Origin of the sequence: Haloarcula amylolytica JCM 13557 (genome assembly GCF_000336615.1) — an archaeon.
GTDB classification, from domain to species: Archaea; Halobacteriota; Halobacteria; order Halobacteriales; family Haloarculaceae; genus Haloarcula; species Haloarcula amylolytica.
Genome location: NZ_AOLW01000007.1, coordinates 1 through 173,274, shown reverse-complemented (window position 1 = coordinate 173,274; position 173,274 = coordinate 1). Strand labels below are relative to the sequence as shown.

General features: G+C 60.3%; 173 protein-coding genes, 8 tRNA genes and 1 pseudogene. 84 read left to right on the top strand and 98 right to left on the bottom strand.

What is annotated here, in order from left to right:
- Positions 1–10: 10 nt before the first annotated feature.
- The 3 genes from C442_RS03070 to C442_RS03060 form a co-directional block, all read right to left on the bottom strand.
- Positions 11–1,462 carry an alpha/beta hydrolase family protein gene (locus tag C442_RS03070; RefSeq protein WP_239642252.1) on the bottom strand — a complete coding sequence of 484 codons (1,452 nt, stop codon included), beginning with the start codon at positions 1,460–1,462 and terminating at the stop codon, positions 11–13.
- A gap of 260 nt (positions 1,463–1,722) precedes the next feature.
- Positions 1,723–2,094, bottom strand: coding sequence for a hypothetical protein (locus C442_RS03065; protein ID WP_008307722.1), 372 nt, complete (start codon positions 2,092–2,094; stop codon positions 1,723–1,725).
- 82 nt (positions 2,095–2,176) lie between these two features.
- Positions 2,177–3,166: a ring-cleaving dioxygenase gene (locus C442_RS03060; RefSeq protein WP_049942792.1), complete on the bottom strand. Its 990-nt coding sequence runs from the start codon at positions 3,164–3,166 to the stop codon at positions 2,177–2,179.
- A gap of 137 nt (positions 3,167–3,303) precedes the next feature.
- Between C442_RS03060 and C442_RS03055 the strand changes: the two genes are divergently transcribed.
- Entirely contained in the window at positions 3,304–3,831 is a 528-nt protein-coding gene (locus C442_RS03055; RefSeq protein ID WP_008307720.1) for a phosphopantetheine adenylyltransferase, read from the top strand.
- Positions 3,832–3,872: 41 nt separating this feature from the next.
- Here the strand turns inward: C442_RS03055 and C442_RS03050 are convergent, their stop codons facing one another.
- From C442_RS03050 to C442_RS03035, 4 genes are read right to left on the bottom strand one after another with little or no spacing between them, the layout of a single operon-like run.
- Entirely contained in the window at positions 3,873–4,685 is an 813-nt protein-coding gene (locus C442_RS03050) for an energy-coupling factor ABC transporter ATP-binding protein (RefSeq protein ID WP_008307719.1), read from the bottom strand.
- A complete protein-coding gene (gene cbiQ / locus C442_RS03045; RefSeq protein ID WP_008307718.1) occupies positions 4,682–5,473 on the bottom strand; it encodes a cobalt ECF transporter T component CbiQ in 792 nt (263 codons plus the stop codon). Before cbiQ ends, C442_RS03050 begins: the two co-directional genes overlap by 4 nt.
- Before the next feature lie 3 nt (positions 5,474–5,476).
- The gene (locus C442_RS03040) at positions 5,477–5,791 is read right to left on the bottom strand and encodes a PDGLE domain-containing protein (RefSeq protein WP_008307713.1); all 315 of its coding nucleotides are present in this window, start codon (positions 5,789–5,791) and stop codon (positions 5,477–5,479) included.
- On the bottom strand, positions 5,791–6,429 hold the full coding sequence (locus C442_RS03035; RefSeq protein ID WP_005537288.1) for an energy-coupling factor ABC transporter permease: 639 nt from the start codon (positions 6,427–6,429) through the stop codon (positions 5,791–5,793). The genes C442_RS03040 and C442_RS03035 overlap by 1 nt, the downstream gene beginning before the upstream one ends.
- A gap of 120 nt (positions 6,430–6,549) precedes the next feature.
- Here C442_RS03035 and nikR point away from each other — a divergent pair, with 120 nt between their 5' ends.
- From nikR to C442_RS20775, 3 genes are all read left to right on the top strand, one after another.
- The gene (gene nikR / locus C442_RS03030; protein WP_008307710.1) at positions 6,550–6,960 is read left to right on the top strand and encodes a nickel-responsive transcriptional regulator NikR; all 411 of its coding nucleotides are present in this window, start codon (positions 6,550–6,552) and stop codon (positions 6,958–6,960) included.
- Positions 6,961–7,780: 820 nt separating this feature from the next.
- Positions 7,781–7,975 carry a hypothetical protein gene (locus C442_RS23050; protein ID WP_008307708.1) on the top strand — a complete coding sequence of 65 codons (195 nt, stop codon included), beginning with the start codon at positions 7,781–7,783 and terminating at the stop codon, positions 7,973–7,975.
- Between the two features lie 47 nt (positions 7,976–8,022).
- Complete coding sequence (locus C442_RS20775; protein WP_008307705.1) at positions 8,023–9,408, top strand: deoxyguanosinetriphosphate triphosphohydrolase family protein; 1,386 nt, start codon at positions 8,023–8,025, stop codon at positions 9,406–9,408.
- Between the two features lie 152 nt (positions 9,409–9,560).
- Here the strand turns inward: C442_RS20775 and C442_RS21425 are convergent, their stop codons facing one another.
- The 4 genes from C442_RS21425 to C442_RS23210 all read right to left on the bottom strand — a co-directional run bounded on the left by C442_RS21425 (position 9,561) and on the right by C442_RS23210 (position 12,796).
- Positions 9,561–10,148: a hypothetical protein gene (locus C442_RS21425; protein ID WP_152418428.1), complete on the bottom strand. Its 588-nt coding sequence runs from the start codon at positions 10,146–10,148 to the stop codon at positions 9,561–9,563.
- A gap of 466 nt (positions 10,149–10,614) precedes the next feature.
- Positions 10,615–11,565: a recombinase family protein gene (locus tag C442_RS03010; RefSeq protein WP_049942789.1), complete on the bottom strand. Its 951-nt coding sequence runs from the start codon at positions 11,563–11,565 to the stop codon at positions 10,615–10,617.
- 7 nt (positions 11,566–11,572) lie between these two features.
- The gene (locus C442_RS20770) at positions 11,573–12,226 is read right to left on the bottom strand and encodes a winged helix-turn-helix transcriptional regulator (protein WP_008307702.1); all 654 of its coding nucleotides are present in this window, start codon (positions 12,224–12,226) and stop codon (positions 11,573–11,575) included.
- Positions 12,227–12,433: 207 nt separating this feature from the next.
- Entirely contained in the window at positions 12,434–12,796 is a 363-nt protein-coding gene (locus C442_RS23210; protein ID WP_080504274.1) for a DUF7344 domain-containing protein, read from the bottom strand.
- A 200-nt stretch (positions 12,797–12,996) separates the two neighbouring features.
- Here C442_RS23210 and C442_RS20760 point away from each other — a divergent pair, with 200 nt between their 5' ends.
- A complete protein-coding gene (locus tag C442_RS20760; RefSeq protein ID WP_338035238.1) occupies positions 12,997–13,236 on the top strand; it encodes a MarR family transcriptional regulator in 240 nt (79 codons plus the stop codon).
- A 279-nt stretch (positions 13,237–13,515) separates the two neighbouring features.
- Here the strand turns inward: C442_RS20760 and C442_RS03000 are convergent, their stop codons facing one another.
- The gene (locus C442_RS03000) at positions 13,516–13,899 is read right to left on the bottom strand and encodes a winged helix-turn-helix domain-containing protein (RefSeq protein ID WP_008307701.1); all 384 of its coding nucleotides are present in this window, start codon (positions 13,897–13,899) and stop codon (positions 13,516–13,518) included.
- Positions 13,900–14,364: 465 nt separating this feature from the next.
- On the opposite strand from C442_RS03000, the gene C442_RS20755 reads away from it, so the two are divergent.
- Both C442_RS20755 and C442_RS23045 read left to right on the top strand, forming a co-directional pair.
- A complete protein-coding gene (locus tag C442_RS20755; protein ID WP_008307700.1) occupies positions 14,365–15,378 on the top strand; it encodes a tyrosine-type recombinase/integrase in 1,014 nt (337 codons plus the stop codon).
- Positions 15,379–15,896: 518 nt separating this feature from the next.
- Positions 15,897–16,064 (top strand): hypothetical protein, encoded by a 168-nt coding sequence (locus tag C442_RS23045; RefSeq protein ID WP_394324894.1) that lies wholly within the window; start codon positions 15,897–15,899, stop codon positions 16,062–16,064.
- 72 nt (positions 16,065–16,136) lie between these two features.
- On the opposite strand, the pseudogene C442_RS23040 reads toward C442_RS23045, so the two are convergent.
- A pseudogene (locus C442_RS23040) lies at positions 16,137–16,529 on the bottom strand (site-specific integrase); the annotation flags it as partial.
- A 959-nt stretch (positions 16,530–17,488) separates the two neighbouring features.
- Complete coding sequence (locus C442_RS20745; protein ID WP_161606619.1) at positions 17,489–18,991, bottom strand: recombinase family protein; 1,503 nt, start codon at positions 18,989–18,991, stop codon at positions 17,489–17,491.
- 158 nt (positions 18,992–19,149) lie between these two features.
- On the opposite strand from C442_RS20745, the gene C442_RS02985 reads away from it, so the two are divergent.
- On the top strand, positions 19,150–19,848 hold the full coding sequence (locus C442_RS02985; protein WP_152418427.1) for a hypothetical protein: 699 nt from the start codon (positions 19,150–19,152) through the stop codon (positions 19,846–19,848).
- A 91-nt stretch (positions 19,849–19,939) separates the two neighbouring features.
- Positions 19,940–20,434, top strand: coding sequence for a hypothetical protein (locus tag C442_RS21420; protein ID WP_152418426.1), 495 nt, complete (start codon positions 19,940–19,942; stop codon positions 20,432–20,434).
- Positions 20,435–21,089: 655 nt separating this feature from the next.
- Here C442_RS21420 and C442_RS02980 read toward each other — a convergent pair.
- From C442_RS02980 to C442_RS02940, 9 genes are all read right to left on the bottom strand, one after another.
- Complete coding sequence (locus C442_RS02980; RefSeq protein ID WP_008307695.1) at positions 21,090–21,956, bottom strand: phospholipase D-like domain-containing protein; 867 nt, start codon at positions 21,954–21,956, stop codon at positions 21,090–21,092.
- A gap of 4 nt (positions 21,957–21,960) precedes the next feature.
- Complete coding sequence (locus tag C442_RS02975; protein ID WP_008307694.1) at positions 21,961–24,012, bottom strand: FYVE zinc finger domain-containing protein; 2,052 nt, start codon at positions 24,010–24,012, stop codon at positions 21,961–21,963.
- A gap of 3 nt (positions 24,013–24,015) precedes the next feature.
- Positions 24,016–27,885 carry a helicase-related protein gene (locus C442_RS02970; protein ID WP_008307693.1) on the bottom strand — a complete coding sequence of 1,290 codons (3,870 nt, stop codon included), beginning with the start codon at positions 27,883–27,885 and terminating at the stop codon, positions 24,016–24,018.
- A gap of 64 nt (positions 27,886–27,949) precedes the next feature.
- Entirely contained in the window at positions 27,950–30,709 is a 2,760-nt protein-coding gene (locus tag C442_RS02965; protein WP_049942785.1) for a DISARM anti-phage system protein DrmE domain-containing protein, read from the bottom strand.
- A gap of 150 nt (positions 30,710–30,859) precedes the next feature.
- Complete coding sequence (locus C442_RS02960; RefSeq protein WP_008307692.1) at positions 30,860–31,216, bottom strand: hypothetical protein; 357 nt, start codon at positions 31,214–31,216, stop codon at positions 30,860–30,862.
- Positions 31,217–31,426: 210 nt separating this feature from the next.
- The gene (locus C442_RS02955) at positions 31,427–32,173 is read right to left on the bottom strand and encodes a DUF6339 family protein (protein WP_239642251.1); all 747 of its coding nucleotides are present in this window, start codon (positions 32,171–32,173) and stop codon (positions 31,427–31,429) included.
- Positions 32,121–33,146 (bottom strand): hypothetical protein, encoded by a 1,026-nt coding sequence (locus C442_RS02950; protein WP_049942784.1) that lies wholly within the window; start codon positions 33,144–33,146, stop codon positions 32,121–32,123. Before C442_RS02950 ends, C442_RS02955 begins: the two co-directional genes overlap by 53 nt.
- Positions 33,143–35,053 carry a hypothetical protein gene (locus C442_RS02945; protein WP_008307687.1) on the bottom strand — a complete coding sequence of 637 codons (1,911 nt, stop codon included), beginning with the start codon at positions 35,051–35,053 and terminating at the stop codon, positions 33,143–33,145. The genes C442_RS02950 and C442_RS02945 overlap by 4 nt, the downstream gene beginning before the upstream one ends.
- A gap of 199 nt (positions 35,054–35,252) precedes the next feature.
- Positions 35,253–35,606, bottom strand: coding sequence for a hypothetical protein (locus C442_RS02940; protein WP_008307686.1), 354 nt, complete (start codon positions 35,604–35,606; stop codon positions 35,253–35,255).
- A gap of 85 nt (positions 35,607–35,691) precedes the next feature.
- Between C442_RS02940 and C442_RS02935 the strand changes: the two genes are divergently transcribed.
- Positions 35,692–36,804, top strand: a complete 1,113-nt coding sequence (locus C442_RS02935; RefSeq protein WP_049942783.1) for a DNA cytosine methyltransferase — start codon at positions 35,692–35,694, stop codon at positions 36,802–36,804.
- A gap of 43 nt (positions 36,805–36,847) precedes the next feature.
- On the opposite strand, the gene C442_RS02930 is transcribed toward C442_RS02935, so the two are convergent.
- The gene (locus tag C442_RS02930) at positions 36,848–37,630 is read right to left on the bottom strand and encodes an HNH endonuclease (protein WP_008307684.1); all 783 of its coding nucleotides are present in this window, start codon (positions 37,628–37,630) and stop codon (positions 36,848–36,850) included.
- Between the two features lie 299 nt (positions 37,631–37,929).
- On the opposite strand from C442_RS02930, the gene C442_RS02920 reads away from it, so the two are divergent.
- The 3 genes from C442_RS02920 to C442_RS02910 all read left to right on the top strand — a co-directional run bounded on the left by C442_RS02920 (position 37,930) and on the right by C442_RS02910 (position 41,321).
- On the top strand, positions 37,930–38,574 hold the full coding sequence (locus C442_RS02920) for an HhH-GPD family protein (protein WP_008307682.1): 645 nt from the start codon (positions 37,930–37,932) through the stop codon (positions 38,572–38,574).
- A 190-nt stretch (positions 38,575–38,764) separates the two neighbouring features.
- Positions 38,765–39,730 carry a hypothetical protein gene (locus tag C442_RS21415; RefSeq protein ID WP_152418425.1) on the top strand — a complete coding sequence of 322 codons (966 nt, stop codon included), beginning with the start codon at positions 38,765–38,767 and terminating at the stop codon, positions 39,728–39,730.
- A gap of 499 nt (positions 39,731–40,229) precedes the next feature.
- The gene (locus C442_RS02910) at positions 40,230–41,321 is read left to right on the top strand and encodes a DNA cytosine methyltransferase (protein ID WP_008307679.1); all 1,092 of its coding nucleotides are present in this window, start codon (positions 40,230–40,232) and stop codon (positions 41,319–41,321) included.
- 121 nt (positions 41,322–41,442) lie between these two features.
- Here C442_RS02910 and C442_RS02905 read toward each other — a convergent pair whose 3' ends face one another.
- From C442_RS02905 to C442_RS02885, 5 genes are all read right to left on the bottom strand, one after another.
- The gene (locus C442_RS02905; RefSeq protein ID WP_008307678.1) at positions 41,443–42,159 is read right to left on the bottom strand and encodes a DUF6339 family protein; all 717 of its coding nucleotides are present in this window, start codon (positions 42,157–42,159) and stop codon (positions 41,443–41,445) included.
- On the bottom strand, positions 42,156–43,160 hold the full coding sequence (locus C442_RS02900) for a hypothetical protein (RefSeq protein WP_008307677.1): 1,005 nt from the start codon (positions 43,158–43,160) through the stop codon (positions 42,156–42,158). The genes C442_RS02905 and C442_RS02900 overlap by 4 nt, the downstream gene beginning before the upstream one ends.
- Complete coding sequence (locus tag C442_RS02895) at positions 43,160–45,160, bottom strand: hypothetical protein (RefSeq protein WP_152418424.1); 2,001 nt, start codon at positions 45,158–45,160, stop codon at positions 43,160–43,162. Before C442_RS02895 ends, C442_RS02900 begins: the two co-directional genes overlap by 1 nt.
- Positions 45,161–45,530: 370 nt before the next feature.
- A tRNA-Ile gene (locus tag C442_RS02890) sits at positions 45,531–45,605 on the bottom strand.
- A gap of 183 nt (positions 45,606–45,788) precedes the next feature.
- Positions 45,789–45,861: transfer RNA gene (locus tag C442_RS02885), tRNA-Asn, on the bottom strand.
- A gap of 95 nt (positions 45,862–45,956) precedes the next feature.
- Here C442_RS02885 and cca point away from each other — a divergent pair.
- Positions 45,957–47,393, top strand: coding sequence for a CCA tRNA nucleotidyltransferase (gene cca / locus C442_RS02880; RefSeq protein ID WP_008307675.1), 1,437 nt, complete (start codon positions 45,957–45,959; stop codon positions 47,391–47,393).
- On the opposite strand, the gene C442_RS02875 is transcribed toward cca, so the two are convergent.
- The 4 genes from C442_RS02875 to C442_RS02860 all read right to left on the bottom strand — a co-directional run bounded on the left by C442_RS02875 (position 47,372) and on the right by C442_RS02860 (position 50,879).
- A complete protein-coding gene (locus C442_RS02875) occupies positions 47,372–48,379 on the bottom strand; it encodes a histone deacetylase family protein (RefSeq protein ID WP_008307674.1) in 1,008 nt (335 codons plus the stop codon). The genes cca and C442_RS02875 overlap by 22 nt on opposite strands.
- Positions 48,380–48,817: a histone gene (locus C442_RS02870; RefSeq protein ID WP_004515366.1), complete on the bottom strand. Its 438-nt coding sequence runs from the start codon at positions 48,815–48,817 to the stop codon at positions 48,380–48,382. It lies immediately after the preceding gene.
- A 55-nt stretch (positions 48,818–48,872) separates the two neighbouring features.
- Positions 48,873–50,339, bottom strand: a complete 1,467-nt coding sequence (locus tag C442_RS02865) for a single-stranded DNA binding protein (protein WP_008307672.1) — start codon at positions 50,337–50,339, stop codon at positions 48,873–48,875.
- A gap of 192 nt (positions 50,340–50,531) precedes the next feature.
- Complete coding sequence (locus tag C442_RS02860) at positions 50,532–50,879, bottom strand: hypothetical protein (protein ID WP_008307671.1); 348 nt, start codon at positions 50,877–50,879, stop codon at positions 50,532–50,534.
- A gap of 258 nt (positions 50,880–51,137) precedes the next feature.
- On the opposite strand from C442_RS02860, the gene C442_RS02855 reads away from it, so the two are divergent.
- The 4 genes from C442_RS02855 (at position 51,138) to C442_RS02840 (ending at position 52,992) form a co-directional block, all read left to right on the top strand.
- A tRNA-Arg gene (locus C442_RS02855) sits at positions 51,138–51,210 on the top strand.
- Between the two features lie 167 nt (positions 51,211–51,377).
- Positions 51,378–51,986, top strand: coding sequence for a DUF309 domain-containing protein (locus C442_RS02850; protein ID WP_008307670.1), 609 nt, complete (start codon positions 51,378–51,380; stop codon positions 51,984–51,986).
- A gap of 103 nt (positions 51,987–52,089) precedes the next feature.
- Positions 52,090–52,650: a diadenylate cyclase gene (locus tag C442_RS02845; RefSeq protein WP_008307669.1), complete on the top strand. Its 561-nt coding sequence runs from the start codon at positions 52,090–52,092 to the stop codon at positions 52,648–52,650.
- 117 nt (positions 52,651–52,767) lie between these two features.
- Entirely contained in the window at positions 52,768–52,992 is a 225-nt protein-coding gene (locus C442_RS02840; RefSeq protein ID WP_008307668.1) for a hypothetical protein, read from the top strand.
- Between the two features lie 110 nt (positions 52,993–53,102).
- Here C442_RS02840 and azf read toward each other — a convergent pair whose 3' ends face one another.
- Entirely contained in the window at positions 53,103–53,876 is a 774-nt protein-coding gene (gene azf, locus C442_RS02835; protein WP_008307667.1) for an NAD-dependent glucose-6-phosphate dehydrogenase Azf, read from the bottom strand.
- 74 nt (positions 53,877–53,950) lie between these two features.
- Here azf and C442_RS02830 point away from each other — a divergent pair, with 74 nt between their 5' ends.
- The 4 genes from C442_RS02830 (at position 53,951) to C442_RS02815 (ending at position 57,140) form a co-directional block, all read left to right on the top strand.
- Positions 53,951–54,298, top strand: coding sequence for a dihydroneopterin aldolase family protein (locus C442_RS02830; RefSeq protein WP_008307666.1), 348 nt, complete (start codon positions 53,951–53,953; stop codon positions 54,296–54,298).
- 73 nt (positions 54,299–54,371) lie between these two features.
- The gene (locus C442_RS02825) at positions 54,372–55,469 is read left to right on the top strand and encodes a DUF7544 domain-containing protein (RefSeq protein WP_008307665.1); all 1,098 of its coding nucleotides are present in this window, start codon (positions 54,372–54,374) and stop codon (positions 55,467–55,469) included.
- Positions 55,470–55,574: 105 nt separating this feature from the next.
- Positions 55,575–56,021, top strand: coding sequence for a DUF5790 family protein (locus C442_RS02820; protein WP_008307664.1), 447 nt, complete (start codon positions 55,575–55,577; stop codon positions 56,019–56,021).
- Positions 56,022–56,252: 231 nt separating this feature from the next.
- The gene (locus tag C442_RS02815; RefSeq protein WP_008307663.1) at positions 56,253–57,140 is read left to right on the top strand and encodes a DUF4399 domain-containing protein; all 888 of its coding nucleotides are present in this window, start codon (positions 56,253–56,255) and stop codon (positions 57,138–57,140) included.
- 26 nt (positions 57,141–57,166) lie between these two features.
- Here the strand turns inward: C442_RS02815 and C442_RS02810 are convergent, their stop codons facing one another.
- Positions 57,167–57,691, bottom strand: coding sequence for a DUF6789 family protein (locus C442_RS02810; protein WP_008307662.1), 525 nt, complete (start codon positions 57,689–57,691; stop codon positions 57,167–57,169).
- A 117-nt stretch (positions 57,692–57,808) separates the two neighbouring features.
- On the opposite strand from C442_RS02810, the gene coxB reads away from it, so the two are divergent.
- Genes coxB through C442_RS02795 form a run of 3 tightly spaced genes read left to right on the top strand, consistent with a single transcriptional unit; the run spans position 57,809 to position 61,444 of the window.
- Positions 57,809–58,606 (top strand): cytochrome c oxidase subunit II, encoded by a 798-nt coding sequence (coxB, locus tag C442_RS02805; RefSeq protein ID WP_049942781.1) that lies wholly within the window; start codon positions 57,809–57,811, stop codon positions 58,604–58,606.
- Entirely contained in the window at positions 58,603–61,173 is a 2,571-nt protein-coding gene (locus C442_RS02800; RefSeq protein WP_008307660.1) for a cbb3-type cytochrome c oxidase subunit I, read from the top strand. The genes coxB and C442_RS02800 overlap by 4 nt, the downstream gene beginning before the upstream one ends.
- 4 nt (positions 61,174–61,177) lie before the next feature.
- Complete coding sequence (locus tag C442_RS02795; RefSeq protein WP_008307659.1) at positions 61,178–61,444, top strand: cytochrome C oxidase subunit IV family protein; 267 nt, start codon at positions 61,178–61,180, stop codon at positions 61,442–61,444.
- 20 nt (positions 61,445–61,464) lie between these two features.
- Here the strand turns inward: C442_RS02795 and C442_RS02790 are convergent, their stop codons facing one another.
- From C442_RS02790 to C442_RS02780, 3 genes are all read right to left on the bottom strand, one after another.
- On the bottom strand, positions 61,465–61,905 hold the full coding sequence (locus C442_RS02790; protein WP_008307658.1) for a hypothetical protein: 441 nt from the start codon (positions 61,903–61,905) through the stop codon (positions 61,465–61,467).
- Between the two features lie 182 nt (positions 61,906–62,087).
- Positions 62,088–64,010: an ABC transporter ATP-binding protein gene (locus tag C442_RS02785; RefSeq protein WP_008307657.1), complete on the bottom strand. Its 1,923-nt coding sequence runs from the start codon at positions 64,008–64,010 to the stop codon at positions 62,088–62,090.
- 39 nt (positions 64,011–64,049) lie between these two features.
- The gene (locus C442_RS02780) at positions 64,050–64,637 is read right to left on the bottom strand and encodes a DUF192 domain-containing protein (protein WP_008307656.1); all 588 of its coding nucleotides are present in this window, start codon (positions 64,635–64,637) and stop codon (positions 64,050–64,052) included.
- A gap of 97 nt (positions 64,638–64,734) precedes the next feature.
- On the opposite strand from C442_RS02780, the gene C442_RS02775 reads away from it, so the two are divergent.
- The 5 genes from C442_RS02775 (at position 64,735) to C442_RS02755 (ending at position 67,477) form a co-directional block, all read left to right on the top strand.
- Positions 64,735–64,808: transfer RNA gene (locus C442_RS02775), tRNA-Val, on the top strand.
- 637 nt (positions 64,809–65,445) lie between these two features.
- A tRNA-Phe gene (locus C442_RS02770) sits at positions 65,446–65,519 on the top strand.
- A 322-nt stretch (positions 65,520–65,841) separates the two neighbouring features.
- Positions 65,842–66,483, top strand: coding sequence for a class I SAM-dependent methyltransferase (locus tag C442_RS02765; RefSeq protein WP_008307655.1), 642 nt, complete (start codon positions 65,842–65,844; stop codon positions 66,481–66,483).
- Positions 66,484–66,556: 73 nt separating this feature from the next.
- A complete protein-coding gene (locus C442_RS02760) occupies positions 66,557–67,126 on the top strand; it encodes a hypothetical protein (protein ID WP_080504271.1) in 570 nt (189 codons plus the stop codon).
- A gap of 105 nt (positions 67,127–67,231) precedes the next feature.
- A complete protein-coding gene (locus C442_RS02755) occupies positions 67,232–67,477 on the top strand; it encodes a hypothetical protein (protein WP_008307653.1) in 246 nt (81 codons plus the stop codon).
- On the opposite strand, the gene C442_RS02750 is transcribed toward C442_RS02755, so the two are convergent.
- Together C442_RS02750 and C442_RS02745 are read right to left on the bottom strand one after the other, a co-directional pair.
- The gene (locus C442_RS02750) at positions 67,478–68,152 is read right to left on the bottom strand and encodes a class I SAM-dependent methyltransferase (RefSeq protein WP_008307651.1); all 675 of its coding nucleotides are present in this window, start codon (positions 68,150–68,152) and stop codon (positions 67,478–67,480) included. It abuts the gene before it with no gap.
- 155 nt (positions 68,153–68,307) lie between these two features.
- Entirely contained in the window at positions 68,308–68,832 is a 525-nt protein-coding gene (locus C442_RS02745; protein ID WP_008307650.1) for an Hsp20/alpha crystallin family protein, read from the bottom strand.
- Between the two features lie 221 nt (positions 68,833–69,053).
- Here C442_RS02745 and C442_RS02740 point away from each other — a divergent pair, with 221 nt between their 5' ends.
- Positions 69,054–72,119 carry an FAD-binding and (Fe-S)-binding domain-containing protein gene (locus tag C442_RS02740; RefSeq protein WP_008307649.1) on the top strand — a complete coding sequence of 1,022 codons (3,066 nt, stop codon included), beginning with the start codon at positions 69,054–69,056 and terminating at the stop codon, positions 72,117–72,119.
- On the opposite strand, the gene C442_RS02735 is transcribed toward C442_RS02740, so the two are convergent.
- Both C442_RS02735 and C442_RS02730 read right to left on the bottom strand, forming a co-directional pair.
- Entirely contained in the window at positions 72,111–72,638 is a 528-nt protein-coding gene (locus C442_RS02735; protein WP_008307647.1) for a hypothetical protein, read from the bottom strand. The two genes, C442_RS02740 and C442_RS02735, sit on opposite strands and share 9 nt — an antisense overlap.
- A 52-nt stretch (positions 72,639–72,690) precedes the next feature.
- Positions 72,691–72,936, bottom strand: a complete 246-nt coding sequence (locus C442_RS02730) for an ATP-binding protein (RefSeq protein WP_008307645.1) — start codon at positions 72,934–72,936, stop codon at positions 72,691–72,693.
- Positions 72,937–73,156: 220 nt separating this feature from the next.
- Between C442_RS02730 and C442_RS02725 the strand changes: the two genes are divergently transcribed.
- The gene (locus C442_RS02725) at positions 73,157–73,351 is read left to right on the top strand and encodes a cold-shock protein (protein WP_004515390.1); all 195 of its coding nucleotides are present in this window, start codon (positions 73,157–73,159) and stop codon (positions 73,349–73,351) included.
- A gap of 2 nt (positions 73,352–73,353) precedes the next feature.
- Positions 73,354–73,548 carry a cold-shock protein gene (locus C442_RS02720; protein WP_004515391.1) on the top strand — a complete coding sequence of 65 codons (195 nt, stop codon included), beginning with the start codon at positions 73,354–73,356 and terminating at the stop codon, positions 73,546–73,548.
- A gap of 121 nt (positions 73,549–73,669) precedes the next feature.
- Here the strand turns inward: C442_RS02720 and C442_RS02715 are convergent, their stop codons facing one another.
- The 3 genes from C442_RS02715 to C442_RS22020 form a co-directional block, all read right to left on the bottom strand.
- The gene (locus C442_RS02715) at positions 73,670–74,413 is read right to left on the bottom strand and encodes a DUF429 domain-containing protein (protein ID WP_008307640.1); all 744 of its coding nucleotides are present in this window, start codon (positions 74,411–74,413) and stop codon (positions 73,670–73,672) included.
- Between the two features lie 111 nt (positions 74,414–74,524).
- Positions 74,525–74,710 carry a hypothetical protein gene (locus tag C442_RS02710; RefSeq protein WP_008307638.1) on the bottom strand — a complete coding sequence of 62 codons (186 nt, stop codon included), beginning with the start codon at positions 74,708–74,710 and terminating at the stop codon, positions 74,525–74,527.
- A 40-nt stretch (positions 74,711–74,750) separates the two neighbouring features.
- Complete coding sequence (locus C442_RS22020; protein ID WP_008307637.1) at positions 74,751–74,909, bottom strand: hypothetical protein; 159 nt, start codon at positions 74,907–74,909, stop codon at positions 74,751–74,753.
- Positions 74,910–74,984: 75 nt separating this feature from the next.
- Between C442_RS22020 and C442_RS02705 the strand changes: the two genes are divergently transcribed.
- Both C442_RS02705 and C442_RS02700 read left to right on the top strand, forming a co-directional pair.
- Entirely contained in the window at positions 74,985–75,692 is a 708-nt protein-coding gene (locus tag C442_RS02705; protein ID WP_008307635.1) for a nucleotidyltransferase family protein, read from the top strand.
- 80 nt (positions 75,693–75,772) lie between these two features.
- Positions 75,773–76,372, top strand: a complete 600-nt coding sequence (locus C442_RS02700) for a DUF4864 domain-containing protein (RefSeq protein ID WP_008307633.1) — start codon at positions 75,773–75,775, stop codon at positions 76,370–76,372.
- Here C442_RS02700 and C442_RS02695 read toward each other — a convergent pair.
- Genes C442_RS02695 through C442_RS02685 form a run of 3 tightly spaced genes read right to left on the bottom strand, consistent with a single transcriptional unit; the run spans position 76,369 to position 79,694 of the window.
- Positions 76,369–77,448 (bottom strand): sugar ABC transporter permease, encoded by a 1,080-nt coding sequence (locus C442_RS02695; protein WP_008307631.1) that lies wholly within the window; start codon positions 77,446–77,448, stop codon positions 76,369–76,371. The genes C442_RS02700 and C442_RS02695 overlap by 4 nt on opposite strands.
- The gene (locus C442_RS02690; protein ID WP_008307629.1) at positions 77,448–78,410 is read right to left on the bottom strand and encodes a carbohydrate ABC transporter permease; all 963 of its coding nucleotides are present in this window, start codon (positions 78,408–78,410) and stop codon (positions 77,448–77,450) included. The genes C442_RS02695 and C442_RS02690 overlap by 1 nt, the downstream gene beginning before the upstream one ends.
- A gap of 9 nt (positions 78,411–78,419) precedes the next feature.
- Entirely contained in the window at positions 78,420–79,694 is a 1,275-nt protein-coding gene (locus tag C442_RS02685) for an extracellular solute-binding protein (RefSeq protein ID WP_008307627.1), read from the bottom strand.
- A 212-nt stretch (positions 79,695–79,906) separates the two neighbouring features.
- Here C442_RS02685 and C442_RS02680 point away from each other — a divergent pair, with 212 nt between their 5' ends.
- Both C442_RS02680 and C442_RS02675 read left to right on the top strand, forming a co-directional pair.
- Positions 79,907–82,006, top strand: coding sequence for an alpha-amylase family glycosyl hydrolase (locus tag C442_RS02680; protein WP_008307626.1), 2,100 nt, complete (start codon positions 79,907–79,909; stop codon positions 82,004–82,006).
- 92 nt (positions 82,007–82,098) lie between these two features.
- Positions 82,099–83,265 carry an ABC transporter ATP-binding protein gene (locus C442_RS02675; protein ID WP_008307624.1) on the top strand — a complete coding sequence of 389 codons (1,167 nt, stop codon included), beginning with the start codon at positions 82,099–82,101 and terminating at the stop codon, positions 83,263–83,265.
- A 141-nt stretch (positions 83,266–83,406) separates the two neighbouring features.
- Here the strand turns inward: C442_RS02675 and C442_RS02670 are convergent, their stop codons facing one another.
- The gene (locus tag C442_RS02670; protein WP_008307623.1) at positions 83,407–85,425 is read right to left on the bottom strand and encodes a glycoside hydrolase family 15 protein; all 2,019 of its coding nucleotides are present in this window, start codon (positions 85,423–85,425) and stop codon (positions 83,407–83,409) included.
- Between the two features lie 171 nt (positions 85,426–85,596).
- Between C442_RS02670 and C442_RS02665 the strand changes: the two genes are divergently transcribed.
- Entirely contained in the window at positions 85,597–86,649 is a 1,053-nt protein-coding gene (locus C442_RS02665; RefSeq protein ID WP_008307622.1) for a TrmB family transcriptional regulator, read from the top strand.
- Positions 86,650–86,684: 35 nt separating this feature from the next.
- On the opposite strand, the gene C442_RS02660 is transcribed toward C442_RS02665, so the two are convergent.
- Together C442_RS02660 and C442_RS02655 are read right to left on the bottom strand one after the other, a co-directional pair.
- A complete protein-coding gene (locus C442_RS02660) occupies positions 86,685–87,158 on the bottom strand; it encodes a type IV pilin (protein ID WP_008307620.1) in 474 nt (157 codons plus the stop codon).
- Positions 87,159–87,266: 108 nt separating this feature from the next.
- On the bottom strand, positions 87,267–88,265 hold the full coding sequence (locus tag C442_RS02655; RefSeq protein WP_008307618.1) for a glutathione S-transferase family protein: 999 nt from the start codon (positions 88,263–88,265) through the stop codon (positions 87,267–87,269).
- A 230-nt stretch (positions 88,266–88,495) separates the two neighbouring features.
- Between C442_RS02655 and C442_RS02650 the strand changes: the two genes are divergently transcribed.
- Both C442_RS02650 and C442_RS02645 read left to right on the top strand, forming a co-directional pair.
- The gene (locus C442_RS02650; protein WP_008307616.1) at positions 88,496–89,029 is read left to right on the top strand and encodes a 50S ribosomal protein L16; all 534 of its coding nucleotides are present in this window, start codon (positions 88,496–88,498) and stop codon (positions 89,027–89,029) included.
- Positions 89,030–89,280: 251 nt separating this feature from the next.
- Complete coding sequence (locus C442_RS02645; RefSeq protein WP_008307614.1) at positions 89,281–89,478, top strand: hypothetical protein; 198 nt, start codon at positions 89,281–89,283, stop codon at positions 89,476–89,478.
- 54 nt (positions 89,479–89,532) lie between these two features.
- Here the strand turns inward: C442_RS02645 and C442_RS02640 are convergent, their stop codons facing one another.
- Positions 89,533–89,964 (bottom strand): universal stress protein, encoded by a 432-nt coding sequence (locus C442_RS02640; protein ID WP_008307611.1) that lies wholly within the window; start codon positions 89,962–89,964, stop codon positions 89,533–89,535.
- Positions 89,965–90,153: 189 nt separating this feature from the next.
- Here C442_RS02640 and C442_RS02635 point away from each other — a divergent pair, with 189 nt between their 5' ends.
- On the top strand, positions 90,154–91,017 hold the full coding sequence (locus tag C442_RS02635; RefSeq protein WP_008307609.1) for an ATP-grasp domain-containing protein: 864 nt from the start codon (positions 90,154–90,156) through the stop codon (positions 91,015–91,017).
- 56 nt (positions 91,018–91,073) lie between these two features.
- On the opposite strand, the gene C442_RS02630 is transcribed toward C442_RS02635, so the two are convergent.
- Positions 91,074–91,460 (bottom strand): Hsp20/alpha crystallin family protein, encoded by a 387-nt coding sequence (locus C442_RS02630; RefSeq protein WP_004590910.1) that lies wholly within the window; start codon positions 91,458–91,460, stop codon positions 91,074–91,076.
- A gap of 201 nt (positions 91,461–91,661) precedes the next feature.
- Between C442_RS02630 and gap the strand changes: the two genes are divergently transcribed.
- A complete protein-coding gene (gap, locus tag C442_RS02625; protein WP_008307604.1) occupies positions 91,662–92,666 on the top strand; it encodes a type I glyceraldehyde-3-phosphate dehydrogenase in 1,005 nt (334 codons plus the stop codon).
- 341 nt (positions 92,667–93,007) lie between these two features.
- Positions 93,008–94,213: a phosphoglycerate kinase gene (locus C442_RS02620; protein ID WP_008307602.1), complete on the top strand. Its 1,206-nt coding sequence runs from the start codon at positions 93,008–93,010 to the stop codon at positions 94,211–94,213.
- On the opposite strand, the gene C442_RS22015 is transcribed toward C442_RS02620, so the two are convergent.
- On the bottom strand, positions 94,210–94,356 hold the full coding sequence (locus tag C442_RS22015; RefSeq protein ID WP_008307600.1) for a hypothetical protein: 147 nt from the start codon (positions 94,354–94,356) through the stop codon (positions 94,210–94,212). The genes C442_RS02620 and C442_RS22015 overlap by 4 nt on opposite strands.
- A 128-nt stretch (positions 94,357–94,484) precedes the next feature.
- Here C442_RS22015 and C442_RS02615 point away from each other — a divergent pair, with 128 nt between their 5' ends.
- Positions 94,485–95,063 (top strand): riboflavin synthase, encoded by a 579-nt coding sequence (locus tag C442_RS02615; RefSeq protein ID WP_008307599.1) that lies wholly within the window; start codon positions 94,485–94,487, stop codon positions 95,061–95,063.
- On the opposite strand, the gene C442_RS02610 is transcribed toward C442_RS02615, so the two are convergent.
- Complete coding sequence (locus C442_RS02610) at positions 95,060–96,094, bottom strand: PrsW family intramembrane metalloprotease (RefSeq protein WP_008307598.1); 1,035 nt, start codon at positions 96,092–96,094, stop codon at positions 95,060–95,062. The two genes, C442_RS02615 and C442_RS02610, sit on opposite strands and share 4 nt — an antisense overlap.
- 165 nt (positions 96,095–96,259) lie before the next feature.
- Here C442_RS02610 and pdxT point away from each other — a divergent pair, with 165 nt between their 5' ends.
- The 3 genes from pdxT (at position 96,260) to C442_RS02595 (ending at position 99,187) form a co-directional block, all read left to right on the top strand.
- Positions 96,260–96,853, top strand: a complete 594-nt coding sequence (pdxT, locus tag C442_RS02605; protein ID WP_008307597.1) for a pyridoxal 5'-phosphate synthase glutaminase subunit PdxT — start codon at positions 96,260–96,262, stop codon at positions 96,851–96,853.
- A 36-nt stretch (positions 96,854–96,889) separates the two neighbouring features.
- Positions 96,890–97,186, top strand: coding sequence for a phosphoribosyl-ATP diphosphatase (hisE, locus tag C442_RS02600; RefSeq protein WP_008307596.1), 297 nt, complete (start codon positions 96,890–96,892; stop codon positions 97,184–97,186).
- Between the two features lie 63 nt (positions 97,187–97,249).
- On the top strand, positions 97,250–99,187 hold the full coding sequence (locus tag C442_RS02595; RefSeq protein ID WP_008307595.1) for a response regulator: 1,938 nt from the start codon (positions 97,250–97,252) through the stop codon (positions 99,185–99,187).
- Between the two features lie 5 nt (positions 99,188–99,192).
- On the opposite strand, the gene C442_RS22825 is transcribed toward C442_RS02595, so the two are convergent.
- The gene (locus C442_RS22825) at positions 99,193–99,324 is read right to left on the bottom strand and encodes a hypothetical protein (protein WP_275039403.1); all 132 of its coding nucleotides are present in this window, start codon (positions 99,322–99,324) and stop codon (positions 99,193–99,195) included.
- Positions 99,325–99,543: 219 nt separating this feature from the next.
- Between C442_RS22825 and C442_RS02590 the strand changes: the two genes are divergently transcribed.
- Positions 99,544–100,644 (top strand): sensor histidine kinase, encoded by a 1,101-nt coding sequence (locus C442_RS02590; RefSeq protein WP_008307591.1) that lies wholly within the window; start codon positions 99,544–99,546, stop codon positions 100,642–100,644.
- Positions 100,645–100,658: 14 nt separating this feature from the next.
- Here the strand turns inward: C442_RS02590 and C442_RS02585 are convergent, their stop codons facing one another.
- Complete coding sequence (locus C442_RS02585) at positions 100,659–100,976, bottom strand: ASCH domain-containing protein (RefSeq protein WP_008307590.1); 318 nt, start codon at positions 100,974–100,976, stop codon at positions 100,659–100,661.
- Between the two features lie 94 nt (positions 100,977–101,070).
- On the opposite strand from C442_RS02585, the gene C442_RS02580 reads away from it, so the two are divergent.
- Positions 101,071–102,066: an NOG1 family protein gene (locus C442_RS02580; RefSeq protein ID WP_008307588.1), complete on the top strand. Its 996-nt coding sequence runs from the start codon at positions 101,071–101,073 to the stop codon at positions 102,064–102,066.
- A 196-nt stretch (positions 102,067–102,262) separates the two neighbouring features.
- Here C442_RS02580 and C442_RS02575 read toward each other — a convergent pair whose 3' ends face one another.
- Positions 102,263–102,976, bottom strand: a complete 714-nt coding sequence (locus C442_RS02575) for an SIMPL domain-containing protein (protein ID WP_008307586.1) — start codon at positions 102,974–102,976, stop codon at positions 102,263–102,265.
- Between the two features lie 61 nt (positions 102,977–103,037).
- Positions 103,038–104,318 carry a TIGR00341 family protein gene (locus tag C442_RS02570; protein WP_008307584.1) on the bottom strand — a complete coding sequence of 427 codons (1,281 nt, stop codon included), beginning with the start codon at positions 104,316–104,318 and terminating at the stop codon, positions 103,038–103,040.
- A 147-nt stretch (positions 104,319–104,465) separates the two neighbouring features.
- Here C442_RS02570 and engB point away from each other — a divergent pair, with 147 nt between their 5' ends.
- Positions 104,466–105,083: a GTP-binding protein EngB gene (gene engB, locus C442_RS02565; RefSeq protein ID WP_008307583.1), complete on the top strand. Its 618-nt coding sequence runs from the start codon at positions 104,466–104,468 to the stop codon at positions 105,081–105,083.
- Between the two features lie 162 nt (positions 105,084–105,245).
- Here the strand turns inward: engB and C442_RS02560 are convergent, their stop codons facing one another.
- Entirely contained in the window at positions 105,246–106,268 is a 1,023-nt protein-coding gene (locus tag C442_RS02560; protein ID WP_008307581.1) for a tyrosine-type recombinase/integrase, read from the bottom strand.
- Positions 106,265–106,387, bottom strand: a complete 123-nt coding sequence (locus C442_RS22820; RefSeq protein ID WP_275039402.1) for a hypothetical protein — start codon at positions 106,385–106,387, stop codon at positions 106,265–106,267. Before C442_RS22820 ends, C442_RS02560 begins: the two co-directional genes overlap by 4 nt.
- A gap of 65 nt (positions 106,388–106,452) precedes the next feature.
- Here C442_RS22820 and C442_RS02555 point away from each other — a divergent pair, with 65 nt between their 5' ends.
- A complete protein-coding gene (locus C442_RS02555) occupies positions 106,453–106,740 on the top strand; it encodes a hypothetical protein (protein ID WP_008307580.1) in 288 nt (95 codons plus the stop codon).
- Positions 106,741–106,748: 8 nt separating this feature from the next.
- Here C442_RS02555 and C442_RS02550 read toward each other — a convergent pair whose 3' ends face one another.
- On the bottom strand, positions 106,749–107,009 hold the full coding sequence (locus C442_RS02550) for a hypothetical protein (protein ID WP_008307577.1): 261 nt from the start codon (positions 107,007–107,009) through the stop codon (positions 106,749–106,751).
- A 342-nt stretch (positions 107,010–107,351) separates the two neighbouring features.
- On the opposite strand from C442_RS02550, the gene C442_RS02545 reads away from it, so the two are divergent.
- Positions 107,352–107,600: a type IV toxin-antitoxin system AbiEi family antitoxin domain-containing protein gene (locus C442_RS02545; RefSeq protein WP_008307575.1), complete on the top strand. Its 249-nt coding sequence runs from the start codon at positions 107,352–107,354 to the stop codon at positions 107,598–107,600.
- A 7-nt stretch (positions 107,601–107,607) separates the two neighbouring features.
- Here C442_RS02545 and C442_RS02540 read toward each other — a convergent pair whose 3' ends face one another.
- The 3 genes from C442_RS02540 to C442_RS21410 are packed head-to-tail and all read right to left on the bottom strand — an operon-like array spanning position 107,608 to position 108,695.
- Entirely contained in the window at positions 107,608–107,844 is a 237-nt protein-coding gene (locus tag C442_RS02540; protein ID WP_008307574.1) for a hypothetical protein, read from the bottom strand.
- Between the two features lie 58 nt (positions 107,845–107,902).
- Positions 107,903–108,298 carry a pentapeptide repeat-containing protein gene (locus C442_RS20740; RefSeq protein WP_080504270.1) on the bottom strand — a complete coding sequence of 132 codons (396 nt, stop codon included), beginning with the start codon at positions 108,296–108,298 and terminating at the stop codon, positions 107,903–107,905.
- Between the two features lie 25 nt (positions 108,299–108,323).
- Positions 108,324–108,695 (bottom strand): hypothetical protein, encoded by a 372-nt coding sequence (locus C442_RS21410; RefSeq protein WP_152418423.1) that lies wholly within the window; start codon positions 108,693–108,695, stop codon positions 108,324–108,326.
- A 225-nt stretch (positions 108,696–108,920) separates the two neighbouring features.
- On the opposite strand from C442_RS21410, the gene C442_RS02530 reads away from it, so the two are divergent.
- Entirely contained in the window at positions 108,921–109,682 is a 762-nt protein-coding gene (locus C442_RS02530; protein ID WP_049942778.1) for a hypothetical protein, read from the top strand.
- An 88-nt stretch (positions 109,683–109,770) separates the two neighbouring features.
- Here C442_RS02530 and C442_RS02525 read toward each other — a convergent pair whose 3' ends face one another.
- From C442_RS02525 to C442_RS02515, 3 genes are all read right to left on the bottom strand, one after another.
- Positions 109,771–110,844 carry a Cdc6/Cdc18 family protein gene (locus tag C442_RS02525; RefSeq protein WP_008307569.1) on the bottom strand — a complete coding sequence of 358 codons (1,074 nt, stop codon included), beginning with the start codon at positions 110,842–110,844 and terminating at the stop codon, positions 109,771–109,773.
- Positions 110,845–110,993: 149 nt separating this feature from the next.
- Positions 110,994–112,229: a hypothetical protein gene (locus tag C442_RS21405; protein WP_152418422.1), complete on the bottom strand. Its 1,236-nt coding sequence runs from the start codon at positions 112,227–112,229 to the stop codon at positions 110,994–110,996.
- Positions 112,230–112,231: 2 nt separating this feature from the next.
- Positions 112,232–113,305, bottom strand: coding sequence for a hypothetical protein (locus C442_RS02515; protein WP_008307564.1), 1,074 nt, complete (start codon positions 113,303–113,305; stop codon positions 112,232–112,234).
- A 110-nt stretch (positions 113,306–113,415) separates the two neighbouring features.
- Between C442_RS02515 and C442_RS20735 the strand changes: the two genes are divergently transcribed.
- On the top strand, positions 113,416–114,888 hold the full coding sequence (locus tag C442_RS20735) for a pentapeptide repeat-containing protein (RefSeq protein ID WP_161606618.1): 1,473 nt from the start codon (positions 113,416–113,418) through the stop codon (positions 114,886–114,888).
- Positions 114,889–114,904: 16 nt separating this feature from the next.
- Here C442_RS20735 and C442_RS02510 read toward each other — a convergent pair whose 3' ends face one another.
- Positions 114,905–115,162 carry a DUF7386 family protein gene (locus C442_RS02510; protein WP_008307563.1) on the bottom strand — a complete coding sequence of 86 codons (258 nt, stop codon included), beginning with the start codon at positions 115,160–115,162 and terminating at the stop codon, positions 114,905–114,907.
- 223 nt (positions 115,163–115,385) lie between these two features.
- Positions 115,386–115,568, bottom strand: coding sequence for a hypothetical protein (locus tag C442_RS02505; protein WP_005537171.1), 183 nt, complete (start codon positions 115,566–115,568; stop codon positions 115,386–115,388).
- Positions 115,569–115,690: 122 nt separating this feature from the next.
- Between C442_RS02505 and C442_RS02500 the strand changes: the two genes are divergently transcribed.
- The 8 genes from C442_RS02500 to C442_RS21395 all read left to right on the top strand — a co-directional run bounded on the left by C442_RS02500 (position 115,691) and on the right by C442_RS21395 (position 122,232).
- On the top strand, positions 115,691–116,122 hold the full coding sequence (locus C442_RS02500) for a hypothetical protein (protein ID WP_008307561.1): 432 nt from the start codon (positions 115,691–115,693) through the stop codon (positions 116,120–116,122).
- Positions 116,123–116,127: 5 nt separating this feature from the next.
- On the top strand, positions 116,128–116,358 hold the full coding sequence (locus C442_RS02495; RefSeq protein ID WP_049942777.1) for a hypothetical protein: 231 nt from the start codon (positions 116,128–116,130) through the stop codon (positions 116,356–116,358).
- Positions 116,355–118,208, top strand: a complete 1,854-nt coding sequence (locus C442_RS22010) for a hypothetical protein (protein ID WP_008307558.1) — start codon at positions 116,355–116,357, stop codon at positions 118,206–118,208. Before C442_RS02495 ends, C442_RS22010 begins: the two co-directional genes overlap by 4 nt.
- A 7-nt stretch (positions 118,209–118,215) precedes the next feature.
- Positions 118,216–118,767: a hypothetical protein gene (locus tag C442_RS02485; RefSeq protein ID WP_008307556.1), complete on the top strand. Its 552-nt coding sequence runs from the start codon at positions 118,216–118,218 to the stop codon at positions 118,765–118,767.
- Entirely contained in the window at positions 118,764–119,558 is a 795-nt protein-coding gene (locus C442_RS02480; protein WP_008307554.1) for a DUF2062 domain-containing protein, read from the top strand. The genes C442_RS02485 and C442_RS02480 overlap by 4 nt, the downstream gene beginning before the upstream one ends.
- A complete protein-coding gene (locus tag C442_RS02475; RefSeq protein ID WP_008307552.1) occupies positions 119,551–120,726 on the top strand; it encodes a hypothetical protein in 1,176 nt (391 codons plus the stop codon). The genes C442_RS02480 and C442_RS02475 overlap by 8 nt, the downstream gene beginning before the upstream one ends.
- A gap of 160 nt (positions 120,727–120,886) precedes the next feature.
- Complete coding sequence (locus tag C442_RS23035) at positions 120,887–121,282, top strand: hypothetical protein (RefSeq protein WP_080504268.1); 396 nt, start codon at positions 120,887–120,889, stop codon at positions 121,280–121,282.
- Positions 121,283–121,563: 281 nt separating this feature from the next.
- Entirely contained in the window at positions 121,564–122,232 is a 669-nt protein-coding gene (locus tag C442_RS21395; protein ID WP_161606617.1) for a hypothetical protein, read from the top strand.
- Positions 122,233–122,459: 227 nt separating this feature from the next.
- Here C442_RS21395 and C442_RS02470 read toward each other — a convergent pair whose 3' ends face one another.
- The 9 genes from C442_RS02470 to C442_RS02435 all read right to left on the bottom strand — a co-directional run bounded on the left by C442_RS02470 (position 122,460) and on the right by C442_RS02435 (position 128,711).
- Entirely contained in the window at positions 122,460–124,076 is a 1,617-nt protein-coding gene (locus C442_RS02470) for a DUF7845 domain-containing protein (RefSeq protein ID WP_008307550.1), read from the bottom strand.
- Between the two features lie 142 nt (positions 124,077–124,218).
- Positions 124,219–124,416: a helix-turn-helix transcriptional regulator gene (locus C442_RS20725; RefSeq protein ID WP_008307549.1), complete on the bottom strand. Its 198-nt coding sequence runs from the start codon at positions 124,414–124,416 to the stop codon at positions 124,219–124,221.
- Positions 124,413–124,676 (bottom strand): DUF7563 family protein, encoded by a 264-nt coding sequence (locus C442_RS02465; RefSeq protein ID WP_008307548.1) that lies wholly within the window; start codon positions 124,674–124,676, stop codon positions 124,413–124,415. Before C442_RS02465 ends, C442_RS20725 begins: the two co-directional genes overlap by 4 nt.
- 191 nt (positions 124,677–124,867) lie before the next feature.
- Positions 124,868–124,939 (bottom strand) — tRNA-Ala (locus C442_RS02460).
- A 138-nt stretch (positions 124,940–125,077) separates the two neighbouring features.
- Positions 125,078–125,389 (bottom strand): 30S ribosomal protein S10, encoded by a 312-nt coding sequence (gene rpsJ / locus C442_RS02455; protein WP_004515425.1) that lies wholly within the window; start codon positions 125,387–125,389, stop codon positions 125,078–125,080.
- 3 nt (positions 125,390–125,392) lie between these two features.
- Positions 125,393–126,658 (bottom strand): translation elongation factor EF-1 subunit alpha, encoded by a 1,266-nt coding sequence (gene tuf, locus C442_RS02450; RefSeq protein WP_005537153.1) that lies wholly within the window; start codon positions 126,656–126,658, stop codon positions 125,393–125,395.
- Positions 126,659–126,935: 277 nt separating this feature from the next.
- Positions 126,936–127,880, bottom strand: a complete 945-nt coding sequence (locus C442_RS02445) for a homoserine dehydrogenase (protein WP_008307544.1) — start codon at positions 127,878–127,880, stop codon at positions 126,936–126,938.
- Positions 127,877–128,410: an amino acid-binding protein gene (locus C442_RS02440; RefSeq protein ID WP_008307542.1), complete on the bottom strand. Its 534-nt coding sequence runs from the start codon at positions 128,408–128,410 to the stop codon at positions 127,877–127,879. Before C442_RS02440 ends, C442_RS02445 begins: the two co-directional genes overlap by 4 nt.
- Positions 128,411–128,489: 79 nt before the next feature.
- Positions 128,490–128,711 (bottom strand): hypothetical protein, encoded by a 222-nt coding sequence (locus tag C442_RS02435; RefSeq protein WP_004959077.1) that lies wholly within the window; start codon positions 128,709–128,711, stop codon positions 128,490–128,492.
- 152 nt (positions 128,712–128,863) lie between these two features.
- On the opposite strand from C442_RS02435, the gene C442_RS02430 reads away from it, so the two are divergent.
- Positions 128,864–129,916: a peptidase gene (locus tag C442_RS02430; RefSeq protein ID WP_049942794.1), complete on the top strand. Its 1,053-nt coding sequence runs from the start codon at positions 128,864–128,866 to the stop codon at positions 129,914–129,916.
- Positions 129,917–130,111: 195 nt separating this feature from the next.
- Here C442_RS02430 and C442_RS02425 read toward each other — a convergent pair whose 3' ends face one another.
- Positions 130,112–132,298: an elongation factor EF-2 gene (locus C442_RS02425; protein ID WP_008307537.1), complete on the bottom strand. Its 2,187-nt coding sequence runs from the start codon at positions 132,296–132,298 to the stop codon at positions 130,112–130,114.
- A 203-nt stretch (positions 132,299–132,501) separates the two neighbouring features.
- Between C442_RS02425 and C442_RS02420 the strand changes: the two genes are divergently transcribed.
- From C442_RS02420 to C442_RS02410, 3 genes are all read left to right on the top strand, one after another.
- Positions 132,502–133,695, top strand: a complete 1,194-nt coding sequence (locus C442_RS02420) for a trans-sulfuration enzyme family protein (protein ID WP_008307535.1) — start codon at positions 132,502–132,504, stop codon at positions 133,693–133,695.
- A gap of 66 nt (positions 133,696–133,761) precedes the next feature.
- Positions 133,762–134,556, top strand: a complete 795-nt coding sequence (locus C442_RS02415; protein WP_008307533.1) for a DUF5781 family protein — start codon at positions 133,762–133,764, stop codon at positions 134,554–134,556.
- A gap of 153 nt (positions 134,557–134,709) precedes the next feature.
- On the top strand, positions 134,710–137,850 hold the full coding sequence (locus C442_RS02410) for a PAS domain S-box protein (RefSeq protein ID WP_008307531.1): 3,141 nt from the start codon (positions 134,710–134,712) through the stop codon (positions 137,848–137,850).
- Positions 137,851–137,904: 54 nt separating this feature from the next.
- Here C442_RS02410 and C442_RS02405 read toward each other — a convergent pair whose 3' ends face one another.
- The 6 genes from C442_RS02405 to C442_RS02380 form a co-directional block, all read right to left on the bottom strand.
- A complete protein-coding gene (locus tag C442_RS02405) occupies positions 137,905–138,615 on the bottom strand; it encodes an energy-coupling factor transporter transmembrane component T family protein (RefSeq protein ID WP_008307529.1) in 711 nt (236 codons plus the stop codon).
- Positions 138,609–139,313: an energy-coupling factor ABC transporter ATP-binding protein gene (locus tag C442_RS02400; protein WP_008307528.1), complete on the bottom strand. Its 705-nt coding sequence runs from the start codon at positions 139,311–139,313 to the stop codon at positions 138,609–138,611. The genes C442_RS02405 and C442_RS02400 overlap by 7 nt, the downstream gene beginning before the upstream one ends.
- Entirely contained in the window at positions 139,310–139,891 is a 582-nt protein-coding gene (locus tag C442_RS02395; RefSeq protein WP_008307525.1) for a biotin transporter BioY, read from the bottom strand. Before C442_RS02395 ends, C442_RS02400 begins: the two co-directional genes overlap by 4 nt.
- A gap of 68 nt (positions 139,892–139,959) precedes the next feature.
- On the bottom strand, positions 139,960–141,342 hold the full coding sequence (locus C442_RS02390; RefSeq protein ID WP_008307523.1) for a PQQ-dependent sugar dehydrogenase: 1,383 nt from the start codon (positions 141,340–141,342) through the stop codon (positions 139,960–139,962).
- 49 nt (positions 141,343–141,391) lie between these two features.
- Positions 141,392–142,012 (bottom strand): 30S ribosomal protein S7, encoded by a 621-nt coding sequence (locus C442_RS02385; protein ID WP_008307521.1) that lies wholly within the window; start codon positions 142,010–142,012, stop codon positions 141,392–141,394.
- A 2-nt stretch (positions 142,013–142,014) separates the two neighbouring features.
- Positions 142,015–142,443, bottom strand: a complete 429-nt coding sequence (locus C442_RS02380; RefSeq protein WP_004515440.1) for a 30S ribosomal protein S12 — start codon at positions 142,441–142,443, stop codon at positions 142,015–142,017.
- A gap of 459 nt (positions 142,444–142,902) precedes the next feature.
- Between C442_RS02380 and C442_RS02375 the strand changes: the two genes are divergently transcribed.
- On the top strand, positions 142,903–145,290 hold the full coding sequence (locus tag C442_RS02375) for a methyl-accepting chemotaxis protein (protein ID WP_008307512.1): 2,388 nt from the start codon (positions 142,903–142,905) through the stop codon (positions 145,288–145,290).
- Between the two features lie 26 nt (positions 145,291–145,316).
- Here the strand turns inward: C442_RS02375 and C442_RS02370 are convergent, their stop codons facing one another.
- The 7 genes from C442_RS02370 to C442_RS02340 all read right to left on the bottom strand — a co-directional run bounded on the left by C442_RS02370 (position 145,317) and on the right by C442_RS02340 (position 153,901).
- On the bottom strand, positions 145,317–145,661 hold the full coding sequence (locus C442_RS02370) for a hypothetical protein (RefSeq protein ID WP_008307511.1): 345 nt from the start codon (positions 145,659–145,661) through the stop codon (positions 145,317–145,319).
- A gap of 98 nt (positions 145,662–145,759) precedes the next feature.
- Complete coding sequence (locus C442_RS02365; protein WP_005537133.1) at positions 145,760–146,185, bottom strand: NusA-like transcription termination signal-binding factor; 426 nt, start codon at positions 146,183–146,185, stop codon at positions 145,760–145,762.
- Positions 146,185–147,372, bottom strand: coding sequence for a DNA-directed RNA polymerase subunit A'' (rpoA2, locus tag C442_RS02360; RefSeq protein ID WP_008307509.1), 1,188 nt, complete (start codon positions 147,370–147,372; stop codon positions 146,185–146,187). Before rpoA2 ends, C442_RS02365 begins: the two co-directional genes overlap by 1 nt.
- A 2-nt stretch (positions 147,373–147,374) precedes the next feature.
- Positions 147,375–150,284, bottom strand: coding sequence for a DNA-directed RNA polymerase subunit A' (locus C442_RS02355; RefSeq protein ID WP_008307507.1), 2,910 nt, complete (start codon positions 150,282–150,284; stop codon positions 147,375–147,377).
- The gene (rpoB, locus tag C442_RS02350) at positions 150,281–152,107 is read right to left on the bottom strand and encodes a DNA-directed RNA polymerase subunit B (protein ID WP_008307505.1); all 1,827 of its coding nucleotides are present in this window, start codon (positions 152,105–152,107) and stop codon (positions 150,281–150,283) included. Before rpoB ends, C442_RS02355 begins: the two co-directional genes overlap by 4 nt.
- Position 152,108: 1 nt before the next feature.
- Positions 152,109–153,674, bottom strand: a complete 1,566-nt coding sequence (locus C442_RS02345; RefSeq protein ID WP_004959113.1) for a DNA-directed RNA polymerase subunit B'' — start codon at positions 153,672–153,674, stop codon at positions 152,109–152,111.
- Positions 153,674–153,901, bottom strand: a complete 228-nt coding sequence (locus tag C442_RS02340) for a DNA-directed RNA polymerase subunit H (RefSeq protein ID WP_004959115.1) — start codon at positions 153,899–153,901, stop codon at positions 153,674–153,676. The genes C442_RS02345 and C442_RS02340 overlap by 1 nt, the downstream gene beginning before the upstream one ends.
- A 276-nt stretch (positions 153,902–154,177) precedes the next feature.
- On the opposite strand from C442_RS02340, the gene C442_RS02335 reads away from it, so the two are divergent.
- From C442_RS02335 to C442_RS02305, 7 genes are all read left to right on the top strand, one after another.
- Positions 154,178–154,250 (top strand) — tRNA-Asp (locus C442_RS02335).
- A 51-nt stretch (positions 154,251–154,301) separates the two neighbouring features.
- Positions 154,302–154,374, top strand: a tRNA-Asp gene (locus C442_RS02330).
- A 380-nt stretch (positions 154,375–154,754) separates the two neighbouring features.
- Positions 154,755–155,408 carry a hypothetical protein gene (locus C442_RS02325; protein ID WP_004516061.1) on the top strand — a complete coding sequence of 218 codons (654 nt, stop codon included), beginning with the start codon at positions 154,755–154,757 and terminating at the stop codon, positions 155,406–155,408.
- Positions 155,409–155,525: 117 nt separating this feature from the next.
- A complete protein-coding gene (locus C442_RS02320; protein ID WP_008307501.1) occupies positions 155,526–155,822 on the top strand; it encodes a winged helix-turn-helix transcriptional regulator in 297 nt (98 codons plus the stop codon).
- Between the two features lie 74 nt (positions 155,823–155,896).
- Positions 155,897–156,385 (top strand): metallophosphoesterase family protein, encoded by a 489-nt coding sequence (locus C442_RS02315; RefSeq protein ID WP_008307500.1) that lies wholly within the window; start codon positions 155,897–155,899, stop codon positions 156,383–156,385.
- 121 nt (positions 156,386–156,506) lie between these two features.
- On the top strand, positions 156,507–157,280 hold the full coding sequence (locus C442_RS02310) for a coenzyme F420-0:L-glutamate ligase (RefSeq protein ID WP_008307499.1): 774 nt from the start codon (positions 156,507–156,509) through the stop codon (positions 157,278–157,280).
- On the top strand, positions 157,267–158,244 hold the full coding sequence (locus C442_RS02305) for a 5,10-methylenetetrahydromethanopterin reductase (protein WP_008307498.1): 978 nt from the start codon (positions 157,267–157,269) through the stop codon (positions 158,242–158,244). The genes C442_RS02310 and C442_RS02305 overlap by 14 nt, the downstream gene beginning before the upstream one ends.
- On the opposite strand, the gene C442_RS02300 is transcribed toward C442_RS02305, so the two are convergent.
- Together C442_RS02300 and C442_RS02295 are read right to left on the bottom strand one after the other, a co-directional pair.
- Positions 158,201–158,419, bottom strand: a complete 219-nt coding sequence (locus C442_RS02300) for a hypothetical protein (protein ID WP_008307497.1) — start codon at positions 158,417–158,419, stop codon at positions 158,201–158,203. The two genes, C442_RS02305 and C442_RS02300, sit on opposite strands and share 44 nt — an antisense overlap.
- 98 nt (positions 158,420–158,517) lie before the next feature.
- Positions 158,518–159,861 (bottom strand): tryptophanase, encoded by a 1,344-nt coding sequence (locus C442_RS02295; RefSeq protein WP_008307496.1) that lies wholly within the window; start codon positions 159,859–159,861, stop codon positions 158,518–158,520.
- A gap of 216 nt (positions 159,862–160,077) precedes the next feature.
- Here C442_RS02295 and C442_RS02290 point away from each other — a divergent pair, with 216 nt between their 5' ends.
- The 8 genes from C442_RS02290 (at position 160,078) to C442_RS02255 (ending at position 169,274) form a co-directional block, all read left to right on the top strand.
- Positions 160,078–160,761: a class I SAM-dependent methyltransferase gene (locus C442_RS02290; protein ID WP_008307494.1), complete on the top strand. Its 684-nt coding sequence runs from the start codon at positions 160,078–160,080 to the stop codon at positions 160,759–160,761.
- A gap of 73 nt (positions 160,762–160,834) precedes the next feature.
- Positions 160,835–161,104 (top strand): DUF7573 domain-containing protein, encoded by a 270-nt coding sequence (locus tag C442_RS02285; protein WP_008307492.1) that lies wholly within the window; start codon positions 160,835–160,837, stop codon positions 161,102–161,104.
- Positions 161,105–161,297: 193 nt separating this feature from the next.
- Positions 161,298–162,257: an AAA family ATPase gene (locus C442_RS02280; RefSeq protein WP_008307491.1), complete on the top strand. Its 960-nt coding sequence runs from the start codon at positions 161,298–161,300 to the stop codon at positions 162,255–162,257.
- Positions 162,254–163,228 (top strand): DUF58 domain-containing protein, encoded by a 975-nt coding sequence (locus C442_RS02275; protein ID WP_008307489.1) that lies wholly within the window; start codon positions 162,254–162,256, stop codon positions 163,226–163,228. Before C442_RS02280 ends, C442_RS02275 begins: the two co-directional genes overlap by 4 nt.
- Positions 163,225–165,459 (top strand): transglutaminase family protein, encoded by a 2,235-nt coding sequence (locus C442_RS02270; RefSeq protein WP_008307487.1) that lies wholly within the window; start codon positions 163,225–163,227, stop codon positions 165,457–165,459. Before C442_RS02275 ends, C442_RS02270 begins: the two co-directional genes overlap by 4 nt.
- Before the next feature lie 44 nt (positions 165,460–165,503).
- Positions 165,504–165,797, top strand: coding sequence for a stress response translation initiation inhibitor YciH (gene yciH, locus C442_RS02265; protein WP_004516073.1), 294 nt, complete (start codon positions 165,504–165,506; stop codon positions 165,795–165,797).
- A 248-nt stretch (positions 165,798–166,045) separates the two neighbouring features.
- A complete protein-coding gene (locus C442_RS02260) occupies positions 166,046–168,352 on the top strand; it encodes a M61 metallopeptidase family protein (protein WP_049942775.1) in 2,307 nt (768 codons plus the stop codon).
- Between the two features lie 40 nt (positions 168,353–168,392).
- On the top strand, positions 168,393–169,274 hold the full coding sequence (locus C442_RS02255; protein ID WP_008307478.1) for a DMT family transporter: 882 nt from the start codon (positions 168,393–168,395) through the stop codon (positions 169,272–169,274).
- A gap of 5 nt (positions 169,275–169,279) precedes the next feature.
- Here C442_RS02255 and C442_RS22005 read toward each other — a convergent pair whose 3' ends face one another.
- On the bottom strand, positions 169,280–169,444 hold the full coding sequence (locus C442_RS22005; RefSeq protein ID WP_008307477.1) for a DUF7331 family protein: 165 nt from the start codon (positions 169,442–169,444) through the stop codon (positions 169,280–169,282).
- Positions 169,445–169,566: 122 nt separating this feature from the next.
- On the opposite strand from C442_RS22005, the gene thiD reads away from it, so the two are divergent.
- Together thiD and C442_RS02245 are read left to right on the top strand one after the other, a co-directional pair.
- Positions 169,567–170,955, top strand: coding sequence for a bifunctional hydroxymethylpyrimidine kinase/phosphomethylpyrimidine kinase (thiD, locus tag C442_RS02250; protein WP_080504267.1), 1,389 nt, complete (start codon positions 169,567–169,569; stop codon positions 170,953–170,955).
- 75 nt (positions 170,956–171,030) lie between these two features.
- Positions 171,031–171,666 carry a DsbA family oxidoreductase gene (locus C442_RS02245; protein WP_008307475.1) on the top strand — a complete coding sequence of 212 codons (636 nt, stop codon included), beginning with the start codon at positions 171,031–171,033 and terminating at the stop codon, positions 171,664–171,666.
- Positions 171,667–171,696: 30 nt separating this feature from the next.
- Here the strand turns inward: C442_RS02245 and ddh are convergent, their stop codons facing one another.
- Together ddh and C442_RS02235 are read right to left on the bottom strand one after the other, a co-directional pair.
- Entirely contained in the window at positions 171,697–172,623 is a 927-nt protein-coding gene (ddh, locus tag C442_RS02240) for a D-2-hydroxyacid dehydrogenase (protein ID WP_049942793.1), read from the bottom strand.
- A gap of 53 nt (positions 172,624–172,676) precedes the next feature.
- The gene (locus C442_RS02235) at positions 172,677–173,195 is read right to left on the bottom strand and encodes an HPP family protein (protein WP_008307471.1); all 519 of its coding nucleotides are present in this window, start codon (positions 173,193–173,195) and stop codon (positions 172,677–172,679) included.
- Between the last annotated feature and the right edge of the window lie 79 nt (positions 173,196–173,274).

Here is a 173,274-nt window from a genome sequence, read left to right as displayed (position 1 = left end):
CCTCGCGCCATCAGAGATGTGTATAAGAGACAGGGACGACGAAGAAGGCAAACAGCGGCAGGAGATACGAGAAGCTGATCCGGAACTGCGCCGGGGACAGGAGTTTGATGGCGAACACCCAGATGCGGAAGTCGGTCTGGAACAGGAACGCCACGACGGCTTCCAGCAGATACAACACACCGACGGTAGCGACACCGGCCAGAACCGAGATGCCGAGCGTTCGTGCACCATCGCCCGTGTCAAGGCCGTAGTTCGCCAGCGACACCGACGGGTCGTCAGCGTTGCTCGTGTAGTGCCACACCGCGAACAGCACCGCGGTGATGACCGCGTTCCCCAGCGCCCAGACGATCACGCCGTTGTTGATCTGCTGTGGGAACAGCCAGCTGAGGCCGACAATCGCCGGTGCAACGTCTTGCAACGGGAAGTACGTCACAATCGGTATCGCCGCGGCGAGCAGCGACGCCCCGTAGCGTTTCACGCCGGTCATCCCCTTCCCGTCGGGGTACTCCCGTCGGAGCCTGTCGGTCGGTGCCCGGTCGATGAGCAGACCGCCGACCGGGAACAGCGACAGCACACCGCCGATGAGGGCGACAAAGGTCCCAAGCGATTTCCAGTACCAGACCTGGTTGCTCGGGTCCATCTCGTCTTCGCCTTCGAGCGTTAGCTGGAGCCACTCGATGGACGCGCCGATGGCTGCGGTCGAGAAGTGGTCGCCGGGGTGAGTGGTTGCCGGGGTGTACAGTTGCCGTGCGGTCCCGTCCTCGACACTGCCGTAGGTACGCCCCTCCTCGACGGCGCTGTCCGTGCCGAACACCGTCTGGAGTTTGTCGCTCTGCTCAACGTCGGACGCACTCGCTGTCCCCCACATCACCGGGGAGAACTCGTCGTACTCGCTGAACACGACGGCGAGGTTCCGTGGGAACGAATCGGTGCCTTCGGGGGCGCGGTTCGACCCAGTCGATGACCCCTCGATGACCATCGATTCGTACCCGTCCGGGTGGGCCGCGGCCGCCGTGACGACGGTCCAGCCGCCCATCGAGTGCCCTTCGAGGCCGATGTTTTCGTTGTCGACGTAGTCCAGCGACCGGAGGTATTCGAGGCTGTCAGGGCCGCCGTAGCCGTTGTTGAACGCCGGCGCGTCCGAGTAACCGTGACCCGTCTGGTCGATGGCGAGGACCACGAAACCTCGCCTTGCGTACTCGATAGCGAACGGCGACTGCGTCTCCTTCGAGTTGATGTAGCCGTGAACGGCTAACACCCCCGGCTGTGGGGAAGCGCTGCTCGCCTCCTCAGGGATGTACAGCGTCCCGCTCATCATCGTCCCGTTGGTCCCGGAGAACTTCACGTCGCGAACCTCGACGGAACCGGCATCTGTTTGTACTGTCCATGCGAGCCCGCTCCCGCTGAATATCAGGAGTAGCGACACTGCAGCTACGAACCACAGTCGTCTATCATCGTTCATGATAATACCACGGACGCAGGTGAGACACTCAGTGAATTAAACTTACTGTAAACTCCAAGCCAACGGTAAAGAATTGGGAGCGGCGCTGAAAACGGTATTCTAACCCGTTGAAATGGGGGATAGATTCCACACGCGTACTGGACAGTGCTCCGATTTCCACTTCATTACCAATTATTCGTCGTTATCAATAAACCGGTTTATCGGGCATCTACGGTCACAAATAGCCACTTCTGTTTCAATTACTCGCCCCATGGAGGAGGTTACGCGCCGCCGAGTTCGTTGGTCCAGAGGTGTTCGATGTCAGCTTCGAGATCAGCCGTATCGAGCGCTTCGACGCCCGACAGGTACTCGCGGGCGTCTGTGAGGTGCTGCTGGACGGCGGCCACGTCGTCGACCGACTTCGCGGCACAGAGCGACACCCGCGCCCGGTTGATTTCCAGCCGCTCCCCGAGCGCCTGCGTCACCGGGATGTCGTGCTCGTCGCCGAGCTGTGCCATGCGGTCTAGCACGCCTGTCGGGACTTCCAGCTGGGCCGCGAGCTCCCGGGACGGCAGATCGACCGTGATATCGGTCGTCTCACACTCGCACTCACCCCACGGTGCGATAACGTACTCCTGCCCCTCTGTGGACATATGACACGGAACAGTCCGGACACTCATATTTACTCACAGGCTAACAGGAAGAATGAAGCGGATACCGGTCGGTTCGGTGGCGTTAGTCGTCGGCTTCGGCGGCCGCTGGCCGGGGAATCGTCACGTCCGTGAGCCCCGCCTCGATTTCCTCGCGTCGGCCCTCGAACTTCCCGGGCAGCACCAGCCGGCCACCGAGGTCGTCAAGCGGTTCGTCGCTGTCGTACCCGGGGCCGCTCGTGGCGAGTTCGAACAGCACGCCGCCGAACTCCCGGAAGTAGACCGAGCGGAACCAGTGGCGGTCGATCTGTGACGTGGGGCGCAGTCCCGCACCGCGAACGGCCTCGCGCATCGACTGCTGGTCCTCGTCGGTTGGCGTCTGGAAGGCGACGTGGTGGACCGTGCCGTGGCCCTGCCGGCCGCCCTCGATAGTCGGCAACACGTCGACGTACTTCCCGACAGACCCCGTCGCGGCGTAGCGGGTCCGCTCGTCGCCGGGCGTATCACCCTGTACCTGCTCGGTGCCGACTTCCTCGAAGCCCATCTTCTGGAGCAGGTCCTCCGTCGGTTCGGGGTCAGCGAGCCAGAGCGTCACCGAGTGGAAGCCACGGATGGCGGCGTCTTCGGAAACGAACTCCGTCCACGGCTCGGTCGGGTCGTCGTCGGGAATCTCGACTTCGACCAGTTCGACCGGGAGCCCGTCCGGGTCACGGAACGGGAGGACAGTCTCGCCGAACCGCTCGACACGGTCGTCGTAGTCGACGCCGTACTCGTCGAAGCGGTCCTCCCAGTAGTCGAGGCTCCCCTCGGGCACGCGGAACGCGGTGCGTGAGACCTGTCCGGAGCCGACCTTCCCCTGTGCGTGGTCCTCCCACGGGAAGAACGTCATGCTCGTCCCGGGGTTCCCCGCGGCGTCGGCGAAGAAGAAGTGGTACGTACTGGGGTCGTCCTGGTTGATCGAGCGCTTGACGAGCCTGAGCCCGAGCGTTTCGACCCAGAAGTCCATGTTCTGCTGGGGATCGCTCGCGATGCATGTGACGTGGTGGATGCCCGGAGTAGGGGTGGCTTCGGTCATTGGGAGCAATACGTGCCGGAACTACTTGAGTGACTGCTGACGCGAGTGTTACCGGGGTACAGTCGGTGGCAACCGTTGGCACTGGCGAGTCATGCGACGGACAGCAGTTATATATGACACTGGTGGGACATTCGCGTATGGCAGACGCGGACCGGACAGCGATTCTCGGCGGGACCTTCACACCGATTCACAACGGCCACCGGGCGCTCCTACACAAGGCGTTCCAGACCGCAAGCCACGACGGAAGTGGCGACGGCCACGTCATCGTCGGTCTGACGAGTTCCGAACTGGCGACAGAGACGCGTAGCGACCCGGCACACGCGGAGCAGTTGGGTGCGTACGACGACCGCCATGCCGCGCTCGATGCCGAGTTGGGCCAGTTAGGCGAGTCATACACCGCCACCTACGAGATTCTCCAATTAGAGGACACGCAGGGACCAGCCGCGACGCGGGCGGACGTGGATGCGCTCGTCGCCTCGCCGGAGGCGAAGGCACAGCGCCGCGCCTACGAACTCAATCAGCAGCGGCGGGACGCGGGGCTCCACCCGCTGGAAATCCACACGCCGCCGTTCGTCGTCGCCGAAGACGGCACGCGGATCAGCAGCACCCGGATTCGGAACGGTGAAATCGATGTACACGGCCGCTTGCTCGACGCGTCAGAGTGAGAGACGGGTGAAGTGCCACAGTATCTCTGTGCGTCAGACTGTCACTCCACGGTATCCGGACTGCCTGTGTCCAACAGTTCGGCGGCCCCGTCGACAGTCAGTGGCACGTCCTCCGTTCGGCCCTCGAACAGTCTGACGACCTGTGGCGGGCGCAGGTCACAGTCCCGCAGCAGGCCAGTATCGGTCAGGATGCGGCGGGTGGGCCCCTTCGCGGCAATCGTGCCGGTATCGTCGAGCAACAGGACCCGGTCCGCGACGTGTGGGACGAGTTCGGTGTCCGGCGTCGAGACGACGAGCGTGACGCCGTCGGCCGCGAGTTCGTCGAGCAGGTCGAGGACCGTTTCCCGGTTCGCGGCGTCGACGTTGCTCACCGGTTCATCAAGCAACAGTACGTCCGGTTCGACGGTGAGCGCGCTGGCGAGAGCAGCCCGGCGCTGTTCACCGCCGCTGAGCCGGAACGGCGGTTTCGACAGGAGGCCGTCGAGGTCGAGCCGGTCCGCGACTCGCTCGACGCGGCGGTCGACTTCCGCGCGGTCGCAGTCGAGCTGGGCCGGCCCGTAGGCGAGGTCCTCGCGGACGGTCGGGTTGAACAGGTAGTCCGCCGGGTTCTGCGTGAGGACGCTCAGGCGACTGCGAACTGTGTCGGCGTCGGCCGTCTCGCCGAAGTACCGGACCCGCCCGCCATCGGGGTCGACCAGGCCGCCCAGCAGTTCCAGCACCGTCGACTTGCCGGCCCCGTTCGGGCCGAGCAGCGCTACGCGGTCGCCGCGCTCGATGGACACGTCGACGCCGTCGACGGCCAGCGTCCCATCGGGGTAGGCGTATCGAAGGGCAGTCGCCTCGATGGCAGTCACGCGACCACCACCACGACAGCGAGTGCGACGACCAGTCCGAAGGCGAGGTCGGCCCGCCCGAGCGGTTCCCGGGGCCGTGTCGGGGTCGAGCCGGTGCCGCCGCGGGCGCGAGCGGCCCGCTGGACCCGCTCGCCGCGTTCCAGACTGCGGACGAGAAACGAGCCCACGAAGTTCCCCGAGTCGCGCCAGTTCCGGCGGAGATTCGGCTCGGCGACGGTGCGGCTCCGGCGAGCCCGGACCATGCGTTCGAGTTCAGCGAAGAAGAGGAAGAGATAGCGGTAGGTGATTCCGAGCAGCGAGACGGCAATCGACGGGACCCGGAGCCGGCGAAACGCCGCCAGCAGATCGGCGAAGCGGGTCGTCAACAGTAACACGGACAGGAAGCCGACACACGCGGTTACGCGAACGGCGAACGTGAGTACGTAGTCGACGCCGGCGGCCGAGAGCGGGAGCGACCCCAGCGAGGGGCCGCCCATCAAGAACGCCTGGGGGGCGACAACGACGAACGCGAACGCCGGCGGGCCGGTCAGCCGCCCCAGGAACGTACGGATAGGTATCCGAGAAATGGCCGCAAGCACCGAAGCGAGGAGCGCGAGCGCGCTGACGACTGCCAGCGTCCGCTGTGTCACGGTAAGGGCGACGAGCGCGACGATGCCGACGAGCTTGACCGTCGGCGTGACGGCCTGCAGAAACCCGTCCCGGTCCGGCAGGTCCTCTGCGAGCAGAAACCACTGGGCGCTGGCCGCGATGGCTGCGACGGTCCGGTCGAGCAGGTCTCTGCCGGCCATGTGCTACTGTCGCTGGTCGGTATCCGCCCCGAGCAGGCGACCGATGCCGGCACCGAGGAGGAGCGTCAGCGCCGTCCCGACGACGGCCGACACGAACGTCCCGGTCGCGCCGCCGAGGCCGGGGACGCCGTAGTCCGGGAACAGCGCGGTACCGACGGCGGTGGCGTGTTCCGTCGCATCGGTCGCCTCGGCGGCGTTTTCGAGCGGTTCGGCGTAGCCGACCTGCCCGGCCGCCCACCCGAACGCCGGTGCGAGCAGCGTCAGGACCAGCAACGCGGCGAGGGCACGGGGTAGCCAGTCGGGGCGATTCCAGGCCATCACGCACTCACCTCCGGGGCGGCGTTCGGTCGCAGGTCGGGGCGAGCGCGGGCCAGATAACGGTAAACCGAGGCGGTGATGGCCCCCTCGATCAGGCCCAACACGAGATGCCCGACGCCCATTATCGACAGCGTCGTCAGCAACTGGTACTGGAACGCAGAGGAGAGGCCGAGCTGGAGCGCGGCGGTCAGCGCGCCGGCCGTAATTCCCAGCCACCCCGCGACGAAGGCCGCGCGGAACTCGCCGTATGGAACGAGCAGGCGATAGATGGCGTAGCCGACGTACACCTCGACGACAGCCATGTTGAACACGTTCGCGCCAAGCACCACGAGCCCGCCGTCACCGAAGACGAGCGCCTGAATCGTGACGACAGTCGCGACACAGAGCGCGCCCAGATGCGGACCGAGGAGAATCGCCGCGAACGCGCCCCCGACGAAGTGGGCGCTGGTGCCCCCGGGAATTGGCCAGTCAAGCATCTGTGCGGCGAAGATACTCGCTGCGACGACACCGAGCAGCGGCGCGCGCGCATCGGAAATCTCACCGTTGACACGCTTGGCAGCGACGCTCAGAACGACGACCGCAAGCGCACCGAACAGCAACGCAAGCGGTAGATCGATATACCCGTCGGGAATGTGCATGCTACCCGGGTCTGGCCCCGGCGCGGTAATAATACTTTTTCATCGGGCAGTATTACTGCCGACGAGTGAGTATTACCGAAGCCCGGATATCCATATGCGAGCCCCTCTCTATCGACACACATGAGTGAGGACCTCGACCGGATCAGCCTGACACTCCCCTCGTCGATGGTCGACCGACTCGACGGTATCGTCGACGACTGGGAGTACGCGAGCCGGTCGGAAGCCATTCGTGACTCGCTACGTGACTTCTTTGCGACCTACGAGTGGGAGTCCGGTGACGAAAAACACCACCACGGAACCATCGTCATCGTCCACGACCACCACGTCTCGGGCATCGCAGACGAGCTTCAGACGGTCCAACACGAGATGGCCGACATCATCACGTCCGTCCAGCATATTCACCTCTCCCACGACACCTGCATGGAGACGCTGGTCGTCGAGGGCGCGGGCGGCAATATCACGGAGCTAGCCAACCGTCTCCGGGCGATTGGCGGTGTCCAGCAGGTCAAGGTCGTCGTCGTGGACGAGTGAGTTGTGGGCGTGTGAGTCGCCTTCCCCTCGAAAATATGAGACTCCGACCGCATTGCAGACCGTTTTGCCAGTGGTGGACATGGGCCCTGCCGGGGAATATCCAGAAAGTACTGGACCGTCAGCCAGCCGTATGTAGTACTATTGCAGTCTTAGACGGGTGTTTAGAGTGGTACTGTGTGACCGGAAGACCAGTTATCCAGCATCGTCTGCGATATCAGGGTGGGTTCGACTGCGTGTTAGCAAGAGAAGGGGAGTCGCATTCTAACGCCGTTCGCTAGCATTTCAACACGGCTCGAGTGACGATTTCGACCTGCCCCTCCCGTCGCTAACTCCGATACTCGTGAAGATTGCAACCGGATAGCTCGTTCAGGTACTCGAATTCTTCCTCGTTTCACCACTGCAGGAACGCTTCGGGCCGGTACTTGTGGCTCGTGAGCATCGCCTCGGTGTACTCGTTTTGCAAGCTGTTCGATACATCTCGATCCCGCGCTCGGGGAGAGTGCTTCGAAATCGTCGCTCACTCGTCGTCACCTCCGTCGAGGGCGCGGGTGGTCAGCGGATGCGTAAACTCACTGGTCGAAAACCTTGAAGAAAGTATCCGAAATCAGAGGTTACTACCGATTGACCGCCAAAGATGAATACTATTCATCCGGATTTCTCAACTCTGAAGAGTTGAAAACAGATAATCTTGAATGGAACAGATCGAGTTGAGAAGTGTTGTCAAACATATATTTCTGTCTCCTGAGCAGGATTAAACATTTTGAAATACGATAATGGATGCCATAATTATAAGTGTCCGGTGTCAAATATCGACACGTCCATGGGGATCCTGACAAGCGGCAACCAAGACGAAGTGAAAAATGCACTCAGAAATTCCAGTCAAGCATTGGAACATGAAGAGATTGCCGCTAAGACATCCCTGAGTGTTGAAGAGACTCGGAAGGCAGTTAGTGAGCTAGTGGACCGAGGGGAAGTCACATCAACGATGGATTGGAAGTACAAGCTGACCGAATAAATAGCCAAGTATTTTATTATTGGTCCAACTCCCAGATAGATACATCTATGGACAGAAACATCTCAAAATTTGGACGAGCTATTCTTGGGCGGCTGCATCCAGCTTTATCTGGCGCTAAGGAACCAAGACGAAATGATCGACGCCACAGAGGGGAATCCGATCAACGAACAGCCTTCCAAAGGGACAGAGATAGACTCCTATATACGGATGCTTTCAATAGACTTTCTGGAGTCACACAAGTTGCCAGGACGGGAGAGTCCTATATTTATCACGATCGTCTATCTCACTCATTGAAAGTTGGTCAGGTTGGACGTAGACTAACGGAACACTTACGCGAAGTCACACCAGATGAGGTATTCGAGAATCACACGGGCCCTATACCATCTGTTGTTGAAGCTGCTGCACTGGCACACGACTTAGGACATCCGCCCTTCGGGCACACGGCGGAACAGCAGTTAGATGATTGTGTCACTTCTGAAGGGGTACCCGAAGGATTTGAAGCAAATGCACAATCTTTCCGAATTGTGACGAAGCTGGCGACACATAGATCTGGGTATGATGGGTTAGATTTGACCAGAGCTACGCTCAACGGCATTCTCAAGTATCCTTGGGCAAGGGATGATAATGGAAAGAAATCAGGCAAATGGGGGTACTATCGAACAGAACAGACAGATTTTGATTTTGCCCGAGAGTTAGCGCAGGGTCAGCAGCAAAGTATTGAGGCACAAATAATGGACTGGGCTGATGACGTTGCATATGCAGTACACGATCTCGATGACTTCTATAGAGCAGGCCTACTCCCATTTGATCAAATTCTTGAAGACAGTGAACAGCGATCAGATTTTCTTGACCATTTAGAAACAAACACCGACATTGGCACAGATAGTTGGGACCCAGAGGAGTTCATTGAGTCGATGTCTAATTTTGCGGTTGATGTGCTAAAAAAGCCCTATACAGGAGACCCTACACAAGGAGGGGAGATGAATACATTCACCTCACATCTAATTAGGAGATATTTAGGGTACCCAAGCAGAGATATAACTCCAATTGAGTTAAGGAAGTCTAATCATGGTTTGGATATTCATGTCAACTCAGTACTCAGATGTGAAGTAGACACTCTAATTGAGCTCACCCGATACTATATTATAAATAACTCAGCTTTAATGGCACAACAACATGGCCAGCGAAAGGTAATCAGAAAGCTGTTCCAGATACTAATGAAGGAGGCTGTTCCAGAGGCAAAGAACCGAGGAATAATCCCGTCACCATACCGAGACCGTATTAGTGAATTAGATAAGACAGGTACAAAGAATGAACGAACGCGAATCGTGGTTGATCTTCTCACAAGCATGACTGAGCAGCAAACCATAGAACTGTATGAAAGGTTAGAGGGGACCTCTCCGGGGTCACTTCAAGATCGTATTATCCGGTGACCTATTGCGACGACAAAATTTCGACAGCAGTGTCCAGTTCAACAACTATTCCGTAAGGGTGTCATAGAACAGTTCACAAGGTGATTTATTTCAAGACTTCCAATGGAGAACTACCTTCTCAGTACGTCTGCTTATCGTGCAATCGGGAGTTGCTATTCCAAGTGCACAACTTGCTGTCTGGCATAGACTGGGATTTCACACGTACGTTTCCTATCCTCCAGTTCGTAGGTTACCTGAATGGTTCTCGGGGTGACTGCTACGAGTTCATCGAACTCCACACTCGGTCGGGAAGTGATGTTCCCGTTCCGGTCAAGTTCAATCGAGATATTGACATACACTTCTCCATCTCCAACACTCCCGCCAACTGATTCTCCGAGTTCTTCTTCTACATATTCGATAGCAGGGTCTCTTGCTACGGATGCACACCTCATTACCGCCCAGTCTTCGAAGTCACGAGTAGAATAACTCACTTCTGAGTCACCGCTACGGCTCCCGACGAATCGAACTGTATCGTTCTTCGGGAAATACTCGACGCTCGAATCAGTTTCGGTGGTCTGAACTGAAATATTGACCTCGTTTTCGCCACGAATAGGGCCTCTTGATTCAGGTCTATCGTCTGAAGGCGAATCCTCTGTTGGTTCCGAGGTCCGTTCATTTGGATTAGATTCAGTAGACGAACGAACACAGCCCGAAAATCCGATAGCAGTTGCCATTCCAAGGAGGGCTTGGCGGCGGCGCATACTGTGAGTAAGTCGTTAACTTGGCAAATATTTTCTCCCAACAAAGAGATGAAGCTTATCGGGCGGGTCAACTGACGAAAGAGAAGACGACTCGACAGTACATCCCCTGTACTGACCAACTCGAAGATGCGAAGACCGGGTATGAGAACTGTTGTATGACACCCTCATTCCGTAGGTCCCTGAGACTGCCAGTGTCTCGGCGATTTCCCGCTTCTGCCGAACAGTTCAGAATCGTCTCCTACAATTCGCGTCGTGCGTCATCAAAGTCGGTCTGTCGAACGAGTTCTTCGGTACGGCTGATCTGGTAAGGGCTTCAAGCTGGGGGACATATAGCTCATGATTGGTTGGTAGTCAATTATCTCAAAGTAGTATGCGATTCGATATTGACAAACACTCATTCAAGAGGTACTTTGTCAGGTTCTACGGAAGTTTTGAGATACATATGCTGAAATCAAGCGACATGTGTTTACTCAGATATCGAAGATTCATAGAAGTCTGAGTACTGGGATGTTACATCCTTCACTCGCTGCTTTTTGCGTTCTTTTCCCATCGCTGGCCGAGTAGATTGTGTATCCTTCTTGAACCGCATCCGTATCTCTGTAACTTCATCAAACAATTTCTGACTCAATATTTGGTACTCCTTTACCGTCGACTCAATCTCTCCGACAGAGTACTCTCCAATGTATATTTGATTTCGGAGAATCTTCCCTACAGCATCTGCCGTCCAATTATTACCTTGCTTAGTCGACCACTGTTCATTATTGAGGATCTCAGCAACCGAGGGCATCGATCGTTGCTCAGTATACTCTGAAAAGATGTGACGTACTAGTGCTGCTTCTTTCGGATGTACAGATAGCTTCCCATTGTCTGTCTTGACGTACCCCAGTGGGGCCGTTTTGTTGGGCCATTTGTGTTCAAGCGCACGAGCAGCGTGTCCCATTTGTGTGCGCTGTTTGATCATGTCACGTTCAAACTCTGCAGCGTTCGCGATATTGCGGAAATTAAATCTGCCCGCTGGAGTGGTCGTGTCAATCTGTTCGGTTGCACTGTAAAGCGCGACGTCCCACTCTCGAAATTGTTTTTCTAGATTGACGGCATGCATGATGCTTCGAGAAAACCGATCTAACTTCCAGAACACCAAGACATCAAACAGTCCTGCTTCTGCTTTCGACAGCATCTGCTGGAACATCGGGCGGTCAGTATCTTTTCCGCTTACTGCTTCATCTTTATATACGAAAACTACGGACCAATCCATCATCTGACAGCGCTGTGCACACTGCCTAACCTGCTCGTCTATTGAATAGCCGAATTTTTGGCTTGTTGAGGAAGTTCGGGCATAGATCGCTGCTCGCCTTTCTGACTCCGTATCTCCAGAGGTTTCTCCATCTGGTTTGGATACTCGTGGATCCAGATTCATGTACCTATTATCCTTGTTTGTTCGACTCCGACGGGTGTTCTTTCCGGCACTCCTTCACTCGTATACGGACTGTCTCAGTTGTTACACCGCTTACCTTGGCGATGTCACGCTGAGTAATATCCCCGTCAGCAGCAACATACAATGCGGCCCCCGCAACTGCCGCAGGATGCTTCCCACCAATATTTTCATTAGAGAGGTCATCAAGTATCGTCTGAGCAATCGTTATAGTTGAGTCATCCACTCCCAGCGGTTCAGTTAGCTTACTCAGATAGGCTCTCGGAGGACAATGTGTGTACAGGTACAAATCGTTCTTGACCCTACTGAGTGCTTGCCTGATGTCTCTTACATCGGTGTCGGTGACACTTGCAATTCGACCGATAGCGTAAGGTTTCTGGAATTCTCGAGAAGCGATTATGACTGCAGCGATTACAATAGCTTCTGTCGACCGTCCGTCCGTAGTTTGTTCAATCGCAGCTTGTCCGTAGATTTCAGCTGTCCGAATGCAAATCTGGTCAGACATGTTAAGTTGTGCAGATAACTCTTCAATGTATTCGAGAGCCGTAGCAACCTGCTGTTCAGTGCTGTTTTTGACTGTGTGATAATCCGACCAAATAGATTGTTCAGTTTGACTCGGTGCCTGGCTCTCAGGGCGCTGTTCCATTGAGTCTACTCCGCCGACAGCACCACATGATTTACACAGAGAACCTAAGTCAAGTGGGCCACTTTCCAGTTCGTTCGATCCACAGTTGAGACAGGTCTCTGCTTCGGAGTTTGGCGAAGTTTGGGGAGTAGTACTGGTATTGTCAGCCATATCCTTATGAGAGGGAAGAAGAGATTTACTCAATCGGTGATTGACAAGTGGAAAATTTTAGATTTTGTTTTGTATGGTGTCGATAGCTGCGGAGTCTATCGATAGAAGCAGTAGTACAAGACAAAAATTAGTACCACGAGAGACAGTCTGGCGCTTTGAGTCATAGATTACGATACTGGCGTCAGCCAATGTTGGTAAATGTGTTTGCGAAAGTGCATTGTACACATTCCTATACGGTTCACCTGTCGCACGCTCCGAGGGGATACCGCATTCTCGACTGGTTATATCGCGCGCCAACTCCCGGGTCGAGACTGTAGTATCGTCAGCCTCCGCCAAGATCTGAATCGCCAATCGGCGACGTCGAGCCCGAAGCGCGTGATACAGCACCGATATTGGTTTGTCACGATTGGAGTTTGGCATGGATAGTCTGGAGTTCACTAAACGAGTCGGTCATTGGTGTGATCAGTTGCTTGTGGATTGATCACACATTATGAGTTTCAACACTTAACCACAAAAAATTGTGTCTATAAGTTACTTCATATGGTCTGTAGACAGATATTGTACGGCTCTTAGGTTCATTGAAGCGCCATCAGATGTTAATGCGGCCCCGCGTTGAATGGATGACACAAGCTGATGAACGGATCATGGAGTTCCTACTAGAGAAAGATATCATCGCTTCACCATCTGTTATTGCAGCAAATATCGATTATACTGGAGAATATATTTCTCGTCGGTGCCGCACATTAGCAAATGCAGGTCTATTACAACGAGTAGATGCTACGAATTACAGGCTAACAGGCCTTGGAAAGGGGTATATCAAGGGAGACGTTGATTCAAGTGAGATCAGCAAAGGATCGTAAAGATATATAAACCACTGTTTCATCAATCGGGACTACCTCTCGATCTGATTTAAATACCATTCTAATAATAGACAGAGTGTGGCTAAGTGGCTCCGTTAAATCTCACAGTCGTTGATAGTTTTTAAGACTATGACGAGTACAGCGCGCATAGTCAGAAGGACGTAACAAGGACGAGCATCCAGATACTCCCCGTGTCAACTCGGCCAGGAGAAGGGTATTCCCGATACGGTAAGTGACTTGCATGCAGTATCTACTTTCGAAAGAGCGACTATCAAAAGTCTACTTGCTGTACATTTCTTCTAGTGCCGACTCTTCGCGTGCCAGTATCCTGATTCCCTCATGGATGCCTTCGGTGAGGACTGTCCATCCCATGTCCGTGAGTTCGTAGTACGAGTATGTTTCTTCCGTTCCAGTGGTCGGGTCTCGTCTGTTTTTGATTAGTCCCACCTCTTTCAGTGTCCGAAGTGGATAGTGGAGTGTATTATTTTCCTCACCAAGTACCATTGACAGTTCGCTGGTGCTGAGTTCGTTGTTTTCGGCAAGCGCCTCCATGATCCGGTATTGCTTCGGTTTTGAGGCCACCTCGTACATCTTGAGGTAGTCCTCAGGGGTGAGGATACTGTCTTCTGGCAGATCGGTGCCTATGTCAAACTTGTCACTCATGATTTGGATAATCTTCAGCCTCTATCAATCTGCTATCGAGATCGGAGAGGTATTCGTATGTGTCACGCTATGATAAGATTGAAATGAGACCATATTAAATATTTTTACCTTGGTTTTTGTCACAATTCGTATGATTTTCCGATCAATCCAGTCTACTTTTGATTCAAAGACTTAGGTACGGGATTTTCGTGGGCTCTCTGTATGTTGTACTCATCTCCTGTCAAAATCAGGGACTTCAACAGAACTAATCAAGTTTATGACCGTCGCTGCGTAGGTTTAGGACTTACAACAAGTCAATATCTACCTCACGAAACAGCATTTGGTTGGAGACACTACAATCAATGGGCGATTGATTAGGTCAAACTGGAGAAAAAGTCGAATCGAAGGCTCATTCGCCATCGCCTTGTCTCAATTAGCCAGTAGAGGTCTAAATAAGCAGGGCTGTTGGTGAGCCTGGCTTGCACAATGACAGTCAACCTCGATCCACTTGATCCACCCACGGCGAAGCAGATGTACTTGGACGAACGTCGCCAAGAAGTAGCAGATGCGACACTCCAGTCGCATGAATACCGCTTGAAACAATTTGTTCAGTGGTGTATTGACGATGGTATTGATAACATGAATGAAATTTCGGGCAGGGACATCCATCGGTTCCGAGTCAAACGTCGCAACAAAGACGAGCTAGCAACCGCGTCGATGAAGTCCCAACTCGCAACCCTCCGACTGTTTCTTCGGTTCTGCGCGAGTATTGATGCGGTCGAACCTGGCCTTGACGAAAAAATACTTCTGCCGACAACGACAGGAAAAAATGCTCGCGATGAACTTCTGACACATGACCGAGCACAAAAAGTGCTCACGCATCTCGAGAAATTTCAATACGCAACACTGGAACACACCTTACTTGCAGTTATATGGCACACTGGACTTCGAGTCGGAGCGGCTGTCGGCCTCGATATCAAGGATTACGACGCTGACGGACAGCACCTCAGACTTGTGCATCGCCCCGACGAGGGTACTTCACTAAAGAATCAGACTGAGAGTGAGCGTTTCGTAGCATTAAGTGACGCTATTTGTGATGTACTAGATGACTGGCTTTCCGCCAAGCACCCTCATAAATTAGATGAATTCGACCGGAGGCCGCTATTTGCTACTAATCGTGGTCGTCTCAGCCGCAACCGAGCACGGTCAATCGCTTATCAGTTCACCCGACCATGTGTGTACGAAAACAAGTGTCCACACGACCGGAAAATAGAGACATGTGAGTCGAGGCCAACTGAGTATGCATACGGCTGTCCATCGTCACTGAGCCCACATCCGATTCGGCGTGGGTCAATTACGTATCATTTGCAGTCCGACACTCCAGAGCGGGTCGTCAGTGATCGGATGGACGTTGGTATAGATGTGCTTGACCGACACTACGACCAGCGAACAAAGCAAGAAAAAGTTGAACAACGGCGCCGATATCTACCGGATGAGTAGAAAATATACTATATGTGTCAATCGACTTCCCAGGCATTTCTAACAGATTCTGCTCTATCTTCACGTCGCTGACGCTTGGTCCGCGGGTCGTAATGCTTCCTGATAATCTTCGTTGATACGTCAAAGCGCTCACTGGCTAAGTCAGGTCGGAGCCCTCCGCTGAGATGGTGAACGATTGCACCCCGTCGAATAGCGTGTGGGTAGTAAGAGTGAGAACAGACGTCTGAATCAGGACAGCAGGATCCATCACATACTTGATCCTCAGCTTCTATCGAAACCCATCGACAACTCGTTGCCTTGTACACCCAGCGCCGTAGAGTTGACCGTGATGCACGCCCATGCTGTGTTGTAAATAGTGGCTCGCGTCCGTGCTCATCGGTGATGTCTGGACGGGTGGTCTCAATGTAGAGCTGGATTGCCTCAACGACACGATCACTCAATTCGACGTTTCGTTCCCCATCGCCCGACGTTCTATCTGCTCCGTCTCCGTTTTTTAATCGTGTTCCTGTTTCCGGTCTGTGTCGGAACCTGAGTTCTCTATTTTCAGGGTCGAAGTCTTCGACATCGCTGGAATGAACTCCCCCTATGCGAGGACCGGCGTTCCAGAGCAGTTCGATGAGAGCGTGAATTTCAGTTCCCCGCCTCTTATTTCGAAGATGCTGAAGGATTTGACTAGCTCGCATTGACGGGATAGCCTCGTCACGAGCCGCCGGCGATAGGCCAATCTCTTCCTTGTCAAGTATTCGATAGACTGATTCGTCACAGAGATTTCGGTTACTTAGCCACTGTAGCCACGACCGAACATTCTTTGTATAGGTGTGGATAGTAGCATCCGCGTCGTAACTCCCCTGTAGTTCGTCAACATATGAGTCAACAAGCTCCGTAGAGATTTCAGACGGCTGTAAAGTTCCTTGCTCTTCGGCAAACTTAATGAAGTGCGGAATAGTTCGCTTGTACTGAGAGCGCGTAGATGGACTTCTATCTTGTCGACGAGTCAAGAATCGGTCGTAGAGGTCCGTTAGTTTCGGTTGACCCGTGTTGCCCAGAGCAGGACTGTTCTGTTCGATGTTGGTACTATCCGCAGTCAGGATCTGGCGAATAGTATCTGGGTTGTTGATGTCCGAAAGTGCTTTAGCCAGGGTATCTGTCATGATATTCACTCGGGAGCGTTTGATAGGGCGTACCACCAGATGTCGCTTGGACGGACTGGTGATGTAGTCAATGTATCCGATTCTGTAGAACTCTGAACGGCAGAGCTGATTTTTCGACTTTCTTGTTTTATTCCTCGACGTAGTGTTGAGTGAGAAGCTCGACCATGGTGTGTGGTGAATAGGGGTTCCGTATTCTCTTGATCAGCCGCAGTTCGATTCAATCGGATGTACTCTTTCAGAGTGCGATAGGTTCGCTTGGGAAGATCGACTTCACGGCTTTCCACAAGGTTTGTTGAACCGACGAGGTAAGTCTCTGATATCCCGATTTGAACCGTTCCTCTGTCCAAGTCTATATTTTCGAGATCCAATTTCTGGACTAAGCTAGGTCGGCCTTTTACTCCAAGAATAGTTTCAACATATGCATGCACCCGAGACCCGTAGGCGCTTTGCTTAAGATAAACTAGTAACTTAGAGATAGATTCTTCCGACGAACACAGTTGGTCTTCATTTCGTGATGATTGCTCTTGTAGAGGCTCAAAGATTCCGGATACATCCACGCTTGTTTCTTCACTGAGCTCCTCAGAAACCCGCATTGCGACAATTTCGGGTTCATCATATCGGATATACGATACGAGGTTTACCAGTGAACACAGGTACCCGTACACCGTTTCATCTGTGTAGTCCGGAGCTCCCGTAAGTCTGCCAGCAAAGCGAGCGATAAGACTCTCTAATTCAGTGTGGGGTGGTACTGAATCGACCCAGTCAACGAATGACCTGACTGCTTGCTTGTGCGACCAATACGTAGTCTCAGGTACAGTATCTTCTAAGGCTGTAAGGTATGTACTGGCAGCCGTTTGAAGGCTCTCGTATCGACTTACAGGCTGTGTAGCGGGTGTATTCATTGAGATTAGTCGAGAGATTGTTGATTATTACTGTAGGATATGGCCTACTAGAGTTGGTTATGTATTCTGAGATTCGTCTGATGACTCTGAATCTGAGTCTGACCGCTCCTCTCCTCGATCTGACCTACTCTTCATATCTCGGAACTCATCGAGGTACGGCCACTTCCGCTGTGTAGCACATTCTGAATCAGTGCACTGGTAGTTGTGTGCTGACCAGTCACCATCTAACTCTCTCTGACCGTTGCACCGCATTGGCTCACCACAGGTCGGGCAGAGTATTTTTAGAACTGGCGAGGTGCTAGTTGCGGCGAACAGTCCGAACCGGAATGCCGCTGTATCAGGGTCAAGTGTGTCTGGGCTTTCCTTGCTATCTGAATACGTGCGACCAATTTCTTCGACAATGTCCTGCGCAGACTGGTATTTTTCTTCTCCGAGGAGTTGTAGATTCGAGTCGGGAACTACTCGGTCTTCATCGTCTATCTTGTCACTGTAAATAGTAATTGACGGCTCTCCAACGTAGATGCGATTCTGGATCGCTTGCTTGACACCGTAATATGTGAGGTTGTTTTCAATTTTGTTTCCATATTTGCGGTTGAGGTACCGAGCTGTCTCAGCGTAAGAATGGGTTTTGAGGAATCGGTCAAACATCGCGTCCACTACGTCTACTTCCTCACTACACACCTCTAACCACCCGTCATCAGCGAGATTGTATCCGATAGGGACTTTATCATACCATGAGTCCCAGTCTTTATCATCTACAAAGTTGGAGATTTTCGACCGTAGTGAACTGCGACTTCGGTATTGTGTAGACATGTGAGCGACCAGCGAGTGCATCGTCGCCTGTATGAGATCTTCCAACTGAGAGATGTCAAGGGGCCCAGTGGGGGTAAGGATAGTTACATCATGATCTGATTTCAGGTTAGCAATGAAAGCGAGTGTTTCTGGTGCTGATCGGCCAATTCGGCTAATATCGTCCACTATGAGATGTGATATTTCACCCATTTCGGCCAGAGCTGCGACCTCCTGAATCCCAGGACGATTGAAGTCTGTGCCGGTTTCTCCTTCGTCAACAATTGGGTCGCGGATCAGCACGACATCATGATCCTGTGCTACCTGCTCAAGATCAGCAATTTGGCCTTCAAGGCTTTTTGACTCGGCGTCGTCGTCTGCACTCCTTCGAGCATAGATGACTCCGTTCTCGCCATCAGATCCATCTTGATCATCTCCAGGGTCCTCGGATTCAGGTCCGCTATTTTTAGCTTTTCCCGGATGGAATGCACTGAGTTTATTTTGTATATGTGGCTTTCCAGTTTGGTCAATATGATCTGACGTGCCGCTTTCACTCAGCGAAAGGTCGAGGTATGATTGGATCCGCGCACACGTGGCACGTGTGACGTATGATTTGAGAACCCCCCTCATCGAGTCACACTGGTTTCGGCCTTCTTCGTTCACTAAGTTCAGTAGATCGCCGGTCTCAATATCTCCAGCAACGTTTTTTAACCACTGTACAGAAGTGATATACTCAGGTATGATATGACCAGCCTTGGCTGACCATATCATATTTGCCCCTTTACTACTGGGCAGAGCTAATAAAGGGGGAGAATTCGCTGTCAAGAAATTTGACTGAACTGTCCACGGGCTAGTCTTGCACACTTCGTTCGTTTGAGCTGGTTTCGCTATCATCCGCGTACTAAATCATAGGTGGTCGTGATGTACGGATGCTTGGCAAGAAACCCCCTTTGCTGATTGGTTATTTAAATCAATCTAAGAAAAGCATATCTCCACTTGGTTTTATAAACCACTTCATGGACACAGATCCTTGGTGGATTGATCCAGAGAGAAACCAACCCCAGCGATACGTTTTAAACAGCCAAGATAGGCTCTACTGTGCACATGGAGACTGTGGGTCGTACAACGAGGCAAAGTTGATAGAACGTATTAGAGATAACCGCATCAAAGAGTTTCCTGAGCGAATTCAAGACCTGATTGATGATATAATGCTAGTTCACTATTCTGATCAAGAATTTCTGGATTCCGATGAATGGGATCAACTCTGGAAAGAGCTAATTGATGTAGACCAGAGGTCTGATAAAATTCCTAATCAAAATATCCTAACTCCAATTGATTCTTCAAACGAAGCTCAGTTTGGCTTTGAATTGGGTCGTATCTTGGGACTGCTAACTAGTGCTGATTCACCTGTAGAGCCGCTAATATGGGGTATTCTTCAAGGGATATTGGCAAGCGGAGCCAAAGACGTAGAGGGCCAAATAGACGTAATGGAATACATGATATTACAATTTGAAAACCGGATTGAAGAACGTCGTCAAGAGGCGGAAAATATAGTTAAAAATAAATCCTTAATCAATGAATCAAGTGAAGATGTCGAAGAGCGAATGAAATACGTGTCTCCAATCTAACAACATCAGAGCTACTGCTGGAGAACTTGGGGTTGTACATGAGTTTGTTGGTAGAACGCTTCAATATCCAGATTATGATTTAGAAGAAGATATGCAGTCTTATATTAAACAGCGTAACCTGCTTGCTGTAGATAATTTAAGACAACAATTAGAACAAGATTCAAAAATAGTGGAAAATAGGATCAAGCAGGGTGTGGAGGTTTATAAGGTACTCCAGTATATGCACAATGAGTCACGGGTTGACCATTCTATAGAGACTGAAAATGAACAGTCACCACCCACGCCGCCAGAATATGTTATAAAACCAGTACATAAAGACCAATTTCCGTTTGGTTCAAAAAAGCGCCATATGTTGGTGGCTGTTCTAAACCGACTCTCAAGTAAGGCTGATTATGAGTTATATACACATAAACCAGTTGTTGAACAAGTAGGTAATGAATGGAAGCTGACAATGTATGGTGACTTACTAACTCATACTGTCTTTGAACAAAAGGACAGCACATGGGTATATACTTACTCTACCGATCAGCATAATCTGAAAACGCGACAAAAAGAATTGATAGCTGAGTTTGTTTCGTCAAAATAAGCTATTCCACGTATCACTACCAGATCAATTCTTGTTGAGAACAGTCCAGACAAGTCAATCCGTCAGCGATATCCCGAACAGGTTTTGTATCGGTGAAATATCTCCCACACTTACTGCAATTGACTTTCTGAATAGAGGGCCGTGGTCGTCACACCATCCGTGTTCGGTTAAGAAAATCGGCAGACTAGAGCGATATTTTCGTGAATCGTCGAGGTGAGTGTCATGTTGAGCGGAAGCTTATGCTGATCGATGTAGCTATGGTGCACTGAGTGCACTAGAATACGAGAAGAAACGATGACACGAACGAAATTCGGCATTTCACCCTCACCGCAGATTGCTCATCACCTCGATGATCTTGTAGAGGACTGCGTTGATCTCGGAGCCAGCCGCTCCGAGATCGTCGAAGCAATCCTCACAGCATATTTCGACACTGATGAAGACCGCAGTACCACAACGCGCGAGTTGATCGTTCGACTTCGACAAGCTCGCCAGAACTGACCGTAGTGCACTTGGTGCACCACACTTCTGATCACCAGCTCTACGCAAAGCGTTGAAGAATTATTCGTCAGTTGCAAAAAGAAATTATGGTTGTTTTTGCCTACTCTATCTCACTGCAGTCTACTGATTTCTCGTCTTAACCGAACACCAATGGTCGTCACACTATGACTGCATTGTTTTTGATCACGTGAGATAAGAGATCGGCTAATTGATTCACCTCAGTCCCCCGCAGTACAACTCCTATCTCCAGATTCTCGCTGAATCCGTACTTGGTGAAATTTGCGCTCCCTAGATAGGCGGTATCGTCATCTACAAGCAGTACTTTAGAATGTAACGTATACAACGGCTTATCAGAGTCTGGTCTCGGTTGATAATAATCGTACACAGTCAGCTCGCCATCGCACTCTTCCGCGACTGACACCAGTCTTTCGATAGCTCTGAAGTTCGGCTCGCCTTGTTCCAATTCTCTTGAGACCAGAATCAAATCGACTCCCCTCTCCAGCGCCCCTTCCAGACCAGGAAAGAGCCAGTCCATGCCACTGACTTCCAAATACGGGCTAACCAATACGAGTGACTCCTCAGACTCACGGCACAAGTTTAGTAATCGACTCGTGATTTGTTGCATACCGAAGTCTACAGGATCGTAGTCTTCGAACGCTGGATCCTGGCTCGGGAGGGTACAGACAAACTCAAACGAGGGAGGGTCATTCTCCTCTGATTCCACGTCTAATACCTTTCTGACTCTTCGAGCGTCTATCAAGAGGTCTACACATGCTTCGTATTGTTCTGTCAGCGCTCCAGTGGGAGAGGTGATGTACCCACGGGTATTGAGGAAATCAATGAACGTGTACACTACGTCAGGTTCTATTCCTTCAGCAACCTCGGCAAGATCGGTGTCGGTCTGTCTGTCACCCGAATTCGTTGACTTGATCACGCCGGCAATGACTGAGTCGATCGTACGGGAATCCCCCAACAGAAGTGCGAGATCGACGGCATCTTCTAATTGAGACTTTCTCTCCCTCATCGGATTAGAGATTGATGTACCCGTTCAGGTTACGGTCGGCCATCGTCTTCGAGCCGAAAACGAAGTCTCGACCCAAGTTTCGATTGAGGTGCGTACACGATACTTCAGAGAGATACATGCAGTTGTGGCATGCAGACCCGTCCCGACTACAGACGGGATCATACACACAGTCGTTACCTCGACGATCAACCTCGCCGAGGAGTTCACGGAGACTCGCTTCGATAAGAGTGTACAAGCCTCCGATGTTGAAGTCGGTCCTCTGATTGCTGTATATGACGAAAGAAAGCGATCTCGGGAGGAGGAATTCGGCGAGACTCGTCCGAGACATGCCCGATAGTTGGGTAGCGTGTTTCAGGACGAGATGAGAGTACGAGTGTACCAGATGGTAGACGAAGTACGTGATGGCACTAGCACGTTCCTGCTCGTCCTCGGCTTCGATCGGTATCGTCTCGAAGTCGGGGATCTCGCCGACGTTTGCAACCAACCACGCGCGGACGTCGTTTTCGTCCCACTCTGAGAGAGGTTCCGTATCGGCTGGTTCTGCTTCTGTCGTGCCGAGCCAACTGTCTACTTCTGCAGCGTTCCAGTCTTGCAAGGTCGGGATCGGTCGTGCACCAGGGATCGAACTGGAGACGATATCGTCTCGAAGTTTCTCTGCGAGTTCGTCGTCAAGGCGGCTGTTCGAGAGGAGCCAGCGCATGACTCGCATTGGCTCTAGACCGAACTGAACTGCTTCCGTCTCTACTGTATCGGCAAAGAGCGGTGTACCGTCACCTGATGAATCGACCTGAGATTCTGTGAAAGCTACGAGTCTGGAGTCACTAGGTTCGCGATTGAGACGTGTGAATCCGAAAACGACGTTCGTGATAGGGAAATCCTCGATGAAAGCTGCTTCCGTGAGTCCGAGTTCTTCCAGTTGATCTTCTACTTGGTCTGCTCGAAGCTGTCTCTTCTGTTTACTCTGAGGATCGTCGGCACCCGCTTCTAAGATTACGTCGCGCGCCGTACGCCGGTCTAATTGAAGATCGGCACTGAGGTACTGAAACACGTCGTAGACTGCCTGCTGTCGGCGGTCGCCTACTCGTTGCTCCACATCCAAGAACGGGACCATCTGGACTACTTGATCCCCGATGGGGTCGCCTTCGTCTTCCATTTCTTCCAGTTGTTCTTCAAGATTTTCGATCTGTGATTTGATCTCCTTCGCTCCGCTATCCTTGTACATCCTCCGGTACTGCTCTAACTGCCATTCGACTTCTTCACGCTCTTCGTTCGCTTGCCGGGCATCCAGCTCTATGTCTTCGATAGGATCCGAAGAGATGCCAAGATAACGAGCCATAACCGCTTTGGCGAAGCGGGGATCTGACGCGTCGGCAGACGAGCCAGATCCGATATCGATCACGGTCAAGTGCCTGGGCTGGTAAGCTGAACTCGCTCGGTGGACCGTGAGTTGCATCCGAGGATTCTGGAGGTCGCAATCACACCACGCTTCGATGTCTTTCGAGTTTTGGCAGTTCAAACACCGCCACTCTGCGTTCCGGAACCGCTGGCTTCCGTAGCTCTCGAACTTCCAGTCGTCGAAGCTACCACACTGGCTACACCTGCCAGGTCTCGGTGTCCGGAGTTCGCCACACTCGTGGGCGAACACGAACTGGTGCTGTTGTAGCTCTCCGTTACAAGAGTCGTGTTTGCATCTGAGACTACGATTGTACGTCGCGACTTCGTCGGTGTCGTCAAACGTATGTATTCGCTCACACGTAGTACAGCGGAAGAGGAGAGGGAACAGAGAGGTATCTACCTCACGTGGTTCTACAAGCTGGAAAGAATCTGGATATTGTGGGAATCCGATAGCCCCGTATCCAGAACCCTCTTTCCACGCGTGGACTTTGTTGAGGACTTGCTGCCCGAGGAACGCGACGTCAAGGTCACTCCGTTCCACTCCGTCGATCCCAACAACCTGGTGTATGCCGCTACCACCCGTGTAGTCGAAGGTGTTTCCCGGAAGGTAATTGAACAGAACCTGAGACTTGCCTCGTTTCATGTAACCATCGTCGCTCATCTTTTACCTCCGTGAAAGGGTGTTGAACAGTTGTCTATTCTCGCGGTCGTGTGGTTTGAACGGGATCGGTTCGTCAATATCACGCAGGCTCGTCATCGGTCCGGGGTTGAGTGCGTCACTGGCCATATCTGATTGAATGTTCTCTAAGTTGGTGAAGGCGCGATCACGCTCCCTATCGAGTATTTCTCTGAAAGCCTCTGGGAGCTCACCGATCAAGTCGCTGCCGTAGGATTTCTCCAATAATTCCTGAAACTCGGTACTATCGTTGATGCTGATCCCGTAGGAAAGACCACGTCCCGACTGGAGAGAGCGGATCAAGTCACTCGTCTGATCACCGAAGAAGAGCCGTTCGCCACTCTCGTACAGCCACTGGTTGAGGTTCCACGCGAAGATCATGCTCGGTAGCGTCCGACGAACGCTGAAGTGACTCCAACGGTTCAACGGAACTGGTTCAACGAGCCTGTCGAGATACTCGTGGTACTTTTCAAACAGGTGGTAGTGGCTCTGATCCCGCTCCCTAGCAGGGTTGAAACAGAGAAACACGACACCAGGATGCTTACGACCTGCTCGTGAGCTTGATTGGATGTACTCGGCTGTCTGACGCGGCATCCCGAAGAAGATCATGGAATTGAAACGATCCACGTCCACACCATGACTGATCATATTCGTCGCAGCGATGGTGTTGTAACGGTCTTCGACTTCTTGAGGAGGGTCTTCGAGATTGCCAAGAATGTCTTCGACATCGTCGAAGGGTGTATCTCCGGTGAGTTCGGCGAGATACGGCTCACGAAGGCCGTCCTCACGTAGATATCCCGCGATCTGCCCCCGCATCGATTGAGTGAACCGGTTCTTGTCCCGTTTACTGATCGTATAGGTGAGAGCCGTCTCGTAGAGGTCAAGTAGATCCAAGAGGTCGTCGTTTTTTTGGACGGTCTCGAACCCCAATTCTGCGATGAGATCCAGTTTGGAGTGCGCTTCTTGAGCCTCCTGACGTAGTGATTCGATGGCTCGTAAGTAGAAGTAATTCAGTTGGATGATGGCGTTGATGTGGGTCTTCCCGTGAGGCATGATGCCCACGAAGTGCCGTCTAGTCGTGTCTTTGGTCGTCGCGTAGAAGTTTTCCCCAACTTCAGGTCCCTGAACCGGGAAGCGCTCCGCCTTCCGGAGGTACAGTTCTCGAGCCTGTTCGTCGTACTCTTCGATTGTCGCTGTCGCCCCGACGATCTTCGTCCGCTGTTCACCGTTGTACCTCTGATAGGCATCTACGAACGTCTCGAAGTGACTATCGAAGGTTCCAAGAGACTCTTCCAAGAGGTGGAGTTCGTCTTGAACCTGGAGACCTGGTGCGATATCGTATGGACTTCCGAAGGGTGTCTGTTCTAACCGGACCAAGTGCCGACCTTCGTCGGAGTTATCGCCACCGTATCGAGAGTGGCATCCGTACTTTTCGGTGCATTCGTCGAAACTTGCGAAGCCGTGGTCGGGACACCAGTGGGACATCTTCCCCGCGTAGAGATGAGCCGACTTACGCTCGTACCCTACAGCAGTTATCTTGTCGATAGTCCCGACGATCATCGTCGGTGCGTATCGATACAACTCGTTATCCACGATGTGGATCGGGAGTTCGTCGTCGGCGAAGATCCGATAGTCCTCGCTCCCGTGGCGATCTCGGCCCTGATAGGCGCACTTGTCGGCAGAGGCCGTGCAGTAATGAGCGAGTCGAAGATCGTCCGTGGCCCGAATCTTCACCTCACTCCCGCAGACCGGACAAGAAGGGAAGATCTTCACTTCCTCTCGCAGAGATTCCGCTTCGGGATCCGCGTAGCGTTCGAAATCCCTCAAGAAGTCCTCAGGCTCGGCACTCCGGCCTTTCGCGTAGTTACTCAACTTGTTGGGCGTGTTCTTCGATCCGACCAAGTATCCTAACGTGAACGGGAAGTACCCGTCTCCCTCGATGTCGGTTTCCTGAAGGCGGAGTAATTCTGCATGCATCAGAATTTCGCCGATACGCTGGGTCTGCTGGAGTGAGAGGAGGCGTAGTGGGAACCGAGTCCACGCGGTGACGCCGTATTGCTTCCCTCGCTTCCGATCGAAGAAAGCGTTGAACACAGCCAAACCGAGATACGCCTCAGTTTTCCCACCACCAGTCGGGAACCACAGGATATCTACCACGTCAAGAGCTTCTAAATCGCTCCCGTCGAAATTCTTCGCGTCTTCACCTTCACGCCAACTTACTTCAGCCCACTCGTCGTACTCTCTGCTTGCGACATCTGGAACGACGCGGAGAATGAAGACCAACTGGAACAGCCGCCACGAATCGTACTCCATGTCGCCTTCTTTGTCGGTTACTTTCTCGACAAAAGTCTCGTTCATCAACTCAAAGGACCGAGCAACGTGGCCGTCACCACTGGACAAGTCCCAGCGGAGACACTCTATCCCACGGCGGAACCTCTGAATCTCCTGTCTAAACGCCTCACGGTCTTTCTGGAAATCTTCTCTGTCCTCTGTTCTGAAGTCCGGGTCCGACTCGTACTCCTCCAAGTACTCGTCGTATGTTTTCGATCCGTACGTCTCCATCTGATCTGCGATGTTCTCCAACGCGTCCAATCCACCACGCTCAAGATCACTCAGTGTCTCGAAAGATGTGTCTAACGAGTTAGCAAAGCTGTCTGGATCGCGTGTTACGTATCTTCGCTGACGATGAGTAGGTAAGTACGCCGTTCGGAGTGTCGATTCGTCGACACGGGTGACAGTACAGTTCGTACCGTGCCCCGGTAGTTTGCGGTCGTATCGAAAGTCTTCGTCAAGCCGTTCAAACGTGAAGTCTTGGAACTCGCCTTTGCTAAGAGATATTTCTGCGGTGAGATCGAAGAGTGTCGTATCGTACGTGTCTGCTCCGTATTCGGTATCGTACCCGGTGGTATCCGCGTTTGGACTCGACGTATTTTCGATCGTCAGTGTCCCACGGACCAGACCGTCTTCCTCCGCGAACTCACATTGGACGTCTAAGTTCCACGGTGGAACGAAAGGAGAGTCAGAAGCCTGCTGGACGATCCGTTCGACGATCGTTTCGAAGTTCTCTCGCTCTACATCGCTTTCGTCTCGGCTGAGTAAACCTGGCGGAAGCTGATAGTCCCCCGTGTAATCATCAACTTTGACGTGGCTGCCAGTATCGGCGCCGTCCAAATCTCCCAAGGTAATTGACTGTGGGTCGGGAAGATCAGCTGCGGCTCTCCAAACTGGTGGGCTCGAATGTTCTTCGTCGATAGTGCGTACCCGATCTTGTAGCCGATTAGTGAGAGTGCGTAGAACCGATCGTTCGACGCCAGCAGTGACTATGTCACGTTCTTCGAACTGGTCCATGGAGGGGATCGTGACTTCGATAGGAGACGATTCGAACTCTATTCGGCGGAAGACCTGGGCGAGTTCTCCTTCGCCGCCCTCTTCTTCAGAGTCCTCGTTTCCGGAATCTTCATCAGTCACTACAGCTACTGCGCCATCACCGGTCTGCTCGTCGTAAGTCGGGAACGACCGATAGTAGACGTTCCCCGAGACTACGACAGTGAGTTCTGTCGCTGTACGGGGATCGAAAAGAAATTCGGCTTGTATAGCAGACGGTGAGAGTTTCGCCTGAAGGTCTCGTGAGAGCCCACTGTAGTCGGCCTGTTCACTCGAGATAATCGAACCAGCAAAGTACGTGTCTGAAGGGAGGTCGGCCATCGCCTTATCGTCGCCACCACGCTTCCCGGTACCGCTGATCTCTGCTAAGACACGGTCACCGAAGTAGCGAGACAGGCGGTCCTGATCACGGTACTGTGCATCGCCTGCATCTTTTGGTGGTTCGTCTATGAACCCCGAATGTGACGGCGACATCTACTGGAGAGTGCCAAGAGGTAGCATATTAATCTGCCGCCGAAAATATATTATGTGCATGTTTTCAATCCCCTCTGACCACTTTTCCGACCTTCCCTGCTTCGACTTCGTAGGTTTCAGTCGAGACACTCTCTACAGTCTTCGCGACGGTCGCGTCTTGGACGTCACTGACCCGGAGTCCGCACTCTTCCAAGAGCCACTCGTCTGAATCGGCGTCGTGAGCCGAAAAAACGATACTTCCCAATTTGTTTCCGACGCGGACGTGGAGGCTTCGGACCTCTTCTAGTCCAGCGAATATTTCCTTGCTGTGTCCTTTGAGCACTTCGACATCGTATAGTTCCCCGAGTGCCCGGATCGGGGCTGGTGAAGAAGGTCCTATCGTGCTCTTCGTGAGCCAGTTGTAGATAGCCTGTGCGCCTCGAGTCACATCTGGCTCGTCGTGTTCGTGGGCGTATTCTTCGAGATCCTCTTCGATGAGTTCCGCCATCCTATGTCGAGTCAAGTCTATCATCGGTTGCGATGGATCTTCGTTGTGGGCATTTTCGACGTCGCGCCAGAACTCAACTACGTGATCGATTCCAGTCGTCCAGAGATCTAACATGGACAGGTAGCGCTGGAACTGCCCACGGCACTCCGAGTGAATCTTCTCAACTACGTGTTCGAACACGTCACGTCGGCTGTCGTCTTCGATAAGGAGAAGTTGATCACCACGTTCCAGGCTGGCTGTCGATCGGCGTTCTCGACTCACTCCTCGTTTCCCATCTACGAGGGCCCACACTAATCCAGAAGGCTCTTCGAACATGTAGTCTCCGTCTACAAACTCGACTTTTAGGGCATCTGTATAGCCCTCTTCGCCCGAAGCACTCGTAACGTCGCTCCGACCTTCGTCGATAGTCTCACGTTCTGATCCATCATCGTACGAGAGCTCTTCTTCCCAGAACTCGTCGGGGTCACCGTCCGAAGAGAGCCCTTGCAAGTCGATGGAGATATCGTCAGGTGAGATGGTGTGGCTCGCGCCGATTCGGTCAGCACTGGGTTTGGAGCGCCCTCCAGATGAGGTCTTCTCTGTCTCAATATTAGTCTGTCCAGACTGGATCTCGTCTTGACGATCGCTGTACGTCCTTGGTCGTGGTGTCCGTGGTTCGGCTTCTGACACGTATCTCCGTAGGCCCTCGGTTTCGATCTGTAGTTCCTTGGCAGTACCATATTGAACACTGGGCCCAGCCCGCCAGTCAGCGGTCTCTGAGACGTCACGGAGTCGTTTCTCTAGCCGATCGGTCTCCCACTTGTACGAGAGGAACTGTTGCTGGGGTGCCGCCCCAGATTGTACAGTCGCGTAGTGACTCCGCGTCGGAACACCGGGGAAGATCAGAACGTCCGATTCGGGGACAGTATGGGGGTTATACAAACTGTGGAACTTGATCTCGTCCTCAAGAGCACCGTGTCTGGAGAACTCGGTCTTCTCAGCGACAAAAGAACGGAGTAGCGACTCTTGCTTGCGGGTCGCAGTCAGGATTGTTACCTTCTTGTCCTCGTCTCTCGCGGTGCGAATCTGTTCGGCAATGGTGTCGGCTTTCGGGTTGTGTACCGTCAAAAGTTCGATCATCTGCTCAAGCCCATCGCACGCGTCTTCTAACATGGGCCCCGCACCAGGAACGTCTCGTTCCAGAACCTCCGCTCTCGACCGTAGTCGATCAACCTTCCCTTCGAGGGTGTTACTCGCTCCCCAGGATCGACTGTCGTCGAGTGCAGAGAGAGAATCGTGGAAATCTACCGAAGTTGGGAGGGTGTCGAGATACATATATAAAAAGTAAGTGCTACCGATCACGTCGTTGCTCTCACCAGAGTACTCGTCGTCTGTTCCCTTCGGGAAACGCGCTGCTTCACCGATTAGCTGGTAAGTTTCGCGAGCAACGGGTTCAAGATCGCCGTACGTCAGCGGCACTATGGATCGAGAGATCCCTTGTCGGATGTTCTGTAACGAGTTTTGTGCATCGGTGAAAGGAGATGGGAGCGAGCCACCGTCACTAGCAGTTCGTTGCCCATGGAGATGGCTATCGTCGGCGACTCCATGGAGCAACTCTTCGGGAGCAGATTCAAGCGCGGACGGTGACCATCCCCAGAACAGTATCGGAGTATCTCGGTCATCGTTGTTTTCTTCCAGCCGATCCAAGTATGGGTGGTTCGGTGAGTCGAAGACCATGATTCGGGGAATGTCTCGCTCTTCGGCCAGATACCGATACGTCTCTTGGGTCGATCTATCGTCCAAGAGTCCTGTGGTGAAGTCAAGGAGGAGACCCGAGAGTCGCAGATCTTCAGAGAGCGTATTAGCGATTTTCTTTCCGAACGTCGTGTGGACAAGGGATGCGGTGAAAGGGTTGTCCGGGTCCCAGTTCTGAGGCTTGTGTCCTGTAATATACGACAGTCTGCTACCGTCTCCAGTCTTGACCATGGGGGCGGTGAAGTGGCCGAGTGGTTCTGGTTCGATGTCGTCCCCTGGCTGATGACGAGGGCCGAGTCCGAGTTTGAAATACTGCTCACGGATTCCAGTTCGATTACTCACGAACAGGGCAGGCGGAGTTGAACCTCTCGCTTGGAACCCGACTGCCAACAACACGGGGATCTGCACGTAGGAAGGTGGTGACGGATAGATCAGCGCGATATCACGACCCGACTTGTATGCACTCGCTGCAGCAGCAACGTACGACCGGTCAAAACGTGAGAGAGCTGTTCTCTTACCCTCGTAGTAGAGTCTCCCGTCTTCGTCGGTGACGAGAACAGGCGCTGAGCCACCTTCTATATCAAGTACGTCACTGTTAGACATAGACCATCAAAAACGTTGATTTCAGTGAGTCATAAATCAGAGGGTTATATTCACTTATTGATAAGCTGTATCTTGGCGTATTTCAAGGCGAAGGATCGACGGAAATCGAATTTCCACTCAGTCTACGAATTACCGAGTCGGACGTTCAGATCAAGAGAGACGTTTGATGAGCGATCGGACTTCGTCGAAAGCAGCTTCCGCTTCGTCAACAGTCGTATGATACTCACTTCCGATCAACTCCGTAAAACCAGGTCGGTGATAGTCAGGGCCTGCGGTTTCAGCAGCTTCGACGTACCACTGAGAACCTCTATGCTGGAGAGACACGACTCGAATAGGTATGTCCGTGCCAACGAGATCAACCTCGGAACAATCCCAATCATACTCACTGTCGTCTAACTCACGGACCCACTGGTATCCGTCAGTATCGAAGTGCTCCCGCTGCCAGCTACATCCGTTTATAACGATTGTTTCTTCAGGGAGATCCTCTTCGGCGTATTCCGCGCTCATAAGACTACCGTCACATCCGATGTTCTTATGGATTGTTGTCGGCTATTCTATCTTATCTTCACACATTCAGAATCTATCTGAAAATCCAGCACCTCGCATCTCCCACTATTCCTGCAACTTGAAACCGCACTTTAGGCAGTGCCGGTCACCAGCAGGGTAGCGACAGTTCACCAGCTAACGGGGACATTCACAGACCCTTCGTTTGAGCAATCACCTGACGTCTTGGATGACCCGTCTCGTGAGGTTGCGCGCATCCTCTTCGGATAGCGCTTCAAGCTGGACATTAGTCAGGGCGTGATTGAACCGTCGTGTGGCTTCGTCGATGACACCCGATCTCTCGTCAGCAAGTTCGTCACAGATAGCGACGACAGCTGGCTGATACCGTGCGAACCACCGATCGAAAACCTTGTTGACGATCGTCTGGTTCGCGAACACCTGCTCTGTTAGGGTGTAGTCATCTCCATCGGACGTGAGTTCGGCGATCCACCATAGCCGGTGGATCGCGTTAGAGTAGAGATCAGAGCCAGCGCCGAGAAACTTCTCACGCATCGCGGCTTCGGAGCGGTACTCCCAGCGATGGCGAACGAAGTCTGGATACCGATCAACCGCTATCCAGTGCCACAGACCAGGATCACCAGCGGTCCGCCGCGTGATATCCAAGCACTGGTGGACGTCCTCAGCAAGGGCACCGTCCATCGCAGTATCGGTTTCAGAATACTCGTTCAAGATTCTCTCGACACTTGAGTCAAGAGTCTGGAGATTGCCCGTCGCTCCACTTGGCATCGGTTCAACGTACTCGTCTAACGCCTCGTCGGGGATTTTCGCCTCTCCCTTCAGGAACTCTTCGCCAACGAGTCGCTGCCCGTCTTCGACTAGTCGATATAGTTGGTTCTCTTCTGTCATATCAGATTCGGAGTCCTTCTTCCATGAGGTTGATGAGTTGTGTTCTCGGGTCAATGTACTCCTGTAATTCTCGATCGATTCGTTCCATCAAGTGAGGTAACGTCTCAGGGTCGTCAACGTCCGCTCGCAGTTTGTGGGCAGCTTCAGAGACGTCGTCTACCTCGTAGAGGTTTCGAGCGAACGTCTCAACGACAGTCTGTTGCCACTCGTGTTCAACGTCACCGTCTTTGTCGATTGCACAGGCTGCCCGAACGATCAGCTGAGACCAGACACCGTAACTGATCTCGTCAAGAATCACGTCTCGCATCCGCGCTTCAGCCCCGACCGAACCTTGGCTCTGGAGGATATCGGTGATCCGAGGGTGATCCGAGTTTATCCACAGTTTCGGGCGTTTCTCGTTACGGAAATCAAGGTAGTAGAGCTTGTCACCCTCTGGAAGATGAGCCGCGCGTGAGAAGCTGACCTCTTCACCGTCAATCGCTGGCGGTTTCTCTCCAGGTGGAAGATCTACGATGACGGAGTAGATTGTCCCGCTAGCCAATCTGAAGTTCTTCTGTCCAGCGTACTGTCCATCAGTAGATCTATCTCGTGTTCGTACGAGGTACGGGCGCAGTTCAATCGTCCCTCTGACCATCTTCTTCGGTATATTCACCGTCGCGTTGTACGAACCAGGGCCGGTGGGTTCGTCAGATACGATCGCCTTCTCACGGTAGATCGTCTCGTGGCAACGCACCGCGACGTAGAGTTTCGCTGGTGGCGCGTCACGCTCTGACTCCGGAAACACGTCTTCGACAGTCTCCTCCGGGATGTATAAACGTCCGAACAAGGTGACCTTCCCCCAATCTTCACTCTCCTCCGGCGACGGGAGCGTCTGTGTCAAGTCAATCTCGGTCTGACCTGCCTTGAGATCTAATCTCTTCGGTTTCGACCCATCTACGGAGTACTCTTCCAGTGCGAAGTCAAGGCCACCGTCTCGGTATTTAAACGGGAGGGTCGTACTCCTGTGACGTTGCGTGTGTTTAGTCAAGATTCGTCACCTTCCGTGGTCTGGATCTCCGCCCTGATCTCGATCTGTGTCTCACCGACTTTTCCGCTCAGCATATCTTCGTTGTCGGTCGCATGAGAGTGGCCTTCGAACGAGGCGTTTTCCGTACTCGCCTCTGCCACTAATCGAGCTGTCCCGTTCTCGTGAATCTTGGTCACGTTTTCGGCGTCCACAGTGATCGATTCGACGGGGATCTCGTCGGATCTCGAACCGTCCTCGCCGATACCCGTGAGCGATATCTCGGCGGTCCACCCCTGGAAATTTTCCACGATCGGTTCGATTCGGCCCGAAAACGTCCAACGCTCACCGTCGAACCGAGAAGAACTCTCTATCTCGAATACTTCTGACGGGGCAGAGTTACCCGTCGCCCTGGGTGCCCCGTTTCCGTGGATCGGGAACCGGTTCAGCACGTTATCAGAGAGGATATCTGTGCCTCCGTTACTCTTGGCAGCGAGGTGACGGAGGCCGTCACGCATCGTCTCGAACATGTCCTCAAGAGCCGTCCTGAACCCACGCTGGTACTGTTCTCGTAGATTCTCGGTAGACTCCCACTCATCGTGTTCGGGAGGTTCGGCGAAACGTAAGAACCGATCAACCTCTTGGTCGGGGTCGGATGGTGGGAAGTCGGTACGTGCCTCCCCGCTGGCGAGTATAGCGTGGAAGTTCCGGTCACCGAAGGCTACTCGGCTCTGATCGTAGTACTTCACGACCATCCCTGCACCTCTGAACAGGGCCACTCTGTTGAGGTAGGTGTCGTCGTCTGCTGGAGAGGCCAAGCGAGCAGCCAGTCGGACTTCGCCATCTGGAGTCTCGGTACCGTCTGCCCGTGGAGGGATGTTCAGCGGGATATTGAGTCCCGCGACGTCACCAGGACTGTCGAGCAACTCGTTCTCCGTGAATCGAGACTTGAAACACTCAAGAAACGGCCGGATGGACGGGACGTCCTCCGTCTTCGCTTCGTACGTCTCCTCCGAAGTCTCAACAGTGACCTCAAGATCGTCACGGAAGATAGCCGGCCAAAAGTACTTGACCGAAGCCTCAACGAACTCTTCCGCCAAGTCTTCGATGTCAGGTCGTTCGTCTCGAGTAGGGTCCTGGAAATCGACGACCATGGCACTAGTACCACTGGTGGCTGGGCGTCCGACGTGCAGTCGTTCGGCGAGTTGTTCCGCTTTCTCGCCCCGTATCGACATGGGACGGACACCGTCTTCCGTTTGCACGGGCTCACACAACCATCCAGCACCTTGATACGTAGTGTCGTCGTCCGGCAGTTCGTGGGTCGGGAATTTCGACCGCGCGATCACCCGCGGCCCCTGAGTACTCCCGGACGACTCCATCGGATAGGAGTTGAATACAACCGTGGAAGCTCCAGAGAACGTCCAGAGAACCGACTTGCCGAGCCCGTAGGATCCACCGGCAGTGTCGTCCTGTTTGCTGCTGTACAACTCGTCTCGGACGAGAGCGGCGTAATTAGAATCCTCTTCCCAAGTGCCTGTGAGCCCCGTCGTGTTCCTGTCCTCTACGATCAGAAGACGTAATTCGGAATCGGGGTTGTCTATCTCGTCTACGAGGTCGTCGTACCTTCTCCCGTGTTTGGCACGAGAGACAGCATTCAGGCGCCCCCTGAGTCCAGATCCCCAGTCTAACGTGTTGAGGAATCTCTCTTTGTCTTCACCAGATAAGGTGACGAACCGAAAGGTGACTCGCACGGGATCTTCGTTGTCTAGTCCTTGATCGTTCGCGTTCTGTAGCACCTCTCGGACGAAGGCCTCAGAGTCGTGATCAACGGAGTGTTTCGTCGGATCGTCTCCATATCGCGGGGCACCAGGACCACCGCTGAAGAAGAACCACTCTGCTTCGCCCGTTGTGTCGTTTGGCTTTCGAGTCATTATTTTAGAATAGATATATCGTCGTTGTATTGGGTGACCTCGATAAACGTGTCGGTCTCACCCATCCACATCTGCCTACGTACGAGCCGGTCATCACGTCTCGTCTTCTGACAGTAGTAATCACTCAAATATCGGTAGTTGATCCCAGATGCTTCTGATTAGGCAGACAAGTGGACAACTTCCAGAACACGTGTTCGTCTCACTGTTGGTTCTGAACTTTGTCCATCTTACACTGGACACACAAGTCGTCAGCGAAACACGCGACGTTGTCGTACGGGCAATCGTGTTCTTCTACTTCGACCGACAACCGGCGTTTCGCGTGTTTCCACTCGGTCTCCCAATTGTCGATATCCATATCTACAGAGTCGAACACAACATCTCCGTCTCTGTCGATTATCTTGATCACCGTCGTAGAGTAGCGGTTGTCTCTGACCACTCCAATAGCTTCGTTGTAAGACGAGCATCGGACATCTTCTCTTCCCTCGTCGTCGTCCAAGAGACGAACTGTGAGTGAGCCGTCGTAACTCTCGGTGGGCTCGGAATTGTTCGACATACACATCTGGTTATAATTCTACCACAAAAATCCACGGTCGGTCCGGTGCACTAGCACTTATGATGTGCTACTAGGAAATGATAGTATGAAGATTACCGCGGTGGACCTCTTCTGCGGCGCTGGTGGCCTCAGCTATGGCCTGGAGCGTGCAGGTATCTCGGTGAACGTCGGAGTTGACAAAGATCCACATTGCAATCACGCGTATGAGCAGAACATCGATGCCGAGTACAGGCAGACTGACGTACGTCCCCTCTCACAGGATCCGGAGCGTGTCGCGAGGATGTTCCCTTGGGATTCTGACCTCGACGTCCTCGGTGCTTGTGCACCGTGTCAGCCATACTCGACGATGGGTCACTCGAAAGACAAGACACATGAGGACCACCAGAAGTGGGGACTACTCAAAGATGTCAAGAAAATCGTTGAGTACGTTGAACCCGACGTCGTTGTCACCGAAAACGTCCTCCAAGTTCGAAAGGATGACGTCTACGACGAATTCGTACAGACTCTCGAAGACCTCGGGTACCACGTGAACGACGACGAAGACAAGAAAGTCTACTGTCCAGAGTACGGGATCGCACAGAATCGGAAACGCTGGGTGATGATGGCCTCGAAAGAGGGACCGATATCTCTCCCGGATCGGCTTTACGAAGACGAATCCGAGTATCCTACTGTCCGAGAGACGATCGGGCACCTCCCGCCACTCCAGGCTGGAGAGGTTCATCCAGAGCACGACCTCCATCGAGCGCGAACTCTCTCCGACAAGAATCTCGAACGTATCCGGAACATGGATCCTGGTGGTGACTGGCGGCTCTGGGAGGAGGAAGGGCTAGACCACTTGCTCGCAGACTGCCACAAGAAGTCCAGTGGTCGATCGTACAAGGCTCCGTACAGTCGAATGGAACCAGACGAAGTCGCGCCGACGATCACGACACAGTTCTACAACTACGGGAGCGGTCGGTTCGGCCACTACGACACCGATCAAGACAGAGCACTCTCGCTTCTAGAGGGGGCACTACTACAGACGTTCCCAGAAGACTACGACTTCTACGACGAGTGGGACGATGTCGGTGTGAAGAACTTGGGACGGCTGATCGGGAACGCGGTCCCGCCTCTACTCGGAGAATACATCGGCAGAGGGATACTCTCCCACGTGGGTGCTGAAGTACCCGCAGTGAGCGCCGGGGTCGCCGACGACTGACGTACCCAGACCCGTTGACACACACGCTCTCAGTAATAACCACCTAAGCGTTGGGCCTTTCTTCGGGTGGCCACCAGGGAATGCGTTTGTTGTGCTTTTCCAGGAACTCGGCGGAGGACGGCTCTTGAGGCAGGCTGATTTTCTCACCCTCCCGGTCCAGAAGCGTTCTCTTCATGAACTCGTCGTCAGGCTCAAAATCGGGATTCACCACCAACTCCCCGTCACCAGTCAGTGTAAAGAGATTGAGGTCAAACGCACGGTGGTGATTGTAGCAGAGCAAGAGCCCGTTCGCGGGGTTACCTCGGTACACTTCGTCGTCGCTCCAGTCAAGGATGTGACCTGCTTGGAGGAGGCCAACCTCCGAGATATTACAGAGCACACATTCGTCACCGTATCGATCTCGGGTCGTTGCTCGGAAGTCGGACTGTCCGATCCGCGACGTCGTAGTTGAGATTTTCTCTCCAGTTTCAATCTCTCCCTGGCTGCCATCGTTAACGTCCCCCCCAGTCCGGTCTGGTTCGTCGTGACCTCCCTCAAGACGTTCTCGAGCACGCTTAGCTTCCCAAGCGAGTTCGTTCTCATTCCCATAGAACTCTTTCCAGATCTCGTAGCAGGCCTCATTGTAGTTGGTAAGCCCTTTCGTTCCTGATGGGTCCAAAGCCCGATAGTTGCCCAGGCGCATTGCGACTGCCCCTGGACTACGGCCGATCAGCGCGGCAATTTTTTGGACAGTTTCGTCTGAGGAGTCTTCGAGGTAATCATCCTGGTTCAAGTAAAGGTCAAGTGTGACGAGATATTCATCACGGTCCCACTGTTTTCCTGGCATAGATTCACTCCGGTGACCCAACTGCTGAATGAGAGAACTCACGCCTCCATTGTCAATCTAACTAACGTATTTTTCATTACGGATCATTATATTCTTAGCCAGTACACGATGGAGCAAGCAATTCCATACTATTCTCATGGCGACAATCACGTTCAAGCCGTGCCCGAACAACTCTCGCTGCAGCAGCTCAGTCAGTACCTCCTCGCAACAAGGGAACAGATCGCTAAGTAGGGATCTGGACTCAAAATTTGCTAATCACTGTATAAACGGAGTCGATACAGTCTGGAGGTTCAATACAGATGCGGGAGTACGTCACGATGATGAGTCATTCCAGAGAGGAACAGTTTCGCTCTGCACTACTGGAGTGGGCAGAAGGAAACTTGCGTGACTTCGCATGGCGTGACACGGACCGTTCTCTCTACGAGGTGTTTGTCGCCGAGTTCTTCCTAACACAGACGCCCGCACGAAACGTAGCTGAAGTATATCCCGAGTTTCTAGAACGATTCCCGGACCTCCGCGCGATTGACTCAGCGACTAAAGAGGAGATCGTAGCTGTGATCGAACCTCTCGGGTTCTACAACATGAGGTCGGAAGCTCTGAAGAGTATCGCCGCCGAAATGAGCGAACTCTCAGAAGCCGTCGAAGAACTCACCGAACTCCCGCGCGTAGGACACTACATCGCCAATGCAACGCTCTGTTTCTCTCGGGGTCACCGATTGCCGATCCTCGACAGAAACATTGAGAGAGTATACAGCCGGGTCTTCGGAGCAGACTGGCCAGAGACACGATCAGACCAGATAGCTTTCGCCGAACGGCTTCTTCCGACGGACGACCCGCGTACTTACAACTTGGCTCTCCTTGACTTCGCAGCAGCGATCTGTCAGCCAAGTCCGCTCTGTGAACAGTGCTTTGCGAACGACTATTGTGAGTACTACGAGTCTTAGTAACTCGTCGGGGATCTTACCGAATACAGTGAAACAGTGGAATCTATCGGGAGATTGGTGTGTGGGCCAGTGCAAGATACAAGGCGCATCTCTTGCAAGGGAGGACCGGCCAGTTGATCTTGTTTTGAGAAAGTCTGGCTTATAGATGTCCTGAGAAAAGCATTATTATATGAGAAAATAAAGTAAGTCTATGACAATAAGTACCGATCAAATCAACGAACTCCACGAGTTGACTGAGTATGAACGATGGTCACTAACCGGTTTAGCAGAATTATCGGGTAATATAAAACTGGAAAAATACACGGTTGAAACCCTTGCTGAGAGACCCATCGACCGGGAGATCACATCGGATGGACAAAGAATTGGATATCTTCGAGCAAGTGCTTCAATTGGCGGTAGAGGAGTGGATCAAGTAATTAGTGATATTACCCCGCTAATTTTCGCAAGTAGCTACAAATGTCTTGACCTCTTTGTTGAATGGTTGTTAGAAATCAACGGAAAAAACCCAGCAGGTTCCAACGATAAGTGGACTTTCGAAAATAAAGTAGATGAAATAACTTCGTTCGATTTAAATGACAATCCAAATATTCCTTCTATCTTCGAGTCAAATCCGCGAATGTTTAGAGGTATATCAAACATTTATACAGAGCTTAAAGAGTATCGGCATTCTATCATACATGATATGAATTTTGAAGTTAACGACTCTAAACTTATTATAAATAATGATGATGATGACTCATACATGTTTGGAGGCGAGGAACTATTTTCATTTGCAGGTGTTGCTTCCGTCTCTATTGATACGATAATCACGGATACATATGATTATGTGACTGTGAGGCAGTTAGCGACGATGTTAGACAACCTATCTTACGTTCATAGTCTTCCCAATTTTGGCCTAACGGATTATGAGTCCCCGATAATTCGTGTTCGTATGGAACCGATTGAGATAGATCCATATAGATGGGAACCGACTGTGGATCAAATTAATAACTTCCCCCCTGTAGACGAGGGTACTGGAGCCTTTTGGCTAAATCTGGTTGGTCTGGACAACGAAAATATCATAAACGAATGGATAATCCCAGGTGACAGATTGACGGAATCGTTAGAAAGTGGGTTTGACGTGTCTTCTGGTGATTTTCAGGAATATATGATTTGACCGTATGATCTGTCTATTAACGTGTTAATCATCCTTTCTGCCGCTTGTTTTGTTGGACTCACTCTCTATATCTTGCACGACAACTGGTGACAATATCACTAACTCGATGGTTGTTTCACTGAATTCGGTAAGAGCCCTCGTCGGATGACCGGTGCCCAACCGAGATGGTGAATTAGTACTCAATGACGCATCCCCAGAGTCAGTCGTGGTCGTCAGACCCGATAAACTGGCGAACAGTTACTCTGTGATACACGAGCGTTGTGTGGTATCGAGATTGCGTCGTTGGCCGAGGAGACTCTCGACCAATTGAAGAGCGCGAGCGGTGTCGATCTGGCAGAGTACAAGTTTGTCCAGATCGGACCGCCCACGAGACCGAGTCAACACCGGAGTCTCGGGGAGTTTCGGGATTCAAAAACTTCCACAGAAACCGGGCGAAGCAGCAGCAGTGTCCGTTAGCAAAATGTTTAGTCGGGAGAGATCTTAGCATATAAACGACCGAATGCACATCTCTGCTATCGATCTGTTCTGCGGCGCTGGCGGGCTCACTAACGGACTGGAGCGTGCCGGTATCTCTGTGGAAGCGGGTATCGATATCGATCCTGACTGTGAGTATCCGTACGAGCAGAACAACGACGCCAAGTTCCTTCTCGAAGACATCGGCGAACTCGCCCGAGACGAACCAGAGCGTGTAGCGGAGTACTTCGATACTGAAGCCGACGCGACTCTCCTCGCAGGCTGTGCACCGTGCCAACCGTTCTCTCCACTGACCCACGGTTCTGACAGCTCTGAGCACTCGAAGTATGGTATGTTGGAAGCGTTTCTGGAACTGGTCAAAGAGATTGATCCAGACTTCGTGGTTATGGAGAACGTCTTCGAAGTCCGTCACGCTGATGTCTACGACGAATTTATCGAAGATCTTGACGAGCTCGGTTACAACCTGAATCCGGAAAGTGACAGACGAGTCTACTGTCCAGAGTACGATATACCACAGACCAGACGCCGGTGGGTGGTGCTCGCGTCGAAGGGGGGATGTGTGGACCTCGGCGCACCACTGAATCCCAACCCCAAGAGTTACCCGACCGTCGAAGATCGAATAGGTCATCTTGAGCCATTGAAGGCAGGTGAGACGTCTGAAAGTGACCCACTCCACTCAGCTCGAGAGCTCTCCGAGACGAACCTGAAACGGATCCGGAACTCCGAGCCAGGAGGGAGTTGGCGAGACTGGCCTGAAGAACTGATACTTGAGTGCCACAAGAAGGTGAGTGGACAGAGTTACGAATCGGTATATGGTCGGATGGTCGCAGACGAACCAGCGCCGACGATAACGACACAATTCTACAATCTCGGGAGTGGACGGTTCGGCCACTACGACACCGATCAAGACCGGGCGCTCTCGCTTCGAGAGGGTGCGATGCTACAGACCTTCCCCGAGGACTACTCCTTCGCCGAAGATCCTAAAGAAGTCGGAATCACGAAGATCGGGCGTCTGATCGGGAACGCCGTACCACCGAAACTAGGAGAGGTCATCGGTGACCGAGTGAGAGAGTTCCTTACGGGGATAGACAAGCAAGCGATGATAAGCGACTATTAGCCCGTGAGTACCGAGACCACGGGAACTACGGTAAGGAGTACGACTGGGGCAACAACTGAGACGGAAGAGATGAGCCCACGTCCAGATGAGCGGGTCAAGGAGTCAGGCTGTTCAGACAGTCTTAGTTCGTATTTTCGACGTAGTTTCGGATTTTCCCGAGCTGGTCACGGATCTGGTCTTTCGAGCGTGACTCAAGTTGGGTCGTCGAGAGTGAATTGTTGAACCGCTTGGCGATACTCGTGATATTCTTTCCGCTCTCGTCCCAGAGTTCTTCGGCGAACGCGATCGCAGCTGGTCGGTATCGCCGGAACGAACTGTCGAGTACGTAGTTCACCAAGCGCTGTTTGTTGAACAGCCGGTGGGTCGCGAGATAGTGATCTTCCTCCTCGTCGTAAGTGAGGTGGGCACCCCACCAGAGACGAGCCAGGTGATTGGAGTAGAGGTCCTTCTGAGTTCCGAGAAACTTCTCTTGGAGATCGTCGTCTTGGCTCCATCGAGACGTGATGAAGTCAGGGTACCGGAGGAGGGTCAAGTAGTGCCACATCCCAGGAACCGCTGCAACTCTCGGTGGCACGTCGATACACTGGTGGACTATCGGGGCGAGGTTTGAGTCCATCGCAGTCCGTTGTCTCCGTCTACCGAGGTCGAAGACGGTCATCGAAGCTTCAATCGCCTCGTCCAGTCGATCGTAGTCGATGGTCGCCTCGTCTACTTCGAGAGTGCGGAGGTGGTTCTCGAGTTCGTCCGCAGGCGGTTCGGAATCCTCCTCTGCTGGGAAGCTATCGTGGGACTTCACGAGGTCTTGGCCCGAGTCGGCCAGTACGTGGATCGTCGTCATGGTGAGTGCTCCTGGATGAAGTAGTCAAGATCTTCGGCGTACCCTTGATAGAGTTGTACGGCTTCACAGAGGTCGGTTATCAGTTCACGGAGCTTCGATGGATCCGATATTCTATCCCCGAGTTCCGAGACGACAGCCTCGTAGTCGGCGTTCTCGTCGAAGAGATGTGTACCGAGTTCAGATTCGGATATCTCTTCGACTACGCCTTCCTGCCAGTCGAACTCCGGCTCACCTGCTTCGGCGATCGTCGTCCCGGTGAGTACCACGAGCTGGATCCAGAGTGAGACGCCGAAGTCGGCCTTCAGGAGGCGTTTCATATTCGGTCGGAACCCGTACGTGTTACCGCTCTGGAGGACGTCAACGACGTTTTCGTTCTGGTCGTTGATCATCATCTTCGGGTTCGGGGTCTTACTGAACGAGTGGACCAGATCTTCCGAGGGCATACCGTCTTGTGAGAAGTCACGGTACACGAATGGAAACCCATCGGAATCTTTCGTGGGATGATCCACGACTACGGTCCAGCTCTCACCACCTGCCACACGCATCCCGTCATTCGGTGCGTAAGGGAGTCCTTTCCGACACGGTTCCGTCCTGACTAACCGCGGTGTCATGACCACGTCTCCACGTAGGAGCGATCTATCTAACGTGAGCTCTACGTCGTAACTCCCCTCTGAGACAGGTGGATCTGCGACGTTCTTTTCGAAACGGAGCTGCGTCTCTTCGGCATCAACGATCACGATCAGTTCGGCCGGGAAAGGTGGTCCCTCGTCGTCGGGGAAGACACGCTCAACAGAATTACCAATCGTCACGTCCCCCTCTAGCGTGACTTCTGACCAGTCTCCGTAATCGTACAGAGGGATCGTCCTATCGTCATAATCCGGACTCCCGGCGTCACCACCATCGAATGAGAAGCCGTTGATCCCGAACTGGAGGCATCCGTCTGCGTAGTGGTAGGGCATCGACTCGTCGCGTGACTTCGAACTACGAGTGTTCGCGGGCATCAGGAATCGTCCTCCGTCTCGATCTCGGCCGAGACGTCCAACCGCGCTTCGGTGATCGCTCCGATTTCGAACGCTTCTCTGACGTCTCCGATACCGTCTACGACCTTCTCGGAGCTACCTTCGAACTCAATCTCGTGGATGGACTCATCAACGTCTAGTGTGACAGAGTCGCCATTTTGAACGATACCTACGCCTGGCGAGAGCGGCTTCACAGATTGGACCGGTATGGAGTCCGAAGACGACTCATCGACGTCCAAACGATCGATGGTGATCGTGACACTCCACGGACCGTGATCTTCGTCGATCGGCCCGCCTTTACCGTAGAACATCCAATTTCCGTCGTCGAACCACGTCCCTGGTTCCTCTTCCCAGTCCATCACGGGGCCGCCGCCTTTGCTCTCGTCGTCGTTCGTCCGTCCACCCATTATTGGCGCGACATCATCCATGTCTGGCACCCCATCGCCCGATTCGACGTCTTCCTGAACCACTTCTGCCAGCGCCCGCTCGAGTCGTTCTCCTTCCAGCGCTGCGATCTCTTTCACTATGGTACCGCGATAGTGCTTCTTAAGGTAGTCGTTCTTGCTGCCCTGCCAGTCGTCGTGCTGGGTCGGTTCGGAGCGCTTAAGGAACTTCTCGACCGCCCGCTGCTCTGGCGTAGGCGTGTCTCCGTTCGGTGACTGTGCTTCTCCACATACGAGGACTGCTACGAAATCGTCGCCTCTATCAGCGACGCTGCTCTTGTCCACGTAGTCTACGATCATCTGTGCACCCCTGAGTCTCGCGACCCGGTTCCGGCTCAGATCGCGATCGTCGCTCTCGTCGAATTCTTCAGTATCAGTCGGGTTCAGCTGCCGGATGAGAAGATCGACGGTCGTCTCGTACTCTGGGTCGGGAGCGTCCAACACTCCTTCGTTCTCTTCTGGGACAGTGATATCGACGGTCGTCTTGGCAACAGATCCTGGGCCTTCCAACTCGTCAGTTTCAACCTCAAACAACTGGGAGTAACACTCGACGAACGGGCGTACACCTGGAGCGTCGTTCCAGTTCGCGACTTCCTCGTCCCCGTCCGGCGTACGGACTCGAACGTCCAGATCACCTCGAGAGATGGCCGGCCAGAAGTGTTTCACAGCGGCGTGACGGAACTGTTCAGACAGGTCTTCGGGTTCGGGATGCATGTCTTCGCCCGGGATCCGAAACCCGACGACTCCTATACTTGTACCGGTCTCGTTGCTCGGTCGATCTACCTGTAAGGTATCCGCCAGCTCCGAGACTGCGTTGCCCCCGTCCCAGAGAGAAGGGGGCCGGCCCAGACGGTCAATCTCTGAGTCGTCGGCGTATCCGAACCAGCCGTGGTTAGTGTAGGTCCGATTTGCATCTTCATGGTCGTGTGCCGGGAGGATGCTCCGACCGATCAACCGCGGCGGTTCTTCATCCGCGCTGATCGTTTCGCGTGGACCGGAATTGAAGATCACCGTCGAGATACTTGAGAACGCCCACAACACGGTCTTACCGACCCCGTGACTCCCGCCGGAACTGGAGTCTAATTTCTCCGAACCCCCGAAGTCTTTCACGAGTGCACCGTACGGTTGGGAGCTGTCGTCTTCTTCTCCGACCAAACCTGTCGTGTTCTCGTCGTGGACGGTGAGTACAAGCAATTCATCACCTTCGAAACTATCGACGAAACGTCGGAGGCCTGGATCTCTGGCTTGCTCGTTTTCGATAGCACGTTCAACGTGCCACTCTAGGTTCGCTGGTGGGTCCGCCTGTCCTGTCCATTGGAGTGCTTCAAGGTATTCATCAAGATCGTCTCCAGTAAGACGATTGAATTCGAACGTTACTTTGACTGGATCGTCGTTCGGCAAGCCTTGGTCGTTCGCGTTCTGGAGAACCTCCCGAACGAACGTCTCTAGCTCGCTGTCTAACGCTTTCTCTGTCGGCATCGAATGATAGTCGGTTAACCCCGATGCTTGATCTGGAAACTTCCACGTTACATCAGTCATATTTAAATATAGTTAGTGGAGTATCGATGGCAGGCATTCGGAACATATACTCCACAGATGGACAACACGTTATTAAACGTTGGTTATCGGAATATATCTGAGATACAGGAGATGCCTCAACAGAAAACGGTCGGTTCCGGCCTAAGATGGTTCTTTCCCAGGCATATTTGCTACACACGCAATCGATGATGGATGATCTAGGAATCCTGTATCAGCCATCAGCGAAGGCGGGACGTCAGTGGCCCGCATCCATAGTATGGATGAACTCCAGAACCAGTCCACGGCTCTGGACCACAACGAAATCAGAAAATAGCCGATACAGGCACTGAATAGCGCGAAACCGTTAGCTCACAATCGTGCAAACTGTGGATGGGCCCTGCCGGATTTGAACCAGCGCTCAATCGGTTATGAGCCGATCGCTTTAACCAGACTAAGCTAAGGGCCCTCAGAATGGTGTTGATGAGTCCGCATCTTTAGCCTGTCGGGTTGGAGTGGTGGGGTTTCAGAGATGCAAGCGAGACAGGACAGAAAGACCATGCATCGCTTTGTGTGCATCGGTTCAGCGGCCGAAAGCCGACGCTACAGCGACGGACTCGCAGCGCTCGTCGAGTTAGGAGTGAAAGAACGACGCCACCGCCAGGGCTCGAACCTGGGACAACCTGGGTAACAACCAGGTGCTCTACCAACTGAGCTACGGCGGCGCGAACGCATCCAATCATTGCCAGAGTTGGTAATTAGGGCTTTCGTTTCCAGTCGGCATCGACACGCTTTCACGCACTTGTGCGCAAGCGGCGGTATGAGCGATGAGTTCGACGCCGTCGTCGAGGAGATGCGAGCACGGGCCTCGCCAACCGACGACGAGCGAGCGCAGTTACAGCGGGTCGCCGACGCGGTGATGGCCGACGCCGAGGCGGCCGTCGCCGACCTGCCGGTCGCTGCGGAGGTAGTGCAAGTCGGATCGACGGCCCGTGGAACGTGGACCGCCGGCGACCGAGACGTGGACGTGTTCGTCTGCTTTCCGCCGTCTATCGACCGTGAAGAGCTGGAGGAGTACGGGCTGACGGTCGGACACGAAGTCCTCCCCGATGGGCGTGAGGAGTACGCCGAACACCCCTACGTCGTCGGCAAGCGCGAGGGGTACGCCGTGGATCTGGTGCCCTGCTACGCGGTCGAGGACGCCACCGAGATCCAGTCCGCGGTCGACCGGACGCCGTTTCACACCAGATATCTGCAGGATCGACTGGACGACGACAGCGCGGGCGAGGTTCGGGTGGCAAAACAGTTCCTGAAAGGCACCGGCGTCTACGGGAGCGACCTCCGAACACGCGGGTTCTCGGGCTATCTGACGGAGCTGCTGGTACTCGAGTACGGCGGCTTCCGGGCGTTCGCCGAGGCAGTCGCGGACTGGCACCCGCCGGTTCGGCTGGACCCCGAGGACCACGGGAGCGAGACGTTCGACGACCCGCTGGTCGTCATCGACCCGACAGACCCGGAGCGCAACGTCGCGGCGGTGCTGTCCGAAACGAACGTCGCCAGGCTCCAGCACTACGCACGGGACCTCCTCGCCGAGCCGCGAGCGTCGCTGTTCACCGAGGACCACCCTGAGCCGCTCGTAGCGGCAGATGTCGAAGACGCTGTGTCACGGCGGGAAACAACGCCGGTGGCGCTTCGCTTCGTCGCTCCGGACGTGGTCGACGACCAGCTCTGGCCGCAACTCCGGAAATCCCTCGATGGGCTCCGCAGCGAACTCGACCGACGAGGGTTCGAGGTCCTGCGGTCGGCCGCATTCGTCGAGGACGGCAGCGGAGACGACGGGGGCCGAGCCGTCGACAGTGCAAGAGCTACCGCCGGCGGCGACAGCGGATCACCAGCACAGCGGGACGCCGTCCTGCTGCTCGAATTTGCCGTCGCCGAGCGGCCGGCCGTCGAGCGCCACGAAGGGCCGCCGGTCCACGTCCGCGAGCACGCGATCGGGTTCTTCGAGAAGTACGACGACGACCCCGAGGTGGCCGGCCCCTTCATCGACGGCGACCGCTACGTCGTCGAGCGGCCACGCGCGATCACCACAGCTACCGGGTTCCTGTCGAGTGATGCTGTCTTCGACGTGGGGCTGGGGCCGCGGATCGAGTCGGCACTGGAGGGCGGCTACGAGGTACTGGTCGACACAGAGATTGCAGCGCTTGCCGACGGTTTCGGCGTCGATCTGGCGGACTACTTCGAGCCGAAGCCCTGATCGGCGAGGTCATCGAGAACGTCGCGGGCATCGTCGCTGACGTCGTCGTCCGGCTCCATCGGCTGGTAGCCATCGAAGACTTCGTGAACGGTCGTAACCGAGTCTGAGAGGGTATCAAGTCCGTATCCGCCTTCGAGGATGATTCCCAGTGCAGCGTCACAGGCGTCTGTGAGCGAGCGCATGCGATCCGTCATTGCGCCGTACCCTTCCGTCGAGACGCGCATCCGTGAGATCGGGTCGTGCTCGTGCGCGTCGAAGCCAGCGCTGATGAGCAACAGATCGGGGTCGTAGTCCTCGATGGCCGGCGCGATGCACTCGTCGATCGCGGCGAGGTAGTCGGCGGTGTCAGCGCCGGGCTTGTACTTCACGTTGAGGTTCGTGCCGTCGGCGTCGCCCGTGCCGGTCTCCGCGACGTCGCCGGTACCGGGGTAGAGGCCGTCTTCGTGTATCGAGGCGTAGAACACGTCGGAACGGTCGTAGAAGATGTCCTGTGTACCGTTCCCGTGGTGGACGTCCCAGTCGAAGATAGCGACGCGCTCGGCGTCGGCTTCGAGAGCCGCCTGTGCTGCGACGGCCGCGTTGTTGATGAAACAGAAGCCCATGGCGTCGTCGCCCACAGCGTGATGGCCGGGCGGTCGGCCCAGAGAGAACGGTGTGTTGCGGCCGGAGTTGCCGTCAAGCGCGGCTTCCGCCGCCCAGACAGCGAGGCCTGCCGACGCGAGCGCGGCGTCCCACGTCTCCTCGACCGCGACGGTGTCGGCGTCCCAGTTCCCGCCGCCGTCGTCACAGAACTCGCGGAATTCCTCGATGTAGTCGGCGTCGTGGACCTTGCGCACGAGGTCGATGTCGGCGTCGTCGGCGGTGACGTACTCGACACCGTGGTTCTCCTTGAGCGCGCGCCGTATCGCTCGAAGTCTGTCGGGACTCTCCGGATGTCGCGGCCCGGTGTCGTGATCCAGACAGACCTCGCGGTAGCCGAAGTTCATTCAGTAGTACTGGGCGAGTTCGAAGTACGTTTCGACGTCAGCTGCCTTGATAGTCCGGCGGTCAGCGTGACGCGCCAACGTGGCGGCCGCGGCGGCCGTGTCGTCGGCGTACGTTTCGAGGAGCGACGCGAGGGCGACGCGGGCGTCCATTGCGACGCGGTAGTCGTCGTCGATGTCGAGCCGTGCGATGCGGTCGACCGGCGCGACGGGGAGTTCGAGGCCGTCCTTCTCCGGGACCTGCTCGATACCGAAATCGGCCGGCATCAGCGTCTTTCGGCCGTCCGTGGTGGCCTCGGTGGCTGCTGTGACGGCAAGCGAAGCGCCGTGGTCCTGTATTCGACGAGCCAGTTCCTCCGCAGCGTCGGCACTCACCCGGAGCCCGTCCGCGTTCCGCCGAATGACCGCATCCACCGGTGCGAACGGTAGCTCGACACTCATACCCAAACCCGGGAGTGTTGCGGTCTTAAGAGTTTCCGTAGCGTCGCTCGGCGACTCAGAACACGTCCTCAGCGTGGAGTCGGTCGTCGCGGAGTTCGCCACGGACCGTCATCTCCTGCCCTAACTGCACGCGCTCGCCGGTTTCGACGCTCATCGTCTGCTCGCCGTCGTCGAGCACGACAGGGTCGCCGGTCTGGACGACGGTACCGGTGAACTCCACCTGCTTGCCGGCGCTCTTTGCGCCACCGTCCGGCGACGTGTCGCCGGTACCAGCACTGACTGCGGCCGCCCCGTCGCCGCTGTTGTCGGTATCAGCGTCGTCTGCACCGTCTCCGAAGGAGGACAGGCCAGCGTGTTCGGCGTCGGTCGTCTCGGCGCTGGCTCCCCCGCCTGCGCCACCAGTCGCCAGGTCCGCGCCGTCGTCGAGCACGACAATCGTGGAGTTCCAGCTCGCCGAGGCCTCCTTGTCGTCCTGCCAGCCGTCCTGGATTTCGACATCCGCCGCGAGCACTTCGTCGCCCGGCGCGATATCCTTGTCCGCCTTGTCGCCCCACAGTGCCACGCGGATGTCGCCCGTCGCGTCCTGGATGCGGACGTTCCGGACCTGCCCCTCGCTGCCGTCGTCGCGGTCGAACGTCCGCTTGGGGTCGGCCGAGCGGACGACGCCGGCGATGTCGACCGTCTCTTCGAGTTCGACCTCGGCGATGGGGTCGGCGTCGGGCTCGAAGGCCACGTCGTCTTCCACTTCGTCGACGGCCCCCTGGTCGCCGACGTGGAGTTCCAGCGAGCCGTCCCGCTCACGGACGTAGCCGTCGATTATTTCGACGGCCGCGCCCGCGTCGAGTTCCTCGGCGCGGTCGGCTCGGTCGTCCCACAGCGTCACCCGGATGCGCCCCGTCTCGTCGCCGAGTGTGAGATTCGAGACGCGGCCCTCGCTGCCGTCGTCCCGGTCGAACGTCCGGATCGTATCGGTGTCGAGGACGAGCCCGCGCAGCGTCACGTCGGACTGACCCATCGTCAGCGCGTCGATTGACGAGCCAGCGCCCGGCTCCACGTCGATTGTCGCGTCCTCGTCCGGCTCCGCCTTGTCGACGGACACCTCCAGCCCGTTGTAGCCGTCCTTCGGCCGACCCTTGACCCGGAGCACGTCGCCGACCTCCAGTTTCCCCTCGTCGATATCGACGGCCTGGCCGTCCCAGAAAGCGAGCCTGAGGCTGCCGCTCTCGTCGGCCGCCTCGACGTTGATGACCCGGCCGTCCTCGTCCTCCTCGTCGCGTTCGAAGGTCTTCAGGTCGCCGACGGCCATCACTTTGGCGAGGAACTTCACCTCGTCCATCCCGGGTTCGATATCGGCGATGGCGTTGACCTCGTTCTCGTTGAGCTCGTGGGCCAACAGCATCGCGGCCGTCTCCTCGTCGGCGAGCCCGCCCATCTGCTCGACCTTCTCCTCGACGGCCTCGCGGAACTCCTCCTCGGGGACGTCCGTCTCTAAGTCCTCGTAAATGTCCTCTATCGCACCCATCTATCTATGGGACGCTGGGCTGGGGCGCGCTTAAGCGTTGTCGTTGGGCGAGCGAACGGCCGCTGTCGGTCGATTTCGGTGGTCTCCCGTCCATTACTCGAAGGTGGTCACGGGATGGGATATAAACCCTCGTCCGCGGGTCCGACAGCGGGCACTGTTATGCCACCGTGTTGAGAGGGTCGTGGGCAGCCGTTAGCGTGTCGCTGTTGTCACAGGGCTCTGGCCGTCGCCGGTGTCGTGCGACACAGACACCGTACCGGGGAGCCCGTTCTCAAACGTCGCCGTCGCCCGGTAGTTGATTTCCATAATGGCCTGCGTACACACATCGCCAGCGTCCGGTTTATCTTTCGTCCCAACACTGATGTGCAGTTCATCGACACTCGAATCGTACGTAACGTCTGTTAGGTCGGCCGTTTTGCACCCGTCAGATCCCCAGATAGTGCCTTCGACGACGACTTGATCGCCGTCGAAAGCCACCGTTGCCGAACTCGTCTGTGACCCGGACTGTCGCTGGGTGACGCTGAATGTTGTCTCGTTCACACTCGGGGTTTCACTCGCACCCTCTGTGGATGTTTCCCCGCTACCGGGCGCCCCACCAAAGCAGCCAGCGAGCGCTATTGAACAACCGAGACCACCGTATCGTAGGAGTTGTCGCCGCTTCATATTCGCCCGAATGTAGTCCAGTTGAAAGATACTCCCGGTCGCTCAAACCAGCGTTGTAGCGAAGTGTGCCTACTCGTCGCGTGACGGCACGCGAACCGTCACCCTTTTTAGGTGCACCACCCTCTCTGGAAATGAGTCCGGATAGGGTAGTGGACTATCCTCTTGGCTTGCGGAGCCAGGGACCGGAGTTCAAATCTCCGTCCGGACGTTCACTCCGTTCACGACTGGACGTGCTCCACGCTCGCGATGCTCGTGTGGAACTCCGTCCGAACGGTTCTACCGACGCAAACCGCCGAGCGACGGTAATACGGTCTCGCTGTCGAAACTTTGCACAGACGCCGATGTGGTTTTCCGACCGCGAATCCAACGCACCGTGTGCGCGACCATCTCCGTGCCGGCATCGCAGTGTACAACGAAGGTCGCTACCACGCCGCTCACGACGCGTGGGAGGCGTACTGGCTAGACCTCGACGAAGGTGACGACGAGCGGTTTCTGCACGGTCTCATCCAGTTCACCGCGGTCGTCCACCACGCTAGCGAGGAGAACTGGTCGGGCGCGCGGGGACTGGCCGAGAGCGCGACGGAGTACCTCGACGGCCTACCCGACCCGTACCGCGAGGTGGCGCTAGACAGGGTCCGGTCGTTCCTCGCGGCGACGGCGGCGGACCCGCACCACGCAGCGGCAGACCCGCCATCGATGATCCACGATGGCGAAGCGATTGGCTACGATGCGCTTGCTTTCGACGCGACTGCCATCGCTGCCGAGGTACTGGCGGAGGCTGGCCGGTACGACGAGGAAGTCATCGACGACGCTGTTGACCGCGCGCGAGATGAACTCGACGGCGACGGCGGCTCGCAGTTCGTCGGAATGTTGTTCTCGTTCGTGCGCGAGCGCGACCAGCGCCCCGTCGTCTACCAGCGGCTCCGGGACCACGTCGAACTGGAACAGCAGAAAGACGACGACGTGCGGGGGCTGTTCGAGTAGCTCGGGCCGCTTGACTGGCTGGTTACCCATTTAATCAACACAACGGATTTTCCGGAAATCCGCACCGACTATGCCCGTGGCGGCCCAACCGACAGACGACCGAATGAGCGACTCGATTGAACGTCCGAGTCCCGCAGACGCGGAGAGAGAGGCCGCCCCGGAGAGTGCTGTTCTCGACCGAATCAGGGGCTGTGTCGAGGACGTGAGTCTGGCGTTCGACCGGTGGGACGACGCTCACGTACGGGGGCCGGGGCTGTACGTCGTCATCGAGCGCGACCCGACGACGGCGTTTTCCGACCCGATGGGGTCGAACCGGTGGCCGGTCGAGGACTGCCCGAGCGTGTTCGACCAGTCCGGGGCGCTGTTCGAGGCGGCCCAGTCGGTTGCGGTTGCGTGTGACGGCGCAGTTGTCGTCCGCAGTGACGGCACAGTCAGACCATCGATGGTTCGGCTCACGCAGTTGACTGAAGCGGAGGCGGAAACTGTCGACCAGCTTCCGTATGCTGACTGGATGGGGACACGACACATGAGTGCGCTGGAGACCTCCACTCGGGACGCCGTGTTTGCAGTGGTGACGCTGAGCGAGGAGAACGGGCGGGTCACTGTCTTTCGAGACGGGACCTACGAGGACCGGCAGCACGACGTCCTCGGCGAGAAGTGGTAGCGGTCCGTGGTGTGCCCGCCACGGCTCCGGTTCGGCGACGGGCTTCGATACGGGCGTTTTTGCTGGGTTCGTGTCCCAACCCACGCACTTATGTCAACACTCCGAATAGATGGAGACATGAAGTCCCGCCTTATCCGTGCGTGGAGTCGTGCCAAGAACGCTGCCGCTTTCGCTGCCGTCGGTGCTGGAATCGGTGGGCTGTTCAGTAAAAGTGCTGCGAGTAGTGGTGCCGCGCTCGGCGCACTCGTCGGCGCCACGATCGGCGAGAAGCGAGCGAGCGTCGGCCCCATCTCGGAGAAGATAACAGACGAAGCGAGTGGGATCGTTTCTTCGGACGAATAGAACCGGACTGGTGTCCGACAGAGCGACTGGACGATTCGAACCAGCCTGTTGCTCGGAGACGCTACCGTATCGGCGCAGGCGGCAAAAGCTCACTGACGCCGGTAACGGCGCTACGGTTCCGGTTCGGCGACGCGTTCTTCGCCGTCGAAGTGCGCGGAGTTGTCCTGTGGGTCGTAGCCAAGTACCTCTTTCGCGCGCTCGATGGAGTAGTACTTGCGGTCGTTGTCGGAGATCCCGTAGACGATTTCGTACTCGTAGTCGGCCTGGAGCGCGCAGTCGTGGATGTGAGCACAGTCCCGGTAGGAGAGCCACATCGCCTGCCCGCGCTCGTAGTCTATCGGCGGGTGGCCCCGCGTGAGGTTGCCGATACGGATGTTGCAGACGGAGAGCCCGTACTGGTCGTGGTAGTAGCGGCCCAGCACCTCGCCGGTGGCTTTCGAGACGCCGTAGAGGTTGCCGGGGCGGGGAAGTTCCGTCCCGTCGAGGCGGTACTGGTCGTCCGGGCGGTACATCTCGGGCGTGCGCTCGTCCGTTTCGAAGGAGCCGACGGCGTGGTTCGAGGACGCGAAGACGAACTTCTCGACGCCCTCGTCGACAGCGGCCTCGTACATCTTCTGGGTGCCGTCGATGTTGTTTTCGAGGACGGAGTCCCAGGGGGCTTCGGGCCGGGGGTCGCCGGCCAGGTGGATGACGGCGCTGACGCCGTCCATCGCCGCGGCCACGTCGCCCTCGCTGGACACGTCCCCGACGAGGTACTCGTGGTCGGGCTCCTCGGCGGGTGGGCTGTGGAACATGAGTTTCCACTCGTAGGCGTCCTCGAGGCCTTCGAGGATGGCCGCCCCGACAGCGCCGCCAGCGCCGGTGAGCAGAACCGGGTCGTCCATTCGTATGAGACGATACGTCGCACGCAATAGGTAGCTTGCGGTTCGCTTTTGTGTCGCCCAGCCGGACCGAGCATATGGAACCCACAGCTCCGCAGGAGGCGTGTTTCGAAGCGGGCGTCAAGTTCGGGTCGTTGTATCACCAGTTCGCCGGCACCCCGATCAGCCCGGCCAGCGCCGACTCGCTCGCGGCGGCGATGGAGGAAGCCATCGAGAACCAGCCGTTCTGTGAGGCGGTCACCGTCAGCGTCCGAACAGAGGCGCTGGAAGACGCTATCGCCGAGGGCGGGGCGGACTACACCGAACTTACTGGGCGGTTCATCGACGTCGAGATGCGCATCGAATACGAGGGCGTCACGGTCGAGACAAGCATGGCGATGGAGGACGGCTACCCGCTGATGCAGGTCGACGCAGTGCAGGAGTGAATGACCAGACGGGAGCCTGAATCACTGACACAGGCCCGAAAATTTTACCAGAGCGGGCTGTGAGACTTCCGATATGGCCCTCCACGCAGTCGACGATATCGACGACGCAATCGACGCGACGAAGTCGTTTCTATTCCCGTTCGAGAAGGGAACGTGGCTCCGAATGGCGTTCGTCGTGTTCTTCATCGGTGGCGGTGGTGTCGGACTGAACAACGTCCAGTCGTTCAGCAACTTCGGTGATTTCGGCGGGAACGGCGGTCCCAGCGGCCCGGGAAGCGAGTTTCAACTGGCCGCGCCGCTTGAAACTGTGATGTCCGTGCCCGGGAACCTCGCCTTGCAAGTCTCCGAGCCCGGCGTCCCGTCCGGCGCACCGGACGAACTACTCGCCGGGGCTGGGCTCCTTGTGCTCGCCGTCATCGGCCTGTTCATCCTGCTGGCATTCGCGTACGGCATCCTGAGTAACTTCATGGAGTTCGTGTTGACCCAGGCGCTCATCGACCGCGAGATACACGTCCGCCGGTACTTCAGCGAGCACGTCGGGAACGGAATACGGCTGTTCCTGTTTCGGCTTGTCCTCGGGGTTATCTGGCTCGGGATCGCGCTCGTGATCGGTGCAGCAGTGTTCTTCCTCGCGCTCGGTGGCGAAGCCGCAAACGTCGGTATGTCGAGCGCCCTCGCGCTATCGGGACTGTTCATCGCCGTATTCGCGGTACTCGCGATAAGCTACGGTATCGTCTTCGGCTTTACCACGGTGTTTGTCGTCCCGCTGATGACGGCGGACGATGACGGCGTCCTCTCCGGTTGGTCGCGGCTCTGGGGGTCGATGAAACGCCACCCCAAGCAGTACCTCGCCTACCTGTTTTTCTCCATCGTCCTCCAGATCGGTGTCGGTATCGTCAGCGCGATTCTCGGCATCATCGCATTTATCGTCGTTCTGATCCCGTTCGGGCTCGTTGCGTTTGCGCTGTATCTCGCGCTCCAGAATTCCGTCGGCGTGGTCCTGGCCGGGGTTGTCGGGCTGCTGGGGCTGCTGGTCCTGCTCGTTATCGGTGCGCTCATACAGGTCCCGCTAACGACGTTCCTGCGGTACTACGCGATGCTCGTGCTGGGTGACATCGACGCAGACATGGACCCGATTCCCGAGGTGCGCTCGGCCATCCGGGCTGAGTAGCCACAACCGCTTTTCGGTTTCAGGAATTACCGACCGGTCACGTCCTGCGGTTTCACTTTCACTTTCAGGCGGGCTTTTAATCCCTCACCGCACCAACGTCTCCGTATGAGTCAGTCAAGTCTGGACGACGACGAACTGTTCGGCGAGGCGGCCAATGAAATGCGCACGGACGTCGAGGAGTCGCTCGCGAAGGCTCGCGACGCGCTCCCCGAGGCCGATTCGGTCTGGGACGTGGAGGCCGACAACACGCTCGGCGTTCTGAACTCCCTCAAAACGGCACTCGACGTGGGCGACGCCGAGGACCACCTCCGCGACGCGAAGAAGTGGTACACGATGGGCGAACGCGCCGACGCCTTCGAGGACGCCGATGACCTCGCCGAGGAAATCGAAACCATCGCCGACCTCATCGACGACGTCGACGACGCTCGCGAGCAGATCGGTGACCTCACCGCGACGATCCCACAGCTCCGAAGCACGCTCGAAGAGTTCGAGGGTGAAGACGGGGCGGACGCGGAGGCGGACGGCGACGCCGACGCGGAAGCCGAAGCCTGAGCGCAAGCTAACCACGTTCCGGCGAATGCACACCGCGTTCTCCGCCGGTCACCAGCGCATCGCTTGCGTCGTCCAGCGACTTTTGTCCCGCAAGTCCCGGTTTCGGTGTAGTTGACTACAGAAACAGGTCCGACCGGTGCCTGGCAACCGGTGTGACATTCTATCCAAAGCCGTATTTACGGCCGGTCGAGCACTTAAGTGTTCGTGGAGCAACAGTTCCGGCCACGCGATATGGACGACAGACTCACACGCCGAACGTTCGTCTGTGGCGTCTCGACTGCTGTAGCGACCGGTCTCGCGGGCTGTAGCGAGGAACAGTCGGGCGGCGGCGCGGGGACACCTATCCGGACAGACGGAACCGATAGCATGGCGACAGAGCCATCGAACGGCGGGGATACCGACACCACAGAAGCGGAGACCGGGGCGTATCGGAACGGCGTTGGACAGGACGCCAGCGTCTCCTTTTCAGTCCCGGATACTGGCGCGACCCTCACGAGCCCCTCGGTACAGTGGCAGGCCATCGCCGACGGCGTCTCCATCGAAGAAGCCGGGGAAGTGACCAGCGGGGCCGGGCACTACCACATCATCGTTGACGCCGACCCTGTAACGCCGGGCGAGACAATTCCGACGGACGACGCCCACATCCACTACAGGACCGGGCAGCGAGACGGCGTGCTGGAACTGGACCCCGGCGAGCACACGCTCCACCTCCAACTGGGGGACGGCGCACACACGGCGATGGCACTGACCGACAGCGTCAGCCTGACCGTCAGCGACGAGGCCAGCCTCAGTGTCGAGACGAGCGTCGACGGGAGCGTGGTTGACTGGGAAGCCACCGCCGAGAACTACACCATCGGCCCCACCAGCGACGGTATCACGTCGAATACGGGCCATCTGCACGCGATCGTCAACACCGATCCGGTGCCGACCGGCGAGGTCATCCCAAACGATGCGCGACACGTCCACTACGGCGACGGCTCGACGAGCGGGAGCCTCGACCTCGCCGAGCAACTGGGCGATGCATACGAGGCCGGCGAGCAGACCGTTCACTTCCAGGTCGCATCCGCGACACACCGTGCGACGACGCTCACCGCGTCGGAGACAGTAACGACGGAATAGCCCGCAGTTTCAGACGTTCCTCGGCCTCAGACGATAGAGTCCGGGCGCGTCGAGAAGTAGTTGAACACCGCGCCGAGTCCGATGCCGTAGACGACGTGGGCGACGAGCGTCAACACTGCGTACAGCACCAGCGTAAGTCCGGACTGGTCGGTGTAGAAGGCGAGCACGAATCCGGTCCACATCGCGCCGCCGAAGAACGCGCCGCTGACGGGATCGGACTGGCCCGGGAGGTACGCTTTCAGCGAAGCGAACAGTAGCGGCCACGGGAACATCCCGCCGCCGAGGAAGATGAAGAAGCCGAACAGTACCTCCGGGACGTAGCCGGTCAGGCCCACGAGCTCGGTGAGGATTGCGAAGTCGTCGAGACTGAACGCGCCCAGTGACTGGGCGATGAGGAAGACGACGGACATCATCGCTGTCCCGACCAGCCCGCCGGCAGCACCGACGACACCGTCGGCGAGAATCCCGGCGAGGCTATCGAACTCCTCGACCTCTGTGAGGCCGTCGTCGTTGATAGGCGGGTCCTCGACGCCGGGTGACGTGTCTTCCATGGTGTGTTGTAACATGGCAGTAGATAAAAAAGTTCCCGCACACGTTAGGCCAGCGAAGGACAGATGTCAGAAATCTGTCCGCAATACCTATTACAAGGTGGGAAGAATCATGAAGAAATGGCGGTATCCTTGATAACATACGCCACGGTTGTGTTCCCCTTGCACGGTGGCGACGTCAGGGCACCCAGTGCGGTGTTCGACCAGATCTTCGAGGTGTTCCTGCTGCTGGGAACGGCCGTCGGGGTGGTCGTCGTGGCGTACACGATGTACCACGCGCTCAAGTACCGCGACGACGGGGCCGGAACGGACCCGTACGCCGACAAGGTCGAACGGCCCGAAATGGGGGAGATGCCGACCGGCGGCGCGGGTGGCCGGAAGGTGTTCTACTCGTTCAGCATCAGCGCCATCATCGTCGTCTCGCTCATCGCCTGGACGTACTCGCAACTGCTGTACATCGAGCAGGGGCCCGATCTGGCTCAAGAGGAGGCGCTGGAAATTGACGTAGAGGGATACCGGTTCGGCTGGGACTTCGTGTACCCGAACGGGCACACGACCAACACGCTCTACGTGCCACAGGACCGGGTGGTCAGGTTACAGGTGACCGCGACGGACGTGTTCCACAACTTCGGGATACCGGAGTTGCGAGTCAAGACCGACGCCGTCCCAGGCCAGTACACGTCGGCCTGGTTCACAGCCAACGAGACGGGGACCTACGCCGCCAAGTGCTACGAGCTGTGTGGCAGCGGCCACTCGCTGATGACGACAGATGTGGTTGTGATGCCACAGGACGAGTACGAGGAGTGGTACGCGGAGACAAACGAGACAGATGCAGGCGGCAACGAGACGGCGACCGCTGCCGAAACGGACCAACGAATTACGGCTGAGGCGACCGCCCTCGGAGGTGCGCCCGCATGAGCCAGGAGCACGAACACGGCCTGCCGCCCAAATCATCAGTCAGCCGGTGGTTCCTCACGACCAACCACAAGGACATCGGCGTGCTGTATCTCATCACTGCGCTGTTCTTCCTGGTCTTCGGCGGCGTCCTCGCCCTGCTGTTTCGCCTGGAACTGATCTCGTCAGGCGCTGACCTGCTGGGGTCGATGGGGTACAACCAGGCGGTGTCGACCCACGGACTGCTGATGGTGTTCTGGTTCATCTCTCCGTTTGCCTTCGGCTTCGCGAACTACATCGTCCCGCTGCAGATCGGCGCTGACGACCTCGCCTTCCCGCGGTTGAACGCCCTGTCGTACTGGCTGTACCTGTTCTCGGGCATCCTGATGGGCGTCTCCTTCTTCCAGGGGACTACCTTCGCGGGCGGGTGGACGATGTACGCCCCGCTGAACACGCCGGCGTACATCCCCGGCGAGGGCCTGGGCGCGACATCGGTCGTGCTGGCGCTCATCATGTTCACCGCCGCGGTGACGCTGGGGTCGGTGAACTTCCTGACGACGATGTACCGCATGCGTGCCGAAGGCCTTCGGATGCGAGATATCCCCATCTTCTCGCTGTCGATCAACCTCACCGTCTGGATGATGCTGTTCGCCTTCGCGGCGCTGCTGGCGGCGCTGATGATACTCGCCTCCGACCACATCCTCGGGACGACCTACTTCCAGTACTCCATCGACGGGACGACGATGGCGACCGACGCGGACAACCCGGGTGCGTCGCTGCTCTGGGCGCACCTGTTCTGGTTCTTCGGCCATCCGGAGGTGTACATCGTCTTCTTCCCCGCGCTGGGCGTGATGGCCGAGTGCTTCCAGACCTTTACCGGCCGCCGGCTGGTCGGCCGCAAGTGGTTCATCATCTCGATGGTGCTGGTGGCGCTCCAGAGCTTCGTCGTCTGGATGCACCACATGTTCCTGACCGGCATCAACCTCCCAATCAAGACCATCTTCATGGCGACGACCATCGGCATCTCGCTGCCCTTCGACCTGATGGTGTTCTCGCTCATCTACACGATGGCAAAGGGCCGGGTCCGGTTCACCACGCCGTTCCTCTTCTCGCTCGGCGCGCTCATCCTGTTCATCATCGGCGGCATCACCGGCGTCTTCCTCGGCGCAATCGTGCTTGACTACCAGTTCCGCGGGACCTACTGGGTCGTCGCCCACTTCCACTACGTGATGGTCGCGGGCGCGACAGCCCTCTTTGGCGGCCTCTACTACTGGTATCCCAAGATAACGGGGAAGATGTACAACGAGACGCTGGGGAAGATACAGTTCGGCGTCTACTTCCTCGGGTTCAATCTGCTGTACTTCCCGATGTTCATCGCCTGGGAGACGCCGCGACGCGTGTTCGTCTACCCCGACGGCCTGCAGATCTGGCACTCGATGGCCACCGCCGGCGGGTTCATCCTCGGCGCGAGCTTCCTCATCATGTTCTATAACCTCTTCATGAGCCTCTGGCGCGGCGAAGACGTCGGGCCGAACCCCTGGGAGTACGCCACCTCCGCCGAATGGGCCGTCTCCTCGCCGCCGCCGCTGGAGAACTTCCCCGGCGTCCCGAGCTACGCCACCGGCAAGCTGGAGTTCCTCGACGACGAGACGGTCACGGAGCGGACCGAGCGCGCGCCCGGAGCCGCGGCCCACGGCCACGCGGCGACCGACGGCGGGACCGCGACGGACGGCGGCGCGGTGACAGCGAGGGCCGCGGCGACGGCCACCGCGATGGAGCCGGCCCACGAGACCGCTGGCGAGGAACACGCCAGCCACGCCAGTTTCTGGCCGTTCCTCGTCAGCCTCGGCGGGTTCATCGCCTTCCTCGGGCTGTCGGGCGTGCGGACGGGGAGCGTGTTCTACCTGTCGCTGGCGGCCGTCGGCGGGGTTGCGACGTTCGGGTCGCTCGTCGGGATGACCCGCGAGCCGTTCCACGCGCCGGAGATGGCCATCGCCGAGCGGTGGCCCTTCGAGCGCGTCGAGAAGATGAAACTCGGGATGTGGACGTTCCTCGCCAGCGACATCGTCCTGTTCGGTGCCTTCATCGGCTCCTACGCCTTCGTCCGGGTCGCCTACGGCTGGACGGCCTGGCACCACGACCTCATCCCGGCCGAACATGTGACGATGCCCGGTCTCATCAACACGTACCTGTTGCTCACGTCAAGTTTCCTCGTCGTGCTGGCGATGGTCGCCGCCGAGCGCGAGAGCAAGCGCGGGACCGTCGCCGCGCTGGTCGGGACGTTCGCGCTCGGGGTCGGCTTCCTCATCAACAAGGGACTGGAGTGGCAGCACCTGTTCCACATCAGCACGGAGGCGTTCCCGAACGGCTGGGGCCTCTCGACGAACATCGCGTCGTCGACGTTCTACCTGACGACGGGGCTCCACGGCGCCCACGTCACCATCGGGCTCATCATCTGTGCGTACATGACCATCAGGGCCTGGAACGGGGCCTACCAGGGCGACGACAGGGCCATCGAGTACTTCGGCCTGTACTGGCACTTCGTCGACATCGTCTGGCTGTTCCTGTTCCCGCTCTTCTACATCCTCTAGAACAATGGACTGGAAAGGCTACACCGTGATATACGTCGTGTTGTTCGCCTTCGCGACCGCACAGGCCGTCGTCGAGTTCGCCGGCCTCGTCGACAGCGCCTACTGGGCCGCCTTCGCGCTCATCATGGTGCTGTCGGTGATCAAGGCCGTGGGCGTTGCCGCGTACTACCAGCACCTGCGCTGGGAACCACGCGCCGTCACGTACCTCGTCCTCGGCGGGACTGTCGCCGCGCTCGCGCTGACCGGCGCAGCGGCATACTCGATACTGTGACCGGCCAAACAACCTGAAAATCAGGCCACCAGCTGGAAGCCAATGGCGATGAGAAAGAGCACACCGGCGACAGTCGCAGATTCGGCGACGGCCAGCGAGCGGGGGTGTCCCCGTCGCGTCGCCGACAGGTAGACGCCAAACAGCAGGTAGCCACAGAGGCCCGCCCCGCCGACGACAGCGACCGCCAGCCCCGCTGTTGCCTGCGTCTCGACGGGGCCGGAGATGGATGCGACGACGCCGACCAGAAGGCCGACGACCAGCACCGCGAACGCGGCGACCCAGACCATCGGCTGGTCAGCCATTTCCGTGAAGCGACTCTCGCGGTCGAACGCCGGGGACCGGCTGCTCGTCGACGCCCCCGGACTGTACTGATACCAGCCGCGCCCGCGGACCATCCATGCGACCACCGCCATCACCAACACGCCCATTAGTGCCGTGCTAGCGAGGTACGCGGTTGCCATGTGAGACCATTACAAGACAATGCGTAATAATCGTTTGTGCCCGGCCGGCCGGAAGACGGCGTTTTCGCCGTTTCAGTCGTCGGTAACTGCCGACGCTCGACGGCTCGAGAATAGCGTTCTCGCCGGTTCAGTCATCAGCCAATGCCGACCACTGACGGCTCGGACAAGGAGTCCTCGCCGCTTCAGTCGTCGGCATCCGTCCGCGCCCGTCGCTGAATCGCACGCTCGACGAACTCTTCGGGGAGTTCGTCGATTTCGCCGGCCTGGACCGCCCAGAGGTTGGCGTAGAGGCCGTCCGCGGCGAGCAGGTCGTCGTGGGTCCCGCGCTCGACGATGCGGCCGTCCTCGACGACGAGAATCGTGTCGGCGTCTTTCACCGTCGAGAGTCGGTGGGCGATGGCGAACGTGGTCCGGTCGGCGGTCAGGTCGTCGAGCGACCGCTGGATGAGCATCTCCGTCTCCGTGTCGACGTCGCTGGTCGCCTCGTCGAGGATGAGGACCTCCGGGTCCTTCAGAATGGCCCGCGCGATGGCGATGCGCTGGCGCTGGCCACCTGAGAGCTTGACGCCGCGTTCGCCGACCATCGTGTCGTAGCCGTCGGGGAGGTTGCGGACGAACTGGTCGGCCTCGGCGGCTTTCGCGGCGGCGACGATTTCCTCGTCGGTGGCGTCGAACGTCCCGTAGGCGATGTTTTCGCGGACGGTGCCGTAGAACAGGAACGTCTCCTGACTGACGTAGCCGATGGCCCGCCGGATGCTCTGGATCTGCACGTCCTTGACGTTCTGGCCATCGATTCGGACCGTACCGGAGTCAACGTCATACATCCGAAGCAGGAGCTTCAGAACGGTGGATTTCCCCGCACCGGTCGGGCCGACGAGAGCGACCGTCTCGCCGCCCGCAGCCTCGAAGGAGATGTCCGAGAGTACCGACTCGTCGTCGCTGTCGTAGCTGAAGGACACGTCCTCGTACTCGACCCGGCCCTCCGTCACGTCGAGTGGCGGTGCGTCCTCGGCCTCTTCGAGGCGGCCGGGCGTGTCCATCAGCCCGAACACGCGCTCGGCGGAGGCGTAGGCCCGCTGGTACATGTTGATTATCTGCCCGAACTGGGCCATTGGCCAGACGAACCGCTGGGTGTAGATGATGAAGGCGACGAACTGCCCGCGGGAGAGGCTCGCCGTCAGCGGCCCGGGGGCCTGTCCGGTGACCATCAGCCCGCCGACGATGAACGTGACGACGAAGCCGATACCCGAGACCAGCCGGAGGCCGGGGAAGAACGTGATTCGCGTCTCGATGGCGTCCCAGTTGGCGTCCAGATAGTCTTCGGAGGTGTCCTCGACCCGGTCGGCCTCGTAGGGCTCGGTGTTGGCGGTCTTGATTATCTGGATGCCGCTGAGGTTGTTTTCGAGCCTGGAGTTGAGTTTGCCGACCGTCGAGCGGACTTCGGCGTATTTGGGCTGGATGACGTCGATGAACCGCTTCGTGAACACGGCGATAATCGGGACGGGCAACAGCGCGACCAGCGCCAGCTGCCAGTTCATGTAGAACAGGTACGTGGCGATGCCGACGACCATGATTATCATCCGCGAGGCGGAGTTGAGCCCGTCGTTGAGGAACTTCTCCAGCCGGTTCACGTCGTTCGACAGCACCGACATCATCTCGCCGGTCTGCTTGTCGGCGAAGAAGTCCATGTTCAGCCGCTGCATCGTCTCGTAGGTGTCCGTCCGGACGGCGTGCTGGACGTGCTGGGCGAACTTGTTCCAGCCCCAGTTCCGGCTCCAGTGGAAAACAGCCCCGATACCGAACGAGGCGGCGATGATGCCGGCGGTGAGCCAGAGCTGTGGGCCTTGCCCGCTGGGAATCCAAGTGTCCGGGACTAGGAAGAGACCGTATTCGGCCTCCTGCAGAAAGATGGCGTCGATAGCCAGCGCCAGGAGGAGCGGCGGCAGCAGGTCCAGCATCCGAGCCACGATAGAACTGAAGAGGCCCACGACGAACGCCCCCCACTGGCCCCGACCGTAGTCAGTAAAGAGGCGGAGCATCGGCTGATCGACGCGTTCTCTGGCATCCTCGAACACGTCGTCGTCCGAACCCGCGTCGAAATCCATTATCGGATTCAGGGACCGAACCCGCAAAAGGCCGTCGGGCTACGTGGCTTCGGGCGGCAGTTCGACCCGGTCGCCGACCTCGACGCCGGTGTGGTTCGTCCACCCGCGGTTCACTTCGAGGACGTACTTGCCCCGCCCCTCGTAGCCCGTCAGGCCGCTCTCGCTGGTCCCCTCCGGCGGGAGCGACGCGTGATGGATGGTGGTGATGGTGCCGTTAGCGTCGATGAAGATGATGTCGAGCGGGAACGACATGTTCCGCATGACGTAGGTGTGCTGGCCCGCCTCGTCGTGGACGAACAGCATCCCCTCGTTGGGTCCGAGCGACGCCGTCTCGCTCAAGCCGACGTACCGCTGGTCGAACGTCTGTGCGATGCGAACCTCGACCGTGCCCAGCGGTTCCCCAGCCTCTTGTTCACGGGCCGCGATGGTCGTCTCCGGCGTCGAAGCATCCGTCGCGGGCTGTGTTGCAGTCGGCGACGCCGCGTCCGACCCCTCCCGAACCGTCACTGTGCCCTCCTCGTACTCGCCGGTCCCGAGCACCTCGACCCAGAGCCCGGTCTGGAGGACCACGGCAGCGGCGACGAGCAGGCCGACCAGTCCCAGGACGACCACGGCAGGGCGCTGCATACTCCGTGTGAGGGGCAGGCCGTGGGTAATACTGTCGGTGCCCACTGTCGACCGAGAGAGAAAGCGTTATTCCTGCCGATGGAAAACGGTGGCATACGGGTCCGTGGTCTAGTTGGTTATGACGTGGCCTTTACAAGGCCGAGGCCGGTGGTTCGAATCCGCCCGGACCCATCCTGCGACGAACGGACGTGAAAAGCGGATGGTCCCTGTGGATTCGATTCCTGCCAGTCGCGCGCAACGCAGTGAGCACGTCTGGCTTCGGTTCGAATCCGCCCGGACCCACTGAACTTCTCGCGGCGCTCACTGACGAGCGCCGCGTGTGTGATGCGGCCGGGCGGTTCGAACCCTGGAAGACGAACGCAGTGAGTCTTCCTTCGGTTCGAATCCGCCGGGAGAGCACTGCTCTCCCGATCCCTCGTTCGCTTCGCTCACGAGGACGCCCGGACCCATCCTGCGACGAACGGACGTGAGGAGCGGATGGTCCCTGTGGATTCGATTCCGGCCAGTCGCGCGCAACATCGTGGCCCAGATATCAGGGCATCTATCTCGATTGATAGTCGCCCGTAATCCATATATCCGGAGTGGTGGTAGTGCGTGGCATGATAGATGGCTCGACGTGTCCGGCCTGCAGCGGGCACGTCTCGACGACCAACGGCACTGAGTACGAATGCGACGACTGTGGCGAGACGTTCGACAGCGCGGACCTGTTCCTCCCGTAATCGGCGGTCGAACCGCCCGGTCGATCCCACAGAACCTGCGCCCGCTTTCGAAATGCTTTTTTCTACCCTCGTCATCGCTTGGAGTGCACGCCGCCTTAGCTCAGACTGGGAGAGCACTCGACTGAAGATCGAGCTGTCCCCGGTTCAAATCCGGGAGGCGGCATTTTCCTGCGTACAAAATGAGCAGTGAACACAGCCCCAAGCAGATTTGAGCGAGACCAGAAAGGCACAGCGAGCATTTCAGGGCGTGGGTCACAATCCGAGAAGCGACATACCATCTTTTTCCAGTTCGTTAAAAGCGAACCACTCGTCGCAAAAAGTGGGGGAATAGCCGGACGGTCCCGCCGGTAGCGTCCGGTGAGACTGTAACGTACCTCGCTCGTCATGGTACGTGGGTTCTTTGTGACCGTGTCTACGCATCACCTGCTGAGGGGTGGGGGGACCCGAACATATTTGTACAGTGGAATCAGTGACGAAACAAGGTCATGGCCGGGGGTGATATTCAGTTCCATCCAGTCGTTGCGGCACTCTACGACCCCGTACAGTGGTACTTCGAGCGGTGTCAGGTTCCGGAGCATCGGGAGTATCTGGCGGCTGGACTGGACGGGACAGTTCTCGAAATCGGCCCCGGAACCGGGCCGATGCTGCCGTACTACGAGTCCGAGGCCGAGGGGACGGCATCGTTCCACGCCGTCGAGCCGGACCCGGGGATGTGGCAGCGGGCAGAGGAGAAAATCGCGGACAGCACAGTCGAGATGGCGCTGGTCAGTGGCCGCGGCGAAACGCTGCCTTACGGTGACAACACCTTCGACTACGTTGTCGAGTGTGGGGTGTGCTGTTCAGTACCGACTATCGATCCGATGCTCGCGGAGATTGCCCGAGTGCTCCGACCCGAGGGGGAGTTCCGGTTTCTGGACCACATCCGATCGGACGGGTGGGTTGGCCGGAGTCAAGACCTGTTGACGCCGCTGTGGCGCAGAATCGGCGGTAACTGCCACCTGAATCGGCGTCTTCGGCCGAAGATCGAGGCATCAGATCACCTTCAGTTGAGCGAGTGTACGACGCCGACGATTGGTATCTGGCCGATTCGCGAGTTCGCTCGCGGGACCGCGACGGCAGGCGACTAGGCGGCGACCGCTGCGTCGCCCCGGTCGGTTCGACACAGCCGCCGGAACAGGTAATTCCGTGGCGACGAGTGGCATGGGTATGACAGAGGAGCCAGCACACGAGCAGATGGAGCGCCACGCGACCCTGACCGACGAACTCGCGGCCCTCGGTGCGGAGCGGGACGCCGTCGCGGCGGCAGTACAGGACCGGCTTGCCGACGCGGTTTCGGAGGCGATAGGGGAAGCAGGTACGAACGTCGGGAGTCTCGGGCAGTCCAAGGACGGCAAGCGGTTCCGATTCGAGGCGCGGCTCGACCGGGCGGCGCTGGTGGCGGCGGTGACGGAAGCGCTGCCGGACGGGTTCGTCGTCTCCCACGTCAACGAGGACGGGACGCTGAGCGTGGACTGGACCGGCGACAGCACCACGCCGTCGAAGCGGGAACACGGGGCCATCCTGAAGGCGATCATCGCAGAGGCGACAGAGACGGACAGCGACGGCTTCATCGAGTCCGTACCCAGCCGCGACCGCGTGCTGGCGCGGGCGGTGGAACTGGGCGTCGACGAGGGTGACGCGGCGGACCGTCTCAGTCGGCTGGCGACGCTGGACGTGGTTGACATCACCGACGAGGGGATATACCCTGACGAGAACTTCTCCCGGTACTAGCGGACCAGAGCGGGTGCCGGCCGACGGCAGACGGCAGGGACACGGGTGGCCGGCGTCGGCGTGACCGACGTTTATTACTTGATCCGGCCAGTGGTGTCAGACGAAATGGCAGTATTATCGACAGAAGACGAGGGGAAGTTCCTCATGGACGCACAGGGAGAGCAGATCGGCATCGTGACCGAGGTCGACCCGAAGGGACAGGTCGCGTACGTCGAGCCGGAGCCAGATCTCACCGAAGCCTGGGTGCAGGGGCTCGGGTTCGGTGACGCCGACGAGGACGATATCGAGGTCGCCGCCGACGCCATCGGAACGATCACTGACAGCGAACTGCGCGTGACTGTCGACCTGTAGTCACGCGACGGACTCGGGACGGTCGCCCACCACGAGCGTCCACCACTTGACGAACTGCGTCCGTTCGTAGAGGTCGAGCAGCCGCGCCGACGCGTCCGACTCGGAGATGCTCGCGAGCATCAGCGGTGATCCGAGCATCCGTTTCGCGATGACCTCGAACGAGCCGGAGACGAGGTCGGTGACGGCGGTCTCCGAGAGGTGGCCGTAGATATCGGTGTCCTCCTCCAGAAGCCCCAGCCGGAACGCGGCACCCTTGGTGAGCTTGCGGTACAGCCCCGGCGTTCCTTCGAGCAGGGCGACGCGGCCGCCGGGGCGGAGCACGCGGGCGGCTTCGCGAATGATTTCCGGGCGGTCCGCGGGCGGGACGTGATGGAGGAACCGGCGGCCGATGACGGCGTCGAAGGAGTCGTCGTCGAACGGCAGCGCGCGGGCGTCACCAGCCAGCGCCGGCTTGCGGACGGTTTCGGCGTTCGACGGCCAGCCTTCCAGTCCGACATCGGCGCGGGGATGCATATGCTGGCCGAACGCGAGTTCGAGCGTCCGGCCGGGCGGGAGCTGTTCGGCTAGTAGCTCGTCGTGTCGCTCGTAGATTCGGTGCAACAGCGGGTGTTTCCGGACGTTCCGCGGCCGCTCGACGATGGCGCCGTCCTGAACGTCCCAGGTCACGTCGGACATATTACGGCCTCACAGCACGGAGTCCCCGGCGGTCGCACGAAACTATAGAGGCGATAATAGAGCGGCAGCTGACTAATACCGGAATAGTAGGTTGCTAAGGACGTTCTCACTGGGACAGTCGTGTAACGTCGGCAGACAACAGCCGAAAAGCGAGTCTATTCGATTTCGATCCGGTTCGAGTCGTCGGCGTCGTCCGCGCGCGGCAGCGTTATTTCGAGAACGCCGTTGTGGTAGGTGGCGGTGATGTCGTCGTCCACGACCGGTTCGGGAACAGTGACCCGTTCGGCGACCCGTCGGCTGTGGCGGCGAGCGCTGTCGCTGGTCTCTTCAGCGACCGTGCTCTCGCCCTGGATGCTGAGGACGCCGTCCTCGAAGCGGACGACGAGGTCGTCGCGCTCGAAGCCCGGGAGGTCGACCATCACGGCGTATCCGTCGTCGGTCTCGTCGACGTGGAGGTTCGTGTCGATACCGGGCCGGCGGTGGCCGCTCCGGCGTACGTCCGTGGACGGTCGGTCGGTACGGCGTTCCGGACTGTCGTCCATCCGGTGTCTCGAATCGTCACCCATCCGGCGGCCCAAACTGTCGTCTGTCCAGCGACTCTGGCTGTCGTCCATCATCGACCGTCGCGTCTGTGCGAAGAGTCGGAGCATCGTCTCGAACGGATCGTTGCTGTGTGTCATAATCACCTTATATAGGCTAGTACTGATATTAACAGTTGCGTAACATGTGCTATCACAGGGAGACAGAAGCGCGTGCCCCGGGCAGACGCTCGACCGGGTCAAAAGTGCCTCATGGGCTACCGTAGCGGAACTGTTTTGGCAGGCGTACAGCTAGAACAGCCAGAGCAAACCGCCGAGTACCCGGTCCGTCGGTGGCCGGGCGACTGGAAACGAGACACACCATGGCAACCGATTCCGGCACCCGGATAGATCCTTCGGCTGACGAGGTATCGAACTACGACTACCAGAACGACACCGTCGCCCGGTCGGGCCTCGTCGACGACCTGCGAGCGCGCATTGACGGCGAGGTGCGGTTCGACGAGTACTCGCGACAGTTGTACGCGACCGACGCCAGCCTCTACGAGGTGCTGCCTATCGGCGTCGTCTATCCGCGGTCGACCGATGACGTAGCCGCGGTCATGTCCTACTGTGCCCAGCGAGAGATTCCGGTTCTTCCCCGGGGCGGCGGGACGAGCCTCGCCGGTCAGACGGTCAACGAGGCCGTCGTACTGGATTTCTCGCGGTACATGAACGACCTCGTCGAGGCCCGGCCCGACGACCGGCGAGCGCGAGCCCAGCCGGGCATCAAGCTCGGCGACCTGAACGGGGAGCTGGCCGACCACGGGCTGAAGTTCGCGCCGGACCCGGCGTGGGGCGACAAGAGCGTTCTCGGCGGCGCTATCGGTAACAACTCCACCGGCGCACACTCCCTGCAGTACGGCAAGACCGACGCCTACATCGAAGAGTGCGAGGTCGTCCTCGCAGACGGCACCGTCACCACGTTCGGCGAGGTCACCCGCGAGGAACTGCGCGACCGAGCGGACCCCGACGGTGACCTCGAAGCCCGGATTTACGCCGAAATCGAGCGGATACTCGCCGAGGAAGGCAAAGAAATTACGAGCCACTACCCGGACCTGAAGCGCAACGTCTCGGGGTACAACCTCGACTGGGTCCTCGGAGATGCACAGGACGGGACTGTCAACGTCGCGTCGCTGCTGGCGGGCAGCGAGGGGACGCTTGCCATCGTCACCGAGGCCGAGGTGTCCCTGGAGCCGATTCCCGAGACCAAGTCGATGGCCCTGCTCGCCTACGAGGGGCTCATCGAGGCCATGGAAGACGTTTCGGACATCCTCGAACACGACCCGGCGGCCGTCGAGGTGCTCGACGATGTGCTCATCGACCTGGCCCGGGACACCGCCGAGTTCGAGGACGTGGTCGGCATGTTGCCCGAGGGGACTCGCACGGTCCTCATCGTGGAGTTCTACGCCGACGACGCGGAGAGCGGCCGGCGGAAGGTCGCCGACCTCCTGGCAGACCGAACGAACGGCGTCGATTCGATCGCTGCCCCAACAGATGGCCGGACCGTCGTCGACGCGCCGGTGCGGGCGTTCGACGCCATGGAGGCCCACGACGAGGCAAAACGCGAGAAGTTCTGGAAGATGCGCAAGTCCGGCCTCCCCATCCTGCTCTCGCGGACGACCGACGAGAAACACGGCTCGTTCATCGAGGACACCGCCATCCCGCCCGAGAACCTCCCGGAGTACGTCGCCGACTTCCAGGAGATTCTCGAAGAACACGACACCTTCGCCTCCTTCTACGCCCACGCCGGCCCCGGTGTGCTCCACATCCGCCCGCTCATCAACACAAAGACAGTCGAGGGCGTCGAGACCATGGAGTCCATCGCCGACGCGGTGACCGACCTCGTCGTCAAGTACGGCGGGAGCGTCTCCGGCGAACACGGCGACGGCCGCGCTCGCACGCAGTGGAACGAGAAGCTCTACGGTGCGGACCTCTGGGAGACGTTCCAGGAACTCAAATCCACGTTCGACCCCGACTGGCTGCTCAACCCCGGCCAGGTCGTCGGCGTCGACGCGGGCGAGGTCGAGTCCGGCACAAAACCGGAGCGGGCGCGTACGGTCGACATGACCGAGAACCTCCGCTTCGACCCGGCGTACGAGTTCGACGCCGGCTTCGACCCCGCACTGGAATGGGACAACGACAACGGGATGCAGGGGATGGTCGAACTCTGTCACGGCTGTGGCGGCTGTCGCGGCCCGCAGGAGACCACCGGCGGCGTGATGTGCCCGACCTACCGCGCATCCGAGGAGGAGATGACGACGACCCGCGGGCGCGCGAACATGCTTCGGCAAGCGATGAGCGGTGACCTTCCGGACGACCCCACGGACGAGGAGTTCATGCACGAGGTGCTCGACCTCTGTATCGGCTGCAAAGGGTGTGCGAAGGACTGCCCGAGCGAGGTCGACATGGCGAAGCTCAAAGCCGAAGTGACCCACGCGTACCACCAGGAACACGGGTCCAGCTTCCGGGACAAGGTGTTCGCCAACGTCGACTCGCTGGCGGGGTTAGGCAGTGCCTTCGCGCCGCTCTCGAACCTCGCGACGAAGGTGCCGGGCGCTCGGACCGTTCTGGAGAAGACGGTCGGTATCGCCACGGACCGCACACTCCCGAGCTTCCAGCGGACGACGCTGCAGGACTGGTTCGACGAACGCGGCTCGCAGGTCCCGGCGGACGAAGCCGAGAGGCAAGCCCTGCTGTTCCCCGACACGTACACGAACTACAGCCACCCCGAGGTCGGGAAGGCCGCCGTCCGCGTGCTCGAAGCCGCTGGCGTCCACGTCGAGTTGGCCGACCGGACCGACAGCGGGCGACCGGCCCACTCGAAGGGCTTTCTGGACCAGTCCCGAGCGACCGCGCGGGACAACGTCGACGCGCTCGTGCCCGCAGTCGAGGAGGGCTGGGACGTGGTGCTGGTCGAACCCTCTGATGCCGTGATGTTCCAGTCTGACTATCTGGACCTGCTCTCTGGCGAGGACGTGGAGACGCTCGCGGCCAACGCCTACGGCGTCTGTGAGTACCTCGACACCTTCCGGCTGGACAAGGGGGCCGACTGGGACACGCCGGGCGAGACGCTGACCTACCACGGCCACTGCCACCAGAAGGCGACGAAGAAAGACCACCACGCCGTCGGCGTCCTCCGGCGGGCCGGCTACGATGTCGACCCGCTCGATTCGGGCTGTTGTGGCATGGCCGGCTCCTTCGGCTACGAGGCCGAGCACTTCTCGATGAGCAAGGCCATCGGTTCGATCCTGTTCGACCAGATCGGAGAGAGCCGCGGCGACACCGTCGTCGCGCCCGGTGCGTCCTGTCGCACGCAACTGGACGACTGGGACGAAAGCGACGGCGAACCGCCCCATCCGGTGGAGAAACTCGACGCTGCCTTAGCCTGAGTCGGTCTCGCCCGGTTGGCGAACCGCCTGAACGATGCCGACGGTCTGGCCGACCAGCGCAAGCCCGATGCCGGCGAGCAGCGCGGTTTCCGCCGGCGGGAACAGCGCGCCGGCGTAGACCGCCCCACCGAGAACGCTCAATACTGCTCCGGCCGTGTACGCCCGCTGGCCTGCTGGAACGCGCTTCCCGGTGTAGTAGAGGCCCACGCCCGGAACGACCATCCATCCCAGTATCGTCGTCGTCAGGAACGGGATCCGGAGCGGAGCGTAGAGTAAGCCGACAATACCGCCGACGGTCAGGAGGAGGCCGACGAGCAGAATGTCGCGCCAGACCCGGAGGACGCCCGTCTCCATCTCGTCCCACGAGAGAGCGGCGAAAGCGGCAATGAGGACGGCAGCGACGACGTGAAACACCAGCACCGTTCGGTCAGTGACCACATCGAGATGAGCCAGCCCCACGAGCAGCCACGCGAGCGGGATGAGTACGGTCGGGCCCTGTGCGCGCAAGCGAGGGAACATACGCCTCACTGTGCCTCCCACAATCAAGAAACGTCGGTCGTGCGGACTGGTGTCATGCCCGTGGGAGTTCGACGACGAAGTGCGCGCCGTCGAAGTCGGTGTCGGGGATGGTCGTGTCGGGTTTGCTGGCGGCGTCGGCGAGATAGATCTCGCCGCCGAAGCTCGTAACGAGCGTCTCGACGAGATGGAGTCCGCCACCGTGCGTGTCGCCCGCCCGCGGGTCGAAAACGCTGTCACGCCGGTCGTCGGGAATCCCCGGCCCGTCATCGACGAGACGGTCCCGTGCGCCACGGTGCATAGTTACGATTGGGGTTCCGGCTGGTTCCATTCGGTTAGTGAGACGGTAAGACCGAACGTGACACCGGAGCGTCTCCAGCTAGATTGGAGAGACGACTGCGTATGTGGCATGCCAGTATTACACACTCCATAATCGCCAGACAGCGGCCGGATAGATCAGTTTCCCACCAGAGCATCGTACCGACACTGTTATCCGTGGTGCTGGCATCTCTTTGGTTGCAATGGCGAAAGGAACGGTTGATTTCTTCAACGACACTGGCGGTTACGGTTTCATCGACACTGAGGACGCGGACGAAGACGTCTTCTTCCACATGGAAGACATCGGCGGCCCGGACCTCGAGGAAGGACAGGAGCTCGAATTTGACATCGAGCAGGCGGACAAGGGTCCGCGCGCCAACAACGTCACACGGCTCTAACAATGGCGGAAGGCACTGTCGACTTCTTCAACGACACTGGTGGTTACGGCTTCATCGAAACCGACGATGCGGACGAAGACGTCTTCTTCCACATGGAAGACGTCGGCGGCCCTGACCTCGAAGAGGGGCAGGAAGTCGAGTTCGACATCGAGCAGGCGGACAAGGGTCCGCGTGCGACCAACCTCACGCGACTGTAAGACGGCTTCTGTCTACAGTCTAGCACTATAATCACTTGTCAGCGGTCGCGGTGTAGCGTACACGGCAGTGTCGCTGGCATGCACATAACTCACGACGAGCGACGGCGCTCGCCGAGACACGTCACGACGTGATCAGTGGCGACGCCGCCCGATAGACGATCTCCATCGGCAGCCCCGCCGCATCTCGCGGCGGCTCGGGCGGCAGCGTGTACAACTCCCCGTCGCCCGGCTGTGCTGTGTACGCGAGAGCGACGGCGTCCAGCACATCGTGAACGGCTACCGCCGCGCCGCCGGTCGCTTCGGCGGCTTTCTGGACCGTCGGGGCGGCGTCGCGGTCGTAGTGGGCCAAAACCCGCATCCGCTCGGCGTATCCCCCGGCGGTGCGCTTCGAGTAGCTAAGCGGCTCGCCACCGAAGGCTCGAAAACAGACCTCCGGGTGGGATTCCCGGATGGCTGCGGCAGCCTCGGGCAGTTCCTGCAGGAGTTCGTCGACCCGGGCGAGGCTGTCGCTGCGTGCGAACGCCCGCTCGGAGAGTTTCTGTCCGGTCTTGCGCTTGTGGACGCGGTTGGCCGTCGAGTAGCGCTGTTTCCGGGTCGCTTCTCGTACCGGCGGCGTGCGAACCGCCGCGCTCCGCTCGCCGAGCACCGACCGGGCGAGTTCGTCACACCGGCGGTCCGGATCACCGGATTCCACGAGCCCAATCGGCACTCCGACCAGAATCAGCCGAGCGCGCTCCTCGTACGCTGACCAGCACTCGCCGATACTGTCGAACACCGACGCGTGGTCGAACCCGTCGCCGGTGAGCGCCACAGCGACCCAGGACTCGTCGCTCCGGTCGACACCGACGTACAGCGGTTCCGCCATTATCGATACTCGTTCGGATAGGCGCAAAAGTGTATCCCGAGGTGTTCGTTGTCCAACCGGTCCAGCACCCGAGCTATCGGCCGCGGCGCAGACTGTTCCGGCGGCTGTTCGTTACGACTGCCCGAACTTCGTGAGTTCCTTGAGCGGCACTAGCCGGTGTTCCATCGCCGGCTTCGTGTAGCCGGCGGATTCCTCGGAGACACCGCTTGTGAACACCAGCAGCTTCTGTTGGAGGACGTGCGGTACGCCGTCGTTGTCCCGGATGATGTCGACCGAGCGCCACGCTTCGTCTTCCATGCGTCAGAGTCACACACTGCTGCTACCTGTCTCTTTCCCGTCAGGAGTCCGGCCCGACGAATATCGTCCGGAGCCGCGCACCGCAGTCCGGACAGCACAGCGTCTGCCAGCGGTCGTTGTCGAGGTCACCGAACGTCTCCCGGCGGACCGCCTCATCGACGGTGACCGACCGGCCGCAGGTGTCACACTCCTCAGCCATGCGTCAAGGTTGGCTGGCCACGGACAAAACCCGCTCGCCCACAGGCATTTAGCCGGTGCAAGCGTGGGGCCGGATATGGACGGCGTCGTACTCGCTGCCGGCGAAGGGACGCGGATGCGACCGCTCACTGCGGACAAGCCGAAGGGACTGGTCGAGGTGGCCGGAAAGCCGCTGCTGACACACTGTTTCGACACGCTGCTGTCAGTCGGCGTCGACCGCCTGGTCGTCGTCATCGGCTACCGCGGCGATGACATCGTAGCTCGCTACGGTGAGCGGTATCGGGACACCCCGATAGCGTACGTCCGGCAGGACGAACAGTTAGGACTGGCCCACGCGCTCGAACAGGCCCGCTCGGCCGTCGACGGGACCTTCGTCGTGCTGAACGGCGACAACGTTTGCCGGGCAAATCTCGACGGGGCCATCGAGCGCCACCGCGAGACCGACGCCAGCGCGACGCTGCTCGTCGAGGACGTGTCGCGGGCCGAAGCCAAGACGACCGGTGTCGTCACGACGGACGACGAGAACCGGGTGACCGGTCTCGTCGAGAAGCCGTCGGACCCGCCGTCGACGCTGGTCACGCGAGGCTTTTTCGTGTTCGAGCCGGCCGTCGGCCACGCCTGCGCGCTGACGCGACCTTCCGAGCGGGGCGAGTACGAACTCCCCGACGCAATCGACCTGTTACTGAGCGCCGGCCACCGCGTCGAGGCGGTCGAACTCGACGGGTGGTGTCACAACGTCAACGAACCGAGCGACATCGACGCGGTCGAGGAACGGCTCGGCTGACGGCATCGACCGCTGCCAAGCGAAACAGCGCACGGACGCGGCGACGGAACATCGAAGGAGCGTCACCCCAAGACAGGGGTATGACAGCCGTTCGGCCGCTGGCGCTCGTCGCACTTGCCGCGGTCGTCGCACTGGCGGGCTGCGGTGCGTTTTTCGGTGGTGGCGACTCGGCAGGGTCGGAAGCGACGATAACGCCCGCCGACGTGCCGACGGACGAGACGCGAGCAGTCGAGACGACAGGCGAGGGGAGCTACTGGGGCAACGTCTCCGTCGACACCAACAGATCGGCGGTGACACAGCCGCGGGTCCTCGAACTGCGACCGAACTGCGAGCGGCCGCCGGCGCTGGTCGTCCACATTCAGGTGCTGGCGCTCCAGAACAACGACCCGGCGACGAACGAGGGCATCAACACGACCTGGCAGTTTGCGTCGCCGTCGAACCGGGACCTGACGGGACCGTACTCGAACTTCGTCCGGACTATCGAAAGTGGGTTCGAGCCGCTCCTGAACGCGACAGGCGTGCGGTACGGACCGCTGGACCGCGACGGCGACACCGCGTCACAGCCAGTGACGGTCGTCGATGGGAACGGAACGACGACGAGCTACCAGTGGACGGTCGAAAAGCAGACCGAAGCGCCCTACGAGGGGTGCTGGATGACGACGGGCGTCGCGCCAGCTTAGCCTTCCATCCCGCTGAAGGAGAGGCCGCCCTCGATGTAGCGCTGGGCGAACAGGTACGCCAGCATGATCGGCGAGGCGAAGGTGAGCGCGAACGCGGAGAACCGCGCCCACGGGATGGAGTACTCGTCGACCATTGCGTACAGGCCGACCGGCAGCGTGTAGTTCTCCGTCCCCAGCAGGGTCTGTGCGACGACGAACTCCGTCCACCCGGTGAGGAAGACGAAGATGAACACCGTCGCCAGCCCGGCGGTCGACATCGGGATGATGACCTCGGTGACGACCCGCCACGGCGGCGCGCCGTCGACGACGGCGGCCTCCTCGTAGGAGACCGGGATGCCGTCCATGTACGTCTTCAGCAGCCAGGTGTTGAACGGCACGGCAGTCGCCGCGTAGTACACCGCAAGCGCCAGTTTGCTGTCGTTAATGCCGAACTGGACGTACAGCGCGTACATCCCGATGAGCAGGGCAACGCCGAGACCGCCTCCGACCTGTGTCATCAGGACGTAGAGGAACAGGATCTTCCGGCGGAAGAGGAACTCTCGCCGCGAGAGGGCATAGGCCGCCGGAATGATGAGCGACATCGCGATCAGCACGGTGGGAATCGCCACCATGAGGCTGTTCCAGAGGAAGTGCTTGAACTCCGAGGGGCGGTCGACGCCGTAGTCGGACGCGTCGAGAATCTCGATGCCCGGCGTCTGGAACACGAAGGCAAGGTCGGTGAACGGGATGGCGGCGGAGATCGAGTACGACGGCACGATGAGGTCACCGATAACCCAGATGAACGGTTTGACCGTCGGATTAGTGGGAAACAGCGAGAAGCTCTCGGACGTGTACAGCGAGCTTCCGGAGCCGGAGAGGGCCGCCATCAGAATCCAGTAGATCGGGAAGAGCAGTGCCAGCACGACCAGCGTCGCACCGATGGTCGAGAGAATGACCTTCAGGACTTCGGACGCGGGCAGTTCGCCCCGACGGACGGCCTGTACGGTGTAGGACCACTTGCGGACCGTCCGTGCGGGCATCGTCGCGAACGTCTTGATGTCGTTGCCGAGCTTTCTGGCGATTGCACCGAGGAGCATTAGTCGTTCACCCCGTCGGCGAGTTTGCCTTTCTTGACGTTGAGCCACATGAACGCGCCGATGAACACGAGCGCGATGATGCTGATGGCCGCACCGCGGCCGTACTGCTGGAACGACAGCGCCTCACGATAGCCGTAGACGACGATGAGTTCGTTCGCCCGTGCCGGGCCGCCCTTATTGAACACGAACGGGATGAGGAACTGCTGGAACGACGCCGCGGAGGTCAGGATAGACGCGAACAGCACGGGACGTTTAATCGACGGCAGCGTGATGTGGGCGAAGCGTGCGAGGAATCCCGCGCCGTCGACGACGGCCGCCTCGTGGAGTTCCTCGGGTACGTCCTGTAGCGCGCTGACGGTGATGATGACCATGAACGGGTACGCCAGCCACGCCTCCGTGACGTTGTACGCGACGAAGGCGGTCCAGCGGCCCGAGAGCCACGCGACCGAACTCGCCCCGAACGCGGTCAGCAGTTGGTTCATCAGCCCGAATTCGGCGGAGCTGAAGATGCCGCGCCACACCGTGATGGTGAAAATCGGCGGCAGGCCCATCGGGAAGATGATGAGCGAGCGCAGGACGCGCTTGCCGCGGACGAGTTCACTGGTCACGATAAGCGCGATGGCCAGGCTCGCCCCGATTTTGAGCGTGACGCTCGTAGCGACGAACAGCCAGGTGACGCCGAAGGAGTTCCAGAACTGGCCGTCGGTCAGCACGTCGGCGTAGTTCTCTAGCCCGACGAACAGCGCGTCGCCGAACGTGAGCACGGCGACGACGCCCTCGCCGGCGAACAGGTTGGCCGGCTCGGCGTTGGTAAATGAAATCCCCAGCAGGTAAAGCACCGGGAACAGCATGAACGCCGAGAAGACGAACAGTCCCGGGAGCACTAGCAGTAACGACGCGTCGTCCCGCGTCAGAAACGGGACCGACTCGATGCGGTCCGCCGCCCGTGAAACCGTACTCATGGGCGTTTCTCACTCCCAGTTGCTGCGGATTTCCTCGGCGGCGGTCGTCAGTGCGTCTTCGGCGCTCGCGTCGCCGTTGAACGCCTCGATGAGGGCGTTCTCAAGCGGCGACCACACCTTGTTCATGCGCGGGTCGGTCGGCATCGGGACCCCCTGGCTGACGGTCTGGGAGTACGTCTGGACGTGGTCGGGGAGTTCGTCGCTGCCGACGAGACTGTCGAGCACCGGAATCGCGCCCTGCTCCTGAGCGAGTCGCGTGGCGTGGTCTTCGTTGGTGGCGAACCACTCGACGAAGTTCCGGGCGGCCGTGGCGTCGGCCCCGCCCTCGCTCATCGCGTCCGCGAAGTACCACATCGAGATGCCGGTGTACGGCGTCACCTCGCCGCCGTCGATGGCAGGGAACGTCGCCACCTCGTAGTTCACGTCGCTCTGGTTCAGCGTCGGCAGGTACCACGGTCCGTTGACCGCGAAGGCGGCGTTCCCCTCCGAGAACGTCGCGGCCTGCGGTTCGTAGTTCGGGTCGTCGGGCATGTACGGACGGAGGGTGTCGAGCGTGAACTGGAGCCCTTCGATGGCTTCGTCGGCATCCAGCCCGAGCACCGGGTCCTGCTCGGGGTCGAAGTAGTAGCCGCCGAAGGCCTGTATCCAGCCGCTCGTGAAGTACGGATCGAACGGCGCGGCGAGGCCGTACTGGCTCTTGTCGGGGTCGTGGTACGCCTCCATCGCCGCCACCATGTCGTCGATGGTCTCGGGCGCTTCGTCGACGATGTCCGCGTTGTAGATGAGCGTCACCGTCTCCGCCGAGTGCGGGAGGCCGACGACGGCGTCGTCGAACTGGACGGCGGAGGCGGCGGCGTCCGTGAACTGGTCGAGGCTCACGGAGAGTTCCTCGGACTGGTCGACGACGAACTCCCGCTGGTAGTAGTCGCCCACCCAGTCGTGTGCCCACTCGAAGATCTCCGGCCCCTGCCCGGCCGGAATCGCGCTCGTGGTCTTCTTTTCCATGTTGGAGATGTCCGACCCCTCGACGCCGAACTCCGTCTCGCTCGTGAACGTCTCCATCGCGTCCTCGCGTGCGGGTATCTCCGAGTCCTGAAGCTGGTACCACGCCGTCGCGGTCCCGCCGGACTGTTGACTCCCGCCGCCTGACCCATCGCCGTCACCGGAAGCCGTTTCCCCCTCCGAGCCGCCACTGCCCTGCTCTTGCACACTACAGCCAGCCAAGGCCGTAGCCGCCCCGACACCGCCGATCCGTTTGAGCACCGTCCGTCGTTCCATTGTCATGGATAGATATGGGATGAAATAGTCCTTCATAACTTAAATCATTCGGAAATAGAAGGAGACAATGATGATAGATTTCGAGAATCGGCGTGGAGTCGCTTCTCCGTGTATCGGTTTTCAGCAAACTGGGTGCGGTAGAACAAACGAAGTAATATTCTTTCTAAAATTCAGCGCGAAACGTAACACTCACAGTACCGACCCTGTACCGTAGGCGTATGCACCATCCAGGCCCGCCACGGTTCGCCACCGTCGGCGAATCGGTCGAACTGGCCCCGCGTCAGCCCGACCCCGGCATGGCTGCCGAGTGGCGGTTAGTCGAGCGGCCAGCGGCGAGTACGGCAGCGCTCGGCGACGGCCCGGTCTGTCACCTCGAACCCGACGTGCCGGGCGTCTACCGAGCGGCGGTAACCGCACCGGACGGCACACACGAGCAAGTCGTCCGGGCGTTCCCAAGCATCACCGAGACGGCCCGGTTCAGCGTCACGGCGGCGGACTTCGACTGCGACGGCGGTACCGACGACCTCGCCGTCGCCGACCGCGCCATCGTCATCGGGAAGTTCAACGATTTCACGATGGGCACCCACTGGGCCGAGCGCGACGGCGACGAGTGGGTCATCGAGACAGAACTCCCGCCGGGGACCCACCACGCCATCTTCAGTTTCGACGGCTCCTTCGAATCGACCGCGACCGACGAGGTCACTGTCGAGGGACCGGGACGCCCACGAGTCGAACTCACCAGTCAGACGGAGGACGGGGGCCTCGTCGTCTCCGCGGACGCCCGCGCGGCCCCGTCGGGGAGCGAGCCGGAGGTCGAATTCTATCTCGACGGCCGCGACACGCTGGAAGAGTCGGCTGTGACCATCGGCAGCGACGAACTCCGGGTACCACACGAAGCCCTACCCGAAACGACCCGGATTCACGCCGTCGCCGTCGCTGAGCGCCACAGCGTCGCGGACACGCTGGTCGTGGAACGCGACAGTGGAACCGGAAACGCGACCGCAGACGGCACAGTGACCGTGTCACGGCCCGCCGACCCGCCGGACTGGGCCGGTGACGCCACCATCTACGAGATATTCGTCCGGTCGTTCGCCGGCGAAACCGTCGACACGAGCTTCGAGGCCATCGAGCAGCGGGTCCCGTACATCGAGTCGCTGGGCGTCGACGTGGTGTGGCTCACGCCCGTCCAGGCGAGTCCGACCCGGCACGGCTACCACATCACTGACTTCTTCGACACCGCCACAGACCTGGGAACACGCGAGGAGTTCGAATCGCTGGTCGACCGGCTCCACGACGCGGGGATTCGGGTCGTCTTCGATCTGGTCATCAACCACAGCTCGCGGGACCACCCGGCCTTCCAGCTCCACCGGGCCGGTGTCCCCGAGTACGCCGACCACTACGAGCGAATCCCGGCGTCACAGGACGTCTCCGATATCGACTGGGCTGGCGAGGACGCGCCGGGCTACTACTTCAACTGGACGCGAATCCCGAACCTCAACTACGACTCGCTCGCGGTGCGGCGCTGGATGCTCGACGTGGTAGACGAGTGGCGCGACGTGGTCGATGGGTTCCGCTGTGACGTCGCCTGGGGCGTGCCACACGGGTTCTGGAAGGAAGTCCGGGAGCGGGTGAAAGCCGACGATCCCGAGTTCCTGCTGCTCGACGAGACGGTCCCGCGCGACGCTGCCTTCGCCGAAAACGAGTTCGACGTCCACTACGACACGGACCTGTTCGACACGCTCCGGGACATCGGGACCGGCGAGGAACCGGCGTCGGCGCTGTTTGAGGCGCTCGACGCGACGGTCGAACACGGCTACCCCGACCGCACGGCGCATATGCGATACGTCGACAACCACGACGAGGACCGCTATCTCGACGAGTGCGGGGCCGCGTCACTGCGGGCGGCCGTCGGGGCCACGTTCACCATGCCTGGAACACCCATGATATACGCCGGCCAGGAACGGGGCGTCGAACAGCAGCGCGGAACGATGCGCTGGCACGACGGCGACAACGCACTGACCGACTTCCACCGGCGACTGGCGGCCCTCCGAGCGGACCACGCCGCACTGCGCTCGCCCGGGATACGCCCGGTTCCACACACCGTCGAAACGGGCGATGCGGACAGCGTCGTCGCGTACGAGCGCACCGACGGCGATGAAAGGCTCGTGGTCGTGCTACACTTCGGCGACGGCACGGCGACCGTCTCGCTCGACACTCCAGTCGGGGACACCGACCTTCTCAGCGGCGACCCGGTCGATAGCGGCGGGGCGGTCGAGGTCGGAGATGTCGTCGTGATACCGCCGGCGAGCGGTCACTGACGGCACTCAGTTTCACGACCGACTGAACTTTGCTAGAACTTCTATGAAAAATCCCATCAAACTTATTAGCGATGGGTGTGAGACTCTGTGTAATGGCGAGTCTCGAACTAGACGGTCTCCGGAAGGAGTTCGACGGTGGCTCCATCGTGGCGGTCGACGACGTCGATCTGTCCATCGACGACGGGGAGTTCGTAACGGTGGTCGGCCCGTCGGGGTGTGGGAAATCGACGACGCTACGGATGATTGCCGGGCTTGAACGGCCGACGAGCGGTCGTATCCGTATCGGCGACGAGGACGTGACGGACGTCCACGCCCGCAAGCGCGACGTGGCGATGGTGTTCCAGAACTACGCGCTGTACCCGCACAAGTCCATCCGCCAGAACATGGCCTTTGGCCTCCGGATGAGCACCGACCTCTCGAAGGAAGAGCGCGAGGAGCGAGTCACCGAGACGGCGGAGATGATGGGTATCGGGGACTTGCTCGATGACACGCCGGACCAGCTCTCCGGCGGGCAGAAACAGCGGGTCGCGCTCGGGCGCGCCATCGTCCGGGAGCCGGACGTGTTCCTCTTCGACGAGCCGCTGTCGAACCTCGACGCGAAGCTCCGGACGACGATGCGAACGGAAATCCAGCGCCTGCAGGAGGAACTCGGCATCACAGCCGTCTACGTCACCCACGACCAGGAGGAAGCGATGACGATGGGCGACCGCATCGTCATCCTCAACGACGGGGAGCTCCAGCAGGCCGGTCGGCCGAAGACCGTGTACGAGAACCCGACGAACCAGTTCGTCGGCGGCTTCGTCGGTTCGCCCTCGATGAACTTCCTCGACGTGACCGCGGAGCCACTCGGCAGCGGCATCCGGCTCACCGGTGCTCACGACGACTTCTCCTACGACCTCACGGGCGGCCGTGCCAGTGCCTTCGGCGACATCGAAGGCGGTTCGTACGTGCTGGGTATCCGACCGGAACACGTCTCCGTCAGCGACGGCGGCGACCAGAACGCCGTTCCGGCGACGGTCGACGTGCTCGAGCCCATCGGTAGCGACAACTACCTCTATCTCGATCTGGGCGAATCGAAAACCGGGTTCGAGGGCGACGGTGCGCCGGATTTCATCGCCAGGGTGAGCACCGACGTAGAGCCGGCCATCGGCGACCGCGTGCAGGTGTCGTTCGACGAATCCGCTGTCCATCTGTTCGACCCGGGGACCGGCGAGACGGTTACAGCCGGCGAGGACGCGCCCGTCGCAGCACCGCAGTAAGGGATAGGCAGTGTCCACGTCCGGGCGTAGTCACTGTTTTCGACCAGTTATAGAGTCCCTACGGCCATCCGCTACGTTTGCGAGTGCGCGAGCAGCGCGGTCCGTAAAAAACCACTCGCGGGCGCTCAGCGGCTCGGCAGTTTACTCGCGGGCGCTCAGCAGCTCGGCAGTGAGCTCCCCGGCGTCAGCGAGGTGGGCGACGGTTGCCAGCCGGAGCGCGTGGGGCCAGCCGAGCGGCGTGCCACAGTCCGGCGTCCCGTCGTCGAACAGTTGCTCGGGAAGGTAGCCGCTGGACTGGACGAGCGAGCCGCCGGGAAGGATCTCGTCCAGCAGGTCCCGGGAGCGGCCGTAGGCCGCCGTCGCTCGGCTGTCGTCGGCGTCACGCAGGAGCGCACCCAGCTGGGCGGCACTGTTTGCGCCCCACGCCGTCGAGACGGTCCAGACTTTCTCGCGGTCCTGCGAGCCGCGCCGCCAGTCGTCGCCCTCGAAGCGGATGAGACCCCGGATGTCGCCGGTGTCCCGTTCCAGCCCGTCGAGTGTCGTCTCGACGTGGGTACAGAGCCGGTCGCGGGTCTCCGCCGGCAGGTCGATGGCCTCTGCAGCGACACGACAGGCCGCAGGGAGAGCCAGCGTCGCGGAGTCCAGTCGGTCGTCGATGGCTCCGTCGTGTTCGCGAAGGGCGTAGCGGTCACCGGTCCACAGCGCATCAAGGGCTGACAGCACTGTTTCGGCCTGTGACCGGGCGTGGTCCCGGAGCGCGGCGGAGACCGGTGCGCGGGCGACGGCCGCGTAGGCGTGCAGGAAGGTCGCAGCGGTGTGCGTGAACCGACCCTGCATGTTCTCCCAGGCGTTCTGGCAGGCGATGGGGAGGCCGTCGTCGGCCAGCGTGTCGTCGATGCTCTCGACGGCGCGCCCGAGCGTGGCTTCGATGCACTCCGGATTCGCCGGCTCGCCGGTTCGAAGGTACGTCGCGAGGAAGGTGGTGACGCTCGCGGTCTGGTCGGCCTGGTAGTCCGCGTCCGAACCGCTCTCGAGCCGAGCGTTCGCCCAGCCCGGCGCGAGCGTCTCGTCGCCGGGCCAGACCCGGTGGGGCCAGCTACCGTCCGGTTGCTGGGTGCGACAGTAGAACGCGGCGGAGCGCCGGTGCCACGACTCGAGGCCGAGGTCGAACGTCCCGTCAGCTTCGAGCAGGAACGCCGAAATCTCGGCGTCGTCGCGGAACCATGTGTACCCGTACCCGCCGGAGGTGACGTAGTACGGGTCGAAGTCCGGCGCGGCGATTCTGGCCCCGTTCGCGGCCGAAAGCAGCGAGAGGACGCGAAGGTCGGCCACGACGCTCTCGCGGTTCGGCGTGTCCGCGGGCACGCTCCATCGCCGCTGTGCCTGGCCCGCTTCGAGTAGCGTCTCCGAGGTGTAATGGTCGCTCACCAGCCGGTCGATGGTCGACAGCGCCGCGTCACGGCCGATATCGTTCGTGTCCGTCAGCAGCGTGGTCAGCGTGACGCCCCCGTCGACGAACGGCGCGGACAGCAGGACACCACCAGTCAGCGTCGTGTCCTCGTACCGTCGTTCCCCTGTCGCTCGGGGGAACGAGACCGGCTCACTGTCGACGAGTTCGGGGAACCGCTCGGGAATCTGGCCCTGAACGGCGTCGAGTTCGGTAGAGACGCCGACGAAGTCGTGTTCGGAGCGATGGTAGGCCTCGACGGTGTTTCCGTGCATCAGCAGGCTCTGTCGGCCGTCCCGCCCGTCAGGTGCGAAATCGACGAACGCCCAAAGCGACACGTCGGCGGGTGCGTCGCCGCGAAGTTCGAACCGGGTGACATGAGCCTGCTCGATAGTGCAGTCCGTCTGGACGACGGCCCAGTCGCCGCAGTCGTGGATGGTCTCGACGACGCCGGCGTCACCGCGATACCGCTGGTCGGCGTCGGCGCTGAACCACGTCGTCGAACCCGTGTCGATGCCGAACCGAGAGCGGTCGATCCCCGTGAGCCCACACAGCGGATAGGAGTAGTCCCGCAGCGAGCCATCGCTGTCGACGTGCACCAACCGGCTGTCGAGTCCGGAGAAAGTGCCCGTCGTAGAGCGGAACTCGCCCGGGAACTGGTGGCGGCGGTCCCGGGTCCGCTTGAAGTCGTTAAGTGCCGTCCGGAGCGTCATTGGTGAGAGACACCACTGCGGGGGATATAAAATATGGTGTAATAGTTTTTCATTCTTGTGAGCGCGGTGTGGGCCAGTCGACGATACGGCCCATTGGGCGGCTTCGGGGGCGTTGGCGGGCCACACAGCACCGAAACACAGTTATCCGCCGCCGGTACCAGATGTGAACAGATGGACGATTCGACTCTCAGGGACAGGCTGGGGCAACTGGGCCTGTCGGAGAAGGAAGTCGACACGTACCTGTCGATTCTCGGCAGCGGCGAGGCCACGGCCAGCGAAATCGCCGACGACACCGGCGTCTCAAAACGGTACGTCTACAGCATCAGTGAATCGCTCGAAGACCGGGGGTTCATCGAGGTCAACGACCACGTCGTGCCCACGACGATACGCGCCCGGCCGCCCGAGGAAGTCATCGACGCCCTGACCGACCGGCTCGAAGAGATGAGTGGGGCGCTCGATTCCCGATACTCGGCGAGTGCGCGGGAACCACAGCAGTTCGACGTCATCAAGTCCCGGGTGACAGTCATCAAGCGGCTCACGGAGTACATCAGAAACGCGGAACGGGAGATCATGCTGTCGGTTCCCCAGCAGTACCTCCCGGAGATCTCGGAGGAACTGGTCGCGGCCGTCGACCGCGGCGTCCTCGTGATGCTGGTCGTCAGCAGCGCCGACGGCCTGGAGCCGGACGACGTGCGCGGGCTGGCCTCCGTGGTCCGGTCCTGGAACCAGCCGATGCCGATTATGCTCACCGTCGACGCCCAGTTCGGCCTCGTCTCCCCAGCGGAGATGGTGACACGCACCAACTCCGACCAGCGCGCTATCGCCTTCGTCCAGCAACAGCTCGTCCCCGTGCTGTCGGGGTCGTTCCTCGGGAACTACTGGCTGATGGCCACCGAGGAGACCGTCACCGACCCGGCCCCGCTCCCCGCCACCTACCACGACTTCCGCCACGCCGTCCTCCAGGCGACGCTCCATCTGCGCGCCGGGCACGACATCCACGTCTCCGCAGAAGTACGAGCGGTACAGGCCGACGACGACACCACCACCATCGAGGGGACCGTCGTCGAGACGAAACAGGGCGTCGCCGAGCCACAGACCAACTCCTACCCCATCGAACACACGCTAGTCGTCGATATCGGCGACCGGACTGTCTCGCTGGGCGGCTCCGGGTCGTTCATCGAGGACTACGAAACCGACGAAGTCACGCTCTCGCTGGCCGAGTGAAGAGAGCAGTCCGACAGCGGAGGCAAAACAGCCGTTCAGTTGCGCTGGCTCGGGTCCGGCCAGCGATAGATGACGTACGTTTCCGACTCCGGTTCGTCCACGGGAGCCCAGACGAGTCGAAGCGTCGCGTCGCTCAGGTCCAGAGATTCCCCAGTCGTGATACCGGAGAACTGTCCACGATGGATCGTGATTTCTGTCCCCGACGTAATCCGCGTCGAGGCCTGTGCCTGTATCGGGTCGGTGTCAAGCGTCACGTCGCTGCCGTCGGAACTCCTAGCACCGGAGACGACGACAGTGAGGTTGTCCCGGTAGACGGTTTCGCCGCTTTCGAAGCTGAGATTCAGATACTCCCCATTGCCGGTAGTCCGCTCGCTGTAGTCGGCCACGATAGCGACCTGCGGTGCCTGCGTGGGTCGCTGCTCGCTGAAGCCGAGCGCGAACACACCGATGGTGGCAGCGAGAATTGCAGCAATTCCGACGAGGATAACGACGCCAATGACTGGGCTCACGGCCCGACTTCGCCCGTCTACCCGACTCATTGAACACAGGTGAGAACTGGGTATATAAAAGGAACAGCGTCGACTCAGCGTTCGATATCCGGCCGCGAAACGGCCCGGTTACGCCGTCGGAAGTAGCGTTTCGGGGAGGTCGCCCGGCAGTTCGTCGCGGTCGTGGTCGGCCTCGAAATCGGGGTCGGGCCCCATCGGGACGATGCGCTTCGGGCTCACGTCGGGGTGGGTGGTGTAGTAGTGCTCCGTGATGTGGTCCATGTTCACCGTCTCGGCGACGCCGGGGAGCTGGTAGAGGTCCCGGAGGTACGGCCAGAGGTTGTCGTACTCGCGGATGAGCTTGTGGTTGCACATGAAGTGGGTGTGGTACACTTCGTCGAAGCGCACGAGCGTCGTGAACATACAGATGTCCGCCTCGGTCAGGCGGTCGCCGGCGAGGAAGCGCTGGTCTTCGAGCACGCTGTCCCAGTGGTCCAGGGCGTCGAACAGCTCCGCGACGGCCTCGTCGTAGGCCGACTGGCTGTTCGCGAAGCCACAGCGGTAGACGCCGTTGTTGATGGGCTCGTAGATGTCGTCGATGATCCGGTCGGCCTCGTCCTGATAGCCTTCGGGGTAGAGGTCGACGTCGTTGTCGGCCACGTCGTCGAACTCAGTGTCGAGCATCCTGAGGATTTCCTCGGACTCGTTGTTGACGATTGTCTCCTCCTGTTTGTCCCAGAGCACCGGGACCGTCACGCGGCAGGTCGCGTCGGGGTCGGCCGCGACGTAGACCTCGCGGAGGTAGTCCGATCCGTTGACCGTATCCGGCGTGCAGCCGTCCTTGTCGGGCGTGAACTGCCAGCCGTCCTCACCGCGGAACGGGTCGACGTAGTCGACGGTGATGGCGTCTTCGAGTCCCAGCAGTTTCCGGGCGACCAGAATCCGGTGGGCCCACGGACAGGCGCGGCAGGCGTACAGGTGATACCGGCCCGCCTCGGGCTGGAACCGCGCGTCGGGGTCGTCCTCGACCCGGTCTCGGAAGGTGGTGTCCTGCCGGTCGAAAGCCCCGTCCTCGTCTGTCGTTTCGTACGCGTCAGTCCGCCACTCGCCGTCGACGAGCATATTCATGGTAACAGTCGTACGCGCGCGAGTGGTAAAAGAGCGCGGTGACAGCGGTGTTACCGGTCCAACACCGATGTTCCCGACGCTACCGAGAGCAGGGACTCCAGCAACGACAGCAACGGTCAGTCCGGGGCCGCTGGCGGTCGCGGGCCGGTGTATGGGACACCACGGCACGCCGCCGGGCGGGTTCGAAGCCCTTATTGGGCCGCTCGGCGACGTATTCTCCAAGAGTACCTATGTCGGACAAACCCGCCTCAATGTACCGGGACATCGACAAGCCCGCGTACACCCGACGCGAATACATCACAGGCATTCCCGGGTCGAAGATCGCACAGCACAAGATGGGCCGCAAGCAGAAGGACGCCGACGACTACCCAGTCCAGATCAGCCTCATCGTCGAGGAGACCGTCCAGCTCCGTCACGGCTCGCTGGAGGCTTCCCGCCTGTCGGCCAACCGCCACATGATCAAGGAGCTCGGCGAAGAGGGCGACTACAAGATGACCCTCCGGAAGTTCCCCCACCAGGTCCTGCGCGAGAACAAGCAGGCGACCGGTGCCGGGGCCGACCGTGTCTCCGACGGGATGCGCGCCGCCTTCGGGAAGATCGTCGGCACCGCCGCCCGCGTCCAGGCCGGCGAACAGTTGTTCACCGCCTACTGCAACGTCGAAGACGCGGAACACGTCAAGGAAGCGTTCCGCCGCGCCTACAACAAGATCACGCCCTCTTGCCGCATCAAGGTCGAACGCGGCGAAGAGAAGCTGATCGCGTAAATCGGTCAACAACGTCTTCTGACCGTTCGCAGAACACGGCGAAGACCTGCTGGTCGCGTAAGTCAAGCAGTGTTCGCTCGCCGTTCGCAGGGCGAGACGTCCGCAACTCGTCCCCTTTGCCTCGTTCTCCGTGCCGCTCCGGAGAATACTGAGTCGTATCTCAATCGCGAACCCATACACTCGGGGCGTGCGTCTTGGCCTATGGTACCAGCACCCATAATGTTCTTGCACCCGTTCCGCGTACCACCAGTATGGTACTCCGAGTCATACTCCTGGCCCTTGGCGTCATCGAACTGCTCCGCCCCCAGAAGGTCGTTGACTTCTGGATGGGGCTCGCGGCGACGAACGGTGACGAGATAGACCTGCGCCCGTGGGTGTACAGCGCCGCCCGCGTCGAGGGTGTCCTCCTCGTACTGTGGGCGCTCCGGCGAGGGCGCGGCGGCAAGTGAGCTATACGGTGGCTCACCGCGCCACGCGGACCGGGGCTGACTGCAGTTGCTCCGCTACGCCTCGTCGGACAGTCGGACCGTCAACACCGGCACGTCCGCCGTCCGAACAACCTTCTCGGTGACGCTCCCCAGTAGAAACCGGTCCAGGCCGCTCCGGCCGTGGGTTCCCATGACGATCATATCGACGCCCGCAGTCTCGGCGTAGTCGAGGATCTCCTCGTAGGGATCACCCATTCGGCGCTCGGCGACGACAGCCGTGCCGTGGTCAGCGATATCGTCGACCGTCTCGTCGACGACCTGCTCGGTCTGTTCCTGCAGCGATTCGATGGTCGTCGCTTCTGCTGCGGCGCTTCCGAGATAGGTCGAGTCGACGACAGAGAGAACGTGAATCGTCGAGTTGTGCGTCTCTGCCAGTTCGAGCGCGTGTGCAAGCGCTTCGTCTGCGCCGTCACTGCCGTCCGTCGGGAAGAGAATGTCGTCGTACACGCGTGGTCTATTATTCCCGGACATACTTAGCGCTTATCTGTCATTTCCGCCAATAGTTGCGTATTCATCCATTATACGCCGCAATTCTGTGGCTAGCGAGAATAGGCACGCGACGCGCAGCAGAGTCCGGTCATCGTGTGCCGAGAGCGGCTGCGAGCGTGTTTTATCCCTCCACGACAACTGCAAGCTATGCACAGGCTGGCCGTCGCCACGAACGCCGAGACCTTCGAGCGGATGCAGGGGCCGCTGGCGGCCCGTGACATCGAGGTGGGCCACGTCAAGACAGCCGAGCGGACGCTGGCGCTCGACGAGAGACCCTTCGGTGAGTACGACGTGGGCTTCGTCTACCCCTCCCGAATCATGGAGGGAGCGGTCGCCGACGCCATGCTGGACGTGCCGTGGGTCAACGACCGCGAGGCCATCCTCCGCTCGCGGAACAAGGCCGACGTGCTGGCGCGTCTCGGCCGTGCGGACGTCCCCGTTCCCGAGACCGTCGTCGTGTCGAACCCGGCGAGCGAGGCCGAACTGACGGCGGCCTTTGAGCGATTCGACCCACCCGTGGTCGTGAAGCCGAACTCGACGACCCGCGGCGTCGGCGTGGCCAAGGCCCACGATCTGGATTCGTTTCTCGGCATCGTCGACTACCTCGATCTGGTCCACGACTACCGCGCGGTCGGCGACCAGTCGTTTCTCGTTCAGGAGTACGTCGCCGACGCCGCCGACTACCGCGTGATGGTCGTCGACGGCGAGTACGTCGGCGCGGTGGAGCGCCGCCTCTCCGAAGCGAGCCGCGAGCAGGGCCGGTGGAAACACAACGTCCACCGCGGGGCCGAAGCCGAAGGGCAGGAACTGCCAGCGGCGCTACGGGAACTGGCCGAAGACGCGGCCGACGAACTGGAGATTCCGTACCTCGGCGTCGACCTGCTGGTGACCGAGGACCGCGCAGTGGTCAACGAGACGAACGCCCGGCCGACCATCGACTCGGCGACGAAGTACGAGGACGGCTTCTGGGACGATCTGGCGGCGTTGATACGGCAAACGGCTGAACAGTAGCAGTGCAAGCGTGCTGTTGCTGGCACGCAGAAAACCAGAACCGTGTATTGGGCGCGCTACAGTTCGATGTCGGCGGAGTCCTCTTCGGGGTCGAAGGTGACTTCGAGGATGCCGTTGTTGTACGTCGCGGCGGCTGAGTGTTCGTCGACGCGGGTCGGCAGGGTCAGTCGTTCGTGGTACTCGCGCTCCGGACTTTCGGCGTTGATCGTGAGGACAGTGCCGTCGCACTTGAGGTCGATTGCGTCCTTGTCGACGCCCGGAACGTCGGCGACGACCCGGATCTCCTCGTCGGTTTCGTGAACGTCGACGTGGAGGTCGGCCCCACCGCCACCGGTGTCCCGGTCGATGTGGACGTCGCCTTCGGCCCCCATCATCTCGTCCATCATCCGCTCTATTTCCCGGAAGAACTCGTCGAACGGGTCGTCACTGTCATCGCGTCTCATTCCTATAGACCAGTACGTCCGTCCGTTTCAAAAGCCTTCGGACGAATATAGTACCTGTTACCAGACGCCGTCGAGCGGGTACTCTCACACGAACGGTCACCTTCACTATTAATCATTCGCACTCGAACGCGCATAAACAAACACAAATTTACAACAAATCCGAAAACACTTTACACTGACCGACTGCCTCTCTAGACACCAATGAGTGAGCCAGTCCGCGTCGGCCTCAACGGCTTCGGCCGTATCGGCCGCAACGTATTCCGCGCATCGTTACACAACGACAACGTCGAAGTCGTCGGTATCAACGATGTGATGGATGACTCTGAGATCGACTACTTCGCCCAGTACGACACCGTCATGGGCGAACTCGAAGGGGCCAGCGTCGACGACGGCGTCCTCACGGTCGAGGGGACCGACTTCGAAGCAGGCATCTTCCACGAAACAGATCCCACACAGCTCCCGTGGGACGACCTCGATGTCGACGTGGCCTTCGAGGCGACCGGCATCTTCCGCACCAAGGAGGACGCGAGCCAGCACCTCGACGCCGGGGCCGACAAGGTCCTCATCTCCGCGCCGCCGAAGGGCGACGAGCCGGTCAAACAGCTCGTTTACGGCGTCAACCACGACGAGTACGACGGCGAAGACGTCGTCTCGAACGCCTCCTGTACGACCAACTCCATCACACCGGTCGCGAAGGTCCTCGACGAGGAGTTCGGCATCAACGCCGGCCAGCTGACGACGGTCCACGCCTACACCGGCTCGCAGAACCTGATGGACGGCCCGAACGGCAAGCCCCGCCGTCGCCGCGCGGCCGCCGAGAACATCATCCCGACCTCGACCGGTGCCGCGCAGGCGACCACCGAGGTCCTGCCCGAGCTTGAAGGCAAACTCGACGGGATGGCCATCCGTGTCCCGGTGCCGAACGGCTCCATCACCGAGTTCGTCGTCGACCTCGACGACGACGTGACGGAGAGCGACGTCAACGCCGCCTTCGAGGAGGCCGCTGCCGGCGAACTCGAAGGCGTGCTCGGCGTCACGAGCGACGACGTCGTCTCCTCGGACATCCTCGGGGACCCGTACTCCACGCAGGTCGACCTGCAGTCGACGAACGTCGTCTCCGGGATGACGAAGATCCTCACCTGGTACGACAACGAGTACGGCTTCTCGAACCGGATGCTCGACGTGGCCGAGTACATCACGGAGTAGTCGTCGCCCGGCCGTTTTATTCAGGAACTGGTCAAAATAGAAGGAAAGTTTATCACGATTGTTCGCAAAATATCTTGGTACACACAGAGTGTGAATCAGTTCCACACAACTGGTCGGCTCTGTGTGTCGGCGCAGTCAGCCGTATCCGCAGTCGACAGCCCGTGACCCACAGTTGGGTACAGCGGACGAGGGACCACCACTCACTCCCACCCCATCCCTTCTCTCCCTTTCCGAGTCAGTAGCCGAGGCAGAAGGCGTAGTGACGGTATGGCTCGGCCGGGCGAACCGGCCGCTATCGGACTCGGAAACCGTTAAGCGGTCGGCAGGTTTCCTCCCGAGTGATGACCTTCCAGACGCTCGACGACCTCGACGACGGACAGCGCGTCCTCGTTCGACTCGATCTCAACTCACCGGTGGAGGACGGCACAGTACAGGACAATCGACGGTTCGACCGCCACGCGGAGACGATCAGCGAACTGGTCGACCGCGGGTTCGAGATCGCGGTGCTGGCTCACCAGGGCCGCCCGGGTCGCGACGATTTCGTCTCACTCGAGCAACATGCCGACATCCTCGCGGAACACATCGACCACGACGTGGACTTCGTCGACGAGACCTATGGGCCGCAGGCGATTCACGACATCGCGGCTCTCGACGGCGGCGACGTACTCGTTCTGGAGAACACGCGGATGTGCGACGACGAACTGCCCGAGGAGGACCCCGAAATCAAGTCACAGACGGAGTTCGTCCAGACGCTGGCCGGGGAGTTCGACGCCTACATCAACGACGCCTACTCGGCGGCCCACCGCTCACACGCCTCACTGGTGGGCTTCCCGCTAGTCATGGACGCCTACGCCGGCCGCGTGATGGAAACCGAGTACGAGGCCAACACCGCCATCGCCGAGAAGGAGTTCGACGGGCAGGTGACGATGGTCGTCGGCGGGACGAAGGCCACCGACGTCATCGACGTCATGACCCACCTCGACGAGAAGGTCGACGACTTCCTGCTGGGCGGCATCGCCGGGGAACTGTTCCTCCGGGCCGCTGGCTACCCGGTCGGCTACGACATCGACGACGCGAACCTCTACGACGAGCAGTGGGAGCAAAACAGCGAGAAGATCGAGTCCATGCTCGAAGACCACCGCGACCAGATCACGCTCGCGGTCGACCTGGCCTACGAGGACGAGAACGGCGACCGCGCCGAGCAGGCTGTCGACGATATCGAGGAGAAAAGCGTCTCCTACCTCGACGTCGGCAGCGAGACCGTCATGGAGTACTCGCCGATCATCCGCGACTCCGAGGCCGTCTTCGTGAAGGGCGCGCTGGGGATGTTCGAGGACGAGCGGTTCTCTGTCGGCACCGCAGGCGTGCTCGAAGCCATCGCCGACACCGACTGCTTCTCCGTCGTCGGCGGCGGCGACACCTCACGAGCTATCGAGATGTACGGGATGGAAGAAGACGAATTCGGCCACGTCTCTATCGCGGGCGGGGCCTACATCCGGGCGCTGACCGGCGCGGAACTGGTCGGCGTCGAAGCGCTACAGCGTTAACTGCGGCCTTTCGTCTCCGCGTGTCGCAGGTCCCAGTCCTCGATTAGTTCGTCAGGCACCTCGACGATTCGCCCGGTTTCGGTCGGTTCCGTCCGTGCGTGACGGCCAGTCCAGTCGTGGTCAGCGTCGGGCGTAGCTGCCATACACCGCGCTACCAGCGGCGAGAATAAATTCCTTCCGCCAGGATGTTGTAAGTAATTACTCGGTTCCGAGTCTATATTGCGTCTCCGGGAAGCGAAGTGCTTTCCGCCAGCCGTGCTGTATCTGGGGTATGTTCACCGGAATCGTCGAGACGACCGGCGAGGTGCAGGCGGTTATTGACGACGAGGGCGGGCGTCGGATGCGGATCGGCGCGCCGTTCGAGGGACTCGACCACGGGCAGTCGATCAGCGTCAGCGGCGTCTGTCTCACCGTCGAGAAGGCGGCCGACGGCGAGTGGTTTGAGGTGTTTCTCGCCCGGGAAACCCTCGCTCGGACGTTCTTCGACGACCTTTCGGGCGGCGACCAGGTGAACCTCGAACGGGCGATGCCCGCGGACGGCCGGTTCGACGGCCACATCGTCCAGGGCCACGTCGACACGACGACCGAGATTGTCGGTATCGAACAGGAAGGCGAGGACTGGACGTTCACCTTCTCCCTGCCCGAGGCCCACCGGGACTATCTGGTTCAGAAAGGGTCGATAACGGTCGACGGCATCAGCCTGACCGTCGCCGACCGTCGCTCCGAGGAGTTCGACGTGGCGATCATCCCGACGACGTACGCCGAGACGACGCTGTCGGAGAAATCAGTCGGCGACCCGGTGCATCTGGAGGTCGACGTGGTCGCGAAATACGTCGAACAGTTGGTCTAGGGGTCGAACTCGGTCTGTTCCGGGCGAAGCGCAGTCTCGTCCGGGTCCTCGTGAGCGCGCTTGTACGCCTGCCGGTAGGCGTGAACTTTCTTCAGCAACAGCAGGCCGAAAATCGAGTCGTACACGATGACAAAGCCGAAGAAGGCGACGAGGAAGTCGACGTTATATATCGTGGCCGCGATAGCTGTGACCGGGCCGGCCAGCGTGTTGTAGACGGCGTGGATGAGCGAAGCGATGAGCAGTCCCTTCAGCACGATTGGGCCGGCGTCGTCAGGGTTGAACTTCGCCAGACCGAGGTAGTAGCCGGCGAAGGCCGAGTAGATGACGTGACCCGGCCCCGCGAGCGCTCTGATCGCGGTGATGTCGCTGCTCGCGGCGAGTAACTCGACCGTCCCGGTAGCCATCTCGGCGTTCTGTGTGATGTACAGCGCGTTTTCGATAGTCGCAAAGCCGAGACCGGCGACAGCGCCGTACACCGCACCGTCGACGACGGCGTCGAAGCGGTTGTCGCGGAAGGCGTACAGGCGTACCGCCAGCAGTTTCACCGTCTCCTCGACAGGACCGACGATGAGGAAGAAGACGAACACCTGGCCGAGGAACGGCACGAGCCCGAACCCGGAGCCGATAGCCTGTATCGGCGCACCGAAGATGCCGTTGAGCACGCCCGCAAAGCCGGCGAACAGCACACCGAGGAGGAACGTCCCCACGAGCAGCGTCAGCGGCTCCTGGGTGGTCACGTCGGCGTAGTAGATGTAGGCCGCGAGTCCGAGCGCCGGCACGGCAGAGAGGATGGCCATCCCGGCAAACAGCGGCTGGTCGCTGAGCGCGCCGAGGCTCCCGAACGCGACCTGCAGGAGGAGGATCAGAATGGCTGCAAGGATGACCAGATACCGCAGCGTCCGTATTCCGATGTGGTAGAGCCAGTGGGCGAACCGGTCCAGCCTCGACCGGGGCTCCCAAGTCGATATCTCATAGAGGTCTGCCGACCCGTCCGCGTTTACCTCGACCGGGTCCTGCCGTCGCTTTCCCATGTGCCACGTCTACAGGCCGCCTCACCTAACCGTTTGGTTCGACTATATCCGAAGGGACACTGAACGGCGTCGTAGACGACGCCGGAGGAGCCAGAGACGGCCCTGCTACCGGATCTTTGCAGAGGAGACGAGAGGCTTTTCGCACAGGCTCACTAACGGTGACGTATGACGCTACGTGCGGGTGTACTCGCTGTTCAGGGCGATGTCTCTGAACACGGAGACGCGATCAGGCGGGCGGCAGCGGCCCACGACCAGACGGCGGAGGTCGTCGAGATACGCGAGTCCGGGGTCGTCCCCGACTGCGATGTGCTGTTGCTACCGGGCGGGGAATCGACCACGATATCGCGGCTCATCCACCGGGAGGGCATCGCCGACGAAATCCAGTCCCACGTCGAAGCCGGCAAGCCGGTGCTGGCGACGTGTGCCGGGCTCATCGTCAGCGCGAGCGACGCACAGGACGACCGCGTCGACACGCTGAACGTCATCGACGTCTCCGTCGAGCGCAACGCGTTCGGGCGACAGAAGGACAGCTTCGAGGCCCCACTGGCGGTCGAGGGTCTCGACGACCCGTTCCCGGCGGTGTTCATCCGCGCACCGGTCATCGACTACGTCGGCACGGACGTCGAAGTGCTGGCGACGTGGGACGACCACCCAGTCGCGGTCCGTGAGGGACCGGTCGTCGGCACGTCGTTCCACCCCGAACTGACCGAGGACCCGCGCATCCACGACCTGGCCTTTTTCGACTCGGTGGAGTCGTAGCGACGGCCTGAAGGCCCCGCTGACCGAACGGCGGCTATGAGCGACGACACCGGTGACGTTATCGACGAACTGTTCGCTGTCATCGAGGACCGCAAGGCGAACCTTCCCGAGGACTCCTACACGGCGTCGCTGTTCACCCACGAAAAGGGCGAGAACGCCGTGCTGGAGAAGCTGGGCGAGGAGACGACGGAGCTAATTCTGGCGGCCAAAGACGACGATACCGATGAGCTCGCCCACGAATCGGCCGATATCGTCTATCACCTGCTCGTCCTGTTGTCGATGAAGGACATGGACGTCGACGATTTGCGGGCGGAGTTGGCCAAGCGGCGGTGAGACGATCCGTCACCAGGTGAGAGGCCGCGACAGATTGACACGGACACAGTTCCTATCAGGGGTATGGGCCATGTGGCGTCGGGCGTTACAGTCCTCTGTGTCGATGACGAACCGTCGTACGCAGACCTGATCGCGACACATCTCGAACGCAACGACGAGGCGATCGACGCCACCGGGGTCACGAGCGCTACGGACGGACTGTCATATCTGGACGAGCACGACGTGGACTGCATCGTCAGCGACTACGACATGCCCGGCATCGACGGGCTGGAGTTTCTGGAGGCGGTCCGCGCCAGAGACCCGGATATGCCGTTCCTGTTATTTACCAGTCAGGGGAGCGAGTCACTCGCAAGCGAGGCAGTCTCGGCCGGTGTCACTGACTATATTCAAAAAAGACATGGGTCCCAGCAGTACGCCGTGCTCGCGGAACGAGTCCGAAACGCAGTCGAACGAGTCAGAGCGAAAGCAACGGCCGATACCGCACAGGAGCGGACGAAACGGATTCTCGACGTGACGAGCGATGCGGTCCTCGTCAGCGTGACCGACACCGTCGTGTATGCGAACCCGGCGGCGGTGGGGTTTTTCGGCGCAGCAGACAGCGACGACCTCTGTGACCGGCCACTGACCGACCTCGTCGAACCGACAACGGACGGCGGGACCGAGACCGTTGAACGCGTCGTCGAGAACGGCCAGACGGCCGGCCAAGTCAGCCGGACGATACGGACCCTCTCTGGCAACAGAGTGCAGGCCAGCGTCACGGCGTGTGACGTGACCTGGGACGGCGAAGACGGCACAGTTTCGGTCATCAGCGACCGGGGCGATACGGACGAGCGCGAACAGCGGCTCGAAGCGCTGCACGAGGCCACCCGGCAATTGATGGCCGCAGAAGTCCGCAACAAAGTCGCCGGTATCGGGGTCAACGCCGCCGCCGAGATTATCGGACTCGACGCGAACGCCGTCCACCTCATCAACGACGATGGACAACTGGAACCCGTCGCCGCGACCGCGTCGCTCCGGCAGTTGGTCGGTGATATCCCGACATTCGAGCCGGGCGACAGCATCGCCTGGCGGGTGTACGAGCATGGCGAGGCGACCGCAGTGCCTGACGTGCGGTTGGAGGAAGACGTACAGAACCCCGAGACGCCGATACGCAGCGAACTGTATCTGCCACTGGGGGAGTACGGCATTCTCATCGCCGCATCGGCGACTATCGACGCGTTTGACGAAGCAGACATCGTCGCTGGACGCATCCTCGCGGCGAACATGGAGGCGGCCCTCGCCGCTGTCGAGCGCGACAAACAACTCCGTGACCGTGAGCAGGAACTATCGACGCAAAACGACCGTCTGGAACAGTTCGCGACAGTCGTCAGTCACGACCTTCGCAACCCCTTAAACGTCGCTATCGGCCGACTGGGTACGCTGAGAGAAGAGTGCGACGACGACAACATCGTTGCGATAGAGCAGGCGCTCGACCGGATGCAGGCGTTGATTGACGACCTGCTGTTGCTGGCCCGGACCGGCGACAGCGTCGCGGAGATGGAAACGGTGGCACTGGCGACGGCAGTCAAGGACTGCTGGGAGGTAGTCGATACCGACGGCGCGGCACTGGTGGTCGACACCGACCGCAAGATACAGGCGGACATGACGCGGCTCAAACAATTACTGGAGAACCTGATCCGAAACGCCGTAGAGCACAGCGCTACGGACAGTCGGATGCAGTCCGGCGGTACCGATAAACACGACGCTCCAGGCGTGACAGTGGCGATTAGCGAAATACCGGGCGGGTTCGCCGTCTCGGATGACGGCCCGGGCATCCCCGAAGCCGACCGGGAGAGGGTGTTCGAAAGCGGCTACTCGACGACGACTGACGGCACCGGGTTCGGACTCTCGATAATCTCACAGATCGCCACTGCTCACGGGTGGACGGTCACGCTCACCGAAAGTGAGAGCGGCGGCGCACGCTTCGAGTTTACAGGCGTCGACGTGGCATCGGAAGAATAGGGCGCTCAGTTGTCGTCTGCGTCGCGGGCTTCGCTCATGTGCTCCCAGATTTCGGTGCAGCCACAGCCATCCGCAACGTCCGCGAGATGCGCCCGCTCCGGATCGTCCGCTTTCGACTTGCTCATCGTCTCTGTCATGTAGTTACTGATAGTTACCGTAGTTGATAAGGGTTGTCTGCGGCGCGGTGGCAGCCCGCTCGCGGGCAGTCGTGCGCTGTATTCACTCGAATACAGTCCTACAGTAAAAATAGTCCAAAATATCTATGCTCGGAGCCTAGTCTGACCGTGGATTCTAACACGGAAAGTGCCGGTTCCGCCGGGCTGTGGCGACGAGCGGCGTCGAAATCGGACAGATCTATGCTGCCGTTCGTGGTCATTGTGGCCGGTGGGATCTTGATCCTGCTCGCGGTCGTTCAGGCGGTGCTGGCCTTTCGAGCCACCGGGTCGATACTGCTCGCGCTGCTCGACCTGCTGTTCATCGGCGGCCCGGGCGGCATGCTCATATACACGGGCTACTGGCTGCCACAGTCCGAGATCACTAAGCACCACTATCCGCGGATCATCGCGTGGGTGCTTGGCGGTATCGCCGTGATGTTCGGGTTCATCCTCCTGCGCGACCTCCATCCGGGCGTCACTGTCGAGTGGGCGAACGGGACCCAGGCCATCGCGCTGATGCTCGGCTCCATCGGTGGGCTAATAATCGGTATCGAGGAGACGAAGGCTACCATACGGACGAACCAGCTCGAAGCGTACACACAGCGGCTCGAAACCCAGGAGCAAGAACTCAAGCGACAGAACGAACAGTTAGAGCGGTTCGCCGGCGTCCTGTCACACGACCTCCGGAACCCGCTCAGCGTCGCGCGTGGCCGTCTCAAGCTGGCCCAGGCGGACCACGACAGCGAGCACCTCGACGCTATCGGGACCGCCCACGAGCGGATCGATACGCTCATCGAGGACCTGCTGACGCTCGCACAGCAGGGCGAGCAAATAAGCGACGTCGAACCCGTCGACATCGGGCCACTGAGTTCCGACTGCTGGGCGACTGTCGGGACTGGGAACGCAGCGCTCGAAACCGAAGCGATGCGGCCGATTATGGCTGACCAGGAGCGGCTGCGACAGCTCGTCGAGAACCTGTTTCGGAACAGTGTGGAGCATGGCTCCACGGGCAGTCGGACGGGGGCCGACGACATTGACGGCGGTGAGCCTGACCTGACGATTACGGTTGGAGAACTCGACGACGGGACCGGCTTCTACGTCGAGGACGACGGCCCCGGAATCCCCGAAATCGACCGGGAAACGGTGTTCGAGAGCGGCTACACGACAGGAGATGGCGGGACGGGGTTCGGACTTGCGATAGTCAAGGAGATCGCGGGAGCTCACGGCTGGCGTATCCGGGCGACAAGCAGTGAGAGCGGCGGCGCGCGGTTCGAAATAACTGGTGTCGAGTTCGCGCCCTGACCGGGTGACCGCGGTTATTCTTCGACTGGCGCGAACCGATGCCGGACGACCTCGCTGTCGTCGTCCCACTCAAAGCTGCCGTGGACTTTCTTCATCCGTTCTTTGTACGCGTCGAGGTCTTCCGACCCCTCACGCTGTGCGTCCTCGTCGGTCATGTCGCCCAGTGTCCGGTGTGTTACGTCTGTCACCGCGAACTCGGTGCCGTCGATCTCGAACGTGTCGCCCTCGTCGGCGTACTGGTGGCCGCGGTGCATCTGGGTGACCCGTCCCTCGGCGGCCATCTGCTGGACGTGGTCGTTGGGGAGAATCTCGCCGGCGTCAATCTGTGCCATACCGGAACTGCGGTCGGGACGCTCAAAAACGTGACTCGCAACAGTTTGGGGAGCGATTGAATGCGCTTTTACGCTCCGGACGTCAACGTGACCTATGAGCCATCCCTTCGAGGGTCTGCCGACGACGCCCACCGCCGAGGAGCTCGTGGACAAAGCCTTCTCGCGGGCGTCGCGCGCCGGCGGGGCCAAGGACGGGAACGAAGCCCAGCAGTCGATGCTGATGACGGCGTCGAACATCGCCTCCGACAACATGGAGAACGTGGTGACGGCGTGGCCGACGATCGACGATCTGGACCCCTTCTATATCGAACTCGCCGACGCGGTCATCGGCGAAGCCTACCCCGCAGACAACGACCCCGGTATCGACGCGCTGAAACAGCACCTCGCAGAGGTTTCGTGGGCCGCCGACAAGGTCGTCGAGATCCGCCAGGAGTACGAGAGCCGCGTCGCCCGCGGCGATATCGACACCGCCCGGAAGCTCCGCAAGCAGGCGTTCGCCCGTATCGCCGACGTGGTCGAGGAGGTCGAAGACAACCTCGCCGCCATCTCGACGGCGCACAACGCCCTCAAAGACATCCCCGACATCCGACCGGACGAGCCGGCCATCGTCGTCGCCGGCTACCCCAACGTCGGCAAGTCGTCGTTCGTCAACCGCGTCACGCGGGCCGACAACGAGATCGCCTCGTATCCGTTCACGACGACGCAGATCCGCGTCGGGCACTTCGAGGACCAGCGCATCCGCTATCAGCTCGTCGACACCCCCGGCCTGCTCGACCGGCCGCCGGAGGACCGCAATGAGATCGAATCACAGGCCGTGAGCGCGCTCGAACACCTCGCCGACGCCGTTCTCGTGTTCGTCGACCCCAGCGGCGAGTGTGGTTACCCGCTCGCGGACCAACTGGAACTGCGCAACGACATCGAAGCGCGCTTCGACGTGCCCGTACTGACGATTGCGAACAAGAGCGACCTCTCGACGGACGTCGAGGCCGACCACTATATGAGCGTCACCGAAGACGACAACGTCGACGGTGTCCTGCAGGCTGCTATCGACGCGGTGGGGTACGAGATCGAACTGCCGTTTGACGAATAGCGAGACGCCGACCAACGGGAGGCGTCTCGAACACTCCGAGCGGGGAGCGAAGCGACCCGCGAGGACTGCGGTCACCAACGGGAGGCGTCTCGAACACTCCGAGCGGGGAGCGAAGCGACCCGCGAGGACTGCGGTCACCAACGGGAGGCGTCTTGATCAATCCGAACAAGGAACCGCAGTGGCGAGTCAGAACGGCTTATTCTAGTTCGTACGAGACACTGACAGAGGCGTCGACAGTGACATCGCCGGGCTGGATGCTCGTCCGTCCGCCGGCATCACTGGCGGCCATCGCTTCCGCGTACACGACGGGGCGGCCGTGGTCGCTGGTCTGGACCGTGACGGCGTCACCGACGGACCGATCCTCCGCAGCGGCGACGACTTCGGCGTCCGTTCGGGCGTTGTCCATCGCGGTCGTCAGGGCTTCCTCGCGAGCGGCCTGTCGCGTCTCCTCGCTCAAGGAGTAGCGCACGCCCTCGACGCGGTCCGCGCCGGCGTCGACTGCGGCATCGATGAGTGTCCCGGCAGTCGAAACGTTGCTCGTCTCGGCTTCGACGGTGTGGATCGCCACGTAGCCGACCTGTTCGCGGCCCTCTCGACTCTCCTCGTACTCGGGGCGGACCTGGAACCGCGAGGAGGTCACGTTCGCGCCCTCGTCTTCCAGCGCCGACGTAATGGCGTCGGCGTCACCGCTGAGGTTGTTGCGCGCTGCTTCGGCAGTCTCACCGCGGCCCACGGCGGCGACGGTGACGGTTGCACGGTCGGGCGCGCGTTCGACGGTCGCGTCAGCGTTGACGCTCACGGTCGAATTCGTCGACGGCGCGACGGCCCCGGTGTCCGCGAGTGCGAACCCGACGCCGCCGGCGACGAGCAGTGCCAGCACACCAGCGATTGCGAGTGGTCGTGATACCATATCGTCTCCGACACACCCAGTGGTATTTACATCGTCGAACGCTCAAAGTCGGCTTTGAGCGTCAGCCGTTCCGTTCGACAGTGACGTAGCGAACTTCCGTCGCAACGTCTCGGCCGGCCGCGTCATCAGCCAGAGCATCCAGTTGGTCGACAAGCAGTGGCTGCTCCGCGTCCGGCGGCAGACCGACGGTGACGATGACGCGGCGCGGCTGTTGGAATATCGCAGTGTTGGTGTACTCGATTTCGACCGTCAGCACGCGAGCCGGCGGGTCGACGCTGCCCTGGATGGCGTCGCGGATGTCCGACTCCGTCGTCGCCTGCTGGTAGGAGTCGAAGGTGACGCCGCCCAGGAACGCCGACAGGACGAGTATCGACAGGACGAGGACGCCGATTCGTTTGACAGTCGCCGACCGTGCGTCGCTCTCCTGGAACCAGTGTTCCGGGCGGTAGCCCTGGTACCAGAGCCCGACGAGCACTGCGAGGTTGATCGAGAGGACGTTCACCAGCAGGAGCACGGCGGACCCGAGACTGACGAGCGGCTGGCCCCACGCGATACCGATGCCGACCGTGGCCGCCGGCGGGATAAGTGCGACGGCGATCATGACGCCGACCAGTGCCGTCGAGACGCCGCTGGTGAGGCTGACGACACCGGCCGCGCCAGCGCCGAGCGCGACGATCAGCGAGAGGAAGTCGGGGGCGACCCGCTCGCGTATCTGGCCGACCGTGGTCACGTCGGTGAGCGGCGGGATGACGTTGGCGTACCGGACCAGCAGGGCGAAAACAGTCGCGCTTGCTACGGCGAGTCCGAGCCCGACGGCCTGGAGTTTGACGCCCTGAATGAACATCTCGTGGTCGTCGACAACGGTGCCGACGTTGGCGGTCATCGCCGGGCCGATGAGCGGCGCGATGACCATCGAGCCGACGACGACGGCCGGGGAGTCGAGCAGGAGCCCGGCAGTCGCGATAATCGCGCTGATGATGGTCATGAGCGCGTAGTTCGACATCGAGGGAGCGAGGTCGTTTGCCTTCGAGGTGAGTTCCTCTCGCGCGATGCGGTCTTCGTCTTCCTCCTCGGCGTACGTCTCCTCTAGCTCGTCGAACTGACTGGAGATGACGGTGTTCGCGTCCACGACGACCGTATAGCCGTCGTCGTTGATACCGACGTCCCGCAGCTCTTCGAGGACTGGTTCGAGTGCGTTGGTCGGGACTGGAAAGGTGACGACAGCGGTGAACTCCCGCCCGCTCGTCTCGTCGGTGAGCACGTAGTCGATGCCCTCCTCGGCCAACACGCCCAGGACGGCGTCGCGCTTTCCGGTCGGAATCAGTATCTGTACCAGCCGCACGGCTCCGGGTGGGACCCGCGAGGGTAAAAAAGCGGCTAGTTAGCGGGTCCCGGGTGCAGAACTGGAGCGAGACGCGGCTATGAATCGCGAAACAGTCGGTCCTCGGGAAACGGACGCGCTTTTCCCCGCCGGCGGAGTACACGGGGTATGTTCGAATCACGACCGGACCGGGACGCCGAGGTGGTGCTCGTCGGTCGGTCAAACGTCGGGAAATCGACGTTGATGCGCGAGATAACGGGCCACACGTTCGACACGGGCCAGCGACCCGGTGTCACGCGTTCGCCCAACCACTTCGACTGGGCCAGCGCCGATTTCGTCATCAGTGACCTCCCCGGCTTCGGGTACATGAAAGGCGTCCCCGAAGACGTCCGCGAGGAAATCAAGACCGACGTGGTCCAGTACGTCGAGCGGAACGCCGAGAACATCCTCGTCGGCATCCTCGTCGTGGACGGCAAGTCGGTCATCGACATCATCGACCGCCACTCCGGCCCCGACGAGATCCCACACGACGTGGAGATGTTTCACTTCCTCCGAGAAGTGGGCGTCGAACCCGTCGTCGCCGTCAACAAGATGGACAAGGTCGACGACAAGGACGACCGCTTGAACGAACTCTGTGACCGACTCGGACTGCACCCGCCATGGCAACAGTGGCAGGAGACTATCGCGCCGATCAGCGCGAAGCGCGGCTCCGTCGAGCCGCTGAACGAGGCCGTCCGGCACCACCTTCACGAGGCCCAGCGGGACGACCTGTTTCAGTTCTTCTGATCCACCGGCTCTATGCAGCGGTTTCTGGGTTCGTGATCGGTCTGCAGTAGCTTCGAGCCGTACTCAGGGGCCCTTCGGAACAATGAAAAGTCGGAATGGACTCGCCGGGTAGTAGTCTGAAATTTACACGACAACGGGGGGTTGTGTTTGGTAACTTTCATGTTAGATTCGCTCCAGTTGCTTCTTTCGAACCGCCATTTTCTCCTGATTCGTCCGCACGTCGTAGTGCTCGTACAGCACTTCGAGCGATACGTCGCATCGCTCGCTGACGATCTCCGGAGATACGTCGCTGTTCAGGTGGTACGTGATACTGCCACGCCGGAGTCCGTGGGGTGACCGAGAGGAAGGGCACTTGCTGTGGGCCGCACGCGAACCCAGTGCCTCGCAGGTCGACGGGTCCGACGGGTCAGCGTCGTGGGGACACCCATTGAGAACGCACGGCTGGGTGAGCTTGTTCACCCACTTGTAGATAGTGTCACCCGTGGGCCGGCCGTGCTGCGAGGTAATGAGTGGCTTGCGGCCGTAGTCGTCGGTTCGTTCGTAGCGGTCCGGGTTGTCGAGATAATCGTCGACGACCTGGTAATCACTCGGACCAAGGTAGACCCACCGCTCGCCGTCTTCGCCGTTTTTGAGTTTCGTTCCCTCGTCGATTCGATGCTCCAGCACCAGCGCGTAGTCGTCGGGACGAAGATCGTCAACGTCCAGTGACCGAAGGGCCGACCGGCGCATCGCCGTCTTCCACAAGATCAGAAAGACGACGTGATCCCGGCTCGCGTAGCGGTACTCGTGAAGGTATTCGAGTATCCGGTGTGCCCGGTCTACGCTCAGGTGGACTTCGCGGCTTTCGGCCCCGTCGGGCAGCTCGGGAGCATGGACCTTCTCAGCCAGCCCATCGTCAACGCCCTCGATGTCGGCCCAGTATCGAAGCGCTTCGCGAATCGTCGATAGTTGCTTCTGGAGGGTCAGCGCCGCGATGTCACCCCGTCGCCAAGCCACGAAATCGGCCAGATCGCGGCCGGTGAGGTTGTTCAGGTTCTCGATGTCGCGCTCTTCACACCACTCCCTGAAGAACCGGAGTCGCGTCTTCGCGTTCCGCATCGTACTCTCGCGGACGGAGGGTTCGCGGTGTCGGAGGAACCGCTCGATACCTTCCCCCGGCGAGAGATCCATCAGATCCTCGCTCATGCTCGCCCCCGCTTTCGTTTCCGGTAACAGCCCAGACAGCAGGACTCACCGGGATAACAGAAGTTCTCACAGCCGTCCGTCTCGCACTTGTTCACGTCTTCGATAACGCGGTCGCTCACGCGGACACACCTCCCGCACTTTCATTACGTGAGACTGACTTGCCCAAACTGGTGCTACTCGACAGATGAGCGAAACGTGTGCGAAGTGCGGCGATAGCCCTGCACCCCGAGAACTGAATCCTCCTTTTGACTGGACCGACTATCTTAGAGAGGAACGGGACTTCGGCCCACCCATTGGTGCGGTCTGGATTCCGCTCTGTCCGGATTGCTATTTCGACGCGGATCACCTGAAAGAGAGCGTCAACAGCCTGGCGATGGGGGACGACGATACCAGAAAAAAGATCCAGGCCGATAGCGAGGACTTTCTTGATTCTCTCGACCTCGACGCACTCATCGACGACGCGATGCGGTAGCTCGGCCGTCATTCTGCAAACACCTCTTCGTCCATCGGTGCAACGCCGATAACCATGTGTTCTCGAATTGCGTCGGCAAGACAGAGCTTTAAGTCGTACTCCTTCAGCGTCTCCGTCATTCCGATGGTTGTCTGCGCCACCTCGGCTTTCAATTGAACTCTGATAAACGCCGGCACGTCGCTGGCGTCGCGCCGAATGGTGACCTCGTCCACCTTGTCGAGTACACGGATCGCATCGCGAGCCTGCTCGAATCGTCTTGTACGACTCACGCGGACGCACCCCCGCGTGGCATCGTCTGTCGAATAGCTATACCGCTGGTCGTTGGGCTACTTTCAATAGCCCGCTTGCTCTCGTACTTCATGGGTCGTCTAAGCCTCAAACGGGAAACGACCCACCCGGCGTGTGCCAGCACGCCGGACCTTTCTGGTCCGATGGGCGGGTCACTTCACCTGTATAACGCCTCTACTGAAATACTTTTCTGTGAATTGCACAGATTAATCTGTGCTACTACGCTGAGATACAAGTGATTGCAAATAGATGTCTAATGCACCGATACACCTATGAGTTCCACAGCCACACCGCTTGATGTGCCCAGGCAGCGTGCTGATTGGATGACTCAGACTGACGAAGCCATTCTGGAAACGATTCGAGATGAAGGGAACATGACACCCCAAGCTCTCGATGATACTTTCGACATAGCCGCTGCCAACTACGCCCGTGATCGACTCTCTGAGCTTACCCAGTACGGGCTGGTCGAGAAGATCGGGCGCGGTCTCTACCGACTGACCGATGACGGGCGTGCATTCCTCAACGAGGAACTCGACGCCAGCGAACTCGATCCCGTCGAAGACGCCGACTGACATTCTCTTAGACCCTCGCGAGTCGTGCCGTCACGTCACCGGCCCACTCCGGTAATTCGAGATCGGCTAACTTGCCGTCGTGCCAGCTCGTCACGATCTCTGTATCGCCGTCGCGGGCCACGTCGACGCGCCACTTCCGGCCGTCTTCAGCGGTGATGTCGAACCGAGCACCGCCGTTCCCGAGAGCTTTGATGTGCTCGACGTTCACCTCCTCACCAGTGTAGACTTCGATTGTGCCTTCCATACACTGTGGACCGAGGGGAAGAAACGGGTTAAAAAGGTGCTAGGTTTCCGGGAGAAGTCTACTCGTGTTCTACGCTGCGTATTTCCTGCCCACAGACGGCCGCGCCTGCTTTTTTGAATTCGGTGAGTGAAAGGCCGGTCTTCCGAAGATCCGCACCAGTTAGAGTGGCGAATCGAAGATCTGCACCGGCTAGGTCAGCATCGTAAAGAATTGCACCAGAAAGATCTGCGTAAGACAGAGTTGCCGTGTTGAGATTTGCGTGCTGTAGATTTGCATTGGTGAGGTCTGCCTTTCGAAGTGTGGCATTAGAGAGATTTGCACCAGAGAGGTCAGCGTTATGGAGATTTGCATCCTCAAGAGATACCCCACTGAGGTCTGCATCTGGGCGAATGTCGTCAGGTGTCAAGTCGTCATTTGGGATGTGCATGTGTTGACTGGAAATTTTGGTAGCCATATCTTAGGATTCTGAGCCGATGGTTCTATTCCCGGATGATCCGTTCGAGTGTCATTGGGTGTCCATCTGGACTAGTGAACTGCCAGGACAATGCTTGCTTGACCGGAACCGGCACACCTTCCGGAGCAGGTTGTGCCGAGAATGTATCGGGAGAGAGACCGAGCCACACTGCGATGACACGGGGTGTGAGATCGCTATATTTTACTACGATTTTGCCAAACTGACGTGCATCGGACCATTTTGATATTTCTCCTCGATCCTTTAGCCACATAGCAAAGAGGTTGCCGAGTGCAGATGAGCTTTCAAATCCCTGGTATAGAGAGTCGAGATCTTCACTACCAGTCTCAATCGTAATACACCACTCGTAGCGGCGGCGAGACGTTGTTTCTTCGATCATTGGGACTTGTACTCGGTGGAGTGTTCCCAATAAAAATACCGGTTTAGGTATTTTAAACCACCAAGGTAGAGAGTGAATTAAATTCCAAATCTATCGCATTGAGCAACACGGCATTGTTTAGTTGAGGGAGTTTGAGAAGCGGCTAATTCGTAATTAGTAATAGTTGCATCCTCTCAGTGAATATTTTGCAGTAGTATTTTGTGAATGGTATGTATCTGGATAATTATGAGATATAAAGACTGGACACAAGAGAAAGTCACTGAAATGTACGACATTTGGGAATCGGACTTCGGGTTTCGGGAAGCTGGATTTGAAGTATTTAAAAGCCCAATCACAGACGAGAGATCAATTCTATTGATCGGGTATAACCCCAATTATAAGCAGAAACACATCACAGAAGATGAAGAGACTGGAGAGGTCTATCACAAAAGTCTCCATAACTACCCAGATGGCTTCTCTATGCGACATTTGACACACTTAGAAGACGATTCAGTAGACTACCGTCACAAATCGACGGTCAAGCGATGCATCTTCAATAATGAACCCGAATTATTGAGTGAGGTCGTAGAAATGAACCGATATTTCCTACGGTCTAGTACTTCGGATTCCCACAGTAGTGTCCTCAACGCTGTAGAGGACCAAGATGCGGTTCAGGCTTATGAAGAGTTCTGCCGGGAGACGAATAAAGAGGTGTTAGAGAAAGTAGATCCGGATACAGTGGTGATTATGTCGAAAGACCTTAGCTTTGAGATGATCGAAGAATTCGGTTATGAGGTGACACTGAATGCAGAATATGAAGCTAAGGACTTTGATTATAGTGATGAGAGAGAGTCAGATGTGATCTCTACCTCGCTCAGAACCGGTGAGACTGATTCGTTCGATGTTGTCTCTCTGGGAAATCACTTGAGCTGGCCAGGTCTGGGAAGCACCCATTATGAGTTCTTTAGTGATATCATTCCAAATCACCTCCCAGATCCGCAGTCTTAGTCCCAGCAAGTCAACGGATAGCTACAACTGACTAAATTAGTGCTTGGGTATACTTGGTCGCTTTCTATGTGTTCTGATAAGACAAGTATCACTGGCAGTAGTTGTTAGAGTTAAGTTTCAAATTCACTCGGATAGCTGGTTCTACCCGTTTATCACTGGCTGTATATGATCGGTGCCTATTTTCTCCTTCTACCTCAATCAAGTCGTAACTCTCCAGCTTCGATAGTTTCAGTCGCCTCGACCGCTCCGAGATCGGAGTCTGCTCACGCCCATGGTACGCTTGGTCAGCAACGGCTTCGTACCGGTCGTGTAGTTCGCCTGCCTCCAGCCCATCGCCCATACGAATCAGTTCGTACAGCAGTTGATGATGGAACGGCAGTGACTCCAGATTCAACTCACGGATGTTTCGTCGTGCCCGCTCGAACGACTCGCTCACATCTTCGTCAGTAATCCGGTCGTGTTGCAGTTCCTCAGCCCGAGTCGCGGCCTGTCGAAGTGCCTGTATCCCATTCCGTGCAACGCCAGCCACCTCATCAGCTATTGTCTCCAACTGCTCGCGGGTGATCGATTCTGACGGAAGCCCAAGGTTCGCTCGTGCTTCGAGAATGTCCGCCAGCTCGTCGACACTGTAGCGGTCCAGACCGAATTCGGCGAATGACAGCCGTCGCCGGAGTCTCCCATCAATTCGAGATAGCCACTCATCTGGGTCGTGGCAGATAACGACGACAGATAGGTTCTCGACATCTACCAGCCGGTCCAGTGCATCAGTCGATGGGAGACCGTCAGCCTCGTCGAGGACAACGATCACCGGACTGGTGACGCGCTCTTGGAGCTGGATACAAAGATCCTCACGAGGGACGTTCACCGACGGGTCGCTACCAGGGAGATCGTGAAGAACTGAGCGGACAACACCGGCGGTCGTTTTCCCGAGACAGCGAACGTGGGCTGTCTGAACGTCGGCGTGTCCGGTAAGCTTCTGTAGAGAGTGTTTGGTCAGCGCTGTCTTTCCTACACCAGGTGGGCCGTGAATCAGTACGTCGTGGGCCTGATCACCACCAAGTGCCGGTTCCCACGCACGGGAAAGGTGGTCAACAGCGGCTTCTCGATGGAGGAGGCGACGCGGGAGGTGCTCATCGTCGAAGACAGCAGGGTCGGCGATCATCCTGGGTGTGGGTGAGAACAGGCGGGTATATAAACAGATGCGACACTTCCGGGAGAGAGAGAAGCAATCCAGAACGTATGCTTAATGAGTCCTCTGCGACATCAGAAATGGGTATGAGATTGTACGATATAGTCAGAGGCATCTGATTGTTACGCAAACTTGTCTAAAGGAGATTGGGGGCCAACATCATCGTAGAAGTCTTGAAGAATCTCTCGCATCGCTTCGATTTTTACCTGTAATTCTACCGACATATCTTCGTAATTCCCGTAAACGTCAATTCCCTCTAATAATATCCGTTTCGGCCGCTCAAATTTTGATCTAAATCTGTATGACTTACTTCCATCATTAATCTGATCCTTACTGGCAGGGATATCTGTAATAACGTCTAAATATTCCCACCGACGAATGCACTTTGCGACCATTCTTGAGGCAACCGGGCGGGGATTTGTAATCGAAAGCGTGTTTGAAAAGTAATCTATCAACTCGTTCTTAGAAAAGTGGGTATTTGGAATGTCCTCTTCCGAACGCTTTTTACACATCTTCATAACGGAGTGTTCGAGTAAAATACTGTGATGACTTCTAATGAAGAAGTCAGGAACGGGCCGTTCAGACCGTGAAACTTCTACACCACTTTTCAGTTCTTCGCCAAGTTTATCAGAGTGGTTTCGAGTGTCACCAGTGCCAGTTTTGATATCAGTATATATCGAGAATAATTGCGCAGTTTCCAAATCCGTATTTACTCTGTCGTCATCACGATCCAATAATTCCTCTGCATCTTCCACAATCTCTCCATCACTGGCTACCTTCCATAAATATAGTGGTGTTGTGGGTGAATTTTCATCCTCATAGTTTTCAATTGCATCTGCCGTGGTCCGATCTCTGGCTTCTTCGACCACAATTGCAGTTTCAATTTCATCGGATTCCACCGGCATCGATATTTCATCCTCTAAAGTGGGTATCTTGCTATAGATTTTATTAGCTATCTTATCAGCATTCTTGATCGTTGTGTGAGGTTGCTCACGTAGTGGGACATGGGCAACTAATAATACAGAGCCAGTAGGACGCTTACCGACGAGTAAGTCAACTGTTTCGTCAAGTTCCCTTTGGAGCGGACGTGCAGTCTCAAATTCCCATTTCGTACCCTCATTGAGTACTCCCCCCTGAATAAATGCAGACATGACGGTCGTCAGAATCCACTTTCTGTGCTGAGCTTGCTCACGGCGGGAATTGTAGCGTTGTCTGGCTTTTTCCAGTTTATCCTCGTCATTGAGATATTCTTCGCATCGTTCCTCAAATTTAGGTTCGTATACCTCATTTCCACGAATATCAGTAAGATATTCGTTGAGAACTTGGTCATCTGTCAGCTCTGATATATCAATACCCATTGTTAATTGGTGACAGCAACTGGTTCCGCTCGCTCGTCAACGTTTACATGAATAAACTCGAGGAACCCGATAAAAGAGCTTATGTCACTCTCCTCTTCCGGAAAAATCCGGATTTGAGTCTCATCTACCTGTATGTTAAAGAACATGTTGTAGTCTTCATCGTATACCTTGCCAGACATAGATATCGTTTCGCGATCAGTATAGACATCGTATATCAGGTACTCCTCTTTTCTGAGATTGTTTTTTAATTCAATCAAATCAGGGTGTTCAAGCGGAGTCTGTAGCTCTACTACGGCCGGTTTCGATTTCGAAATTTCGACTCCGCTCGCCATTTCGATAGTGCTGTAATCCGTGTGGTCATAAGCGTCCTTGATTTCAAGACAGCTTTCAATACACTCTTCCAAGTACTCAAAGAGTGTTAGTAGAGAGCCGGATTGAAGTTTGAATATCCCACTTTTGTCTATACTAAATGTGAGTTCACTTGGTATAGATATTGTCATGATATGAGGTAGAACACCGTACTCTCTCTCGACTTCTCGGATGGTTTGTAGACCGTCAGATCCGTAGTAATTTATAGTTCTACGTGTCCCGGCACGCTTATTAGCATGTATGTCCGTTCCAGAAGTTCGCTTTGCAATAAATCTGGTCACACGTGCTGCTTCGTAATCTTCAGCAATTTGTTCGCGAATTTCCCGCAGAATACGTGGGCTTATATACAAGTAATGCAGGCCAGGTGTGTTAGCCAAGAGTGGTTCTATTCCATGTTTGATCTCTTCGGTCTTTCTCTGGTCAGTATACAGAAAGAATAGCTGTTCCTGTCTATCGAACGTTAGGTATGATTCTGCAGTAGAGTTTTCTGAATACTCATTTTTTAATTTCAATACGTCTCCTAGCTCTTCTATGATTTCCCATCCGTTTCTCTGAATATTTTCAATAAAATCCGTCTTGGGCAACTCAGTGATTCCCGCAATGATATAGAGATCTCCACCGCTTAACCTGCTATAATTTTGAGAAAGATAGGTGTGAAAGTCACGACTGTCTTCGAACGAATTTCTATCAACTTCGAAGACGCTCATCAATTATAGAACAGAGGCCACTCACATAAGTCAAGTGAATTCGTCAGACTCATATTATGATTCTCGTCAAACCATAACATACTAATCTTCTTCTCAATATGATGTCGTTAGTGTCTGGTGAACAAGATTCTATATGTGGATACTCAGCTGACGCTTCAGATCTTCCTAACGGGGTTAAACCAAGGAGTTGTTCTCGTGATGTTTGGAAAGATGGAGACTGTGTATGGCACGCTGAGGAGACTAACAAGCCAATTGCAGAACTAAAGAAGTCTGCAGATGCTGGAAAGAAGAGAGTTGATGATGCATACCTCAGACAGGCTGAGTTGCAAAATCGAATAGACTTCAAGAGTTTCACTCTTTATAACCCTGATTTTCAGGAATCTAATATAGATAGCGCAGATTTCAGAGCGGCCATAATTCATAATGGAGACTTCTCACAAGCGAGTCTCGAAGGGTCCAAGTTTGATAGCGAAAGGTTGCGTAAAACTGTCAGTGATACGAAAATGGTTGATACATGTTTTTGTGACTCAAAAATAAAGGGTGCAAATTTTTCTGAGTCGGTATTATCTGAGGTATGTTTTGACGAAGCCACAGGAAGTTCAGTGAAATTTAATCGTGCAGATGTCTCAGGCGGATCATTTAGAGAAGCAGAGCTACATGACGTAGAGTTTGAAGCAGCAAATATAAGGAGGACATGTTTCGAGAAAGCTGATGTTTTTAATGGCGATTTTAATAGATCGTTTGCAAAAGGAGCCGATTTCTCTGGTTCTGACCTACGTCAAGCCGAATTCAATTGGGCAAGAACTGAGAATATGGATTTGAGAGGGAGTATAGTAGATAAGGATACAGACTTTGACTGGGTTAGTGTTTATGAGTTTGCATCAGACCGATTTCACGAAGGGCAAAATGAGATCGACTTTGATATATTCACATCACCCCCTTCTGAGGTTACTATAGAAGAGTCGCTTGGTGTGAAGCCTGAGGATTATACGGTAAAAGAATATCTCTCAACAATCAACCACACAGACAAAGGCAAAAATAGTCTCTCACGGTTCAGATCCCGGATTTCACATAGAGGTTCTGATAAGACAAGTGAGCATCTCAGAACTGCTGTAGGTTGGTACAGAGATCTTCAGCGAGTGTACGATAATAGTCTTGTAACCGAACACAAACGCTGGTTTGCAATCCGAGAAAAAGAAGTAGAAAGAAAGATTCAATTCGGTAGGAAGACTCTCTCTTGGTTAAGATTAGCATTCCACCGGCTCACTATGCGTCACGGTGAAAGTCCGGGTAGGGTACTGGCTGTGGCTGGCCTGACTATTGTTCTATTTGCTTTGGCTTATGGGCTGACAGGAGTTCGAGATTTAGAATCTGGACAAGTGTTGAAATATAGACTCTCTGGAGAGTGGACCTGGGGAATGCTATCCCCATTTCAATTGTCTATTAGCAGATTTTTGACTCCCTCCAATGTGTACTACGCACCTATTGACTCGGTTGCTGGCTTGGCTTTATTTGAGTCGATTATTGGAGCGCTACTCGTAGCTATGTTTGTATTTACATTAGGGAGAAGAGCAACAGAATAGGTATTCACAGAGAATGCTACCGCCACCGACTCTCCACATTCGTTCGGTATCGTAACCCGAGAACACTAGTGTTGAACCACTGTATCGTCTCGGGGTCTAGCTCTTCTCGCGCGTTCTGGATATTCTCTTCACTCTCGACCAGATGCGTCAGCGCCGCGTCCAGCACGTCGGACATCGGTGGGTCGTCGTGCTGATCGCTCGCGACAATCGCACTCGCCTTATCCAGTAGTCGCTGCCGTTCGTCGGTGATCTTGAGACTAGTGCGTCGGGTCATTGTTTAAACGATTGTATGTACCGGGGGTTGGTTCCCGTTGTTCTGGAGTGAGCGTCAGGGTGGTTCTTCATAAACTGGGGTCGGGCCGACGGTTTGGTCGGGGCGATCTCCCAGCCCAACCGGATCGATTCTATGCACCGTAGCCCACGGCCCACAGCCCACAGGTGCATACATCGAGGATTGGCGTTACATCTGAGTCTGACCCCGTGGGGTCGGGCTCGCATCATGGGCTGACCAACTCTAATCGGTAGTCGCCTTCGTCGTCCTGGTCAAGACTCTCGACCTTCGCCCAGTGGTTGCCCACCAGCTCGCCATCCTCGTCAACGACACCGCGCTCGCGGAGATCGTCTATCGGTATCGAGACGGTCACACAGCCGCCTGCCGGGGAGAGTTTTCGCATCTCCATGCCACCGGCGGTGCAGTCCCGATACTAAAATTTACTGAGTCCCGGGAATACCGCGATTCGGTGCTTTCTAGCCAGCAGACTGCACGGCCGGAATACGGTCGTACTCACGGCCGGTGCAACCCATGTTCGGAAAGATAGACATCGAAGACGCTCTGGCTGGTGTGATTTTCACCGCCAGCGCGTTCGTCACCAACGGTATCGCATCGATCAGTCTGCTCGGCTACGACCTCGCCGCGTCTGTGTTCACCGTCCAGGGCACGAGCGTCGACCTCGCGTTTCTGCTGTCGCTCGCCGCCCTGGCGATGGCGTATGCCACCAACCGCGTCAACGAGAGTCGTAACAAGAACTACCAACTCGACACCGATCTCGTTGAGATTGCCAAAGGGTCGGCCACTGTCGAAACCTACCTCGCGCTTGGGACACTCGTCATCGTCCTGTTCACCGGGCTAAACATCCTCGGCGCGCAGGATATCGTGGTTGGCTCGGCCGCTATCGGTCTGACCGTCGTTGCCGTTGAGGCTGCCGGCTACTACGTCATCAGCTACCTGGGGTGAATCCGATGGACCGCATACTCAGCTATGGGCTTATGGGCGTTATCGGCGTCTCTGGGTCCACAATTGCCTCGGCTGTCGTCGGTGATCCTTTCCCCGTCGTCGTCCCGGCCATCGTCGCCGCTGCCGTGATCGGGGCGCACCACGTCAAAGAACGAGATACCACAGCTGGCGCTGATGATCAAGACGTTCGCACCAGCGTCGAGCAGGTCGAAGCCGACGGAGGGCGTCAACAGTGACCCGGACTCGCTCGCTCCTGCTCGCCACCCTCATTGTCTGTTCTACCATTGTCGGGGCCGCCGGTCCTGCGCTGGCACAGACGACGGACACGGCCACTCCGACCCCAACCACGACGGATGGCGGGCCTGTCGGGTACGAGTTCTCGGGCGGAGAGAGAGCGTTAATCGTCGATACCTCTGCTATTGACTCCGGTGTGGATATCGAAGTAGAGTTTAGAACTATGGAGGGGCCGGGAAGTCCGACTGTCTTAGCGCGTCAGACCCACAATACCGCCAATATCCAGGGCGACAAACTGGTTCTCTGGAACGAAGGAGCCTATGATACGGTGAACGTTACCGTCACCGGCGCTACCGGCGGAGAACCGAAGTTCGATGCCAAGAGCGGGGTGGCATCCAACACGCTCGGGTCACATACCAGTATCGGCAGTACAGGCGGTGACACTGACACACTGTGTACTGCTCGTGATCAACTTGACGAACTGCTGTCTAATGTGGAGAACCTGGACTGTTCCCCACAACCGGGCACTACAACAGTAAACACGACAGGTACAGATGCTCAACAGACGAAATTAGATATTTACCAGTCCGCTCAGAACAGCAAGGCGGCGTCTGAGAACTACCACACCAGCCTGGACAACAACCTTCAGGGCGCACGGACTCAGGCACTTATTCTTGGCAAGAACGCCTACATCAGAGCGCTCAACAACGGCAGTAGCAAGGCCGCAGCCAAGGCTGAGGCAAAGAGTGCGATTGACGAATTTTACGCTTCGAAACAGCGTAATCTTATATCAGAGTGGAACCGTCAGTTGGCGAACTACGAGTATATTGAGGGTGTCGAAGATAATGAGTCGGGTATCTCGAGCACCCAACAGTACCCCGCGATGGCAAATACCGGCCAGTATGTCGGCATCACTGAAAGATCGACTGCCTCAACAACCTTAACTCTCGAAAACGGCGACTCCGCGAACTGCCAAGTGTATCAAGTCGAGGTGTTCGATGATGGTTGTAGTTCCTGTTCTGACAGCCAAACCTATCAATTCCAGATTGATAGCGGTGAACGTCAGTATCTCTCACCAACAGGACAGGACAGCCAGAGCGGGGACTGGACTACGGACATATCTGGCGTCGAAGTCAAAGGCGATAGCAGCACAAGCACCGCCAAATCCATTGATTTCGTCCGCTACGCCGCACAATGGTCAGAAATCAAATCGCAGTCTACCTCCGCCAAATCAGAAATGGACACACTGGCGGAAAACACGTATAGCGCCTACCAGCAGGGAGAAATCAACAATAGCGACCTCGTAGACCCCTACGTCCTAGCTAACCAGCAGTCGCCGGGTGACGACTTCCAGGGCTGGGCTGCCGCACAGCTCACCCTACTCGGGACCAACAGCCCAAATAACTTCGACCAGATCGGGAGCTTCAACGTCACCACTGGGGACGGCACGCAGTACGAAGGCGTGCTGTTCAGTCAGGAGAACCCTGCCAGCGGGCAATTCGAGAACGGGACGACCTACAACACGACCAATATCGGTGGTACGCAGTACGTCGTCACCAGTGACCGTATCGTAGAGTTAGATGGGACATTCACCATCGACAGAATCACCACGACAAGCGGTGAGACTACCGAGAACGCCACCATACAGAAAACAGTCTACAAGACGACGAATGTTACCGAACTCAAACAGCAGTACGAGGATCTGGCATACCGACGGGCACAGATCGAAGCCCGCGAAAAGGCTATGAAACAATCTGCTGGCGGTGGCTTACTCGGTGGTGGCAGTGTTTCACCCGTCGTGGCGCTGGCCGTCATCGGCACGCTACTGGCTATCGTCGTTCTCCAGAACTAACCCACCCATGCGTTCCATTTTCTTTGTCGCGCTGCTCGTGGTCAGCCTTGGCTGCGTCAGCGCCCCGACCGCCGCACAGTCTGCAGGGAACTTCTCCGCCGAAACACCCGGCCCACAGCCCACAGTAAACGCCACCGACACCACGCGCATCGACGGGCAGACCGAGATTGTCGGCTCGGAGTATCTACCAGACAAGGGTATCGCTCGCATCACCCTCCGGTCGAGCGCGGTACAAACCGTGACGATCTCCGACGCCGGCCGCTTCCAAGAAGGCGGGAAGATTCCCGTCCGCACGGTCGCTATGCGCTCGGACGACACCGCCACTGTCGAGATTCCCGTCACAGAAAAAGACGGCTACGTGGGTGTCGCCATTTCCACGGAGAACACGCCACTGTACGCCGAAATCGTGCAGCAGCCTTCCGGTGGTGGGCTCGACATACTCCGCGCGCTCTCGTCGTTGCAGGCGTGGCTCGCCGGGGCAACTGTTGCGTTCATCTGGATGATCGTCGCCGGCTACAACGTTATTCGCGGCGAGAACGGCCGCCCGGAGGTAGCATGAAGCCCGCACCGACCTTCCAGAACAACCGCGACCGGCTTGTCTACCTGCTGGCCGAGTACAAGCTACTCATCGGTGGGATGCTCGTCGGTGCGGCCGTGCTGTTCGCCTACTACCAGCCGCAACTGCCGACCCTCCCGACGTGGATTCCCGCGGTTGCCGTCGGCTGGCTTGTCCTGGCAATCCCCTGCTATCTCGTCGGTGCGAAAATCGCCCGCTGGCTCCGTCGCCGTAACTGGGTCGAAGTCCATCATGTCAACGCCGTCGAGGACACGACCGAGAAGTACTACGTCCCGCCAGAACTCTGGCGCGAGAAAGAAATCGACGGCCCCGATCCGTACCCCGTCAACGGTGGTAGTGCGTGGGCCGTCCGCGAGTACGAGTACCTGGAAGACATCGGCCAGCTTCGCGTCGAGGGCGTCTGGCTCGAAGGCTGCCAAGATACGCAGTTGATGACCAGCAAGAAACAGATGCAAGATATTCACAGCTGGCTCATCGACCGCGCCGAAGAACTCGCTGCAATTCGTGGCCGATGGAGTCGTGGCAGTGTCGAGCTGCAAAAGAAGCTCGTCACCGCTGACGCCGAAGCCAACGAGCGCGGCCAGATGATCCAGAAGACAGCAGCGAAGGAGACCTTCGGCGATCTCATCGAAGACGGCGAAGATCCCGAAGACGCACCCACCATCCACGACCTTACCGACGCCCCCGACCCTACAGCAGACGCCGCTGTGGGCTATGGGCAGGACGAACCGACCACCGAGCAACTGCAGGACCCACGACTGAACGATGACTGACGACGGTAACGACCTCTACACGCCCGCACAGTTTCGCGAGTATCAGGACGGCTATGGCCAGCGCGATCCCGACGAGGTACACCAACACGCCGGAATCGTTCGCGATGAGAAGCTATCACGCTATCTCTCGATTCTCGAAACCCACTACGATCCACGCCACTGCGACCGTCCAGAGAAGATGCCTGGTCAGGCAAAGGACCTCTCGCACGTTCGGGAGATTGTTCGTATTGAGGGGACCGAGACGGCACGGCGGGCCATGGCGAACGGAGATATGCAGTCATTGAAGCACTTCACCGGAGACGCCGGACAGCGGGCCGATATCTCGGGGATCAAAGCAATCGATCAACTCCGGGCACAAATGACCGGCCCCGCACCGATGTTCTACGAATGGGCCGAACCCGGCACTGGTAAATCCAATTTCGCCTGTCTACTCGGACAACTCTGGAAGGAGCAACAGCCCTCCGACGCCTTGGTCGCCTCGAACATCCGGACGCTCGAAGAAACTGACGAGTGGACCGACTCGGACGGCGACCGTCGTGACGGCTGGCTGGCGAACTACGGCGAGTTGAACGAGTGGCTGAAACAGGATGGTGACCCGATGCACAACGAGCAGGTCCCGAAACTGTTCATCTTCGACGAGGCCAGCAGTAACGCCGGTGGGAGTGGGTCGGACGGCTACGAGACGAAGACGAAACTCGGGCCGCTTACGTACAAGATCCGCAAGTACGGCGGTTCTCTCATCATCATCGGTCACGACGGCCGTGACGTACATCCGCTCGTTCGGGAACTCGGTGTCTGTGTCCACAAGGAAGGGCTGAAAGAAGCGACCTTCTACGAGGATGTACGGAACCGGAAGGGTGTCAACCCGATCTTCTCCGTGTCGGGAATCCCCGAAACGGACTGGCGCTACGACGACAAGGAACCGACTACGTGGTCCTGGTCGAGCGGAGAGGATGACGGTGGCGAAGTAGACCCGGAAGACCTCTCTCGGAAGCTTGCGATCTACACAGTCATCACGGCAAAGGAATCTGAACCAGACAGACCAAACCACGAAATTGCCGATTTCGTACCGTACAGTGCCGAATGGGTCCGTCAACGCTGGAACGAGTACCAAGATGATGGAAAGCACCACAACGTGGTTGGTGAGGTGACGGAGCTAACCGCATGACAGCGATAGAATTCGAGCAACCCAACAACAACCAACCCCCCGGCGCAGCCCTGTTGTTGGCCCATGGCGTGCGCTCGCGGTGCGAGCACGCGCGAGCCATGGGCAACGGCCGAAAACAACCCGGAGGAGTATCTATATATGACGCACGCGAGGTGCGCGAATGAGTCGAAGCCACAAAGCCAATCACTACGGTACGCTCGTCGAGCGCAAAGCCGCCGAGCGGTATAACCTCGAATTAGATCGGTGCAGCTGGCACGACGCGAAGCGACCAGACGGGACGCCTGTTGAAATCAAATCAGCGATGCATCAGCACAGTAATGGAAAACCCGGGACGTTCAAACTCTATGACAGCTATCATGAAGAACTTCGTTCAGCAGATGGATGGTATGTTTTCGGCATCTACCGGATACGAGGAAGAGGTGTCGAGGTTCTGCAATGGGAAATGCGTCACTCTTCGAGAATTCCACGATTAAATTGGCACGGGGGAGGGAACCATCGTAATGCGCTACAATCTAAAATACAGGTTGGAGAGATTGCGAATTCTGTCAATTATTAATAAAAAGTATTTTGTTTAACACTGATTGACACTAGTAATCATGAGCGGTGGACCTCTTTGTCACTGTTGTAGACAACAAATGATAGTTGGTGGTACAGGGACAACTCCTGCTCCCGCTGTTGAAATAAAAGACATAGATTTATCGAACCCAGAGGTGAGGAAAAGGGTTGAAGCGAAACTGTGGCCGGATGTACCCAAGCCGAGATGTTGGTGTTCACACTCCAATCCGACACCGAAAAACCAGCCATGTCGTCGGTGTAATTTCGACATTTGTGATAGCGATGATAGAGCAATCAATCCAGCCACATATACTATTTAGTGAACAAGTTAACCAATCGCAGGTCAGTCAAAATCCCCGCTTAATTACGATTGGAATCTCCTTAGTAGTTGTAGTATCTCTTATAGTTTTGAGCCTCCTTTTATATAGGTATGCATTGACTCGGGCCCAAAAATTGGACTTAGCTGATATAGATATTGAACTGTATGATGATCAAAATGTGGACAGTTCGGTTCGGAGAGAGATACTGGAAGAAGCTAGGAGACGATTTGATGACGAAATCAATAGAAGAAGTACGCTGGAGAGCAAATTGGGAATAGTTTTTGCACTAGATGGAGCTATTGTGGCGCTGTTAGGATCTGGACTACAATCAACGAGTACCTTGTTCTTTAAATTGGCTGCTGCATTCGCATTAGTATCAGCTGGTTTGGGTCTCTTAGCACTCAGACAATATGAATACCAAAGACCGGGAAGTAGACACTATTATAACGAATATATTCAAGAGAATGAAGGCACAGCTTTGCCAGCGATGATCACCGATTTAAAAAATGCATATGAAAACAACAGGAATATTAATAACAAAAGATTTCAGATATACCTATTTGCGCTCTTATTGTCTGGTACTTCATTGTTACTTATTTCAATTGGTTTAGCAGCAGATAATATATCATAGTGCAGTCATAGAAATTGCTGTGCGGTGTATTTTGGTGAAGTGGCCTTAGCCACACCTCTAAACGGAATCACAACCCCCCGGGTTTGATTCCGTTCGGGCGACGGCCGGGCCATTGGCTCGGTTAAGCCTCGATCACGTCGGCAACCGTGCCGGACAGGGGGAGAAATCGGCAAAACAAGTAGTGTTTTCGGGGTGCTGGATAGTGATGCCTCTCAACAGGCGGGCCGCTACTCGGTGGCGAGCCAGCGCCAGGCCGTCCCTCGCGAACCGTCTGCGAGCTGCACCTGGGCCTGCCGGTAGCGTTCTTCGGGCATTCCCGCGTCTTTCCACACCCGGAAGCCTTCGCGGATCGCTTTCCCGTGCTTTTCGATCTCCCCGAACCGCAGGGTCATCTGTGCCTCGCGAGCGTCGTTCACGTCAACGCCGTGGCGGGCTGCCCATGCGATAAACGCGCTCATCGTGTTCTCCAGCCCACGCTCCGCGGCTTCTGCAGCCTTCGCCGCCGTATCGACAGCCCGCCGGGTGGCTTCACGCGCTTCGTCAACGGCGACGTGAACCATCTCCGCGACGTACTCCGACCGGAGCGACACGTCGGCATAGTCCGATATCACCAAGTCTTCCATCTCTCGAAGCGCTCGCCGGACACTTTCGACATGACGGCCGTACTCGTCCGCTATATCCGACGGAGCAACCTGCCCACCGTCTGCTACCAACATTTCCAGGGCTTCCCACTGCACCGGCGAGAGCCCATCTGAGAGGTGGCGCACAACGACACTCTCCTGTTTCTGCTCGACCCGCGTTAGATCCAAACCTACTGGTTCGGGGCCGGAGTGATCCACCTCCGGCTCGAAGTACGAATCTTCGACGAATGGGCCGGAACCAGACGGTGCGATGTCGATACCCGCATCGGCTAATACCGACAGCACAGTCTGATCTAATTCCCGTTCCAGCGTCTCCAAGTCGCGCCACCGGACAGTTTCGTCATCATCTAGCAGCGATGCCTGCAGAGACGAACCGACCTTCGGGTGGGATAGCGGATGGTCTTCGGGCACAGACAGCGCCTCACGGGCGTAGTAGTGCTTGACCTCCTTGGGGAGGTGGTGGTCGGGGAACGCCTCTCGAATCCGCTTCGGGCCGAGTGTGGCCGTGTGGTAGTATCCTGGCAGGTTCCGCCCGCGCTCGTCGTCATCGTTCTGGACGATTTTCCGATAGCCACGGCGGTCGGATTCTAACAGGTGACCCATCGCCGCAATCGGCCCATCCCGAGCGTGGACCGGCCCGCTGGCGTCGCGGTGAACTCGGGCGTACTTCTCGGCGTCCTGAACGTTGCTGTAGGAGTGTGGCTTCTTGAAGTACCGACCGGTGACACCGATCTCGATGGCTGCCCGCTGGAGTAGTTCGGGATATCGGTGGAACTCGATATTTGAGCCTTTCACACAGACGTTCACACCTTCGCCGAAGCCATCCGGAACGGGAATCTCAATACGGCTCCCGTCATCACGCTCGCCCTGCATCCCGGGCCAGCGTGGGGCAACATGGGCCACGAAATCCTGCTGGCCGACCGAATCCTCTTCGGGATGACGGGCGACCTTCAGCCGATACTCGCGCATGTTCTGCAGTTGCCAGTCCGTTCCCTGTGGTGTCCGCTCGCCGGGGTGAACGATATTGCTGTCCTGGTAGGAGAGGCGAACGACCCACCGCTCGCCGTCCTGCAGGAACTCGCCGCTCTTTGACCCCTCACCAGCCTTGACCTCACTGTCCAGTGCGAAAAACGGCGCAAGGCCGTCGCTATTGAACAGGAGATTGGCGTGGAGTTCGTGAGGGGCCAGCCCTATCGTTCGCATCGCCCCCCGTTAGTCTCAACGGCGGTCACCGCCCGCTCGACCTCGGCTTGACTCTTTGCGAGAGGTTGGAAGTTTGTCCAGTCGAACTGAAGGGGTTCGCCTGCTTCTACGTCATATAATTCTGAAGCACGAACGAACCCAGTCACGCCGAAACCACCTCGATTTTCTCGCGAGCACGGCCAAGGAGGTTGCCCACAGTACCGGGTGAACGGCCAGTTTTGCGGGCGTACTCCCGTGGCCCATACTGGCCCATGCCCACAGCCTCGTACACCTCTCGCTCGGCGTCAGTCAGTGGCGACAGGTCCGGTTCGTAATCGAAAAGCGAAGACTGTGGACTCACAGACTCTCACCCCCGTCAGTCCGGGCTTCCACTCGACCACCTTGGTTTCGCTGTGGCTGGTCTTCCGGATCGGGGTAGTCGAGCTCTTTCCCAGCTGCAGTTCCCCGCGAGATACGGGGCATACAGTCACAGGCTGGACAGCGGTGGGCGATATCATCACCGTCGCCGAACGTCCGTCGGAAGTCACGCGAGACGTGTGCCCCGCAGTGCTGGCAGTTCGACTTCTCGATAGTTTCGTTCTCGACAAGTCGGTTACTCAAGAGAAACCACCCCCGCTCGGGAAACGGCCAATTCCTTCGCAAAATCGCAAGACTGCACCCCAAATGATTCGTAACCGTTGGTGGTTCGATTTGATTTCGAGTTTATACGCAGATGGATCTGCGAGTAAGATTTAGATAGAAGGGCGTAGCCGACGCTTTTCGGGATAGTTCGCCAGAACGAAATAACGCTATGGACTCGCCGGGATTTGAACCCGGGGCCTCTTCCTTGCGAAGGAAGCGATCTGCCACTGATCTACGAGCCCGCGTGGTCTGCCACTCGAACGCGGAGTTATAAAAACCCTGCGCGTGAGAGCGGCCTTCGATAGCGATTCACACTGTCCCGGCCAGCGGTTCGGACGGGTGGCACAACGACGCTGTCGCGAAGCGACAGGCCCCGAGGCTCAGTCCTCGAGGACGATCTCGATGGAGACGTCGTTGGGAACCTGGATGCGCATCAGCTGGCGCAGTGCCCGTTCGTCGGCGTCGATATCGATGAGCCGCTTGTGGACGCGCATCTCCCAGTGTTCCCACGTCGCGGTCCCCTCGCCGTCGGGGGACTTGCGGGTGGGAACCTCAAGCGTCTTGGTGGGGAGCGGAACCGGACCGGAGAGTTCGACCCCGGTCTTGTTCGCAATCTCCCGCACGTCGGCGCAGATGTCGTCGAGGTCCTCGGGGCTTGTGCCCGCGAGCCGAACGCGTGCCTGCTGGGACATACGTTATCGCTCGTTGACGCTGAGGACTTTGCCGGCGGCGATGGTCTGACCCATGTCGCGGATAGCGAACGAACCGAGCTCCGGAATCTCGGAGGACGGCTCGATGCTGAGCGGCTTCTGTGGGCGGACCGTCACGACGGCAGCGTCCCCGTTCTGGATGAAGTCGGGGTTCTCCTCGGCGACCTCGCCGGAGGACGGGTCGATCTTCTTGTCGATGGACTCGACAGTACAGGCGACCTGTGCCGTGTGGGCGTGGAAGACCGGCGTGTACCCTTCCGTGATGACGGACGGGTGCTGCATCACGACGATCTGGGCCTGGAAGGTCTCGGCGACCGATGGCGGGTCGTCGGCCGGACCACAGACGTCACCGCGTCGGATGTCGTCCTTGCCGACGCCGCGGACGTTGAACCCGACGTTGTCACCGGGCTCGGCCTTCGGGACTTCCTCGTGGTGCATCTCGACGGTCTTCACTTCACCGGAGACGTCAGACGGCTGGAAGCTGACGTTGTCGCCGGTGTTCAGGATACCCGTCTCGACACGGCCGACCGGGACCGTACCGATACCGGAGATGGTGTAGACGTCCTGAATCGGCAGTCGGAGCGGCGCGTCCGTCGGCGGCTCCGGAGCCGGCAGGTTGTTGAGTGCTTCCAGCAGGATTTCGCCGTCGTACCAGTCCGTGTTCTCGGACTCCTCGGCGACATTGTCGCCTTCGAACGCCGAGAGCGGGATGAACTTGGCGTTGTCAGGGTCGAAGCGGACCTGAGTGAGGAGGTCCTTGACCTCTTCGACGACCTGCTTGTACTCGGACTCGCCGTAGTCGACGAGGTCCATCTTGTTGACACCGACGACGAGCTCGCCGATGCCCAGGGTGCGGGCCAGGAACACGTGCTCCTGGGTCTGCGGCTGAACGCCGTCGTCCGCGGCGACGACCAGGACGGCGTTGTCGGCCTGGGACGCGCCGGTAATCATGTTCTTCACGAAGTCGCGGTGACCAGGACAGTCCACGATGGTGAAATCGTAGGCGTCGGTGCTGAACTCCTGGTGGGCGATGTCGATGGTGACACCACGCTCACGCTCTTCGGCGAGGTTGTCCATGACGTAGGCGAACTCGAATCCGCCCTTGCCCTTCTCCTCGGCTTCTTCCTTGTGCTGTTCGATGACGTGCTCCGGTACCGATCCTGTCTCGTACAGGAGTCGGCCGACGAGCGTGCTCTTCCCGTGGTCGACGTGGCCGATAATGGCCAGGTTCTGGTGTTGTTCGTCGCTCATTGTTATCTCTCACGCGCAGAGGCGCTGTATCGGGTTTATTAGCTGGTGGTTCATAAAACGATTTCGAAAGCGTGTAAGCGTCAGCCCGTCGCTTTCTTGCGATTCGGCACGACATGGCATGGTAGTGTGGCACCCAATAGCTTGGTCAGGGAGAACGACCGATACCGACAGTCACGGCCGGGTTTGTGTCCTTCGGAGTGACAAACGGGACTGCCAACTGAGGGAAGCACAGTGAATAAGAGAACGATGCGGGCGTGTCGGAAATCCCGCTGTCTCGTTACAGTCGGCCGATATCGGCAAGCACCGCGCTCGCCGTCTCCGGGCCGCCGGCACCGCGGCCGGAAATGTTGAGTTGGCCGGCGTGCTCGGTTTCCAGCTGAGCGATGTTGCGGGTCCCCGAGACGGCAAGCGGCGCGTTGTCCGGAACGAGCCGCGGGCCGACGCGGACGGAGCCCTCGACGACCTCGGCGATGAGCCGAACGGTCCGGCCGTCAGCCCGTGCGAGTTCGAGCGCACTGCCGGAGATATCCTGAATGCCCTCGACTTCGGCGTCGTCGAGCGTGTATTCCGTCTCGTCATCGGCCAGGACGTTCGCGATGATGACGCCTTTCAGCGCCGCGTCGGTGCCGTCGACGTCGAAGGTCGGGTCGGCCTCGGCGACGCCGAGGTCCTGTGCCTCCGCGAGGACGTGCTCGTAATCGAGACCCTCGGTCGCCATCCGGGAGAGGATGAAGTTCGCCGTCCCGTTGAGCACCCCGCGGACGGCGGTGATGTGGCTCGGGTCGAAGTCGTCGATGGTCGAGAGGACCGGCATCGCACCGCCGACGGTTGCCTCGAACAGCACGCCCCCCTCGCTCTCGCGTTCCAGCGCGCGAACGTCGGCGTACCGCTCTGCGACCGGGCCTTTGTTCGCCAGCACGGCGTGGCAGTCTCGTTCAAGCGCGGCCTGAACGTGGCTGAATCCCGGTTCGGCGTCGCCGAGCGTCGTCGGCGTCGCCTCGACGAGTACGTCGTACTCGGCCGAAAGCGCGTCTTCGGGTGCGGCACTGCCGACAACGCCGTCGGTTCGCTTCCGGTCGAGCACCTCGGCAGTGTCGATGCCGGCGCTGTCGATGACGGCACTACTGGAGTCAGCGAACGCGGTGACCGAATGGCCGTGGTCGCTCGCTAATTCGACGACGCTGGATCCGACTGCGCCGGCTCCGATGACGGCGAGTCTCATGCCTCACCTCCCGCAGCGAGCGGCTCGATGACGTGGAGCCCCTTCTCGTCGGCGACAGCACGAATCGAAGTCATCGTCTCGTCGACTGCCCCTTCCTCGGTCGCCAGTCGGATGCGTGCGCTGGAGGCGTCGTCGGTTCCCTCCGGTGCCGACAGCGAGAGGTCGGTCACGGTCGCGTCAGTAGATTCGTGAATCCGCGAAAGTGTGTCAGAGAGGTCTGTGTTGACGAGGTGGCCGGTGAGGATGATCGTCAGCGCCTCGCTGTACTGCTCTGCCCCGGCCTGGATGACGTTGATGCCCGCGTCGCGGAGGGCGTCGACGATCCCGTCGAACCGCTCGGGGGTCGCCTCCAGGTCGACCTCCACGGGAATGTGGCCCCGCGGGGTCACGTTCCCCCGCTCGTGGAAGATAGAGAGGAGGTTCCCGCCGTTCGTGGCGATGGGCTCGAGCGCCCGCAGCAGTTCGCCCGGTTCGTCGACCAGCTCCAGCCGAACTGTGTAGGACCGTACCTCGTCGGTCGAGTCGCTCATCGCCCGCTCACCTCCTGAGTATCTCGGCTCATTGTGGATGACTCAGCAGGGGCACGTATAAGAAACCGTTCGTTTGGTCTCACGGCAGAAAGCGGTCGTACAGGTCGTCGATCCACTCGTTGTACGCCTCGCCGCGAGGCGACCCCCAGGGATTGCGTGAAAAGTAGTACATCGCCGCGAACATCCCCGCAAGCGTCAGTGCCAGCCCCGTCGGCAGGACGAAACTCCAAATGAACGTCGACGTGCCGGCGATGACAGCAGCGACGAGAAGGTCCACAATCTGATGCAGGCGGTCGCTCATACCGTGCTGTTCGACGTCGGTTGACCTAAACGTGGGGCTCAACCCTACTCGTGCCGGATACAGACAGGTGAACGCTACGTTTTTTTGCCTGACAGCAGAGGGATTCGTATGTGTACGCCCTCCAAGCCACATCGCTGTCGACAGGTGCAGCGCTGCTCGCCGTCGGAACGTTCGCCGTCGTCGGAGCGGGCATCGGCGCGCTCGGAAGCGCGGTCGTACGACGACTCTCGAACCCCGTCGCCAGATACCGGCAGTTGTTCCTCGCTATCATACTCCCGTTTACGCTGCTGTCGTACGTCGTCTTTCTGTTGCTCGGACTCGGCCACTTGATTGCCGGCGGGCAGCCCGGAGTCGTCGGAGCAGTGGTAGCGACGTTCGCCGAGCTACTCGCCGCCGGCACCGTCGGACTGGCCGCCTACGCGCCGACTGTCCCGGGTATCCGCAGCGTCCGTGACATCGAACTCTCGACCGGTCGGGCGGTGGTCCGGATGGGGCGGTACGTCCTCGGAATCACTGCGTTGGTGACTGTCGTCGTGGTGCCGCTCGAAGCCGGGCTGTCGCCCCCCGGACTGCTGGCTCTCGTTGCCGTTTTCGCTGTCACCGTACAGGCCGTCTCACCGTGGTTCATCCCGCTAGTGCGGTCGGTCGATAGGCCGGACGAACCGACAGCAGAGACACTGGAGCGACTCAAAGAGCGTGCGGGACTGACTGTCCGAGACGTCCGGGTGTTCGACACCGAACAGGAGAGAACCGCGAACGTGACCGTGCGCGGCGTCCCCGGCTATCGTCGCCTGTTCCTGACGAGCACGTTCCTCGACGTGTTCGACGACGAGACGGCGACGGCCCTGCTCGCAGTCCAGGCCGGCCGCCAGAACGCCCGAGTCCTTGCCCGGGTCGTCGGCGGCCTGCTCGTCGCAGTAGTTCCGCTGTTCGTGGCACTGGCCGGCATCGGCCCGCTGTGGCCCCTCGTCGGCGCGAGTCTCGGACTCATCGTCGTCAGCCAGTGGGTCACCCGCCGCGGGGTTCGGGCCGCCGACGATTACGCGGCCGAGCGCGTCGGCCCGGGTGCCGTCGCGGACGCCCTCGAACGGTACGCCGACATCCACGACATGGAACCGTCGAGACGACGGCTCGCGAACCCGTTCTCGAAATCGCCACCGCTGGGGAACCGAATCGACCGGTTGCGGGGACAAGCGGGAGAGTGAGAGCTGTTCGGTGGCGGAACAAAGAGGGGTCAAAGCGCGGGAAGGCATACCGTGCGCCGACGGCGCGCGGTTTCACTCCGAGCGCGCTCGCAGAGCGCGACTCGGAGGTCGTTTTTAGCGTAGATTTTTACGAGGAGTGGTTCCCGCAGCGCCGCCGTCGGCGGCGCGAGGAAACCCGACGAAGTAAAAAGGTACTTAGAAGTAGTCGATAGCCGGGTTCAGTTCCTGCTTCATGCCCTTGCGCTCGCGGATCTCGCTGATCTTGTCCGGCTGGAGATTGTCGGCAAGGACCTGGAAGCCGGCGTTCTCGGTGTTCCAGGAGGCACGGCCCTCAGTGGCCGAGCGGATGTCGGAGGAGAAGCCGATCATCTCGTCGACCGGCGCGACGCCTTCGACGACCATCAGGTCGCCTTCCTGGTACATGTCGTCGACGCGGCCACGGCGGCCCTGGATCTCGCCGCTCGCAGCGCCCATGTGGTCGTTGGGCACGTCGATGCGGACCTGCTGAATCGGCTCCAGCAGCTTGATGCTGGCGTCGATGAGCGCGTTGTGGACAGCCTCGCGGACGGCCGGGATGACCTGGGCCGGGCCGCGGTGGATGGCGTCCTCGTGGAGGCGAGCGTCGTGGAGACGGATGAGCGACCCCTGGACCGGCTCGGACGCGAGCGGGCCGTCGTCGAGGGCTTCTTCGAGGCCTTCGATGACGAGTTCCATCGTCTCGTTGAGGTGCTGGATACCCTTCGTCTCGTCGAGCAGGATGTTGGTCCCGTGGATGTGCTCGATGTTCTGGGAGTCGTCCTTGTCCATGCCGGCCTCCTGCAGCGCTTCACGGCGCTCCAGTTCTGGCATGTCCATCGACGCCTCGCCCATCTTGATGGTCTCGACGATGTCCTCGCCGAGCGGCTCGATGCTGATGTAGAAGCGGTTGTGGTTGTTCGGCGACCGACCTTCGACTTCGCGGCTGTCTGCCTGCGGGGCCTCGCGGTAGACAACAATCGGCTCACCGGTGTTGATCGGGATGCCCTGGTTGCGCTCGATACGCTGGCCGATGACTTCCAGGTGGAGTTCACCCTGCCCGGAGATGAGGTGCTCGCCGGTGTCCTCGTTAATCTCGACCTGAATGGTCGGGTCTTCCTTGGCGACCTGCTGGAGCGTCTCGATGAGCTTCGGCAGGTCGTCCATGTTCTGTGCCTCGACGGACTTCGTGATGACCGGCTCCGAGATGTGCTCGATGGACTCGAACGGCGTCATCTCCTCGCTGGAGACGGTGGAGCCAGCGATGGCGTCCTTGAGGCCCGTGACGGCGGCGATGTTCCCGGCGGGAACGTGCTCGACTTCCTCGCGCTCGCCACCCATGTAGATACCGACGCTCTGGATGCGGTTCTTGCCCGCAGTTCCGGAGACGTACAGCTCCTGGCCCTTCTCCAGCGTGCCGGAGAAGACACGACCGGCGGCGATTTCGCCAGCGTGGGGGTCGACACCGATGTCGGTGACCATCAGGACGACTTCGCCGTCCTCGTTGACCATCGCCATGTCCTCGGCGAGCTGGGATTCGGCGTCGCCACGCCAGATACGCGGCACGCGCATCGGCTGGGCGTCGACAGGGTTCGGGAAGTGCTCACACACCATGTCGAGCACCACGTCGGACAGCGGCGTGCGCTCGTGGAGTTCCTGGCGGTTGTCGTTGCGCTCGAGCTCCATGATTTCGCCGAAGTCCATGCCGGTCCGCTGCATCGACGGCATCGAGACGCCCCACTTGTACAGCGCGGAGCCGAAGCCGACGGTCCCTTCCTCGACGGAAACCGTCCAGTCCTCGATGTCGTCCATCTCCTCGGTCATACCGCGGATGAGGTCGTTGACGTCCTGAATGACCGCGAGCAGGCGCTCCTGCATCTCCTCGGGTCCTTCCTGAAGCTCGGAGATGAGGCGGTCGACCTTGTTGATGAACAGCGTCGGCTTGACGCCCTCGCGGAGCGCCTGCCGGAGCACCGTCTCGGTCTGGGGCATCGCGCCCTCGACGGCGTCGACGACCACCAGCGCGCCGTCGACGGCACGCATCGCACGGGTCACGTCGCCACCGAAGTCGACGTGGCCGGGGGTGTCGATGAGGTTGATGAGGTGGTTCTGGTCCTCGTATTCGTGGGTCATCGAAACGTTAGCCGCGTCGATGGTAATCCCACGTTCCTGTTCGTCTTCCTCAGTGTCCATCGCCAGCTGTTCGCCGGCGGTGTCGTCGGAAATCATGCCGGCACCGGCCAGCAGATTGTCTGTCAGTGTCGTCTTTCCGTGATCGACGTGAGCAGCGATGGCGATGTTCCGGATGTGCTCCGGATCGTCCATCAGTGTCTCACATTCTTGGACGATTTTCTTACGTCGGCCCATTATACAGCTTTCTATCAACAGCAGGGTCAAAAGGATAGTGTTTCACTACGGCCGTGACCGCTTGAAATTCGGCCGTTCGCGTGGGATAGTCTCGCATTAGCAATCGCTCGCAGTCAGAGGAGTATACCCAGCGATTATAATTATTTGCAGTCGGATGAGTAATGATTGCAAAGGTATTAGCGCCAGCCAGCAGACGGAAGCGTATGACTCGACGTCCACACCTCGACACGATTGCAGTCGATACCGAGACGGCGTCAGCAGCAGGGGATGTCACGCTCCCGATACACCTCTCGTCGACCTACGAACTGGCCGGGCTCGATACGGACCTGTCTCTTGAGGACGTCGACCCCGGTGAAGGCGAGTTCCTCTACTCGCGGCTGTCGAACCCGACACGACACGGCCTCGAACAAGAGTTAGCCGCGCTAGAGGACGGAGAGCGAGCCTATGCCTTCAGTTCGGGGACAGCGGCCGTTGCAACAGCGGTGCTCTCACTGGTCGAACCGGGCGACCACGTCGTTGCGTTCGACGACCTGTACGCGGGCACGCGACGGATGTTCGAAACGCTGTTCCGGGACCAGCTTGGCGTCGACGTGGAGTTCGTCGACGCGACTGACGCCGACGCTGTCGCGGCCGCGATGACGCCGGCAACGGAGTTAGTCTGGGTCGAGACCCCGACAAATCCGTTGATAAAACTCTGTGATATCGATGCGATTGCGGCCGTCGCCGCCGACTACGACGCGACGGTCGGGGTCGACAACACCTTCGCGAGTCCGTACTTCCAACAGCCGCTGTCGCTCGGTGCGGACCTGGTGGTCCACAGCACAACGAAGTACCTCAACGGCCACAGCGATGCTGTTGGCGGCGCATTGATTACCGACGACCCCGAGGTCGCCGAGCGGGTAGAGTTCCGCCAGCAAATCGCCCTCGGGAATATGCTCGCCCCGTTCGACAGCTATCTCATCTCACGAGGTATCAAAACGCTGGGCGTCCGGATGACTCGCCACGAGAACAACGCCATGGCCCTTGCGCAGTACCTCGACGACCACGAGCACGTCGAAGCGGTCCACTACCCAGGGTTAGAGAGCCACCCACAGCACGACCTGGCTCGCGAGCAGATGCAGGGCTTTGGCGGCGTGCTCTCGTTCGAACTGGCCGGAGACATGGCCGACGCAAAACAATTTCTCGAAGCTCTAGAGACGGTGACGCTGGCAGTCAGCCTTGGCGGCGTCGAAAGTCTAGCGGAGCTTCCGGCGGCGATGACGCACGAACCGCTCTCACCGGCGGCGCGGGACGAACTCGGCATCTCTGATACGCTCATCCGCCTTTCAGTCGGTATCGAGGATGTCGAGGACCTCCGGGCGGATCTGGAGCGCGGTTTCGCGGCGCTTGAGTCCTGAGCGCTGCGTGCGAACGCTGCCCCCACCCGTGGATTAATAGCTCTGTGGCCCATGAGAAAGTGACACATGGACGTGCACGTGCAGGGTGGGCCGGCCGAACCATTTCTCGGAGCGAGGGACCTCTTCTCGACGGAACACGACCTGAAACGACCAGTGACAGTCCGGGTCCGGGAGGACCCTGATGAACGTACCCGCGTCAGCCACAGCGACGACGCCCACCGGCTGACAATCTCCCGTCAGGCCGCGACGAGCGCGATGGCCCGCGAGCTGGCGTTACACGAGTACGCACACATGCACCACCACGAATGCGGGCATCCGTCGCACACACAATCGACGCGAGAAGCCATCTACCTCGCGCTGGCGGGGCGTTCGGTCGAACAGCGAAAGCTCACGCACTGTTACCAGATCGCCAACCACATGAAAGACGTCTACGCCGACGATATCTGGATGCCAGTGGTGCCCGGCGACAAACTGGTCCCGTTTCTGGAAGCCAGCCTCGCGGCCGCCGTCGCGGACCGCCCCGGCGATCCGCCGACCTGGGACCGCTCGACGTCACCGACCCGAGTGCGCCACCCCAGCGAACCGGCCGCACGGCTGACGCCGGCTGCAGACCCGGATATCACGGCCGTCAATGCGGCGTTCGCCCTTGCGCTGTGTGAGCGCCACGACCTGGTCGAACCGGACCACCGGCTGTACGACCTCGCCCACGCCGCGGCCCAGGACGCCGAATCGGTCGACCTCACGGAGTTCAAGCGCCACTTCGCCTCGCTGTCGCCCGAGCCGAACGAGTCCGAGTTCCGGAAGGCGCTCGTCGACGTGACTCGCGCGTACGCCGGCGGCGGCGGCCGAGCGGCAGACTGAAACCGAATGTCCCGGGAAGATCGGCTCACTGACGGCCGGGTGTTGTCACACGCAGGCGATAGCCTCGTCGCCACCGACTGCCGGCTTCGCTTGCGCGCGAACACAAATTAACTGGCAGAACTGTTTTTGCGTGGACTTGTGAACTAGTTGACTATGACCGAGGCGCTTCGCGGCCGGCATCTCGACGGGGAAACCGATGTCGTCGGCGGACGGATTCAGGTGTTACACATCGACGACGACCCTGATTTCGTGGCTGTCGCAGCGGATTCCCTGGAGGCTGCGGACGACCGGATCTCCGTCGAAACCGCGACCAGCGCACGAGACGGGCTCGACCAGCTCGCCGAAAACGGGTTCGACGCCGTCGTCTCCGACTACGATATGCCGAAGATGAACGGCATCGATCTGCTCGATGCGATTCGGGAGACAGACCCGGATCTGCCGTTCATTCTGTTCACCGGTAAGGGCAGCGAAGAGGTGGCCAGCGAAGCCATCTCGATGGGCGTCACCGACTATCTACAGAAGTCGTTCGGAGTCGAGGTGTACGAGCTACTGGCCAACCGCATCGAAAACGCGGTCTCCGAGTACCGCGCGAAGCGACAGGCCGCCGAGTCAGAGCGCCGCGTCCGGGAGCTCACCGAGGCAACCAACGATATCCTCTGGGAGTTCACGGCCGACCTGAGCGAAGTCCTCGTGATCAACTCCGCCTACGAGGATATCTGGGGGCGGTCAGTGGCCAAGCTCCGTGACAACCCCTACGATTTCCTGAACGGTATCCATCCCGAGGACCGCGAACTGATGAAAGACGCGATGCGGCGTCTCATACACGGCGAGTCGGCCGACGTCGAATGCCGTGTCAACGCAACAGAGGAGTATCAGCGCTGGGTCTGGATACAGGGCGAGCCGATCACGAACGACGACGGCGAGGTCGTTCGCGTGGCTGGGTTCGCCCGTGACATCACCGAGCGGCGGAACCGCGAGCGCGAACTCGAAGCCACCAAGAACCAGCTCACAGAGCACAACCAGACGCTCCGGAGGCTCTACGAGATCAGCGCCGACCCCGACGCCTCGTTTGAAGAGAAGATACAGGCGGTTTTGGACCTTGGTCGGGAGCGCCTTGGGACCGCCAGCGCGTTCCTGTCCGCGAACGACGCCGACCGCGACGAGTTCACCGTCCGCTATGCGAGCGGGAGCGACGAACGGCTCAAGCCGGGAACCGTCACGCCGCTGTCGGAGGCGTACTGCCGGAAGATGATCGACACAGGGAGCGTCATGGCAATCGCCGAAGCGTCCGAAGAGGGGTGGGCCTCGGACCCAGCATACGACCGCTGGGAATACGAGACGTACATCAGCGCCGAGGTCCGTGTCCGTGACGCGCATTCAGGGAGCCTCTGTTTCGTCGACCGGGAGGCCCGCAAGACCCCCTTCACCGAGGACGAGAAGACGTTCGTCCATCTCGCGGCGCAGTGGGTGAGCTACGAACTCGAACGCCAGCAGCGCGAGCAACGCCTCGAGCGGTACAAGCAGTACACCGACGACATGCTGGACGCCATCGACGACGTGTTCTACGTCCTCGACAGCGACGGCCGCTTCCGGCGCTGGAACGAGAGTCTGCTGAACGTGACCGGCTACTCGGCCGCCGAAGTCGCCGGGACCCACGGAGCCGAGTTCTTCCCGGCGGAGTATCGGGACCTCGTTGGGGCCGCTATCGAATCGGTGTTCGAGGGCGACACGACCCGCGTGGAAGTGCCGTTTATCACGAAATCGGGGGACCAGATCCCCCACGAGTTCACGGCGACCCGCGTCGAAGACCCCGACGGGAACCCGATGCTGGCCGGCATCGGCCGGGACATCACCGAACGGAAGGCACGCGAGCAGGAGCTTACGCGAACGAAGGAACTCCTCGACCAGGCCCAGCGGATCGCGAGCGTCGGCGGCTGGGAGATAGACGTGACGAGCGAGCCGCCGGATATGACGGTGACAAGCGAGTTCTACCGGTTGCACGGCCTGACTCCGGACGACGAACTGAGCGTCGACTCTATCGTCGACCTGTACCACCCCGACGACAGGGAGACGGTCATGACCGAGTTCGAGCGGGCGATAGAAACAGCAGAGGGATACGACATGGAGGTGCGTATCGGCGACGACGACCACGACCGATGGGTCCGCGCACTGTGTGAACCGGTCACCGAGAACGGCGACGTTGTCAAACTCCGGGGCTCTGTCCAGGATATCACGGACCGAAAGCTCCGAGAGCACGAACTGGAAGGGACTCGCGAGCGGATGGAAATCGCGCTAGAGACCACTAATACGGTCGTCTGGGACCGCGAGTTCGAGTCCGGCGACCTGTCGTACTACCCCGGGTCCGAGACGCTGTACGGCACTGACATCGAGTCGCTGGACGAGTTTTTACCGCTGGTCCATCCCGAGGACCAGCCGGAAGTTGCGGCCCGAATCGAATCGGCGACCGAGACCGGCACGTACGAAGCCGAGTTCCGAATCGTCCGTGACGGCGAGGTCCGCTGGATGGAGGCAAAGGGCCGCGTCGAATCCGACAGCGACGGGACGCCAGTCCGGGCAATCGGTATCGACCGTGACATCACCGAGCGCAAGCGCCGCGAGCAGGAACTGGAGGACACGAACGAACGTCTCGAAGAGTTCACGAGCATCGTCAGCCACGACCTCAGGAACCCACTATCCGTCGCCGAGGGACGCATCGAACTGGCCCAACAGGAGTACGACAGCGAACACCTCGACAGCGCCAGCGACGCGCTCGCGCGGATGCGGACGCTCATCGACGACCTGCTCGCGGCCGCTCGCGACGAGCAGTCAGCGGTTGACGCCGGCGTAGTGGCGCTCACGGACACGGCCGAACAGTGCTGGCACAACGTCGAAACCAACGACGCCGAACTCACTGTCGAGACGGACGCCGTCGTTCGTGCTGACAGGAGCCGATTGGAACAACTGCTCGAGAACCTGTTCAGCAACAGTGTGGAGCATGGCTCCACAAGCAGTCAGCCGGGGGCCGGCGACAGCGTGGAACACGGCGACGACGTCACGGTCACCGTTGGAGAACTTGACGACGGCTTCTACGTCGAAGACGACGGCGACGGCATCGACGAATCAGAGCGGTCGCGCGTGTTCGACACCGGGTACTCCACGTCGGATGCCGGAACTGGGTTCGGACTCTGGATCGTCGCGGAGATCGCCGACGCCCACGACTGGACAGTAACTATCGACGAGGGGAGCGAGGGCGGCGCACGGTTCGAGATTTCCGGTGTCGATATCGTGGAGTGACAGAATAGCGAAACCACCAACCACCGTTGTACTTGGGCGCACGCAGGCGACCGGCTAAACCGGCACGAGCGGCGACACCGACAGCGCGATGCCGACGGCGAGCACCGGGTAGTCACGACGGTCGAACGAAAGCGGCGGAAGTGTCGGGTTCCACGCGAAACAGCGGGCCCGCAGGGCGACCGAGAGCCGGTCCGAGCGGTCGAGCGTCCGTTCCAGCGACCGGACGGCGAGCAGTCGAACGCGGTCCCGGAGCGGTCGGGCCTCACCGCCGCGAGCGTGGATCGCATCGCGCACCTCCCGAACGTCCGCGAGTACCAGCGGGAACAGTCGGACGACGAGCGCCATCCCGATGCCGAGAATCTGGCCGGGCTTGCCGGGTATCAGGCGCTGGACCGCCGCCCGCGTGTCTCGGACCGGCGTCGACGTGAGGTAGGCGGCGCTGACGAGCAACACCGGGAGGATACGCCCGACGTGCAGGGCCGAGCGCAGCGCCGGGTCGACCCGAAACCACGGCGGGCCGAGCGCCACGCCGGCGACGACCGGTGCCAGTGCCAGCACGGCGAGGACGACCCGATAAGAACGCAGGACGGCCAGCGGCGAGAGCCGTGCCGCAGCGAGCGTCCCCAGCGCGAACGCGGTCGTCCCGACGAGCCACGGGAGCGTGGGGTGAGCGACCGCGGCGATGGCGAGCCCGAACTGAACCAGCAGCTTCGACCGCGGGTCCAGCCGATGCGCGAGCGTCGAACCGGGCCGGTAGCTCAACATCGTGGGTCGCGGATACCGAGGTCCGGGAGCGCATCGAGTGCTTCGGCTGGCGACGCATCGAGCACGACCTGCCCATCCTGCAGCGCGACGAGGCGGTCGGCCCGCTCGTGGAGGTCCCGGAGGTCGTGCGTGACGACGATGATGCCCGTTCCATCGGCGGCCAGCGCGTCGAGGTGGTCGAGCACCGACTCCCTGGCCGGCCAGTCGAGGCCGACGAGCGGTTCGTCGAGCACGAGGTAGTCCGGCTCCATGGCGAGCGCCCCGGCAATGGCGACGCGGGCCTGCTCGCCGCCGGAAAGCGCGTCGATACGGCTATCGGCGGCACCCCCGAGGTCGACGGCGTCGAGTGCCGTTTCGACCCGGCGGTCGATCTCGTCCCTGTCGAGGCCGAGGTTCTCCGGACCGAAGGCCACGTCAGCCGCCACGGTCGCCGCGACGAACTGGTCGCGAGGGTGCTGGAACACCATCCCGATGCGTGTCCGGGCGACGACGGGGTCGTCCGTCACGTCCGTCCCATCGACGGTGACCGTGCCGGTGTCCGGGGTCAGCAGGGCGTTGAAATGTCGGACGAGCGTCGTCTTGCCGCTCCCGTTCGGTCCGACGAGCAGGCAGTACTGACCGTCGGGTATCGACAGCGTGAGCCCGTCGAGGACGTCGACGTCGCCGTACCGATAGCGCAGGTCGCTGACCGCGATCATCGACCGGCGAGATACCCACCCTGTACGATGGCAATCGCGATACCGAGCTTCAGGAGGTCCGGCGGTATGTACGGGGCCATCACGGTCGCAGCGCGAGTGAGCGGAAGGCCAGTAACGAACGACATCCACGGGATGCCGATAGCGTACACGACGAGGACCGCCGCGGTGAGCGCGACGACCTGCACTGGGACAGAGAGAGCAGCGACCGGTTTCGGCGCTATGCTCCGGTGCGCGATAGCGCCGGCGACGACCGCGCCGACCAGAAACCCGACGAGGAAACCGCCGGTCCCCTGTCCGGCGATGACGTAGCCAAGCCCCGCGTTCGCGTTCGAGAACACCGGAGCGCCAGCAATCCCGACAAGGATGTACAGTAGCAAGGCAACGCCGCCCCACAGCGGCCCCAGCACCAGACCGGCGAAAAACATCCCAAAGGGCTGGAGCGAGAACGGCACCAGCGGCCCCGGGAGCGGGATAGATATCTGTGCGAGCGCCGCGGTCAGCGCCGCGAGCAGCACCGCCTTCGTGAACAAGCCCACAGTGTCGTCGTCGACGAGGTCGACGGATTGCTCTGTTGCCATGGGTCTCCCTCTCTCGTCAACCGAAATATAGCCAGTGGTTCACAGAACGGGTGTCGCCGGCCGACCCGTCACTCGGCCGGCGTGATGCGGGCGAGCACGTCGTCGCGCTCCCGCGGGAAGCCGTCGCCGGCCCGCCCGTCGCGGTTCGACGTGACGAGGTAGAGGCCGCCGTCGGGCCCCTGCTCGACGTGGCGAATCCGGCCGACTTCGTCGGCCAGCAGGGAGTGGGTCGTCGCGGTGTAGGCGTCGTCGGTCCAGTCGGCGTCGTACACCTCGGCGTCGTCACCCGGTGGCAGGTCCCCACCGGCCGGCGTCAGCGTCGTTGCGAGGAGTTTCTGGCCCTTCAGGCCGCCAGTGAGCAGTCGGTTCCGCAGCGACGGCACGGCGTCGCCGGTGTAGCACAGCGACCCGGAGGGAGCCCAGCCGCCGGTGTTGCCCGTGTTTGCGAGCGGGCGGCGGACTTCGGGGCCGGCGTCGGCGTACTCCTCGTGCTTGCGGGTGTCGGGCCAGCCGTAGTACCCCCCAGCCACGAGGCGGTTGAGTTCGTCCCGGCCGGTCGGGCCGTGCTCGGAAGCTACGACAGTGCCGTCCGGAAGCCACGCGAGCCCCTGTGGGTTCCGGTGGCCGTAGGTGAACACCCGCGGGTCACCACCGAGGTCCGGGTTTCCGGGTGCGGGGTCGCCCGCGGGCGTCACGCGGAGGACTTTCCCACCGAGCGAGTCGGTGTCCGCGGCCAGTTCGCCGGACCCGGCGTCGCCGGTCGTGATCCAGAGGTAGTTCTCGGGGCCGAACGTGAGCCGACCGCCGTTGTGTATCTTGCTTCCGGGAATGTCGTCGACGAGGACGGACTCCGTGGCGGCCGGGTCCTCGGCCGAGACGTCCATGGCGACGACCCGGTTGAACCGCTCGTCGTCGTCGGTTGTCGTCGTGTAGTAGACGTACACCACCGGCGGCTCGGGGTAAGTCGGGTGCGCGGCGACGCCGAGCGTGCCGCCCTCGCCGCCCGTTACCCACCAGCCATCGTCGCTCGATTCCGCGTCGATGACCGCTGCGGGTTCGGTGACTGTTCGGACGCTGCCGTCCACAAACGAGAGGACGCGGCCGACCCGCTCGGTGAGAAACAGCGTTCCGTCCGCGGCAAACGAGAGGTCCCACGGGATTTCGAGGTCCTCGATGAGCGGTTCGGTGGCGAGCGGCGCGTCTGTCGGCGACGCGGTCGGAGCCGCCCAGTCGGTGTCGGGTGACTGGCTGCGCTCGTGGCTAATGGATACGTCGTAATGGTCCAGCGCCCGAGCCGGGTCTGCCGCCGTAGTGGTTGTCGGCGTCGGGTCCGAGCTACCGTCCTGTGTCCCGGACTCACCGCGACAGCCGGCCAGCGCGGTCGCCCCGGCGGCGGCGAGCGCGGCGAGATACTGGCGACGAGACCCGCCGTCCTGGCACGGTTTTCGCATAGATTTCACTGCAGAGCAAAGAAGAATAAAGATGTCGGAGACAGCCGGGTTAGCGAGCGGCGGCCGCGACGCGTTCTTTCTCTTCTTTCTGGTTGACCGCGTAGGCCTGGACGTCGTCGTTAGCAGCGCCGATGAGCTGCTGTGCGAGCGCCTCGGCGGCGCTCGTGGTGGTCTTGAACGAGCCACCGTACACGCCCTCTGCGATGAACTTCAGGGCCTGGTCGACGCGGCGCTGTGGCGCGACGTCGACGGCCTTCGGGACCGAGATACCACCGTATTTCAGGCGGACGGTCTCCTCTCGCGGGGCGCTGTTCTCGACAGCGCTGACGAGCACCTGAATCGGGTTCTCGTCGGTGCGCTCGTGAACGATTTCGAACGCCTCAGTGACGATGGAGGTCGCGAGCTGCTTCTTGCCCGTGTTCTCGTCGGTCTGCATCAGGCGGTTGATGAGCCGCTCGACGATGCTGATCTCGCTTTTCTTGAACTGCTTGTCCGCGTGTCGCCCCATCGTGTGGGCGATCGGCGTGACAGTGATGTAGCGCTCAGTCGAGGGGTCGGAGTACTCGATATCCGTGATCTCCCACTCGCCGAACAGCTTCGCACGGGCCGTCTCCGGCTCGCTTTCCGCAGCCTCGTCAGCGTCAGCCTCGGGTGTGTCTTCGGCACTCATGGTTATCGGACCGGTTTCTCCGCGTTCCCGCGAACGAGTTCGATGAGAGAGACGCCGTTGACCTTCTCGACCTTGTAGTTGACACCGGAGAGGTCGCCCATCGCGCGGCCCTTCGCCCCGCCGATACCCGCAATCGTGACCTCGTCGTGCTCGTCGATGAAAGAGATAGCGCCGTCACCGGGACAGAACGCGGTGACCTGCTTACCGTTCTTGATGAGCTGGACGCGGACACATTTCCGGATCGCGGAGTTAGGCTGCTTGGCCTCGATTCCGACTTTCTCCAGTACGATACCTCGTCCCTGGGGCGCACCCTCGAGCGGGTCGGACTTCTTGCCCAGGCCGCGTTCGCGACGCGCGTAGTCAGTGTCGGACCACCGATGCTTCTGGCGGTCCTTCTTGAGCTTGCGCGCGGCGTACTTGCCGTTCGCCATAGTAGGCACTGGTACCTTTCGGAGGTACTTAAGACTCCTCTTTCGGACTCAGCCGGTAGCGCTTCCGTGTGTGGCGTTCTGTGCCATAGACGGGGGAAATCAGGTGCAGACCTGCGTTAGATAACGCGAAGAGAGGTCACAACAGCGGGAAAGAAACGGGTAACAAGGTGTTTCAGTCGGCGTATGACGCGCAAAGCAGTTCCCGGCGGTCCTTCGGGAACCCATTTTCGATTATTTCAGGCTTCACAGAGTTTTCTGAGACTATTTCGGGAGACTCCACTAGCATCGGTCTGCGGAATTCGTCACACCCGACAGTGTACGTATCAGGAGTCACAGACACCGGTCCCAGTCCGCCAGGCCGGGAGATAGCCCGGCCACATGGAATCAGGTGTGATAACTGGGCAGATGGTTTCTAGTACCGGCGCTTGAGTTATTCAGACAGACCTGCGGGTAGTATCTATGAAACTCGAACAACGTCTCCCAGACATCGTCCGGCGAACGTACCTCCGGAAGTTGACGCTCATCATTCTCTGTATTGCCCTGCTCGTTGCGGGTGTCAGCGTCACTGCGGAGCGGACGGTCGCAAACGAACTGACTGAACAGCGCGAGAACGAACTGCAGACGGGTACCATCCAGACGGCCACGACAACAGCGGACTGGGTCCGTAGCCAGCGAAACGCCGCACGAACTCTCTCAACGCTGTCCGACGTTCAGGAGGGGAGTCCAACGATGATCCGTGGCGCGTTACAGCGGCAAGCGTTCTACCAGCCGGATTCAGTGTATGCCATCCACTACGTCAACGAGGAGACCCTGGAAATCGAGGAGTCGTCGCTGAGCGACCGACGCGACACGTCGCTCCGAACTGACGACTTCGAGTGGGAAGGTGGCGGCCTCTCGGTCACCGGGTCGAACTCGGTCGATATGTCGACAGTGTACACTTATGACGGGGGGAAGTACATCGCCTTCGCGAGCCCGGTCGCCCGGAGCGACAAACTGGTCGTCGTGGTCCACAACGTGACCGCGCGGACGGCCCAGTTCCGCAACTCCATCGACGGCGGTGAAACGCGGATTATCCGACAGGACGGCACGGTCCAGTTCGCCGAGGACGCCTCGACTATCGGGACGCAGTACAACGTCTCCGCCAACCTGACCGCACTCACAGCGGGAGAAAGCGACGTGGCCCGGAGCGGGCCGTACCTGCTCGCCGCGGAGTCCGTCGATGACACGCCGTGGATCGTCGTCAAGCAGGCCCCGAAATCGACCGCCTTCGCGTTACGTGACAGTATTCAGGGGAGCTTCGTCGCCATCATCGGCGTTTCACTGGCCGGGTTCGCCCTCATCGGCGTCCTCGTCGGTCGCGGCATCATGCAGTCGCTCAGACGGCTCTCGACACAGGCGGAAGCCCTCGCGGTGGGGAACTTCGACACCGACATCGAACAGTCTGACCGCCTCGACGAGATCGGCGACGTCCAGAACGCCTTCTACGAGATGAAGACCTATCTCGACACCGTCGCCGCACAGGCCGACGCACTCTCCAGACAGGCGTTCGACGACCCGGTGCTCGACGAGGACATCCCCGGCCAACTCGGGGCGTCGCTATCGAGCATGCACGGCAACCTCGAATCGTTCATCAGCGACCTCGAACAGGCCCAGCAAGAGGCCGAAGAGTCCAAAGAGGAGGCTGAGGAGTTGGCCGGAACGCTCGAACGGCAGGCCGAGGAGTTCTCGGCCGTGATGCGGAAAGCGGCCGACGGCGACCTCACGCAGCGACTCGACACCGACACGGACAACGACGCGATGGCCGACATCGCCGCCGCGTTCAACGATATGCTCGCCCAGCTCGGCCAGACAGTCATGCGTATCCGGGAGTTCGCTGACGACGTCGACGGCTCCGCCGACCAGATCACCGCGAGCGCCACGGAGGTCCGTGACGCCAGCGAGGAGGTCAGCGAATCCGTGCAGGAGATCGCCGACGGCGCGGAGACGCAGTACGAGAACATCGAAGAGACGGTCGACGAGATGTCAGGCCTCTCCGCGACGGTCGAAGAGGTCGCAGCACAGGCCGACGAAGTCGCGACCACATCGAACGAGGCCGCCGAAATCGGTGAGACCGGTAGCGAGCGTGCGTCGGAGGCCATCGAGGTGATGAACGACATCGAGACGCGAGCCGACGAGACTATCGACCGCGTCGAGTCCCTCGACGAGGAGATGGAGCAGATAGGCGACATCGTCGATCTCATCGACGACATCGCCGAGCAGACCAATATGCTCGCCCTGAACGCCTCTATCGAGGCCGCCCGAGCCGGCGAAGCTGGCGAAGGGTTCGCCGTCGTCGCCGACGAGATCAAAGGCCTCGCCCAGGAAACGACCGAGGCCACCGAAGAAGTCTCGACGGTTATCGAGGACGTGCAGGACACCACCGGTGACGCCGTGACCGACATCAGGCAGATGGGCGACTCCGTCACGGACGGTATCGACACTGTCGACGACGCGATCAAGTCCCTCGAACAGATCGTCGACCGCGTCGAGGAGGTCAACGACGGCATCCAGTCCATCAGCGACGCCACCGACGAGCAGGCCGCGACGACGGAGGAAGCAGTGGCGATGACCGACGAGGTCGGGACAATCAGCGAGGAAACCGCGTCCCGCGCCGAGAACGTCGCCGCCGCCGCGGAGGAACAGACCGCGACGATCAACGAAGTCACCGGCGGCATCGAGTCCCTCTCGGACCAGGCCGGCGACCTCAGCGAACTCTTGCAGACGTTCGATGTTGACAGCGGCACCACGCACAGCGATACCGACGTGTACGAACACGGCACGGACGACCCGGCCACTGGCGACGACTGAGCGTCGCCTCCTGTTTCATCTGCCACTTACAGTTTCGGTTCGGCGCTCGACGTGACCAATTGGTAGAGGCCATAGCTACCGAAAAGAACCCCGGCACAAACGCCGAGCGCGGAGCCGATATCCTGTCGCTGGCTGAACCGGACGAGATAAAAGACCGCGGTTAGTCCGCCGCCGACGAGCGGGTACGCCGGTGACGCGAGCAGTCCCTCGACGAGACTCGTGGCCCCCACCAACACGAACAGCGCGAGCATAAACGCGCCTTCGAGTCCGGACGGGGGGTTCCCCAGAACGTGTGCGTGATACAGGTAAATGCCGACGATAGTCAGCGGAGCCAGCAGGTCGCCGCCGTCTGGACGCCGGAGTGCAGGCATAGCAGTCGGTTCACGACCAATCAAAAAAGCGGTTTCTGTCCGTCCCCACATCGACTGCCCGAGCAGGCGGGTCCGTGGACCCGCTCAAATCACCCCGCTCAGGTCAGTTCGATGCCGTCGATTTCGAAGTGTCGCTTGGCCAGTTGCCGGGCGGCGTCGATGTTTCGGCCTTCGCGACCGATAGCGGCCCCGCGGTCTTCCTGTGCCACTTCGACGTAGGCGACGGTGTCGTCGTTCTCCGAGACGGTGACGTTGTACACCGCGGCCGGCGCGAGCGCGTTGGCCACGAAGTCCTCGGCCGTCTCGGCGGCTTCGACGAGTTTGACCTCGCGGCCGAGACGCTCCTCGACACGCTCGACCGTCTGACCGCCCGGGCCGATAGCGTCGGCCATCTCCCCGCGCTTGACCAGATACACCACCTGGTCGTGGTCTTCGTCGACGATGCAATCCCGGACGGTGACGGCTGCTTCGTCCTCGAAGAGGGCGACCAGTCGACGCGCTTCGTCCGAGAGTTCGACCCGCATCAGTCCTGGGTCGTACCCATCCGGAGGTTGACGTCGCCGGTGCCGAGCTTGATCGGCTTCCCGACGATGACGTTCTCCGTGACGCCGTCGAGTTCGTCGACCTCGCCGTGGATGGCGGCGTCGAGCAAGTGATTGACTGTCACCTCGAACGCTGCACGGGCAAGCACGGAGTCTTTCGACCCCGAGATACCGTGGCGGCCGATGGACTCGATGGTCCCCTCGTTGGTCATGATATCGGCTACGAGCATCAGGTGCCGGACGTTCACGTCGTCGAGCCCCTGCTCTTCGAGCGTGTTCATCGTCTCGTTGATGAGCGTCTCGCGGGCCGCTTCAACGCCGAGTTCCCGGTAGATCTCGTGGATGTTGTTACACGTCGTTCGGGAGGCGTCGACGCCTTCGATGTCCAGCACTTCGCCGAAGTCCGATCCTTCGGTGTAGAGGACGAACTCCTCGCCGTTGTCGGTCTCCTCCTTGCGGATGACGACGCGGGTGATCTCCTCGATACCCTTGAAGACTATCTCCCGGAGCTCCTCGACCAGTTGCAGCAGGTCGCGGTAGCTGGGTTCCTCCGGACCGAACTCGATGACGGTGCCGGCCTGCCGGGTCGAGACGCCGAGGTTCGACTCGATGGTTTCGGCGATCTCCTCGGCGATGGCGTCCGTGTCGTTGACCGTCGGCCACCGCTCCAGCAGGGTGTCCTCGTTGAGGTCGATCTCGACGAGCATGTCCGCGACGTTCGTCGAGATGTCACCCAGCGCGAGGATGCGCGTCGCCTCGATCTTCCAGACGACCTCATGAGCGCGCTCGCGGTCGTCCGCGTACTCCTCGTCGAGGTGGACCGTCATCATCGGCGTGTCCGGGGTCTTCCGGGCGTCTACCAGCTCAATGAGCCGCGGCAGGCCCTGGGTCACGTCGATCTCGGCGACCCCCGCGTAGTGGAACGTGTTCATCGTCATCTGCGTTCCCGGTTCGCCGATAGACTGGGCCGAGACGGTCCCGACCGGGTCCAGCGGGTCGACGCGCGTGTCGAGGTAGCGGGACTCGACGGCCTTGGCGATACGGTCGGCATCGTCGACGCCGACGCCCCGTTCCTCAACGGTGCTGTACACCTCGTTTTTCAGCCGTCGCGGCAGCTCAGTGTCCTCGACGACGGCCTCGATGTCTGCTGATACGTCGTGTGCTGTCATTGTTAGTCGTCACCCTCGGCCATCCACCAGTCGTCCGCGTGCTCCGAGAGGTTGGTCCGCTCGGTCCGCGTGCCGAGGAAGCTCTCTTTCTGCTTCTCGCTCTCGAACTCCTCGTCGAGGACGCTGTCTGCGATCTGCTCGACGTCGACGGCGTCACCCTCCTGATTAGAGGAGACGTCGACCGGCGACGTGCCGTCCTCGCCGAACTCGAACTGAACGATGGTGTCGCTTGTGTCCCGGACGGTCCCGTCGTACTGCGTTTCGAGTTCGGACAGGGCGTTGATGAGCCGGCGCTGCAGGTACCCGGACTTCGATGTCCGGACGGCCGTGTCGACCAGCCCCTCGCGGCCACCCATCGCGTGGAAGAAGAACTCCTTCGGGCCGAGCCCGGAGCGGTAGGACGCCTCCACGAAGCCGTGGGCGTCCGCCGAGAGGTCGTTCTCCTCGAAGTGCGAGAGGGTTCGGTTCTCGTAGCCGCGGTTGATCCGCTCGCCACGGACTGCCTGCTGGCCGACACAGCCGGCCATCTGGGTCAGGTTCAGCATCGACCCACGCGCACCGGACTCGGCCATGATGACGGCCGGGTTGTCCTCGCCGAAGTGGTCCTCGGCGATGTCACCGGCGGAGTCACGCGCCTTGCCCAGCGTCTGCATGATCTTCATCTCCAGCGTCTCGTCGACGGTCCGACCGGGCAGCGATTCGAGTTCGCCGCGGTCGTAGGTCTCGATGAGTTCCTCGACGCGGTCGTACGCGCTGTCGATGGCGTCGTTGATCTGCTCTTCGGCTTCCCGCGGGATGGACTCGTCGTCGATGCTGATAGAGAACCCGAAGTGCATGATCGACCGCATCGCCAGCGCCGAGACCTCGTTGACGAGAATCCGGGCACGGGTCCGCGAGTAGTCCTTGGCGATGGTGTCGACGATTTCGCCGCCGAAGGCCCCGACGGCGTCCTCGTCGATGGTGCCGCCGGTCATCTGGCCGTCCTCGACGACGACAGTGTCGCCGGCGGAGGACGTGAACTCCAGGTTCAGGTCGTCCGGCAGCAGTTCCGAGAACAGCGACCGGCCGGTCCAGTACTCCTCGCCGTCCTCGTCGACGCCGTCGGCCTCGGGCAGTTCGTCGATGCGCGTCGCCCGAAGCAGGTCCAGCGCCTGCGTCTCGTTGAATTTCGGATTGGTGTGGGTCAGCAGGTAGGTCCCGCTGATGTGGTCCTGAATCGCGCCGATGATGTTCTCGCCGAAGCGCGGGGAGAGCATCTGTTCCTGCACGCGCATGAGGACGCGGGCCTCGGCCCGGGCCTCCTCGTTCTGGAGGGCGTGCATGTTCATCTCGTCCCCGTCGAAGTCAGCGTTGTACGGCGGACAGACCGTCGTGTTCAGCCGGAACGTCTTGTACGGCATCACGACGACCTCGTGGGCCATGATGGACATCCGGTGCAGCGACGGCTGGCGGTTGAAGATGATGATGTCGCCGTCGACAAGGTGGCGGGACACTTCCCACTCCGCTTCGACCTTCTCCGCGAGTTCCTCGCAGTTCTTCTCGGTCACCTTCAGCCGGCGGCCGTCCGGCCGCTTGACGTAGTTCGCGCCGGGGTGGGCTTCCGGCCCGTTGGAGACGTACCGGCGGGCCTCTTCGAGATTGCGCTCGGTGACGTTCATCGTCTGGGTCATCTCCTTGGCGACCCGGTCCGGCACGCCGACCTCGTTCAGCGAGAGCGTCGGGTCCGGCGAGATGACGGTACGAGCGGAGAAGTTCACGCGCTTCCCGGACAGCGAGCCACGGAAGCGGCCCTCCTTGCCTTTCAGGCGCTGAGAGAGGGTCTTCAGCGGGCGGCCGGAGCGGTGTCGCGCCGGCGGCGTCCCCGAAATCTCGTTGTCCATGAACGTGGTGACGTGGTACTGCAGCAGTTCCCAGAGGTCCTCGATAATCAACTGTGGCGCACCCGCCTCGCGGTTCTCCATGAACCGCTGGTTGATGCGGATGATGTCCACGAGCTTGTGGGTGAGGTCGTCCTCGGAGCGCTGGCCGTTGTCCAGCGTAATCGAGGGCCGTGCCGTCACCGGCGGCACCGGCAGCACCGTCAGAATCATCCACTCCGGGCGGGAGCGGGCCGGTTTCATCCCCAGCACTTCGATGTCCTCGTCCGGGATGTCCTCGAACCAGTCCCGGATGTCGCTTGGCATCAGCTTGTTCATGTCCTCCTCGGTCAGGTCGACCGACAGCGCCTTCTCCAGGGCGCGGCGGTCCTCCTGACGCGGGCGGAACTCGCCGCTGAGAATCTCCTGAACACGGCTGCTGTCGATGCCGGTCTCCTCGGAGAGCTCGATGGGCGAAATCGGGTCCTCGGACTCCTCCATCGCGGCGGCGATCCGCTCGGGGTAGTCCGAAGCCAGCACGTCCTGGACCTCGTAGTACGTGGTCGGCTTCTCGTGTTTGATGTCGTACTGCTTCTCGCCACAGAACGGACAGCGGTCCTTCTTGCGGGCCTGCCGGATGGCGGCCTTGGTCACGTCGTTGAGGTCGCGACCGAGGTCCTGGGTCCGTGTCAGTCGATCTTCGAACTCCTCGCGCTCGTGCTCGTCGAGACAGAGCCGGGAGCACTCCCGGCAGGTCCCGCGCAGGAGCCGGCGGATGAGCTTCGCGAAGCCGACGTGGATGACGGGCGCAGCGAGTTCGATGTGGCCGAAGTGGCCGTTACACGACCCGCTGTGTTTCCCGCAGGTCTTGCACTCCAGGCCGGGGTCGATAACTCCGAGCCGTGGGTCCATGAGCCCCATGTCGATGGGGAAACCGTCGTCGTCGTACGTGTCGGCCGTAATCACTTTCGTGGCCGACATCTCGCGGTACTCCTCGGGGTCCATCAGCCCGAAACTGAGCTGACCGATTTCCTGGGGTGTCTGTTGTGAGCTCATACTGCGTCCTCCAGTTCGATCCGCGGCGCGATACCGAGCGCCTTCATCTCGTCGAGCAGGAGCTTGAACGCGTAGGACATCTCGACCTCGTGGATGTCGGTCTCCTCCTCGCAGTTCGGACAGTAGATGCGCCGTTGTTCGACGTTCTCGACGGCGGTCATCCCACACTGCCCGCAGACGTTGATCCACTCGCGGTCGGACTCATCGAGCAGGCGCTCCTTGAGCGCCATCGCCGCGCCGTGCCCGATGAGCACGTCCCGCTCCATCTCACCCACACGCAGGCCACCTTCGCGGGCGCGCCCCTCAGTGGGCTGGCGGGTGAGTACCTGCACCGGCCCGCGCGAGCGGGCGTGCAGCTTGTTCGAGACCATGTGGTACAGCTTCTGGTAGAAAATGTCGCCGACGAAGATCTCCGCGTCGATCTTCTCGCCGGTGACACCGGAGTACATCGTCTCCTTGCCGCTGGAGTCGAAGCCGTGCTCTTCAAGCGAGCCCCGGAGTTCCTCCTCGTCCTCGCCAGTGAAAGCAGTGCCGTCGACGCGCCGGCCTTCGAGCGCGCCGACCTTCCCGCCGATCATCTCCAGGATGTGGCCGACGGTCATCCGCGACGGCAGCGCGTGCGGATTGATGATGAGGTCCGGGACGACGCCCTCCTCGGTGAAGGGCATGTCCTCCTGCGGGGCGATGTGGCCGACGACACCCTTCTGGCCGTGCCGCGAGGCGAACTTGTCCCCGAGTTCGGGGATGCGTTCGTCACGAACGGAGACCTTCGAGAGCTTCGAGCCGTCCTCGCCTTCCATCAGCGTGACCGTGTCCACGACGCCGGATTCGCCCGAGCGCATCGTGACGCTCGTCTCCCGGCGTTTCTGGGGCGAGAGGCCGCCCATGTCGTCCGGCTCTTCGAGGAACCGGGGCGGGCTCGTCTTGCCCAGCAGGACGGCGTTCTCGCCGACCTTCGTCTCGGGGTTCACGAGACCGTCGTCGTCGAGGTGCGTGTACGCTTCCTCGCCGCGTGCGCCACGAACTTCGTCGTCGGGAATCTCGAAGCGGTCCTCCTGACCGCCGGGGTAGCGCCGTTCCTCGCCCTCGTACGTGCGGAAGAAGTGCGAGCGGGCGAGCGCGCGGTCGACCGACCCCTGGTTCATCACCAGCGCGTCCTCGATGTTGAACCCCTCGTAGCTCATCACGGCGACGACGAAGTTCTGTGCCGCCGGGCGGTCGTCGTAGCCGATCTGCTCGGTGGTCTGGGTCTTGACCATCGAGAGCTGCGGGTAGTGCAGCAAGTGCTGGCGCGTGTCCGGGCGAATGCGGTAGTTCGCCGACGGCAGGCCCAGCGACTGTTTAATCATCCCCGACCCCATCGTAATCCGGGGCGAGGCGTTGTGTTCGGGGTACGGAATCATCCCGGCACCGATACCGAACATCAGCTGCGGGTCGACTTCCAGGTGCGTGTGCTTCTCCGTGAGTTCGTCCTCGTCGACGCCGACGAGGATGTCCTCTTCCTCCTCAGCGTCGATGAACTCGACGAGGCCACGCTCGACGAGTTCCTCGAATTCGAGCTCGCCCTCTTTGACCTGCTCGACCTCCTCGTCGGTCATCAGCGGCTCGCCGTCCTCGACGACCAGCAGCGGGCGGCGGGCACGGCCGGCGTCGGCGTTGATGATGACCTCACCGGTCCGGTTCTTGACCGAGACGTTGACCATCTGGGAGACGTCCCCCCGTCGTCGCGCCTGTCGTACCTGTTCTGCGAGCTGTTCCGGGTCGGGATGTGTCCCGACCAGACTACCGTTTACGTATACTTTGGCTTCGCGTCCCTGACTCATATTAATCGTCCGCGGGCTGCTGTTCTATCGACTCGATACCGGGGATGCCCTGGACCCCCATCTCTGCGAGTTCCTGTTTGAGACCCTGCGGGTCCGACACGTCCTGTGACAGCTCCATCGCCTGGGCGAAGTTCTTCACCAGCCCACAGTTGGGGCCTTCAGGCGTCTCGGAGGGACAGATGCGACCCCACTGGGTCGCGTGCAGGTCCCGTGCCTCGAAGTGGGGCTGAGAGCGACTGAGCGGTGAACGCAGTCGCCGGAGGTGTGACAGCACCCCCATGAAGTCGGTCCGGTCGACCAGCTGGCTCACGCCGGAGCGGCCGCCGACCCAGTTCCCCGTCGCGATCGGGTGTTCGAGTCGCTCGGTCAGCACGTCCGAGCGAACGACCGTCGAAACGGAGAGCTGACGGTTCCGCATGTTGGCCCGTTCGAGCTGGTACTTCACGTCCCGGGCGAGCTTGTTCAGCGCCGTCCGGAACAGGTCGGTCATCAGGTCGCCGCTGACCTTCAGCCGCTTGTTGGCGTAGTGGTCCTTGTCGTCGGATTCGCGACGGCCCAGTGCCAGTTCGAAACACGCCTCGGCCATCCGGCAGAGGTAGAACGCCTTGTTGATGCGGACCTCCTCTTCCTCGACGCCTTCCTCGTGCAGGTGCGGGAGGAGATAGCGGTCGATGACGTAGTTGGCCCGCTTGAGCTGGTAGTTCTTGCCCTGCCCGGAGGCGACACGCTTGCCCAGCGTCTCGATGGCTTCCTCGGTCGTCTGGACCTCGGCCTCCTCTAAGTTCTCCAGCATGAACTTCACGATTTCCGGGTCCTCGCTGACGCGGTGGACGATCTCCTCGTCCGATTCCAGCCCCAGCGCGCGGACCAGCGTGACGAAGTCGATGCTGCCAGAGACGGACGGGAACGAGACTTCCAGCAGTCCGTCCCGCGTTCGTTCACACAGCACCAGGGCGCGGTACCCGCGGCGCTGGGAGAACGTCTTGGCGACCTGCACCTCGTCGCCGTACTTGGTGTCGTACTCGGCCAGAATCTTGTTCGGGGCGAGGTCCTCGCTGGTCATCAGCACCCGCTCGGAGCCGTTGACACAGAAGTAGCCACCGGGGTCTGCGGGGTCCTCGCCGATGTCGATGAGCTCCTCGTCGGTGAAGCCCGCGATGTTGCACTTGTTCGACCCGACCATGATGGGCATTCGCCCGATCTTGGTCTCGGTCCGGTCGACGACTTCCTCCGGCTCCTCCTCGCCACCGCGGACGATGGCCATCTCCATGAACACCGGCGCGGAGTAGGTGATGTTGCGGAGGCGGGCCTCCTGCGGGTACAGCAGTTCCTCGCTGCCGTCGGCCTCACGAACCCGTGGGGTGACGACGCGGACGTCGCCGAGTTCGACCCACACCGGTTCCTGCCCTTCCTTGTCACCGATATCGGTCTCGATGGTCTCTTTCTCGTCGACGACCTGCTGCATCCCCCGGTCGAGGAAGGCGTTGAACGAGCGGAAGTGGTGTTCGGCGAGCCGTTCCTTGGCGAAATATTCACGCGATATAGCGCGGCGATCTTGTGTGTCCATTATTCTACCACCAGTCGATACACGACGGCTTCGTCCGTCGTTCTGGAGTCGCGGACGATCCGAACCACGTCACCGACTTCGGCGTCATCGGGCAGCGCCTTGTCGGTGCGCTTGATCTTCGGAAGGTCCGTTTTCTTGATTTCATACTCCGTGAGTACTGCTTCGAGGTCGTCCTCGTCGACGACACTGTGGTCTGGGACGAGGTCGTGTTGACTTACATCTACCATGTGTGTGCGTGTGCGTTTGGCCTGCTGCTGGAGAAGGTGGCTGTCACGAGATACTACAGGGCCGTACTGTCGGGGCGCATATAACACTTACCAAGTCGCTCTGCTGTGGCTACCGGACCCGCCCACCCTCACGGACTGCGGGCGTGGTTGCTCCTACCACCCACATGAAGCAGAGCGGACATAGAACTTTGGGTCCCGTCATGTGCACTCATCACGGGGCGGGTTTCTTTGGAAAGTCTTAATACCGACACCAAGGTACGAAGAAATGCAACGAAGGCCCGGATGGTGTAGTGGCCCATCATACGACCCTGTCACGGTCGTGACGCGGGTTCAAATCCCGCTCCGGGCGTTCCTATTGCGACCTAACTGACGAGCACCGTGCAGTATGTGCTCGTAGGCTGCCCGGATGGTGTAGTGGCCCATCATACGACCCTGTCACGGTCGTGACGCGGGTTCAAATCCCGCTCCGGGCGTACTTTTCCGACGAACAAATCCGCGAGTCGGGAATCCGTAACGAGCGGATTTGAATCACGCAAGACGAGCACCGCGAGTCTTGCTCCGGTTCAAATCCCGCTCCGGGCGCTCACTCCCCTCCGGGCACGTTTTGCTGACTCTTCAGCAGACAGTAAACACCGCCTACTGGTCGATAAAACGGCATATACTGATACCACACGCGCGGCACAATAGCAGACGTCCGGGGAAGTGCCCCCTTGGCCTGTCATAGTGTCCGTCCACCGGGCCGGACGTGCTATCACTTCACGCGGTGCGGCATATGTTTTGTGTTGGTTGTAAGCCGTGCCGATTAGCGGCTGCCAGCGACAAACTGTTTACGAGCCCCCGCAAAAGAGGGGCCATGGAGGACGTGGATGGCGAGGAAATGCCCGGCGCGATCGTCGAGGCGTTCCTCGAACGCGAGGAGGGCGTCCGGGCGCTGCTTGAGGAACTGGAGAAGCTCACTATCGAGGGCCGTCACGAGGAGGTCCGCGACCGCGTTCGCAATCTGGCCGACAGCGACGAGTCGGTGTTTTACACCGTGGCCTTTAGCCTCACCAACTCGCGGCAGTTCTTCGGCGACGTGGAGGCACAGCTGGACGTGACCGCCGCGGACCGGCTTCGGGACCTCGCCGACACGTTTCCCGCGCTGGCCGAGCCGTTCAACATCGTCCGAACGGAGCGGGCGGACGACCGGCTGAACCCGGTGACGGACACGAGCTACGCGGTGAGCTACCACCGCGGCGTCGAGTCGCCGATGGTGACCTACAGCCCGCTGTCGGGCGAACAGGAGCTGTACGAATCTCGCGGGACGCCAAGCGAGGTGTTGCGGGTCGCGTCAGACCTCACGGGCGCGACGACCGACGCGCTGGACGTGGCGATGGACAACGACTACTCGGTCAACACGGAGGAGCTAAGTGCGCTCATCGACCGCCGCGAAGAGCTGGAGACGGAGCTGAGCAAGCTCCGGGACCAGCTCGACGAACTTCGCCGGACGCCGGTCTCAGACGAGTAGCGACTGACGGTTCACATAGGCAGAGAGCGGTACAGAGGGACAACCCGCGTCGCAGTGCCGCAACTGAGGCGTTTATGTGTCACGGCCCTAAATGCACAGATACGATTTGCTATGGGAATGGACCGACTGGAAGATCAGGTCGAGAAGGAGGGGCGGGACCTGTCGATCCTCGAAGCCGTCATCGAGAACGGGCCGATCGGTATCGTTCGGCTCGCCGAGGAGACAGGGGTCCCGAAACACAAGGTGCGGTACTCGCTGCGGATGCTGGAAGACGACGAACTCATCGAGCCGACGCCGCAGGGAGCGATTCCGGTAGACAACATCGACGAGCGGGTCGCAACGATCAACGACGGAATCGACCGACTGGTCGAGCAGTTGGACGGACTGCGGGACGTGTTTGCGGCCGCGGAGTAGCGCCGACGGGACGACCAGTCGGCACCCGTTTCCGTGGCAGTAACCCTTTTTGAACGCCGACGCGATGGGTTTGTATGGATGTCGCTCTCATCAGCGATTCGCACATCCCGTCCCGGGAACACGAAATCCCGCCGTCGTTCCGGGAACGCATCGAGGTCGCCGACCACGTCATCCACGCCGGTGACTTCGACAGCAAGGGGGCGCTCGCTGACATCCGCCACATGGCGACGGGGCTGACCGCCGTCTCGGGCAACATCGATCCGCAGATCGGGTTGCCGGACCGGGCGACAGTCGAACTCGGCGGCGTCACGTTCGTCGTGACACACGGCACCGGGTCGCCGCGGGGCTGGGCGGACCGCGTCGCGAGAGCGGTTCGGGAAGCGGCCGACAGCAGCGCCGTCGGCGTCGCCGGCCACACGCACGAACTGACGGACACTGTCTACGAGGGAGTACGACTCCTGAATCCCGGTAGCGTCACGGGGGCATCGCCGGCCAGCCGACCGACGATGCTGACGGCGGCGGTCGAGGACGGGACGCTCGACGTGGCCAAGCACGAACTGTAGCACAACGCGGCAGGCGCGGGACACTGTGAGCGGCCACCGAGAGATGGCGGCAGCCGTTGCCGCTGTTGGCCGGCTTTGCAGCGAACGCGGGTCTTTTTCCCGCAGGGACCGCAGAGGCGGTATGGAAGTGTTCGCGGTCGAGGGGTTGCCCGAGGTCCGCCCCGGCGACGACGTGACCGAACTGCTCGTCGAGCGGGCCGACCTCCGGGACGACGACGTGGTCTGTGTCGCCAGCACCATCGTTTCCAAGGCCAACGGACGCGGCCGGTCGCTGTCGTCGTACGAGCCAGGCGAGCGCGCCGAGCGCATCGCGGCGACCATCGAGGACATCGCCGGTGAGGAGAAAGACCCTCGAATGGCACAGGCGATTCTCGATGAGTGTACTGAGGTGCTGGTCGAAGCCCCCTTCATCCTCGGCGTGACGGAGTTCGGGCATATCACCGTCAACGCGGGCATCGACCGCTCGAACGTGCCCGGCGCGGACCTCCTCTTGCTCCCCGAGGACCCGACGGCGGAGGCCGAAGCGATCCGCGATGGTATCCGCGAACAAGCGGGCGTCGAACCCAGCGTTATCGTCACCGACACGTCGGGCCGGCCGTTCCGACTCGGTCAGCGCGGGGTCGCGCTGGGCTGGGCCGGGCTCCCTGCCTCTCGGGACTGGCGGGGCGAACACGACCGTGACGGCCGCGAACTCGAAGCCACCGTCCAGGCCGTCGTCGACGAACTCGCCGCCGCGGCCAACCTCGTCACCGGCGAAGGCGACGGCGGGACGCCCGCCGCAGTCGTCCGCGATTTCGACTTCGGCGACCACGCGGGCAGCGAGCAACTGTTCCGCGACCCGGAGAAGGACGTAGTCAGACAAGCACTCAGAGACTGGTCTCATGTACGCGATTGAACTCACCCCGGAACACCCGGTCGATCAGCTCGCCTCCTTCGCAGCACAGGCCGAATCAAACGGACTCGACGGCGTCTTCGCCAGCCATCACTACAACAACCGCGACCAGTTCATGTCGCTGTCGGCGATGGCCGAGCGGACCGACGACGTGTTGCTCGGTCCCGGCATCGCTAATCCCTACGAGACACATCCGGTGACGCTTGCCTCGCGGGCCGCGACGCTGGAGGAACTGAGCGACGGCCGGGCCGTCTTCGGTATCGGGCCGGGGGATAAATCGACGCTCAGCAACCTCGGTTTCGACCACGACGACGCCCTGCGCCGCGTGCTTGAGACGTTCACGACCGCCCGGAAGCTCTGGGACGGTGAACGTGTCGACCACGACGGGACCTTCGAGGCGGTCGACGCCGGGCTGAACTACGAGGTCGGCGAGATTCCGGTGTACGTCGGCGCGCAGGGGCCACACATGACCCGGATGGCGGCGAAGCACGCCGACGGCACACTGTACAACGGAGCGCATCCAAAGGACCTCGCGTGGGCACGCGAGCAAGTAGAAGAGATGGCCGACGAACGGCCCGAGGAGTACGGCGAGTTCGACCTCGCGGCCTACGCCAGCGTCTCGGTCGCCGAGGACGAGGCCGAGGCGCGGGAGGCCGCCCGACCGCCGGTCGCGTTCGTCGCCGCGGGGTCGCCGCCGCCGGTGCTCGACCGCCACGGCATCGACCACGACGCCGCCGAGGAGATTGGGCAGGCAATTTCGGCCGGCGAGTTCCCGACCGCGTTCGAGGCGGTGACTGAACCGATGCTCGACGCGTTCTGTATCGCCGGAACGCCGGAGACAGTCGCTGAGCGCACGGCGGAGCTAGAAAAGTATGCTGACAGTATCGTGTTCGCGTCACCGCTCGGGCCGGACGTCGAGACAGCTATCGATTTGCTTGGGGCGGTCCTCGACCGCCGGAGCCACTGAACAGCGACAGCACGGCCCCCAGCGACAGGTACCCGAAGAAGACGACCGAGACGGTCGTGATGACGGCACCGACGGCGAGCATGAGTGCCGCCAGCGGGTCGTTCAGTGCCACGTCGATGAACCAGCCGGGCATGTCGATGACGCTCTGGAGCAGTTCCGACAGCAGTCCTTGCATTACCTGAACGTTAGCGTGGCCCTACTTTGTGTTTGCGTTCCCGGCCACAACGTGGTTGCTCGTGGGTCGCTGTCGTCCGAGGCCACGGGCGGACGAACCTACGCGGCGGGCTCGAGTTCCGCTGAGAAGTGTCTGAGTTCTTCCATCGGTGGCTCCCAGACGATTTTCAGGCCGGTGTACTCGTCGCGACGGTCGCGAACGCGAGCAGCGGTCTCCGCGATGTGTTCGAGGTGTTCTCGCCAGTACGTCCGGCGAGGAAGGGCGAGCCGAACGAGTTCCGGGCGGTCGGTCCCGGGGAACGCAAACGAGCCGAGTTCGACTGTCCGGACGCCGCCTTCGCGGTAGAGTTCGCAGACGAGCCGCTGCCCGGGGAACTGGTCGGCGGGGATGTCCGGGAGCAGGGCGGCCGCATCGATGTAGACGGCGTGGCCGCCGGTCGGCGTGACGATCGGGATATCGCGCTCACGCAGGAGGTCGCCGAGGGTCGCGACTTGTTCGATCCGCTCGGCGACGTACGGCGGTTGGACCGCTTCCCGCAGACCGGTGGCCATCGCTTCGAGGTCACGACCTGCGAGACCGCCGTATGTCGGGAACCCTTCGTAGAGGATCGCGCGCTGTTTGCACTGTTCGAACAGGGAAGTGTCGCGGACGGCCGTGAACCCGCCGATGTTTGCGAGGGCATCCTTTTTCCCGCTCATCGTGATTGCGTCCGCGGGGCGTAACTGCTCGCGAGCGATCTCACTGAGGGGCGTGTCGGCGTATTCGGGGTCCCGTTGCTTGATGAACTGTGCGTTTTCGGCGAACCGACAGGCGTCAATGACGAACGTTGCGTCGATTTCCGTGGCGAAGGCGGCCGTCTCGCGGATGTTCGCCATCGACACTGGCTGGCCGGCGGCGGAGTTGTTCGTGATCGTCAGGACGACAGCCGAGACGGCGTCCTGCCCGTACTCCTCGACAGCGTCCCACCCTCGCTCTGTGGCGAAGTTGCCGGCAAACGTCCCGACGCTATCAGTGGTCAGGTCCGTCTCTGCCGGGCAGTCGACTGCAGTAGCGCCTTGATTCGTTACGTGTGCGCGGGTGGTGTCAAAATGCGTGTTGTTGAGTACGACATCACCCTCGTCCAGTAGCGCCCCGAACAGGACGTTCTCCGCGCCGCGGCCCTGATGTGTCGGCACCACGCGGTCGAACCCTATCACGTCAGCGACCGTCTCACGGAAGCGTTTGAACGAGCGCGAACCGGCGTACGCCTCGTCCCCGCGGACCACGTCCGCCCACTGGTCGTCGCTCATCGCGCCAGTCCCCGAGTCAGTCAGCAAGTCGATAAAGACGTCTTCTGCAGCGAGGTTGAAGACGTTGTGCCCGGCCTCGGCGAGCGCTGTCTCGCGTCGCTCACGGGGCAGAAGCTGTATCGAGGTTACCGATTTGGCCTTGTACGAGCGCATGCTGTGTCGCAGGACGCCGATTGACTTATTCCCCATCTGATATTTTGTGTACAGAAGTGGGCTGAGATGTCCATTAGCAGACGAGTACGGGTATCGGTGGACAGGAGAGACGGGCGCTAGCGGTCGACAATACAGCCTTTGAGCGGCCGGCGGGGTACCTGTTTCCGGCAGGCAGAAATAGCGGGCATTTTGAGGCCAGAACTGCTGGAGGGACGTATGAGCGTTCGCGAGGAATTCGACGCGTGGGCGGCCGAAGGCAAAGACAGAGGGATGGAAGACCGGCACTGGCACACCGCCAAGCACGTCCTCGCCCGGATGCCGGTCGAACCGGGCGACACGGTGCTCGACCTCGGAACGGGCTCGGGCTACGCACTCCGTGCGCTCCGTGACACCAACGACGCCGGTCCCTGCTATGGCCTCGACGGGTCGCCGGAGATGCTCCGGAACGCCCGCGAGTACACGGACGACGACGGCATCGGGTTCCTGCGCGGCGACTTCGACGCGCTGCCGTTTGCGACCGACAGTATCGACCACGTCTTCTCGATGGAAGCGTTCTACTACGCCAGCGACCCGCCACACACCCTCGAAGAAATCGCGCGAGTGCTGCGACCGGGCGGGACCGCCCACATCGCGGTGAACTACTACGAGGAGAACGTCCACTCCCACGAGTGGCAGGAGTTCATCGACATCGAGATGACCCGCTGGAGCGGCCCGGAGTACCGCGAGGCCTTCCGCGAGGCCGGTCTGGCCGTTGCGTCGCAGGACACAATCCCCGACCGCGAGGTGGAGATTCCGCCGGCGGATGGGTTCCCCACGGACGAGTTCGAGACCCGCGAGGCGATGGTCGAGCGTTACCGCGAACTGGGGACGTTGCTGACCGTCGGCGTCGCCACCGAATAACGAGGCAGGCAGCAGCGCACGGCGTCGGAACGACCGACAGGGTATTTTGTGACCGCAACCAAAACCAGGGTGTATGGCCGAAGACGCCTCGCTGGAGGACTTTCTCGACGATAGCAGCGAGAGCGAGGACGAGGGGGACAACGGTATTTCTGCGGGAGACGATACTACAGAGACGGAGAGCGAAGCCCCCGATTCCGGAGCCTCGACTGACGCGGTCGACCCGGCCGTGACGACGTACGCGTGGTCGCCCGAGGGAGCGGCGTGTGACGAGTGTGGCGAGGTCGTCGAGCGCCGGTGGACACAGGACGGACTCCTCGTCTGTGGGGCCTGCAAGTGCTGGTGAACCCCGCTACCGGCCGTAAATCGGATGTGTGTTGTTCTCACTCATCCACAGAGTTACATACGCTCACGCCGTAGACAGGGCTACAACTGAACGGCCCGGAGGATGTGGCACCCACACAAGACACTTACTGGTCGACAGGGCAAACTATCTCACCAGTCCCCGTGCCAAGGCGTCGTCCCACGAGATCGCGACTATGACAGACACTGACACCTCACGCAGTCAACAGTCGGACAGTCCCCTCCGCGACGCCACACGCGTCGCCAATCAGGTGATCGAAAACGTCGAGCAGGTCATCGTCGGGCAACACGACGCAATCGAGCACATCGTGACGGCGGTGCTCGGCCGCGGACACATTCTACTTGAGGACGTTCCCGGCGTCGGCAAGACGATGCTGGCCCGCTCCGTCGCGGCTTCCTTCGACGGCGAGTTCAAGCGAATCCAGTTCACGCCGGATCTCCTCCCGACCGACGTGACTGGCGTCAACGTCTACAACCAGAAGACACAGGAGTTCGAGTTCCGACCCGGCCCGATCTTCGCCAACGTCGTCCTCGGCGACGAGATCAACCGTGCACCGCCGAAGACGCAGTCGGCGCTGCTTGAGGCGATGGAGGAACAGCAGGTGTCCGTCGACGGGACCACACATCCCGTGCCACAGCCCTTTACCGTGATCGCCACGCAGAACACGGTCGAGCAGAACCGGGCCTACGACCTGCCGATGGCCGAGCTCGACCGGTTCATGACGAAGCTGCACCTCGGGTACCCGGACGAGGCGGCGGAGACGGAGATGCTGGGTGACGTGGTGGGCCACCATCCCATCGAGGACCTCACGTCGGTCGCTACCCTCGAAGCGCTGTCTGCCGCCAGGGAGACGGTGGCGGACGTAACCGTCGAGGAACCCATTCGCTCGTACGCGACCCGGCTGGCGCGGTACACGCGGGAGAACGCGCAACTGGGCGTCAGCCCGCGGGGGAGCATCTCCCTCCTGCGGGCGGCACAGGCCCGGGCCGTCCTCGACGGCCGCAGTTACGTCATCCCCGACGACATCCAGACGGAAGCGCCAGTCGTCCTCCCGCATCGCATCCGCACCGAGAGCAGCGAGCAGGACGCCCGGGCGCTCGTCGCTGAGGCACTCGATACCGTCTACGTCGAATGAGACCGACGCGCCGCGGTTTCGCCGTTCTCGCCGTCGCCGTTGCCGCCCTTCTGGTCAGTGCCAGGTTCGGTCAGCCCGGGCTCACCGCCGTCGCCGGCCCGCTGTTCGTCGGCGTGTTCGCCGCCGCCGTGCAGGTTCGCTGGAGTGGCGCGCCGACTGTCGAGCGGAGCCGCCTCCGCCGTGGCTTTCCCGGCGAGACGAAACCCGTCGAGTTCCGTGTCGACGGCAGCGGCATCGCAACGGTCACCGACCGGCTTTCCGAGGGCCTGGACGGCGAGACGACAACTACCAGGTCCCTGCCGGCGACGGTGACCTACCGAGTCACCTACACGGCCCGGGGCGAGCAACGGGTCGGCCCCGTCGAGGCGACGGTGACGGACGCGCTGGGACTCATTAAAGAGCGCTACACCATCGAGAGCAGGGCCGACGTGCTCGTGTATCCGCCCGTCTACCGGCTGGGCGGGACGGACGCGTTCGCACGAGCGTTCACGCCGGAGAGCGAGGACCGGCAGTCGTTCGACCGACTGCGGGAGTACGTCAGCGGCGACTCGCTACGGGACGTGCACTGGAAATCCAGCGCCAAGCGCGAGGACCTGCTGGTCAAGGAGTTCACTGACAACCGGAGCGACAGGGACCTGCTCGTCGCTGCTGAAGCCCGCGAGGGGCACGCCGACGAGATGGCCGCGGCGGCGGCAACCATCGCGATGGCCGCGCTGGAGAGCGGTCTCGCGGTCGAACTCGTCGTCCCGAACGGGACAGTCGAGCAGGGGTACGGCGACACCCACCGGACGCGACTGCTCGAACTGCTGGCCCGGGCCGACGCGGGCCGGACCGGCCGGGCGGACGACGCCGACGTGGTCGTCACGGCCAACAGCGACGGCGTCACAGTGTCGGTCGACGGCCGCCGGCAGTCCTTCGCCGACGTGACCGCCAGTCGGGACAACCCCCTCGCGGGCGAGGTGAACGGATGAGCGCCGCCGTCGTCGAACGAGTCCGCCGCCGAGTCCCGTGGAGCGGGTCGCGGATACTGGCGCTGCTTGCGGCGGCGCTGGCCATCGGTGCGCCGCTGCGGACGATGTACTATCTCAGCGACGTAGTCGGCGACCCGACGCTGTTTCTGGCGCTCACCGCGCTCTCGCTCGTCGGCGCGACGCTGCTGGCCCGCGTACTCAGGCCGCCCCTCGCGGTCGGCGTCGGCGCAGTGCTGTTCGCCGGCGGCCTCGGTGCGTACATCCTGAACCTCTCGACGAATCCAGCGATAACGGAACTTCTGGGCGACACCGCCGCCCTGCTGACCGGGCGGTCGTTGCTTCAAATCGCCAAGGTCAGGTTGTGGGTGCTGTCGTTCGCGCCGGCACCGGTGTTCCTGACGTGGTACTTCGCCCTGCGGCGCTGGTACGTGACGGCGACAGTGGCGGCCGGAACGGCGCTGGCGTTCTTCGCCCTAACGACCGACTCCGGCGTGGTGACGACACTGCTGGGCGTGGTCGGCATCGCGGCGACCATCGGCTTCGGGACGCTCGATACGCTGTCGGCGGACGAGCCGGCGGACCTGACGAAGCGACCCGATGCGATGTCCGGCAGCAGCGAGACGGGACAGACGGACGACGACAGCGAGGGCATCGACGCCGGGCGGCGTGCCGTCCTCGAACAACTGGCGGCGATAATCGTCGTCCCGGCGGCGCTCTCGCAGGTCCCGATTACCCGGGACAGTTTGCTGTCGTACGACGACGGGTCGGACGGCCAGACCGTCGAAGGGAGCCTCTTCGACGCCGGAGAGTCCCTCTCAGTACTCGGGAGCATCTCGCTGACGCCGGAGATACGGTACACGGTCGAAAGCGAGGAACCGCGCTACTGGCGGGTCGCCTCCTACGACCGCTACACCGGCAACGGGTGGGTTCGGACGGGGAACCCCACCCCGTACGACGACCAGCGCCTCGACTCTCCTGAGGGAGAGACCCGGACGCTGCGACAGGAGTTCCGGGCGGAGTCGACCATCGGGACCGTCCCGGCCGCCTGGAAGCCCGTCCGCTACTCGGGGGAGCCGTCGGTATCGGTCTCCAGCGAGGGCGGGTTCCAGCCCGACGGCACGCTGTCGACGGGCGACAGCTACGAGGTCAGGAGCGAACTGCTCGTGGCGACGCCGGACGGGTTGCGTGAGGCCGGCACTGATTACGACGACGCGACCGCGGAGCTGTACACCCAGCTCCCCGACAGCACGCCGGACCGGGTCACGGAACGGACGGCTATCCTCACCGCAAACGCCGAAAACCCCTACGAGACGGCGCTGGTCGTCGAGCGGTGGCTGCAGGAGAGCAAGGGCTACTCGCTCGACGTCGACCGACCCGACTTCAACGTCGCCGACGCCTTCCTCTTCGAGATGGACGAGGGGTACTGCGTCTACTTCGCGACGACGATGGTGACCATGCTCCGGACGCAGGGCATCCCGGCGCGCATGACCGTCGGCTACACGTCCGGCCAGCGAATCGACGAGAACCAGTGGGTCGTGCGCGGGCTCAACTCCCACGCCTGGGTCGAGGTGTACTTCCCCGGCCAGGGCTGGGTGCAGTTCGACCCGACGCCGTCCGGGCCGCGCGAGGCGGTCAGACAGCAGCGTATCGAGGAGGCGAGTTCGGACGAATCGTCACCCACTGTCGGCGACGACAACCCGGTCGAACAGTACACGCCGTCCGACACGTCGACACCCGCCCCGCTGACCGAGACCGACGAGACCGAGGCCGAGCCGACTGAGACACCAACGGTCACAGAAACCGACACGCCAGCCGGCACTGCAAGGGAGCCGGGCTCGGGCGATGATGCGGGGCCGAGTCTGCCGGAACTCCCATCGCGCGAGGAGATGACGCTCGGCGTCGTTGCACTGCTCGGCATCGCGGCGGGTGCGCGTCGGTCCGGCCTCAGCGGGCGAGCCTACCGGGCGGTGTGGCTGCGCTACCAGCGCCGCGTGGACCCCGAGACCGACATCGAGCGGGCGTTCCAGCGGGCCATGTACGTCCTTTCGAAGGAGCACCGGGCTCGCGAGAGCGGTGAGACGGTACGGGCGTATCTCGACGCGATAGGGGCCGACGACCGGGTCCGTCGGCTGGCGGCGCTACGGGAACGACTCCGGTACGGCGGCGAGGTCGACGAAGCGATTGCCGACGAGGCCGTCGAAATCGCTGATAGAATCGTCTCCGCCCGGTAGTCCCCGACAGTGTTTAATAGGTCGTGTTCGTAGGCGCGATTGTAATGTCGGAAGTCTGCTCGACGTGCGGGCTGCCTGAGGAGCTCTGCGTCTGTGAGGACGTCGCTAAGGAGTCCCAGGAGATTAACATCCGCATCGACGAGCGCCGTTACGGGAAGGAGGTAACGATTATCGAGGGATTCGACCCGAAAGACGTCGACATGGACTCGCTGTCCTCAGACCTCAAATCGAAGTTCGCCTGCGGTGGCACTGTCGAGGACGGGCAGATAGAGCTCCAGGGCAATCACACGGGCCGCGTCGAGGATTTCCTCCGCGACAAAGGTTTCAACGTCGCCTGAACTCCTGACTGCCAACGGTTCTCGTGAGAGCGCCGTGGCAAGCCGCCGCTGTGACCTGCTCGCCAGCTTTTCAGTCTGGTCTGCTCGCGAGTGTTCGCTGCGGCCGGCCACGAGTGGCTCGGGTCTGGCTGTTTTTTACCGTCGTGGGCGCTTCTGGTAGCGACCGGTCGAGACAGATTTTGTTGCATGATACCAGCACCCATAATCGGCGGTCAACTATTTCAACCACGGGGAGGTAACTGTTTGCAATGTTCGTTGTACCCCGACGGGTGGTGGCCGTCGGACTCGTGGTCCTTCTCCTCGGTGGGGGATTCGCGTCGCTCCCGGTGGCGGCGAGCGCTGACCACGGGGCGGTGACCTGGTCCAGTGTCGACACAGCAGTCGGCGGAGCCAGCGAGAACAGTACGTATCAGGCTGATAGGGCGTCAGAGCAAGATAGTGGTGGAATAGTCGAGACAACGGCCACTGCCGAGGCGAACGGTTCGCTAGCCCGGGTCGGAAGTGCCGACACACATCGACGCCAGCCGCGGGGACTGGGCGGGGACACAACCGGAACGGAAGCCGTGACAGCGGCTGACATGGGAACGGGGACAGCCACGTCGGGTGCGACACAGACCAGCGACGGTGACGTGATTCAGCAGACACAGACCTACGCGCGCATACCGGAGGAGCCGGGCGAAGTCGCGGTGACTCTGACCTACGAGATTCCGGACCGGGTCGTCGACCTCGAAACGCACGTCCCAGCGGCGGCGACGGTGACCGAAACGGACGGGTTCGAGCGCGTCAACGAGTCCGTGTACGAGTGGGAAGAAACGACGGATACGGCGACGGTCAGCTACCGCATCAACCCGAACCGGACCATCGAGAAGAGCGGTCCGGAGGGAGCCGAGGGCCGCTATCTCAGCGTCGATACGGGCGACTGGGCGCTGCTCACGCGCTCACGGACGCCGACGCGCTGGCGATACACTGGCCAGGACCCAGTCAGGTACAACCGCACGGTCCGGACGGCAGGCCCGGGTGCGGCGGGCGAGGAGATCGTGTACCTCGGCGAGGTAGCGACCTTCGAGGAGACGGCGCACAACCAGACGTTCACGCTGGCTGTGCCAGAGCGGGCGACGATGACGGCCTCGCCGATTTCGGTCCTCGACTCGATGGCGAACGCATCGAACGCCCTCCGGGTCGGTGACCGTGACGAGCAGGTGTTCGTCGTCGCCGCGCCGTCCGAGGCCGTCGAGTGGGGCGTCGAGGGGTATCAGATCGGTGACGCAGATATGTGGGTCCAGTCCCGGCAATCGCTGGATACCGCCAACAACGTCTGGCTCCACGAGTACGTCCACAGCCGGCAGGCCTACGAGACGACGCGGGAGACGCGGTGGACGGTCGAGGGCTGGGCGACGTACTACGCCGCCGTCCTGGCGCTGGAACAGGACCGGATCGGGTTCGACGAGTTCCGGGCACAGCTCGCAGCGGGCGGACGCCCCGTCTACAGCGACGTGGCGCTGACGGACCGGTCGAGTTGGACGAACGACGCGAACTACAGGAAGGGTTCGCTGGTGGCTGGGCGGACAGATGTCCATATCCGCTCGGCTACTGACCGCAACAAGACACTCCAGACTGTGTTCCAGTCGCTAAACGGCTACCGCGACCCGGTCACGCAATCGCAGTTCCTCACCGAGGTCGAGGCCGCTGGCGGGGCAAGCGCCCGGAACACGACCGCGACGGAGACCGAAACGACAACGACGGTGGCGATGTGGAACGAGACGACACACCGGCGGTTGTTCGGTTCGATTCCCGCTCGTATCGGCTACGGTCTCCCACCGGTCGACCGTGCGGACGCCTACCGCGCAGACAGTCTCTACCGGTCAGACACACCGGTCGGCGGAAGCGAGCCGATCCGGCTGGCGACCAACGAGACGCTCGCGGTCGACGCAGTCGTCGAGAACGCCGGTGGCGAGGCAGGGGCGTACAACGTGACGCTCGCGGTCAACGAGACCGTCGTCGCCGCGAAACAGGGCCAGATCGAACCGGGGGAGCGGACCGAGGTCGAAGTGACACACACGTTTGCCGACCCCGGCCGATACGTGATCAGTATCGACGGCGACACCGTCACTGTCGTGGTGACGGAACCGGCAGCGGCCAGCGTCACTGACGTCACCGCGAGTCCGCAAGAAGTCAGGCAGGGGGACAGTGTGGACGTGACCGCCACTGTCGCCAACGACAACGAGATTCCGGGGACAATCGCGGTCGAGTTCCGCCGCAACGACACCGTGTTCGCGGAGCAACGGCTGTATCTCCCGCCACAGGCGACGACGACAGTCGTGCGGACGGTCACCCTCGGCGAACCCGGAACAGTCTCGCTGTCGGCGGGTGACGGACGGACCGCGACGGCGGTCGAGGTGGTCGTCTCGACCGAAACAGCGGAACCAACGTCGACGCCGACGGAGCGGCTCACAGACACACAGACGACAGCCGGCGAGGGCAACGGCTTCACCGTGCTCGTGACCGGTCTCGCGGTGTTGCTTGCGGTCCTGATCGCCCGCCAGCGCGGTTCCTGACACGAGCCCGAAGGGAACAGTTATTGCGGTCGGCTAGCCGTTGTCAACCGTGAACGTCGGAATCGCGTACGCCGTTCTGTCGGCGCTGGTGTTCGGGGTGTACCTGTTCGTGATGAAGCGGTGGTTCACCGGGTATCCGTCGCCGGTGTTCCTGTTGCTTACGTACAGCCTGGTCCCCATCGTCTACCTCCCCATCGTCTTCGTCAGCAACGAGCCCTTCCTCCCGGCGGGCAACCGCGTCAACGTCCTCGCGTCGGTTCTCGCGGTGACGGCGGTGACGGCGGTTGGACTGCTCACCCTCTTTCGGGCGATCCGCGTCGGCGAAGTCTCCTACGTCTCGCCGATCAGCAAAATCGTCCCCGTGTTCGTGTTGCCGCTGGAAGTCGGCCTGCTGGGCCAGCATCTCTCGGCGCTACAGGTCGGCGGTGTCGTCGTCGCGACCGCCGCCGTCTACGTCGCGAACTGGCAGGGCACAGCGTTACTGGCCCCGCTCAAGCGGGCCCGGCAGTCCCGGCCCGCACAGCTAGCCTTACTGTCGGCTGCGGCGTTCGCGCTCGTCGATGTAAGCAAGCGGGTGCTGATGCAGGAACTGGCCGTCGAACCGACGACGTACATCCCGGTGATGGCCGTCGGCATCGCCGTCTTGATGACGCCGCTCGCGTTCCGGTATCAGGTCCCGCCGGGATGGCGGGGGGACCTCCCGAAGTTCGTCGTCGCGGCGATGTTCGTCGCCTACGCGAACCACATCGTGTTGCTGTCCTTCCAGTTGCTCCCGGCGAGTATCGTCTCACCCATCGTCAACGGGCAAGCCATCGTCGCCGTTATTCTGGGCGCGATTGTTCTCGACGAAGCGCAGTTCCGAGCACGCCTGGCCGCTGCGGGGCTGGCTATCGTCGGTATCGCGATGATATCGGTCGGGTAAAAAGGTCAGACCGACTTTCGCTCCGACGAGCAGCCGACCTGTACCGCATAGCTCGATTGAAGCCACGCGGTCGGGTTCTCAGTGTCGTAGACGACGACGTCGCCGCCGCCAGTTGTGAAGCTGCCGTACTGCTCGTCGGAGTCGGTAGTATCGCGCGACGCTGGTTCCATTGTGGTACAAGGGCACATCCGACACAGTGACACATAAATGTTTCTCAAATGTAGTATGGGATATTATTAGCATACTAGGATTTGGCCACATAGTTTCGTCCGACTGAGAGACCAGCACCGATATGTGGCCGCCAGTGAAGTCATCAGGTATGACACGAGCGGACGCCCCAGTGACGCCGCCAGTCGTGCTGACCGTCGCCGGCAGCGACTCCGGTGGCGGGGCCGGTATCCAGGCCGACGTCAAGACCATCGAGGCCTGTGGCGGCTTCGGGACCAGCGCGATTACGAGCGTCACGGCACAGAACACCACGGGCGTACAGGGTCAGCATCTGCTCCCGATCGACCAGATCGAGGCCCAGATCGAGGCGGTCACGGGAGATTTCGACGTGGCCGCGGTCAAGACGGGGATGCTCGCGACGAGTGACGTCATCGACCTGGTCGTGGAACACGCCGCCGACCTGCCGAACCTCGTCGTCGACCCGGTGATGGTGGCGGCCTCGGGCGACCGGCTGCTGGCCGCTGAAGCCGAAGACGCTTACGAGGCCCTCATCGCCGAAGCGGCGGTCGTCACGCCCAACGCCGACGAGGCCGCCGTCCTGACCGGCCGCGACGTCGACAATCCCGAGACCGCGGAACGAGCGGGCCGCGACCTCGTCGAGATGGGGGCCGACAGCGCGCTCGTGAAGGGCGGCCACGTCCCGGGCGACGCCGTGGTCGACACCCTCGTGACCGAGGACGGGGTAACGACGTTCCGCCACGACCGCATCGACACCGAGGCCACCCACGGTTCGGGCTGTACGCTGTCCTCTGCCATCGCGACGCAGTTGGCCCACGGCGACGACCTGCCGACGGCAGTCGGAGACAGTATCGACCTGCTTGCGAGCGCGGTCCGGTACAACCTCGACGTTGGTGAAGGCCCGGGTGCGGTCCACCACCTCGTCCAGACGCGCAACGACGCCGCACGCCATCCGACGAGCGAGGCCGTCGAGCGGGCTGTGTCGGCGCTCGTCGAGGCGGACGTGTCGACGCTGGTCCCCGAGCGAGGGATGACCGTCGCCGGCGCGACGCCCTACGCGGAGACGCCGGACGCGGTCGCCGCCGTCGAGGGCCGCATCGCCCGCACGATGGACGGCGTCCGGCCGAACCGCGGCGTCCGCTTTGGCGCATCGACGACGGTGGCTCGCGCCCTCCTGGCCGCCCGGGAGCACGACCCGGCGATTCGGTTCGCCGTCGACTGCCGGCTGACCGACGCCGTCGAGGACGCGCTGGCGTCGCTGGACGGCCGCGTCGCTGCGTACGACCCCGGTGAGCGCCCGAACGGGGTTTCCGACGACGCCACGGCACAGTGGGGCGTCGACCGGGCGTTCGGGACCAGCGACGGAACGCCGGTCGCCGTCGTCGGCCGCGAGGGCGTGGGTACCGACGGCCGCGCAATGCTGCTCGCAGCGGACGCCGACGACCTCGTCTCTCAAGTAGAGACAGTCCACGAGACCGTCAGGGACGACGGGTAGCGGGCCAGTCGGTCGTGCGCTGGTCCGGCACAGACGGTGGCCGCGTTTAACCGCGAGCAACGCATACCCGGACGTATGAGTGAGACTCAGTCGAGCGAGCGGATCACGGTCTTCTCGGACTACGTCTGCCCGTTCTGTTATCTCGGACGCGAATCGCTCAGGCAGTACCAGTCGACGCGCGAGGACGAACTGGAGATCGACTGGCACCCCTTCGACCTCCGGAGCGGGAAGCGCAACCCCGACGGCTCTATCGACCACTCCGTCGACGACGGCAAGGACGAGGACTACTACGAGCAGGCCAAGCAGGGCGTCCGCCGGCTTCAGGAGAAATACGACGTGGAGATGGACCTGGACATCGCCACCGACATCGACTCGCTGCCCGCCCAGATCGCCTCCTACTACGTCAAAGAGCACTACGACTACGAGACGTGGCTGGCCTTCGACGTGTCCATCTTCGAGGCGCTGTGGCAGGACGGAGCGGATATCGGCGACGAAGACCTGCTGGTCGACCTCGCCGAGGACGCGGGCGTCGACGGCGACGAAATCCGGTCGGCGCTCGCCGACGACGCCCTCCGGTCTGCGGTCCGCGAGAAGTTCACAGCGGCCAAGCGCCAGGGCATCACCGGCGTCCCGACGTTCGCGTACGACGGCCACGCCGCACGCGGTGCGGTGCCGCCCGAGCAGCTAGAACGGCTGGTCGAAGGTACCTGAGCGGCGCGGTCAGATATCCGCGGACGGCCCTCACGCGACGCGGTTCCGCAGCGACTCGCCGCGGTCGATCCGTTCGACGTTCTCCTGAACGAGGGCCGCGATATCCTCGTGATACCGGCTCGTGGACGCAGCGACGTGTGGCGTCACGATAGCCGACTCGTGGTCCCAGAGCGGATGGTCGTCTGGTAGCGGCTCCTCCCAGTGGGCGTCGAGGGCTGCCCCGGCAATCGTCCCGTCGTCGAGCGCGTTCAGCAGCGCGTCCTCGACGACGACAGGCCCACGGGCGACGTTGACGAGGTAGCTGTCGGCCCGCATCTGCGCGAGCAAAGCGGCGTCGACCATGCCTTCGGTCTCCTCGGTGAGCGGACAACACAGCACGACGAAGCGTGCGTCGGCGACGGCGGCGTCCAGTTCGTCGGGTGTGTACACGCGCTCGACGTTCTCAGCGGGGTCACCGGAGCGGCGAACGCCGACAACATCCATCCCCAGCGCGTCGGTCCGGTCGGCGACGCCCTGACCGATGGTGCCCAGCCCGACCACGCACACCTGCTCGCCGGTCAACGTGAACGGCGCGTCGTACGGCTCCTGCGTCCAGTCGCTATCGCCCTGTCGGTCCCGATAGACGTGGAGACGGCGGGCAAACGCCGTCAGATAGCCGACGACGGTTTCCGGGACGGTGTCGCCGTGGATACCAGTGCTGTTCGTCAGTACCGTCCCGGCCGCCTCGTAGGCGTCCACGTCGAACTCGTCGTAGCCCGCGCGGATGCCGTGGACCCAGGCGGCGTCCAGAAACGCCTCCCGCGGGGAGAACGTGACGACGCAGTCACTGGCATCGAATGAGGCGTCATCACCGACAGTCTCGACAGGTACGTCGGGTCCCTGTAGCGCGGCGACCATCGCCTCCAGCGGACAGGCCTTCGCAACTGACTCGTGGACGGCGATTCTAGCGATATCCATACAGGCCGCTGGCGTGGCGATAGTATAGTGCTTTTTGCCGAACTGCAGTCCGCTCACCGGTCAGTTTGGTCCGGTAGAGACGAGCCGATAGCTCGATGGTAGGCGGACAGCACGAGGGCGTGGAACGCGACGAGAACGCCGACACCGACGACGATGACTGCGACCTGCAGCGGCGTCGAGAGCAGCCCCAGCGAGACGATGAGCGTCGTCGCGCAGGCCGGTGCGTGGACCGTATCTGTTGCAATCATCCCCCAGCTCGTCACGACGAGCGAGAGGGTCGCGCTCGCGACGAGGCGGAGCCCGGCCATCGAGAACGCGGTCGGGTCCGCGACGAGTGAAACGCCGCCAGCAAGCAGGCTGTACGCGAACAGCCCCGCAACGCCGCCGATGAGATGGCTCGCGACGACGCTGCCCAGCCCCGTCCGGTCGCCGTCCCGCTGAAACGCGAGGATGAACGCAGAAGGGCCGAGACTCGGGAAGATGAACGGCTGCCCGCTCGCCCACGCGAGCGTCCCGAGGACGACGAACAGCACGCCGGCGTACAGACTTGTCCCGACCCGATGCCGTCGCATTGCTCCCGGTAGGAAACTGAATGAATAAGACAGTCACGGTCCGACAGAGTGGCGCCGTAGCTGTCTCTTATACACATCT

Excerpts from the sequence above, each read along its gene's own strand:
- C442_RS02435 (WP_004959077.1), bottom strand. The coding sequence starts at position 128,711 with ATGAGCGACCGCCTGCATCAGATTGTGGACCTTCTCGTCGCTGCTGTC.
- C442_RS22020 (WP_008307637.1), bottom strand. The coding sequence starts at position 74,909 with ATGGCTGAGGAGTGTGACACCTGCGGCCGGTCGGTCACCGTCGATGAG.
- C442_RS02545 (WP_008307575.1), top strand. The coding sequence starts at position 107,352 with ATGACTCAGACTGACGAAGCCATTCTGGAAACGATTCGAGATGAAGGG.
- C442_RS02400 (WP_008307528.1), bottom strand. The coding sequence starts at position 139,313 with ATGATCGCGGTCAGCGACCTGCGCTATCGGTACGGCGACGTCGACGTC.
- C442_RS20745 (WP_161606619.1), bottom strand. The coding sequence starts at position 18,991 with ATGATATGGTCAGCCAAGGCTGGTCATATCATACCTGAGTATATCACT.
- C442_RS22005 (WP_008307477.1), bottom strand. The coding sequence starts at position 169,444 with ATGGAACCAGCGTCGCGCGATACTACCGACTCCGACGAGCAGTACGGC.
- C442_RS02670 (WP_008307623.1), bottom strand. The coding sequence starts at position 85,425 with ATGACGCTCCGGACGGCACTTAACGACTTCAAGCGGACCCGGGACCGC.
- C442_RS02585 (WP_008307590.1), bottom strand. The coding sequence starts at position 100,976 with ATGGCACAGATTGACGCCGGCGAGATTCTCCCCAACGACCACGTCCAG.
- ddh (WP_049942793.1), bottom strand. The coding sequence starts at position 172,623 with ATGGATATCGCTAGAATCGCCGTCCACGAGTCAGTTGCGAAGGCCTGT.
- C442_RS02425 (WP_008307537.1), bottom strand. The coding sequence starts at position 132,298 with ATGGGCCGACGTAAGAAAATCGTCCAAGAATGTGAGACACTGATGGAC.
- nikR (WP_008307710.1), top strand. The coding sequence starts at position 6,550 with ATGAGTGAGGACCTCGACCGGATCAGCCTGACACTCCCCTCGTCGATG.
- C442_RS02760 (WP_080504271.1), top strand. The coding sequence starts at position 66,557 with ATGGGTATGACAGAGGAGCCAGCACACGAGCAGATGGAGCGCCACGCG.
- C442_RS02235 (WP_008307471.1), bottom strand. The coding sequence starts at position 173,195 with ATGCGACGGCATCGGGTCGGGACAAGTCTGTACGCCGGCGTGCTGTTC.
- C442_RS03040 (WP_008307713.1), bottom strand. The coding sequence starts at position 5,791 with ATGGCCTGGAATCGCCCCGACTGGCTACCCCGTGCCCTCGCCGCGTTG.
- C442_RS02310 (WP_008307499.1), top strand. The coding sequence starts at position 156,507 with ATGGAAGTGTTCGCGGTCGAGGGGTTGCCCGAGGTCCGCCCCGGCGAC.
- C442_RS21405 (WP_152418422.1), bottom strand. The coding sequence starts at position 112,229 with ATGGGTATTGATATATCAGAGCTGACAGATGACCAAGTTCTCAACGAA.
- C442_RS20775 (WP_008307705.1), top strand. The coding sequence starts at position 8,023 with ATGGACAGAAACATCTCAAAATTTGGACGAGCTATTCTTGGGCGGCTG.
- C442_RS02665 (WP_008307622.1), top strand. The coding sequence starts at position 85,597 with ATGGACGATTCGACTCTCAGGGACAGGCTGGGGCAACTGGGCCTGTCG.
- C442_RS02375 (WP_008307512.1), top strand. The coding sequence starts at position 142,903 with ATGAAACTCGAACAACGTCTCCCAGACATCGTCCGGCGAACGTACCTC.
- C442_RS02305 (WP_008307498.1), top strand. The coding sequence starts at position 157,267 with ATGTACGCGATTGAACTCACCCCGGAACACCCGGTCGATCAGCTCGCC.
- C442_RS02870 (WP_004515366.1), bottom strand. The coding sequence starts at position 48,817 with ATGAGTGTCGAGCTACCGTTCGCACCGGTGGATGCGGTCATTCGGCGG.
- C442_RS02940 (WP_008307686.1), bottom strand. The coding sequence starts at position 35,606 with ATGTCGAACAATTCCGAGCCCACCGAGAGTTACGACGGCTCACTCACA.
- thiD (WP_080504267.1), top strand. The coding sequence starts at position 169,567 with ATGTGGCCGCCAGTGAAGTCATCAGGTATGACACGAGCGGACGCCCCA.
- C442_RS02355 (WP_008307507.1), bottom strand. The coding sequence starts at position 150,284 with ATGAGCTCACAACAGACACCCCAGGAAATCGGTCAGCTCAGTTTCGGG.
- C442_RS02555 (WP_008307580.1), top strand. The coding sequence starts at position 106,453 with ATGAGCGAAACGTGTGCGAAGTGCGGCGATAGCCCTGCACCCCGAGAA.
- C442_RS02720 (WP_004515391.1), top strand. The coding sequence starts at position 73,354 with ATGGCGGAAGGCACTGTCGACTTCTTCAACGACACTGGTGGTTACGGC.
- C442_RS02930 (WP_008307684.1), bottom strand. The coding sequence starts at position 37,630 with ATGCCAGGAAAACAGTGGGACCGTGATGAATATCTCGTCACACTTGAC.
- C442_RS02830 (WP_008307666.1), top strand. The coding sequence starts at position 53,951 with ATGGAACCCACAGCTCCGCAGGAGGCGTGTTTCGAAGCGGGCGTCAAG.
- C442_RS02745 (WP_008307650.1), bottom strand. The coding sequence starts at position 68,832 with ATGACACACAGCAACGATCCGTTCGAGACGATGCTCCGACTCTTCGCA.
- C442_RS02765 (WP_008307655.1), top strand. The coding sequence starts at position 65,842 with ATGGCCGGGGGTGATATTCAGTTCCATCCAGTCGTTGCGGCACTCTAC.
- C442_RS03010 (WP_049942789.1), bottom strand. The coding sequence starts at position 11,565 with ATGAATCTGGATCCACGAGTATCCAAACCAGATGGAGAAACCTCTGGA.
- C442_RS02795 (WP_008307659.1), top strand. The coding sequence starts at position 61,178 with ATGGACTGGAAAGGCTACACCGTGATATACGTCGTGTTGTTCGCCTTC.
- azf (WP_008307667.1), bottom strand. The coding sequence starts at position 53,876 with ATGGACGACCCGGTTCTGCTCACCGGCGCTGGCGGCGCTGTCGGGGCG.
- engB (WP_008307583.1), top strand. The coding sequence starts at position 104,466 with ATGTTCGAATCACGACCGGACCGGGACGCCGAGGTGGTGCTCGTCGGT.
- yciH (WP_004516073.1), top strand. The coding sequence starts at position 165,504 with ATGTCGGAAGTCTGCTCGACGTGCGGGCTGCCTGAGGAGCTCTGCGTC.
- C442_RS02785 (WP_008307657.1), bottom strand. The coding sequence starts at position 64,010 with ATGGATTTCGACGCGGGTTCGGACGACGACGTGTTCGAGGATGCCAGA.
- C442_RS02560 (WP_008307581.1), bottom strand. The coding sequence starts at position 106,268 with ATGAGCGAGGATCTGATGGATCTCTCGCCGGGGGAAGGTATCGAGCGG.
- C442_RS02645 (WP_008307614.1), top strand. The coding sequence starts at position 89,281 with ATGGTACTCCGAGTCATACTCCTGGCCCTTGGCGTCATCGAACTGCTC.
- C442_RS02755 (WP_008307653.1), top strand. The coding sequence starts at position 67,232 with ATGGCAGTATTATCGACAGAAGACGAGGGGAAGTTCCTCATGGACGCA.
- gap (WP_008307604.1), top strand. The coding sequence starts at position 91,662 with ATGAGTGAGCCAGTCCGCGTCGGCCTCAACGGCTTCGGCCGTATCGGC.
- C442_RS02815 (WP_008307663.1), top strand. The coding sequence starts at position 56,253 with ATGGACGACAGACTCACACGCCGAACGTTCGTCTGTGGCGTCTCGACT.
- C442_RS02610 (WP_008307598.1), bottom strand. The coding sequence starts at position 96,094 with ATGGGAAAGCGACGGCAGGACCCGGTCGAGGTAAACGCGGACGGGTCG.
- C442_RS02580 (WP_008307588.1), top strand. The coding sequence starts at position 101,071 with ATGAGCCATCCCTTCGAGGGTCTGCCGACGACGCCCACCGCCGAGGAG.
- C442_RS02685 (WP_008307627.1), bottom strand. The coding sequence starts at position 79,694 with ATGACAATGGAACGACGGACGGTGCTCAAACGGATCGGCGGTGTCGGG.
- C442_RS02895 (WP_152418424.1), bottom strand. The coding sequence starts at position 45,160 with ATGACTGATGTAACGTGGAAGTTTCCAGATCAAGCATCGGGGTTAACC.
- C442_RS02290 (WP_008307494.1), top strand. The coding sequence starts at position 160,078 with ATGAGCGTTCGCGAGGAATTCGACGCGTGGGCGGCCGAAGGCAAAGAC.
- C442_RS02920 (WP_008307682.1), top strand. The coding sequence starts at position 37,930 with ATGCGGGAGTACGTCACGATGATGAGTCATTCCAGAGAGGAACAGTTT.
- C442_RS02710 (WP_008307638.1), bottom strand. The coding sequence starts at position 74,710 with ATGGAAGACGAAGCGTGGCGCTCGGTCGACATCATCCGGGACAACGAC.
- C442_RS02485 (WP_008307556.1), top strand. The coding sequence starts at position 118,216 with ATGCGTTCCATTTTCTTTGTCGCGCTGCTCGTGGTCAGCCTTGGCTGC.
- C442_RS02970 (WP_008307693.1), bottom strand. The coding sequence starts at position 27,885 with ATGTCGCCGTCACATTCGGGGTTCATAGACGAACCACCAAAAGATGCA.
- C442_RS02440 (WP_008307542.1), bottom strand. The coding sequence starts at position 128,410 with ATGAGCGACTCGACCGACGAGGTACGGTCCTACACAGTTCGGCTGGAG.
- C442_RS02750 (WP_008307651.1), bottom strand. The coding sequence starts at position 68,152 with ATGTCCGACGTGACCTGGGACGTTCAGGACGGCGCCATCGTCGAGCGG.
- C442_RS03060 (WP_049942792.1), bottom strand. The coding sequence starts at position 3,166 with ATGACCGAAGCCACCCCTACTCCGGGCATCCACCACGTCACATGCATC.
- C442_RS02500 (WP_008307561.1), top strand. The coding sequence starts at position 115,691 with ATGTTCGGAAAGATAGACATCGAAGACGCTCTGGCTGGTGTGATTTTC.
- C442_RS21395 (WP_161606617.1), top strand. The coding sequence starts at position 121,564 with ATGATAGAGCAATCAATCCAGCCACATATACTATTTAGTGAACAAGTT.
- pdxT (WP_008307597.1), top strand. The coding sequence starts at position 96,260 with ATGACGCTACGTGCGGGTGTACTCGCTGTTCAGGGCGATGTCTCTGAA.
- C442_RS03000 (WP_008307701.1), bottom strand. The coding sequence starts at position 13,899 with ATGAGTGACAAGTTTGACATAGGCACCGATCTGCCAGAAGACAGTATC.
- C442_RS02420 (WP_008307535.1), top strand. The coding sequence starts at position 132,502 with ATGACTCGACGTCCACACCTCGACACGATTGCAGTCGATACCGAGACG.
- C442_RS02615 (WP_008307599.1), top strand. The coding sequence starts at position 94,485 with ATGTTCACCGGAATCGTCGAGACGACCGGCGAGGTGCAGGCGGTTATT.
- C442_RS02530 (WP_049942778.1), top strand. The coding sequence starts at position 108,921 with ATGAGATATAAAGACTGGACACAAGAGAAAGTCACTGAAATGTACGAC.
- C442_RS02730 (WP_008307645.1), bottom strand. The coding sequence starts at position 72,936 with ATGCACCGTGGCGCACGGGACCGTCTCGTCGATGACGGGCCGGGGATT.
- cca (WP_008307675.1), top strand. The coding sequence starts at position 45,957 with ATGAGCGATGAGTTCGACGCCGTCGTCGAGGAGATGCGAGCACGGGCC.
- C442_RS23035 (WP_080504268.1), top strand. The coding sequence starts at position 120,887 with ATGAGTCGAAGCCACAAAGCCAATCACTACGGTACGCTCGTCGAGCGC.
- C442_RS02800 (WP_008307660.1), top strand. The coding sequence starts at position 58,603 with ATGAGCCAGGAGCACGAACACGGCCTGCCGCCCAAATCATCAGTCAGC.
- C442_RS02630 (WP_004590910.1), bottom strand. The coding sequence starts at position 91,460 with ATGAGACGCGATGACAGTGACGACCCGTTCGACGAGTTCTTCCGGGAA.
- C442_RS02935 (WP_049942783.1), top strand. The coding sequence starts at position 35,692 with ATGAAGATTACCGCGGTGGACCTCTTCTGCGGCGCTGGTGGCCTCAGC.
- C442_RS02810 (WP_008307662.1), bottom strand. The coding sequence starts at position 57,691 with ATGGAAGACACGTCACCCGGCGTCGAGGACCCGCCTATCAACGACGAC.
- C442_RS02825 (WP_008307665.1), top strand. The coding sequence starts at position 54,372 with ATGGCCCTCCACGCAGTCGACGATATCGACGACGCAATCGACGCGACG.
- hisE (WP_008307596.1), top strand. The coding sequence starts at position 96,890 with ATGAGCGACGACACCGGTGACGTTATCGACGAACTGTTCGCTGTCATC.
- rpoA2 (WP_008307509.1), bottom strand. The coding sequence starts at position 147,372 with ATGACAGCACACGACGTATCAGCAGACATCGAGGCCGTCGTCGAGGAC.
- C442_RS02905 (WP_008307678.1), bottom strand. The coding sequence starts at position 42,159 with ATGACGACGATCCACGTACTGGCCGACTCGGGCCAAGACCTCGTGAAG.
- C442_RS22015 (WP_008307600.1), bottom strand. The coding sequence starts at position 94,356 with ATGGCAGCTACGCCCGACGCTGACCACGACTGGACTGGCCGTCACGCA.
- C442_RS02705 (WP_008307635.1), top strand. The coding sequence starts at position 74,985 with ATGGACGGCGTCGTACTCGCTGCCGGCGAAGGGACGCGGATGCGACCG.
- rpoB (WP_008307505.1), bottom strand. The coding sequence starts at position 152,107 with ATGAGTCAGGGACGCGAAGCCAAAGTATACGTAAACGGTAGTCTGGTC.
- C442_RS21415 (WP_152418425.1), top strand. The coding sequence starts at position 38,765 with ATGACAATAAGTACCGATCAAATCAACGAACTCCACGAGTTGACTGAG.
- rpsJ (WP_004515425.1), bottom strand. The coding sequence starts at position 125,389 with ATGTCCCAGCAGGCACGCGTTCGGCTCGCGGGCACAAGCCCCGAGGAC.
- C442_RS02395 (WP_008307525.1), bottom strand. The coding sequence starts at position 139,891 with ATGGCAACAGAGCAATCCGTCGACCTCGTCGACGACGACACTGTGGGC.
- C442_RS02385 (WP_008307521.1), bottom strand. The coding sequence starts at position 142,012 with ATGAGTGCCGAAGACACACCCGAGGCTGACGCTGACGAGGCTGCGGAA.
- C442_RS02875 (WP_008307674.1), bottom strand. The coding sequence starts at position 48,379 with ATGAACTTCGGCTACCGCGAGGTCTGTCTGGATCACGACACCGGGCCG.
- C442_RS02390 (WP_008307523.1), bottom strand. The coding sequence starts at position 141,342 with ATGCGAAAACCGTGCCAGGACGGCGGGTCTCGTCGCCAGTATCTCGCC.
- C442_RS02965 (WP_049942785.1), bottom strand. The coding sequence starts at position 30,709 with ATGTCTAACAGTGACGTACTTGATATAGAAGGTGGCTCAGCGCCTGTT.
- C442_RS02845 (WP_008307669.1), top strand. The coding sequence starts at position 52,090 with ATGAGCGACTCGATTGAACGTCCGAGTCCCGCAGACGCGGAGAGAGAG.
- cbiQ (WP_008307718.1), bottom strand. The coding sequence starts at position 5,473 with ATGGCCGGCAGAGACCTGCTCGACCGGACCGTCGCAGCCATCGCGGCC.
- C442_RS02445 (WP_008307544.1), bottom strand. The coding sequence starts at position 127,880 with ATGAGACTCGCCGTCATCGGAGCCGGCGCAGTCGGATCCAGCGTCGTC.
- C442_RS20770 (WP_008307702.1), bottom strand. The coding sequence starts at position 12,226 with ATGGAACAGCGCCCTGAGAGCCAGGCACCGAGTCAAACTGAACAATCT.
- C442_RS23050 (WP_008307708.1), top strand. The coding sequence starts at position 7,781 with ATGGGGATCCTGACAAGCGGCAACCAAGACGAAGTGAAAAATGCACTC.
- C442_RS02725 (WP_004515390.1), top strand. The coding sequence starts at position 73,157 with ATGGCGAAAGGAACGGTTGATTTCTTCAACGACACTGGCGGTTACGGT.
- C442_RS02340 (WP_004959115.1), bottom strand. The coding sequence starts at position 153,901 with ATGGTAGATGTAAGTCAACACGACCTCGTCCCAGACCACAGTGTCGTC.
- C442_RS02945 (WP_008307687.1), bottom strand. The coding sequence starts at position 35,053 with ATGACTCGAAAGCCAAACGACACAACGGGCGAAGCAGAGTGGTTCTTC.
- C442_RS21425 (WP_152418428.1), bottom strand. The coding sequence starts at position 10,148 with ATGCGCCGCCGCCAAGCCCTCCTTGGAATGGCAACTGCTATCGGATTT.
- C442_RS02715 (WP_008307640.1), bottom strand. The coding sequence starts at position 74,413 with ATGGCGGAACCGCTGTACGTCGGTGTCGACCGGAGCGACGAGTCCTGG.
- C442_RS02260 (WP_049942775.1), top strand. The coding sequence starts at position 166,046 with ATGTTCGTTGTACCCCGACGGGTGGTGGCCGTCGGACTCGTGGTCCTT.
- C442_RS02985 (WP_152418427.1), top strand. The coding sequence starts at position 19,150 with ATGCTTGGCAAGAAACCCCCTTTGCTGATTGGTTATTTAAATCAATCT.
- C442_RS02690 (WP_008307629.1), bottom strand. The coding sequence starts at position 78,410 with ATGAGTACGGTTTCACGGGCGGCGGACCGCATCGAGTCGGTCCCGTTT.
- C442_RS02405 (WP_008307529.1), bottom strand. The coding sequence starts at position 138,615 with ATGTTGAGCTACCGGCCCGGTTCGACGCTCGCGCATCGGCTGGACCCG.
- C442_RS02320 (WP_008307501.1), top strand. The coding sequence starts at position 155,526 with ATGGACCGACTGGAAGATCAGGTCGAGAAGGAGGGGCGGGACCTGTCG.
- C442_RS02270 (WP_008307487.1), top strand. The coding sequence starts at position 163,225 with ATGAGCGCCGCCGTCGTCGAACGAGTCCGCCGCCGAGTCCCGTGGAGC.
- C442_RS03055 (WP_008307720.1), top strand. The coding sequence starts at position 3,304 with ATGGCAGACGCGGACCGGACAGCGATTCTCGGCGGGACCTTCACACCG.
- C442_RS02540 (WP_008307574.1), bottom strand. The coding sequence starts at position 107,844 with ATGGAAGGCACAATCGAAGTCTACACTGGTGAGGAGGTGAACGTCGAG.
- C442_RS02245 (WP_008307475.1), top strand. The coding sequence starts at position 171,031 with ATGAGTGAGACTCAGTCGAGCGAGCGGATCACGGTCTTCTCGGACTAC.
- C442_RS02865 (WP_008307672.1), bottom strand. The coding sequence starts at position 50,339 with ATGGGTGCGATAGAGGACATTTACGAGGACTTAGAGACGGACGTCCCC.
- C442_RS02680 (WP_008307626.1), top strand. The coding sequence starts at position 79,907 with ATGCACCATCCAGGCCCGCCACGGTTCGCCACCGTCGGCGAATCGGTC.
- C442_RS02315 (WP_008307500.1), top strand. The coding sequence starts at position 155,897 with ATGGATGTCGCTCTCATCAGCGATTCGCACATCCCGTCCCGGGAACAC.
- C442_RS02635 (WP_008307609.1), top strand. The coding sequence starts at position 90,154 with ATGCACAGGCTGGCCGTCGCCACGAACGCCGAGACCTTCGAGCGGATG.
- C442_RS02325 (WP_004516061.1), top strand. The coding sequence starts at position 154,755 with ATGGAGGACGTGGATGGCGAGGAAATGCCCGGCGCGATCGTCGAGGCG.
- C442_RS02790 (WP_008307658.1), bottom strand. The coding sequence starts at position 61,905 with ATGGCAACCGCGTACCTCGCTAGCACGGCACTAATGGGCGTGTTGGTG.
- C442_RS02735 (WP_008307647.1), bottom strand. The coding sequence starts at position 72,638 with ATGTTCCCTCGCTTGCGCGCACAGGGCCCGACCGTACTCATCCCGCTC.
- C442_RS20760 (WP_338035238.1), top strand. The coding sequence starts at position 12,997 with ATGACACAAGCTGATGAACGGATCATGGAGTTCCTACTAGAGAAAGAT.
- C442_RS02780 (WP_008307656.1), bottom strand. The coding sequence starts at position 64,637 with ATGCAGCGCCCTGCCGTGGTCGTCCTGGGACTGGTCGGCCTGCTCGTC.
- C442_RS21410 (WP_152418423.1), bottom strand. The coding sequence starts at position 108,695 with ATGATCGAAGAAACAACGTCTCGCCGCCGCTACGAGTGGTGTATTACG.
- C442_RS02980 (WP_008307695.1), bottom strand. The coding sequence starts at position 21,956 with ATGAGGGAGAGAAAGTCTCAATTAGAAGATGCCGTCGATCTCGCACTT.
- C442_RS02575 (WP_008307586.1), bottom strand. The coding sequence starts at position 102,976 with ATGGTATCACGACCACTCGCAATCGCTGGTGTGCTGGCACTGCTCGTC.
- C442_RS02470 (WP_008307550.1), bottom strand. The coding sequence starts at position 124,076 with ATGCGAACGATAGGGCTGGCCCCTCACGAACTCCACGCCAATCTCCTG.
- C442_RS03065 (WP_008307722.1), bottom strand. The coding sequence starts at position 2,094 with ATGTCCACAGAGGGGCAGGAGTACGTTATCGCACCGTGGGGTGAGTGC.
- C442_RS02590 (WP_008307591.1), top strand. The coding sequence starts at position 99,544 with ATGCTGCCGTTCGTGGTCATTGTGGCCGGTGGGATCTTGATCCTGCTC.
- C442_RS02510 (WP_008307563.1), bottom strand. The coding sequence starts at position 115,162 with ATGACCCGACGCACTAGTCTCAAGATCACCGACGAACGGCAGCGACTA.
- C442_RS02975 (WP_008307694.1), bottom strand. The coding sequence starts at position 24,012 with ATGAGCGACGATGGTTACATGAAACGAGGCAAGTCTCAGGTTCTGTTC.
- C442_RS02840 (WP_008307668.1), top strand. The coding sequence starts at position 52,768 with ATGAAGTCCCGCCTTATCCGTGCGTGGAGTCGTGCCAAGAACGCTGCC.
- C442_RS02900 (WP_008307677.1), bottom strand. The coding sequence starts at position 43,160 with ATGCCCGCGAACACTCGTAGTTCGAAGTCACGCGACGAGTCGATGCCC.
- C442_RS02515 (WP_008307564.1), bottom strand. The coding sequence starts at position 113,305 with ATGAGCGTCTTCGAAGTTGATAGAAATTCGTTCGAAGACAGTCGTGAC.
- C442_RS02650 (WP_008307616.1), top strand. The coding sequence starts at position 88,496 with ATGTCGGACAAACCCGCCTCAATGTACCGGGACATCGACAAGCCCGCG.
- C442_RS02505 (WP_005537171.1), bottom strand. The coding sequence starts at position 115,568 with ATGGAGATGCGAAAACTCTCCCCGGCAGGCGGCTGTGTGACCGTCTCG.
- C442_RS02910 (WP_008307679.1), top strand. The coding sequence starts at position 40,230 with ATGCACATCTCTGCTATCGATCTGTTCTGCGGCGCTGGCGGGCTCACT.
- C442_RS02620 (WP_008307602.1), top strand. The coding sequence starts at position 93,008 with ATGACCTTCCAGACGCTCGACGACCTCGACGACGGACAGCGCGTCCTC.
- C442_RS02675 (WP_008307624.1), top strand. The coding sequence starts at position 82,099 with ATGGCGAGTCTCGAACTAGACGGTCTCCGGAAGGAGTTCGACGGTGGC.
- C442_RS02740 (WP_008307649.1), top strand. The coding sequence starts at position 69,054 with ATGGCAACCGATTCCGGCACCCGGATAGATCCTTCGGCTGACGAGGTA.
- C442_RS02280 (WP_008307491.1), top strand. The coding sequence starts at position 161,298 with ATGACAGACACTGACACCTCACGCAGTCAACAGTCGGACAGTCCCCTC.
- C442_RS02495 (WP_049942777.1), top strand. The coding sequence starts at position 116,128 with ATGGACCGCATACTCAGCTATGGGCTTATGGGCGTTATCGGCGTCTCT.
- coxB (WP_049942781.1), top strand. The coding sequence starts at position 57,809 with ATGGCGGTATCCTTGATAACATACGCCACGGTTGTGTTCCCCTTGCAC.
- C442_RS02285 (WP_008307492.1), top strand. The coding sequence starts at position 160,835 with ATGGCCGAAGACGCCTCGCTGGAGGACTTTCTCGACGATAGCAGCGAG.
- C442_RS02960 (WP_008307692.1), bottom strand. The coding sequence starts at position 31,216 with ATGAGCGCGGAATACGCCGAAGAGGATCTCCCTGAAGAAACAATCGTT.
- C442_RS02300 (WP_008307497.1), bottom strand. The coding sequence starts at position 158,419 with ATGCAAGGACTGCTGTCGGAACTGCTCCAGAGCGTCATCGACATGCCC.
- C442_RS02370 (WP_008307511.1), bottom strand. The coding sequence starts at position 145,661 with ATGCCTGCACTCCGGCGTCCAGACGGCGGCGACCTGCTGGCTCCGCTG.
- C442_RS22825 (WP_275039403.1), bottom strand. The coding sequence starts at position 99,324 with ATGACAGAGACGATGAGCAAGTCGAAAGCGGACGATCCGGAGCGGGCG.
- C442_RS02275 (WP_008307489.1), top strand. The coding sequence starts at position 162,254 with ATGAGACCGACGCGCCGCGGTTTCGCCGTTCTCGCCGTCGCCGTTGCC.
- C442_RS02480 (WP_008307554.1), top strand. The coding sequence starts at position 118,764 with ATGAAGCCCGCACCGACCTTCCAGAACAACCGCGACCGGCTTGTCTAC.
- C442_RS23210 (WP_080504274.1), bottom strand. The coding sequence starts at position 12,796 with ATGCCAAACTCCAATCGTGACAAACCAATATCGGTGCTGTATCACGCG.
- C442_RS02820 (WP_008307664.1), top strand. The coding sequence starts at position 55,575 with ATGAGTCAGTCAAGTCTGGACGACGACGAACTGTTCGGCGAGGCGGCC.
- C442_RS21420 (WP_152418426.1), top strand. The coding sequence starts at position 19,940 with ATGCAGTCTTATATTAAACAGCGTAACCTGCTTGCTGTAGATAATTTA.
- C442_RS02380 (WP_004515440.1), bottom strand. The coding sequence starts at position 142,443 with ATGGCGAACGGCAAGTACGCCGCGCGCAAGCTCAAGAAGGACCGCCAG.
- C442_RS02525 (WP_008307569.1), bottom strand. The coding sequence starts at position 110,844 with ATGATCGCCGACCCTGCTGTCTTCGACGATGAGCACCTCCCGCGTCGC.
- C442_RS02410 (WP_008307531.1), top strand. The coding sequence starts at position 134,710 with ATGACCGAGGCGCTTCGCGGCCGGCATCTCGACGGGGAAACCGATGTC.
- C442_RS03035 (WP_005537288.1), bottom strand. The coding sequence starts at position 6,429 with ATGCACATTCCCGACGGGTATATCGATCTACCGCTTGCGTTGCTGTTC.
- C442_RS02695 (WP_008307631.1), bottom strand. The coding sequence starts at position 77,448 with ATGCTCCTCGGTGCAATCGCCAGAAAGCTCGGCAACGACATCAAGACG.
- tuf (WP_005537153.1), bottom strand. The coding sequence starts at position 126,658 with ATGAGCGACGAACAACACCAGAACCTGGCCATTATCGGCCACGTCGAC.
- C442_RS02295 (WP_008307496.1), bottom strand. The coding sequence starts at position 159,861 with ATGCGCTCGTACAAGGCCAAATCGGTAACCTCGATACAGCTTCTGCCC.
- C442_RS02595 (WP_008307595.1), top strand. The coding sequence starts at position 97,250 with ATGGGCCATGTGGCGTCGGGCGTTACAGTCCTCTGTGTCGATGACGAA.
- C442_RS02345 (WP_004959113.1), bottom strand. The coding sequence starts at position 153,674 with ATGGACACACAAGATCGCCGCGCTATATCGCGTGAATATTTCGCCAAG.
- C442_RS02365 (WP_005537133.1), bottom strand. The coding sequence starts at position 146,185 with ATGCGGGTCGAACTCTCGGACGAAGCGCGTCGACTGGTCGCCCTCTTC.
- C442_RS02700 (WP_008307633.1), top strand. The coding sequence starts at position 75,773 with ATGACAGCCGTTCGGCCGCTGGCGCTCGTCGCACTTGCCGCGGTCGTC.
- C442_RS02475 (WP_008307552.1), top strand. The coding sequence starts at position 119,551 with ATGACTGACGACGGTAACGACCTCTACACGCCCGCACAGTTTCGCGAG.
- C442_RS02415 (WP_008307533.1), top strand. The coding sequence starts at position 133,762 with ATGGACGTGCACGTGCAGGGTGGGCCGGCCGAACCATTTCTCGGAGCG.
- C442_RS20740 (WP_080504270.1), bottom strand. The coding sequence starts at position 108,298 with ATGGCTACCAAAATTTCCAGTCAACACATGCACATCCCAAATGACGAC.
- C442_RS02655 (WP_008307618.1), bottom strand. The coding sequence starts at position 88,265 with ATGAATATGCTCGTCGACGGCGAGTGGCGGACTGACGCGTACGAAACG.
- C442_RS20755 (WP_008307700.1), top strand. The coding sequence starts at position 14,365 with ATGACAGTCAACCTCGATCCACTTGATCCACCCACGGCGAAGCAGATG.
- C442_RS03070 (WP_239642252.1), bottom strand. The coding sequence starts at position 1,462 with ATGAACGATGATAGACGACTGTGGTTCGTAGCTGCAGTGTCGCTACTC.